This window comes from Acidaminococcus hominis (assembly GCF_022484025.1).
Lineage (GTDB): Bacteria > Bacillota > Negativicutes > Acidaminococcales > Acidaminococcaceae > Acidaminococcus > Acidaminococcus hominis.
In genome coordinates this window covers 2,471,217-2,700,908 of the sequence record NZ_JAKVMG010000001.1, presented here as the reverse complement: position 1 = coordinate 2,700,908, position 229,692 = coordinate 2,471,217, and the positions used below count along the sequence as shown (strand labels likewise).

Genomic DNA, 229,692 nt, shown 5'->3' with positions numbered 1-229,692 from the left:
AAAAGATTTTAGAACATATGATGTTTGCTCAATAATAGAAGTATATGGAATTACGTAAATAATACGCTCTTTTCCATATTTTTTAGCTTGTTCTAAAGCAAATGCAAAACTAGAAATTGTTTTGCCACCCCCAGTGGGGACAGTCAGGGAATACATTCCAGGGGGCTCTTTTCCCATAGCAATACAGCGTTTCAGGATTTCGCAGCGTTTCTCGTTCAATGCGTTCTTGGCAGATAAATACCCTTTCTCTTGAAGTTTGTCAAAAAAAGCAGCGTGTAATTCGGGAATAGAAGCAAATTTCCCTCGTTCTTGTTGATGGGGATTCATATATCTTTCTGTATCCAGGAAATCTGCATCCACCAAACTGGAAAAAAGCATTCTCATCCTCATGGTATTTACAATACTATTCTGGCTGCGCAGAAGTTCCATCGGTATTCCCAATTTTTCAGGTTTTCCCAATTCATTCATATACGCACCATAATCTGGAATACGTTTTTTCATTCTTCCGCAGAAGCTGCTTTCTTCTCCTGTATCAAGCTTACTTCCCATATCTGGCAAACCTGCGTGATGTCCCGCAATACACATTGCCTCATACACACTATTCATTTCTCGATTTCTGAACAAGAGTTGTGCTCCAGCAGAAGAATGGTCTACTCCGCCTTTCATCAAACCTCGAATATATTCCTGAAATTCTTTGGAATATTTACCCACATCATGATATTTTCCGCACTGATAAGCCATTTGCTTCATTTCAGGACCTGTTGCAAATGATTCAGCTAATTCTGCAACGTGGATTAAATGATCTATCAGCTGCTGTGGAGCATCCTGTCCTTCACCATTTAAGTGTGCAATGTACTGAGAATCCTCTAGATTTTCCATAGGCCCTCCTTTATGATTTACTTTTCATAAGGAAAGATTGAGGTAGAAAATACTTATTATATAAATTCTCCATATCCTCTAATTTTCCTTCTTTCTGCCTAGAAATATTTCAGAGATTTCAAAAACACCAAGTCGAATCGTTTACTCACAAAATTCTTTATTAAAAAAATTGTGGTACATTGCGCAGGTTTTATTCAATTCTTGACTTCTCTTTTATTCTATCACAAACCATGTACAAAAATAATCCCACTTGAAATTCTTTTTCTTGAATTTCAAGTAAATGATTAAAAATGAACATTTTAATCATTTTAGGTTTGCTTTTCTTGAGGGAAACAAGCAGCAATAATTCTTATGCAGTTAACTGCTTTCTTTTTCCAGCAACTCTCCCCTACAGAAGACAACGTTTTCCCCTCCCCTTCCCTATTCCTTATTTTCTTCTTCTCCTTCCATCGTTCCTTCTGCAAGGATACGGATGGCTTCTGGGTTTCCCAGCTCTGCGGCTTTGGCATAATATGCCCGGGCTTTTTTCTGGTTTGCGGGGGTAGGTTCCTGGGCGGCGTACAGGTCGCCTAGATAGAGCAGGGCTTCGGTATTGTCCTGCTTGGCGGCTTTTTCGAACCAGGGCAGAGCCTGGTCTTCTGCTTCTAACAGTACCAGCAGGGCGCCCAGTTCCACCATTGCATCTATGCTGCCCAGCTGGGCGGCCTGGTAAAACAGTTCCAAAGCGCTGTCCGCATCGTCTCCGGCGCCAAAGGCGTAGTATTTGCCCAATAGGACCAGGGCGTGGGTACTGCCTGCTGCGATTTGCTGCTCCAGGGTTTCTTGCTGCAAGGGGTTCAGTTTTTTGCCGGCAAGGATTGTTTCTTCAATTTCCATCATATATATCTCCTGTTTTAGGCACGCTGCTGGGTGCCGGGTATTTGGGGTATTCGTTTCCAGTGTAGCGGACTTGGGCTCCGGCGTCAATTGTTTCGTCCCAGAACTTGTTATTTTTCGTGAAATTCCTGCAATTATGGTTATCTTCCCACTCAGGCGGCTTCTTTTTGGGGAAGCCGGGAAAACTCGGAAAAAATGTGAAGGTTCTATGTTCTTTGGGGAAAAATTTGCTATAATATAAGGTATTCTTTACGAAGGAGGCTGCTATGTCCAAGAAACCTTACGTGCCCGCAGAGATGCTGACCAAGCTGTGGCGGGCGATGATTGAATTTGACATGATCCAGGAGGGGGACAAGATTCTCATTGGTCTTTCCGGCGGCAAGGACAGCCAGTTTATGACGGCTGCGCTGGCTGAGGCCCGGAAGCACAGTCCTCGCCATTTCGATTTATACGCCTATACGGTGGACGGAATGTTCGCCCCGGATTTTCCCAAAAAGGAACTGGAGGACTTCTGTGCTAAGTACGGCATCGAACATTATTCCGACCAGGTGAATGTGGAGGAGGTCTGGGGTCACCGGGGCAATACGCCCTGCTTCTCCTGTGCCTATTTCCGCCGGGCGGCTACCAACCGGAAGGCCAAGGAACTGGGCTGCAATAAGGTGGCGCTGGCCCATCACAATGATGATGCGGTGGAAACGCTGCTGCTCAATCTGTTCAATTCCGGGCAGCTGAAGACGTTCATGCCCTCCACCTATCTGACCAAATCGGGGATTACCGTAATCCGTCCGCTGCTGTTCTACCGGGAGTCGGAGATTATTGCCAACGGCAAGGAAATCGGGCTGGTGCCCCTGAAGAATCCCTGTCCCTACGATGGCAAGACCCAGCGCCAGGAGATGAAGGAAATGGTGGTCCGGCTGGAAGAATCGGTGCCCCATCTGTACGATCATCTGGCCGCCGCGCTGCGCCGCAGTGAGCAGGAAGAACTGTGGCCGGAGAAGCTGAGTCAGCAGGCCATGCTGGGGCGCTTCCGGGATTTCTGGAAAAAAGAACAGGGCTGACCTGGCTCTTTTATATATAGATTATTATTCCCATGAGGGGGAAGAAAAGAGGAGCTTTGTATGGAACAATTTCTTGAACGGGTCTTCCATCTCAAGGAAGCCCACACCACCGCCCGGACGGAAATCGTCGCCGGGATTACTACCTTTATGACCATGGCCTACATTCTCATTGTCAACCCGCTGATTCTCAGCAGCACGGGCATGGATAAAGGGGCTCTGCTGACGGTTACGGCCATTGCGTCCGCCGTTGGTACCATTTTCATGGCCATCTTTGCCAACTATCCGTTTGCTCTGGCCCCCGGCATGGGGCTCAACGCCTACTTTGCCTACACGGTGGTGCAGCAGATGGGCTATCCCTGGCAAATGGCTTTGGCCGCGGTTTTCGTGGAAGGTGTCATTTTCATTCTGCTGACCCTGACCAGTGTCCGGGAAGCGATTTTCAACACCATTCCTCTGACCCTGAAGCAGGCCATTTCCGTAGGTATTGGTTTGTTCATCGCCTTCATCGGTCTTTTGAACGCCCGGATCATCGTCGCCAACCCGGCCACGAAGGTTTCTCTGTATTCCTTTACCAAGGCCATGTCCGACGGCACGTTCCACAGTGTGGGGATTACCGTTCTCCTGGCCATGCTGGGCATTATGTTTACTGCTATTTTGATTATTAAAAACGTGAAGGGCAACATCCTGTTTGGGATTCTGGGCACCTGGATTGCCGGCATGCTGTGCGAAGCCGTGGGCCTGTACGTACCGGATCCCAAGCTGGGCACCTTCAGCGTATTCCCCAATTTTTCCGGCGGGCTGTCTTCCTTCCTGCCCATCAGCCCGGCGCCTCTCTTTATGCAGATGGACTTTAGCCGGGTGTTCTCCCTGGACTTCTTTGTGGTTATCTTCGCGTTCCTGTTTGTGGACCTGTTTGATACCCTGGGCACCATCATTGGCGTAGCCACCAAGAGCAATATGCTGGACGAAAACAACAAGCTGCCCCATATCAAGGGGGCTCTGCTGGCTGATGCTGTGGCCACCTGCGTAGGTGCTGTGATGGGTACCAGCACCGTTACCACTTTCGTAGAAAGTGCTGCCGGGGTTTCCGAAGGCGGCCGGACCGGGCTGACGGCGGTTACCGTTGCTGTGCTGTTCCTGCTGTCCCTGTTCCTGTCCCCGTTCTTTATGGCTATTCCTTCCTTTGCCACTGCTCCGGCTCTGGTCATCGTAGGGTTCCTGATGTTCAGCTCCATTATCGGCATCGACTTCAATGATCTCAGTGAAGCCATTCCGGCCTACATTGCCATCATTGCCATGCCCTTCTGCTACAGCATTTCCGAAGGTATCTCCTTTGGTACCATCAGCTATGTAGCCATGAACCTGCTCACCGGCAAGGCTCACAAGGTCAGCCCTCTTATGGGGGTATTGGCAGTGCTGTTTGTGCTGAAGTATTTTATGTTGTAAAAAGTTGCTATAACAAGAAAAGTCAGGCTCTTCTCTGCAATGCAGAGAGGAGCCTGACTTTTTGGTTGTGCGGTTAATGAACATTATAGACGTGGTGCCGGGTATCCACTCTCTATCCGTTTTTAATATCAGTGCGGTCGGCAGGGGCTAGTGCTAGTGCCGGGGTTTGAGAAGCAACTACAGAAAATTTGCCCGTGGGCAAATTTTAGCTGCAGAAAACTCTGTGCTGGATTTTTGGTCGACGCTCTCAACGGGTGCAGTACAGGCCTCCTACTTTTGAACCCCATCCGCCGGCGAGTTCGCCGCCACCTTCCCCTTTACCTGTTCGCATAGCGAACAGGTAAAGGGGAAGGCAGTTGCGGCGCTAGCGCCGCGAAAAAGCGGCTTAAACTTCTATCGGCGTCTACCGACGCCACTTCCTTAGCGGTTCGCCGTACTCCAGTCGTTATCGCCTTATAGGCTCAACTCCTGGACGGCTGTCGCATGGGCCTTATTGACCAAACATCCTTTTGATACCTTTTGGGGATGTTTGGATGCGGCCGCAACGCTTGAAGGAAGCGTTCATAGCAATTACTGGTCAGCTTCTTATCAGCACTATGTTTTAGATTTTACTCGACCAGTGGTGAACTAGAAGCCTACCACAAGCGTGTGGTAGGTGGCAGCCGCTAGGCTGACGGAGGAAGTTTATCCATGCATTTGGGAGTCGTATCCATTTCTCAAGGCCCTGGCCACAGAGAAATGGAATATACGACCCCTGCGACAGCCGTCCAGGAGCCGGACCTGAAAGGTTGCCGGCGACTGGAATACGGCGAACCGCTAGGCCGCAGGCCGCCTGCCTTCTCCGCACAACAGCAGTCCAAGCGGGGAAGGTGACTTCCGCAGGAAGTCGGTTGGGGCAAGCACTACCAGACTTCCAGCACGGGCCTATTGCGAGAAACAGAAATATTGCCAAATCAAGCTGTCTGCCTCATTACTGACCGAATTCAATTAGCAAAAATTGATTTCGGTCATGTGATTGCGCAACAATCACAAATGAGGAAGTAGCCACCGCGCTAAAATCTCTCGCCTGTAGCATTCTGGTAATATGTCAAGCATATTTTTTTTAAGATATTCTATGTATTAATCAAAAAAAGGGCGCACTTCACCTGCACCCGATGTTGCTTCAAAAAAAACGGGTGCTATTTGAAATCGTTATTCTGTTCGGCGTTCAACTTTCCGCCGGCGTACAGTTGGTTTTTGACCAGCAAACCAAAAACGAGTCGTACTAATTTACGAGATGCAAGCGCGAGTACTCTTTTATGCTGATGCTTTGGCACTTCAGCATATTTCTTGGCGTAATACTCTGCGTATTCAGGGATGTATCTTCGGACACTGTTTGCAGCCTCTCCAATATAATTACGGAGATATGTGTTACCCGTTCTGAAAACGGGTGTTTCCTCGGCCACGAAGTCGCCTGAATCGCTCTTGCGCCAAGTAAGTCCAACGTATTTAGCTAGCGAATCAGCTGAGCGAAAAGCGGAAATATCACCAATCTCAGCGAGAATGCCAGCAGCCAAGACTGGTCCAATACCAGGAATGGACCGTAGAATCATGTAGGCGTTAGGATTAACGCCCTTGACCGTCTTTTCTATAGCATGATCAATTGCCTTAATTTCCTTCTTGTAAGACTCAATACAGTTGAACGAACTGGCCAGAGCGATTGTCAGGGGTTCAGCTGCACGCTTATCAAGACGATAGGAATCCTGGGCGGCCTTTTTTAGCAATTTAGAGGTTTCAGCTAAGTTTGTAATGCGATTCCGGCTTTTTTTTGCCAGAAATTGTAGGAGCTCTTCTTCGCTGGCATCCACAATATCCTGTACAGAAAAGAATTCTGTCAAAACGGCAGCTGAAGTGGTCCCAAAAATGTTACTAAAGGGCTGTGATTCCTGATCCAAAATCTCCAGTTCACTAAATTTAAGAAACAGATTGGAAATCATGTAGGTCTTTTCTCTTGTGATGCATTCAGCGAGGTGCAGTCGGTGCCGTGTCAGACGCTTGAGTGCAAGAAACTGACTGCCTCTCCAGGGAGAACTCTTGATTTTGCCAACCCGAGCTAAATCAGAAATGATATATGCGTCCGTTGAATCAGTTTTGGAAAGGCCAATAAAAGTTTTTCGGTAATTCGCTGTGATTTTTGGATTGAGACAATAAACATACGGATGAAAAGGCATGAGAATTTCGCTGGCTGACAGGAAATTGGCAATATGAATACTGTACATGGAGGTGGATTCTAATGCGAAAACGATAGTATTTAGATTTCGATGAGAAAGCATACATTTACAGATAGCATTCGCCAATTTTTCAGCGCCAGGCTGATTATTAGGGAAAGAATCAGAAAGAAGCTTATTCTGTTCAAAGTCCATGGCATAGACAACATTGGATTTTGAACTTACATCAATACCGACGTATAAAGTTGACAAAGTGTTGATCTTAATCATGATATCATCCTCCTTCCCAGATCAGATTTGTGAAGCCTGAGCAAAAGGTTTATCCCAGGCATCATGAAGTAACCGCAACCTCGCGCAATTAGCATTCATCCTGTCAGCCTTTTTGCTGGTGCTAAGGCAGGAGATGCAACTTCTGTGTTAGCGGAGTAATGCTTCATGAGCTGGGCCGCATGCTAAAGGGAGCAGACACAGACGAACTGGCTGCAAGGGGAGATAGCAGTGCCTCCGGACATCAGACTCTACTGATATCGTACCATGGGAAAACCTTTTGTTACAGAGCTTCAGATTGTATAGACGGGGAACTGGAAGAGGAAAATTCTCCGAATGGTTCTTACCGCTATACGCACAAAAAATATGTATGTGAGCTGTTTTTAATAACTCACATACATATCATACGAGGGGAGAGGAAAGCATCACTACCTTTGCGAAAGGTAGTGATGCAGGAGAGTGGATACCCTGAACCAGCACACTTCAGGTTCGCTGACCGCACCAACTGGTGGCTATGTTTTCAAAAATAGTCAGCGCTCCGTCGCTTTTTTGAAAATATACCCCAAAGAGAACGGAAAGGCAAACATTGCGAACAACAACCAAGTAGCCCGAATGGGCCTGCACCCATATTAGTAGCGCACCATTGCGTCCCCCATCCAAGATTAGCGGTTCGCCGTATTCCAGGCAGTTTCGCCCTGTGGGCTTGCTTTCCGGACGGCTATCACAGGGCTAGCGCTTTTATCGGTTGTTGCGGTCCATGGAGTATCGTCTCCAATTTTTTATGGTAGTCTACCCCACTAAGTTGTCTTTTTTGGGGTAAAATTTGCTATAATAGAAGTTATTCTACAAAAGAGCGGGTTAAAACCGTTTCTTTTCTTACAAAAATCATTTCTATAGGGGGAAGAAAGAGGAGCTAATTTTCTATGGAACAATTTCTTGAACGGGTCTTCCGCCTGAAGGAAGCTCACACCACGGTCCGGACGGAAATCATCGCCGGGCTTACCACGTTTATGACCATGGCTTATATTCTGATCGTCAATCCTATGGTGCTCAGTACTACGGGTATGGACCGGGGGGCTTTGTTGACGGTGACTGCGATTGCGTCCATTGTGGGGACGCTGTGCATGGCTGCCTTTGCCAACTATCCCTTCGCCCTGGCCCCGGGTATGGGGCTGAACGCCTACTTTGCCTACACGGTAGTCCAGCAGATGGGCTATTCCTGGCACACGGCTTTGACCGCCGTTTTTGTGGAAGGGATTATCTTCATTCTGCTGACGCTGACCAGCATCCGGGAAGCGATTTTCAACGCCATTCCCCTGACCCTGAAGCAGGCCATTACGGTGGGCATCGGGCTGTTCATTGCGTTTCTGGGGCTTCAGAACTCCCGGATTATCGTCGCTAACCCAGCCACCAAGGTTTCCCTGTACTCCTTTTCCCAGGCCCTGGCTAACGGCACCTTCCACAGTGTGGGGATTACAGTGCTGCTGTCCCTGCTGGGCATCCTGTTCACGTCCATTTTGATCATCAAAAAGGTCAAGGGCAATATCCTGTTTGGGATTCTGGGCACCTGGTTTGTGGGCATGGTCTGCGAAGCCACAGGGCTGTACGTGCCGGACCCCAGCCTGGGTACCTTCAGCGTATTTCCCAATTTTTCCGGGGGTCTGGCGTCCTTCCTGCCCCGGGATCCGTCCCCGTTATTTATGCAGCTGGACTTTAGCCATATTTTCTCCTTGGACTTCTTCGCCGTGATTTTTGCCTTCCTGTTTGTGGATCTGTTTGATACCCTGGGCACCATTATCGGCGTGGCCACCAAGAGCAAAATGCTGGACGAAAACAACAAGCTGCCCAACATCCGGGGAGCACTGCTCGCCGATGCAGTAGCTACCTGCGCCGGGGCGGTACTGGGGACCAGCACCGTAACCACCGTGGTGGAAAGTGCTGCCGGGGTTTCCGAAGGGGGCCGGACCGGTCTCACCGGGGTCATCGTGGCCCTCTTGTTCGCCGTTTCCCTGTTCCTCTCCCCGTTCTTTATGGCCATTCCTTCCTTCGCTACGGCTCCTGCGCTAATTCTGGTGGGCTTTTTGATGTTCAGCTCCATTACGGAAATCAGCTTCCAGGATTTCAGCGAAACCATTCCGGCCTACATTGCCATTATTGCCATGCCCTTCTGCTACAGCATTTCTGAAGGCATTTCCTTTGGCATCATCAGCTACGTGGTTATGAACCTGCTCACTGGAAAGCGGAAGAAACTGAATCCGCTGATGGGCGGTTTGGCGGTAGTGTTTGTGTTGAAGTATTTTATGTTGTAAAAAGTTGCTACAACAAGAAAAGTCAGGCTCTTCTCTGCGATGCAGAGAGGAGCCTGACTTTTTGGTTGTGCAGTTTTTGAATTTCCTCAAGCAACGAAAATTCCGTTCACCAGCAGCCCCGTCACCAGGGCGAATAGCATAACAAATCCGATGTACAGCAAGAAGTGTTTCAGTCCCAGGACGATTTTCAGTGCGCCCAGGTTGGTAATTTTGGTGGCGGGGCCGGTGAGCATAAAGGCGGCGGCGCTGCCCAGGCTCATGCCTTCTGCCAGCCACTGCTGGAGCAGGGGGATGGTGCCTCCGCCGCAGGCATACAGGGGTACGCCAATGGTGGCGGCCATCAGGACGCCCCAGGCTTTGTTGCCGCCAAAGACCTGGGTCATCAGCTGGGCGGGTACGTAGCGCTGGAACAGGGCGGAAAGCAGGATGCCAAACAGGAAATAGGGTCCGGTGGCTCTCAGGTTCCTGCCCACGTTTTTCACATACCGCAGCAGCAGGTTGGGGTCTGTGTCATGGCTCACGGGTTCCTGAAACCGACCAAAGGTGAAGAAGGGTTTGTGCCGGAAGAAGATCCGCACCAAAAGGCCTGCCGCCACCCCGCACAAAAAGCAGGTGACCACCCGAATCAGCAGGGCGGTTTTCCCCAGGGCCATACTGTAGATAATCAGCTGGGGATTTAGCAGCACCGAGGCCATGGCAAAGGCGGCCAGCCAGTCGTCCTTTACGCCGCTTTGGGAAAAGGAGGCGGCCAGGGGAATGGTGCCGTACATACAAAGAGGAGAGGCAATGCCCAGGGCGCTGGCGGCCAAAAGGCCCAATACGCCTGTGTGGACCCTGCCCAGGGTGCGGACAGCGCCGTGGATTTTGTCCTTCAAAAAGACGGAAACGGCGGAGCCCAGCAGCATACCCAGGACCCAGTAGCCAAAAATCTGGTCCAATTGCAGGGTAAAGTAGTACCAGATATACACCATTTCCCGCTGGAGAATTTCCATACTCCCCCTCCTTTCCTAATTTGCTAAAAGCGGCCGGCCCGCTGGGTCAGCCGCCTTTATTTGTTTTTTAGTCCAAATCAATCAGCTGGTAGCTCCGGGAGCCCAGGCCGATTTTTTCGGCGCTTTCCAGGGTGTGGATACCGTGCCGGTCTTCAATCCGGTGCACCAGGGCGTCGCTGCCCTTGGAGGCATACACCAGGTCCACGCAGGCCTGGTCCAGGGCCACCGGGTCCGTGGAGGCCAGGATACCGATGTCGTGGATATCCGGTTCTGCCGGGTTGCCGTTGCAGTCGCAGTCAATGGACAGCCGGTTCATGACATTGATATACACAATCCGGTCCCCATTGCCCAGGGCCGTGGAAACGGCCTTGCCGGCGTCCGCCATGGCTTCCAGGAAGGCGTCCTGTTTACCGCTCCAGGGGTCCGTCATACTGGTGCCGCCGCTGTGGATCCAGGCTTTGCCCTGGCTGGAGCCCAAGCCAATGGAAATATTCTTGATGGCGCCGCCGAACCCGGCCATGGCATGGCCCTTGAAGTGGGACAGCACCAGATAATCGTCGTAGTCCTTAAAGGCTGCGCCTACGTAGTCTTCCTTCAGCCGCTGACCACCGCTGACCGGCAGTGCCAGGGAGCCGTTTTCGTCCAAAATCTGGAAATTGGCTATGTCCGTAAAGCCATGGTCCTTGGCCACCTGGTAGTGCATGGCGGTGGTGGAACGGCTGCCGCCGTAGGCCGTATTGCATTCCACAATGGTGCCGTTCACCTTGTGGACCAGTTCCCCAATGAGTTTGGGGGACAGGTAGTTGCTGGCGGGAGGTTCCCCGGTGGACAGCTTCACAGCTACTTTCCCGGCGGGTTTCCAGCCCAGGGCGTCGTAGGCCTTGATCATAGCTTCCGGGGTAATGTCGGCAATAAAGTATACCTTGGGGGCTTCCTTATTGGTGGTATAGTGTTTCAGTTGGGCCAGGTCAAGGACCGCTCCCCCATTGGTGGTCAGGGTTCCGGCGGCAGAGGCTGCTGCCGTGGTTTTGGCCGTGCTGCCCACCGGCTTGGCCTCATTGGGTCCGGCTGCCCCGGCGCTGCTGCCGCAGGCTGTAAAAGCCAGGGAGCCCAGCAGCAAAAGCCCCGCCAGCAAACCTTTTTTCTTATCCATAATACCGCTCCTTTCTGCGCACTGCTTTGCTTCTCAGGGTCTGGTCAGGGACAGGGTCACCTGGACCTTCCCCGGGCCAAAGGCCTGCAGCAGCTGGTCCTTGGTCACGCCTGGAATCTTGCCCAGCCGGGTAAAGTCCCAGGTATTCTGGTCATAGTAAATGGTAATTTTATCACCCTGGTAGAGGATCACGTCCCCGGGTTCCGTGGTGATTTTCGTATCGTTCCGGGGCAGCTCGGTGCCCAGGGGGCCTACCTTTTCAAAATGGCCATAGTCTTCCAGGCTCAGGGTAATGGTCCCCTTTTCCAGAAGTTTTTTCAGGGCCTGGGCACTGGTGTTGTCGGCAAATACTGCCGGGAACACCTGGCTTCCGGCTTTCACATAAAAGGTATTGCCTTCCTGCACCTGGGTGCTGCTCCCCTTGTCCGGGGCAGCCGCTGCTGTTTGGGCAGGCGGCGGAGCCGTTTTCTCGCTGCTGGTACTGCCGCTGGCAGAGCAGGCGGACAGGCTAAAGAGCAAAGCCCCCAAAAGCAGGAGCGCTCCTAATTTCTTTCTGTTTTCCAATGGTATCCCCCCTATTGCCAAAAACAGTTTCTCTTGGGCCTACGCCGTAAAATAAAATCATACAAAACAGGGTAAGACAAATTCCCAATGATTTCGAGTGTTACGGCACACTCATATTTACCAACAGCTCAATTCTGTTTCTCTTATTGCTAAGTGGCACAACAAAATATAACTGTTGTTGTCTATTTTATAGTTTCCGTTAAGTACAAGGACTGCAATCTCTTGGAAGCAGTTCTTTCTTAACGGAAGTTTTTGTTTATGAGGACTTCTTTTTGCTTATATATTCATCTGCGAAGCCCTGACCTCTACGAGCAATAACATAACTTGCTCCTTGGTGAATAACGAGTTTCTTTTTGTCACAATACTTTTGCTTTGCAATCTTGCTCGTATACGCAGGATTGACTTGAATCAAATTAACATTCCGTTTAAAACAACAATTTTCGAAAGTTTCCTTATACCTCGAATAGTCAAAGGCGTGAATCATTTTATTGTACGCCTTGCCCTGGTCTGACTTTGCTTTGGTGATTTCTGCCTTAGATCCTTTAAAGTCTAAATCCTCAATAACAATGTCTTTCCCAACAGATATTGCGTAGTTTACAATCTTAGAGGTTACCTCTCGAATTTCGGACTTTGCTCTATTTCCCATACCATGATAATGCAAATCATAGTGTTTTAGCCCGACAAGATTTCCCGTTTCATTGGTCTCGGCAAGTTCGATAAAGCCATCATTGTAATCCAAGCCAATCGTTCCATACGTTTTTCGGGTCCTGTAGCTGTCGGTATCTATATCGAACGTTACCATAGCTTGCAGATAACACTTGCTGCCACGGAATACGATACGATAGCTAACGCCATGGCTTTTCTGTACAATGGTTTTTGCTAGCAAGCTGCTCATATACTTAAAAATACAAGCTCCATAAACGTACTCCCGAGCTTTTGTGTTCTTACGCAGCTGAATAACGAAACGATTACCTTTACCCGAGTGTACCATTGGTGTTAGTTGCAGTATCTGATTACAGCGAAATTCATCCTTCGCTCCGATATACAAAGAACGATTATCTCTCTGCTCACGGAAATGTTCCAGCCAGACCTTATGACTTGTCAGATTATTGTTTTCAAGATTATGCTGTGCATAAAACAGCTTCTTTGAGCCAAAGCAGAGATGCAAATCTTTGCTCTGAAGCTCTTTCAGCAGGTTAGCCTGCTTTTGTTTGAGGCGGTTAATCTTTTGACCCGTGTAAAAGATTTTCTCTTTTTGCCTGCGATAATATCTCAAAGCAGAAGGTGACAACTGATTGTTTCGAGCTTTTTCTTTCAAGGCAAATACTTGTTTACAAAGTTTATTCCGTTTACTGTAGAGTTTCGTTATTTTTCCACTCAACTGCTTATACTCATACCATTTCAACTGATATAAGCCTCGATATAAACCCTTGACTTCAGAGATAACAGAATTGGCAAAACGCTTGTTTACTCCAAATTGTATTTGTAAAAGCGTATTGAACTGGCTTTTCTTTACAGAGAACTTGCCGCCATTGTTATAACGATGCCACGCAAAGCGTAACATTCTGCCATAGAGAGCATTATACTCCTTGACGTATTTAATTAGATCAGCATTATCATTTTGATTGAGTCGTGTTTCAAGCGTAAAGGTTTTAGAGACAATCACAGCATCACCTCCATTCTGTAAATTATTAATACTATTATATTACAAAATGCAATTATATTGTTCGAATTTTGTACAAAATAATCATGTTTATATGGTTTTGTATGATTTTTAGAAACTGCTGTTTAACCCTCTTATTCTAAATTATAGGCTTCCCCAAAACCTGCCGCAAATACTTTGTTCCAATAGTACATAATACGGCAAAAGCATGGAAAGACCCCGGGACTGCCCCATACAAACGACAAAAGGGACTGTGAAAAATAAAAGGTTTTCCGAGGTTACCGCTGCCTGGATGAACTTTCTCAGTTAGCCCTGCGGCCGGTATCGGAACCCCATCCCGGCTGCGCATTGTTCTTTTAGGGCGCAGCCTCCCTTCCCCTTTACCAGTGCACGCCAAGCAGTGCACTGGTAAGTGGAAGGCATGCGGCCGGGGGCCGCGAAAAAACTGGTTTGAACCTCATCCGTCGCCTCCGGCGACACCTTCTCAGTGGTTCGCGGCTCGCTGCGCAGCTTCACCCTGCGGGTTCGCTTTGCAGGCCGCTATCACATGGCTCACATTAGCCAAGAGCCTTTAGATAATCGTTCGGCTCTTGGATGTGAGCGCAACGCTTTGCAGAAGGCTTCCAGGCCACCACGGGTCAAGTGAAATCTAAAATATAGTGCTGATAAGAACTTGAATCGTGGTGGTTATGAAAGCTTCCTGAGTGGTTCGCCGTACTCCGTTCTCCTTCACCCTGCGGGTTCGGCTCACGGACGGCTATCACATAGGTCGCATATACCAAATGTCCTCGGAGAACTGTACTGACATTTGGATGCGACCGTAAAGCGTTGCGGCCGCATCCAAACATCCCCAAAAATATCCCAGAGGTATGCCAACCACAGCAATCGCCTAGGCCGTTCCTCCCAACCCACAAAAAATGGCTTGCGAACTCAATCGAGCTCGCAAGCCATTTTTTCACAGCCGCTTTACGCAGCTGCCGCTTATTTCGTTTCTATTTTCTCCGGTTTTTCCACTTCTGTGCCAGGGTGGAAGACCTCCAGCTTCAGTTCGTGGTCGCTTTTCAGCATTTCCTCAGCCAGTTTATCCGGGTACGGGTTGGCGTACACAATCCGGGTAATGCCTGCGTTGATGAGGATTTTGGAGCACACCACGCAGGGCTGGTGGGTGCAGTACAGGGTGGCGCCCTGGGTGGAAACCCCGTTCACCGCCGCCTGGATGACTGCGTTCTGCTCCGCATGAATGCCCCGACAAAGCTCATGGTTCTGGCCGCTGGGCACATGGAGCTTTTCCCGGAGGCAGCCCACTTCTTCACAGTGGGGCAGGCCCTTGGGGGTACCGTTGTAGCCGGTGGCCAGGATCTGCCGATCCCGCACCAGCACGGCGCCCACCTTCCGTCTCAGGCAGGTGGAACGCTTGGACACCACCTGGGCAATCTCCATAAAATAGCTGTCCCAATCCGGTCTTTCCATTTTATTCCACCGTTCCGAACACCCGGTCGCCGGCATCGCCCAGACCAGGCACAATGTAGCCATGTTCGTTCAGATGATCATCCAGGGCTGCGGTGTAGATGGGCACATCGGGATGTACCTTGTTCACCAGTTTCACGCCGTCCGGAGCTGCTACCAGGCACATGAAGCGGAAGTGCTTGTAGCCGTCGGCCTTGAGCATGCTGAGAGCTGCCACGGCGCTGCCGCCGGTAGCCAGCATGGGGTCAATCAGGATGATTTCAGCATCTTTGTCCTTGGGAATCTTGCAGTAATATTTGATGGGTTCTAGGGTTTCTTCGTTCCGGGTAAGGCCGATATGGCCTACGTTGGCTTCCGGAATCAGGTCCATGACGGCGTCCAGGAAACCCAGGCCGGCACGCAGAATGGGCACTACGGTAATGCCGCTGACGTCCAGTTCATACCCGGTAGTTTCTTCCAGGGGGGTGGTAACTTTCTTTTCCCGTACCGGCAGGTCCCGGGTAACATCAAACAGAATCAGCTGGGCAATCTGGTCCAGCAGTTGGCGGAATACCACAGGAGGGGTATTCTTATCACGCAGACGGGTCATTTTTTCTTTGATTAAAGGATGGTTGACAACTTGGATTTGCATGGTTTTGGCGCTCTCCTTTTATGTTTTTGCTTACAAATTAGGATACAGGGGGAACTTCTGGCACAGGGCAGCAACCCGCCGCTTGGCCTGTTCCTGGGCATCTTCCTTACCGGGATTGCTCAGCACCAGGCCGATGATTTTGGCCACTTCCCGGAAGTCTTCTTCCTTAAAGCCCCGGGTGGTGCAGGCTGGGGAACCCAGCCGGATGCCGCTGGTAACAAAGGGGCTGGCCGGGTCAAAGGGAATGGTGTTCTTGTTGCAGGTAATTCCCACTTCGTCCAGCATATGTTCGGCTTCCTTGCCGGTAAGGTTCTTGTTCCGCACATCCACCAGCACCAGATGGTTATCGGTGCCGCCGGAAACCAGGCGCAGGCCTTCCTGGGTCAGCTGGTCTGCCAGGGCAGCAGCGTTTTGCAAAATCTGTTTCTGGTATGCCTTGAACTCCGGCTTCAGGGCTTCGCCAAAGGCTACGGCCTTGCCGGCAATGACGTGCATCAGGGGACCGCCCTGGGTACCGGGGAATACAGCCTTGTCAATGGCTTTGGCGTATTTTTCCGGGCACAGGATCATGCCGCCCCGGGGGCCCCGAAGGGTCTTGTGGGTGGTGGTGGTCACTACGTCCGCATAGGGAATGGGGCTGGGATGAAGCCCTGCCGCAATAAGGCCGGCAATATGGGCCATGTCAATCATCAGCACCGCCCCCACCCCGTGGGCAATGGCGGCCATCCGTTCAAAGTCGATGGTCCGGGCGTAGGCGCTGCCGCCGCCGATAATCATCTTGGGCTGGCATTCCTTGGCGATGGCTTCCATCTTGTCGTAGTCGATGACTTCCGTTTCCGGGTCCACGCCGTAGGCTACAATATGGAAGTAGCTGCCGGAAATGTTCACCGGGCTCCCATGGGACAGATGCCCGCCCTGGGACAGGTTCATACCCATAATGGTATCCCCGGGTTTTACGAAGGCAAAGAAGGCAGCCAGGTTGGCGTTGGCGCCGCAGTGGGGCTGCACGTTGGCATGCTCTGCCCCAAACAGTTCGCAGGCTCTCTGGCGGGCCAGTTCTTCTACCTGGTCCACGTATTCACAGCCGCCGTAGTAGCGGTGGCCGGGATAGCCTTCGGCATATTTATTGGTGAGTACGCTGCCCATGGCGTCCAGGACAGCCGGGGAAACAAAGTTTTCCGAAGCAATCAATTCAATCTTGTTTCTCTGTCTGCCCAGTTCCCGGCCAATGGCGGCGGCTACCTGGGGGTCAGCGGTGGTCAAGTTTTCCAAATTCATGTGCTTCCTCCTTTTTTGTCAGGCCCTGCTTTAACGATAGACGGCCCGTTCCCCGCCAATGAGAGGCGGACGGGTGTAGGCGGCGGTAAGCACCGCGTCGCCCAGTTTCTTTCGGGACAGCCGCACCGGCACTGCCACCCGTTTCAGGTGCATGCCGATCAGGGTCTGCCCAATATCCAGGCCCATATCGGCCTTGATTTCTTCTACTACTGCCGGATGCTCCAGGCTATTGTACATCTGGGTGGCAAAGGCGCCGCCGGCGTGTTCCACTGGCCGTACGGTCACTTCCTGCCAGCCAAATTTTTCCATGGCTTTTTGGTCCACTACCAGAGCCCGGTTCAGATGTTCGCAGCATTGGGCGGCCAGAATCATCTTGTGTTTCCGGCAAACCTTTTGCAGTGCGCCCACCAGGGCTCCAGCCAGTTTCAGGGAACCGCCGGTACCGATTTTGTTGCCCAGCACTTCGCTGGAGGAACAGCCCACCACCAGCACTTTCCCGGCTTTGCCGCCGCCTTTGCTGATCAGTTCTTCCGTAACCTCTTCCAGTTCCTGTACCAATTCATCCGTTTTCATAATGCCACCTTATTTCTCTAATGCCATAATCTTTTCCACTCTCTGGGTATGGTAGCTGCCCAGGAAGGAAGCGCCCAAATAGGCGTCTACAATCTGTTCGGCCAGGCCGCTGCCCAGCACCCGTGCACCCAGGCACAGAACGTTGGCATTGTTGTGTTCTCTGGCTTTTTCTGCACTGTAGCAGTCGGAGCACACCGCAGCCCGGATCCCGTGGATCTTGTTGGCGGCAATGGACATGCCAAGACCGGTGCCGCAGATCAGGATACCCTGTTCTGCCTTGCCGGCAGCCACTGCTTCCCCTACTTTTTTGGCATAATCCGGGTAATCCACCCGATCTGCACTGTAGGAGCCAGCGTCTTCCACTTCGTAGCCTTTGTCTTCCAGATGTTTTTTGATAATTCCTTTCAGTTCAAAACCACCGTGATCACAGCCGATGATAATTTTCATGAGGAATCCTCCCTTCTGTTGGTCCAATCCTTTTTATTCTAACACAAGTGCCTGCAAAAATTCAGGTATTTGCCCGCTTTTTTTGTGGAAAATTCCCTGTTCTGCCCACAAAATATTGTGCCCGGCAGATTTGCGCATCCGGTTCATAATGGCTAGGCCCAGATGGTCGTCGGGAACCCCTTCGCCAATGATGACGTCCACGTTTTCCGCATCGAAGCTGCGCAGCTCCGTATACAGTTTTTCTGCCAGTTCCTGGGCGTCCTTGCCGCCGCTGCGGATGAGGATATCCTGGGTTTTGGGCAGGTGCTGCACGGTCTTTTCCATGGCCAGGACCCCTACCTTGAGGCCCATGGCTTCTGCCATAATGGCCGCCCGGATAACGCCCTGGCTGGCTTCCGGTCCTTCAATCAGGTACATGGGTGCCTTGGGGGCGTAGTGCCGGTACTTCATGCCCGGCGCCTTGGGAGTCTGCCCGGCTTCCACCAGGCCCCGGTCCAGCTCTACCTGGCCCAGCACCTGCTCCAGCATTTCCCGGGTAATGCCCCCGGGCCGGAGGATGGTGGCCACGTCACCGGTGGTATCAATAATGGTTGATTCCACTCCGATGGCGCAGGGGCCGCCGTCCACCACGCCGGCAATGACGCCGTCCATATCCTGGAGCACGTCCGCCGCGTTGGTGGGACTGGGCTTCCCGGACCGGTTGGCCGAGGGGGCCGCAATGGGAGTCCCGGCCAGGGTAATCAGGGCCTGGGCCACCGGGTCGCTGGGAAAGCGCACCGCAACCGTAGTAAGCCCGGCCGTCACCACCTGGGGCACCCGCTCCGAGGCGTTCACCACCAGGGTCATGGGACCCGGCCAAAAGGTTTTGGCCAGTTTTTCCGCCATAGGGGACAGGCCGCTGGTCAGCTGGTTAATCTGCTCCAGTTGGCTGATATGCAGGATCAGGGGATTGTCCGCCGGCCGTCCCTTGGCCGCGAAAATCTTTTTGCAGGCGTCGCCGTTCAGGCCGTCCGCTCCCAGTCCATACACCGTTTCCGTAGGAAAGGCCACCACTTCCCCCTGCTGCAAAAGGGCTGCCGCAGGCTTCAGCTGGTCTTCCAAGGGCCGGTTATTTTCTAGTTTCCATAATTTCGTTTCCATAAGTCGATTCCTTCTTTGCCGCAAAGACCATCCGGTCTATGCCTTGATAGTCCAGGTCCACCTGCACCTGGTCAAAGCCGGCGTCCCGGCACAGCTGGGCCACCGCTTCCCCTTCCCCGATGCCGATTTCAAAGGCCACCAGGCCCTGGGGATCCAGGAACTTCCAAATGTCTTTTAAGATGCGCCGGTAAAAGTCCAGGCCATCTTCGCCTCCGTCCAGGGCGCCCAGGGGCTCCTGCTGGACCTCTGCCTGGAGGCCGGGCAGGTCTTTCTTGGGAATGTAGGGCGGGTTGGAGACGATGATCTGGAACCGCTCGTCCGGGGGAATGTTGGCGTATAGGTCCGAAACCAGTACGGCGCAGCGCTCCTCCACCCCGATGGCCTCAGCATTCTCTAACGTCACCGCCGCGGCTCCCGGGGAAATGTCTACCCCCAGGCCCCGGGCCTCTGGCAGCTGGACCAAGAGCGACACCAAAATGGCGCCGCTGCCGCAGCCAATGTCCAGGATTTCCCGGGGACCCTTGTCCTTGTTCAGGCGCACCAGCTTTTCCACCAGCAGTTCTGTTTCCGGCCGGGGAATCAGGGTATCCCGGGTGACCTTGAACTCATACTGGAGAAAGCCTTTCTTGCCCAGGATGTAGGCCACCGGTTCCCGCTTGGCCCGCCGGGCCACGTAGCCCCGGTATTCCTTCAGCTCCTTTTCTTCCAGGGGCTGGTCAAAATGGGTGTACAGCTGCAGCCGGGTATAATCCAGCACAGCACAAAGCAGCACCTCGGCATCCAGGCGTGGATTCTCCACGCCCTTTTCGCCAAAGTACTGCTTTGTCCAATTTAGAATTTTGATGATTGTCCAAACCGGTTTTTGCTCTGTCATTATTTCACCTGCTGTAACCGTTTGCTTTGCTCGGCCGTCATCAGGGCACTGAGCAGTTCATCCAGATCACCGTTGATGATTTCCGGCAGTTTATGCAGGGTCAGCCCAATCCGGTGGTCCGTCACCCGTCCCTGGGGATAGTTGTAGGTCCGGATCCGTTCGCTGCGGTCCCCGGTGCCTACCTGGCTTCTCCGGTCCGCAGCGGTGGCTGCCCGTTGTTTTTCTTCTTCTGCTTCCAAAATTCTGGCCCGCAGCACCCGCATGCATTTTTCCCGGTTTTTGGCCTGGGATTTTTCGTCCTGGCACTGGGCCACAATGCCGGTGGGAATGTGGGTCATCCGCACGGCCGATTCCGTCTTGTTGACGTACTGGCCGCCGGCGCCCCCTGCCCGGTAGGTATCAATCCGGATATCCGCCGGGTTGATTTCCACGTCCACTTCCTGGGCTTCGGGCATTACCGCCACCGTTACGGTAGAGGTGTGGACCCGGCCCTGGGATTCCGTATCCGGTACCCGCTGGACCCGGTGCACGCCGCTTTCAAACTTCATATGGCTGTACACGTCCTGGCCGGACACCATGAATACCACTTCCTTGAAGCCCCCCAGGCCCGTGGGGCTGGAGTCCATGAGTTCCACCTTCCAGCCTTTGTTTTCGGCGTAGCGGGTGTACATCCGGAACAGGTCCCCGGCAAACAGGGCTGCTTCGTCCCCGCCGGCGCCGGCCCGGATTTCCATGATGATGTTCTTCTCATCGTTGGGGTCCTTGGGCAGCAGCAGGATGGTGAGCTTTTCCTCGTAAGCCTCGATTTCCGGCTTCAGTTCTTTCAGCTCTTCTTCTGCCATGGCAGCCAGCTCCGGGTCTTCCTTGGCCTTGACGATGGCCTCGTCTTCCTGGTAGGTGTCTGCCAGCTTCTTATATTCCCGGTACACGGTGACGATTTCCGTCAGTTTGGCATGGGCCTTGGTGTAGCGCTGCCATTCGGCCTGGTTGCTGATGACGTCAGGGTCACTGATTTTCGCTTCCAGGTCCAGGTACCGGTCTTCCAAATCCTGTAATTTATCCAGATTTTCAAACATAATATTCCCCGTTATTTCTTATTCTTACTGGTGATGCTTGCGGCTGTTTCAGCTGCCGGGCTGCACGAGAGGAGCGGGCTCTTCCAGAATTTCTTCCGGCGGCAGTACCGCCTTCAGCGACGCAATGGCCACTTCCATCTGACTGTCGTCGGGCTCCCGGGTGGTAAGCTTTTGCAGGGCCAGACCCGGCAAAATGGCCGTCCGCACCCAGGCCTTGTCCATATGCTTGCCGGCAAACCGGATGATTTCGTAGCTGATGCCTGCCACCACCGGCATGAGAATAATCCGGCTGGCAATCCGTTCCCACAGGCTGGGCCAACCCAGGAAGGTGAAAATGAAGATGCTGATCAGCATGACGATCATCAGGAAATTGGTGCCGCAGCGGGGGTGCAGCGTAGAAAAGGGCCGCACGTTTTCCACCTTGAGCACCAGTCCGTGTTCATAGGTATAGATGGTCTTGTGTTCTGCCCCATGGTACTGGAACACCCGCTGGATATCCTTCTGCTGGGAAATGGCCCAGATATAGGTCAGGAAAATGGCCAGCCGCAGCAGCCCCTCGCACAGGTTCAGGACCACGGAGCTGGTAATCCAGCTCTGAAACAGCTTCATGGCGCCGGTAGGCACCACCACAAACAGCAGAATGGCCAGGCCCACGGACACTGCAATGGTGCCGGCCATTTCCAGGCTGCTCATTTTTTCGTCTTCCTCCCCGGACATTTGGGCCGAGTAGGATAGTGCTTTCATGCCGTAGAGCAGGGATTCCACCAGGGAAACCATACCCCTGAGAAAGGGCTTTTTCAGCACTGGATACCGATCCCCGATACTGGTGGAGGGTTTCACATCCACCGCAATTTCCCCGTCAGGCTGCCGTACGGCTACGGCAATTTTCCCCGGGCCCCGCATCATGACTCCCTCAATGACGGCTTGGCCGCCTACACTCAGTTTCTTGGACATGATGATTTTTCTCCATATAGCAAACCAGCAGAGCCAAGGCTCTGCTGTTGAAGTGCGCTGTTTTTATTTTGCGTCTTTGTTGCCGTACCGCTTGTTGAATTTTTCAATGCGGCCTCTAGCAGACATATCACGCTGCTTGCCGGTGAAGAAAGGATGGCATTTGGAGCAAACGTCCACGCGCAGTTCCTTTTTCACACTGCCAGTTTTAAATGTATTCCCACAGCCACAAATGACGGTGCATTCACCGTAGTTAGGATGAATTCCTTCTTTCATCTCAAGACACCTCTTTCTTTAATTACATTAATATTACCCGACATTAATGCTTGATGATTATACCACAAACGGCCGTTTCACGCAAGGGTTTCTACCGGCGTTTTGCCTTCTTTTCCAGCCTGTTTGGCGCCCCGGAACTGGGGCATCCCCAGCACCACCTTCATGGCCGGGGTCAGCCATTTGTCCCGGTGGTAAAACAGCTGCCGGGACAGCTGGAGCTGGTAGTCCGACAGGGTAAGGATTTTCAGCTTGCTGCGGAATACACTGTTTTCCACCACATACTGGGGCAAAAAGGACAGGCCCATATTCCGCTGGACCATATCCAGGATAAAGCCCGTATCGCTGACCTCCAAAAAGGGGTTCAGGGCAATGCCCTGGGCCGCCAGGTATTGGTCCAGGCACCGGCGGTAGTTGTCGTCCTTCTCGGTGAGGAAAAACCGCTGGCCCAGCAGCTGGTTCAGGGTGACTTCCTTTTCCAGGGCCAGAGGGGAGCGCCGGGAGCAGACGAACACGATGTTTTCCGGTTCTTCCAGGGCGCGGACCCATTTCACGTCGTACACCGGCTGGTCCAGGATGTAGGCCAGGTCAATTTCGTTGTGGTTCAGCCGCTCCAATAGGTTCTGGGGCGAGTCGATGGTCACCTTCACGTGGATCCGGGGATAGCGCCGGGAAAAGTATTCCATCACCGACGGCATTTTGGCCTCGCACAGGGAAGCAATCATGCCCAGGTGCAGGACTTCTTCCCGGGGCGTATTGCGCATCCGCTCCCCCAGTGCCTCCACTTCCTGGAGCAGGGGCATGGCCTCCTGGGCCAGCTCCTCCCCATGGGAGGTCACCCGTACGCATTTGCCCAGCCGGTCAAAAAGCCGCACCCCCAGCTCCGTTTCCAGCTCACGAATTTGTACGCTCATGGCGGACTGGGAGTAGCCCAATGCCTTAGCCGCCTTGGAAAAACTTTGCAATTCCACCACTTTTAAGAAGCTTCTTAGCTGCCGTAGTTCCATTTTTGCCTGCCACCCTTTTTAAAATTACTTTTTTTCATATGTTGGATTCTATTTATGAATTTGATTTATGTGTCTTCACATAGTACACTAAATAAACAGAAAAGTCAAACCTGGATACAATGTGCACAAAGACAAGTCTGACAAATTTCAAAGGAGGCTTTTTTTATGAAGCTCGGTCTTGTACCCAAAGTTATTATTGCAATCATTCTTGGTATCCTTATCGGGCAGTACCTGCCCACCGATTTCTGCCGCCTGGTCGTGACCCTGTCGGGGATTTTCAGCAACTTCCTGAAGTTCGTCATTCCCCTGATGATCCTGGCCTACGTGACCATGGGCATCGCCGACCTGTCCCAGGGCGCCGGCAAGCTGCTGCTGATTACGGCCATTATCGCCTACTGCTCCACCCTGGTGGGCGGCACCTATTCCTTCTTTGTGGCGGACAATCTGTTCCCGTCCTTCATCAACGCCGGCGTGCTGGAGGAAATCTCCAAAACGGCCGGAACGTCTTTGGAACCTTACTTCACCATTGCCATTCCTCCCATCCTGGATACCATCTCTGCGGTGGTCCTGGCGTTCATTATGGGCCTGTGCCTGTCCAATATGAAGGGCAAGGAAATGGGTACCACCCTGTATAATGGCATGAAGGATTTCTCCACCATCATTGACGCCGTGCTGAAAAACGCCATTGTTCCCTTCCTGCCCCTGTACATCTGCGGCACTTTCGTGGACATGACCAAGTCCGGCAAGACCTTTGTCATCCTGAGCGTACTGTGGAAGGTATTCCTGGTGGTTATCATCATGCACCTGACCCTGCTGTTTGTGCAGTTCCTGTTGTCCGGCACCATTGCCCACAAGAACCCCTTCACCCTGATGAAAAACCAGATTCCTGGCTACACCACGGCGCTGGGTACCCAATCCTCCGCTGCCACCATTCCCGTAAACCTGCAATGTTCTGAAGCGGACGGCGTCTGCGACCAGATTCGTAACTTCGTTATCCCCCTGTGTGCCAACATCCATATGTGCGGCTCCATGATTACCATTACGGCCTGCGCTACGGCGGTATGCCTGATGTACCAGCTGCCCATCAATCTGGGTATCGTGATTCCCTTTATCATGACCCTGGGCGTGTGCATGGTGGCTTCTCCCGGTGCTCCCGGCGGCTCCATTATGACGGCCCTGCCCTTCCTGTGGATGATCTTCGGCAAACAGGCCGGCGACCCCAACGGTCCCATCTGCGCCCTGATGGTGGCCCTGTATATTACCCAGGATTCCTTCGGCACCGCCTGCAACGTATCCGGAGATAATGCCATCGCCGTAGTGGTGGATAAAATTTACAAAACCTGGATTGAGAAATAAGTACAATTCAGCTAGAATAGAGAAATCAAGGAAACCCGCCCCTGATTCGCTGCTGCTCCGGCAGGGCGGTTCGGGGGTTTTCCTTTAGAAATTCCAGGAGGAAACATTATGAATGTATTCGATATTATTGGGCCGGTGATGATTGGGCCCTCCAGCTCCCATACCGCAGGGGCTGTACGGCTGGGGGAAGTGGCCAGCAAGATGCTGAACCAGGACGAGCCCCAGGACGTGCGGGTGGAACTGTCCGGTTCCTTCGCCAAGACCTACAAGGGCCACGGCACGGACAAGGCGTTGCTGGCCGGAATTATGGGCTACAGCAGCGATGCCATTGAAATCCGGGATATTTTTTCCATTGCGGACAAGCGGGGCATCCACTATACGTTCATTCCGGCGGACATCCCCCACGCCCACCCCAACACGGCCCGGATCCACGTGGTGGGCAAAAACGGCACCAAATGCTGCGTCCAGGGGGCCAGCATCGGCGGCGGCAATATCCGGGTGGACTACATTGACGGCATGAAGGTGGACTTTACCGGGGAACGGAACACCATCCTGGTGCCCCACTACGACCGGCCGGGGGTTATTGCAGCCGTGACCAACATCATGTACAGCAAGTACAAGGAAGTGAATATCGGCAACTTCAAATTGTCCCGGCCTGTAAAGGGCGGCATTGCCATGATGACCATCGAAATCGACGGGCTGCCCCCTGCCGGCATGATTGAAGCCATCCGTTCCGTAAAGGATGTTACCAACGTCATCCTGATCCGGGCCATTTAAGGGAAGAAGGAGCATACCATGCTAGAATATAACGCCATTAAAAACCTGGTGGACGCCGCCGAAAAGTCCGGCAAAAAAATCAGTGAGCTGGTGCTGGAGGACCAAGCCCAGGAACTGGAAAAGACGCCCCAGGAAGTCTATGACAAGATGTCCAAGGAATTTGATGTCATGCAGGAAGCCGTAAAATTCGGCGAACAGAAGGACCAGCGCTCCACCTCCGGGCTTACCGGGGGCGAGGGCTACAAGATGAAGGCCTACAACACTGCCAGCAGCGGCGGCCTGTCCGGGTCCCTGCTGGTGCGGGCTATGGGCCGGGCTCTGGCGGTAGCCGGCTGCAACGCTTCCATGGGCCGTATTGTGGCCGCCCCCACGGCGGGCAGCTGCGGCATCCTGCCCGGGTGCCTGATTACCATGCTGGAAGACCGGGGCCTGGACCGGCACGCCGTGGTCATGTCCCTGTTTACCGCCGGGGCCTTTGGCATCACCATTGCCACCAACGCCTCCATTGCAGGGGCCGAGGGGGGCTGCCAGGCGGAATGCGGCAGTGCTGCCGGTATGGCCGCTGCGGCCCTGGTGGAACTGGCCGGGGGCACGCCCCAAATGTGCGCCGACGCCTGCGCCATGGCCATCAACAACCAGCTGGGGCTGGTCTGCGACCCGGTGGCCGGGCTGGTAGAGATTCCCTGCATCAAACGGAACCCCTCCGGCGTGGCCATTGCCTTCTCGGCCGCAGATATGGCCCTGTCCGGCATCCAATCCGCCATTCCCGTGGACGAATGCATTGACGCCATGCGCCGGGTGGGGCACGCCCTGCCGGCCTCCCTTCGGGAAACGGCGGGCGGCGGCCTGGCCACCACCCCTACGGGCCTGAAGCTCAAGGAAAAGGTTTTTGGGCCGGAGAAGTAACCTACCCTTTTTACAATTAAAAAATGGTCCTGCTGCATCCCTTGGGATGAGGCAGGACCATTTTGTTTAAGCGTCTTCTTACAGTTCCTTCACCAGTTCGTCGTTGGAACGGCGTTCGGTGTGCAGGTGGGCCGGATGCACGCCTTCGGCAGCGTAGCCGATGGGCAGCAGCAGCAGGGGCACTTCGTTCAGAGGCAGCTCGAAAGCATCGGCGGTTTTGGACACCGGGAAGAAGTTCACCCAGCAGGAGCCGATGCCCAGTTCCCAAGCTTCTAGCATCATATGGGTTGCCACAATGCTGGCGTCCTGTTCGCCGGCGCGGATGCCGTGTTCAAAGGGGTTCACCCATTCTTCGTCCTTCCGGACGGTAACCATCAGCACCACCGGAGCGTTAAAGGCGCAGCGGGTCAGGCCCCGTACCTTTTCCAGGGCTTCCGGGCTCTTTAATACGTAAACCCGGTAGGGCTGGTTGTTGTGGCCGGTGGGAGCAATGCGCCCGGCTTCCAGAATCAGGTCCAGTTTTTCCTTTTCAATGGGTTTGTCGCTGTACTTGCGCACGGAGTACCGTGCCTTTGCCAATTCCATAAAATTCATCGTTTCCATCTCCTTTGCAGTTTCTCAAGCAGTGTCTGTAATTTTCAGACTTATATATTAGTAGGAAAGAATTTCCGGTTCTCCTTCGGTAATCAGCAGGGTGTGTTCCCACTGGGCAGAAGGCTTGCCATCTACGGTACGCACGGTCCAGCCGTCAAAGTCGTCGATGTACAGGTCCGCCCGGCCCATGTTGACCATGGGTTCAATGGTAATCACCATGCCCGGCACCAGGAGCATGCCCGTATGCCGTTTGCCCACATGGGCCACAAAGGGGTCTTCGTGCATTTCCAGGCCCACGCCATGGCCGCCGAATTCCCGGACTACGGAATAGCCGTGCTTCCGGGCAAAGCTCTGGATGGCCCAGCCAATATCCCCCAGGGTATTTTTCCAGCCCACGGCGTTTTCCATGCCCCGCTTCAGGCATTCTTTGGTGATATTCACCAGGTTTTTCCGGTCATCGGGAACCCGGCCCACCATGAACATCCGGGAAGCGTCACCTACATAGCCCTTGTAGATGGTGGTGGCATCTACGTTGACAATATCCCCGCTTTTCAGCACCTGCTTGGGATCGGGAATCCCGTGGCAGATGACTTCGTTGACGGAAGTGCAAACGGATTTGGGAAACCCTTCGTAGTTCAGGCAGGCAGGAATGGCGTCGTGGGCAATGGTGTAATCGTACACGATGGTGTTGATTTCATCAGTGGTCATACCCACCTTGATGGCGGCTTCCACCGCATCCAGCACGCCGGTGTTCACCTTGCCTGCTTCCCGGATGCCTGCAATCTGTTCCGGGGTTTTAATCATATCCAGACGGGGCACCTCGTACCCCTTGGCTGCATATTCCATGAGTTTCATCTTTAATTCGCCAGTTTCCAAAACTCCAACCTCCTCTATTCTATTTTTCGTAAAAATACGGTATAATTATTATTCGTGCTGGCTTAAAACCCGCCGCACCAATTTTTAATTATAGCACAATTCTTTTCAGAGGATTTTCTCTTTGTTTAATATTTCGTTAGACTTTTCTCCTATACTAAGGGAAACCCAAAGATTTGGCAAGTTTTTCTCACGCGAAAGGATGAGGCGGTATGGAATTTGTACTGAATATGATCCGGGGCTTTTTTATGGCCCTGGCGGACAGCGTGCCCGGGGTATCCGGCGGCACCATTGCCTTTATACTGGGCTTTTATGATGAATTTATTGGTTCCCTGTACGTGATGACCCATGGGGACCTGGCCCTGAAGAAAAAGGGCTTCAAGTTTCTGGCCAACCTGGGGGTGGGCTGGGTTATCGGCATGGGCTCCTCGGTCAATGTGCTGGCCAGCCTGTTTACCACCCAGATTTATCAGCTGACTTCCCTGTTCCTGGGGCTGTCCATTTTCTCCCTGCCGTTGATTATGAAGGAGGAACGGGAAGCTCTCCAAAAGGTCAGCAAAATCCCCTATATGCTCATCGGCATTGTGCTGGTGTACGTCATTGCCCTGGCCAGTCCTTCCGGCGGCCAAGGGATCAACGTCTCCATTGAAAGCTTGTCGCCGCTCTTGGCCGTATACATTTTCGTTTCTGCCATGATTGCCATCTGCGCCATGGTGCTGCCGGGGATTTCCGGGTCCACCATGCTGCTGATTTTTGGCCTGTACGTGCCCATTATTGATGCCATCAAGGAATTTCTCCACATGAACCTGGCCTACTTCCCGGTGCTGTGCATTTTTGGTTTTGGGGTTTTGGCCGGCATCATCGGTATTATCCGGCTGGTGAAAAACGCCCTGGACAACCACCGGTCCGCCATGGTGTACTTCATCGTGGGCCTGATGGTGGGTTCCCTGTATGCCATTGTCCAAGGGCCTACCACCCTGAAGATGCCCCAGCCTGCCCTGTCCTTTGCCACCTTCAGCTGGGTCTGGTTCTTTGCCGGCGGCGTTCTCCTGGCTGGCCTTACTGCCCTGAAGAACTTTACGGAGCATAAACTCCATCCCCAGTTAAACCAAGAAGAAGAACAGGACTAGTTCCTGAAGTCAAGCAGTCTGCCCCCTGGCAGGCTGCTTTTTTGCTGCCATTTTGCGCCGGGCTGGGCTCCTATTTTCTGCCGTTTGACGTTTTAGACATAATTTTGTCAATTTTTATTGACTACAACGTTAGTTAGTGCTAACATATCTGTTACGAGGTTTGTATAGACACTTATCTTTATTTCCAAGAGAAAAGAGGTACTCCCATGCCCTTAAACTTTGCAGAAGCCGGTGTTCCCCTGGTGATTGCCCGGGTGGGCGGCACATCCAAGGTCCGTTCCCATCTGGAAAATCTGGGTATTACCCTGGGTGCTGTGATTTCCATTGTGCAGCATACCAGCAGCGGGCTGATTCTCAACATCCGGGATTCTCGGGTAGCCATCAGCACGGAAATGGCAGGCAAAATTATCGTACAAGAACAAAAGTAGGAGGCTTATGATGCTTACATTGAAAGACGGCAAGACAGGCTGTGATTACGAAGTGGTAAAACTCCATGGTCAAGGCGCCATCAAGCGTCACATTATGGATATGGGGCTGACCAAGGGTACCAAGGTCCACGTCCGCAAAGTGGCTCCTTTGGGAGATCCTGTGGAATTGACAGTCCGGGGTTACGAACTTTCCCTGCGGAAAGCTGACGCGGAAATCGTTGAGGTTACAGAAATTACAGGAGCGTAACTTATTTATCGTATTGTTAGTAAACACTAATTAAATTGTGTATCAGGAAGAAAGAAGGTATTTTTCATGGAGTTTAAGATTGCACTTGCCGGGAACCCCAATACCGGTAAGACTACCCTATTCAACGCCCTCACCGGGTCCAACCAGTTTGTGGGCAACTGGCCCGGCGTTACGGTAGAGAAAAAAGAAGGCAAGCTCAGCGGCCATCCGGACGTGATCATTCAGGATCTGCCCGGTATCTACTCTCTCTCTCCCTACACTTTGGAAGAAGTGGTAGCCCGGAATTACCTGGTGAAGGAGCGGCCCGATGCCATTCTGAACATTGTGGACGGCACCAACCTGGAACGGAACCTGTACCTGAGCACCCAGCTGACGGAACTGGGCATTCCCGTAGTCATGGCGGTGAATATGATCGACATGGTACGGAAAAACAACGACATCGTAAACCTGGACAAGCTGTCCAAGGAAATGGGCTGCCCGGTGGTAGGCATTTCTGCTCGGACCGGGGAAGGCATCAAGGAAGCTGCTGACCTGGCTGCCAAGACGGCCAAGCATCAGGACCACTTCACTGCCCGCCACAGCTTTGACGGCCCGGTGGAACACGCCCTGGCCCATATCGAAGAAGCCACCCAAGGACTGCTGCCCCAGTACCAGGAACGCTGGTATGCCATTAAACTCTTCGAACGGGATGACAAGGTACGGGCGGCTTTGAAACTGCCCCAAAATATCCTCGACCATATCGACAGCGACATTGAGTCCGTGGAAAAGGAAATGGACGACGATGCCGAAAGCATCATCACCAACGAACGCTACAAATACATTTCTTCCATTATTGCCGACTGCAACATCAAAAAGAGCCGCGGCAAGCTCACCACCTCCGACAAGATTGACCGGATTGTCACCAACCGGTTCCTGGCCCTGCCTATTTTTGCTGTCATCATGTTCTTTGTGTACTATCTGTCCGTAACCACCATTGGTACGGAAGCTACGGACTGGGTCAACGATACTTTGTTTGGTGAAATCATCATCCCGGGGGCCCACGACATTTTGGAAGGCATGAACGTGGCTGAATGGATGACCGGGCTGGTGGTAGACGGTATCATCTCCGGGGTTGGCGCCGTACTGGGCTTTGTACCCCAGATGGTGGTTCTGTTCATCTGCCTGGCCTTCCTGGAAGCCTGCGGCTACATGGCCCGTATCGCTTTCATCCTGGACCGTGCTTTCCGGAAATTTGGTCTGTCCGGCAAATCCTTCATCCCCATGCTGATTGGTTCCGGCTGCGGCGTACCCGGCATTATGGCTTCCCGTACCATCGAGAATCCTGCCGACCGGAAAATGACCATTATGACCACTACCTTCATCCCCTGCTCCGCCAAGATGCCCATTATTGCCCTGGTGGCAGGCGCCTACTTTGGCGGTGAATGGTGGGTAGCTCCTTCCGCCTACTTTGTAGGTATTGCTTCCATCATTATTTCGGGTATAATCTTAAAGAAGACCAAGCTGTTTGCCGGTGACCCTGCTCCCTTTGTTATGGAACTGCCGGCCTACCATATGCCCACACTGGGCAATATTGCCCGCAGCGTTTGGGAACGGAGCTCCAGCTTCGTAAAGAAAGCCGGTACCGTTATCCTGCTGTCCACCATCCTGGTTTGGTTCACCTCCAGCTTCGGCTTCGTAGATGGCCACCTGGTTATGGTAGAAGACCTGAACGACGGCATCCTGTCCAGCATCGGCGAAGCCATCGCCTGGATCTTTGCTCCTCTGGGCTGGGGTAACTGGAAAGCCGCTGTGGCCACCTTTACCGGCCTGATTGCCAAGGAAAACCTGGTAGGTACCTTCGGCGTGCTGTACGGCCTGGCCGAAGCGTCCGAGGACGGCCAGGAATTCTGGGGAACCTTTGCCAAGGACTTCTCCATGCTGTCCGCCTACTCCTACCTGATCTTCAACCTGCTGTGCGCTCCCTGCGTGGCTGCCATGGGCGCCATCAAACGGGAAATGAACAACGGCAAATGGACTCTGTTTGCCATTGGTTACCAATGCGGCTTTGCTTACTGCATGGCCTTGATGTTCTATCAATTCGGTTCCTTCATCAGCACGGGTGCCTTCACCCTGGGTACTGCCGCTGCCTGCGTGATTCTGGCTGGTATGCTCTACCTGCTGCTGCGCCCCATGCCGAATTTTGAAGAAACCGTACCTGCCGGTGAAAAAGTCACCGAGTAAGGAGATGGTATTATGGGAACTGCCCTTGTTGGTTTGGTCCTGCTCCTGATTGTAGGCAGCGTCATTCGGAAGATGGTGAACGACCATAAATCCGGAAAAAGCTCCTGCGGCTGCAATTGTGCCGGCTGCAGCGGCTGCTGCTCTTCAAATTCAAAAAAGAAATAGAAGATATGCCCTGGACTCCGGTCCAGGGCATATTTTTTAGCTTTAGAAAAGGGTGAAGATGAATGAGAGACAATAGATGATGGGAACAAGGAAATTGTCTACACTTTTCTGCGAAAAGTGTAGAGGTGTTTTTGGGATTATATGGCCCGCGGGAGCGGGCTGGAACCCCAACCTTGCCCCGCCCTTTGGGGCGGGGCGTTCCTTCCCCTTCTCCTGTTCGCATAGCGCAGGACCTCTCCGGGTCCACGCTTTTTATTTTTTTGCGTAGACCCACCTCCCCTTTGGGGGCGCATATTTTCCTTATGAGGCCCTTCAAGCGTGAAGGGGCTGTCATCCCGCAGGGATGACTGAGAAAGTTTGGATGCGCCTGCCAATGAGGAGGCTTTAAGTGGAAGGCATGCGGCCGGAGGCCGCAAATGCTAGGGTGAACTTCTTCCGTCATCCACGTTGTGGATGACACCTTCTACACGCTGGTATGCTATGAATAAAGTAGACTGGCATATAGTTAAACCTCCTGGATTCGTTGAAAGGAGAGTATGTAAAATGTCTATATCGAAAGTCAGTGCAGAGGATAAATTAAAGGCTGTCAAAGCTGTTCTTGCTCATGAAGAATCACCAATGGTTTCTGCAAAAAGGTTAGGGGTTCACTGGAAAGCAGTACAGTATTGGGTAGATGAATATATAGGAAATGGTCCTGAGGTATTTAACAAAAGACAGGTTAAAAGTTATTCTGCTGATCTTAAGATCCAATGCGTAGAGGAATATCTTAAGGGCGAAACGACTATGTCCCAGCTGGTACAAAAATACGGATTAAAAAGTTCTCGTCAAATCAGAGACTGGTTAAAGAAGTATAATAGTCATGAGGAACTAAAAAGTTCGGGTACTGGAGGTGCCAAGATCATGACTAAAGCTAGACAAACGACCTTTGACGAGCGCGTTGAAATCGTAAAATACTGCATTGAAAACGGGAATGCTTACCATGAAACCGCTGAAAAGTTTAAGGTTTCCTACCAGCAAGTCAGAAATTACGTCTTAAAATATAATAAGTACAATACCGAAGGACTCATAGATGGGCGCGGACACAGGAAGCCAGTAGAAGTCCCTGAAGAAGCCCCTACAGAATATGAGTGTATGAAAGCTGAACTCAAACTGGCTAATGCAAAACTCAAAGCCAAGGATATGGAGATTGATTTCCTAAAAAAACTCGATATTGTGGAAAGGAGGCGGGATTCACACAAATAAGATATGGAGCCATTTATGAAGCCATTAAAGAACTGCACGCTGAAAAGAATTACCCTATTCTTGGCCTGTGCAAATTGGGAAAAGTGTCCCGGGCCGGCTACTACAAATGGCTTCATAGAGAGCCTTCAGCACGCGAAATTGACGACAAGGAAATTGCTAAAAGAATAGAAGAGATATACAAGGCTGACCCAGCTAAAGGGTACAGACGAATAGCTGATGACTTACGAGCCCCAAATAAGAAGATCTATCCTGACACGAAACCAATAGCAATTGGTGACGGTCGCGTTCTTCATCTTTGTCGAGTGATAAATATAAAGTCTACGATTAAATATGCCCCTAAGGGCTGCACCCAGCGTGCAATAGATCCTGCATACATTGCAGAAAATATCTTGAATAGGGAATTTAAAGCCGATGCCCCTAACCAGAAATGGTGTACTGACGTCTCAGAATTTCACTACTATGAGGGGGTAGTTGTGCATAAGGTATATCTGAGCGCGATTATTGACCTGTATGACAGACGAATTGTTTCCTATGTGATAAGCAACCGGAACGATAAAAATTTGGTATTCAATACCTTCAATAAGGCATTGTTGAAAAACCCTGGCGCGCATCCCCTGTTTCACTCTGACCGGGGATTCCAATACACCTGCAGGGATTTCCGCAAGATGATTCTAGATGCTGGTATGACGCAGAGTATGTCACGGATAGGAAAATGCATTGATAATGGCCCGATGGAAGGCTTCTGGGGCATGCTGAAAAGAGAACGGTACTATACTCGTGACTTCGACAGCCGTAAAGCTTTGGTAACGATGATTAATAACTACATGGAGTATTACAACAGTGGCCGTTTGCAGCGGAATTTGGGCCGTTTGACCCCTATGCAAAAACATAATAGCTACCAAATGGCGGCGTAGAGGTTTATATTATTAGGAACTGTCTACTTGACGGGGAGCACACCACAATGGGGAAGGCATTCATAACAATTGCTGGTCATCTTCTTATCTGCACTATACATTAGATTTTACTTGACCAGTAGGGGGCTGCGGACGCTTCCAGCAAAGCGTTGCGATCACGTCCAAATATCTTCACAAGTTACCAAGAAAGGGTACCTGCGGCTCTCGTGCCGCAGGTACCCTTTCTTTTTGCTGCCCTTTCCATCAGTCGTGGATGGTGACCTTCCCAATGTACAGAGCATTCTTGGGATCCATTTCGTCGTAGATGGTGCTCTTGCCGGTATCCAGGGCTTTAATCTGGGCCATGTCTTCATCGCTCAGGGCAAAGTCGAAGACCTGGAGGTTCTCCTGCATCCGTTCCAGATGCACGGATTTGGGAATCACCACAATATCCCGCTGGAGCAGCCAGCGCAGCATGACCTGGCCGGTGGTCTTGCCGTATTTGGCCCCGATGGCTTTCAATACGGGATTGGCAAAGACCTGGTTGTTGCCTTCGGCAAAGGGTGCCCAGGCTTCATGCTGGATGCCATTGGCCGCCATAAAGTCATGCTCGGCCCATTTCTGGTCCCACACGTTGGTTTCAATCTGGTTCACCTGGGGCTTTACGGCATTGCAGTTGAACAGGTCAGCCAGCCGTTCGTTCCAGAAACTGGTCACGCCGATGGCCCGGATGCGGCCTTCCTGGTACAGCCGTTCCATGGCTCTCCAGGCCCCATAGTAGTCCCCATAGGGCTTATGGATCAGGTACAGGTCCAAATAGTCCAGGCCCAGTTTCTTCAGGGAGGTGTCAAAGGCTTTCAGGGTGTTGTCGTACCCATGGTCCTGTACCCACAGTTTGGTGGTGATGAACAGGTCTTCCCGCTTTTTGCCGCTGTGCTTTAAGGCGGCGCCCACCTGCTCCTCGTTGCTATAGGCGGCTGCGGTATCGATCAATTGGTACCCGGCGCCCAGGGCTTCTTCCACAGCCTTTTGGGTAATTTCCGGCGGGGTCTGGTACACGCCATACCCCAGTTTCGGCATTTTGACTCCATTATTTAACGTAACAAATTCCATGTTTCTCGCTCCTTTCAGCGTTCAAACGGCAGGTGCATCTGCGCATATTTTTCTTCCGTGGCATTGTCCGGCTCGTAATAGCTCTTTTTCCCGTTCAGGGCAGCCATAGCTTCCAGTTCCTCCGGGGTCAGGGCAAAATCGAAAAGGGCGAAATTGTCCCGGATGTGGTCGGGATTCTTGGACCCGGGAATGGTGATGAAGCCCTTTTGGACCGCCCAGCGGAGAATGACCTGGGCAGCGCTTTTGTGCACCCGGTCGGCAATGGCCGTGATGACCGGTTCCTGCAAAAGCTCCGGGTCCCCGTGGCCCAGGGGATACCAGCCCATGAGTTTGGTACCCAGGGGCGCCAATACGTCCAGCACGTCCTGGCGGATTCTATAGGGATGGGTCTCTAACTGCACCACCTGGGGCTTCACCGCAGCCGCCTCCAACAGGCGCGTCAGCTTCTCCCCGTGGAAATTGGAAATGCCCAGGCTCCGGGCCTTCCCTTCCTGGTACGCCCGCTCCAGCTGCCGGTAGCCGGCAAGAAAATCCCCGGCGGGCTGATGGATGAACAGCAGGTCCACATAGGTGGTGCCCAGCCGTTTCAGGGTATCCTCTACCGCAGTGGGGCTATTGTACACAGTGGGCCACAATTTGGTGGAAAGAAACACGTCCTCCCGGCGGCAGATACCTTCCGCATAGGCTCTTTGGAGCCCCTCCCCCACTGCTTTTTCGTTCAAATAGGCGTTGGCCGTATCAATCAGCCGGTACCCGTTCTTTAAGGCGGTGTACACGGCCTGGGCGGTAACTTCCGGGGCCACCATAAAGGTCCCCAGGCCCAAAAGGGGCACCTTGACCCCATTGGACAATTCCGTATATTCCATAGCAATTTCTCCTTTCCCGGTTCTTCTGAAAATTCCTCTAAAATCCATCAGAAAAACAAATACATGTTATATTTTAGTAAACAACTGTAACATTCTTCTCACTTTTCTTATTTTAAAAGAAAAACTAAAAAAAATAAAATGTCAAAAAAAGGATTCCACTATATCATCGCTGAATAGTATCACTATCAAGGGGGAAAGGAGGACTATATGCTTGAGAGTTTTCTATTGGAACAATTCCTAGCCTTTGCCGATTGCGGAACCTTATCAGCTGCGGCAGAGAAGCTGCATACGTCCCAGCCGGCACTGTCCCGCTCCATGAAGAAGCTGGAACAGGAACTGGGTGTAGCCTTGTTTATCCGCCGCAAGAACCAGCTGCAGCTTAACGAAACCGGCCAATATGCCTTACTGTACGCCCGTGAGCTTCTTCGTGCCAACGAGGAATTTACCCATCGGGTGCAGCTGTATGACCGAAGCCTGCGGACTATAAATATTGGTTATGGCGCTCCGGTGCCACAAATGGTGCTGACGCCCTTGATCAACAGCCTGTTCGGAGGTATGCGCCTGTCAGCGGATATGAAGGATGACCGGGATTTTCTTAAACGGTTGTCGGACCATACGTACCAATTGGTAGTAACCCACAAGGCTTCGCCGGACAGCGGTGCTTTCCTTGCCAAGAAGTGCGGTCACGAAGATTTGTTCCTGTCGCTTCCGCCGGGGCATCCCCTGGCCTTTTCGCCGGAAATCCATTTGAAGGATCTGGATGGCCTGAACATCCTGCTCCTGTACCAAATTGGTTTCTGGGCTGCCATGACCAAGGATAAGACGCCCCACACCCATTACCTGCTGCAGGTCCAGCGGGAAGCCTTTCAGGAGCTGGCCCGTAATTCCGGCTACCCCAGCTTCAGTTCCAGCTACTATTTGAACCGAGGCGAAAAGCTCCCCGGGCAGATCAATATCCCCATCGCCGATCCAGAGTGCCATGTGGATTATTACCTGGTCTGCCTGAAAAAAGACCAGCACCGTTTTGAGCCACTGTTTGCGGAGGTTAACGAAAAAACCGTGTGGTAGCAGGCTGCTGCAGAGGTTCACTCCATTGTTTCCTGCGTTTTAGGAGTCCCTTGGGGGATACTTTACCAACAGCAAAATTGCCGCCTGATTTGTGGACAATTTTCTGATTATAGCCGTTGACAAATGTATTCAGCAAGTGTACTATTAAAGCGTAGAATAATTATTAATAAGTTTTAATTTTCGATTACTAGGTTGAGTTCATACCAAACCGCAAGGTTGGCAGGGACGGAGGATGTTTCCACTACAGAGGAGGTTACAGAGATGTTATTCACCACAACGAACGACCATGAAGAATTTCGTGCCCAAGTACGTGGTTTTGCTGAGGCAAAGATTAAACCCATTGCCTTCATGCTGGACAAGGAAAACAAATTCCCTGACGAAGAAGTTGCCGAAATGGGCAAACTGGGCTGGCTGGGTATTCCTTATCCGAAAGAATACGGCGGCATGGGCCTGGATTACATTGACTACGCCATTGCTGTTGAAGAATTGGCCAGAGTCGACGGCGGTGCCGGCGTAATCCTGTCCGCTCACGTTTCCCTGGGTTCCTACCCCATCTTCGCCTATGGCACGGAAGAACAAAAGAAAAAATATTTGACCCCGCTGGCATCCGGCAAGAAACTGGCTGCTTTCGGCCTGACCGAACCCAATGCCGGGTCCGATGCTGGTGAAACCGAAACCACTGCCGTATTCGATGGCCAGAACTGGATTTTGAACGGCAACAAGATTTTCATCACCAACGCCGGCAAAGCAGATACCTATGTAGTATTTGCCGTAACGGAACCTGGCAAAGGCACCAAGGGCATCAGCGCCTTCATCGTAGAAAAAGGCATGCCCGGTTTCACCTTCGGCGATCACTATGACAAACTGGGGATTCGTTCCTCCGCTACGGCAGAACTGATCTTCAACAATGTGAAACTGCCGAAAGAAAACCTGCTGGGCCGTCAGGGCAAAGGCTTCAACATTGCCATGGCTACCCTGGACGGCGGCCGTATCGGCATTGCTGCCCAGGCTTTGGGTATTGCCCAGGGCGCTTACGAAGCTGCTTTGAACTACTCCAAAGAAAGAATCCAATTCGGCGCTCCTATTTGCCAACAGGAAGGCGTATCCTTCAAGCTGGCTGACATGGCCACCAAGATCCGGGCTGCCCGTTTCCTGGTTTACAGCGCTGCTGAACTGAAGACCAACCACGAATCCTACGGCATGGAAGCTGCCATGGCCAAGATGTACGCTTCTGATGTGGCTGAACAAGTGACCACGGAAGCCCTGCAAATCTTCGGCGGCACTGGCTACCTGAAGGGCATGGACGTGGAACGCTTCTACAGAGATTCCAAGATTACCCAAATTTACGAAGGCACCAACGAAATTCAAAGAGTGGTTATTGCCTCCTACATTACGGACCGTATGTCCAACACCAAACACGCCGGCACCACCAAGGCCAACAACACCATTACCGGTGCCCGCAAGAAACAAATCTTCAAGGATGGTACTCCTGAAGAACAGGTCAATGCTTTGGTAGAAGCCCTGAAGGGCGACGGCTACGACTTCACCGTGGGCATTCCCATGGACACCCCCATTGTGGATGCAGAACGGGTAGTCAGCGCTGGTAAAGGCATTGGCTCCAAAGAAAACATGAAACTGATTTATGACCTGGCCAAAGCTGCCGGTGCTGCCGTAGGGTCCTCCCGGCCTGTAGCAGAAACCCTGCAATATGTTCCTATTGAACGGTATGTGGGCATGTCCGGCCAGAAGTTCAACGGCAACCTGTACATTGCCTGCGGTATTTCCGGTGCCGTACAGCATCTGAAAGGCATCAAGAATGCCACCACCATCGTAGCCATCAACACCAACGCCGGTGCTCCTATCTTCAAGAACTGCGACTATGGTATTGTAGGCGACGTGAATGTGATCCTGCCGCTGCTGGCCAAGGCTCTGGACAATGGTCAACCCAAGAAACCCGCTCCTCCTATGGTTAAGATGAAGAGACCTCTGATTATCAAAGAAGTTCCGGAAGGGCATTATGTCTGCAACGGCTGCGGCTACGAATATGATCCGGATCTGGGCGATCCTGATGCCGATATCAAACCGGGCACCAAGTTTGCAGATCTGCCGGAAGATTGGGTATGCCCGCTGTGCAACTCCGAAAAAGACAAGTTCGTGCCGGTAAAATAAGGCGTGTCAGCCCTTAACGATCAACTAGACGTGTCTGAGGAGGAGGGGCCTCTCCTCCCCACACCTGTGAAGGAGAATCAATATGGAATGTGTTAGAAAATTAACGAATGACTTATATTGGGTAGGTGCAGATGATCGCCGGCTGGAATTGTTTGAAAACATCCATCCCATTCCCCGGGGCGTCTCCTACAACTCTTATCTGCTGCTGGACGAAAAAACCGTCCTGTTCGATACGGCTGACTGGTCCGTATGCCGTCAGTTCCTGGACAACATTGAAGGCGTGCTAAAGGGCCGTCCTTTGGACTTCATGGTTGTCAACCACGTGGAACCCGACCATGCCGCTTCCCTCCAGGAAGTGCTGCTGCGTCACCCGGAAACCGTAGTCGTCAGCACCGAGCAAGCCTTTACCCTGCTGCACCAATTTGGCTACAAGGTTGAAAAACAAGATATCGTCAAGGAAGGCGATACCCGTACCTTCGGCAAACATACCATTGCCTTCGTAGAAGCTCCTATGGTCCACTGGCCGGAAGTTATGGTATCCTTCGATACCAAAGACGGCGTCCTGTTCTCCGCCGATGCCTTCGGTTCCTTCGGGGCCCTGGGCGGCCGGATTTTCAACGACGAAGTGAACTTCGACCGTGACTGGCTGGACGATGCCCGCCGCTACTACACCAACATTGTTGGCAAGTACGGCCCTCATGTACTGGACCTCTTGGGCAAAGCCAAGGCCCTGAAGCTGGACATCAAGATGATTGCCCCGCTGCATGGTCCGGTGTGGAGAAGCAACCTGGGCTACATCCTGGACAAATACGTACATTGGGCTTCCTATGAACCCGAAGAAAAAGGCGTTCTGCTGGTCTATGCTTCCATGTACGGCAACACTGAAAGCACCGCTTCCATTTTGGCCGCCAAACTGGCTGAAAAGGGCATGACAAACATTGCCATGTACGATGTGTCCAAGACCAATGTTTCCTACCTGATTTCCGACGCCTTCAAATACAGCCACATTGTACTGGCTTCCGTAACCTACAACCTGGGTATTTATCCCAAGATGCTGAACTTCCTGGAAGACATGAAGGCCCTGAACGTACAAAAACGGATCGTGGGCATCATCGAAAACGGTTCCTGGGCTTGTACTGTAGGCGGCTTGATGCAGGACTTCCTGGAAAACCAGATGAAAGCCATGACCGTGCTGCAAGATGGCGTAACCATCAACTCCAGCATGACCGCTGGCCAAAACCGTTCCATGGACGACCTGGTAAGTGCCCTGGTAAACTCCATCAACGGCAAAGAATAAATTCATTCACCCTCCCGTCAGACGGGGCCTCCTCCCCCGCTGACAGCCAAAGGACGCAGGCATTAAGCCTGCGTCCTTATATTTTTAAAGACCGTGTCCCTGCTTTGGCGAGGGCACGGTCTTTTGCGTCTATATTTTGTTTGGCTGTATATCTACAACAAAGGCAGCCGCTCCAGCTTGGGCAGGGCAAGAAGTTTCTCCGCCAACACCTGCGCCTGCGCCCCATACCGGACTGCCAACAGGCCGGAAGCTTTGGCCAGGGCGTCTTCTTGGGAAAGCGGATGCTGGAAGGAGCCTGCCGGGTCCTGGACCAACTGGCGAAAGGTCCTACCAGCTTCCAGGGTTACCTGCACCCAAGCGCTCCAATGGGCAGGATAAGCCGCTGTCAGCTCCGGATCCTCTTTTACCTGGATTTTGGTCATAAGCTGCTGCACCAAAGGCATTCTGATTTCTCTTTGCGTAAACAGGCTTTGGTCCACCCTTCCATACAATAAGGCACAGGCCACCGTATACGGCAGGGAAAACCGGGCTTCCAGCGGAGTTTGCGGCCGAAGGCAGCCCTCGCTGTAAGCGCATTGAGCATACCCGATTTGGTAAATCCCTACTTGCAGATCCCGGAGCTTTTGGCTCAGCACCTTGGGAGACACCGTTTCCGGCAGGTTTAGGGCCTGTAGGATTTCCCGGCGCAGGAGCTTAGCCGCATCAATACTGCTGTGGGCCGACCGGCAGCAGGGATAGGGTTTCATATCCATGTGCAGAATTTCCCAGGTTTCCCCCAGGTTTGCCGCCACCTGTTCCAAGCAACCTCCATCGCTCATGGCCTTGAGCAGCCCTCCATCCTGGGCCTCCAAGATATGGACAGGACCTGTCATCCCAGCCCGGGCAAAAAGGGCGCTGCGCAGGCCAGCTGCGGCCGCCTGTCCCGGGTTCAGCACTTTGGAATTGGTTCCATCACCCAAAAAAGCCCATACTCCGGTAGCCTGGGAACCAGCAAGTCCCAGAGCATTTGCGGTCTGCTCCGGGTTCAACTGAAGCAGGTGGGCACAAGCCGCGGCTGCGCCAAATACCCCGCAGGTCGAAGTGGCGTGCCAGCCCCTTTTCCGGTGTTCCGTGACGCCAAAGGCCCGGCCAATCCGAAAAGCAGTCTCATAACCTGCCACCACCGCAGTCAAAAGCTCCTTTCCCGAGCTTTGCAGCCGTTCGCCCAAGCTCCAGGCAGCCGGAATCAAACAGGCGGAACCATGGCATTTGGACGCCGGGTGTACGTCGTCCAGTTCAAGGGTGTGGGCCAGCATGGCATTCAGCAATGACGCAGACTCTACTGACCAGGTACGTCCTTCCGGTTCACCCCATAGATGCACCCCCTGGGCAGGGGGGCCCCCAGAAAGCATTTCCACAGCCTCTTTCAGGTGTTCCACCAAAGGGTCCCCGCTGGCCCCCACACTGACGCTGACCAGGTCCAAAACCCGGTACACCACGGCCTGCTGCACGTTTTGAGGCAGCTGCTCCCAGGTCAGCGCTGCGGTAAAGGCAGCCAACTGCGCCAGGGGCGCTTGCCTTTTCTCGTTTTCAGTCATCCTCAGACCTCTGCAATGGCTTCCACTTCAATCTGGGCCATATGATGGGTACGCCGCACTTCGTAGATGGCCCGGGCGGGCTTGTGTTCACCAAAAAATTCGGCATAGGCTGCATTGGCTTCGTCCCATTTGCTCATGTCGGTAATGAAAACCCGGCACATGACAATGTGGCTGCGGTCGGCTCCTGCTTCCTGCAAAATATGTTTGATACGCTCCAGGCTCATTTTCATTTCCGGACCCATGCCGCCTTCCGGCACCTGATGGGTAAAGGGGTCCACCGAGCTTTGGCCGGAAACATAGATCATGCCGTTGGAAATGATGGCGGCGGAATAATGGCCGCTGGAAGGATGCGGGGCTTTTACAATTTTCATGATTTCTCCTCCTTGGGATACTGCCCGGAAAAGGCTTAGCCCGTCATTCCGTCAGCTAAGCCTTTTTCAGGGTTGTTGGTTTATTGTTAAGGGTTGTTAGTTAAGCTTCTTCTCTAGCCATTTTGGCTGCCATGGCCTTTTCGTGTCTCTTTTCCACCCGGTCAATAAGTACCGTAGCAGAAACGTCGCCCAGGCAGTTCATGGAGGTGGTTCCCATATCAAAGAACCGGTAGAAACCGCCTACCATGACAACCAGATCCAGGGGCATACCAATGGCCGTGGCTACAATCATCAGGTTCATCAGGCCGCCGCCAGGAACACCGGAACCAGCACTGGTAACCAAAGCGGTCACAAATACCAGGTTCACAATCTGGCTGGTGGACAGGGGAATCCCCATGGCATTGGCACTAAACAGCAGCACTACGCCGCACAGGATACCTACCCCATCCTTGTTCACCGTTGCCCCCAAAGGAATCCCCAGGGAAGCCACCGGCTCTGCTACATTGAAATTCTTTGTGCACACGTCCAGGCTGACGGGAATTACCGCATTGCTGGAGCAGGTGCTGGCAGCGGTAGCAAAGGTAGGAAAGGCTTTGCGCAAAAAAGTAATGGGAGAAATACCCGTAAAGGCAAACAGCAGCAGGCAGTAGATCAAAATCAGATGGATAAAGCAGGCCGCATAGAAGGCTCCCAAAATCTGGGAAATGGTGACCAAAAGACCGGAACCATATTTGCCCAGGGCAGCAGCCATCAGGCAGAACACCCCAATGGGAGCCAGTTTCAAGGCGATGGTAATCAGGGACGTCATCAAATCCGCCATGGAGCAGAACCAGCTGCGGATGGGGTCCCGTTTTTCCGGCGGCAGCAGCACAATGGCCACCCCAATGAAGCAGGAAATAATCAGGACCTGCATCATATCCCCGCTAGTGAAGGACTTGAAAATATTGGTGGAGAACATATCCGTAAAGAATTTGTCCAACCCGGGCAGTTCGTTGATTTTCACCGAAGCAGCCATGGCTTCATAATGAACGCCGTTGCCCAGATTCAGGAATTTGGTTACGCCGATACCAATTACGGAAGCGCAAACCGTTGTAAATAAGTAAAATACCAGAAACCGCAGTCCCAAGCGCCCCAGCATTTCCGGGCTGTCCATGCTGCTGATGCCCTTAACCAGCATACAGACCACAATGGGAACCAGGAACATTTTCATCAGATTTAGCCAAATATCCCCGACAAAACCGATGGCAGCTGCGGGCTTGCCTACAATAATCCCCACAACGGAGCCCAGCAGCATTGCGATGACAATTTTGGTAATGTCATTCATTTTCTTTTTCTTTTCCATGATGCTCTCCTCTACTCTTCCCGAATATAGATATTGCCGTCCATAATCCGGCGGGCTGTGCGAATTACCCCGACCCGCTGGATTGTCTTGCCATCACTTTGGGCGCTGACTTCCATCACCCCAGAAGCGTGACCCAGCCGGATTTTTTCCGGTTTGGGCACGGCTACCAGTTCGCTGGCCAGGGTCCCGGGCAGCATCAGCGCCGTTGCCGTGGCCACTGTGACGGTAATGGGATAGGCCTTATGAATCTTGCCCAGGGAAATGGCCCGCACGCACAGGTCCATCTCGTCTTTGGCCACCGCTTTGCCGTCCAAGGAAATATAAGCCTGCGCCTCGCTTAAAATGCCGATATCCGGTGCCGCCGGGGTTTCCTTACGAGCGTCCTCCCAACGGCTGACCAGACCTAAGCGGACTGCCGCTTCTCCCCGGATGCGCTCCAATTGGTTCATAACGCCTGTATTGCTGTTGAGTTCCTGCTGTTCACTGCCGGTAAGTCCCAAATCCCTGGCCCGAACAAAAACCACCAAAGTGCCGCTATCCACGATGCTGACCGGAACTTGGCCGCAGCCGGGCACTGCAATTACATCTTTGGTCTGACCGGTGGGAAACAGTTTTCCCGTACAGGCCCCTGCTGGGTCCAGGAAAATTTCGTCCACCCGGGAGCCCGTTCCCGGCACGCCCTGAATTTCCGTGTCTCCATACATACAGGCATGGCCATTCTTGACCCGCACCCGTTCTTCCAGATACTTTTGGGTATTGGTATTGTAGATGCGGACGATGGTAATGGGTTCCACGGCAGGCACCAGGCCCTCGTCTACTGCATAGGGCCCCACCGCTGAGCCAATGTTGCCGCAGCTTACATTGTGGGCCACCTTGGGCTGGTCGATATCCACCTGGAAAAAGGTAAAATCCACGTCAGCCGCGGGCCGCTTGGAAGGGCTGATTACGGCAATTTTGGAAGTGGAAGATACCGTACCGCCCATGCCGTCGATCTGTTTCACATCTGGCGTGCCCATAACTTTCAGGAAGATTTCATCCCAGGTGCTTTCGTCCTGGGGCAGGTCCTCCCTGCGGAAAAATACCGCCTTGGACGTGCCACCCCGCATATAAACGCAGGGAATTTTGCGCTGTTCTTGGTTTAACGCTGTCATTTAGGGTCTCCTTGTACGTAAATGAGCTTATTTTCCCGGCCTACCGCCCACAGCTTCCCATGCCGGTAGTACTGCCGGTCAATATGGCGGGAAATGGTGACCCAGACCTTAGGAATATTGAGGTTCCAGTCTTTCATGTGCTGTTCCAGGGTAATTTCTTCTTCTCCCTGCCGGCCCAGGATAACAATTTCGTCCCCCGGTTTGGCCTCAGGAAAGTCTGTCAAATCCAAAATGGTATGTTCCAGGGACAGGCTGCTGGCCACCGGGCATTTTCTCCCATTTAACAGCACATAGCCCTGGGAAAGAGGCGCCTGGAAGCCATCTCCAATGCCCCCTGCCATAATCCCAATGCGCTTGGGAGCTGTCAACTGCACGGCACTGAAATTGGGTCCGAACTTGCCGCCCCACACCTCGTTTACATGAATCAGCCGGCTTTTCCAAGCCTTCAAGGGAGCGGTAAACTCCGGATGTCCCGGCCGTTTTTCCAAAGGCGAATAGCCCCACATGGCCCGCCCAGGACAAACCCCTGTAAACCGCAGTTCTGGCAGGGCAATGCCTGCCGGGGTATTGGCCAGCTGCCGGAAGGGAATGGCCTCAGCAGCCTTACCGATGGCATCCATAGCCTTTTGGAAGCGATCCCGCTGCCACAGGGCATACTGGTTATCTGCGTCAGGCCAGCCTACCTTGGCCATATGACTGTAGACCCCTTCTACGTGCAGCTGGGGCAGCTGCTGGATGCTGCGAAACAGTTCTGGGAATTTTTCCGCATTGACGCCCAGCCGGCCCCGGCCGGTATCCATGCCGATGAAGATATCCTGCTTCTTTTGGCCTGCGGCCTGGGCTACGGCCTTGGCTCCTTCCAAGGACAGTACTGTAGGAATCAGCCGATGCTCCACATATAAAGGGGCGGTTTCCTCCAGCAGGTTGCTGGCGAAAATCAAAATGGGCATTTTCACCCCCTGCTCCCGGAGCAAAATACCTTCTTCCACCGTACCCACGCCCAGATAATCAGCCCCGGCTTCTTCCAGCACCTTGGCACAGGCAATGATGCCGTGCCCATAGGCGTTTACCTTAATGGCCGGCATGATTTTGATATCCGGTCCCACCATGGCCTTATAATTCTTGAAATTTTGTTCCAAAGCATCTAAGTCGATTTCCAGCCAATTAACCCGTCTAGGTTCCCATTCTTCCATATCCGCTGCCTCCTTCAAGCTTTGTTTTCTGTTAATTCAATTTAATATCTTTTTGGTAATATAATCCAATACATATGTAATGCATAACCGATAACATTTATGTTATAATGTACGCAAATCAAGGGTTTTCGCCACTTAGGAGGCAGAAAAAATGTTTCGTCACAAAGATTATGTGGAGTGTATCTACAAAGAACGCAGCTTTGGCAAGGCCGCAGAAAAGCTCCATGTTTCTCAGCCTGCACTCAGTGCCATGATCAAGCGGTTGGAAAAGGAATTGGGGGCGCCCCTTTTTAACCGAAAAACCACACTCCTTACCTTGACTCCGTTTGGAGCAGAATATCTGAAAAGCGCCCGGGTAGTCACGGACCTGGAAAACCGTCTGCGCAATTTGGCCTATGGGCTCAACACCCTCCAGTACGGGGAACTGACCATCTGTGCATTCAGCCTCAGCATCCAGTACCGGGTTTCCCTATTGATAGCGGCGTTTAAGGCAAAATTTCCCCGGATTCAAGTCCGCCTTCTAAACAGCAATACCTTATATGGGAAGCAAATGGTAGATGCCTACGAAAGCGACCTGATGGTTTCCACCAAGCCCATGGATGCCCAAGCTTACGTGGGGGTGCCAGCCTATGAAGAGCACCTGATTCTGGCCGTACCGGCCCAGGACCCCATTAATGCCAAATACCAGGAATACCAGCTGACCCCCGATTCCCTGCGCCAGATTGCTTTACCCGCAGTGAAAGCCCTTTCCCTGGAAAAATTCTCCCAGGTACCGTTTATCCTGGCCAACAAGAACAACTACATCCGCACCTGTGCTAACCAGCTGTTTCAGGAAGTCCGGGTGAACCCAATCATTACCATGGAAACGGAATCCTCCTCCATCTGCCTGAATTTTGCCCAATTGGGGGTGGGAGCAACCATCTGCAGCGACCTGCTGCTGGAGCATCAGAATTTTCAAAAAGAGCTGTGCCTGTACAAATTAAAAAGTACCCTCTCCAGCCGCAAGGGCATGGTCTACTACCGAAGCGGTGCCTACGTAACCCCTGCCATGGAGCAATTCCTGACCCTGGCCCAAGAACAATACCAACGGGATAAAGGCTTGTAAGAACAAAAAGAGGGTGTGAAATAATATCCCCGAAAGGAAAAAATGGCTTGTGAGCTCAAAAAAGTTCGCAAGCCGTTTTTTGTTCTTTATAACTGTATCTAATAAACTTCCTCAGTCAGTCCTACGGACTGACAGCCCCTCCACGCTTGGATGGGCCAGTCTTAGTCCTATACCAGTCATATGCAAAATGGGTTTTGAGATGAAATCATAGTATGCAAATACTATTACTAACTTTCTCTGTCACTTGACAAGTAGCGCCCTAGAATGCTTCCTGAGTGGTTCGCCGTGCTCCGTTCTCCCTCACCCTCCGGGTTCGGCTCACGGACGGCTATCACATAGGTCGCATATTCCAAATGTCCTCGGGAAACTGATTGACATTTGGATGCGACCGTAAAGCGTGTAGGAAGTGGCGCCGCAGGCGACGATAGAAGTTTCATTATTTCACAGCCCCTTTTTTGTTTATAAAGTTTAGCTGTCTATTGCTTGCCCCACACTCAGCATCAGCAAAATTTTCAGGATTTCTTCCTGTGCGCAGCCTTTTCCTTTTGGGCCCACTGCTGCAAAAACAGCTCAGGGGCGTTATGAAAAGCATGGTCTTTGGCAATCAGGGTTACTACCGGACTGTGGGAATAATGGCTGAACAGGGCATCATGTCCTACGCAGAGCCCCACTATGAGATTCAGCTCTGTGCCAACCCCATTCAGGTATTCTGCCTGGGCTATGGGATTGCACATGGGTTTTTCCCGGGTATCTTCCACTCCTATGCACTTTCGGTCATAATGTCCCACCTTGCAGATTACACTTTCTACCGTAAAGCCTTGTTCCCGCAGATACCGGGCCAAAATACCGGCAGTATCTGCCAGCGAAATGCAAAAGGCAATTCCCAGTTTGGTAAAACCGCAATTCCGGGCAAAGCGTACCGTTTGCTGCACCCGGCTCTCCGTATGGTCCATACTGGAAATGGCTGCTGCCTGGGCCAGTTTTAAAGTTTCCGGATCCTTATATTCTTCTAAATACCCTTCCAGCTCCGGCCGCAGGCTGGGGCAGGAAGAAGGATAGTCCCCTTCCTGGCCTAATTTTTTCGCACAATTTCTGACTCCGCAATAGGCACAAAAGAATTCCTCTGCCATATTTTTGTTCATTTTGGCTCCTTAGGATAACTTGGCAATTTCATGCAGTGCCTGGGAAACCCGATCCATCTGCTCCTGGGTATTATAGAAATGCAGTCCCATGCGAATGTAGCCCTGACGTACGGTAGCACGCACTTTATGGTCCAGCAGCACTTGTTCAACGGCCTTAGGATCTGCGCCTTCAGGATACCAGATGAACAGCAGCCCAGACCGATTCTTCTCTGGAATATCCAGAACCTTCAGCGGCAAATCTGCAAGCTTTCCCCGCAGATAATTTTCCATCGCATGAATATGGGCATCTACATTTTCGATTCCCAGCTCATTGATCAGGCTGACCCCATTGGCCAGACTTTCAATAATACCAAAGGAATACATACCGCCTTCCAGCCGGCTGGCATCGGGCTGCCACTGGATTTGGTCATAATGCCGCAGGGGGAACGGACGGCCGCCGTTGGTCAAGCTCTGCAGCGATCCCGTATACGGCTTCAGGATTTGGCTTAATTCCTTGGCGCAGTAGACATAGCCCCCTCCTTTGGTGCCTAAGCAACCTTTATGGGCGCCGCCGGCCACGTAGCTGATATGCCACTGCCGAGGCCGCATGGTAAGCCGGCCCATGGACTGGATCGCGTCTATGGCCAGAATAATTCCCCGCTTGTGGCATTCCTCTCCCAAAGTTTTCAGGTCAATGGCATACCCGCTGCAAAAATAGGTAGAAGCAGTGGAAACAATTTTGGTATGTTCATCCATCATAGCCACAATATTGGCAATGGGAACTACCCCATTTTCACTTTTGGCAAAACGGATTTCTACACCCTTTTGTTCAATACCCAACCAAGGGATAGCATTGGAAGCGTGTTCTTCTTCCGTAATGACCACATTATCTTCTTTGGCAAAGGGGAAGGAATTGGCCAGTTTGGTCATTCCATCGCCGGTCCCATGGGTAAAAGCAATCTCAGAAGGCTCCACCTGCATCAGCTGAGCCATTTCTTTCCGGGCCCGTACCAAAATATCGGGGAAATAGGTCCCTGCATTGGTTCCGTAAGGAATCACGTAGCCTTCAATGAATTTTTTCCAGGCTTCCCGTACCCGCATCGGCGGCATGGACGTCAGGGAAATATCCAAATAGGCTACATCTCCCAAAAAGCCGTATTCTTTAGCAATCAGCGCTTGATTCAGCATGGCAATTCCCTCCTAAGCAAGAATCTTTTTTAAGCCGGCCAGCAAAGCATCAATATCTTCCTTGCTGGTAAAATAATGAACAGAACTTCTCACAACGCCATTAACACCCAAAGGCCGAATGGCCAAAAGCGCTCCCTGTGCGCCGGAGGCTACACACACATTGGCTTCTTTACCCAGCCGGGACGCAATTTCCGAGCAGCTGTGGCCCCGTACATTCCAAGAAATTACCCCTGCCAGCTTTTGGGCATCATGGGTTCCGTACAGCTCCACTTCGGGAATCGCCAACAGCCCATCAATCATGTACTGGGTCAATTCAGCAATGCGTTTTTGGATATTGTCCGTGCCAATTTCTGCAAGGGTATCCACTGCCACGCCCAGGCCAATCATCCCAGCCGTATTCAGTACCCCGGCCTCAAATTTATAGGGAGCTTCATTGAGTACCATGGTCTTTTCATCTACCAAGCGTCCGGCCCGGCTGCCAATATCCAACGGCTTCAGCATAGGGGTCAATTCCTTTTTGATATAAAGAGCTCCGGTGCCCTGCGGCCCCATCATACTCTTTCTGCCGCAGATGGACATGAAATCACAGCCGGATTTCTGTACATCCATGGTCAGCCGGCCGCCAGCCTGGGCTGAATCCACCATGTAAAAAGCGCCCGCTTCCCGAGCAATCGCACCAATTTCTTCTACAGGGGTAATAGTGCCAAAAATATTTGACACATAAGTTACGTTAATCAACTTGGTTTTTGGCGTTACCAGGGCCCGGATGGCGTCTGGCTTTACGAAGCCTTCTTTAGTCGCCTGGGCGAATTTGACTACAACGCCCCGATCCTGAACCAGGCGCAGCCAGGGCATGATGTTGGATTGATGCTCCACTGTAGTCAAGATAATTTCGTCCCCTGCTTCCCAGGGTCCGCCATAGGCTACCATATTGATGGCTTCCGTGGTGTTTTTGGTAAAGCAGATTTCTTCGGGGGCCTTGGCATTAATGAATTTGGCCAATTTGGCTCTGGCTTCGTTCACCTTAGCCGCTGCTTCCACAGAGGCAGGAAATTCTCCAACTCCGTAATTCAAAGGGTATTTTTGCCCATATTCTTCCATTGCCGCCCAAACCCGGGTGGAAGAAGGTACGACAGATGCATTGTCCAAATAATGGACCGTGTCCATAAAAGGAATCAATTTCCTCATTTCCTGTGGTGATAACATAACAAAAGCCTCCCTTAACTAAATCAATTTGTATCATATTCTCTGCTTTCATTATAAGAACGAGGAGCAGTTAATTCCAATATAAATTAAAATATCGATTCCATTGATTAGAATCAATAGTATAATAAAGACAACTGCATAAATGAAATACACAAGGAGGGGCTGCCATGTTTCGCAACGCTAATTATATCTACACCGTCTACCAGGAACGGAATTTCAGCCGGGCTGCAGAAAAGCTTTTTATTTCCCAATCCTCCCTCAGCCTGACCATCAAAAAAGCCGAGGAGAGAATCGGTGCGCCGATTTTTAACCGTTCCGTCTCGCCCATTGGACTCACCGAATTTGGCAAAAAGTATATTGCTGCGGTGGAAGAAATGAGGCGCATCCAAAATCGCCTGGAAAATGATATCTACGAAATCAATCATCTAAAACAGGGACACTTGTCAGTAGGCGCCGGCAATTTTCATTCCACCTACCTGCTGCCCCTGGCCCTTTCGCCCTTCCGGGAAGCGTACCCCAAGGTACTGGTAGATATGCATGAAAGTACCACCCAAGAACTGCTAAAAAAGTTGGACCGGGGAGAGATTGATCTATTGTTTTCCAATAAGCATCTGCCAGAAAAACAATATCGCAAGTTTGTCATCTGTCATGAGTTTACGGTACTGGTCGTGCCTGAAAAATACTGTACCTGTCCGGAAATCCGTCAACAGGCCCGTACCCGGGAAGAACTTTCCCGTTATCCCGTGCAGCAACTGGAAAATCACCTGCTGCCGCCAGTCTTCTTAACTAACTTCCAGCAAACTCCCTTTGTGCTACTGCGGCCCGGCAACAACAGCCGGCAGCGGGCAGATACCCTTTTTCTGGAAGCAGGTTTTCAACCCTCTGTGGTACTGGAACTGGACCAGGCTTCCACTGCCTACCGGCTGGCCGCTTCAGGCCTAGGGGCCGCCATCGTCAGCAATCTGATGGTCCGCACCATGGAGCCGCCCCAGCACTGCTGCTTCTTTCCCCTGGAAGTTCCCCATACTGAGCAATACATCAGTGTCTACTTTCCCAAAGAAGCCATTATGACCAAGGCCATGGAAGAATTTATCAAGATTGCTCGAATCGCCATTCCAGCAGTCCTGTAAAAAAGCTTGCGGGGCTTTCCTTCCTCCGCTATACTGGAAAAAATGATGCAAAAGGAGGGCAAAGCTATGATTCGTAAAGCCCTGGAAAAGGATGTTCCGGCGGCAGCTGCGAACTACCGGGAGCTGCTGACCTATGAAAAAGAAAATGGTACCAATTCCAACTGGGTGCTGGACCTGTACCCCACCCGGGAAACGGCAGAGAAGGCCTGGCAGGCTGGTACGCTGTACGTTCTGGAGGAGGACGGGGAGATCTGCGGCAGCGTGATTCTAAACCAGCTCCAGCCGGCAGAATATGGACCTGCGCCTTGGCATATTCCTGCGGCTCCGGAGGAAGTGCTGGTGATCCACACCCTATGCATTCCGCCCAGCCGGGCAGGGCACGGGTATGGAAAGCAGTTCGTCCAGTTTGCCCTCGCCCTTGCGGCCCAACAGGGCTGCAAGGCGGTCCGTCTGGATACCTGGGCGGGCAACAAGCCGGCGGCTGCCCTGTACACCAAAATGGGCTTTGCCTATGTGGGACGGGCCAACGTCCTGCTTCAAGGGGTCATTCCCGAAGAACAGATTTTCTTTGATCATGCAGTGGAAGCAGAAAGCTAGAGGCTTCTGCAAGCAGGGCTGTGAAAAAATGGCGTGCGAACTTGTTTGGGTTCGCATGCCATTTTTTTGTTCATTATAGCCGCATCCAAACATCCCACAAGTTTTCCCATGAAGGTTTGGTCCATAAGGCCCATACGGCAGCTGCTTGGAATACGGCGAACCGCTCGGGGATACCCCGCACCACTTCACTTCAGGTTTGCAGACCGCACGACCTTTTAAAGGCTCCTACCTTTAGGGGGGAGCTGGCAGACACGTTAGTGGCTGACTGAGCGGGGATTCCCGGCACCACTTCACTTCAGGGCCGCTGACCGCACCCACTTTTTTTCCAAAACCGCTCTTCTGGGAGTTTTTCCCCCCACCCTTCCTGCTATACTGAAAGTAGAAAGGAAGAGAAGTATAGAAGAGAAGGCTAAAGGAGGAAGGACCTATGACCAAGTTATATTGTACCCTGACGGGCTTTAACCACTACTTTGGAAACGAGTTTCTCAAGCGGCACATGAAGGTCCAGCTGATCAAGGAGCCGGACAACAAGTACGACAAAGAAGCCATCCGGTGCGAGCTGGAGCCCCTGGGCAAAATCGGCTATGTGGCCAACAGCGTGGGCACCATTCTGGGAAATTGCTGGAGCGGCGGCCGGCTGTACGACAAGATTGGGGACAAGACGGAAGCCACGGTGGAGCTGATACTAGACCGGGGCGCCGTACTGGCGGTAGAAGCTGCTGAGCCGGAAAAGCCAGCAGCTGAACCGAAGCCGGAAGAAACCACTGCACAAACCGCAGCTGCAGAGGAAACCCTGGAAGAAAAGCAGCTTGGGCAAATGCGCCAGCAGCTGCTGCAGGACCGGGAAAAACTGGAGAAGACCCTGCAAAGAGTGCATGAAGAGCAGGAGGAGCAAGCTTCCCGGGAAGAACGGTTCCACCAGGAACTGCACCGCCGGAACCGCCAAATAGCAGAACTCCGGGAGCAGCTCCAACTGTTGGAACGGAAGAACCAGTTGCTGGAGGAGAAGTGACCGTTTGCAGCTTGGGGCATAAAAAATACTGGATGCTAAAGAACATCCAGTATTTTTTATGCCCCAAAATTCGTACAAGGTACAATGGACCCCCGCATGCCAGCCGCTACAGGAAGGCCAGCACACTTTACCCTAGACAGTTCGCTTGGCCGCCAGATAGCCAGACCGTCAGTCCTTGGCATCCTTTTGGGGAATTTTGGGAACGACTTCTCCCGCCTTGCGAAAACAGTCCTGAAGGAAGTCCCGCTCAAGCGTCAGCTGGTCACTCTTTTGCTTCAGCTCCTTCTTCTTTCTTTGAACGTCCTTACGCCCAGAATCTGCCTCAAAAGCACGATGCGCATTTTGCAGAAAAGCCTGCTTCCATTTCCGAACCAGCTCCGAATCCAGATGATTTTCGGAACAAATAACAGCAAAATCCTTGTCACCCTGAAGGATTGATAAGACGATTTTGGCCTTAAATTCAGCAGAATAGTTATGGCTTTCCATGGCAGCGGCCTCCGTTCTTGTTACCTATACTATAGCATATACATTTAAAATTTTCAGGCCTGGTCCGAATTCCTGGGCCCATTGTAATCCACGCTCCCTTTACGGGGAGCGACCCCTCCTGCTGATTCAAGACTTTGTCTATTACATATTTCAATCCACGCTCCCCTTACGGGGAGCGACTCAGGGTCTGGTCTACTTTTCTGACCACGGGGAGATTTCAATCCACGCTCCCCTTGTGGGGAGCGACCAGCAGGAAGCATGCAGCAGGAAAAGTGCTACAGATTTCAATCCACGCTCCCCTTGCGGGGAGCGACACTACTGGGTGACCCACTATGTCAATGGACTTCCTATTTCAATCCACGCTCCCCTTGCGGGGAGCGACGTCACCGTTCCAGCTGGTGGTGCTGTTGCCGTAGATTTCAATCCACGCTCCCCTTGCGGGGAGCGACACGGGAGCAAATATTTTTATTGCGAATGCAGGACATTTCAATCCACGCTCCCCTTGCGGGGAGTGACATGACGGAAATATTCATGGCGTGGTCCAAGTAGATTTCAATCCACGCTCCCCTTGCGGGGAGCGACTAGGGTCGAAGCCACATCCACGTTCTTCGTTATGATTTCAATCCACGCTCCCCTTGCGGGGAGCGACCTGATCCCAGTCTGAATGTCACGCTTTGTTCGGTGATTTCAATCCACGCTCCCCTTGCGGGGAGCGACTGTTCTGGCCTTCCATGACCTGCGGGCCGTTCCAGATTTCAATCCACGCTCCCCTTGCGGGGAGCGACCATTCTTCACCGCCTCGATCTGGATTGTCGGCGATTTCAATCCACGCTCCCCTTGCGGGGAGCGACCAAAGCGGATTGCTCATTTTGTATCCCGCTTTTTATTTCAATCCACGCTCCCCTTGCGGGGAGCGACGGCGTTTTTAAATCCTTCCAATCTGTCCATGAGATTTCAATCCACGCTCCCCTTGCGGGGAGCGACTTCAAAAACGCCCGCCTACGGCGGACGACAAGCGATTTCAATCCACGCTCCCCTTGCGGGGAGCGACCCCGGCTGGAATTTTCATCATGGCTCCGCTTGAATTTCAATCCACGCTCCCCTTGCGGGGAGCGACCCAGGGTGCTGTTGAGTGCACTCCCGATGCTCCGATTTCAATCCACGCTCCCCTTGCGGGGAGCGACAGAAATAATAAGACAGGAGAGATTATTAATGTGATTTCAATCCACGCTCCCCTTGCGGGGAGCGACTTCCAGCAGGGTTCAGCATCCTACCAAGCCAGTTATTTCAATCCACGCTCCCCTTGCGGGGAGCGACACCGTAAGCTGTACTTCCGGCTCCGCTCCCGTGATTTCAATCCACGCTCCCCTTGCGGGGAGCGACACTGATAATGATGGCGTTTTCCTGCTGACCAAGATTTCAATCCACGCTCCCCTTGCGGGGAGCGACCAGAGCCCTGTATCATATCGCGTTCCCCGCCCTGATTTCAATCCACGCTCCCCTTGCGGGGAGCGACCATATCCTCTATGAGTTCTTTTTCATAGCTCGTAATTTCAATCCACGCTCCCCTTGCGGGGAGCGACGCAAGGTGCCGTCCCTATGTTTCGTTACTTTAATATTTCAATCCACGCTCCCCTTGCGGGGAGCGACGAAGATGATGGAGGACCGCAAGATCCTCATGGACATTTCAATCCACGCTCCCCTTGCGGGGAGCGACCCAGATTTTTACCATTGACATTTACTCCTGATGATTTCAATCCACGCTCCCCTTGCGGGGAGCGACTCGTGGTGGACAACCTCAACGCTGAGGACGGGTATATTTCAATCCACGCTCCCCTTGCGGGGAGCGACTGGGCGAATAAAGACGTTCTTTTCAAGGTGGGGAATTTCAATCCACGCTCCCCTTGCGGGGAGCGACGTGAACCGTTAATTTATTTTTCCGCAATACAAGATTTCAATCCACGCTCCCCTTGCGGGGAGCGACATAAAATCAAAGTGGGAGCCATGACCGCAGGTGGATTTCAATCCACGCTCCCCTTGCGGGGAGCGACAGTATCGAATGTTTTACTGATGGCCAGCTTGTCATTTCAATCCACGCTCCCCTTGCGGGGAGCGACGAATCATCCCATCCTCCGATCCCTTCCGTTCAGCGATTTCAATCCACGCTCCCCTTGCGGGGAGCGACTTGATGACGATCGCATCAGCGGAACTGTCACAGGATTTCAATCCACGCTCCCCTTGCGGGGAGCGACTTCCTGATTCCCGAAATTCTGCTGCCCGTCGTAATTTCAATCCACGCTCCCCTTGCGGGGAGCGACGCTAATTTAGGCTAAAACTGGTTGAAACAAGGCAATTTCAATCCACGCTCCCCTTGCGGGGAGCGACAAGTTTTACTGTATTTCTTTTGGTTACATATGGTATTTCAATCCACGCTCCCCTTGCGGGGAGCGACGTGTCATCCTGGACCTGTGCAAACGGGCCGGGGTATTTCAATCCACGCTCCCCTTGCGGGGAGCGACGTGTCATCCTGGACCTGTGCAAACGGGCCGGGGTATTTCAATCCACGCTCCCCTTGCGGGGAGCGACGTGTCATCCTGGACCTGTGCAAACGGGCCGGGGTATTTCAATCCACGCTCCCCTTGCGGGGAGCGACCAACTGAAATCTTTACGTATGGAGGCTGTAGATATTTCAATCCACGCTCCCCTTGCGGGGAGCGACTAATAACAAACCTGCCTTTACCTCCTCTTTCTTTATTTCAATCCACGCTCCCCTTGCGGGGAGCGACATGAATCTTGACATCTGCCGAGTATTGTAAGTGATTTCAATCCACGCTCCCCTTGCGGGGAGCGACCAGCGCAATCAGCAGAGCAACAGAACTTAATAGAATTTCAATCCACGCTCCCCTTGCGGGGAGCGACGCGCTGCCCGGCACGGCAGCAGGTTCCGCCGTGATTTCAATCCACGCTCCCCTTGCGGGGAGCGACTTGCTGTTCCAGGTTAAATGTTTAATTTCTTGCGATTTCAATCCACGCTCCCCTTGCGGGGAGCGACATCGACCTGGCTATTTTCGCCATCGAGGAAGGGCATTTCAATCCACGCTCCCCTTGCGGGGAGCGACGTAGCAAATGGACAACACACGCACCCAATTCTCCATTTCAATCCACGCTCCCCTTGCGGGGAGCGACTATCATAGCTTCCACCAAAGAGCAATGTATTGGAATTTCAATCCACGCTCCCCTTGCGGGGAGCGACGTTTTCTGCGGGGACACCCATCAATCTTGCTTCATTATTTCAATCCACGCTCCCCTTGCGGGGAGCGACTTATGGTTTCTTTGGCTGACTTACAGCCACCAGATTTCAATCCACGCTCCCCTTGCGGGGAGCGACACAATGTCCGGATTGCCTACTACGACATCTTTGGGATTTCAATCCACGCTCCCCTTGCGGGGAGCGACCATGGGTAATAAGCTCTACAACCTTGTTATTCCGGATTTCAATCCACGCTCCCCTTGCGGGGAGCGACTGCAGTTGTTTCCCGTTGAGGGTAGTCACGGAGATTTCAATCCACGCTCCCCTTGCGGGGAGCGACTATTATAGCCTGCATAAAAATCCCTAACTAAGGATTTCAATCCACGCTCCCCTTGCGGGGAGCGACCGGGAGATTACACCTCTTGGCAAGAGCGTTCCGAATTTCAATCCACGCTCCCCTTGCGGGGAGCGACCTGGAGAGATTGCTATTGTCCTGGTCAACGGTGATATTTCAATCCACGCTCCCCTTGCGGGGAGCGACGCTAGCTGGGACTAACACCACCGTTACCAGAAGGATTTCAATCCACGCTCCCCTTGCGGGGAGCGACCAGATGTCCCGGTTCATCGATGCCATTATTGACATTTCAATCCACGCTCCCCTTGCGGGGAGCGACCACAATAGTTGATATACAGTTTCTTTTCTGTACAAATTTCAATCCACGCTCCCCTTGCGGGGAGCGACGCCAGTCACATACACCTGATACATTGCTGCCTTTGATTTCAATCCACGCTCCCCTTGCGGGGAGCGACCGCCACCATCCACAAACCATCTGCGAACAATCATAATTTCAATCCACGCTCCCCTTGCGGGGAGCGACACCCTTCCAATTCCTTCAATGGTGCTTCGAATATAAATTTCAATCCACGCTCCCCTTGCGGGGAGCGACGCCCTGGGGTTAGAAATTCAAAGGAAACGTTTAATTTCAATCCACGCTCCCCTTGCGGGGAGCGACCACTGACGTTTACCGCCATCAGCCGCCCACCGATATTTCAATCCACGCTCCCCTTGCGGGGAGCGACCCTGGAGCGCACCCGGATTGCTAAATGTGTCGCATTTCAATCCACGCTCCCCTTGCGGGGAGCGACCTGGTATTTTAGGATGTTGGACGAGCTACGTAAATTTCAATCCACGCTCCCCTTGCGGGGAGCGACCCATTGCCCCGTACAACCGGGATTGTGAGCATTTTATTTCAATCCACGCTCCCCTTGCGGGGAGCGACGATAACGCCTAAGAGAGTAACGAAAGTCTTCAAATTTCAATCCACGCTCCCCTTGCGGGGAGCGACGCCGGTAACGACGAAAGGGTTGAAACAGCTGGTTATTTCAATCCACGCTCCCCTTGCGGGGAGCGACGGAACCTGCGGATTTGCTGTCACGGCTTCTCCCGATTTCAATCCACGCTCCCCTTGCGGGGAGCGACCCTGTTCTTTACATTCATCGATGATTGCGTCAATATTTCAATCCACGCTCCCCTTGCGGGGAGCGACTTGATGAATACCGGATATTGCTCACGTCCCAGAATTTCAATCCACGCTCCCCTTGCGGGGAGCGACAAAGGGAGCTAGGATTGCCCAAGGTATCATTGAATTTCAATCCACGCTCCCCTTGCGGGGAGCGACTCTGCACTCAGAGATAATGGGGTCTCCGTAGGATTTCAATCCACGCTCCCCTTGCGGGGAGCGACCGGTGGCATATTGTTGTGGGGTTGGTTGCCACCATTTCAATCCACGCTCCCCTTGCGGGGAGCGACGACTACAAGCGATGCAAGACGTTTGCTGAGCTGATTTCAATCCACGCTCCCCTTGCGGGGAGCGACTAAAGAGGATATAATCGAGAGCAAACCCATCATATTTCAATCCACGCTCCCCTTGCGGGGAGCGACTGCCCGGTTAAGGGAGACGTTGCCGACTACCTGATTTCAATCCACGCTCCCCTTGCGGGGAGCGACTAGGAAATACGCCGTTTTTCGGTGTTTTATATTTTATTTCAATCCACGCTCCCCTTGCGGGGAGCGACGGATATATTTATATATTATGCTACCCCCTCTACATTTCAATCCACGCTCCCCTTGCGGGGAGCGACCTGCAAGGGGCAGAACGCGGAAATTTGTTTTGATATTTCAATCCACGCTCCCCTTGCGGGGAGCGACAACAATCAGTCATGTTTCTGCTAAAAACTGTTCAATTTCAATCCACGCTCCCCTTGCGGGGAGCGACTTCCATTGTTTTATTGGCTGAGACGGACGGCAAATTTCAATCCACGCTCCCCTTGCGGGGAGCGACGTTCAATTCTTCCAAGGCTTCGTTGGTGAGTTGTATTTCAATCCACGCTCCCCTTGCGGGGAGCGACTTGTCTGACTAAAAAACTGCATCATTTGAGACGCAATTTCAATCCACGCTCCCCTTGCGGGGAGCGACGACAGTGCTACAGCGGCGGCGAACTCTGCAAGGATTTCAATCCACGCTCCCCTTGCGGGGAGCGACCGTATTATTGCTCCAACAACATGTCCAAAATAAATTTCAATCCACGCTCCCCTTGCGGGGAGCGACTTGGCAGCCTTATCAGCCGTCTGCTGGATGTCGAATTTCAATCCACGCTCCCCTTGCGGGGAGCGACCACGTCCAATGGCTCTATGAAAATTGCAGCCGATATTTCAATCCACGCTCCCCTTGCGGGGAGCGACAATGTCTCCATTCTGGTTCCGCTGGATATAGACATTTCAATCCACGCTCCCCTTGCGGGGAGCGACTTGAAGTTCTAAGAGCACAGCTGCCCCCCCCACATTTCAATCCACGCTCCCCTTGCGGGGAGCGACTAAAAGTCGGCTATAACCGGGGAGTTTATGGTTGATTTCAATCCACGCTCCCCTTGCGGGGAGCGACCCAGAATCGGGTGGACTTCCAGATCATCCTCGGTTATTTCAATCCACGCTCCCCTTGCGGGGAGCGACCGGCAAAATGGTGGCGATGACCATTATCTTTTCTATTTCAATCCACGCTCCCCTTGCGGGGAGCGACTCTGTTTCCATCACTTTTCTCCCCCCCTCACTTATTTCAATCCACGCTCCCCTTGCGGGGAGCGACCCAATGGGTTAACGATTATAGCCCTGAGCAGGTAATTTCAATCCACGCTCCCCTTGCGGGGAGCGACAGTGCTCTTCCTATTGAGCTACAGGGGCATATAAATTTCAATCCACGCTCCCCTTGCGGGGAGCGACACAATCGGAACGGCTTTGTTGGCTGGCACCATTGATTTCAATCCACGCTCCCCTTGCGGGGAGCGACCCGACATGGAGCATCCATCCTCCTTTCATACAATTTCAATCCACGCTCCCCTTGCGGGGAGCGACTTGTCACCCCCGTTGTGTTCTCTGGATACAATGTATTTCAATCCACGCTCCCCTTGCGGGGAGCGACAAAGATGCCCTCTCACTATAATCAGTAGTAAGAGTATTTCAATCCACGCTCCCCTTGCGGGGAGCGACGTGTTCCGTATATGAGAAAAATTATGGACACATGATTTCAATCCACGCTCCCCTTGCGGGGAGCGACGTGAGGGTCCCGTGATAGCCGGTGGTGGCCTCCGATTTCAATCCACGCTCCCCTTGCGGGGAGCGACCATGGTTCTTCCGGATGATGGACGAAGCACGGAAATTTCAATCCACGCTCCCCTTGCGGGGAGCGACCACCTTCTACCGCAAAATTTAGCAATTTTAAGTTCAATTTCAATCCACGCTCCCCTTGCGGGGAGCGACGCTGATTGGTATTTTAAAATGTTAGATGAATTGCTCAATTTCAATCCACGCTCCCCTTGCGGGGAGCGACCATAAGATGTTCCGGCGAAATCCGGGCCGATTTACGATTTCAATCCACGCTCCCCTTGCGGGGAGCGACCAGCACATGGTCTAAAAAAATCCGTGGGCTGTCTATTTCAATCCACGCTCCCCTTGCGGGGAGCGACCCGTGGACCTATTCGCCGGGAAAATCGAAATCAAATTTCAATCCACGCTCCCCTTGCGGGGAGCGACCTGGAAGCCTTGCGGGACAACATCAACGGCTCCAATTTCAATCCACGCTCCCCTTGCGGGGAGCGACCTTGGTGGATTACCTGGGGACTACCACGTTGCCATTTCAATCCACGCTCCCCTTGCGGGGAGCGACGCCTTGTCAGCCGTGCCTGTAACATCGCCTGTCAATTTCAATCCACGCTCCCCTTGCGGGGAGCGACCAAGCTGGCATACATCAATTTAATCCGAGAGAAATTTCAATCCACGCTCCCCTTGCGGGGAGCGACCCGTGACGGGCCAAACCACCGTCCCCACGGCCAACATTTCAATCCACGCTCCCCTTGCGGGGAGCGACGGGGCGGAACCGGTGCCCTGGGAGACAGCCCAGGATTTCAATCCACGCTCCCCTTGCGGGGAGCGACGACGATTCTTCAAAACGCCCTGAAAATCGCGTCTATTTCAATCCACGCTCCCCTTGCGGGGAGCGACATTACATCCGTTGTTACCAACCTGGGGGATAGCGCATTTCAATCCACGCTCCCCTTGCGGGGAGCGACTGTCAAACAAAAAAACACTGAATCCCTGCGGGATTCAACCTACAATTTTGCGAATCTCATAAAGCAAGTCCTTTGGAGCACGCAAAATCATTATTAAAACTTATGGGAGCTTTTGGTTCGCATAACCGGATTAATTTTCCAACTGGATTATATCCAGCCTTAATTCCAATATGGATAAGTGCCCATTGTCGCCTGCAAAATGCAAAGTGCCGAATTCCTGACAATAAGAGATATCTATTTTTATTATATGCCATTTTATCACGTATGGTGATGTGTCGATTTATGCTTTTACTTTTTCTTGCTCAACCATTTCCGTACAGTGTACCCCTGCCGGCCAAGCTGCGGTATCTACTATTACAGCATAATCTTCAAACGCGCGTGCAACTTTCTGAGCATCCTTCTTTTCTACCTGCACACAGTTAAACAGTTTATAGGCTTGTACATTACCCATCACAGAATCATGCTTGAATACATACAATTTCTGCACAGCCATATTGCCTCTGGCAGCAGAATGGTCATTTTCAAACAAATTGACCAAAGCGTCCCAAAGCAGCTTTAAGTCGGCTTCCGAAAAACCGGTAGATTTTTGTGCCAGGTTGGCAGAAATATAGCCATCTAGCCGATACAAACCCTAAGGATTACATGTAGATTTTCTTTGTTCTTTCCAGTTCTAAGTTTAAATCTATTGTAGCATAGACTATGTAGAAAAATACTCTCTCTTAAATTACATCTGCTTAACATTAAAAGAAAACCAAAATTTTGTCTATTACGTCAGGGTGATCCAAGTTTTGCAATACAAATCAGCTCAGTACTTCTACATTGGTCCTAGCTAGATGCATTTTGTTGGTTTGATGGGGTGTTGTATTCCCCTTATAAAAGCAATCTTTTCTTCACTTTGCAGAATCTAATCCACAGGTGCTTATTTACACTAGCAGCCAAGTGATTTATTAATATTATTATCTTATCATAAAGCATATACTATTTCCCCATCAGTTTTCCTGCATTTTTACTTAATGTTTCAGCTGCTGGGATTTGCTTAGCTTCAAACGGTATAGATTGAAAATGACTCTGCCCCTTTTTTGTCCATTAGCCTCTCAGCACCAGAATCCTAAATCTTTCTGTCTCTATACAGCCGCCAGAAAGGAGTGCTGCAGCAGCCCCACATTTCCTTCTAGCGGCTTCTTTTACCTCCGTTAGTACAAATTACTTAGGGTCCAGCTGCGACCGTTCAAACGCCTTTTAAGGGCACACCAGAACGTCAAAAAGGACATGGAAAATTTCCATGTCCTTAGGATATTTCTTGTAAATTTATTAAATACTTTTTTAGGTAAATAAAAAAGACGATACAGCGTTGCGCGTATATCGTCTTCTTTTGTGGTGGGCGATGACAGGATCGAACTGCCGACATTCTGCTTGTAAGGCAGACGCTCTCCCAGCTGAGCTAATCGCCCGTGATGGTGACCGGAGGGGGAATCGAACCCCCGATACCGCCGTGAAAGGGCGGTGTCTTAACCGCTTGACCATCCGGCCAAAAAAAAGTGGTGATCCGCCAGAGGATCGAACTCTGGACACCCTGATTAAGAGTCAGGTGCTCTACCAGCTGAGCTAGCGGACCACGTCCTGCAACCGGTTGTCTCAACCGATTACTTTGATATCTTACACGATTTCAAAGGATTTTGCAAGTACTTTTTTCAACTTTTTTGGTTTTTTCCCTATTTTTTTTCGTCCAGCCAGTGATGGGCCGCCTGGAGCACCTGCTGCACGGTCAAATCCCGCATACAGCGCATATCGTCGCAGTGGTGTTTCATGCCGTTCCGGCACCCGTCGCAGGGCGGGATGGCCCGGACGATGGTGGCCTTATCCGTATAGGGGCCGTACAGTTCCGGGTGGCTGGGGCCGTACATGGCCACAATGGGCACCTTTTGGCTGATGGCCACGTGCATGGGGCCGCTGTCGTTGGTGATGATCAGGCTGCACCGGCTCATGGCTGCGGCCAGGGCTCCCAGGGAGAATTTCCCCGTCGCCACCATGGGGCGGCTGTGCATAAAGGAAATGGCTTCCTGGACCATGGTTTCGTCCATGGGGCCGCCGAAGAATACCGTCCGGTACCCTTCCTGGGCCAGGGTATCCGCCACCTGGGCAAACCGTTCCGGTGCCCAGCGTTTGGTGACCACGGCGCTGCCGATGTTAAAGCCCACTACCTTTTCTTTCGGCTTCAGGTCCTGCTGGTCCCAAAACTCTGCCGCCCTGGCCTGCTGCTCCGGACCGGGGAAGACTTCCAGGCCGTTATGGACCAGGGGTTTCACCCCCAGCCGGGTCAGCACGTCCAGATACATATCTGCGGCGTGGAGGGTCCGGTTCAGCTTCAGATAGGGGTGAAAGAAGGGCCGGAACAAAAAGTGGGAGGCCCCCACCTTCACCGGCACCGACGCCATGGCATCAATAAAGGAGCACCGCTCGTTGGGGTGCAGGTTGATCAGGATATCGAAGTGGGCGGCCGAGATTTTTCTGCTCATGGCCCACAGGGCGGACAAATGGTCGTCCTTCCCTTTTTTGTCGATGGTCCAGACCTGGTCGATATTGGGGTTATGGTCCACCACTTCCCGCAGCTTCTGGTCCACCAGGTAGGTGATTTCCGCTCCGGGAGCGGCCTGCCGCAGGGCATGGAGGAAGGGCGTGGTCAGCACCAGGTCTCCCAGGTGCATCAGGAAGGTCACGATAATTTTTTTATTGGCGAGTTCCATGGTCTCCTCCCTTCAGCTTGTCTTCAAACAGGGCATACACCTGCTCCGGCGTAACGGCCGCCATGCATTCCCAATGATTGCACTGCTTTTTCAGGCAGCCGGCACAGGAAACCGGGCTGACCAGCACTGTGGCGTCCGGGTCCCCATAGGGGCCCGTCCGGTCCGGCCGGGTAGGTCCGTAGACTGCCACCAGTTTTTTTCCGTAGGCGGCAGCAATGTGCAGAGGCCCCGTATCCCCGCTCATGTAGAACAGGGCGCCCTTGATCAGGGCTCCCAGCTCCCGAAGGCCCGTACTGCCAATCAGATTGATGACCTTGGGGTTATAGCGGGTTTCTTCCTGGATCCGTTCTCCCAGGGCTGCATCTCCCTGGCCGCCGGCCAGCACCACCCAATAGCCGTGGTCCATAAACAGCTGGGCCAGCTTCCCGTAGGATTCCGCCGGCCAGCGTTTGGTGACCCAGCGGGCACCAGGCACCAGCACCACATAGGGCAGCTGGGTTTCCGCCCGGACACCGGCCCGGATCAGCCGGTTCCGCATCAGCAGGCATTCTTCCTTGAGTTCCGGCATGGGATAGCGGACCTGGTCCACCTTGGCTCCCAGGTACCGGGCTACGTCCAGGTACCGCTCAATCACGTGGTCGTGGGCATGGGGCCCGGTAATGGCCCGGGACACCAGGCCGCTGCCTTCGCGCATTTCGCAGTAGCCGATTTTTTCCGGGGCCCCGGTCAGGTATGCCATCACGGCGCTTTTAAACAGGCCCTGAAGGTCAATCACCAGGTCAAAATGCCTGGCCTGGAGCATGGCCCGGGTTTCCTTCAGGCACTGCCATTTGGCGTGCCAGCTCATACGGCCAAAAGCCGCCTTGTCAAAGTAGAGAATCTCGTCAATGACAGGCGGTTCTGGGATAAAGGCTCCGAACTGGGGGTGGACCAGCCAGGTAATCTTGGCCTCGGGGTACGCAGACCGCAGGGCCGCCGCAAAGGGCAGGGCATGGATTACGTCCCCCAGGGAGCTCATTTTGATGATCAAAATATTTTTATAGTCTTTAACAGTCACAGTGCACCTTCTGTCTGCGCAGCACCAGCCGGACAAAGGTCAGCAGATTTTTCCCGGTAAACCGGTAGCCGGGCACTCCCGCCGCCAGGGCCGCTTCCACATCGGAGGCCTTGTCCCCGATCAAAAAGGAGGCGTGCCGGTCAATGGGATGCTCTTCCATGGCCTGGAGCAGCATACCCGGTTCGGGCTTCCTACAGCCGCAGGCCACGGTCAGCTCCGGAATCACCCCTTTGGTGGGATGATGGGGACAGTGGTAGAAGCCGTCGATTTTCCCACCGGCCTTGGCCAGTTCCGCGTTCATATGGGCATGGAACTGGTCCATCTGCTCCTTGGTATAAAAGCCCCGGGCAATGCCGCTTTGGTTGGTCACCACGTAGATGGCGTACCCCAGGCTGCGGAGCAAGGCCACGGCTTCCCGTGCCCCCTCCACCCATTCCAGCTCTTCCGGCCGGTAGATATAGCCCTTGTCCACGTCCAGGACTCCGTCCCGGTCAAAGAACACTGCTTTTTCCAGTTCCGTACTCATGCCTTATAATACCCATCCGATTCTTCCAGCAGCTGGCAGTATTCCTTTACGGCAGTGTTGAAGTCCGTAAAGCCGCCATCGTAGCCGGCCGCCAAAAGGCGGGTGTCGTCGGCCTGGGTGTAGCTCTGGTATTTGCCCTTCAGGCCTTCGGGGAACGGAATGTATTCCAGCTCGCCGCTGCCGAAGAATTCCAGTACGGCATGGGCCATATCGTTAAAGGTATGGGCATGGCCCGTACCCAGGTTGTACACGCCCTTCAGTTCCGGATGCTGCCAGAAATAGAATAGCACCTTCACCACGTCTTTTACGTACACAAAGTCCCGGGTCTGCTCACCGGGGCCGTAGCCGTCGTAGCTGCCAAACAGCTTCACCTTGTGGTCCTGCTTCCATTCCAGGAACATTTGGCGTACCAGGGAAGCCATCTTGCCCTTGTGGTTTTCCTGAGGTCCGTACACGTTGAAATAACGGAAGCCGGCAATCTGGCTGTCCGCCTTGTCAAAGTAGCGACGGGCATAGTTGTCGAAGAACAGCTTGGAGAAGGCATACACGTTCAGGGCTTCTTCGCAGGCCGGTTCCTCCCGGAACCCGTTTTTGCCGCTGCCGTAGGTGGAAGCGGAAGAAGCGTACAGGAACTGGATTTTCCGGTCCAGGGCAAAGTGCATCAGGGTCTTGGTGTACTCAAAGTTGTTTTCCATCATGTATTTGCCGTTATATTCCATGGTATCGGAGCAGGCCCCTTCATGGAAAATCACGTCAATGGGCGTATGGTTGAATTCCCCTGCTTTGATTTTTTGCAGGAAATCGATTTTGTCCAGATAATCCATGACCTTCAGGCCCTGGATGTTCTTGAACTTCACCATGTTGGTCAGGTTGTCCACCACCAAGATGTCGTCCCGGCCCAGGTCGTTCAAGCCTTTTACAATGTTGCTGCCGATAAAGCCGGCACCGCCGGTCACAATAATCATATTTTACCCTCCTTCACCAGGGCGGCAATCTTGGCAATTACCCCCGTGGTGGAATAGCCTTCCTTAAAGGGAAGGATCCGGACCTGGCCGGCGTATTCCCGCCCGGCCACCTGTTCCGGTGTATAGTCGCCGCCTTTGACCAGAATGTCCGGCCGAATCCGGGCAATCAAGTTGGTAGGCGTATCTTCGCTGAAAAATACTACGGCATCCACGCAGGCAAGGGCTGCCAGAAGCCGAGCCCGGTCATTTTCCTTGTTGAGAGGCCGGGTTTCTCCCTTGAGCCGCTTCACCGAGTCGTCGGTGTTCACCCCTACAATCAGGTGACGGCCCAGCTGAGCGGCCTGCTCCAGGTACTGGACATGACCTGCATGGAGGATATCAAAGCACCCGTTGGTAAAGACCACGGTTTCCCCGGCGGTCTTCCAGGTCCGGGCCAGGCTTTCGATTTCGTCCCAGCTTAACGGCCGGTAATCCTGGCCTTCCCGTTCTTCACAGGCAAGGACTTCCTTCAGCAGCTCTTCCCGGTGCACCGGATAGGTGCCCACCTTGGATACCACAATGCCGGCTGCCTTGTTGGACAGGTTCAGGGCTTCTGCCAGAGGCAGCTTACCCGCCGCTGCAGCCAGCAGCACCGCCGCCACCGTATCCCCGGCCCCAGACACATCAAACACGTCCCGGGCCGTAGCGGCTTCGGTAATCACTTCGTTTTTATTGATCAGGGACACGCCCTTTTCCGAGCGGGTCACCACCACATTGCTGATTTGGAACTGGTCCCGGGCCTTGGCGGCCAGCCGGACCAGGGGTTCTGTTTCGTTGGGCACCACTTCCCCGGCAGCTTCGCACATTTCCTTTACGTTGGGGGTAATGAAGTCGCAGCCGGTGTACTTATGCCAGTCGGAGCCTTTGGGGTCCACCAGCACGGGCACCTGGAACACATGGGCCGTATCGATGACCTGGCGGCAGAAATGGTCGGAGCACACGCCCTTGGCGTAGTCGGAGAGAATCACCCCGTTCAGGCCTTCCTGGAGCTTCTGGGTCAGCCATTCCAGCAGCAGCCGCTCCTCTTCCGGCACCAGGTCTCCGGGCTCCTCAAAGTCCAGCCGCAGCATCTGCTGCCGGGCTCCGATGATCCGCAGTTTGGTAATAGTTTTCCGTTCCGGCATGGGCAAAAGCCCGCCGTAGTCGATGCCCGCCTGAGCCAGCTTCTTCTCCAGCTCTTTCCGGTGGCTGTCGGCGCCGGTGACCCCGGCCATATAGACCTGGACCCCCAGGCCCGCCAGGTTGGCGGCCACGTTGCCGGCGCCCCCCAAAACGGCTTCCATTTTCCGCACCCGGTTCACGGGCACGGGCGCTTCCGGGGAAATGCGCTTCACTTCTCCATAAATATATTGGTCCAGCATCACATCGCCCAAAACGGCGATTTTCAGTTTCTGGATATCTTCAGTCAAAAATTGGGTGCTTTGGGTATTACGCATAACTTTCCACCAGCTCACAGAGAATATGGCCCATGATTTCATGGATTTCCTGGCCCCGGGCGGTGTTTTCCGCAGGCACATTCAGGAGCACGTCGCAGAGCTCCGCCATCTTGCCCCCGTCCTTGCAGGTAAAGCCAATGACCTTCATGTGCTTTTCCCGGGCCTTGGCAATGGCCTCCAGCACATTCTTGCTGTTGCCGGAGGTGGAAATTCCCACCAGCACGTCCCCTTCCCGGCCCAGGCCTTCTACCTGCCGGGAAAAAATCTTGTCGTAGCCGTAATCGTTGCCCACCGCCGTCAAAATGGACGTATCCGTAGTGAGCGCCAGGGCGGCCATCCCCGGCCGTTCCTTTTGGAAGCGGCCCACAATTTCCGCAGCCCAATGCTGGGCATCCGCAGCCGAACCGCCGTTGCCGCAGAACATCACTTTGCCGCCGGCAGCCAGGGCCATAGAAACCATCCCGGCTGCGTCTTCCAGGTTCCGGAGCAGGCGCTTGCTGCCCATGACCTTATGGACCAGTTTCTCATGTTCCAGGAAGCGGGCACTGATCAGTTCTTGTGCATTACCAACGGAAGAGGTCATATTTCACACTCCATTCATTGTCATTATTGTATTTCTTATCCCGGTATTCCAGTTCCAGCCGGAAGCAGCAGAAATCGTGGCTCCACCGGTAGATGTATTCGTAAATCTGGCTCTTGCCTTCATCGTAGCGGAGCAGCCAGGTCAGCCGGTCGTTGGGCCCCAACTGCTTGATGATGCCCCACTGGAGTTCCTTGGCCATATCCGGGTCGTTGTAGGCGAAGACGGAGCTGTGTTCCTTCTGATAGTAGTAGCCCAGCCAGGTGTTCCAGCCGCCGCTAAAGCTCTTGCCTAGGGTGGCAGAATACAGCATGGTCTTTTTGGTTTCGTCGTTGATGCTTTCTTTGACCCACTTGTGGCCCATGCCCAGGTTCAGGGACAGGGGATTAGCTTCATGGGTCAGGTAGATGGGATCGTGGGTCAGGAACACCCCGTATTCCGTATGCCAGCTTTCCTTCCAGTTGTCCTTCCACAGGCCATGGCTATAGTAGGCGGAATAGTTCAGCGGCCATTTGTCGTTGAATTTATGGCTCTTGTAGCCAATCAAGACGTCCCGTTTCTTTCGGATCCAGTTGTTGTCCGAGTCTTCCGTATGGCCGTCCTGGATGCGCACGTAGAAGTTCCGTTCGTCCTGAACGTCGTAGTACAGGGGCCGCCAGCCAATCTTGGAGTAGTACTTCAGTTCAGCGGTGGCCACGTTCTTGTCGCTGAGGGGAACGTTGAAATTGTAGCGGATTTCCGTGCCATGGTCCTTGGTGTAGCCGATATGGGGAATCAGGCTCTGGCCCTGGTCATCATCGCCAAAGCGGTTGATCCAGCGGTCCCGGGAATACACATGGACGCCTTTGATATACACCTTTACGTTATAGGCAATAATCTTGTCCTTGGGGTAGATGATGACCTTTTCGGCCTTTACATCTACGCAGGGCGGGTGCTTGACTGCCGGGCAGCGGGTGGTTTCCCCGCCATCGGTAAGTTCCACCCGGTCCGGGTACACTTCCCCGATGTTGGCCCGGTAGATATCCTTGCCGTTGGTGCCGGAAATATCCTTGATGGTACCGGTTTTGTCCAGGAAGTTGTAGTGGCCCCATTTGCCGTTGGTGACGCTGGTGCTGCCCCCGCTGGAGTTCACAATGCGGCCCCCGGTCAAGAGGTACACATCCCCGGTTTTGGAGTTGCCGGTGGCTTCCGTGGTATACAGTTTCTGGTTGCCCTGATACAGGCGCACGTTGCCGGTGGCCTTAAAATCCCCGCTTTCGGAGTTGTAGGTCACCTGATCCCCGTAGATGGTAATGGGCAGGGTGGATTCGCTGGCCACCTTTTCGCCCCGTTCTTCCCGTTCCTTTTGCTCCGTTACGGTTTCCTGGCCTGCCAGGGTTACTTTTTCCGTCTGGGCATCCGGCTGATCCTGCAGGCGGCGGGAACGTTCCTGCACTGCGGCGCTTGCCTGAACGTCATCGATGGTCTGCTGGGGCTGGTAGCCGGGGCCGTCCTTGGAACTGAGCTTGCCCCCGTCGTAGCCATAATCCATAATGGCTGCCGATGCCATACCGGGCAGTGCCAATGCCATTGTAATGCCTAAGGCCAATGCCTTTTTCTTCATAAGTTAGGTACCTCCGCCGGATTGTAGATTTCTGTACTGCTTTATGCCCACTTTTCCCAGTCCTCCCCGGACCGGAAAAAAGTCATATTCCCTTATATTATAACACAAAAAGGTCTTTCTCTTTCCTACTTTATGGAAAGAGAAAGACCTTTACCAAATGCCTTGTACAAAGTGCCTTACAGGGTTGCCGGGGTATAGGCACTGCCGTCGTCCGTGTCAGTGCCGGTTTGGCTGGCAGCTTCCTGCTTCCGGGCAGCAGCCAAAGCGGCTTCCGTTTCAGCGTCGGCCTTGTCGCCGGTGCCGCTGGTATTTACGGAACCGATTTGAACATCTTCCATGGGTTCATCCAGGGAAGCATCCTGGCTAGGAGCCGGAGTTTGAGCCGGAGTCTGGGCTGTTGCCGCAGTAGTGGTGCTGGCAGCCGGGGCCGTAGCAGCAGGCTGGGTTTCAGCAGCGGGTTCTGCAGCCGGTTCTGCGGCTGGTTCAGCGGCTGGTTCAGCAGCCGGTTCCGTTTGGGCTTCTGCCTTAGCAGCCGGCTGGGCAGCCGTACCCGGTTTTACCAGGGTGCTGGTAGCTTCCGGATTTTCCGCAGCGGTGGTCAGCTGCTGGCCACTGGCCGTATTGCCGGCCAAAATCACGCCATTAATGGTGGTGTCCTGTTCTACCTGGACGTAGGTATTGGAACCCGCAGGAATGGTCACGGAGGAACCCTTCACAAAAGCGCCGCCTACAATGCCCACCGGTCCAAAGAGGACCATGCCTCCAATAGAAGCACCGGCTGCACCGGCTGCGGTTTTGGCCTGCTGTTTGGCCAGATCACCGACCGTAACGGGAACGGCTTCCCCGTTAACGGCTACCACATGGGAGAAGTCCAGGTCAATCCGGGCATCCCGGCCAAAAATCCGGGGCTGCACCACTTTTTGGATTTTGCCCACACCTTTGGCGCCTTTGGGCAATACCAGGGCTTCGCCCACGTACACGTTGTCGTCCACCACAAAGTCCACAGCATCGCCGGCCTGGGCCGTTTTGCTGCTGATGTCGCTCATGAATTTCACTTTAATCAGGGAATCCTTGGGCAGTACCACAGGGCTGGAAGTCAGGCTTCCAGAGGGGAAAGCGGCCTTGGTCAGGCGGGCTACCCGGCTAAGCACCGTATCCTGGGGGTACTGGGTGCCAAAAATACTGGTTTCCAGATTGCCAATCCGGTTGATGGCACCTTCCGTGCCCATCCGGTCAGAGAACTGCCATTCAATGACGTTCAGTACGGCGGCCAGGGAAAGCTGCCCATTGTTGGGGTCCCCTTCCACCCGGTTGTACAGCCGGTCCACCCGGCTCATGACGGAACCGCTGGTTTCCTGACCGTACAGTTCCTTTTCCAATTTATCCACACGGGAAACCAAAGAGCCGGTTTGTTCCGCTCCGTCCATAAAGGTTTCCACTTGCTCCAGTTTGCCCGAGACGGTGTTCGCGGTCTCAAGATCTGCGGCCATAGCCGGGGCCAGGCAGGTCAGGCAAAGGAGTGCCGTTACAACAAGACTGATTACTTTTTTCAATCCAGACACCTCCGTGGGGTAATAGTACTTCTGCAATACACTTTATTTTACCATAAATCAGAGCTTTTCGATAGTCTGGGGCGCCAGCCAGGGCTTTAGCTGCTCCGCCATCGTCACTTCCATGGCGTCCAGCATTTCATAACGCCGCCGGTGGTTGGCCCGCTTGGAGGGCTTCAGCTCCGACAGATCCCGGCGCACTTCCTCCAGGGGAATCCGGTAGAACCGGCGATCGCCGCTGGGGCTGCCGCCGCACTCTGCCCAGAAGTCCCCAAAGTTGGTTTTCAGCTTCCGGTCCATGCGCACGTGGTTCATGGCGTAGTAGCCCTGGTTGGTCACGGCGTAGATTTCCTGGCAGTGCCACAGCTTGGCCAGGGTCCGCAGCCCATAGAAAATCAGGTTCTTGGTCCGGTAGCCAAAGTACTTCTTGGTCATGGCCTTGACCGCATCGTTGCCCAGGCTGGTGCCCTGAAGGGCCCCTACAAAGGCGCAGGTTTTGCCCCCAGCCGGGTCCGGTCCCAGCCAGAACATAATCTGGTAGAAATCCACCCCGCCCCAATGGAGCACCAGGGACAGGCAGCCTTCCTTCCGCTGGCCTGGGTGGAACAGCAGGTCCAGGGTCAGGGGTTCCTCCTGGAAGGTATCCTGCCACAGGGTAATTTTCCCGTGGTCGGTGTAGATTTTGGTCAACAGTTCCGGTTTGCCGATTTGCTGGAGGGCCAGGATATGGTGGCGGATGAGCGCCGCCCGTTCCGTAAACGTGGCCCCCTTATAGAAAAAGGCCCGGGTTGCCTGTTCCAGCAGACAGGGCATGCCGGCAAAGACTTTTTCCCGCACCGGGTCACTATGGAAGAAGTGCTGGAGCGCGGTAATTTCTCCGCTGTGCCCCAGGCAGCGTAGCAGGAAAACCCAGTAGCGCTTCCGCTCTTTCAGGTGAACACAGTTGTAGCAGGCATGGCCCACAGTTTTTAGTTCATTCCAATCCATTAAAACACCTTTCTTTCAGTAAAAAAGGGCGGCCATTGCTGACCGCCCCCTTGCTGCGCTTAGTTGTTTTTCAAGGCCTTTTTCAGTTCTCTCCGGCACAGTTTGCCGAATTCCTTGTGAGGCCAATCAGAACGCGGGCTGATGGCGCCGGATTCCATTTCCTGGGTGTAGGACCAATGGTCATCCTTGAACTTGCCTGTCTTGTTGTTCAGGGTAGCAAAACGGCCTTCGAAATCCAGGTCCGTTACCGGTTCCCGGCGGAAGGACTGTTCCGTTACGTCAAATTTGTCCACGGCCATGACGATAACCACATCGGCACCGCTGGCTTCAGCTACGGCCTGAAGGCCGGCTTTGGTGAACAGGTTGTCCTGCTGCTGCAGGGCGACTTTCCGTACCACATCGCTGTCTACCATGTCGTAGGCAGGATACTGGAACAGTTTGGCCAATTCGTTGCTGAATACAATGGGTTTCATGCCCTGGTTGTCTTCTACATCTTCACCGATCATCAAGGGTACCACGGCCAATTTCAGGGATTGAACCTTGGGGGTGGTATCTTCTGCTGCCTGGCCTTTGTCCGCCGTTTGTGCGGTATTTTCCGCAGCGGGTTTAGCCGGAGTAAAGGTAAATGTTGCCGCATCCGCTTTGCCTACCGGTAAGGACAGTACAAAACCGAAGCATACGGCAGCCAAAACTTGCCACAATTTTTTCATGTGATGGAACCTCCTAGTTGTGATTTCTCTTATTTTAGCATAACAAAAGGTGCTTGGCTAGATTTCTTCGCAATAGTCAGAGGCCACCCAGCCGATTTCGCCGTTGTCCCGTCTGACCTTGGTCCAGTTGATGCCGCCGCCTTCCTGGGCATCCAGGATGATGACCACTTCATCCTTTTCGAAATAATCCAGGACGTCCCCGTTTTCACTGGGGTCCCCTCTCATCCGCACTTCTGTGCCGGTAATCCGGCCTTTCCGGTCGGCAGCAAAGGTGGCAGAAGGTACGGTTCCGGTATCCGCAACCCGGCAGTATTCCCCGGCAACCCAGCCGGTAACGCCGTTTTTCCGGGTAACCTGGTACCATTTCCGGCCGCCCCGTACATCACTTTGCAGTACGGTCACCGCTTCGCCGTCTTCAAAATAGCCCAGAATATCCGTGTTGGTACCTGCGCCGCTGCGCATCCGGACTTCCGTGCCAATAATGGTTCCAGGAGCCGCTGCGTCCACCCGTTCCATGGGGAACGTGAGACCCAGGGCACAGCACAGGGCTGCCAAAATTCTTCCAACTTTATTCATGGTGGTCTCGTCACCTCTCTTTGGTTTATGGCTAGACTATATAGTCTGATTGTAACACAGCCAGCCCGCTTTGGCTAGTTTTGTTGACAGTACTGGGCCGCTACCCAGCCAATAGAGCCGTCAGAGCGTTTCACCTTGTACCACTTCATACCGTCTCCGTCGCCCACTTCCATAATGGTGACTTCTTCGCCCTTGGTATAGTAGCCCAAGATGTCTGCAGAAGTGCTGGCGCCGCCCCGGATCCGCACGTCGGTACCGGTAATCACGGCCTTGGTGGAAGCGCTGGAGCTGGCAGCAGAGCCCGTATTTCCGGCAGAAACCTCCGGAATCTGGGCCCCTTCCGCAGGCTGGCAGTATTCAGAAGCAATGTAGCCATTGGTGCCGTCGCCCCGGGCCACCTGGTACCAGGTTAGGCCGCTGCCCTGGGCTTTGCCCTTGATGTACACCACTTCACCCTTGGTGAAGTAGCCCAGTACGTTGGCGTCCAGGCTGGCGCCCTCCCGGAACCGTACATCGGTGCCGGTGACGTAGCCCTGGTTGCCGGTAAGTACCGGTGCCTGGAAAGCAGGTTCAGCCGGAGCCGCAGGAGCCGGTGCCGGAGCAGGAGCTGCGGGCTGAGCTGCGGGCTTAGCCGCAGGCGCCGGGGTCTGGGCAGCCGGAGCTGGTTTCACTTCATCCAGGGCCGGTGCGGCCTTTACTGCCGTTCTGGCTGCACCGGCAGCGGTCTTGGCCGTTTCCTTGGCAGTGGTCTTAGCCGCAGCCACCGTAGTCTTGGCGGCCGCTTTCTTTTCTGCTGCAGCTTTTTCCGCAGCCGTTTTCTTGGCCGCCGCTTCTTTGGCAGCCTTTTCCGCAGCTGCTTTTTCTGCTGCGGCCTTCTTGGCAGCTTCCTTAGCGGCTTTCTCTGCCGCTGCCTTTTCGGCTGCGGCCTTTTCTTCAGCCGCTTTCTTGGTTGCCGCCGTTTCAGCCGCAGCCTGGCTGGCCGTCTTTTCCACGGTCTTTTCCGTGGCGGCAGCTGCGGTAACCGGAGCCGTCACCGACGGAGTGCCCGCAGGATTATCCGGCAGGGCTGCCGACAGGTTCACTTCGATTTCCCCTTCGTTCTTATCCAGCACGGAACCGGCATGGTAGACCCCGATAATGCTCCCATCCTGGTCCACATAGTACGTATCCGGCAGGGTCTTCTGCTTGGCCGGGTCCACGTCGTACAGGTACTGGAGGCTGTTTTCGGAACGGTTGGCCAGCTGCTGCTGGTTGTAGTAATAGCTGAGCTGCCGCTGGGCCCCGGTTTTCCGGTCAAAGGTCATACCCTGGGTTTCTTCCACGCCCATGTTGGGGGTCATGACCACCGTCAGGCTGATCAGATCCGGGTCGGATTTGTGCACATCGTAATGCACCTTGCCCCCGCCCAGGGTAGAGGCCTCGCTGACGTAGGACGCTACCTGGCTGCTCAGGGCGCTGTTGATTTTTTCATCGGCGGCACTGCTGCCCCCGGAAACCTCCGGGCATTCCACCGTTACCTGTTTCTCCGTCCGGGTAATGGTTTTTACCGGCAGGGACGCGGCCCAAATAGGGGTCGTAAAGCCCAGCACGGCACAGCTCAGCAGTACTGCACAGGTTTTCTTGAAACTGATTGGTTTTCCTATTTTTCTCCGTGTCATAATTATCCTTCCATTTCACACTTCTACTCGGCTGGCTTCTGGTCCAGATCCACCGGCTGCTCTGCAAAAAAGCTGCCTGCCTGGGTCAGTTCCACTTCCCGGCTGAGATTTTCCGTCAGCCAGGCTTCGGCTTCCAGTTTTTGGTCTTCCGGCAGGGTCACATGAATGTGCACGCTGCTGTCATATTCCACTTGGCCCACCGCAAACAGGGTCTGCCGGTACAGCTGGTTCAGCACCCGCCCGGCATCTTCCATGGACCAGTCAAACACATAATCTCCCATGGGAATCCTTTGGGCCAGTCCGGCTTCGTCCACCGCCTGGACCACGGCCTTCCCGTAGGTGCGGGTCAGTCCCCCGGCTCCCAGCTTGATGCCCCCGAAATACCGGGTCACCACCGCCGCCACATCGTACAGCTCCCGGCGCCGCAGCACCTCCAGCATGGGCGAACCGGCGGTACCGCTGGGCTCTCCATCATCGCTGGACCGTTCCACCCGGCCGTCCTGGCCTACAATATAGGCAGAACAGTTATGGGAAGCGTCCCAGTATTGCTTTTTCATTTGTTTCACAAAGGCCTGGGCTTCCTCCTCGGTTTCCACCCGCTGCAAATGGCAGAAAAACCGGGATTTTTCCACCACCAGTTCGCTGGTGACCGGCTTTTGAATGATGTATTTCCCCATAAGCTTTCCTTTCAAAAACTTGCAATGTATTCTTATATTATACGATATTCCTGGGTGAAATTTCCAGTGGCGTATTGGTGACATTGTTTTGGACAGGAAAAAAGGGCAGCTCCCCCAGGAACTGCCCTCGTTTTTTCTATTGCTTTTACCGGACGGTAGCCATTTCCGTCATCTGGTTCACCAGCGGATTGCCGCTGCCGCCCAACAGGTCCACCTGGCTGACCACCACCTGCATCACCCGGTTTTTCACCACCCCGCTGGCGGTGGGCTGGCCGTAGGAAGCCAGGGAATGGATCATGTAGGGCGTTCCCTGATAATTCCCCAGCACCAGCATTACGTGGTAGGGGGTAAACAAAATGGAACCCGGCGCTGCGCTGCCGATGACGGCCATTTTCTGGTCGTGGCTCAGCCCCCGGAGATTTCTGCCGCCCAGGGCTCTGGCCTGTTCGTCCCCATTCCGGGGCAGTTCAATGCCCACGGTCCGGTACACGTCCTGGGCCAGGGAGGAGCAGTCCACGCTGTTTTCCATGCCGCCCCAGCCGTAGGGAGCCCCCAGATGTTTAAAGGCCATGGTCACAATATTGTTGGCCGTATAGGGCAGATACCCCTGATGGAGATTGGGGCCGTAGGACGCCTTTACCGGGTCAATCTGGAGATAGCCTTTGGCGTCCCGGGTGGGCAGCAGCAATTTGCCGCCCTGGGTGGGAATCACAGCCCCCATTTGGTACAGCTGGGGCTTGCTCCCCGCCGTCAGGCTCAGCAGCCGTCCCGTTACCACGGCAGGAGCCGCCGGCTGGGCGTAGGTCTGCCAGGTTTTGGCGTCCGTAACTGCCACCTTGTTGGTGGGCACCCAGCCCCGGTAGTGGGGGGTCCGGACAAAAATAAAGTTGCCCTGGGGATTGGTGTGGTAGATGCGCACCGGCGTAGCAGGGTCCACCGCCGTTTCCTGCCAGCTGTCAAAATGCCGGTCGGAAGGGTCGGAAAAAGCCCGACTCAGGGTGGGGAACGTTTTCAGGTCCACCCGGTCCACCAGCACCCCATACCGCACCTTGTTGCTGGGGCGGATATTGGCTTTGGCATCGCTTTTCAGCTTGCTGGCCGCAGCGCTGCCAAGAGGAGCTCCCTGGACGTACAGGTCGTCTTCCATGCCCAGGGCGTTCACGTATTGGGTCAGCTGGCTGCCGGAGATGGTATCCCCCAGGCCGGTAATGGTATCACCAAAAATGGTTTTCTCCATTTGCTGGTTCAGGGCCTTGATCCGGGCCGGGGAAGCTAGCACCGTATTGCCGCTTTGGGTGGTCCAGGCCGCAGGGGTACACAGGGCTGCCGGGGTGCCGGGCATGGAAGCCGCCAGGGCCACCTGGGCAGAAATACAAAGGGCGCCGGTGAAAACAGCCGCCCGGGAAAGCAGTTGGGAAAAATGCATGAATAAAACCTCCTTTTACAATCCTTTTTATTATACCCACTCCCCCGCCCTCCTGGCAAATAAACAGAAAGCAAAGCGGCGCAAAAAATGCGGGGCAGCCTGCGCCGTCCCGCATTCGTTCTGCTCTATTTCCAAAAGCCAGGCTTTCCTTAGAAATCTCCCAGCTCCCGTTTCCGTTCGCTGGCATCTACGCAGCAGGAAACCATAATGTCGCCGGTAATGTTCACCGTAGTCCGGGGCATATCCAGAATCCGGTCGATACCGGCAATCAGGGCCCTGCCTTCCAGGGGCAGCCCAATGGCCGTCAGGATCATGGTCAGCATAATGTAGCCGGCCCCGGGCACCCCTGCCGTCCCAATGGACGCCAAGGTCCCGGTGATGATAATGGTCACGTACTGGGCGGTGGTCAGCTCCACCCCGTAGATCTGGGCCACAAACAGGGCGCAGACCCCCTGGTAGATGGCCGTGCCGTCCATGTTGATGGTAGCCCCCAGCGGCAGTACGAAACTGGAGATTTCCGGATTTACTCCCAGATTCTCGGCGCACTGCATACTGACAGGCAGGGTCCCGTTGGAGGAGCAGCCCGTAAAGGCCACCAGCTGGGCCGGCAGAATGGTTCTAAAGAAGGTACCCAGGGGCAGTTTGGTCAGGAGCTTGATCAGGCCCCCGTACACCACTGCTGCGTGCAGGGCGCAGCCCAGGTACACCGCCACAATCACCTTGGCCAAAGGCAGCAGCACGTCCGGTCCGTTGGCCGCCACCACCGGGCAGATCAGCCCGAAAACACCAATAGGAGCCAGCTGCATGATGTAGTGGACAATCTTGTAGCAGACTTCCGTAATGCCGTCCAGGGTCTTTAAAAGGGTGTCCGCCCGCTCCCCTACGGAAACGATGCCGATGCCGGTAAATACCGACAGGACGATAATTTGCAGCATATTGGCCTTCAGCATGGCATCAATGGGGTTGGTGGGAAAAATATCGATGATGACCTTCATCAGGGGCGGTGCCTGTTTGGCAGCCGCTTTCACCCCTTCTCCCGGCAGGCTGAGCCCGGCCCCAGGCTGGAAAATAATCCCCAGCATAATGCCCAGGCAGATGGCAAAGGCCGTGGTACCCAGGTACATGATCACCGTCTTGGCCCCAATCCGGCCAATTTTCTTGATGTCCCCCAGCCCGGCCACGCCCAGCACCAGAGAGGAGAATACCAGGGGCACAATGATCATCTTGATCATGTTCATAAAGATGGCGCCCAAAGGCGCAATCCAGGTGGTGGCAAAGGGCAGTCCACTCTGCCCCAGTCCCAGGCCAGCCGCCACGCCCAAAATCAGGCCCGCCAAAATCTTTGTTGTAAGTCCCATACAAATCCACCCCTTTCCAACTGAATAATGATTGCTTTACTATATTTCTATTTTAGCAAGTTCTTTTGTAACAAACAAGAAATATGTTACAACCTTTTTAATTGTTGGAAAAACCCAGGAGAAAATATAAAAAACGAGACAATTCCCGAAGAAATTGTCTCGCGTTGCGGCAGGCTGTTCAAGCTGCCTAAAATTAGAAGGTAACCACCATTTGGGACCACAGGGTGCGGGCGTGTTTGCCGTTTTCGTCCCCGCCTTTGCCTTTCAGGTCGTAGTAGTCCACTTCGGCTACAAGGTTCTTGGCCAGGGTCACATTACCGCCCACTTTCCAGCCTTTGAATCCGTAGGTGGGGAAAGCGTCCCAAGCGCCGTCCATGGTATGGGCGATAACCGTAGGAGCTGCCTGGTCGTAGTAGGTTGCCAGCAGGCCCCAGCTGCCCGGGGTATCGCTTTCTGCCCCGCCGTAGGTGATGTGGGCTACAAAGCCGTCATCATCAGCGTTTGCCTTGTCAATATCGTCGTTATTGCCCTTCAGGTACATACCGCCGAAGTTGACCTTGCCAGCGGTGTAATCAGCGCCGACGGTCCAGATTTCGTCGTCGGTGCCGTCCATGCCCATGGAGTGCACGTCCTTGGCTTTCAGATAGCTGCCGACCAGGTGCAGGTTGCCCCAATCGCCACCCAGTTCGCCAAAGGCAAATTTGCCGGCGCCTTCTTCCAGGTTTTCATCTCCGTTCAGCTTGGTCCAGCTATAATCGCTGGCGCTGGCCATTTTGCCGTAAGCGCCGGTTACGTAGGCTTTGCCGAAGTTGTAGGTGGCTCTTACGCCATCCACTTGGGAATCGTAGATATTGCCGTCAGCCAGGAATTCATCGTAGCGGCCGGCTTTTACCTGCAAACCGCCCAAACGGCCTTCCAGGAAAGCTCTTTGGAAATCGGTGTCATCATCCCCGGATTCGTTTTTGCCACCGAAGTATTGATGATTTTCCAACATGGAAACATAATGCCAGTTGTCGTTGACTTCGCCGGTAAGCCAGATACGGGTACGCAGGTCGGATTCGGAGTTACCGCTGTCATCGCCTTTGAAAACAGCGCCGCTGTTGTTGGCATAGCTGATTTGGGCTTCCCCAGTAATCTGAACCATATCAGCATTCTTTTCCAGTTTAGCGACTCTAACTCCCAAATTATCCAGTTCATCAGCAAACTCGCTGACCAGTCTGTCGTCAGCGCCAATAGCGCCTTTGGCCAGAGCCTTGGCCACAATCTGGGCCATTTCATACCGGGTCATGGTGCGGTCGCCCTTGAAGCTGCCGTCGGGATAGCCATCCACAATACCGGCTGCCGCCAGTTTGGCTACAGCTCCGTAAGCCCAATGGCCTGCGGGAAGATCAGAAAAAGGATTGGCGGCAAAAGCCGTTGCGCTGACTCCCAGAGCCATGGCCAGAGCCATTACCAGTTGTTTGTTCATACTTGCTTCCTCCTTAGGACGCAGCAAAAGGTCCTTGGGCAAGAGTTTCCTTGTTTCCTCTGCGGGACTTTTCTGCGCTTTTTTAGATTAGCCTATACTAACTACTTTTGGCAATTCATTAGTATATATGAACTCGTGTGTAATTGCAACCCTTTTATGGCAAACTGGTGAATTTTTTTCATCAGTTACAAAAAAAGCACCCCTGCCCCATCTCGTACAGATGGAGCAGCGGCGCTGCAATACTGCTTGGAAACGCTTATTTGCCTTCTTCCAGGGCATCTTTCAGGGTATGCCAGGCCAGAACAGCGCATTTTACCCTGGCAGGCATATTGGAGATGTTCTTCAAAGAAATGGCATCTTCCAAATCCTCCAGCTTGTCGTCATCGGTTTCTTCCCGCTTGATCATGGCCAGGAACAGGTCAATCAGGCGCAGGGCTTCCTTGACGCTTTTGCCTTTGATCAGGTCGATCATCATGTCGGCAGAAGCCTGGCTGATGGCACAGCCATGGCCCGTGTAGGCGGCGTTCTTCACAATGCCGTTTTCAATGTCGGCCTGGAGGGTAATGTCATCGCCGCAGCTGGGGTTATGCCCATGTTCTTGCAGGGTATGGGGATTCAGTTCATGCTTATTGCTTTGGTTTTGGTTGTGTTCCAAGATAATATCGGAATACAACTGATTCATATCCAATTCGTTATCCATAGTTTCACCTACTCAGTCCTTGAAGCCCATCTGCTTGCGCACCAGCGGCAGTTTGGACAGGAAGTAATCTACTTCTTCAATGGTATTGTAAATGTAGAAGCTGACCCGGTTGGACGCTTCACAGTGCAGATGTGCCCCCAGGGGCTGTGCACAGTGGTGGCCGCTGCGAATGGCAATGCCGTAGCTGTCCAGAATGGTGGCTGCATCGTGGGGATGGACGCCATCGATGGTAAAGGCAATGACCCCTACCTTTTCTTCCGGATTGCTGCTGCCGATCAGATGGATGAAGGGCAGCTTTTTCATGCCTTCCAGGCAGTGCTTGGTCAGTTCGTATTCGTGCTGTTCAATGGCGTCAAAGCCGATGTCTTCCAGGTAGTCAATGGCTGCATGGAGGGCAACAGCCCCTTCCACATTTTCCGTGCCGGCTTCAAATTTGAAGGGCAGTTCGTTGAAGGTGGTGGTCTGTTCCTGCACGTATTCAATCATGTCGCCGCCGCTGAGGAAGGGTTCCATATCGTTCAGCAGCGCTTCTTTCCCGTACAGCACGCCGGTGCCGGCAGAGCCCAGCATCTTGTGGCCGGAGAAGACGTAGAAGTCGCAGTCCCATTTCTGCACGTCGGATTTCATATGGGGTGCAGCCTGGGCACCGTCCAGAACTACCACAGCACCTACGCTGTGGGCCTTTTGAATGACCTTTTCAATGGGGCGCTTCATGCCGAGAACGTTGCTGACGGCGGCAAAGGCCACGATTTTGGTCTTGTCGTCAATCTTGGCCAGATCTTCGTCAGTGAAATGGCCCTCGTCGTCCAGGTACATATATTCCAGCTTGGCGCCGGTTACCCGGCAGACTCTCTGCCAGGGCACCAGGTTGGAATGGTGTTCGGAAATGGGGAGTACAATCTTGTCCCCTGCCTTCAGGTGGGTTTCCCCGTAGCTCCGAGCCACCAGGTTCAGGGCCTCGGTAGAGTTCCGAACGAAGATCACTTCCCGGCTGGATTTGGCATTGATAAAGCGGCGCACCGCTTCCCGGGCGTTATCGTACAGCTCGGAGGCTTCAATGCTCAGCACGTGGGCGCCCCGGTGGGGATTGCCGTTGTGATGCTCCAGCAGGTCCACCATGGCGTGGATCACCTGATAGGGTTTTTGGGTGGTAGCAGCATTGTCCAGATAGACAAGCTGATGGCCATTATGCATTTTAGTCAAGATTGGGAAATCTTTGCGTACATTTATCATTGCAATTTCCTTTCTGGTGGCAGAACTGCATTTTGGTCCGTACAGCCTGGAGCGCCTTGTTTTCCAGATCTTCATCGCCCAGCTGGTCGATAACCGGCCGGATGTTGGATTCTACGATAATCAATTGGGCACCGGCTTCGTTAAAGCCGCGGCTCATGAGATAGAACAGCATGTCCTTATCCAATTGGCCGGAGCTGGAAGCATGGTTGCCAACCACATCGTCTTCCTTGCACAGCAGCAGCGGCACGGAAATGGAGTGCACGCCCTTGTTCAGCAGCAGGCAGACATCGGATTCGTTGCCCACAGCCTTTTTGCCGCCCCGGAGGAAGTCGATGGTTCCCCGGAAGTACTTCTTGGAAGTCCCCATCAGGGCACCGGTGGTCAGAATGTCCGTATTGGTCTTGCAGCCCTTGGTGGGTACCCAGTAGGAGTAGTCAAACAGCTGGTCGTCGCTGCCCAGGTACATGGAAGCACTGGTAAAATCGGCTTCATCATAGTCCAGGTTGCTGCGCACGTAGATCAGGTTCTGCTTGCCGCCCACTTCGGAGCTGACGAATTTCACTTTGGCCTGGGTGCTTTCCTGGCTCAGGCGCTGGTCAATATGCCGCACCCCTTCCCCATGGATCTGCACCTTGCTGATGGTCACCTTGGCATCTTCTTCTGCCTCAATGTATTGCAGCAGGTTCACGTAGCCGCCTTCAGCATCGCCGTCAAACAATTCGAAGACGTGCAGTTCGCTGCCCTTTTGGGCGTCGATTTTCAGCTGGCCTACCAGCCGGGGATTTTCTTCCGTCACTTCATAATGGAGCCAAACGGAAACTTTTTCACCAGCAGGAACGGTAATGGAGCAGTTCACATTGCCCCCTGCCAGTGCTTCAGCCAGGGACTCCTTGCTGGAACCTTGGTAATCTCCCAGGTCCGGCAATTGGTTTCCGGCGTACGCTTTTACTTCTGCCTTACCTTCCTGGCGGGTGGACAGTTCCACCGGCTTTAAGGCTGCAGCCGGTTCAGCGTCCAGTTCCAGGTGGTTCACCTTCATCCAGCGGAATGTGGGACGAGGGAGTTCGTTGAAATATTCTTTTTGCATGGTCTCCCCTCCCTTACATGGAACCCTTGAGTTCCAGATTGATCAAGTTGTTCATTTCCACAGCGTATTCCAGCGGCAGGGCCTTGGATACAGGTTCTACGAAGCCCCGTACCAGCATGGCTCTGGCTTCATCTTCGCTGAGGCCGCGGCTCATCAGGTAGAAGATGGCTTCATCGGAAATACGGCCGATCTTGGCTTCATGGCCCAGATCCACGTTATCGTTTTTGATGACGATGGCCGGAATGGTATCGGATTGGGAAATTTCATCCAACATCAGGGATTCACAGCTGACGTTGGACTTGGAGCCTTCGGCCTTCTCGTTGATGACCACAGAGCCCCGGTAGATACAAACCCCGCCGTCCTTGGAAATGGACTTGGAGTTGATGTTGCTGGTGGTATGGGGTGCATTGTGGACCACCTTGGACCCGGTATCCAGGTACTGCCCCTTGCCGGCAAAGGTTACACCGGTAAATTCGCAGTGGGCCCCTTCCCCGTTGAGGATGCTCATGGGGTACAGGCAGGAGGTATGGGAACCAAAGGAACCGGTGACCCAGTTGATGGTGCCGTTCTTGCCCACGATGCAGCGCTTGGTGTTCATGTTGTACATATTCTTGGACCAGTTCTCAATGGTGGAATAGGTCAGGGTGGCGTCGTCGCCTACGAACAGTTCCACTGCACCGGCGTGGAGGTTGGCCACGTTGTACTTAGGAGCGGAGCAGCCTTCGATGAAGTGCACCTTGGCGCCCTTTTCCACAATAATCATGGTATGTTCGAACTGGCCGGCCCCAGGAGCGTTCAGACGGAAGTAGCTCTGCAGGGGGATGGACACGTCCACCCCGGCCGGTACGTACACAAAGGAACCGCCGGACCAAACAGCCCCGTGCAGAGCTGCAAACTTGTGGTCCGTAGGAGGAATCAGCTTCATGAAATGGGCCCGTACAATATCTTCGTACTGTTTCAGTGCCGTATCAAAGTCGGTGTAGACCACGCCTTGCTTTACCAGTTCATCCTGGATGCTGTGGTACACCACTTCGGAGTCGTACTGGGCGCCAACCCCTGCCAGAGAGGTCTTTTCTGCTTCGGGAATACCCAGCCGGTCAAAGGTATCTTTGATTTCGTCCGGCACATCGTTCCAGCTGGCTTTCATCTGGGTATTGGGCCGTACGTAGGTAATGATGTTGCTCATGTCCAGGCCGCTGATATCCGGTCCCCAGATGGGGTACGGAATCTGGTTGTAGATTTCCAGGGATTTCAGCCGGAAGTCCAGCATCCACTTGGGTTCCTGTTTCTTCTCAGAAATCTCCCGGACGATGTCGGGGGTCAGGCCAGCATCGGTGCGGTAGGAGTAATCAAAATCATTTCTAAAGTTATACATATTGCCCAGGTCGTCCAAGGAGTTGATCACTTTTTCCTGATCCAACTTGGCTTCCTCGGCCTTCTTTTCTTCAGTCATAGTTTTCACCGCCCATTATTTCTTATAAGCGTCATAGCCGTTGGCTTCGATTTCCTGAATCAGGGAAGCGTCACCGGTCTTGACGATGCGGCCGTTGATCAGCACGTGCACCACATCCGGGTGGAGTTTTTGCAGGATTTCGCTATGGTGGGTGATGATCAGCAGGGAGTTGGTTTCATTGTGGTACTGGTTCACTGCCTTGGATACAATCCGGACAGCGTCCACGTCCAGGCCGGAGTCGATTTCGTCCAGCATGGTCAGTTTGGGTTCCAGCATGCACATTTGCAGAATTTCGTTCTTTTTCCGTTCGCCGCCGGAGAAGCCATCGTTCACATAGCGTTCCGCGTAGGAACGGTCCATGGCCAGTTCGTCCATTTCCTTGTGCAGCTTCTTTCTAAAGGGCATGATCCGCTGCTTTTCACCGCTGATGGTGCTTTTGGCATTACGGATAAAGTTTTCTACGGAAATCCCCTGTACGGAGATAGGAGCCTGGAAAGCCATGAAAATGCCAGCCTTGGCTCTTTCGTTTACCGGTTCATGGGTAATTTCCTTGCCTTCAAAATAGATATGACCATCGGTAACCACATATTTGGGGTTGCCCATGACAGTATTGAATAACGTTGATTTGCCGGCGCCGTTGGAGCCCATAATGACATGGGTTTCGCCGGTATTGATGACCAAATCCAGGCCTTTCAGGATTTCTTTTCCTTCAACAGCCACCTTCAATCCTTCCACGCGCAATAGTTCACTCATTTTAATCTCTCCTACCCACAGGCCCTTCAATGCTCTGTGTTTCTGAATTTATACCACTTTCCTATAAAACGTTCTGCCCGCCTAGACGGCCAGCCCCTAACCTTTGGCTGGTACGGAAGGCAAACGAACCAATCGGCTTTGGAGGTGACTTTCTACTGTAACCGAAAAATATTCACCTCATTGCATTTCCTATTATAATCGATTTGTCCTTCACTTACAAGATATCCTACTCCAGTTGGGGGAATTTTTTTTGTAAATTTTATAGCACTTTTGCCTAAGAAAAGAAATCTTCGTTTTTCTCCTGCTTTCCGGCACAAAAAAACAAGGCCGTGAATAGTCACAGCCTTGCCTGAAACGATTTGGGTGCTGCCTCAGCGCATAATCAGGTAAATGATGTATACGTTGATCATGGCAGCAATACCGGTCACCAGGGTGCCCATGGTTTGTGCCCGGTAGCCGTCTTCCACTTCCATGTCGCCAAAGTTGGTAACAACCCAGAAGTAGGAGTCGTTGGCGTGGGATACGGTCATGGCACCAGCGCCGATGGCAATTACCGTAATGGCAGCCAGGGTGGGAGTTGCCAGGCCCAGGGTTCCCATCAGCGGAGCCATAATGCCGGCGGTAGTGGTCAGAGCTACCGTGGAGGAGCCCTGTGCCGTCTTCAGGATGGCGGACAGAATGAAGGGGAAGAAAATGCCCAGGCTGGCCAGGGTGGTGGAATTCTGTTTAATAAAGTTCACCATGTCGGTGGAAGCAATGACCTTACCCAGTACGCCGCCGGCAGCGGTGATGAACAGGATGGGACCAACCACCTGCAAGGTTTCGTTGGTAATGTCATAGAAAGCCTGTTTCTTGTTTTCTACAGTACTTTGGAACAGCAGGATAATGCCCAGGATAACGCCTACGCTGATGGCGATGATGGGCGTACCCAGGAAGGTAACGATAGCAGGTTTGCTGCCTGCCATAGCCATGGCGGAAGAAATACCCATCAGGAGAATGGGCACTACAATGGGGGCGAAGCTCATGAAAGCGCTGGGCAGCTGGCCATAGCTCTTAATCAGTTCTTCGTAGCTTTGTTCCGCATCGGCGCCGCCTTCTTCGGTCATTTCCCGTTCTTCCTTGGTTTTTACCCGCTTGCCAATATAGTTGGAGTAGCAATAGGCAGCAATCATCGGCAGAATGGAAGCGCAGACGCCCATGATGATGATCAGCATCAGGTTGGGTTCCATGTTCATGCCGTCATAAATGGTGTTGGCTGCGGCAATGGGGCCCGGAGTAGGAGGAATGAAGCAGTGGGAAATGTACAGGCCCATGGACATGGCCACGGCGGTACCTACGCCGGAAGCATGGGTACGGCGTACCAGAGCCCGGCGGATGGGGTTCAGGATAACGAACCCGCTGTCGCAGAATACGGGGATGGAAACAATCCAGCCCATAATCAGCACGGCCAGGGAGGTATTGTTCTTACCCACCAGCTTGACCACGCAATCGGCCATCTTCAGGGCTGCGCCGGTCTTTTCCAGCAGGGAACCTACCAATGCACCCATGATGATAACAATACCGATGCTGGTGAACGTACCGGCGAACCCGGCGCTGACCACATCAGCGATACCCAGAACCTTACCTGTCTTTACCAAGGGAATTCCGCCTACCAGGCCGAAGATAACGGAAATGCCCAGGATTGCCAGGAACGGATGGATCTTGAATTTTGCAATGGCTGCGATCATAACGATAATAGCAATAACAAATGCGAAAATAAGAGGTAATCCAGTCACGTAAAACACGCTCCTTTTTTGTACGTTGATGAGAATCGGCCATTCTCATTGCGTGTAATAGTATACAATAATTCGGCAGAAATAGAAACAAAGAAAAATTCACACAATTTTTGCAATGGTCTTTTTCCAGTCCTGACGCCCCGGGCCTGCAATAACCCCCGGAAAACGCAGCAAAGACGCCTTCCCGCCAGGGGAAAGCGCCTTCTATAGGACTATTTCAATTCTCTGATCCAATCCGCATGGAACGGATGCACCGGCTGGGGCTGCTCCTTGGGATAGCCCACGGCCACCATGGCAAAAGGAGCTTCTTCCGGCGGCAGCTGGAGGATTTTAGCCACTGCTGCCATCCGCTCCGGGCGGGGGTACACCCCCAGCCAAACAGCGCCTAGCCCCTGCTGCACCGCGGCCAGCAGCAGATTCTCCACGGCAGCGCTGGTATCAACGGGAGCATACTCCGGCAGCTGGCAATCCTTGCGAAAAGCCGGCACCAGAATAACCGGAGCCTGGGCCGCAAACCCGGCAAAAGGGCTGGCTGCGGCCAAGCGCTCTTTCAGGTCCTGCCTGCGCACCACCGTAAAGCGCCAGGGCTGCTGATTGCAGGCAGACGGCGCGGCCATAGCAGCCCGGAGCAAAGCCGTTACCGCTTCTGCAGAAACAGGTTTAGCACTGTAACTTCTCACACTTCTGCGTTCCATAATCAAATCCATACCATTCCCACTCCTTATAGACGGCAAAAACGGTTTCCCCCGGAGAGAAACCGTTGCAAATTGACTTAATTGCAAATATGGATGGCAAAACCGGCAAAATCTTGTTTCAAATAAACAAAGTTGATTTTCCCGTTCTCATCCCGGCGCATGCCTTCTTCGTAGAATTCAATGCCCTTGGCAGACAAATCCGCCATAGCAGCTTCCACATCATCAGTAGAGAGACCAATATGACCCTTGGTCCCCCATTTGGGATATTTCATCACTTCGAAAGCATTGCCTACAAATACCCGCAGGTCATTATCCGCACCCTTTTCCATATTGAACAGCGCGCACAGCACCTTCACCAACTGATTGGCTTCTTCCGCATTCTCACAGTTGATGCCCACGTGTTTCAGGCGATAGGAAATCGTTTTACTCATAGAAACTCCTCCTCGTATATAAACCGCTTTAGAAAGTATGTTTGTATTATACCCTATGGAGGCCAGGGATACCATAGAATACATCGGAAGCAAAAAATGATTTTCCCAAACAGCCGTCCTGCACAAAAGTTATTCCGTCAAATGGAAAGAAAAACCGCCGATTTCCCCTTCCAGGTACACCACACTGATCTTTCCATCTGCCCGCCGCCGAATGCTGTCCTGGTCAAAGGTCACCCCTTTGTCCGCCAAATCCGCCATAGCAGCCTCCACGTCCTCTGTCTGAAGGGCAATGTGGCCATGAGCGCCCCGTCCCGGCTCCTTGAACACTTCAAAAACGCTGCCCACAAAGATACGGGAAGCATTTTCAGAGCCCTTATGCAGATTGAATAGGCAGCACAAGAGCGGTACCAACTTACGGGCTTCCGCTTCGTTGGCACAGTTAATGCCAATATGCTTCAAACGATAGGTAATGGGTGTAGTCATGGGTCATATCCTCTTTCCTTGCTTGTAAAGCAGGCGATTATACGAATTTACCGGCTTCCGGACCGCAAATGGTAGAAAATCACATACAACAGCCCAAGAAGTAGGAAAGCAGGTGCAGTTCCAAACGGGATGAGGAACCGTACCTGCCTTCCAAGAAGTGGGAGAATCTATAGGTTAACTCCCTAAAAGAGAAAACCATCAGCGTACAAAAGGAACCCTGCTGTCCAGGCAATCCCTGGGCAGCACAGCAAAGATGTGGAGAAAACTAAGAAAAATATACTAACACTATTAGGTTCCCTTGGTGTACTAATCATAGCAAGAAAATAAACGTTTTCCAATTATACGAAAGTATATATTTTTCCCTTCAGGCCGGAAAAAAGGGGAATTTTCAAAAAAAAAAATTGGATTTCTTCCCACTGCTAAGATGAACCAGTAAAGAAAAGGAAGTCGGTTAGAAAAAGTGGGTTTTATGAGTCCGATTCTAAGAAGTTGAAATGCAGTAAAACTTGTGAGATAATAGCCCCATCTGCGCCTTTGGAATCCATATGCTAGGCGCATCTTCCCCGTTTCAGCTGTTCCACAGCTGAAACGGAGAAGACAAGTGGGCGGAGAAGGCAGCGACCGGTGGCCGAAAAAACTGATAGAGTTACAAAACTTCCTCAGCCAGCCTATGGGCTGACAGCCCCTGCACGCTTGCAGGGGCCGGTCTGAGGCCTATACTGGTCATGTGCTAAACGGGGTTCTGAGAAAAGGATAATGGTAGGTCAATAAATTTCCACATCCAACCCCATCTAGAACTTGACCAGCAGCGGCATAGAACGCTTCCTGCAAACGTGTAGGAAGTGGCGCCGCAAGGCGACGATAGAAGTTCATTATTTCACACCCGCAGCATCCCACTGGCCCGCACCTCCAGTTAATCACGGGCAGTACGTTTAACCGCCGCCCCCAGATAATCGACAACCCAGCCCCATCCCCGGGCTCTCCCCGGGAAGGTCTGGGTTATTGTTTTTCACATAAGAAAAGACCCGAGTGAATCATCACTCGGGTCTTGCCTAACCGGCAGCTTCCTATCCTCCCGGACCGTTTCCAGTCGAGTACTTTCGGCGTATGAAGGCTTAACTACTGTGTTCGGCATGGGAACAGGTGGATCCCTTCAGCCATAACCACCGGATTTTCAATTGAAGGCATGAGCCTTCAAAACTTCATGAAGAGACGTTTTTTACTTCTTGGACTTGCGGTTTAAGTCAAGCCCTCGACATATTAGTACAGGTCAGCTGAACACATTGCTGTGCTTACACATCCTGCCTATCAACCTTGTGTTCTTCAAGGTGTCTTACCGGATTACTCCGTGAGAGATCTCATCTTAAGGATGGCTTCACGCTTAGATGCTTTCAGCGTTTATCCGTTCCAGACGTAGCTACCCAACTATACCCTTGGCAGGATAATTGGTACACCAGCGGTCTGTCCACTCCGGTCCTCTCGTACTAGGAGCAGCCCCCTTCAAATCTCTTACGCCCGCGATGGATAGGGACCGAACTGTCTCACGACGTTCTGAACCCAGCTCACGTACCACTTTAATGGGCGAACAGCCCAGCCCTTGGGACCGACTTCAGCCCCAGGATGTGATGAGCCGACATCGAGGTGCCAAACCTCCCCGTCGATATGGACTCTTGGGAGAGATTAGCCTGTTATCCCCAGGGTAGCTTTTATCCGTTGAGCGATGGCCCTTCCACTTGGATGCCACCGGATCACTAAGCCCTACTTTCGTACCTGCTCGCCGTGTTTGGCTCGCAGTCAAGCTCCCTTCTGCCTTTACACTCCGCGCGCGGTTTCCGTCCGCGCTGAGGGAACCTTTGGGCGCCTCCGTTACTCTTTAGGAGGCGACCGCCCCAGTCAAACTGCCCGCCTAACAATGTCCCGGCGATCGTTACTCGCTCGGTTAGAATCCCGATAGTTGAAGGGTGGTATCCCAACGGCGGCTCCGGTAATCCCAAAGGACTACCATCTCTGCCTCCCACCTATCCTGTGCATCAAATATCAGAACCCAATATTAGGTTACAGTAAAGCTCCATGGGGTCTTTCTGTCCAGTCGCGGGTAACCTGCATCTTCACAGGTATTTCAATTTCACCGGGTCCCTCGTTGAGACAGTGCCCAAATCGTTACACCTTTCGTGCGGGTCGGAACTTACCCGACAAGGAATTTCGCTACCTTAGGACCGTTATAGTTACGGCCGCCGTTCACTGGGGCTTCAGTCGAATGCTTTGGGTCGAACCCGGACATCCTTCTTTAACCTTCCAGCACTGGGCAGGTGTCAGCACCTATACATCAGATTTCTCTTTCGCAGGCACCTGTGTTTCTGGTTAACAGTCGCTTGGGCCTCTTCTCTGCGACCATCCTAGGCTCCAGGAGCAAGTCCCTTCACCACGATGGCTACCCTTATCCCGAAGTTACGGGTACATTTTGCCGAGTTCCTTAACGAGGGTTCTCCCGCGCACCTTAGGATTCTCTCCCCGCATACCTGTGTCGGTTTACGGTACGGGCGGCAGCTTTCTCACTAGAAGCTTTTCTCGGCAGCGTAGGCTCAATCCCTTCGGGAACAAGTTCCCTCCGCGTCACACCTCAGCCTCAGTGTACGGATTTGCCTGTACACCAGCCTGCATGCTTGCACACGAACTACCAATCTCGTGCGGACCTGCCTTCCTGCGTCACTCCATTGTTCAAACGATTGCTGCCGGTACTGGAATATCAACCAGTTGTCCATCTCCTACGCTCTTTGCCTCGGATTAGGTCCCGACTTACCCTGAGACGACGATCGTTGCTCAGGAATCCTTATGCTTTCGGTGGAAAGGATTCTCACCTTTCTTTTCGCTACTCATGCCAACATTCTCACTTCCCACCAGTCCACCGTACCTTACAGTACGACTTCAACCCGATGGGAACGCTCCTCTACCACGCAAGCCTAAGCTCGCATCCATAGCTTCGGTTCCATACTTTAGCCCCGGGAATCTTCGGCGCAGGGCCTCTCGACCAGTGAGCTATTACGCACTCTTTAAATGGTGGCTGCTTCTGAGCCAACATCCTGGTTGTTTATGAGACCCCACATCCTTTTCCACTTAGTATGGCATTGGGGACCTTAGCTGATGGTCTGGGCTGTTTCCCTTTTGACAACGGGACTTATCTCTCGTAGTCTGACTCCCAAGCTTTGCAGCATAACCATTCGTAGTTTGACAGGGTTCGGTAACCATTACAGTCCCTATCCCGATCAGTGCTCTACCGCCTATGCTTACTGCTTGAGGCTAGCCCTAAAGCTATTTCGAGGAGAACCAGCTATCTCTGCGTTCGATTGGAATTTCACCGCTACCCACGATTCATCCGAAAGTTTTTCAACACTCACCGGTTCGGTCCTCCACACAATTTTACCTGTGCTTCAACCTGATCATGGGTAGATCACTACAGTTTCGGGTCTGCGAACACTAACTCATCGCCCTTTTCAGACTCGGTTTCCCTACGGCTCCGCATTTCCTGCTTAACCTCGCTAGTGCCCGCAACTCGTTGGCTCATTCTTCAATAGGCACGCCGTCGCTTGCGCTCCGACTGCTTGTAGACATACGGTTTCAGGTTCTCTTTCACTCCGCTCCCGCGGTTCTTTTCACCTTTCCCTCACGGTACTATGCGCTATCGGTCACTAAGTAGTGTTTAGCCTTGGAGGGTGGTCCCCCCGACTTCCCACAAAATTCCTCGTGCTTCGTGGTACTCTGGATACTCACCTTCTCGCTCGTCCTTTAACCTACGCAGCTTTTATGCTCTGTGGCTTACCTTTCCAGGTAATTCGGCTAGGATGAACTTGAATTATGTGAGTCCGTAACCCCGGAAAGCCGAAGCTTCCCGGTTTAGGCTCTGCCCTCTTCGCTCGCCGCTACTGTGGGCATCTCGTTTGATTTCTCTTCCTCCGGCTACTTAGATGTTTCAGTTCACCGGGTTCCCTTCCCTAAGGATACCAGCCCATTACGGCTGGTGGGTTTCCCCATTCGGACATCTACGGATCAAAACCTGCTTGCGGTTCCCCGTAGCTTTTCGCAGCTTACCACGTCCTTCATCGGCTCTTAGTGCCTAGGCATCCGCCGTATGCCCTTAGTAGCTTGACTTATCTCCTAGCAATATTCGGTCATTTCTTTGTCGCTCGTCACAAATTTTCCTCGATATACTAAGTGTATTATCTCCGGAAATTTGCTTCCTCGCTTCGCGAACTGCCTCGAATCTTGCTGGAGCTTTCGTTTCCACTTTTCAGTGAAAACTGCTAGTTCTACTAAGGAACATTTACGTTCCTAGTTTTCTCGTTACTCGTCTTCTAAATTCGCATTTAGATTAGAGGTTTCTACTACATATTCATCACAATACGTAGTAGATTTAATTTTGATTTTCATCAAAACTGTTTTTGTCTCTTCTATGAAGTTTTCAAGGTTCATACGATAGTAAGTAATTGGTGGAGACGAGGAGAATCGAACTCCTGACCCCCTGCTTGCAAGGCAGGTGCTCTCCCAGCTGAGCTACGCCCCCAGCATACATTCCTTTAGGAAAATATGGTGGGCCCAAGTGGACTCGAACCACTGACCTCACGCTTATCAGGCGTGCGCTCTAACCAGCTGAGCTATGGGCCCATTTCCTTACCATCTTGAGGGCAGAACCCTCAAAACAGAATATTGATATTGACAGATGTGCGTCGACGAGAATAGTTGATGTACCGTAGTACCCAACGGTTCTCCATAGAAAGGAGGTGATCCAGCCGCTCGTTCTCGAACGGCTACCTTGTTACGACTTCACCCCAATCATCGGCCCCACCTTAGACAGCTGACTCCTTACGGTTATCTCACCGGCTTCGGGTGTTACCAACTTTCGTGGTGTGACGGGCGGTGTGTACAAGGCCCGGGAACGTATTCACCGCAGTATGCTGACCTGCGATTACTAGCGATTCCAACTTCACGCAGGCGGGTTGCAGCCTGCGATCCGAACTGGGGTCGGGTTTATGGGATTTGCTCTGCCTCGCGGCTTTGCTGCCCTTTGTTGCCGACCATTGTAGTACGTGTGTAGCCCAAGACATAAGGGGCATGATGACTTGACGTCATCCCCGCCTTCCTCCAGGTTATCCCTGGCAGTCTCCTATGAGTCCCCGCCATTACGCGCTGGTAACATAGGATAAGGGTTGCGCTCGTTGCGGGACTTAACCCAACATCTCACGACACGAGCTGACGACAGCCATGCACCACCTGTTTTCGTGTCTCCGAAGAGAGGGACCTATCTCTAGGTCTTTCACTCAATGTCAAGCCTTGGTAAGGTTCTTCGCGTTGCGTCGAATTAAACCACATACTCCACCGCTTGTGCGGGCCCCCGTCAATTCCTTTGAGTTTCAATCTTGCGATCGTAGTCCCCAGGCGGGGTACTTATTGCGTTAACTCCGGCACAGAAGGGGTCGATACCTCCTACACCTAGTACCCATCGTTTACGGCCAGGACTACCGGGGTATCTAATCCCGTTTGCTACCCTGGCTTTCGCATCTCAGCGTCAGACACAGTCCAGAAAGGCGCCTTCGCCACTGGTGTTCCTCCCAATATCTACGCATTTCACCGCTACACTGGGAATTCCCCTTTCCTCTCCTGCACTCAAGACTTCCAGTATCCAACGCCATACGGGGTTAAGCCCCGCATTTTCACGTCGGACTTAAAAGCCCGCCTACATGCTCTTTACGCCCAATAATTCCGGACAACGCTTGCCACCTACGTATTACCGCGGCTGCTGGCACGTAGTTAGCCGTGGCTTCCTCGTCAGGTACCGTCAATACAAATGCTTATTCAACATTCGCACATTCGTCCCTGACAACAGAGTTTTACAATCCGAAGACCTTCATCACTCACGCGGCGTTGCTCCGTCAGACTTTCGTCCATTGCGGAAGATTCCCCACTGCTGCCTCCCGTAGGAGTTTGGGCCGTGTCTCAGTCCCAATGTGGCCGTTCATCCTCTCAGACCGGCTACTGATCATCGCCTTGGTGAGCCGTTACCCCACCAACTAGCTAATCAGACGCAGGCCCATCTTCCAGCGATAGCTTATAAATAGAGGCCATCTTTCATCCCTTCTCCATGCGGAAAAGGGATCACATTCGGTATTAGCATTCCTTTCGGAATGTTGTCCCCAACTGGAGGGCAGGTTGCCTACGCGTTACTCACCCGTTCGCCACTAAGAATTTACCGAAATAAATTCTCCGTTCGACTTGCATGTGTTAAGCACGCCGCCAGCGTTCGTCCTGAGCCAGGATCAAACTCTCCAAAATAGAATTATTTTGAAAAGCCGCTTGGCTCTTGAAAATACTAGCTTTGATTTTTTTACTTCGTTATCTCGAAGTGACTCGATCTCATCACCGTAAAGGTGACTTGACCCGCACATCTGTCAATCAATATTCAGTTTTCAAGGTACTGCGTTGTCAGCATTCTTACTCACCGACGACTTTGTTATAATAGCACTTTTTTCTTATCTCGTCAACTCTTTTTTTCATTTTCTTTTGTTTCGGCTTTCCAGCCGAACGTTCAAGAAAAATCCAACGCCGTTGACGAGATAAGATAATACCAGATTTTCCGGTATTTAGCAAGTGCTTTTTGCAACTTTTTTTATTTTTCTACTTGGTATTTGAAGTTGTCGATATGAGGACGGTGATCTTCCAGCCCTTCCTGAACGTCTTCGGTCAGGAGTGCCTGCAAGATAATGGCCATTTCCAGGCGCTTCTTCTGGATCCGGCAGCCGTATTCATAGGGTTTTTCAATGGTTCCGTTGGCCAGATCCGCATTGGCATGGCAGCCGCCGCTGCAGAAGAACCGGGCCCAGCACTGGGAGCATTCTTCCTTCTTCATGACGTGCATATGACGGAAGTACTGGACCATATCCTTTTTCTGGATACCGGTGTCCAGGGTGCCCATCTTATACTGCTCCCGGCCTACAAACTGGTGGCAGGGATAGATATCCCCTTCCGGGGTAATGGCAAAGTATTCGTGGCCGGCGCCGCAGCCTGCCAGACGTTTGGCTACGCAGGGGCCGTTGTCCAGGGCTACGTTGAAATGGAAGAAGTCAAAAGGTTCACCAGCGCGTTTCTTGGCCAGGTAAGCCCGGGCCAGCTTCTCATATTCCTTATCCAGAATCGGCCAGTCTTCTTCGGTGAGCACATAGGGTTCATCGGTGCCCACTACGGGTTCCATGGAGATTTCAGAGCCCACTTCCAGCATGCTCAGCACGTCTTCGGTGAAATGGGGGTTGAAATGGGTATAGGTGCCCCGCAGGTAGTAGTTCTTGCCCTTCCGGGAATCGATGACCTTCTTGAAGCCCTTGACGGCCATTTCGTAGGAGCCTTTGTGGCCCGGGTACGGCCGCATATAGTCGTGGGTCTTCTGGGTGCCGTCCAGACTCAGCACCAGCATCACATGGTTATCGTTCAGGAACTTCACGTTCTCATCGGTAAGCAGGGTGCCGTTGGTGGTCAGGGTCAATTTGATGTTCTTGCCGGTTTCTTTTTCTCTTTTGCGCACGTATTCCACAATGTGCTGCACCACCGGGTAGTTCATCATCGGTTCCCCGCCAAACAGATCCAGTTCCAGGTTGTGGCGCTGCTTGCTACCTTTGATGGCAAATTCCACGGCCTTGTCAGCCACTTCGTTGCTCATCAGGGCACGGTGACCGCCAAAGTCCCCGGTGTCGGCAAAGCAGTACCGGCAGCGCAGGTTGCAGTCATGGGCCACATGGAGGCACAGGGATTTCAGTACCGGTTCTTCCCGGAAGGTATCCGGTACGGGGAATTCCGGAGAGAACAAAAGGCCAGCGGCCTGGAGTTCCTGTAATTCGTCCAGTGCTTCCGCCACGTCGGCTTCCGGGTATACGCCCTTAAACTGTTCCTTGGTGGCTTCTGCGTTGGTGCCGTCATAAAAGCCCAGCAGGTCGTAGATCATCTTATCAATGATATGCACGGCACCGCTGTTCACGTCCAGCACTACGTAGTTATCGTCTAAATGCATTCTATGAATCAACAAAATAGTTCCGCCCTTCTTATAAGAAAAACAGCTCCCCGCGCAAAGCGAGGAGCTTCCACAATGGCATTACCGCTTAGGCTTTTTCGCAGACCTGATTGCCTACCGTGCAGGAAGTCTTGCAGGCAGATTGGCAGGAAGCAGGGCATTCACCGCAACCGCCAGTTCTCAGAGTCTTTTTCAGCATCTCTTTATTGACAGTCTTAATTCTTTTCAACATAGTTTCATCCCCTATTCTAAGATTTTCTATTTATTTTATATTGTTTTGGCCAAGAACGCAAGACCTAGCCGCGAATCCGGTGGTACCAAGCAAGGAGCCAGCCAGGATCGATGCCCGTTTGGGCAATGTAGCTGATGAGCTGGGCCTTATGGAGTTCGTAGATAAAGCAGTCGATATCCTCCGGCTTGTTTTGGAATACGTTTACCCGGCGCAGCTGCATCAGGGGCACCTTATTGGTATTGACGCCCACCGTCCCAGCCACCCCGGCAATGTAGCCGGCCTTTTCCACCTGGGCAGCAATCCGGTCGTTGCAGGCGCCGTTGGGATAGGAGAAGGCAATGCCGATGGCAGGATTATAGATGCCCCGGACGTATTTCATGGAACGTTCCAGTTCGTAGTCCACTTCTTCCGGAGACATTTTGGTCAGGGGTTCATGATCAAAGGTATGGGAGCCTTCAGCCCAGCCATAGCGCAGCAGGTCGTGCTGGGTATGCCAGTCCAGGTAGCCCGGCCAGCCTTCAAACTTGACTGCCATGAACATATTGCCCACGAAGCCGTACTTCTGCATAATGGGGGCTGCATAGGTCAGGTTGTCCAGATAGCCATCATCAAAAATCACCACGCAGGTCTTGTGGAACACTTTCCCTTCCCGGCGGCCCTGCACGTAGTCTTCCAATTTGATGGTCTGGTAGCCCTGCTCCTTCAAATACTGCATCTGCTGGTCGAATTGCTCTGGAGGCATAGTGTACACGTCATCCTTATATTCCACCCGATGATAGGCGAAAATAGGCACGGTCTCGTCACAGAAACGGGCGTAGTCCGCCTCAAAGAATTTCATGCCTCCCAAAATCAACAGGGCCAGTACGATTAAGAATATGATTACCTTTTTCAGCATTTCCCTTCCCTCAGTTCTTCCGCTATTTTTTCGATTTTCTTAAAACGATGGTTTAATCCGGATTTTCCGATATTTTCTTCGGTAAGTGCTGCCAGCTCCCCTACGGACAGGTCTTGATGTTCCAGCCGCAGCCGGGCCGCTTCCTGCAGCAAATCAGGCAGGGCGGACAGACCGATGGTCTCATCAATGGTGTGAATGGCCGTAATCTGGCGCACGGAGGCTTTTACCACCTTGTTCAGGTTGGCGGTCTCACAATTGACCACCCGGTTGACCTTGTTGCGCATATCCTTCAGGACCCGCACATTTTCAAATTCCAGGTAGGCGTTGTGGGCCCCGATCAGGGACAGGAAATTGGCAATGGAATTTCCTTCCTTCAGGTACACAATGTAGCTGTTTTTCCGGTCCACCACCTTGGCGGGAAGACCGAAACCTTTCATGATTTTCTGGATGAACTGGCACAGGTCCAAATTGTCGCTGAGCAGCTCCAGATGGTAGTCGGCAATGGGTTTGTTCACCGAACCGCCGGCCAGGAAGACTCCCCGGAGGAAAGCTTTCTTGCAGTCCTCCTTTTTCAGCAGGACTTTTTCCGCCTCTTCCGGCGGGGAGAGCAGCCGCAGGTGGCTGAGGGCCGCCCGGGCTTCGTCCGAGGGAAGCACGTGAATCTGGTACCGGTTGTTCTTTTTCAGGCGCCGGGACCGGGTTACGATGACTTCCGTCTGGACGGAAAAGTTGTTTTTCAGCAGCCGCAGGGTCCGGCGGGCCAGGGCGGCATTTTCCGTGGTGAAATGGATGCCCACCTTACGGCCGCTCAGGGAAATGGAACCGCTGATCCGCAACAGGCCAAACAGTTCAGCCTGCTCACAGCTTTTTTCTTCCCCTTCCAGCCGGGCTACTTCGTTTTTCACATCAGTGGAAAAGGACATGACTAAGACTCCTTTTTGGCGTGTTTCCGCAGTTCCTGCATGGTCTGCCGGGCAAAGAAGTAATCAAAGAAACGAATGCCCCGGCCAAACAGCTGCAGCCGGTAGATCAGGCCGATGATAGTCTTGGCCAGTTTCTGGGGGTTATGCCGCACCAGGTCGCTGTCGTTTAGCAGCTTGGCCGGCACGCAGTCGATGCCCAGCTTTTCGATTTTCTCCACATCCGGGGTCACCGGCTCGGAGCCTTCCTTCCCGTACTTGGCAATCTGGTCCGGGGAGGCTTTCTGCTCGTTGACCACCACGTAATCCAGGCACTGGGTACCCATGTGGCGAATCAGGGCCTGGACGTGCTCGTAGGCGCCGTAGCCATCGGTTTCCCCGGGCTGGGTCATGACGTTGCACACGTAAATCTTCACTGCCTTGGAGTGGATCACGGCTTCCTTGATGCCGGGAACAATCAGGCTGGCCAGCACACTGGTGTACAGGCTGCCCGGTCCCAGGATAATGGCGTCGGCGTGCATAATGGCGTCCACCGCCCGCTGGGAGGCCTTGGGGTTTTCCGGCTCGGTCATCAGCTTCACAATCTTATGGGGAGAGGCGGTAATGGCCGATTCCCCAATGACCGTGCTGCCGTCGTCCATCTGGGCTTTCAGCTGGATGTTCTCGGCGGTACTGGGCCAGACGTGGCCCCGCACCTTGAGGATTTCGCAGGTGGCAGCCAGCCCCTCTTCCATATTGCCCCCTTCCACGTCGCTCATGGCGGCAATGAACAGGTTCCCCAGGTTGTGCCCGCTCAGGGAAGAACTGTCGTGGAAGCGGTACTGCATGACTTTCTCCATCAAGGGTTCCGTATCGGCCAGGGCCACCAGGCAGTTGCGCATATCCCCGGGAGGGATAATGCCCATTTCCTTGCGCAGCCGGCCGGACGAACCGCCGTCATCGGCCGTGGTTACCACCGCCGTACAGTTGTTGGTAATCAGCTTGATGCCCCGGAGCAGCACGGAAAGTCCGGTGCCGCCGCCAATCACTACCACGGAAGGCCCTTTATGAAGTTTCTGCTGGGTAAAAATCAGTTCCCGGAGGGATTCCTTCTCCCCGGGCATAACGGCATTGATTACGGTCTTGATGACCCGGGCCGCTCCGTAGAACATCAGGAGGATCCCGGCGGCCACGTTGAAGGCGCCGATTGCCGTCATGGTGGACTGGTAGTATTCCCCGCCCACATAATTGATGAAGTTGAAAACCAGAGCCTCAATAAGTCCCACAAATTGGTAATTGAAGATTAAAGTGACTCCTACACAGGCCATGATAACGCCCAGAGCAAAAACAAACAGCCAGCGTTTCAGGTTGAGGCCCGGGTATAACCACTTTATCCATTTCATAGGCATCTCTCCTATTTCTTGATCAGGTCCCGATGCATCACCTGGGCACCATACCCGCACTGTTCAATGAACTGGCACAGCCGGTTGGCCACAAAGACGGACCGGTGCCGGCCCCCGGTGCAGCCAACGCCGATCATCAGCTGGCTTTTGCCCTCCTGGGTATACTGGGGCAGCAGGAATTTCACCAGGTCAAACAGCTTGGTCAAAAATTCCTGGGTCACCGGTTTGTCATTGATATAGTCCACCACAGGCTGGTCGTTGCCGCACAACTCCTTCAGTTCCGGCAGGTAGAAGGGGTTGGGCAGGAAGCGCACGTCAAAGACCATGTCGCAGTCCAGGGGCAGGCCGTACTTGAAGCCAAAGGACTGGACCACAATGTTCATGGGCGGCAGTTCGCCTTCCGTGCCAAACTTTTGGATAATCTCCTGGCGGAGCTGTTTGGTGGTGGTTTTGGTGGTGTCGATAATGGTGGTTGCCCTCTGCCGTACCTGGCTGAGGATTTCCCGCTCTTTTTGGATATCCGCGCTGAGACCCTTGCGGCCGGCCAGCGGGTGGCGGCGCCGGGTTTCCTTGTAGCGGCGGATCAGGGTGCTGTCCTCAGCGTCCAGAAACACCAGTTCATAGGAGACCCCTTTCTGGGTCAGCTGGTCCAGCACCTCATGAAAGGCATTGAAGAATTTGCCGCCCCGGATGTCCACCACCAAAGCCAGTTTGGTATTGTCGTCCTTCTTGCGGCAAAGCTCAATGAATTTCGGAATAAACGTGGGGGGAAGATTATCTACGCAAAAATAGCCCAGATCCTCCAGCGTACGCATGACCTGCGTCTTCCCCGCGCCGGACATTCCGGTAATCAGCAGCGTTCTCGCCATCTTCCATCTACCCCCTTGCAGCATTGCAAATCGTGTTTTTAATTATACTATGTACTATCCGTTCCTGCAAAAAAATTTACGCAAAAGCAAATCTCCTATGCCTGGAAGGCATGAAGTTTTCTTTATTCTTCCGGTACGTCCAGCTGTTTGGTCATTACGGCCCGGATAATCCAGCTGACTCCCTGCCGGGTATTGGGCCCGGTGATGACGGTGGCCGCTTCCCGCACGGCGTCAGAGGCATTGCCCATGGCGCAGCCGATTCCGCAGTGCTTGATCATTTCCAGGTCGTTGTCAGAATCCCCGATGCAGAGGATTTCCTGGTCCTTGATGCCTTCCTTCTGGGCCAGGGTCCGCAGGGCATTCCATTTGTTGGTAGCCGGGGCGGTAATTTCCAAAAAGCCCTTGGAGGAGCTGACAATCTTGATTTTACCGGCGTACTTTTCCGTCAGTTCCTGCCGCAAAAGGTCCGTCTGGCCGGGCTCCCGGGCTACAATCAGCAGCTTGTGGGGATCCTCCGGCAAATGGTGGATTTCCTCCCCTTTCACTTCATAGGGCACCCGGGCAAATTTGGAATAGTACTGGACTTCCTCGCAGTCCGCCTTGGTCCACAGGGTATCGTTGACGTAGGCCTGGATGTAGATGCCCCGGCTGAGGCAGTCGTCGATGACCGGCTGGGCAATTTCCCGGGGCAGGGGCCAGGCTCCCAGGTCCTTATGGCTCAGGGGGTCCCGGAGCAGGGCACCGTTATACACCACCAAGGGGTTGATGATGCCCAGTTCGTTGGCGTAGGGCAGGGCGGAACGGTACATCCGGCCGGTGGCCAGGGTGACATAGTACCCGGCAGCAATGGCGTTCCGGACCGCTTGGGCGTCGGACGGGGCAATATTCTTCTCTGGATTTAACAGGGTATCGTCTAAATCCAGGGCAATCATTTTCAGTTTCATACACTTTCCTCCTTGGCAGACACAAAAAAAGAGTCCTGCCGCCGGGCAGGACTGTTCATTTCTCTTATTCTTCGGCGAATTGATCCTTGCCTACACCGCAGATGGGGCAAACCCAATCATCCGGCAGGTCTTCGAATTTGGTGCCCGGAGCGATATCGTGTTCAGGATCACCAGCAGCTTCGTCGTATACATAACCGCAAACGCCACAAACGTATTTTTTCATTCTATATTCCCCCTAGTCTGTAATTACTTTCTTGATTTACTGTGATTATACCAAAGTACCGGAGGAGTTACAATAGGTTTCGACAAATTTTAATAAAAATTATCGATAAATAATATATGCTTATATGTACTACTTTATGTATTACTGCACCAGGTCCTGCTTCTCCGACAGGGTTCCCTGCAAGAAGGCGTACACCTTCTCCGCAGCGCTTTTGTTCATGCCCTCCACCGCAGCAAGATCCTCCAGGGAAGCCTGCTTCATGGCGTCCAGGGTGCCGAACCGTTTCCACAGGGCCTCCCGGCGTTTGGGGCCGATGCCTTCCAGGTGGTCTAGCACGGAAACCAGGTTCCGTTTCCCCAGGCGCTTCCGGTGGTAGGTAATGGCAAACCGGTGGGCCTCATCCCGGATGTGCTGGATCAGGTGCAGGGACGGGGACATCTTGTCCAAGAGGATGCTGGTATGCTCCCCTTCCTTAAAGATCTCTTCTTCCCGCTTGGCCAGGCCAATGACGGGCACGTCCGAAATCCCCAGGCCCCGGATTACTTCCAGGGCGGAGCTCAGCTGGCCCTTGCCCCCATCGATGATGATCAGGCTAGGTAGATCTTCCAGGTCCTTGTAGCGGCGGTACACCACTTCCTGCATGGATTTGAAGTCGTCGGGCTTGCCTTCTGTGGACCGGAGTTTGTACCGGCGGTAGTCCTTTTTGCTGGGGCTGCCATTGCGAAACACCACCATGGAGGCCACGGTTTCCCGGCCCTGGTTGTGGGAAATATCGAAGCAGTCCATGCGCTCCAGGGGCTGGGACAGGCCCAGGGCCTTTTGCAGTTCTTCGGCGGCATCCAGGTCTGTCTTTAAGGACGCGTGGCCCCGGCGCAGCCGTTCTTCCAGGTTCTTTTTGGCGTTGTTTACGGCCATGAGCACCAGATCGTGCTTTAAGCCCCGCTGGGGCACCAACAGGTTCACGGTCTTTTCCGCCAGGGTGCTGAGATACTGGCCTAGCAGCACCCGGTCGCTGTCCGTCAGCTCCTGGCTCACCAGGACTTCCTTAGGCGGCTGGTGCTGCTTGGTGTAGTACTGCTTCATAAAGTCCGACAGAATATCCCCTCCGGGCTCCCCCACTTCCTGGTCCAGGAAAAAGCTGTCCCGGCCCAAAATCTTGCCGCCCCGGACAAAGAACACCTGAACGCAGACCCCGGTTTCGTCGGAAGCCAGGCCAATCACGTCCCGGTCCCCGCCTTCGGTGGTGGCCTTCTGCTTTTCTTCCAGCCGTTCCAGGCTCTGGAGGGAATCCCGGTAGTGGGCGGCCTTTTCGTACTCCATAGCCTCGGAAGCCTGGAGCATTTTTTCCGTCAGGTCCTTTTTCAGTTCCCCCACCTTCCCGTCCATCAGCAGCAGTACCTGGTCCACCAGTTTCCGGTACTCCGTAAGGGGCACCTTGCCGGTACAGGGCGCCAGGCAGCGATGGAGATGGTATTGGAGGCAGGGCCGCTTCACATTCATGTTCCGGCAATGGCGCAGGGGGAACATGGTGCGAATCAGCTTCATGGTGTCCCGCAGGGCGCCGGCGTCCGCAAAAGGCCCGTAGTACTTGGCCCCGTCCTGGAGCACCCGCCGGGTCAGCACCATCCGGGGGTACGCTTCCTCCACGGTAATTTTCAGGTAGGGATACGTCTTGTCGTCCTTCAGGTCAATATTGTACCGGGGCCGGTATTTCTTGATCAGGTTGCATTCCAGAATCAGGGCTTCCATTTCGCTGGCCGTAACAATGGTTTCAATAGAAGCCACGTGGGCATTGATGGCCCGGACCTTGGGAGAGCTCTGGGTGGACTTCCGGAAATAGCTGCGCACCCGGTTTTTCAGGATAACGGCCTTTCCTACGTAAATCACCTTGCCGGTACTGTCGTGCATAATGTAGACCCCTGGGGCCTCCGGCAAGACGGCCAGGGTATCGGCGATGGCCTGATTCATACTAAAACCTTCTTTACATACTGTCCGGTATAGGATTCCGGAATCTGGGCCAGTTCTTCAGGCGTGCCGGTGGCCACTACGGTGCCGCCCCGGTCGCCCCCTTCGGGACCCAGGTCGATGAGATAGTCCGCGGACTTGATCACGTCCAGGTTGTGCTCGATGACCACCACGGTACTGCCCGCATCTACCAGGCGCTGGAGCACTTCCAGCAGCTTGTGCACGTCGGCCATGTGCAGGCCGGTGGTGGGTTCGTCCAAAATGTACAGGGTCTTGCCGGTGTTCACCTTGGCCAGTTCCGTGGCCAGTTTCACCCGCTGGGCTTCGCCCCCAGACAGGGTGGTAGCCGCCTGCCCCAGCCGGATGTAGCCCAGGCCCACGTCTTCCAGGACCTGGAGCTTGCGCAGGATCCGCTGCTGGTTGCTGAAGTACTGGCATGCCTCGGTAACGGTCATGTTCAGCACGTCGGCGATGTTCTTTCCTTTATAGTGGACTTCCAGGGTTTCCCGGTTGTAGCGGGTGCCGTGGCAGACCTCGCAGGGCACGTACACGTCCGGCAGGAAGTTCATTTCGATTTTCAGCAACCCGTCCCCGTGGCAGGCCTCGCAACGGCCGCCCTTGACGTTGAAGCTGAAGCGGCCGGGTTTGTAGCCCCGGAGCTTGGCATCGTTGGTGGTGCTGAACAGGGTCCGAATCAGGTCAAAGGTCCCGGTATAGGTAGCCGGATTGGACCGGGGCGTCCGGCCAATGGGGCTCTGGTCGATGTTGATGACCTTGTCGATGTTCTTGAGCCCCAGAATCTTGTCGTGGGCCAGGGGACGCTCCCGGGCGCCCATGAGCTCCTTGGCCAGGGCCTTGTAGAGAATGTCGTTTACCAGGGTGGACTTGCCGCTGCCGCTGACCCCGGTGACCACCGTCAGGGTGCCCAGGGGAATGGACACGTCGATGTTCTTCAAGTTGTTGGCCCGGGCCCCCTTGATGGTAATCTTTTTTCCCGTTCCTTTGCGGCGCACTTTGGGCACTTCAATCTTCTTCCGGCCGCTGAGGTACTGGCCGGTAACGGAATCGGGCACCTGGCAGATTTCTTCCGCCGTGCCCTGGGCCACGACGTAGCCCCCGTTTTCCCCGGCGCCGGGCCCGATGTCGATAATCTGGTCGGCGGCGTACATGGTATCCTCATCGTGTTCCACCACAATCAGGGTATTGCCCATATCCCGCAGGTTCTTCAGGGTTGCCAGGAGCTTGTCGTTGTCCCGTTGGTGCAGGCCGATGCTGGGCTCGTCCAAAATGTACAGCACTCCCACCAGTCCCGAGCCAATCTGGGTGGCCAAACGGATGCGCTGGGCTTCGCCGCCGGACAGGGTGGCCGCAGCCCGGGACAGGGTCAGGTAGTCCAGGCCCACATTGTTCAGGAAGGACAGCCGGGCCCGGATTTCTTTGAGAATCTGGGCGGCAATAAAAGCGTCCCGGTCGGACAGCTTCAGGGTATTGAAAAACTCCAGGCTTTCCCGGACGGGCATCTCGCACACCTGCTGGATGTTCTTATCCCCTACGGTAATGCCCAGGACTTCCGGCCGCAGCCGGGCCCCGTGACAGGTGGAGCATTCAATGGCGGTCATAAAGGACTCGTAGTCCAGCCGCTGGCTTTCGCTCATGGCTTCTTTCAGCCGGCGCTTCAAAAGGGGAATAATCCCTTCAAAGGGCGTATTGTGCTCGTGGGTTTCGCCCATGAGGTTTTCATATTCAAAAGTAAAGGTTTCGTCAGGAATCCCTTCCAAAAGCTCCTTTTGGAACCCTTTAGGCAGGTCCTTCCAACAATTGGCCAGGGAATAGCCCCGGCTTTTCAGCACGGAAGCCAGCTGGCACAGGAAATAGGATTTGACGTTGGAGCTGACAGCAGCAATGGCCCCCTGGTCAAAGGGTTTGGTCTTGTCCGGAATCACCAGGTCCAGGTCAAATTCCATATGCTGGCCCAGGCCCATGCAGTCCGGGCAGGCCCCGTAGGGGGCGTTGAAGGAAAACAACCGGGGCTCGATTTCCGGCAGGCTGATGCCGCAGTCGGCACAGGCAAACTTTTCGCTGTACACCTGGCTGGTACCGTCCATCAGGTCAATGGCCACGGTGCCCTCCCCCAGTTTCAGAGCCGTTTCCAGGGAGTCGGTAAGCCGGCTGCCCAGTCCCGGACGGGCCACCAGCCGGTCCACCACCACGGAGATATAATGTTTCTTTTTCTTGTCCAGGACAATGTCTTCGTCCAGGGTCCGGATTTCCCCGTCCACCTTGACCCGGACATAGCCCGCCCGGCGGACGGATTCCAGGACGTTTTTGTGCTCGCCCTTACGGCCCCAGATGACCGGAGCCATAATCATGAACTTGGTGCCTTCCGGCAGTTCCAGTACCTTGTCCGCAATCTGCTGGGGGGATTGGCGCTCAATGACCTTACCGCAGTTGGGGCAATGGGGAATCCCAATCCGGGCAAACAGCAGCCGCAGGTAGTCGTAGATTTCCGTCACCGTACCCACCGTGGACCGGGGATTCCGGCTGGTGGTCTTCTGGTCAATGGAAATGGCGGGACTCAGGCCGCCAATATAGTCCACATCGGGTTTGTCCATCTGGCCCAGGAACTGCCGGGCATAGGCGGACAAGGACTCCACGTAGCGGCGCTGGCCTTCGGCATAAATGGTATCAAAGGCCAGGGAGGACTTGCCGCTGCCGGACAGGCCGGTGATGACCACCAGCTTGTTTCGGGGAATTTTTAAGGAAATGTTTTTCAGGTTGTGCTGCCGGGCACCCTGGATCACAATATAATCATCGTTCATGACGCTTGGAAATTTCTCCTTTCAGCAAAATCAGCTGATCCCGCAGTTCGGCTGCCAGCTCGAAGTCCAGCTGCTTGGCCGCTGCTTTCATCTTCTTTTCTAGGTCTTTCGCCTGTTTCTCCAGGGCTTTGGTGCTGGCCTTGCTCAGGCCGCCCTTCCCATAGTTTTCGGCGCTGGTGTCGTCTTCGGCAATCTTGGTGAGCTTGATCAGGTCCACCACTTTTTTCTGAATGGTCTTGGGCACAATGCCGTGGGCCTCATTGTACGCTTCCTGCTTGGCCTGCCGGCGGTTGGTTTCCTCAATGGCTCGCTCCATGGAGCCGGTTATATTGTCGGCGTACATAATAACCCGGCCGTGTGCATTTCTGGCCGCCCGGCCAATGGTCTGGATCATGGCCGTATCGCTGCGCAGGAAGCCTTCCTTGTCGGCGTCCAAAATGGCCACCAGGGATACTTCCGGCATATCCAGCCCTTCCCGGAGCAGGTTGATGCCCACCAGGACGTCAAACTTCCCGGCCCGCAGGTCGTGGATGATTTCCGCCCGTTCGATGGTCACAATATCCGAATGGAGGTAACGGACCCGGACCCCGGAAGAAGCCAGGTATTCCGTCAGGTCTTCCGCCATCTTTTTGGTCAGGGTGGTGACCAGCACCCGTTCTCCCTGGGCCGAAACCTTATGGATTTCGCTGAGCAGGTCGTCAATCTGGCCGGCAATGGGGCGTACCTCAATTTTCGGGTCCAAAAGGCCCGTAGGCCGGATAATCTGTTCCACCACCTTGTCGGTGGTTTCCATTTCGTAGGCTGCCGGGGTAGCGGATACGTAGATAATCTGTCCCCTCTGGGCCTGGAACTCGTCAAAGGTCAGGGGCCGGTTGTCCAGGGCGGAGGGCAGCCGGAAGCCGTACTTCACCAGCTGCTCCTTCCGGGCCCGGTCCCCGGCGTACATGGCCCGGAGCTGGGGCAGGGTCACGTGGCTTTCGTCCACCACCGTGAGAAAGTCCTCCGGGAAATAGTTCACCAGGGTAAAGGGCGGTTCCCCGGGAGCCCGGCCCGTCAGATGCCGGGAATAGTTTTCGATGCCGCTGCAATAGCCCAGTTCTTCCATCATTTCCAGGTCGTAGTTGGTGCGCTGCTCCAGGCGTTCTGCCTCCAGGAGCTTTCCCTGGTCCTTGAGCACGGCCAGGCGGTCGTTCAATTCCTTGCGGATATCCTTCCTGGCCCGTTCCATATTTTCGTCGCTGGTCACATAGTGGCTGGCCGGGAAAATGGCCACGTGGGACCGCTTGTCCAGCACGGCGCCGGTGAGCACATCGATTTCCATAATGCTGTCCACTTCGTCCCCAAACAGCTCAATGCGGATACCTTTTTCCCCGTAGCTGGAGGGGATTACTTCAATCACGTCCCCCCGGACCCGGAAGTTGCCCCGCTCCAGCACCAGGTCGTTGCGGGTATAGCGGATTTTCACCAGCTTTTCCAGGATGGCGTCCCGGTCCACGGTCTGCCCTACCCTGAGGGACAGTACGCTGTCGTAGTAGTCCTTGGGCGCGCCCAAGCCGTAGATGCAGGAGACGGAGGCCACCACAATCACGTCCCGGCGTTCAAACAGGGCGGAGGTAGCCGAGTGGCGCAGCTTATCGATTTCATCATTAATGGAAGAATCCTTTTCAATATACGTGTCCGTGGCCGGCAGGTAAGCTTCCGGCTGGTAAAAATCGTAATAGGATACGAAGTATTCCACGGCGTTATTGGGAAAGAATTCCTTGAACTCGCTGCACAGCTGGGCTGCCAGCGTTTTGTTGTGGGCGATGACCAGGGTGGGTTTCTGGACCTTCTGGATCACCTGGGCAATGGTGTAGGTTTTGCCCGTACCCGTAGCTCCCAGGAGGACCTGGGTATGCAGACCTTCCTTGACCCCTTCGGCCAGTTCTTCGATGGCTTCCGGCTGGTCGCCTGCCGGAGCGAAGGGTGCCTTTATCTGAAATTCCATAATGATTCTCCTTATATATTGCAATACTTTATTTTATCATAACAAAAAGGCCAGCACCAATAGTTTATATAAACATCGGTGCAAGCCCGTTTCCTTCAATATTTTACGGTCAGCATTTTAAATAAAACCAATACTTCCGTTTTATTTTTCTGCCGTTTTTCTGCCGCCCATGCTTTCCAGCTTCTCGATTATGAGAGCCGCCGCCCATTCGGGTGGCTTGCGTATCCCCATTTCCCACTTCTCAATGGTGCTTTTTGGGATTTTCAGTAAATCAGACATTTTTTGCTGAGATAGCCCGGCGGCTTGCCGGGCCTCTTTGATGGTAGTCATATCAGTGCGCCTCCTCGACGTGGCGGAAGACCTCCTTACCGTCCTCCAGGATGATAAGAGCCACTGTATGTTTAGCGCCAAATTTCTTGTTCAGCTCATCCTTGGTAGGCTCGGCCGCTTTTACTTGTGCGGCCATCCACGGGTCTGGGTCCAGGATGGCTGTAGGCGGGACTGGGACGGTTTTAAAGGCGTCCTCCTCACCATTATCCGCATTTATAAAGCTGACAACGCACTTTAGGATTTTGGCCTCTTGGGCTAGCGCCCAATCTCCGTGCATGCTGGCAGCGTGTGCGTCCAGGTGGTCGATCCACCACCGGGCTGACGTCTCTTTTTTGAGCTCCGCCAGCCATCTAGCGGTGTCAGGCCAGTCCGGGTGCGTCTCGATGAAGCGAGTGGCCTCCGCTAAGATCCGGTTGCGGATGCCGTTTGCCCAGGCGATCTGCTTGGGGCTCCCAGTCAAATCCGGCAGGCCTGCCTCTTTAGCCTGGGCGGCTTGGGCGGCATCCCAGCAGGCCCGGCAGTCGATGCTTTCCAGGTATGCGATCTTGCGCTCTCTATCAGAGTGCTTACCAAAAAGGTTGACCTCCTCGGTGTGGCCGCAAGCGTGGGTGATCGTGTACTTTGCCATGGCATTGCGCTCCTTTCAAGTGGTGGCGGGGCCGAATGCCCCGCCCAGATCATTAAAACCAGGTGTCTGCGATAGCATTGAGGCTATCTGCAATCCAGTCTTGATAGGTCGAGTAAGTGATCGGGTCAACGCTCTCGTAAGGGGGCAGGTCTACGCCGTTGAGCGGGCTCAGCATCCAGTTGCTCCAGCTGGGGTCGTCCACTTTGTCTACCAGCTCAGGAGCTGCATCCTTGAGGTAGCTGACTACGTCGTTCCTGGTGTAGGTGATGGCCAGGACCATTACCTTCCCTCTGAGGTCATAGGTGGTTGCTGCCAGGCTCACGTTTTTGTCGTGGTCTACGACGATGTACTGGGGTTCTCCGATATTCAGGATGCTGGCTTCGATGGCCTTATCCAGGACGTTGTCAAGATTCTGTTCGCCAAACAGGGCTTTTGCTTTTTCGTTCAGGCTTTCGTTGATTTTCATATCGATCTCTCCTTTTCTGTAGGTGGGGCTTTCTTTTTTATCCCCTCTCCTCTCTTCTTGGCTATATTATACCTCCCAATGGGATACATTGCAAGCGATGAATAGAAAAATATTGAAAATATTTTGCTCCCGAAATCAGCTTCGGGCACAAATCACCATTCCGCCAGGGTGTATGTCAGCGAAGCGGCTTCCACCTTTCTCCCGGATCTGGTATATACCATCCCTTCCCACTTCCCTGCCTGGAACCCCACACCGCCATACACCTTTCCGTCAGCAGTCAGAACCCCGGCCTTGATTTTATGCTCTTTCCGAAGATTGATTTTATAAACGTCCACCTTCTGCTTTTCGGTGTTCGCAGTGACCACGGTCCTGTCGGTTTTCCCGGTCGCTTCTTCCGGCAGGGCAGGGGAACCCTTTTTGATTTCCTGGGCTACCTTTTCCGCTCCCGTCTGTACGTCCGGAGCCTGCACATAGTAGGTAACAGTCGGAGGCGTATCAGAGGACTGTACATGGTAAACTTCTCTGGTGACTTCCCTGGCCGTCTGATCAGATACGCCCAGTTCCTTTTTTACAGCTCCCGGGTCTGTGGTCTGGCGGTACTCCATCACTTTTGGCTGTTCTTTTTGCTCCTGTCTACAGCCGTAAATCGCACAGCACATGGTCACCAGGGCAAAAGCTCCAACTCCTGCCGCAATGGCTTTCCATTTTTGTTGCTCGTCCATATTTCACCTCGCATATTCGCTTTTAAACGGTTTTTTCAAACTTCGCATATAAGTAATAGCATATGCAGAAAAAGCGGCGTACAAGGCCACTGTGGACCTTATACGCCGTATCTTCAGCCTTTAATCCCAAACAGGGCCTTGTCATACATATTATCGCCATCAATTCCGTATCCGTTGTAGTTGTCCGTGTACTGCCACACATAACCGGAAATATCATCCCCTGGCCCCCACTCAGCGTTCCAGATGGGGCACCCCAGGGACTGCCAGTCAATGACTGTGGTCAGCCAGTCGTAAGATGCATACACACCCCAGTTCAGGCCGATGTTCTTGCCGAAAGCCTTACACATAGCAGTGACCAACGCCGGGTCTTTTTCGAAGCCGTTGTCTTTCTTCCAATGGTCAGCATCTTCCATGTCATAAAAAACGGGCAGTTCCAGCAGGACACCAGATTCTTCAATCGCCGCCCGGCAATTCTTGGCGTTTTCCACGGCATCATCCACGGTTAAGCTGTAGTCGTAGTGATACGCTCCAACGAGCATCCCATGGGCATGAGCCTGGGCCACGTTTTCCCGGAACTTCTCGTCCCGGCCATGCTTCCCGTATGAGCTGCGCACGTAGCAGAAACGAACGCCCTGGGCTTGCAGATCATCCCACGGGATATTCTCGTTATTCTCAGATACGTCGATTCCTTTAATCATTTTCCATTCACCTCTTTTTGAAAGTCTTTCTTCGGCTCCTCTTGCCAGGGATCCGGAATCCCATCCCCATCATCATCTACAAGGGATTTTCCAATAAATCCGATGGCCGCTATGAAGGATACCCCCGTTAGCGTCTGTATCAGCTGGTTTAAGGCTGGCAGGTCTACTCTGCCCTGGAAAGCCCATAGCCATACCCAGCCGGACAGATACAAGATGATACTGCCGATGATCAACAGCATCAGTATGATCACCAGGGCACGGGGCAGGCCCCGGACCTTCATGCGGCCAACCGAGCCCAGAAGATTCAGCAGTACACCTTGCAGCTTCTTCACTTTCGAACTTCTTCCGGCATCTTCAGCACCTCTTCATGCTTCGCATTCATGATGCCGTTGTCCGCCAGCCGTTCGTAAACCTCGTACATCTCTTCGAAAACCTGCTTTTCGTCAACTGTCGGCGGCGTCCGTTGGAACCGCACATACATATCGTTGAGGGAAGTCCGCAGAATCAGCTGCATTCCCTTTCTGACAGCTCTCAGCCCGGTAACATAGGCAACTACATACCCCACCAGCCCGCCTACGGCCAGGCTTACGGCAGTGCTCAGCCCTTCGATGACAATATCATTCACTTTTTGGTATCCTCCTTATAGTAACTTGAAAGGTGTGATTTTATGAAACTCCCGAACGGCTTCGGCACCTGCTATAAGCTCAACGGTAATCGCCGCCGCCCCTGGGTCGTTAAAAAGACCATCAACGGCCATCAAAAAACGCTAGGGTACTTTTCTACCTATGTGGAAGGTCTGAGCCATCTCTTTGCCGTCAATAAAACCGACACCATGCAAGCGGAAATCCCTTTTTCTTCCATCTACGAAAGATGGAAGAAAGAACATTTTCCGGGCCTGTCCGTGTCCTCGCAGAAAGCCTATGAGATTTGTTTTCGCCATCTCTCTACCCTCCATTCTCGGCCTTTCTCCTCTCTCCGGTACAGAGATTTGCAAGCGGCCATTGATGATGTGAAAAAGATTGCTGGTTATGCCACACAAAAGAAAGTCAAAGGGCTGTTGGAACAGCTCTATGACTATGCCATCAGATACGACATAGTAACCACGGACTATGCCAGCCGTCTTTCCATCGACCCGCACATCCCGGTGCACAAGAAAAAGCCCTTCACCGTCCGGGAACGGAATCGGCTATGGGCTAATCTCGAAACGCCATTTGCAGTTGATGTACTGATTCTGATTTATACCGGACTCCGATGCGGTGAATATCTCAGCATCAAGGCATCCGATGTAAAAATCCGCCAGCGATGCCTTGTCATTCGAAAAAGCAAAACCAGGGCGGGCATCCGGCAGGTCCCGGTCAGTAAAAAGATATGGCCGTTTGTCCTGGCCAGAATCCAGGCATCGCCCTGGCTCTGTTCCTGCCGTTCTTACGACTCTTTCCGCCGTCAGTGGGACAAAGCCATGAAAGCATTATCCATGCACCACACGCCCCATGAAGCACGGCATACAGCCGCATCAATGCTCGATTCGGCAGGTATCAACGACACCGCTGTCAAAATGATTCTCGGCCACGCTAGAAAAGGGGTGACGAAAGCCGTCTACACGCACAAAACCTTGTCCGAACTTCGAAAAGCAGTGGATATTTTGTGAGTAACCAGGGCTTTTTTGTTTTGTAGCTATCCCATGTATAGCGGCATCATAAGCCGCTGTGGAAGGTGTTTTACTTGTGCTTAACGTGGGCACTTTGCGGTTTGTCTATGCCCGTAAATTGCCATAGATTTGCCATTGTTTTTCCCTGATAGGTATCCACCGATGAGTTGCCACCCCATGCTCATGAAAGCCCTGACAACGCGGCAGGCTATTTCACTGGATGGGGGAAGAAAAGTGGTGATGGATGGGTTACTCAATCTGCACAAAGGACAGACGGAGATAATTGGCTCACGAAAAGCACTGGTGGAGGTCAAGCTCACAACACCCTGCCCCCATCCATCGCCTGTTATGGCTGGCACAGGACCGCTTAGGCCGTGCGTTTCCAGCAGTATGCCGCTGTAGATGGCTGGAGGTTGTTATGGGCCGCATTGCCGCCCGTCCCGTCAGTAGTACCGGCAGGGTCTCCCTTCCCGTTTTGAGGAGATGTAGCAAGGGTTCCTGCATCCTCATGCCATTCCCCGCTCACCTTGAAAGCTCCTTGCGTATAGGCCTCCCATTTTCCATTCCTGTACACCTTCGGGGTGCCGCTTTGTACGGTGTTCCACGTTCTTACAAGGTGCCCATGTGATGCCATTTCATCGGTGGTGAGCTGGTGCTTCCGTTCGCCGTATTTTTGACCTGCTGTATAGGTGTAGCTGCCGAAATCATCGCTCCCAGACCCCTGAGCAATCAGTGTGTAACCAGGGGGAAGGGCTTCCCAAGTCCCACCAAAAAGCGTTGCCGGGCTGGTGCTGTCGTTGCTCCAGTAGTAGGACCCAACGGGGTGGGCGTCCAGTTTGGCTTGTTTGTAGATTTCATCTTTCGCAGTCTTTATGGCATCAGCAACAATCGCCTGTACCCATGCCGTAGACGGAACGTGACTGTCATTTGCCCCTGCATCTGGGCTGGCCACATACATGGCCCCCCACTTCTTGTCCGTAGTCCCGATGGAACCTTCCCCGTCCACGTTGGGGACATAAGCCCGTGTGGTCATTCAGCCACCCCCTTTCCATTGCTCTCGTTGGTGTCAGCTTCCGTAGTGTTCTCCGCTTCTTTAGGCAGCACGTAGGCAATGCAATCCTGGTTCACGCATTTCCCTTCTGCGTCCAGCTTCCGGGCACAGTACGGGCATCTTTTCGGGAGTTTGAATCTCATTTCAACGCCTCCATTTCTGCTTTATAGGCTTCTTGCAAGTCAACGAAATCCTGTTTGATGCTTTCCTGGGCTTCCGTATCGCCCCTCAGAGTAGCGATGTTGTACGCATTGGATAATTCCTCCACCCCACTGTTATAGTCGGCTGTGAGGGCCGTTTTCTTCTCTTCCACGGTCGGCTCGGCAGGGGGAGCGTATTCCCTTTTGGCTTTTGCATCCAGGTAGTCCTGTAGCTTTGCAATATACCCTTCGTAGGTGTCGTTGGGGTAGTTGTAAAAAAGACTATCCACAACACAGCATTTTTGGCTTTCGTCATACAAGACCATGCCGGGAAGATTATCCACCCCGGAGTCGGTCTTGAAATTATCCAGGGAATCGATATAGACCTTTGAACCCTGGATGATTGTCACTTGTTCGTTCAAGATTTGAAAGACTTTCATTTTTCCTCCTTCTTCACTGTTGATGAAATGCCTAGCCACAGACACAGCTTTGCCTTTGGCACAACCAATCTTTCTTTCAGCTTTTCTATTCGTTCCCAATCGAAAGATGCCGCCAACGTGCTTGCTGGAACTAATACCACCGTCACCAGAAGGGAACATAACAGCGGAAACGCCGTAGAGCTGTCTTCTGCCGGTTCATGGTATCGTGATGAATTGTCTTTTAGCAAAAACATCACGCCCAGCGCAACTCTTGGTAGCACCGGTGGGAACGGCCTGCATGAGAACCGTCAGCCCTACACGGTGGTCAACTTCTGGCGTAGAACCGCATAATCAAGCCGTGCGCCGCCAAAAATTCACGACGGTATAAGGCTGTCTGTTTTCGTGGCTCCCATTCCCGCCAGTTGAAGAGATTGTGATTGTATGAGAGTGACTGCCCGCATAGCTTGTTGTCCCCGTTGAAGCATGACCGGAATTCGCACCTTTCTTCCCGTTGTCCGGGCTTCCGTCAGCAGCAAGGTAGAATGTGTGATTATGATTTCCATCCGTTGAGCAGGATGCGGAGTGACTGTGACTGGGCATTTCATCAACAGAGAGTTGGTGCTTGACCTCGCCGCCGGTATCTCCTAAGGCGTAGGTGTATTTCGTCCCGTTCTCCCAGTAGTCACCAGCCCCTACTGCGACCTGGCCTTTTTGCGTCATAATCCAGGTAGTGCCAGGGAACACGGTGTTCGGGTCAGTGCTGTTTTCGAATTCGACGACGATGCCGACAGGGTAAATCAGGTCGTACAGCTCCAACGGGCTGTGCCCAGCCCTCTCCCATCCTCCGGTAGCGGAAAGAAACTTTTTCCCGTCCCCGGCTTTGGGGGCAGGTACAAACCCCCGCACCCCGGAAGAAGCATCAGAGCAGCCTTTGAAATCGCTGTGGGCTTCTGGGTCGGTGAGATGATATTCGAAATCTTCTTCTCGAGCGTATACGTCGCTCGTGATTTCCACCCCAACAGACGACGCATTGCCTACGGACGTATAAATGGCAAACTCCTGCACATCCATTTTGTACGTCTTATCTGGAATCCATTCGCCATGAATGGCGTCAATCGCATAAGCGTACCCATAAAAGGTTACTTCTCCTTTATAGTCTCCCCAGCCGGTATCAGTGTAAGATTCGCTAGAGACCTTTGCGTACACACCAATTTCCGTAGCAGAAAACCCACCGCCCTCTGCGATTCCGCTATTGGAGTATGCAAAATAAAGCACTGTACGCGCTTCGGACGCATCCGCATTAACCACCTCAGCTGTTTTCGTAATTGACGCGTCCAGCTTCTTACTGATCAAATCGGTTCTTGTGGAACCATCGCTGATTCCATCCCCGATTTCAATTTTCGTAAACACCAGAGGCTTCCCCATGGTTGCAGAAAGCTCAATCAGGTGCATCCCTGCTTCCCCGACGTTAACATTACTAAATTCGCTCATTGATTCACCTCATTCCTTTTGTCGGATATTCCCGTCAGAATCGATATAAAACAGGTCGTCCGAATCCCCGATTTGAGAAGTTGGGGACGGGCTGACTTCCTGCTCGTTGCGGGCCATCACCGCTGACGGCTTCAACCCATTCAAAGTTATTTCAATGTTTCCGCTGGAGTCTACTTCATGAATTCCCCGGGCCACATTGAAACTAATTGATTTTCTGTTGATCTTGTCTCCAGCTAGTCTGCCCACTTCTGTGCTGCAGTGTTTTCTCACGATTGATCCGGCATACATAGGATTCGCAATAGGTACAATTCTAGCTGCCTGGATAATCATATTTGCAGGAATAATCAGCCTTGCATATCTTCGTACTTCATTGATTCTTTCAGACATATCAGTGTCAAGATTAAGGATAACCGTGTAACTGTTTGGATCCACGCTTAGGGTTACAGCACCTTGGTGATACATTCCAGCAATCAATTTCTCGAAAGATTTTTCGGTATATGGCCTTGTTCCATTGACGGTTAAAAAGATAGCTGCTTGCCGATCAAAAATAGTCGCATTTTGGGGCGGATAAATTCCGAGCATGCTTTCCCACCTTTCTACGCCGGCAATGTCGGTGTTAAAGATGAAAGTATTCGCGAACCATCTCCAAAGCTGATCATACAAAGTTTGAAATTCGACATTTTCAGCTTGGCATATGGCTTTCATTTCTTTAGCATTCTGAAGCACCCAGGGCAGGTATTTTTCCAGCGTTACCTTACGAGTAATTTTTTTCATTAGGCTCCCCCACTGATATCAGTCACCGTCCCAAGAGTAGCCAGGGCATTATCTGCCAGTTCCGCGTTCTCCTCAGTCCCGTTCAGAGTGGTGTGACTAATATCGGCCACATACGGACGGGCCAGAAAACGGCTTTCCAGCTGACTGATACGGATAACAATGCCCCGATTTTCGTACCGGCTTGTAGTCACCACTTCGGTGTCCTGCCACCCCTTGTTCAGCTCGTCAAAATATGCCTGGATGGTTGCTGTAATATCTGCAAGGCAGGTGGAAAAGGTATCTGTGCCCAGAAATTTAATGTTTAGCCCGATGTTGACTGCACTCTGGGCGGCGGCTTCCACAGTTACACGATGCCCGATGGGGGCAATACCCACACCCTGCTGGTGATACGGGACCGGGTCCAGGGCTTCCTGTACCTCGCTTACGAATTCTGGCTCCGGAGGTTTGTGTTCGCTGGTCATGAACACAACTTTCACCGTTCCTCCGCCGTCCCACACCGGGTAGACCTTAACTCCACCCACCCCTTTGATGGCGTTCACCTTTTCTTGGTAGTCAGCGATGTTCCCACCGTATGCTTGGGTTTGGAAGCTTTCCAGATACCTTTTTCGAAAGGCTTCTGTCTCTTCTTCATCTTCACCAGGCACGATAACATTCACGATTTTTGCGGATTCCAATCCAGCCACATAGTCAATTGGGATTGCCCTGCCGCTGACCTTGTTCCCTGCAGTACCGGATTTTTCACATTGGGCCATATACTGATTGCCCCCGGCAGTCAGCCTTTTGGTGACGACATAATTCAGCTCGTCAACGGAATAGCGGCTCCCAATGGGGAGTACAGCCGTGGCCGGGGTGGCCTCAATAGTCACATAGGCATAAGTCGCTTCGTAAGGTTCCAGGCCCCGCTCTTTGGCTCTCTCAATCAGATGTTCACGGTCGGCAGTATCCCCGAACGTATTGGTCATGAAGTAATCCAGGGCCGCATACATCAGCATAAATTCAATAGCTGCCGGTTTAGTGGCATCAAAGGCGATGGAACCTTCTCGTTTATCAATCTCTTTAGACATAACCGAAAGCATTCGCTTTTCAATCACGTCCTCGGTTTGTCCCTCATACATTGGCGATTCTCACCTCTTTCTGGGCTTGCAGATTTCCGTAGATGGTAATCACGGTGAACTTTGCCAGGACGCTTCCGCCCTTGTCGTAGCTAAGATCAAAGTTAGTCACGTCGGTGATTCGGTCGTCCTGGGTCAGTGCTTCCTTAATCCTTCTAGGGATTTCTGGCAGTACAAAAGGGATGGGCTTGCCGAAAAGCTCGGCCAGCTCCACCCCATAATTCCAACTGTAAATGATGTACTGATACCGCTCAGTGTTCAGGATCTTGTACACAGCCTGTTCAATCGCTTCCAGGTTCTCTGTGACTGTTCCGCTGATGCGATCATCATCAATCATCATCCGATACGTTTTGTTCGGATATACCTCAGTCGTCTTAATAGCCACAGCCCCAACAGGCCGGGCCGGGTCCACAGGTAAAAGGCTCATTTACTCACCCCCATTGACCGCTGATATTGGCGTGCATCCCATACCGAGATACCACCAGATATTGTTGCGCACCTGCTTGCCGGAGCAAGATCACGACTTCCCCCACGCTCAGCCCGTTTTGTACGGTGATTGTTTTCCTGCCCACATAGGCATGGTTATGGGATTCGTACTTGGCTTCCCCGCTACCCCCTGCCGCATTTTCCGTCTTGTGGTTGACAGAGATATCCACTTGATAATCCCGGACCATATCAGTGAGAATAAGGAAGTCAGAAGATATCACATCTTTACTGCTGATTCTCACAGATAACGGGGAAACACTTTCAACGGTCCCCAGGATATAGTCACAGGGCTTCATGTCTCCCACGTTCTGGGCGATCATCTCCTGCATAACTTGATAAAGTTTAGCGTTCATCGAATCACCTCTTAAAAATGGGACGTCTTAATAATTTTGGTTGGTTGCATCCCATCCATTTCCCAGTAATTACTCCCGTTCACCACCATGTCACGGCTGGAAGAATTGCCAACGTAACCGCCATTGCCATCGTAGATAACCACATGATCATCATCGTCATAGACAATTACGTCTCCTTCTTCGAGCTGGCTGGCGTTAAACGGTATCACGTTGTTCCCGGCATCACTTACCATCGTCGGGACTCTGGCCACACCATCCCTGCATTCCTGCGCCAGGAAGGGGCTGTAATAGCTTCCAACCTTCCCGACAGCTTCGGCACACCCTTCGGTGCCGTTCTCCATCGTTGCGCCCACCCAAGCGTCAGCCCCCTGGGTGAGTCCTTCATGAATCTGGTTCGTCTGACTGGAACCGGAAGAATACCCAGTTCCGAAGTCGCTACCGGAACCGAAAGCAGAACCAGAACCAGAGCCGGAAGAAGCAGTACCTGGATTGGCCCCGGAAGCATTTCCGGAAGAAGAATCAGATTTCCCATTAAGGAAGCTCCCGATTAGATCCAGATCCATCAAGTGGCAGTTGTTCGTGAATTTGTGCGTCACACTGTCCACGATCACTTGATATGCCTGCCCTTCCTTCTTCTCCTCCATATCGTCCTCGCCGATGTTCACATTCAGCCAGGCCATGGAGCCGCCCCGGATGCTCAAGTCACCAGCCTGGTCTTTCAACTTGAAAGTGCGCCGCACGTGGTTCTTCATTTCCAGCAGCTTGTTGGCCAGGGCCTGGGGCGCAATGGTCATACCGGACGGATTCAGGCTTTCGTAATACTGCAATACCCCCCACTGTTTCCGGGTGGGGGATTTTTGATAGTCGGCGTTATTGGCAGGGGCATATATGACCTGGTGGCCATTCTGACCACTGTCCAGATCCAGCTTGATCAAATTGGCAGTATCTTTGTCGATGGTCCCGGTATAGTCATAGCCCCCGGCAGTTTCGCCGTCAAAATAGAGATCTGTCTTGAGTTTGGAGATCTCTTTTAAAGTCAGCTTCCCGCAGTCGTCATAGATTACGTACATTTTGCCGGTCTGCATCAACGTGATATCCAGGGCTGTCTGGCACATATCCATGATTGTTTCGTCCGGATCTCTGTGCTTCGGAATTACATAGCCGGTATCGTCCAGATCACCGACTTTTAACTCAAAGTCTTCCGCCAGTTCTCGGATTACTTGGGTAGCCGTCCTGGCCACGTATTGAAACGTGTCTTTGTTCAGCAGATAGCGCATCTGATCATAGGCGGTGACGTTCCACAGATCATTCTTTGTTTTCTTCTTTTCGAAGATGAACCCATGGAAAAACTGCTTTCCTTTCCAGGTTACATCGATGGTGTCACCGTACCCCATTTTCAAGACTTCATCCCGGACGACCTTGAAAGTCATTTTCCCAGGGGCACCCTTTCGATGCAGTTCCAGCCGCAGATCATCTAGGACAGCAGGGACGAAGTATTCATCCGTCTTTTTAACGTGAACAACCATAGTCAGCCCCTCGGTGTTCCCACCGGAGTAGTTGACCACACTGTTCGTGTTGGGCTGTTGAGCTGATTCTGTCATAATTTCAGCACCTTCCCCGCCATGGATTGGAGCGGATTGGTAACCAGGTTACTCGTCAGCACAGACCGCCAGTTGACTTTCCCACCGGTCAGCATCTTTACGGCTTCATAGCAGGTCACGTTCTTGGTGACCTTGGCCAGGGACGGGATAGTCTTTCCGACTGTAGGCCGATTGTCCTGTACAACCAGCTTTTCATCTCCGTCCTTGTCCTTCTCTATCTTGGCTATCTTGGTCCCGAAATAGCGGTACTCTTTCAGCTTTAAAGGCACCACAACGTCCGTTCCTTCACTGTCAGCATCTTCCACGATACTGTAATCTTCCAGGGTAACTGTCATGTTGGTTGAAAACAAAACGTTGAATCCCACCATTCGACAGACGATGAACTGAAAAGGCTCCTTGGACGTTTTCAGCGTTTCGAACTGATTGAGAAAATACTCAGCTTTCTTATAGCCGAAAAAGTTATCGATTCCGGTCGCTCCAGCGATCAAAGAGTTAGCGAGCCCGCCCAAAAGGCTTGTATCATAGTCAGCCCACGGGTAACGGTTGTTGGGAAGCCTGGCATCGAACTCAACCTCAGACAGGCCAGGGGCTTTTATCAGGTTCGCCTCGCCCTCGTTGATCAGATTGATCACCCGGTTTTTCCCTTTGATTTTCAGTTCCATCCTGGCCGGTGGCACAGGTAATTGCACCATGCCCAGGTAAAAGTAGTAACTCATGCGTGCACCTTCCTTGCCCCTGCGGCCATGCTCTGAAGCAGTCCCTGGCTCAGTACATCAACTACCCCGTCAATGTCCATTTCATTGCTGATATTGTTGGTCATGCCGCCCATCTCGATAGTCACAGAGGCCGTTGTGTACTTGTTGATTGCTTCTCGTTCGGCAATCTCTCGCAGATACCGCAGATCTTCCTGGGCACTATCCAGGGCATCAGCAGTACGTTTTGCCGCATCGGCTCCTTTCCCGGTGTTCCCCGCAATGTTACCGGCCTGGTTTTCCAGTTTGCTCGGGTCGAAAGCAGGGGTGCCAACTTGCGGAACGGAGATCTGACCGATGCTTGCACCTTGTTCATATCCCCATTGGGCCGCACTGGTCAGATCGCTATACTCAACCGGGTTGGCAATCCTCCCGGCAATCTGCCTTGTTTGTACCGTCCAGTCAACATGACCAAAGCCCCCAGACTTCACCTTGTCTATGCCGGGGATTTTATTGATCATGTCGATGATGTTGTTGATGGCGGCGGCAACCAGCCCAACGATGCCGTTCCAGATATCCGCAAACAGGTTGTAAATAGCATCCAGGGGATTGTTCCACACGCTGGCGAAAAAGTTCGCAACGGATATGGCCATGTTGATGAAAAACACCAGGATATTACGGATGATTGCGAACGCCCAGGAAAACGCCCCCACAACAATCCCAGTCGCAGAAATAGACGTACCTGCGAAGTGGTTAAAGGCCGCTACGCCCAGATACAAAGCCCCGACGATCAGCACAATCACAGCCGGGATGATGAACAGGGGGCTGGCGAACATCGTAGCATTGAGCCCCATGAAAGCGGCTGTCAGTCCCTCGGTGGCCGCTGTCATGATGAAGATGGCCACGGTATCAGCCACGCTTGCGGCGGCGTGCATCCCTGTGGCAACAGCAGCCGCAATGGAACCGGAAGCCGCCCACAGTGCCTGGGCCGCAAAAATCCCCATGGCCGTAGCCGCCAGGATCAGCACAGCTCGTACAGCAAAAGAATGTTGTTGGATGAATCTGGAAGCCGCAGAAAAGGCACCTACGGCCATATTAATGCCCCTATTGATCAAATCGACAACGTAATAGACTACAGGGGCCACGCTCGTAATGGCCTGCTTGATACCACCCACGGCTGTCTTAATTGCAGGGCTGTTAGCAATTCTGGACAAATAAGAAATCACAGGACCGAACGCCCTCATAGCCGTGTTTTTGATTTCGGTCATGTGGTCAGCCCAGGTTTTGGGCATCCTTCCGAACCTTTCTTCGATTTCATCGGCATTGTCCAGGACAGCTTTCTTGATGATGTCAGCCGTGATTGCACCCTGGGTGGAAAGCTCTTTCAGTTCACCCCGGGTGATGCCCATGGTCTTGGCGATCATATCTTGCAGGATAGGGGCGTTTTCGGTTATAGATCTGAATTCGTCACCTTGGAGTCGCCCAGATGACAGGGCCTGTTGTAACTGTAGCAGGGCGAACTTCTGGTTTTCGGCAGATGCCCCGCCGATTACGAACAGCTTTTGCAGACCTTCCACGAATCCTATGGTTTCACGGGGATCCGGGAAGGCATCCCTGGCATTGACAGACAGACTGGCAACGGTGTCGGCCATAGTCATATATTCCCCACGGGCTTTCTGTGCGGATTCGAAAATCATGTTGTTCAGTGCAACCACGTTTTCCTGGCTCCCGGAGATCATCTGCAACCTGGCATTCGTCCCGGCTACATGGTCTGCCAGTTCCACAACTCCCATGATTTGGTTCTTGACCATATCCAGGGCACCCGTGGCCATGTTGGCCAGGAAACTTCCGGCGAAAACGTTCTTCAAAGCGGAAAACCTCCCCACCGCATAGTCAGCGGAATCAGATGCAGATTGGGTTGCTTTCCCAACGCTCTGCATCCTGTTGGCATAGTTTTCTGCCGCACTTGCAATTTTTGCGAACGTAGGGGAAACCCCGTCAATAAGTTCGATGGTGTCTGTTATTTTGGCCATTTTGTCCATCCTTTCTCCCTACTTGCTTTTCAGCTTTTGCATTTCAGCTTTCTTATTTTGCAGATACACGTCAACGAACGCATAGATCACTGCCTGTTCCCACTCGGGCAATTCGTAAAAGACATGGGGCAGAATGTGCAATTTGATAAACATCAAATAAAGCACATTAGCGTCCACGTCATTGCCCTTTAAGAGTTTTTTACCGCAGAAATCTTATCATCCATTTCCGTGCTGTAACCAGCCGCAGACTGGACAGCGTTTTCCAGGTCAACGATTTCGCCAGGGGTGAGCATAGCTTTCAGCAGGGCTTCGGAGCCAACCACGCCCCAGGAATCTTGCAGATCAGCATCATTCAGATCCGGGAACACAACAGATGCCAGCGTCATTTCCATTGCGGCTTCTTCCGCATTGGTTCTCTTTTCGGCGGCCCCGGTTACCTTGTTGGGGACGTTCTTGGTGTTTCGTTTGGTGATTGCCTTGATTTCATCATAACCCAGGACACGCAGTTCCCACATAACGGGATTGCCTTCTTCATCCTTGATTCGCTTGGAAGCAGGGAAAAACACAGATTTATTTTCTTCAACGGCGTCCCGATAGAACGCACGCATATTTTTTTCGTTAGCCATTTTTTATTCCTCCTTGGGAAAATCTATAAAGGAAAGGGCAGGGTTTCCCCTGCCCTTCAATCAAGCGTTCATGCCGTCCAGTTCGTTGAACTTCTGGGCAATCCGGAAGCCCTCGAACGTGAACTTGATAGAATCGGACAGCCAATCGCCGTCTACATCAAAGTTTGCAATCGTACCAGAGTCGATATTGCAGTTCTGCAAGATGATACTTCTTCTCCCAGCATCGGAAGTCGGGTCCTCATTGACTACCTGCATATCGAAGTAGGTATCGACGCCATTATCCACGAAGTTCTGGATCATCTCATCGAACAGGTTGGTGTTCTTATAGATTTCCAGCGTTCCGGAGCCTTTCGCAGAATAAGCCTTGTTACCTTTCTGTACCCGGCCCAGAATGGACACTTCTTTCTTTTCCTTTTCGATAGTCGCTTCCAGCTTCTTTGCCTGGAAAAGCAGGTATCTTTTTCCATTCACGGTGATATAAGCCGTGGCCAACTTGGCGTTGATTACGTCCTTGGCCAGCATAGTTTTAATCGCATCCGGCATCTATTTCACCCCCTTATGCCACTACCACGGTGGCGTACAGTTTCTTCATGCTGACCACCGGCTGTTCCTGGAACGTCCAAACTACGGAAGATTTGTCGTCCCCCTGCACGGGTTTCGCCAGGTCGCTTTCCACAAACCCGGTAATTGCCCCGACTTTCTGGTACTGTTCGAGGATATAACACCCATCGGCCCACAGGGCGTCCCGGCCATCGTCATTGTTCTGGGCTTTCCCCAGATACACCTTGTTGAACGCATGAGCCAGGTCGATTGCCGTGTTGTCCAGTACCCGGATGACCTGGTTCAGCGCAAAGTCACTGTTCTTCGTCTTGGTGAACTCGGAGAAAGAGTTGATGTCTTCCAGCACCCGTACGTCCCCAGTAACATCCCCATCAACAGGATCAGTCACAACGTGGAAGGTCAGCAGACCATCGTTGATGGCCTGTTTCAGTTCGTACTGCTTCAGTTGGGTTTTGACGGTAAACTCGCCATTGTAGATGGTGTTGGTCAGATCAGCATTGATGGCGCAGGACGCTTCCGCACCAGTCACCCAGTATGCCAGGGAACCCTTTTCCTTCCCGGAGTCGGTCACCTCGTTGGCCTTGTTGATGTTGATCACACCTTCGTAGTTCGGTTTGTCAGCACCGAACAGCACAACCTGGAACTTGCTACCTTCATCATCCCGGAGCCGCTTCACGAACGCCAGCAGAAGGGACTGCACCTCGGTGTCACTCCCGACATATCCCATTACGTTGAAGTAGTACGGTTCGATTAAATCAAGGTACTTTTGATAGTCTGCCGTGGTCACGGTTTCACCGTTAGTTCCCCCGGCCATCTTCATAGCTGCCGCCACTGCCAGTTCACCGGTTTTTTCGAAAACTACGTAGTCATTGTCCACCAGTTCAGCGGAAGTTTTTACGCTCTGCTTGTCCACGGTTTTCAGCACCCCGTCTGTGGTCAGATAGGTATAAACAACCTTGTTCCCGTCCGTATCGGGATCATCCTGCACCCCGATGGAAATGTCGTTTCCCCGGGTCCCGGCATATTTAGCAGTACCCAGAGTGCAGGTCGCTTTTGCGCCGCCCCCATTCAGCCGGTAGAAATAACCAGTTTTTAGGTTCAGAAACAGATCCCTCAACCCGGCCAACTTGTCGCTGCCATAATCATAGCCAAAAATCTTCTGGCATTCCGTCTGGAATTCGTCAGCTTCCACTCTGAAGATCTGGTCACTAGGGCCCCAGTCAAGTTCGAGTGCCATGGTCCCATAGCCCCGGTCGGCAATCTCAGCTTCGGCCCGAACTTTAGATACAAAATTAATGTACGTGCCCGGCAGCACTTTATTCTGAAACAGCCACGTACCTCCACCTAAAGCCATTGTTCATTCCTCCTTTATTCGTTAATGTCTTTGGTCACCACATGGGCCTGGGCTTCCTGGATCATCTGATCCACCTGGCTTTCGGTGTACATCACGCCGTCATCCAGGATTGCCCACAGCAGATTCACGTGCGGTGCATATTTCTTGGATGCCAGGATGGTCTGGGCATCCATTTTCTTTTCGTCAGTCACAGCCGCAGCCGTTCCCGTCTTTTCTTCGTCCATTTCCTTCATCCTTTCGCCTTGCCGGATACATCAAGATGTTCCATGACATCGCCAGCCGGTTTAATTCTCCGGGTGAACGTGGCATAGGTCACGAACACGTGCAACACCCCATCAGTGATGCGATAGTGCAGGTCGCTTCCTCGTACCTTTGTTCCATCTTCCAGGCTTATCAATTCCAGTTCGTACATAAGGGATTCGGCCAGGGCAATGACCTGTCCCCGAATATCATCGATTTCCCCTCTCTCGTTGAGGATCATCCACACATCGAAGGTGGCTTCCTGCTGATAGCGGTCACCGACGACCAACTTCACGCTGGCATCGTCCAACAGCTTGATGCGCCAGCACGGAAACTGTACCTTGTTCTTGATTTCGTCCACATAAACTGGATAAGCCCGGATGCTGTGCAGCTTCCGGGCCAGTTCATTGATTAATTCAGTTGTCACGATCATTTAAACAGCCCCTTTTCTACGGCACGCAGATTGCGCTTAATGACCTTCGGAGAAGCCTCCCGGACAGATTTCTGGGCTTTCTCTGTGATGTTCAGTCCATCCACCCAGGATGCAACCAGGCTTTTCCCCAGCAGAGGAACATACCGCCCCGGTCTCTGCCTATGCCCGTCATTCACGTAGGACGCATAAGAGGCGGAGTTGAAAACCTGCTGGCTGTACCCCAGGGCTTTCTTTTCTACCTCTCCCACATCCCACGACCTGCGCATATGCTCAGATTTTGAACGGTAAACCTTTCCTGTTTTCGGGTCCTTACGCACAATCTTCTTGCCCACCGGAGTGTTCTTCTTTGCCGTTCTCAGATACACCCCGGCAAGGGTGGCCACAGATTTTTCCATAGCCTGTTGTACTTCTCCATCCCCCAGTTTGAGGGCGTTCTCGTAGATTTTTTGGCAACCTTTTAGCGAAACTCTCACTTTGGCCATTAGTACACCTCTCGAACGGTTAGGATCACCTCCTGGTGGCTCCCATACGAGGCAGGTACAGAAGCCGCCTTATACCGCAGTGTCTTGCCCAGATGATTGACATCAATGTCAGCCCCCGGTGTCACTGCCACATCGGGAGATAAAAAGAGTTTCGTCGTTTGTTCCATCTTGGGAACACCATCATTTTCCGTTGCTGGGAAGCTGGAATAAGAAAGCCGACAGGGAACGGGATCTGTCTTGACCTCTTTTGTGGTCACGATTCCCGTATCCTTATCGGCTTCTGTTTCTTGCGTGATGATCACAGCGGTATCCTGGTAGAGATCTTCCAGGGCAGTTCTCACCACCGAAGGCGTCTGAAACATGTAAGATCACGCTCCTCGGTCCATACAGCGATAAGGGAATCCAGCCGTTCCTCCGGGGTGTTTCCGCCCAGTTGAACCTCGGTATCCCCCTCTTTGATAGACGTTGCCACAGATACCGATGCATCCCCCAATACAGCCGCTTTCCTGACTTGCAGGAATTTCCCGGCCACAACCTTGTCCACCTCTTCCGCCAGCTCCTGGGGCATCTCGTTTAAGTTGCAGAAATTCAGCACGTGCCGGACCTCAGCCTTGTAGAGGATATCCACCAGGGCGGCATCATCATCGGTGACTGTATAGCCTGTGGCCAAACTGATCAAAGACTTAATGTCATCGGTCATGGCCTAACCTCCTATTCCTTCTTGGCAGCGGTTTTCTTCGGTGCAGGGGCTTTCTCTGCGGCTTCTTCCTGGCCATAACCGGTAACTCGCTCGTATCCCTGCATTTCCAGCATTGCCGCCTGTTCCTCGCTTTCGACAAGCCGGAACACGTTCAGATTGCGCAGTGCGATCATACCCTCGCCCCCTTATGCGCCGATGTTCACGAAGCCAGAACCCAGCTGATTGTACGGAATCCACAGGTCATGGAATTTCCGGTAATCCAGCTTCCAGGCATCTGCGCCCTGGTTCACGTTAGGTTCGAAAATACGGATTTTGTCAGTCTTGGAAATTGCGATAGGAACGCTGGTCGGGATGATGATCCAGTTAATCAGCTTTGCAGTTTCAGCAGGGGCAAAACCGCCAGCTTCCTGGCCACTGGTAGTACCGTCTTTAATAACGTATTCCGTCTTCATTCTGGCACTGGGCACGGGCAGGATGGGCAATTCGTTGTAGATCTTCACCCGGGTTTCAATCTTCCCCACAGTGAAATTACCCACATCGATGTGCTTTTCAATGCCGTCTGCATTATCCAGGATAGTGCGGATTTTCGGGGACATGATAATAACCAGGCCCTGGTTTTCACCGATAATATCTTCGACTTCATCAATTTCTGCATCCAGCTCAGCCAGGATGGTGGCAGCAGTCGGGGTGAAAGCATCCTTCACCTGCCCGGCACCTTTCAGCAGTGCGGCGATCTTGGAGTAACGATAAGCGTCTACTTCGGGGATAACGCTGTCACGCTGGAATTTCCCCATCACGTTGCCAGCAGATGCGATGAAGTTAGATTCGTTCACGTCCATAGCATCCAGATGGAAAGTACGGCCCCGGTCCTGGGTCATCTTGTAATCTCTGTATTTCAGAGTCACAGCACCCTGCACGAAGCCTTTGTCACGGTCGTAATTGGCCAGGCCGCTGGTGCTGATTTCAGGCATCTTGACGGTATCGCCACCGTTGTAGACAACCTTCCCGGCATTGGCTTCCATCCAGCCGGAGGTGGCCCCTACCTGCATTTGTTCGTCCAGTTTCGTCTGGAAGATTTTCGTCATTTCAAGCGTGTTAATAGGCATTTAATACTCCTTTCTTACAGGCCGAGGGCGGCACCAAACTCTTTGGCAATACTTGCTTCGTCCCCGGTTCCAGCATCGTCTTTCCCACCAGGGTTTCCAGGTTCAATGCCCCCGGCTTTGACGGTGCCATCTTCGAACATATAAGCATCAGATTCTTTCAGTGCCTTGATCTGTTCATCCAGGCCACTGACGGTCCCGTCCTCGTTGATTTTCAGCTTTCCACCATCAAGCAAGGCACGGGCTGCTTTCGGGTTACGGGCTTTTGCAGTAGTCAGCGCCATTTCGATGGCGGAATCCAGCTTGAACTGGTTCATGCTGTCCTGGTACTGCTTTTCCCGCTCTTTTGCGGCTTTCTTCATCTCGTCGATTTGAGCGGCCAGGGCTTCGTTGTCCTTGTTGGATTTTCTCAGCCCATCCACTTCCTTGACCATGGCTTCCTTTTCGGCCTTTGCCGCTTTCAGTTCTTCCAGCTTCGTGTTGAACTGGGCTTTGCTGACATAATTCTTGCCATAGTCCTCGACAATCCGGTCGGCCACATCATCCGGAATCCCCAATGCTTTCAGTTCTTCTTTGGTCATTTTCGTTGTCCTTTCTTCTCGCTTCGCTTGATTTTCGCCAGCCACACCTGGCATTTGCAGTCCCGTTCTTTTTCGCCTGCGGTACTGGAAAGGCATGAAAAAAGCAGGTTCCAAGAACCTGCTCTACAAACCTGCATTCATTTTTCAGTCGCTCTTTGTTGGTTTTACGTACTTTTCTACCCACTTTTGATAGGTCAGATTTCCAGGAACAAATACCGTCTTGCCGGTTCCATTTTTCCTTGCCGCTCTGGTTCCCTTTTCTTCCTCATCTGTCACCCCATCGATGTATGGAACCGTGGTAGACCTGCAATAGCAATGGAACGGGGGCATGGTCACACCAGGCTTTGCCCCCTTCTTGTCAAAAACCTTTCCGTCCATGTGGCGGCAGATTTCAGTCGTACGGTTGTCCAGGGTTGCCACGATTTCGTATTTATCAACCCCCAGTCGGTCATAGGTATCCAGCATAGCCGATTCCTGTACATAGGCCGTTTCTGTTTCCACCAGGCGTTCCGCATTGTGGTACGACACGTTGAACTGCTTGGAAATCCTTTCAGCCATTGGCCCTGTGCCTTCTTTCAGTAGCAACGACCTCGAAATTTCGTTTCTGAGCGTGTTTACCAGCTTGTCCTTATTCTCCCATATCCTGGAAGAAAAATCCTTTCCATCAGCCGCCCAGCGTGTATTGATGGCCTTTTCAATCTGGGTTTCCGGAACCGCTGAGAAGGTTTCGAATTTCCCCCTCATCCGCTGAATCTCATACGCAGCACGGTAGTTGGAATCTTCGTACACATCCATCAAAGTATCACTGATGTTAAATTCCTGTGCCTTCGCTACCCTCTCGCAGTACATCTGCGTTTTAATCAGCAGTTCCTGGGCCTTTGTCAGCCTGGCCCGGATGGACGCCTGGTCCAACATCTTTTGAACCTCTTTTGAAAGCCCCTCCTGTTTGGCCAGCTTCCGATATTCACGGAGATCCATCTTAAAGGCTTTCAGCTCCCTTGCGTTGAGAATCTTCTGGGCATCAGCATAACTGATGCCGTTCTCGTCCGCATATCTCTGATACCACGATTCAACCTCTTTCAAGCACTTCTGCAAGGCTTCCTCATAGACCTTTTTCAAATCTGCCTTGCAAACATCGGCCTTTTGCATCTCAAGGGCTTTCATTCGCTCGAAACGTTTCTCCCAGTAACTCATGATCATTCACCCTGGGGCGGTTTATCCTGGCCAGGTGGTGCGGCATAGTCACCGCCCATCAAGTCGTCCATAGCTTCTTGTTTTTCCTTCTTCAACCGTTCCAGCTCCTGCTGGGTATCCTCTGTCCACGGGTGGTTGGCTACAATGGTTTCGTTGCTGATAATACCCACGGAGTTACGGCAGTTGTTAATCGTTTCGCTCTCGTTGGTCAGCATATCCCGATTGAAGACGAAGGTGACATCGGAAGTAGGGGCCACACCTTTGATAGTCTGCAGGTAGGTGTTTACGAACCACATCAGCCTCCGCAAAGAAGCCTTGAACTGGACCTCCATCTGGTTGGCATCCAGATCAATATCACTGTAGGCCGCCTGGATATTCATCTTGTTTGCATCCCCAGAGGTGAATCTTTCGTCCTTTGCATCAAACCCTCGGCCATTTTCGATAATTGCCCTTTTGAGTAGTTTCTGAATCAGTTCGAAATTCTGGGGATTCACCTCGATGTGCAGGGCTTCTACGCCACCGTTTTGGCCATCATCCCTCCGAATCTTGATAGCACCATAGGCCATCAGATTTCGCCGGAAGTCGCTCAGCTTCTCGCCGTCGTAATTGTACAGCACCAGGATGGTACTGCGAATATCCTCGCTGGTTGTATCAGCGAACCAGCTCGTCAGCTGATTTAACGCATCCTGCAAGCATTTCACCTTACAGATCAGCGGCTGTTCGTGCCGGTCCCGTTTGAATGCTATCAAGGGCACCCTTGACCAGTTCATAGGCTGGCCCTCGACGGTCATATATGCCGCATCGGTTTTGTCATTATCCGGAAGTAACTTGTCGTTGTCGAATACGAAATACCGCACCCCGTTAGTCGTGTAGTATTCGCACTTAATTACTGTATCCGGGGTCCTCCCCCGGTAAACGGTCACAGGATATACGTAAAGGGCGGCATCGAGTTGTTTATGCTCATCGTCTCTCCAAAAGGCCAGAACCCGGTCACCACGTAGCATCCGAACTCTCAACTGCCCTTCCGTATCAATGTAAACGAACTGCCAGGAAATCCCGCAGTTCAAAGCATTTTCGCCGGTGGCCTGGAGTGTTTCGGCGTATTCATCGTCGAAAATCTTATCCAGCTCGGCGGTGTATCGGTCATCCTGTCCTTCGGTTTTTAATTCGACAGGTTTCCCCAGCAGATAGTTACATTTCTGGTCCACCAGGATGCCGTACTGGTTGTCCATGATCTTGAAATTCGGCAGATTGTGGACAGGCACCCTGCCCCCATCCGGCCCGATCATCATTCGCTCTTTCCTCTCGATATCCTGCCGGTCACCGTAGTAGGCCATGCCCGTGAGCATATCAGCCCGTTTCTTGCTGGTCAGCCATCGGCGCAGCTCCTCTTCGAGAAATTCCACTTCGTTCATGCCGCTCTGGGATCCCTGCTTGATAAGCCCGTCCCAGAAAGCATTGATTGTCCCCATTAAAAACACTCTATCACCTCAATCGAAAGAAAAACCATCGTCCCGGACAGCATCCATGATTGCATATCTCATGGCATCCATCAGATGGTTATTGTAGTCAACCGGCTTGTTGATGAGCTGGTCTGTCTGCTTGTCACGGTCCCAACAGTAGGTGGAAATCTCCATCAAGAAATTCACACACCGGGGATGGACGATAATATGATAATCCTGTATCCTCTGGATACCGTTGTTAATGCTGTCCTTGCCCTTCCGGCTCGGGTGAATCCTGTACAGCCCTGCTTCCAGCAGTTCGGCAATGCTCTTTGGCTCGGCAGAATCTGCGATAATCCTTTCCTTGGCGTACCCCATGCCCATGATTTTCTCGGCAATTCTGGCGTTGGTCAGCCCTCGTTCGTACATCTCATCGAACACATAGATACAGCGGCTTCCCTTGTCTACCAGCCCGCAGAACAAGGCTGTAGGGTCGTTTGTATAGCCGAAGTCCAGTCCAAATGCGGATTTAACGCCAGGACGTTTCCGAACCTCATCGATATTGAAAACCTGTTCCTCGTAACTGTCATACACCAGCCCATCAACCACGCCCCAGTCACCCAGGCCAGCCACACGGTAACGCCGTGGATTCTTCTTCATCTGCTCGAACAACGCATGGTCGGACTCGGACAGGAACTCGTTCATCATGTAGTTGGTCGTGATTGCCAGGACGTTCGGGTCCTTCACATCGAAAAACCGTTTCTTGATCCAGCACTTGTCAGACCACGGGTTGAACGTCAACGTCAGCTGGGTAAAAAGCCCCGGGGGAAGCTGACCACGGATTGATTCATCCAGCCTGTCGAACGCTTCCTCGCTGGTCACCTCGTAGGCTTCTTCTAGCCACAGCCAACACAACACGCCTTTGGGAACACTGATTGACGTAATCTTCAACGGGTCGTCCAGACCCACGAAAAGGATCCTCTGCCCTGTTGGAATGTAAACCAGCTCCAAGGGGCTTTTGGTAACCTTCCAGTATTTTTCGACTCTCAGCCGTCTAATGGCCCAGCACAGATCTGAAAAGCAACTGTTTTGAAGAGTCCTGTATACCTTCCGTACCACCAGCAGATTGGCGTCTGGATACTTCATCAGATTGTAAATGTACCATATAGCCGCAGTCTTGCTTTTCTTACTGGCCCGGCTGCCTTTCACGATCCTGTACCTTCCACAGAACCGCCAGAACTCCCCGTAATGGCCTCCCACTACTTCGGGAAGGCGAACTATCGTATTCATGGCTGTATTTCATCCTCCCCCGTAATAATCACTGGGCCATCACTGGAGCTTTCCACCTTGTTCGGATCATCGCTCTGCCCCAGGTAGTTCTTGCCCAGGAAAATGGCCATAGCGGCAGACCTCTGGGACAGTTGCCATTGAGTTCGGCGCAGAGAAATTTTCCCGATTCCCCTTTTTATCTTGAAAACTTCGGAAAATTTCAATCCATACGTTTTCTGGCACCATTTCGCCAGCGTTTTATCCGTTACATCAAAAAAGCCGCAGATTTCTTCTTCTGTGGCTTGCATTCCGCACAACTTCTCAAATGTTTTTTTGTCTATTGGTTTTTCCGGCCTCCCTGCTGGCATGGCTTCACCCCCCTTTTCCGTCTTATTTTTTCCACTTCTCGTTTAGTATCTTCGGCACGCAGTTTTCCCACCTAACCTGGTGATGAATTCTTGCATGAGTCGAATTCAGCCCGGCAATCTTGACACATGACGGGGACATCATAACGCTGTAAAAGCTCTTTACATACGTTCCTGCATCCAGGTACTGTTCAGTCATGCCGCCCTTGTTCTTCTGCGTCGTCTTTTGAGTGATTGAAAAGTTTCGAAAGCTGAATAACAGCTTCCCCCTTTGCCCCAATACCGTGTAAGTGTTTACGTCCTCGTTCACCCGTCCCAGAAAATCAAACCGCCTTGTCACATCACAGAAAAAGGTGTTCATAGCTTTCCGCATGATCGGCTTCTTCCAGTTCCCGCTTTTCAACCCGCCGATGAAGTCCCCACCCTGGGCCATGGCTACAGTCAAGATCCGGCTGTCAGAATCGAGCATCTGCAAAAAGGAACAACTTCCTCGATTTTCTTTTCTATAATCTTGTCAGCTATGTTTTTCATTTCGCACCCCTTTTTCAGACACGAAAAAAGGCACTTTCACAGACCTAGAAAGTGCCTTTTCCCTATGAAGTTGTACGTTAGGAGTGATGAACATGGAACAGATTGTCCCTGCCTTCACGATTACTAGTATAGCACCGAAACTGCGGCTATAGTGGGTGTAATTCGGTCATTTTACAGTAAAAAGACGGTAATAAAACAGAAATTCAGTTTTATTTTAAGTTATCCACATTTCCGCATAGTTATCCACATTCACAAAATTGGGGCTGTCAGCTAACCGGCAACCCAGTTGGGAAGAATTTCAAATTGGTTTGAGATGGTCCGGCTTCCGCATAGACCATCCTCGACATCTTACTGATTGCTCTGTGTGCCTTATCCCTGCATGTTTTCTCGTTGCACCCGGCTCCAATGGCAACAGCTTCCCATTTCTTTCCGTAGATGAATCTGTCCTTTACGATTTGAGCTTCCGTCCCTGTCAGTGCTTCCAGGCAGTTATCCAGGATCCTGAGCTGGCTTTCGAGCTGCTTTACTTGCATCAGCTTTACTTCGTAGCGATGCTCTCTTTCATCTTTCCGAAAAACGTACATTTCTTCTTGGCTGGGCTTGTCCCATCCTCCTCCACCGGCATCATATCCGAACTTGGTCGTTTTTGGAACGGGCTCCAATGAGATTTCCATTCTCATATTGTTCAAGACCTCTTTCTGGTTTTCGATGAACACCTTCCATTCGACATAGTGCTGAAGCTGGTGCTTCAGATCCAGTTCGTATGAATTGTAATAGATTCCCATTGGATCCCCTCCGTTTTTTAATCTTTCTTGCCGTACATGTACTCTTTTAACAGCCTCGTGTACTCCATGGCCTTGTTCAGATCTTCTTCTTTGTTCTTTTCCAGGTACCGATACAGATACTTGAAAATGTTTCCCTCGTAGTAGGATTTCGGGTCAGCAACGAATTTCTCGATGAAGTCCTTGCACTCCATCCCCCGGAAATTGTAATGACCAGGGTGGTGAATCATATCTTGTTGAACCGCTTCATGCTGTTGTTTTTCTTCCGTCTCAATTGCCTTATTAAGTTTGTATTCTAATTCTTCAAGGTTCCAATAGGGGACCGGCGTCTTCCCTAACTTTTCCATGATGCATATAGCGCCATTGTTAAATTCACATTCCGTACAAGGGTCGAATTTTTCGCAATGCTTCTTGATCGCTCTAAGCCCATCCATGATTTTCAACGCTTCGTTTTTATCCATTTTCCCTTGCTCTCCTTTCAGCTTCCCTTTCAGCACGATTAAGCTCTTTCGCCTTTTCGGTAGCGAACATTCTCATACCGAACCTTGCCGGATACGTCTGTGTTTTTCCCGTGGCGTATACATATCGTTGTAGCACCCATACAACGTCCCGCTTCACGACTTTCCAGACTGAATGTGCTTTCATGGCTCTACTCCTTCATTCGTTACTTTCCCTGTCCCACCGGGCATCTCCAAAAAGGATTTTCCCGGAATCCACGGCACGTTTTTCGCAATCAATTTCCATGCTTTCTGCATCATCCTTTTTCTGGTATTTCTGTTCCTGTATTCCCGACAATACCCTTTGAATGGGCGAAATTTTGAATACAGTTTTTTGTGCTTTTTTACAAGCTGACGTATCGCTTTTACATCGCTCTTGGCTCTCAGACTCCACTCAGCGTTCCATTTTTTCCATGCTCTCATTGTTCCTCCTCGGCGTTCCTTTCAGCCGCTTCTGCTTGTGCATCAAATTCATTGTCGTAACAAACTGAGATTTCCGGGAAACCATCCTCGCACTGTCTCAGCACGAGGAAAACACCATCCTCGTCTAAAACCTCGCTCACATCCACAGCAATCCACGGCCATTTCTTTTTACTCATGATGTTTTCTCCTTTCTCAGCCTAATGCCATGCTCTTCACACGCAGCCTTTAACGTCCTCATTCTCCCAGATACATTGCCATACATAGTAAAAACCCACGCCCGTTTCTTCATGACCATCCTGTATTCCTTCCAGAATCTAGTTAATCCCCGGGGACGTGCGGCGGACAGTGCTCTTTTGTGCGCCTTGAAACCCTGGCGTATTTCTCGCAAGTCCTTTAAGCTGTTTTCAGCCGGTGGCCGTTTAAATCGGAAGCGGCCCCACTTCTTCCATGCTTTCATTTTCCCAGGCTCCTCCTCTTTGCCCTTCTCCGCAGGGTTTGCAGTTCATCATAATCAATCCATCCTGCATGGCCCCACTTCAAACTCTTGGCCACCCACTGCAACTCGATGGTGGGATATTTCCACTGAAACAGCTTTCGTTTCAGCTGGGCATCCTCCATGGCCCAGCCTTTTACGTCCACTGCAACCCTTTTCCCGTCCCGGATGTAGTCGAAATCCAGGATGTAGTTGATTGCCCTCTGACGTTTCCCCTGCATCGTCGTGATTGCCGGGATTAACTCATATCGGGGGTGGCATCTCAAATCAGAGATGACCCCTGTCTTTTCTTGGTAGCGAAGAAATATGTAATAGTCCGCTTCAGTCTTGGAATCAAAAAGGATTCCGCCGACAGTTACTTTCTTTGCCTGCATCTCAATCCCCCATCTTTTGAAAGGCCCTCAAACAATGCCACGAGCAGAAGTCCGCACTTCCTTTCTTCTGCTTGTTGTAAGTTTTGTACGTCCACGTATCCATGGCGTGTACGTAAAATGTTTTGCCACAGACCGGACAGGTTCTCGATTTAAGGAAGCCTTCAATTTCAACGTTATATTTTGAACTCATGAATTCACACCCTCCTGTTCCAGCTTTTCGTTACCCTTCTCAGTGTTCACCGTCTCCGCCTCGGTTGATCAGGATACACGCCAGGATCATGACTGAAATAACACCTCCGACCACAGCGGAAATGATAAAATCTCTCATAATATCGCCCCTCAGAACGGAATTTCTTCATCGAACTGGCTCGTCACATCCTGCCCCATGCTTTCAAAGCCGCCCCCTGCCACAGAATTTGGCGTATGAGCGTCTTTTTCTTTCCGCTCAATAAATTCCACTCTGTCGGCTACAACTTCGCTCACAGTCCGATTTTGGCCTTGCTTGTCCTGGTATTTGCGAATCTGTAACCGGCCTTCGACCAGAAGCCTTTGCCCCTTGCTGACGTTGTTCCCGACCACCTCCGCGGTTTTGTTCCACGTCTGAATGTTGATGAAGTCGGCTTCCCGCTTTCCGTCCTTCCCGGCAAACGGTCTGTCAACCGCCAGGGTAAACGTGCATACCGTTTTCCCGCTGGTGGTGACTTTCACATCCGGATCCTTCACTAAACGTCCCATTAAGATGATTCTATTCATTCTTCATTCTCCTTCCCACAGCGGGAGCTATTTCCAAAATGGATACAGCTCCCGAACTTGTTACATCCTATCTTTGGCTTTCCTCTGGTCCTCATCTTTCCGGGCCATTGCTTCCTTGTACGGGTCCGGCCATTCCCGGCCATCGTTCAGACGCCAGAGATGGAGACAGTTCTTTGCGAGGTTCACGTATTCTGACTTCTTCGGATGGAACTCGATTGCTTCTTCCTCCGGCAGGAAAAACATATCCTTGATTTCGCACATCTCGTCCCAGGTGGCAATCTTGTTCGGTTTGTCAAGAGGGGTCACGGAAACATGATCCCAGCCGCCACCGTCCGTAGCGATCACTTGAAACCGCCGTCCGCTCTTGAAAGTCCGTACCAGGAACACTCCGTTTCCCTTTGGATCACAGCCGAAAAATGAGATGCTGATTAGAACCGCGTTCGGCAGCCGGTATTTATCTAGCTCATGCAGGTCTCTCATTGTCTTTGTCCCCTTCTTTTATCTCATTCTGTTTATCAGTCTCCGGATAGTTCATGACTTCCTCAATGGCAGCCTGTACAAATTTACAAGCTGGTTCATCAAGATGATGGTCTCCGGACCAATGGTGCCAGTCTTTCAGGCTCCTGCCGACGCCTTCATTGATGAGCCATTCAAGGGTTTCAAAGTCTTTGAAATCGTCCAGGTTAAACTCGCCTTGATCCCATATTTGGTCCCTGATGTACTCATTGATAAGGTCCTCTGCATCAACCTTGAAGTTCTCTTCCCGGATTAAATTGATGTATGCCAGCTTGTCTTGATAGCGGTAGTCCTCACGGGTTCCGTAGGTATAGTCCCGGAATGAGTCACGGATCTGTTGCCGAAATTCATCGCTCACTACAGACTTAGGCGTAATCATTACTTTCACGTCCCTAGGGAAATACAAAACCTTGCTTTTCATGTTTCTGCCTCCTTCATTCGTTCTCGATGGTAACAAGCATCACCGCTTCTTCTTCCTTATTGGTACATGCAACAATTTCAAGAATTTCTCGGTTCTTGATTTCTTCGATGGAATCCCACGTCATAGCCGCCGGATCACCATTGAGCATGGTTTCTCCATCCCGCGTCTGAACTTCAATGTTCGTATCCACAATCAGTGGAAACAGCTTCTTGAACTTCATTTTTCCCTCTTTCTCTTTTCATCACGGTTCAGAGTCATGGCATGTTCTTCCGCAAGCACCCTGTTGGGAAACGCTCCAGAATCATATTCATCAACGAGCATGATGAACTTGTGGGGCCTGATCACTCTGTAATCTCCATCGCCAACTTTTTTCACCTTCCACGACAAGATTTTGTGTTCGATTTCCTGTTCCATCATTTCACATCCATCCTTTCGATTTTTCGAAATCTGCAATGTCGCAGAAATTTTGGATACACTCCATCAAATTTTTTCGATTGACACCCAGATGATTTTGTCGTACCTAGGCTTCGGACCAACTCTTGACCTTACCCTTCCTGTCGCACTTGAAAGCCATACACTCGGTGATTCCATGTTTATAGGGAGCGATTGTAAGGCTAGTCATATCGAAAAGGTAATGTTTCCCATCCAGCACCAGGATTGCCCTGGCGTAAGGGGATTCATCACGAACTCCAATCTGAAAATCAAGAATCACGGCTCTCCGCATTGCAATCACCCTCCTTGATCCTGTTCGCCCATCGAATCCACTTCGGGCTGATCGTAGCGTTTTCAACGCATTGATACAGATCATCCGCCCCGTTCTCGGTTAAAACTTCCAGGCACATCAACACGTCGCAGAACTCTTCGTTCAAATCCGAAAGAGCTTGTTCGTAGTCTACGGGGGTTGGATTCCCATTCCACCCTGCCGCACGGATTAACTTTAGTGCGGCCTGGCTCATTTCGTTCAATTCTTCACTGAGCTGTTCCAGCCCCGTGCGGGGATCTATATGCCCCATTACATAGGCTTTTCTTTGAGCGATCTTCGCTATTCTTTCCTTGTCCATCTTCAACCTCTTTCTTGATCTTCATTGCCCGGTCAAGCACCCTTTCCAGCCGGGTCTTTCCGAATCCAAACTCCCTGTGCAATGCTTCCAGGATCAGCGCCTTTTCCGCCACCGCTCCCTGGTATTGAATTTCGTCGCTGTAGTTGATAAGCCATTCCCGGAATAGCGGAACGGGAAGTTCTTTGATTTTCTTCAGGTCTTGCCTGCTGACTCCGGGGATCCATTTCCCGTTCATTTCCGTTTCTCCAGTTCCTTGATTACTTCCCTCTGATTAATCAGCAGGGCATCCTGCTCGTTGACTCTCGTACATAAATCCTCGATTACATCCCGTGAGCTGTCTAACGCTTCCCGCAGGTGATGATTTTCCTCGTCCAGGATGTTTGACGTCTGCTGGTATTTCGTGGCCATCTTTTCCAGATCTCGATTCTGTCTTTCCAACCGTTCGTTCTTATCCTCCAACCGGCTGATATCTCTCATAAGCTCACGATTTTCATGTATCACATCTTCCAACGTCCTCATATCTCATTCTCCTATCTTCCGCCCACCAACAACGCATATATGGCCATGATATCCATCAGCAGGATCCCGCTTAAAAACACAACGACAATCGCAATCATCAGCAGTTCCCATACCCATTTCCGCATCATTACTCCATCCTCCAGTCTCGTCCCCGCAGGGGAATGCTCACAGTCATGGCCATGATCCTAGACGCAATCCGCTCGCCAGTTACTCTGTCACCGTTCCCAGCGATATGATCGGCCAATTCATCCAGGCTGTAATTGCTGGTGAATATGGTCTGCTTGCAATTCGTATATCGGTAGTTGACCAGCCCCATGAGCTGTTCTGCTACCCACGCTGTAGCCCGTTCTGCACCGATATCATCCAGGATTAGTAAATCCGCATCCTTGGCAATCTTTGCCGGGTCCTCTTGGCTCTCATCCCGGATTGCGTCCCGGAATTTGGCCAGCAGATCTGGGACGAACACGAACATGGTCGGGATCCCGTCCTGCAATCTCTCCCTGGCTATCAAAGAGGCCAGCATGGTTTTTCCCGTACCCTTTGGGCCAGTGATATAAAGACCACGATCAGTGCTTCCACTCGCCACAGCCTTTCCGGCATCCCGTGCGGCTTTTTCATCCATGGAATCTGCATGAAAGTCTTCCCATGTTTTTCCAGCCAGGTACAGCGGCAGACAGCTGTTCTTCATCAGCCGGTCGATTTTCTCCTGTTTCCGTCTGGCTTCTTCCACCCGGCACATCCGCATAACCCTGTGGGGCTTCCCGTTGGATTGTACGATGAGCGGATAAAAGCCTCTGGTGGGCTGCCCGCAGTGTACCCCATCGCATTCCCGGCAGGGTGCCTGTTCATCCTTCACCTGTTCCTCGACCGTCTTGGATGCCCAGTTCTTCGAAGACACGTTGGCGTTTGCGTTCTGCAGCTTCGTCATAACCCCCGGGCAGTGGACTTTGAGGAAGTCCAGCGTTTCGTTGCTGATTTCCATTCCCATTCCGTACACCTCTCTTTTTATTTGCCAGGATACTGGCCACGTATTGAATTGATGTTCCACGATAACCGGAAGCCTTTTGAATCGCTTCCATAACATCCATGGTTCCGTAGGTTTCGATGAGATCGAGAAGATTTTCCCGTTCGGTTAGATTGGGTATTGGGTGAATCTTGCATTCGAATTCGTGGATAACATCTTTGGTCTGATCGCCTATATATATACTCTTACTCTTATAATCTTTACTCTTACTCTTATGTATGCGGAAAGTAGAAGGTACATTTTTTTCCTTTCTTTCCCCGCTTTCAGCAAAAGAACGGAAAGCAGAAGATACATTTTTTTCCTTTCTCATTTCCGTATTTGGATTAGAACGGAAAGTAGAAGGTACATTTTTTTCCTTTCTTTCCGATAAGAGATGAAGAGTATAGACAGCAGACCGAAGCCCTTTCCGTGTCTGGAAAGAAATCAATCCTTCGTTTTTCAGTCTTTCCCTGGCGTTGCGAATCGTCCGCTCATCCATCTGCCCGCACTTGATGCTGAGCAAGCTCAAAGAAGCATTGAACTCTGTTCTCCTGCCCAGTGAGTTGCTGATACGCATCAAGGCGAACCATAGGGCGATTGAAGAAGGTGGCAGTTCGTGATACGTCAGCCACGCATCAAAAGCGTTCAATTCGCTTATGTAACTGAATGTTTCCATCTGCCACCGCCTTGTTTATCCAATCAACTTCATGTTTTCAATAGCCTTTTGACTTCCTGCTTCATCATCGAAAAGCACTTCCTGGGCACGCTTACCGGTAACGTACAGTTCGGCTTCTTTCAGCACCTTCCGCAATTTCCGCTCCGTAGAGTCAGAAAGATATGCCCCCAGGGGCGCATCTTTTGGCCGGGTCCCGACGTTTGGCGTGCTGATAGAAACATCAGCATCGAGCCACGGAACGTAGATCGTGCCCTTGATTACAGCGTTGAAATTTCCGTCCTCTGTGTGCTTAAATGAACAGCCCAGGATGTTGGTTCTTTCGTCTGCCTTGTCTCCATCACTGATGGAAATTCCAATGATCCCCATCAGATCTGGGGCCAGGGAACACATTGCCTGGATGAATTCGGGGCGTGGTGCCTCGTTTGAGGACACCACGTATTCGGTCACTTTTCCGTCATTTGCTTCGATGTAGGACACCTTTACATCGGTGTTCCCTTTCATCTTCACATCTTTAATCTCGATCATGCTTGAGCCTCCACTTCTTCCAGCTTATGTTTGAGTGTGTTGTACGTACGCCAATATGTTGTCATATCCATTTCTGCGACTGATTTTATTTTGTAATGGGTCAGCATATCCTGGATCTTTTTCCCGTTCTTCTCGCAGAGGATTTCCAAATCGTTTGCCATCTTTTGGTTGGGATGTTGAGGCGGCTGTGGCTTTTCTGGCTTGTAATCAAACTCGTTCTCGCTTGCATAGCTTTCCGACTGCCGCTCATATTTTGTTCTGTAGGTTCCCCGGTATACGGAAGCTGCAACCCCTATCATCTTGGCGGCGGTCCCCAGAGCATCGGTGGTAGCCATCTTGTATGCCTCATCGTTCCCGTGAATACCGTTCTTGTCCTTGACAATAAGGAAGTCGCCTCCACTTCCAGGGATGGGGGCCGACCATCCGTCCGGCCCCTTGATATACAGATTTAAGAAAACGAAAATCATCAGTTCCCCGGTGGCAGGTACAGGAACCTGGATGGTGTTGGTGATCTCGAATTTCCAGCCCTCACCGCAAAGGCCGAAGACTTCGGTCATTGCCTCATAGCGCCATTGTGGGTTAATGTCGCTTTTTCCTTTCAGCTTTCCGGCTTGAATTTTCTTCGTCGCATCCGTTGGAACTTCTGAAAGGCTCATATATCGTTGATCCATTTGTACGCCTCCTTAACGAATGGACAGGTTGTTACGTTCAACCAACTTGGCTCCGGGAACTTCTTCTCCGGCTTTCAACGCCATCTTGATTCCGGCCTTATCGACTTTCGGATCCTGTACAATCAGATAGGATGCAGGAATCTTTCCGGCATCCATGATTTCAACAGCCTGGGATTTCCGATAGGATGCCTTGAAGTCTGCACATTCGAATTTATTGCCGGCCAGGACCATGTTCATATAGTCAGTGAGCTGTTCGGCCTTGTTCTCCTTGGCCTTCCGTCTTTCAGCCAGGGAAATTTCCCGTTCCCGGATGGCCTTTGCATCAGCTTTCAAGTCAAGAATCCATTTGCCGATGTTAGTCAGTTTTTCATCACGATCCATTTGCAGGGCATCCAGGGCCGCCGCATCAATGACTTCCCCGGTTTCGGTGTCCACTACCATGTCCCCGTCCTTCACGCAACGGAGAATCTGTTCGTTGATTTCGTACAAAGTGCTCATTGTTCATCCTCCTCAGAACCATGCAGTTCCTTGTAGTTGGCGGCGAAAATCACGCTGTCCATATCCACCTTTTTCCGTCTGAACCCGTCCATCACAGCGGAAATCGTGTTGGCTTCTCCCATGTTTGAAACCATATCCTGGATAAGTGCGGAAAGACAGGCGAGAATATCCGACGGGAACCCCATCATCTGGCATCCCACATGCTCATCGTCAGCAAAAGCAGAGAAACCAGAAATTTTATTTTTCTCCATAACAAGGGAGATGTCTTTCAGAAGCTCGCTTACTGTTTTCATTTTTCGTCCTCCTTTTCCATCATCTTGAAAGCCTTCACCAGTCTGGCGGCCCCTTTCAGTTGTTCTGTCAGCGCCACAATCCGCTTATCACGGTCACTGATTTCCTTTTGCAGGTTTTCCACCTGCTTCCGAAGGTCATAGCACTCGTTGGAGTAGTGTCGATTGGTTGCCCTATCGTCAACCAGGAAACGGTATTCGTTCAGCGTGATAGTTACGAGCAGTTCGCCATCGGCTTTGAAATCCCTCAGCATACTGCTGTAGTCGTCCATTTTCTTTTCCAGGATCTGATTCCGAACCTGTTCAGTGTTTTCCATTTTCATCCCTCCGTGCTATAATGGAGGTGGAGTCACTTATTGAAAAATCTCCACCCAATCCCCACACTGCGATGTGGGGATTATTTTTTTACCCGAATCATCAGCACCTTACCGGGCTGTAGTGCGCCCGGGTCGGTCACGTCGTTATCCGTCCTCGCCCTGTCAATCACCTCCCTGATATCTTCGCTTGTTTCCAGTTTTGAGCATATATCCCATAGGGATTGCCCAGGAAGCACCACACGGGAATAGCAAGTGTACTGTTTCGGACGCTGAATCTCGTTGACAGCAGACACAGCATGACCGGCCAGGGTGATTGCTGACAGGGCAATCACAAGTGCGGCCGCTTTAGATCTCCAGTTCATTGTTTTCACCCCCTTTCAAGATTTCGGCCATAGCCTGGGAACCCAGCTGACCAACTTTGAACATCAACGCCATAAGGCGTTCGTTCTTTTCCTTTTCCAGTTTCAATTCCCTTTTCAGCCTGGCCACCTCATGCGGAAGAAGGGAATCGCCAGGCATCTTCGCCAGTTCTACGACTTCCCTTTTTGAAAATCGAACCCCAGGGAGATTGACCAGCTGATGGAGTTTCCCGGAATCTCTCATGTCATAGACAGCCTGGGGAGTACATCCGTAGTAGTCGGCTACGTTCCTGGTTGTCCATATCTCCCGGTCGAATTCCTCTTGCTTCATCCCTTCACCCCCTTCAGTATTCCTTTTCCGGTTTGACTATGCCCATGCTCCTGGCGTATCTATCCAGGAATTTCTGGGCATCCGCTCTTTTTACTTCCCACCGGGATCCTGCAATCGGGTGCCAGGCAAATTTGTGTCGCTCCTGGTAGCAGGCTCGGTATTTTTTGATCCCATTCACCCATCTGTATCTAACTTCAAGATAGTAATCACAGATGGTTTGTAAAAGATATCTTCTCATCTTCTGCACCTTTACAAATTAAAGCTACTTTTCAATGATTTCCGCCGGGGATACGTCCAGGGCGGCGGCTAGTTTCTTGACTGTTAACATGCTAGCGTTTCGGCGTTTTGCTTTCAGCGAATAAATAGTTGCTTCTGTTAAATGGGCTTTTCTCCCCAACTCTGAATTAGTCCAGAACTTTTTTAGCCGTAGTTCGTCAACTTTTTCCATGTTCACACTAAAAGTATTTCCCATGATTCACACCCTCCTACAAATTAAATTGGTATTTATGGCTGAAAAAAAAGTTCATCAACCTTCATACCGGAATCCTTGGAAATTTTCCGCATGTTCTTGGCGGACGGAGTAATATCACCCCGTTCCCACGCAGACCAGGTTTGCTGGCCTACTCCGTATCTTTCGCCCATCTCCTGTTGGGTATGGTCCCCACGGAATTTAATTAGATTTTCTCGCATAGTTTCACCACCTTTACCAATTTAACTTGTATTTATTATATACCATTTTAAATGGTAAATCAACACAAAAACCGATTAAATTATAATTTATTTTTACCATTATTTTTAGTACAATAAGGCCAGAGCTACCATTATAAATGGTGAAAAAAAGGGGGGTGCAGAGAATGGGAATTGGTCAGATAATCAAAGAGAAAAGAACAGCACTGAAAATGACCCAGAACGAACTGGCAGAAAGGCTCGGAGTTAGTCAACAGTCCGTGACCGGATGGGAAAATAACGCCGCTGTACCCCGTGAATCGGCAGTTCGTGGCATGATGGAGATTTTCGGATTATCCAGAAATGAACTGTTTGGGGAACCAGAAGCTCCTGCCCCTTCTGCCTCTAATATCCCCGTCCTTGGAAGTGTCATAGCCGGCCAGCCTGCTTATGCCGCCGAAAACATTATCGGCTGGGAAGAAGTCACCGCAAAAATGGCCAAACAGGGAAAACTTTTCGCCCTTAAAGTCAGAGGTGACAGCATGATCCCGGAGTTCAAGGAAGGGGACATTGTAATCGTAAAAGAACAGCCGGACGTGGAATCCGGGGAAATAGCCGTTGTCCTAGTCAATGGGGACGAAGCCACACTGAAGAAAGTCAAGAAAGACCAGAATGGAATTTTCCTATATGCATTCAACCCGGACGTATACGAGCCACACTTTTACAGCAATCATGACATTGAAACCCTTCCGGTTAGGATAGTCGGGAAAGTCATTGAAAATCGCAGGGAATGGTAAAGGGGGGCCTGAAAAATGAACATCACTGGTGTAATCGCAGTTGTCGTATTCTTTTGGTTCGTACTGTCACTGATCAAACCGCATAAATTTGCCCCGTTCTTTAAATCCGGGGCCAGAAAAAAGGCTTTCCTGCTCTTCCTGGCGGTGAGCGTAGTCTGCGGCCTTCTGGGCGGAAAACCAGCAGGGCAGAATCCCCAGGGCGGAACCGGAACAAAACAAGAAAAAGTGTACAAAATTGGGGATACATTGAAGGACAAAAATTTTGAAATCACGGTCCTGGATAAACAGACAGCCAAAGACGTATACGACGACAGCGGATACTTAAAGACAACGGCCAACGGAAAATATATCGTTCTCCACGTGAAATTTAAAAACATCGCAAAAGAAGCCAAAAGACTGAACAACGGGGCTTTCAAAATTAAGCAGGGCGATACCACCTATTCGCCGGTAACCCTAGCGGTGCGAACCGACAAAAACATTTTCCTTACGGCCTTGAACCCGGGCGTGGAAAAAGTCGGGGAACTCTACTTTGATGTTCCAGATTCAGTAGCAGGTTCTAATGACCTGGTACTGACGATGAGCGGATTTTCCTTCGGATCAGACAACGGGGACGGAAAGATACTTTTGAATAAGTGAAATGAAAATAAAAAGCCCTCCCGTTTGGGAGGGCACTTTTAGAAAGAGGGTAACATGGAATATACGTTTTCAACCAGGATGAAAAATGGGTCGGTGTGTCTGATCCTGGCATATAAGATTGGAAAAAAATGGAAGCAGAAAACGAAGCAGGGGTTCCGCACCCAACGGGAAGCCAGGGCATACCAGACGGAGCTGCTTAGCCAGGCGGAGAAGGAAGCTGGTCTGACCTTTGACCCGACACTGAAAGATATATCCCTACGGCAGTTTTGGCCTATCTTTAAACGGGACCGGGAGAAAGAACTGTCATATACATCCATCCAGAGTTACCGGGCCTGCCTTAAACGGCTGGATCCTATCCTGGATACGCCTATCAAAGATCTGGCCATGCCCATGATACTGAACCAGCTTAACTCCCTGCCGGTCGCAGTCGCAACCAGGAATTTGACTCTCCGGGCTTTGAAGATCATACTGCAACACGCCGTACTGTATAAGATCATCCCGGAAAACCCGGCCAGGATCATAAAACAGATTTCCAACCGGGAGAAGCCGCCATTGAACGCCTTTACGGTCAAAGAAGTATCGGACATTCTTGCCCACTTCCAGGGCCGGAAGAACCGGACACACTACCTGGTGTTGTTCATAGCCGCCAGAACAGGACTTCGGATTGGTGAAATTCTCGGCCTGACCTGGGATGCAATAGACTTCCGCCGGAACCAGCTCCGGGTAACTCAGCAGTGGGGACAAATAGGTCGTGGGAAGTACGGGTTGAAGCCCTGTAAGACAGCCAACAGCGTCCGGGCGGTTCCTGCTCCGGAAGAGGTCATGGAAGAACTGCGGAAATATAAGCAGGGAACCCCATTACAGCTGAATGGCCTTGTCTTCCCTCCAAAAGGTATGCACGCTCTGACAGTGAATCTTAATCTGTGGCTTCGGAAACATTATGGGCGCTCCATCCACTCGTTCCGGCACACCTTCGCCACACTCCTGTTGTCCAAGACAGGCGATATTAATTTAGTCGCCTCGGTCCTTGGTGATACCGTTGCAATCGTATCCAAAACTTATGTAAATTATACACAAGATATTCGGGATAAAGCCGCCGAAAGTATCGCAGATTTATACTCTTTTGCCTAAGTTTCTGCCGTTTGTCTGCCGTTAAAAGAAAAAAGCTAGGTAGAATCAATATCTACCTGGCTTTTTTAGTGTATACTTTATTATATCACAAACCTCCAAAGTCTTTATTTCCTGGTTCAGGATAGTGTATAATAACTGGTATGCAAAAAAGGAGGACTCCATGAAACGTTTTTTCCAAATTCTCTTGGGAAGCGGACTCCTGGCCCTGACCCTGCTTCACCGTCAGGCAGCAGCCTCTCCCAAAATCTTGTATATTCCCCTGGACAACCGTCCGGTGTGTTTGGAATATACCGTTGACACGGCCAAAGCGGCCGGTTATCCTGTAACGACTCCTCCTGTAAAATACCTGTCCGATCAGTCCAGTCAAGGGGACAACGAAAAACTTTGGACCTGGCTAGAACAAGAAGCACCCCATGCAGAAGCCGCGGTCATTGCCACGGACAGCCTGAACTACGGCGGTCTGGTGGCATCCCGCACCCATGACCATCTGGAGAAGTACCTGAAGAACAAGGTAACCCGGCTGGAACGGCTGAAAAAGGACAACCCTGGGCTGAAGATTTATGCCTTCAGCACCATTATGCGCACGCCCCAGCAGAGCATCGGCAAGGTGGAGCCGGATTACTACCAGCATTTTGGGCCCACCATTTTCCGACTGTCCCAGCTCCAGGACAAGGCCGACCTGGAAGGCCTGTCCGGCAAGGAAATCGCCGAACAGCAGACCCTTTTGGCCCAGATTCCCAACAGCATCTGGCAGGACTGGAATACCCGCCGGCTGATGAACTTCCAGACCAACAAGCGGTTAATCCGCCTGGACCAGAACGGCGTCTTCCACTACTTTGCCCTGGGCAAGGACGATGACTCCCCCCTGTCGGCAACCCATATGGAAGCCCGGCACCTGGCCTACGTGGGCAGCGGCATGAGCGACAAACAGTTCCAGATTCTTCCCGGGGTGGACCAATTGGGACTGCTCCTGGTCACCCGAGCCATCAATGAAGCCCGGGGGGACAAGCCCTGGGTCTACCCGGTCTTTGCCCCCGGAGTGGGCGGCGCCACCGTGCCCCAATACTCCGACGAAAGCGCAGCCCAGTCCGTCCACAACCAGATTATTGCTGCCGGCGGCCGGGAAACGGTCCACGAGAAAAAGGCCGACCTAGTGCTGGCAGTAAACACCCCCGACGACGGCGTCTGCCGGGATTCCACCAGCGATGACAACGCCCCCTACAGCAACCAGGCCAACAAGACCTTTGCCAAGGAAATTGCCCAGCTGGAAAAGCGCAAACCCGTTTCCGTAGCAGACATTTCCTACAGCAACGGCGCAGACAACGGCTTTATGCTGGCCCTCACCAACCAGAAGGCGCTGCTGGACCTGACCGCCTACAACGGCTGGAACACGGCGGACAACGCCGTAGGCTACGCCATCAGCCAGGGCATGCTGGGCAGCCTGATGAAGCCGGAACAGCGGCTGCGGCTGCTGAAGACCCGGCTGCTGGACGACTGGATCTACCAGGCCAACATCCGCTACCGGATTTCCCTGGGCATTGACCAGCACGATTTCAAGCTCAAGTACGACTTGGGCAAGTATTACAACCGGATTCTTTCCGACACCAACCGCCTGTTCCTGCAATACGTGGACGATGAACCCACTCTGCGGGGCACCCGCTACACCGTTGAATTTCCCTGGAACCGTATGTTTGAAGTGGATATCCGGGTCAAGTAAAAAGGAGGACCATCTCATGGCCAAAAACAGCTCTTTCGACATTGTTTCCCAACTGGATATGCAGGAATTGGACAATGCCCTGAACCAAACCCGCAAGGAAATCTCCCAGCGCTACGACTTTCGGGGTTCCGAAGCCAGCATTGAACTCTCTGACGGCGACCTGAAACTGGCTGCCGAAGACGAGTACAAGCTGGGCGCCATTCTGGACATTCTGCGCCAGCGTATGGCCAAACGGGACCTGTCCCTGCGTGCCCTGGAGCCGGGCAAAATTGAACCCGCCGCCAAAGGCACCGTGCGCCAAACCATCAAACTGAAGCAAGGCATCGACAAGGAAACGGCCAAGAAAATCATCGCGGCCATCAAAGCTTCCAAGATTAAAGTCACCACCCAGCAGCAGGACGAACAGGTCCGGGTTTCCGGTCCCAAAAAGGACGACCTGCAAGCCGTCATCCAATTGGTCAAGAGCCAGGATTTCGGCATCGACGTACAGTTCATCAATATGCGCTGACAAACAGAAGAAAACAGCCCCTGCCCCAGAAAACTCTGGGACAGAGGCTGTTTTTTATTTACCTTATAAAAAGAGGTGTGAAATAATGAAACTTCCCTACCGAATCCGTTTCCGCCGCTCAATGGGGTGCATCAGCTGCCATTTGTAGTTCATGGCCAACAGCCGGAGCAGGATAATGCTCACCGCATCTACCCAGGGGGCCAGCTCGGTATAGCCCAAGTGCCACACCAGGCACTGGAGCAGGCTGCCGGCAATGGAGGCCGTGGCGTACACATCTGCCACCAGCACCACCGGCACCCGCTGGGCCATCAGGTCCCGGAGCACCCCACCCCCTACGGCGGTAACCAGCCCCAAAAGCACTGGATACACATAGGAATGGGGTTCCCCCTGGGCCAGACCCATCATGGTTCCCGTTACCGTAAAGGAAGCCAAGCCCACGGTATCCGCCAGGGCGTAAAAGAAATTCAGTACCCGTTTCCGCCGGCCCCGGATCCGGAACCAAGAGAAATAGTAGGAAGCCGCCAGGGCAATGGCAATGGACAGAAACAGATTGGCCGGGCTGATCAGGGTCAGCGGCGGGGTCTGCCCTGCCAGTACATCCCGGATCATACCGCCGCCCACTGCGGTCAGTACCGCCAGCACCACAATGCCAAATACATCCATATCCTTAACCAGGCCCACAATGGCGCCGGATAGGGCAAAAGATATGGTTCCTGCCAGTTCAAAGGCATTCCAGATGAGTCCCATAACCGTCCTCCTTCAGCGGACATTTTTGTCTTCTCTACTATACCATAAAAATCCCGCTGCGTCAGAAAGTTCCTGCAAAAAAGCTCCCGTCCCGTTGTGGGACTTATTTCGTCCCTGCGGGCTGTTGAAAATTTTATGTACCGTGCTATAATATTCTTTAGAAATCCTTTTACACCTGCAGCACTTCCTCACTTGGGTTGTTCTGCCGGTTTTCTTTTACAAACCCCCAGAAGCCCAAATTCTAACTCTAAAATTTCCCATACTGCATCTTGTTCGTGCTCCGGAATGCTGCCCATTTCTCTTGAGGAATGGGCTTTTTGCTTTGCGGAATCTGCTGGCTGGAAGTGGCCTGCCGGACGCAAAAGGACTTCAAATCTATAGAAATGAAGGCGATTGCTGTGAACATGCATTTGATGGATGATTTTATGGCCTATTATCTCCAGCGCTTTGACAAATACTGTTTCGAGCTGGACCTGAAGGGCAAGACCTACACCATCGGCACCGGCAAGCCCCTGTTCCGGATCATCATCCACAAAGATGTACCAAAAAAGGAACTAGTGACTTCCACCACCATGGCCCTGGGCGAAGCCTATATGCGGGGGGATATTGAAGTGGACGGGGATCTGTTCACCGTGCTGAAATGCCTCCTGGAGCAGATGGACCGGTTCTCCCTGGACCGGAAAGCAGTGAACCACCTGCTCTACCCTTCCGAAGACAAATCCACCCAGCGGGAAGAAGTCTGCTCCCATTATGACCTGGGCAATGAGTTCTACGAACAGTGGCTGGATCCTACCCTGAGCTATTCCTGTGCCTATTTCAAGAACCCGGACGACACCCTGGAACAGGCCCAGAAAAACAAGGTCCACTACATCCTGGAAAAACTGCATCTGGAAAAGGGCATGAGCCTACTGGATATTGGCTGCGGCTGGGGCTATCTGCTTTTGGAAGCAGCCAAGCTCTACGGGGTCAGAGGCTATGGCTGCACCCTGAGCAAGGAACAGTGGGCCATGGGGCAAAAACGGATCAAGGAATTGGGCCTGGAAGGCCAGGTACGCATTGAGCTCCTGGATTACCGGGACCTGCCCAAAAAGGGCCTTACCTTCGACCGGGTGGTCAGCGTAGGCATGCTGGAACACGTAGGCCGCTCCCACTACGAACAGTACATGACCGTGGTGGACCAGGTGCTGAAGGAAGGCGGCCTGTTCCTGCTGCACTTTATCAACGGCCGGGACCAGATCAACAGCAACCCCTGGATGCGAAAATACATTTTCCCGGGGGGCACCCTGCCCACCATCTACGAAATCATCGAACTGGGGGACAAAGGCCCCTTCCAGCTGCTGGACGCCGAAAGCCTGCGGCGGCACTACGCCAAGACCCTGCAATGCTGGAATGCCAACTTCCAGAAGGTAAAGGCAAAGATTGCTGCCCACCGGGGCGAAGACTTCGTCCGGATGTGGGAACTGTATCTGTGCGGCTGCGCCGCAGCCTTCTACATTGGCTACATCGACGTACATCAGCTGCTGTTCACCAAGGGCACCAACAACGACCTGCCCATGACCCGGTGGTATTAAAAACGATTTTGCGCACTGCAAAACGAACAATAAAAATGGCTTGCGAACTCAACCTAGTTCGCAAGCCATTTTTTGTTCGTTATAGACATATCCTAATGTATCCTAATAAACTTCCTCAGTCAGTCCTGCGGACTGACGGCCCCTTAGTGGTTCGCAGCACTCCAATCAGCCGCGCCCCGCGGGCTTGCTTCTTGGGCTGCTATCACATGGCTCACATTAGCCAAGAGCATTTTGATAAACTGACATGCTCTTGGATGTGGCGCAACGCTTTGCCGGGCTAGTCTTAGACCCATACTGGTCGTGTGCTAAACAAGTTTTGAGAAGAAATCACAGTATGTAAATACTAGACACTACCCTTCGCTGTCACTTGACCAGTAGAGGTCTGGAACGCTTCCTGCAAGCATTGCGGCCGCATCCAAACAGCCCAACAAATTCTGTAAGAGGCTGTTTGGTTAATAAGGCCCATGCGATAGCCGTCCAGGAAGTGAGCCCTGTGGGCGAAACTGACTGGAGTACGGCGAACCGCTCGGGAAGTGTCGCCGCAGGCGACGATGGAAGTTTTATTATTTCCCAACCCCTTTTTATTTTCTCCTATTCCTTACCACAAATGCATCATATGCTGCAGCAAGAGGCTGACCACGGTAATGCCGATCCAGCAGCAGCCCCCCAGCAAGATGGGCTTGCCCCCGGTTTTCACCAGCTTGACGATGTTACTGTTTAGCCCAATGGCGGCCATGGCCATGACAATCATGAATTTGCTCAGTGTCTTTAACGGCCCAAAGACCTCGTGGCCCACCCCCATATGCAGGGCAATGGTGGTCACAATGGAAGCCAGCACAAAGTAGATGATAAACTTGGGAACCAGGGAGGAAATGCTCAGTTTCTTCTTCCCTTCCTTGGCTTCCAGGTCTTCTTCCTTTTTGGCATAATACAGGGACAGGGCCACCGTAATGGGAATAATGGCCAGGGTCCGGGTAAGCTTTACCGTCACAGCCTTATCCAGGGTGGCGTTCCCCAGGTTCCACATGCTGTCCCAGGTAGCAGCGGCAGCGGTTACCGAGGAGGTATCGTTGACAGCGGTGCCGGCAAAGATCCCGAACCCTTCCCCGCTGACCGTACTAAAGCCCAATGCAGCCCCCAGCATGGGGAACAGAATGGCGGCCAGTACATTAAAGAAGAAAATAACAGAAATCGCCTGGGCCACTTCTTCATCGTCCGCATGGACCACCGGCGCCGTAGCAGCAATGGCGGAACCCCCGCAGATGGAAGACCCCACCCCAATCAGGGTAGAAATCTTGGTAGGAATGTTCATGGCCTTGTGCAGCAGGTAGGACAAAATCAGCGAAGTGGAAATGGTGCAGACGATAATGGGCAGGGACTGCTTGCCGGTGGCAGCCACCACGTTCAGGTCCATGCCAAAGCCCAGCAGCACTACGGCCGCCTGCAAAATGATTTTGGACGTCCATTTGATGCCCGGTTCCGCATTGCCCTTGTCCGTCCAGAGCATGGTAATCACCATACCCAGCAAGATGGCAATGACAGCACCCCCGATTACCGGAAACAGCTTCCCGCAGATCCAGGCTGGAATGGCAATGGCCAGGCAGACCAGGATTCCTTTTGTTTTTGTTTGACCCATGTTTCTCCCCCGTTCCAGGCCCCGGCTTCCCGGCGCCCCAAGTAGTTTTTTGAAAGTTCGCTCATTATTATAGCAGAGGTCTTCCGAAATAAAAAATTATGTTTTATAATGAGCCTATAAATTATTGTTATGGAGGCGCTTATGGAACCACGGTTAGAAACGTTTTTATGTGTTTGCCAGACCATGAATTTTACCCGGGCCGCCGAGCAGCTGAACCTGACCCAGCCCGCTGTATCCCAGCATATCCGGTTTTTGGAAAAACAGTACGGAATGCCCCTGTTTATCCACGACGGCCGCCGGCTGCGCCTGACCCCGGCCGGAAAGGTCCTGCGGTCGGCAGTTTCCGTCATGCGCAACGATGAGGCCGAGGTGCGCCGCCGGATGCAGACAGCGGAGGCCCCCTCCCAGCAGCTGTTTTTCGGGGTCACCATGACCATTGGAGAATACGCCGTGACCCAGCCCCTGGCCGCCTACTGCAAGCGCCACCCGGAAAAAAATATCAAAGTGGTTTTTGGCAACACCAAGGAACTGCTGGAGCTGCTGGAACAGGGCCAGCTGGACTTTGCCCTGGTGGAGGGATACTATCCCGCCAACCAATTTGACCATATGCCCTACAGTACGGAAGCCTTTGTGCCAGTGTGCGCCGCCTCCCACCAGTTTGCCCGGGAACCCCGGCGGCTGCGGGATCTGCTCTGCGAACGGCTGATTGTCCGGGAGCCCGGCTCCGGTACCCGGAACATCCTGGAGCGGAACCTGGCCCTGCAAGACCTGACCATCAGCGATTTCGCCCACTATATCCAGGTGGGCAATATGCATACCATTATTGGGCTGATGTGCCAGGACTGCGGCATCACCTTCCTGTACCGGATTGCCGTAGAAAAGGAGCTGGCCCAGGGCAGCTGCCACCAGCTCCATTTGCAGGATTTTTCCATGGAACACGATTTTGACTTTATCTGGGTGCGCAACAGCATTTTTTCTGCGGAGCACCGGGCCATCTGTTCCGAGCTAAAGGCCCTGGCCAGCAGCTAAGCCCGGCCGGGGTCCCAGCACCCGGAGCAGCTCCTCCGGGGAGGTAATCCCCTGGAGCACCTTCTGCCGGCCATCTTCCCACAGGGTGGTCATACCGGCGGCGCAGGCCGCCTGTTCCAGCTGCTGTTCTCCGGCCCCCTGAAGGATTTGCCGGCGCAGACCTTCATCCAGCAGCAGGACTTCCTGGAGAGCCAGCCGCCCCTGGTAGCCCGTATGCCGGCAATGGGGACAGCCCACCGCCGTATAGAGAGGCACCTGCTCCGAGACCCCCAGATAGCTGCGCTCCCAGCCAGCTGCCTGGGGCAGTTGTTTTTTGCAATGGGGACAGAGCACCCGCACCAACTGCTGGGCAGCAGCTGCCTGCAAAGCAGCCGCCAACAGATAGGGCTCCACCCCCATATCCAGCAGCCGGGTCACCGCTCCTGCTGCCGTATTGGTGTGCAGAGTGCTGAACACCAAATGTCCGGTCAGGGCCGCTTGGATGCTCATGGCGGCCGTTTCCCGGTCCCGGATTTCCCCCAACATGATAATGTCCGGATCCTGGCGCAAAATGGTGCGCAAAGAGCGGGCAAAATCCAAGCCCACCTTCCGGTTCACCGCCACCTGGCTGATGCCGTCCAGCTGGTACTCCACCGGGTCTTCCACGGTAATGATATTTTTCCCCTGGCGGTCCAGGGTGCTGAGGAGAGCGTACAGCGTAGTGGATTTGCCGCTGCCCGTAGGCCCGGTAACCAGAATCAGCCCATGGGGCTGCAGTACGGCCTGGCGCAACTGGGCCAGATTGTGCTGGGGAAAGCCCAGGGCGCCCAATTCCAGCCGCACCCGCTGCCGGTCCAGCAGCCGGAGTACCAGGGTCTCCCCGTAGAGCGTAGGCAGGGAGGAAACCCGGATATCCACCAGGCGGCCTTCCCATTCTCCCTGGAGCCTGCCATCCTGGGGCAGACGTTTTTCCCCAATATCCAGCCCCGCCATAATCTTAAACCGGGACAACAGCGGTTCCTGGAGATGTTTGGGCACCAGGGTGAGAAATTGGAGCACCCCGTCAATCCGGCAGCGGACCTGAAGTCCGTCCTTGCCCGGTTCCAAATGGATATCGCTAGCCCCCAGGCCCAGGCCCTGATTCAGCAGGGTTTCTGCCAGGGCAATGGCCGGAGAAGCTGCCCCGCCTGTTTCTTCCGGCAGCACGTGCGTAGACAATAGAATAAAGTGGCTTTGTGAAGTGGAAATTGATGGTCCCATTGCGTCCTCCTAAAGCTTGATTTCCCTTTTATTATGCCAAATAACCCGTTCGTTTCAAAGTTATTGAAATAAACGGGTTTTCTTTTATAATAATCGGGAGAAGGCCACATTTTTTCCAAGGAGGACCGCTTATGCTCACCGCTTTTCTTTCCACCTATTCCCTGCCCCAAATCCGTCCCGTCCACCTGGTATTTCCCCTGCTGCTGGGCTGCACGGCACTTTCCCTGTACCTATACAGCCGTCCCCTGCCCTATCCGGACGTGCCCCCGGTACCCAAAGTGAAAACCCAGCAGACAAAGCCCCAACTCCCAGCCTCCACCTTACAAGTACAAAAGAACCGGGTGTCCCCCCAGCGGGACCCGTTCCGGCCCTTAAACCATCCAGTAACCGTTTCTCCGACGGTGCCCAAAACCGCTGCCCCCAAAACAGGTGCAATTTCAATTCCCAGCAGCGGCACTGCGGCCGCGCCCCAGCCAGCAGCCGTCCGGCCCCGGCTTTTGGGGCTCCTGTCCTGCCAAGGCAAGCGCCAGGCCCTGTGGTCCACGGCCCAGGGGGTACTCCGCACCCAGGAAGGGGATACCCTTCCCAATGGCAGCAGGATTACCGCCATCGGCTCCCGCTCCCTAACCACCACCCAGGGGGAAGTGGCCCTTGGGGAGGTGCTGCCATGAAGGCCCTGTTTTTAGCACTTTGCTTCCTGCTGCTCCCACGCCTGGTGCTGGCCGCTCCGCCCATTTCCCTGTCCGTGGACCGGGCACCGGTGCGGGACGTGCTCCAAACCCTGGCCTCCCTGTCCGGGGAAAGCATCATCACAGACCCGGAGCTGCGGCAGACGATTTCCCTGGAGCTCCACGAGCTGCCCTTTGAGGAAGCTTTGGACCTGATTACCCAAAGCAGCGGCCTTAGCTGCCGCCGGGAGGGAAAGGTCTATCTAGTGTCCACTCCGGAGCGGTTCAAGCAGCGCTTTGGCAGCCTGTCCCTGCACCCTTTGGAATACATTCCAGCCAAGGAAACGGCGGAAACCCTAAGGCCCCTGTTTACTGGCCCCCTATCCTACGACAGCATCACCAACACCCTGCTATTTGGCGGCGACCCGGCCCAGGACCGGCAACTGGCCAAGGCTTTGGAAACCCTGGACCGCCCCACCCGGCAGATTACCCTGGAAGCCCGGATTCTCTCCCTGGACGAAGACGCTTCCCGGGAGCTGGGGCTGCAATGGAACTGGGGTCCCCTGCCCACGAAAAGTACCGACCAAACGGAGGACAGCGGCAGCCAGGAAACCTACGCCGGGCGCATCCATCTGGGCCACGGCTATTCCACCCAGTTCCAGGCTGTGCTGTCCGCCCTGTGCCAGGAGGGGAAGGCCAAAATTCTGGCTACGCCCCGAATTATTACCCTGCCGGGCAAGGAAGCCAGCATCTTTATCGGCGACCATATTCCCGTCGTCACGGAAAAGGTTACCAATTCCACCACCAGCACCACCACGGAATACGTGGACGCCGGCATCCGGCTGTCCTACACTCCCATTCTCAGCCAGGACGGGCTGATTACCGCCCAGGTCCATACGGAAGTCAGCACCCCCACCCTGATTGCCGAGCTGAAGAACTACCGGATTACCAGCCGCACCGCAGACACCCACGTGCGTATGCGGGAAAAGGAAACCCTGGTGATTGGCGGCCTCATCAGCGAGCAGGAGCAGCGGCGGCTGGAAAGCGTGCCCCTGTTGTCCAAGCTGCCGCTTTTAGGCGAATTCTTCAAGTTCCGCTCCCGGAGCAAAAGCAAGACAGAAGTCTGTATGCTGCTGACGCCCTACATCACAGAGTCCGGCCATTCCCCCAGCATTTATGGGCCAGCCGAACAGGAAGCCCGGGCAGGACACCAGCCAGCCTCCTCTGCCCCCGCAGCTTTGCCCCAGGGGGAGGACCCGGCAGCCCAGCCCTAATAGACAACAACAGCCGTCCTCCACTCTCCTGTGAGTGGGGAACGGCTGTTTGCCTGTGTTTCCTATTTATCGTCCGGCCGGTGGTCCCAGATATCTTCCTTGCAGGGGATATGGGGATCGGGGGATACGTGAACCATGCAGTGCTTGACTTCCGGGAAGTTTTGCTCGATGGTATCGTGGACCTCGTCGGCGATATGGTGGGCCTTGAACAGGCTCAGGTTCCCGTCGGCGGTAATATCAATGTCCACGTAGAATTTGGCGCCGAAAAGGCGGGTTCTGATGGAGTCAATGCCCCGGACTCCGGGCTGGTCCATGACATGGTTGCGCATATCCTGAATGGTTTCTTCGTTGCAGGCGTGGTCCACCAGCTTGTCGGAGGCATCGTGGAATATGCCCACAGACGCGTAGATAATCATCAGGCAAATGACAATGGAGGCCAGGGGATCCATAATGGGATACCCCATCCGGGCCCCAAAGATACCGATAAAGGAACCAATGGAGGACAGGGCGTCGCTGCGGTGGTGCCAGGCATCGGCCATCAGGGCACCGGAGTGGATTTCGTCTGCGGCGTGCTTGGTGTACCAGAACATGGCTTCCTTGGTGACAATGGAAATCACGGCAGCGGCCAGGGCAATAAAGGCCGGGGCTTCCCGGTTCACATAGGTTTTATGGATAATGGTGGTCACGCCTTCGTAGCCAATGCCCAGGCCGGTGAACAGCAGGATAAAGGCCAGGAACAGGGTGGCAATGTACTCCTGCTTTTCGTGGCCGTACTGGTGGTCCTCATCGGAGGCCCGGCTGGACAGCACCACCCCGAAAATCACGATGATGGTACTGAACACATCGGAAGCGGAGTGGATGGCATCGGAAATCATGGCGGCGGAATGGCCAAAAATCCCGGCCAGGAATTTAAAGGTGCTGAGCATCAGGTTGATGACAATGCTCACATAGGAAACGTGCATGGCAACATCGCTGCTGCTTTGGGTAGGATTACTCATAATAACCACCTGGAATCTAAATTTCAGTAAAAAAAGAACACCTGAGGAACGGCTGGCCCCACAAGTGCTGGCGATATTCTTCTACTTAGTTACTAGTCTAAGGCCAGCCCGGGCCATTGTCAAGAAAGTTGGGAAGGGGTAAGCGTAGCGGCTGTAAGTTAGAAAATCATAACCATAAAGGAAGCTGCCCAGGGGGATATTGCCGCCAGCCGTGAAATATTGTACACTAGAAAGAAGTGCTTCCTGCCTTTGGGCGGGACAAAATAGCAAGGCATAACAGCGGGGATTTCCCCGGGAGGATACATCACTATGACAAACGAAACAACGGGGCGGCAGCAGCTGGCAGCCCTTTGGACGGACCAGGGCCTGAAAGCAGACCGGACCCTGAAGATTTGGGAATCCGCCGTGCTTCTTCCCCTGCGCTGGGGGCAGGAGGGCTGGGAGATTCTTTTTGAGGTGCGGGCTTCCACCATGACCTGGCAGCCCGGGGATATCTGCTTTCCTGGCGGCCACCGGGAGGACAGCGACCCCACCCTGCTCTATACGGCGCTCCGGGAAACGGAAGAAGAACTGGGGATTCCCCGTTCCTCCGTCCAGGTGCTGGGCCCCCTGCCCTATTTCTACGGCCCCATGGGTCCCCTGATTTTCCCCTTTGCAGGGATTCTCCAGGAAGGCCAGGAGCTGACCGTGGACCCTGAGGAGGTGGGCGAGGTATTTGCCGTTCCCCTGAAGGACCTGCTGGCCATGACCCCGGAAACGGGCACCATCCAGATTGGTACCCACCGGGAAGACGATTTCCCAGAGGGCCTGGTGGCACCGGTCAAGCCGGGCTGGAAGCCCCAGTTTGACTACACAGTGTACTTCTATCCCTGGAAGGACAAGATGATCTGGGGCATTACCGCCAGAGTCCTGCACAACTTTTTGCAGCTGGTCAGGGAAAAAGGCTTGGCCTGAGCTTGATAAAAAAAAGATGTTTTTCTGCGGGTGCAGAGAAACATCTTTTTTTGCGTTCAGATAAAGCGTCCCGTTACGCTGTCCAGGCAGCTGCGGATTTCCTGGGGCGTGCCCTGGGCCACAATCCGGCCGCCAGCCTTGCCGCCGCCGGGCCCCATATCCACCAGGTAGTCTGCGGCACGAATCACGTCCAGGTCGTGCTCGATGACCAGCACCGTGGCTCCCAGGTCAAGGAGCTGATGGAATACCCCCAGCAGGGTTTCCACGTCCTTGGGGTGGAGGCCTATGGTGGGCTCGTCAAACACAAAGACCGTATCCCCCTGGCCCCTGCCCATTTCGCTGGCCAGTTTCAGCCGCTGGGCTTCGCCTCCGGAAAGACCGGGAGTTTCTTCGCCCAGGGTCAAATACCCCAGGCCCAGGTCGTGGAGCACCTGAAGCCGGCGCTGGAGCAGGCTGAGTCCCTTGCAGGCAAGGAGGGCCTGGTCCACGCTCATATTCATCAGCTCCGGCAAACTGTAGCTATGCCCGTCCTTGGCCTTCCGATGGATGGCGTGGGCCTCCTTGCTGTAGCGGGAGCCCCGGCAGTCCGGACAGGGAATGTCCACGTCCGGCAGAAACTGCACGTCCAGGGAGATTTGCCCGGTGCCGTCGCAGGTAGGGCAGCGGAGTTTGCCGGTATTATAGGAAAAGTCCCCGGCCTTGTACCCCAGGGCTTTGGCGTCCTCGGTGCGGGCGTACACCTTCCGCAGCTCGTCGTGAATCCCGGCGTAGGTGGCCACGGTGGAGCGGACGTTGATGCCGATGGGGGTGGCATCGATGAGCTTCACCTGGGAGATGCCCGGGGCTTCCACGCTTTTCACGTGGGCCGGAAGGGGCGTGCCTTCTATCGCAGCCTTCAGGGCAGGAATCAGGCTCTCCAGTACCAGGGTGGTCTTCCCGGAGCCGGAAACCCCGGTGACCACCGTGAGGCGCCCTAGCGGCAGCTTGACGTCCAGGGGCTGCACCGTGTGAAGCTGGTCCGTTGCCAGGTGCAGGGTTCCCTTGGCAAACAGTTCTTTTTGGGGCAGTCCCGGGGGCAGCAGGTGGGGCTTTTCCTCCTTTTGCAGGTAGGGGCCAATCAGGGACTGGGGATTCTGCTCCAGCTCCGCCACTGTGCCCTGGGCTACCAGCTTTCCGCCGTCAGCCCCGGACCCCGGTCCCATTTCCAGCAGATACTGGCTGTGGCAAAGAACCTGGGTATCGTGGTCCACAAGTACCACCGAGTTGCCGTCCGCCACCAGGTCGTCCAGCACCGCCGTGAGCCCCTGGAGGTTATAGGGATGGAGCCCAATGGAGGGCTCGTCCAGCACGTACAGTACCCCGGTGGTCCGGTTCCGCACGGCCCGGGCCAATTGGACCCGCTGCCGCTCCCCGGTGGACAGTGTGCCGGAAGCCCGGTCCAGGGACAGGTACCCCAGCCCCAGGTCCCTCAGCCGTTTGGCCGTGTCCAAAAAGGCTTCGCAGATGCTTTGGGCCATGGGGCGCATTTCTTCCGGCAGGGAAGCGGGCACTCCCCGGACCCAGACCACCAGGTCGTCCAGGGTCATTTGGGAAGCCTGGTCCAGGCCAATCCCCCGGAGCCGGGGCGCCCGGGTAGCTTCCGACATCCGGGAGCCGTGGCAGTCCGGGCAGACCCCTTCCTTCAGGAACCGCTCCAGCCGCTTCATGCCCTTTTCATCCTTGACCTTGGCCAGGGCATTTTCCACGGTATAGTTGGCGTTGTAATAGGTAAAATCCAGCTCGGTGCTCTGCTGAGTTTTGGGGTTGATGTAGAGAATGTGCTTTTTCTCCGCCGGGCCGTGGTAAACGACCCATTTTTCTTTTGGCGTCAGGTCCTTAAAGGGCACGTCCGTACGCACCCCCATTTCCCGGCACACCTCCTTCATCAGGGACCACATCAGGGTCCCCCACACCACCACGGCCCCCTGGTCGATGGTCAGGTTCTCGTCGGGCACCAGGGAGGCCTGGTTCACCGTCCGCACGATGCCCGTACCGCCGCAGGTGGGACAGGCGCCCCGGCTGTTAAAGGCCAGATCTTCGGCCCCTGGCCCGTAGAATTTGGCGCCGCACTCCGGGCAGGTAATTTCCTGCATGGCGGCTACCGCCAGGGAGGGCGGCACATAATGGCCGTTGGGGCAGCGGTGGCTGGCCAGCCGGGAGAATATCAGCCGCAGGCTGTTGGACAGCTCACTGAGGGTGCCAAAGGTACTGCGGATACCCGGCACCCCAGGCCGCTGGTGGAGGGCCAGGGCGGCCGGCACGTAGCGCACCTCGTCCACATCTGCCCGCTGGGCCTGGGTCATTCGCCGCCGGGTATAGGTGGACAGGGACTCCAGGTACCGTCGAGAGCCTTCGGCATAGAGGATGCCCAGTGCCAGGGAGGATTTCCCCGAACCGGACACCCCGGCAATACCCACAATTTTGTGTAAAGGAATATCCACATTGATATTTTTCAGATTATGGACCCGGGCGCCCCGGACCTGAATCATTTTAGGAGAGGAAGACAAGAAAATCACCTCGCAGAGAATAGCTGGGCCGCACCAGGTTTATTGCGTTTAGGGGTGCTGACCCCGGGCCGTCTGCTGGACGGTCACTGCTTTTATTATAGCGGCAAAGGCCAGCCAGGACAAATGACGGCGGAAAGCCTGCCGCTGCCTGGGATCTGGCATAACAAAAAACGCATGGTTTTTAGCCAATTGGAATTCATAATTTCACTTTCTTCCAGCTCTTGACATTCAACTGGACTTTAGTGTTAAGGTATAATCAGCAAGCAATTGCAGGTTTGCAAGGAAAGGAGCTATGCTTTTATGACTATCCCTTTTGTAACGCTAAATAATGGTGTAAAAATGCCCCAGGAAGGCTTTGGGGTGTTCCAGGTCACGGACCTGGAACAGTGCAAGCAGGCGGTGAAGGACGCCCTAAACTTGGGCTACCGGCTGCTGGACACAGCCAGCAGCTACCAGAATGAGGAAGCGGTGGGCGCCGCCATCAAGGAAAGCGGCGTTCCCAGGCAGGAACTTTTCCTGACCACCAAGGCCTATATGCAGGAAATGGGCTACGAAAAGACCAAGGAAGCCTTTGACCGGTCCTGTAAGAAACTGGGGACGGATTACCTGGACCTGTACCTGATCCATATGCCCCTGGCGGATTACTACGGGTCCTGGCGGGCCATGACGGAGCTCTATCAGGCCGGACGAATCCGGGCCATCGGCGTCTGCAACTTCCTGCCCGACCGGCTGGTGGACCTGTGCTTCAATACAGATATTGTGCCGGCGGTGAACCAGCTGGAACTGCATCCCTTCTACCAGCGGGCTGACGAACTGGCCCTGCTCAAGGAATACGGCGTGCAGCCGGAGGCCTGGGCGCCCTTTGCCGAAGGCATGAACGGTATGTTCACCAACCCGGTGCTCTCCGCCATTGCCGAGGCCCACGGCAAAACTACTGCCCAGGTCATCCTGCGCTGGAACGTACAGCGGGGCGTGGTGATTATCCCCAAATCCGTCCATAAGGAACGGATGGAGCAGAACCTGGCCATCTGGGACTTTGCCCTGACGGACGCAGAAATGCAGCAGATTGCCAGCCTGGACCTGGGCCGGCCCCAAATGCTAGACACCCGGAACGTCAAGGAAGTACGGCGGGTGTACGATTATCTGAACAACCCGGTAGTAACCAGCTTATAAACTGGAGAGAAGCTGTCCTCCAAACTAAAGAATCCCCCGCTGCGATGCGCACCGGGGGATTTGTTGCTATAAGCTTTTCTGTTAGGCTTTGCCGTTCAATTCTTTTTGCTTTTCCGCTTCCAGCCGCACTTTCAAAGCTTGGATTTTCTTTATTAGGCGTTCCAGGGTCTGGCGATAGGCTTCCTCTCCTTTGCCGGTGGGGTCTTCCAAACCCCAATCTTCACGCCAGCGGGCCGGCAGGGCTGGGCACTGGACGCCGCAGCCCATGGTCACCACCCCATCCAGGGGCGGCAGCTGGTCCAAGGTTTTGCAATACTGGCCTTGGGCCTTCATATCAATCTGGTACAGCTTGGCCAAAAGGTGGCAGGCTTCCGGATCGATTTCTTTGGCGGGCTGGGTTCCTGCCGAGCAGCTGGTCCATACGTCCCCCGCCAGTTTCCTTGCCAGGGCTTCCGCCAACTGGCTGCGGCAGGCATTATGGACACATACAAAGGCAATCACTGGCTTAGTCATGGGAGAACCACCCTTTCGTAGCATTGGCAAAACGCACCAAAAGCAGCATGACAGGCACTTCTGTCAGTACACCCACGGTAGTAGCCAAAGCAGCCGGACTGGTGGTGCCAAAGAGAGCCACCGCCACTGCCACTGCCAGTTCAAAAAAGTTGGAGGCTCCAATCATACCGGCGGGAGCAGCAATAGCAAAAGGAAGCCGCAAAAACCAACAGAGGGCATAGGCCAGCCCGAAGATAAACAGGGTCTGCACCACCAAAGGAACTGCTAGAAGTACAATATGGACGGGGTTTGCCAAAATCACCCCAGCCTGGGAGCTGAAAATCAGCACCAGCGTCAGCAAAAGGCCCAGGGTGGTAATGCCGTCAAATTTGGGCAGAAACGTTTCTTCCAGATACTGCTGCCCGTAACGGCGGGTAACATAGGCCCGGGTGGCCACGCCAAAAACCAGGGGAATCACCACAAAAAGGAAGATGCTCACAAACAGGGTACTGTACGGCACAAATACCTGGGAAACGCCCAACAGAAAGGAAACAATAGGCACAAAGGCCACCAGGATAATCAGGTCATTGGTGGCAACCTGCACCACGGTGTAGGCCGGATTTCCGTGGGTCAGGGTGCTCCAGACAAAGACCATGGCCGTACAGGGAGCGGCTCCCAGAAGCACCATTCCCGCTAAATATTGGGTAGCCAGATCCGGGGCAATCCAGATGCGAAACAGCCCATAAAGGAACAGGCAGCTAAAGCCGTACATGGTAAAGGGTTTAATCAGCCAGTTCACCACCCAGGTCACAAAAAGACCTCTGGGATTCTCGCCGATAGCCCGGATGCTGTTAAAATCCACTTTTATCATCATGGGATAAATCATGACCCAAATCAGCACTGCAATGGGCAGGGAAATGCCCGCCAGCTGAAGCTTGCCCAAAGCCTCCGGCAGCGCCGGGACCGCGGTGCCTAGGACTACGCCAATCACCATACAGCCCAGCACCCACCAGCTGAGATGACTTTGGAAAGAAGAAATACCGGGTTTTGCCTGGGTCATGGCTGCACCTCCTGACAGGGTTCCGCCCTGCGATAACAGGCCTCCCCACATTGGAGAGAGTCAATAAAACTGCGAAAGGCCAGCAGGGTATCGCAGTTCAGGGAATAATAGGTGTTCTTCCACTCTTTCCGGCTTTGGACCAAGGCACATTCCGTCAGCACCTTCATATGGTGGGACAAGGTGGGCTGGGCAATCTGAAAATGTTCCAACAAATTGCAGGCGCACAATTCCCCCTGAGTCAAAAGCTGGACAATCTGCATCCGATGACTGTCACCCAAGGCTTTGCACACCAGCGCTGCATCTATTGCATTCATCGTAATACCTCTTTTCCCAATGGGCTGCGGCAGCGTCCCATCGATTATTATCAATATGATAAATACATTGTAGGTATCAAATCGATATTTGTCAATATGATTATTTTGCAATAGTGCAGATTGCAGGAAACCACCCGCTGTGGTATTCCGTCCATCAATTATATCTTATATCTATACATGATTTTATCAAAAATACCGGACTCTCCCCACAGGAAGCGTCCGGTTATTTTTTATGGCTATTGGGCCAGGTTTTTCTCGGCCTGTTGTTTCAGGTATTGAACCACGTCCTTGAACAGGAAAATCTTTTCGAAGTCCTTGTTCCACATGGCGTACACGTCCACGGTGAATTCGTCTTCCATAGGGATACCCACTACCCCGCCGCCCTGGGTAAAGGAGTCTTCCATCATAAAGCCGCAGCCCATGCCTTTTTGGATCAGCTGCTGCATGACCTGAATCTGGTTGCAGCGGTGGACAATCTTCAGCTCTCCGCCAGCCCTCTGGAGTTTTTCCGGCAGGCCCTGGCGCATCAGGAATTGGTCCCCAAAGTAGGAAATCAGCGGTTCATGGCAAATGTCCCGAAAGCCCACGGTTTTCCGCTGGGCCAGGGGATGGTTTTCCGGCACCACAAACAGGAAGCGCCGGCGGCACCAGAGAAAGTACGGGAAGTGGTTATTCTCCGGGGTATAGGGCACCAGCAGCAGGTTGATTTGCCGGTCTTCCAGCTTTTGCAGCAGGCTGGGCACCAGTTCGGAGGTGACTTCCACGTCGATTTCCGGAAAGCGGGCGTGGAGGCTTTGGTAAAAATCAGGAAAGCAGGAAGCGTTGGTCATAAAGGTGGTTCCCAGCCGCAGCACCTGCTGGCTGGAGCCATAGCTTTCCATGACCCGCTGGATATGGTCCACGTCCTGGAGCACCGGTTTGGCCATGCGCAGGAGATCCTGCCCCGGCGGGGTGGGCATGACGCCCCCTTTGCCCCGGTACAGCAGGGATACCTGAAATTCCTTTTCCAGTTCCTTGATGGCTTTGGTCAGGGTGGGCTGGGTGACGTGAATATTGACAGCTGCCCGGGTGAAGTTTCCTTCCCGGCAGACTTCCACAAAGTATTGGAGTTGGAGCAAGTTCATGGCAGTTCCCCCTTCGGCAGATTCAAACAGACTCCCCTATTCTTTCCCATTCTACAGCCTGAAAAGGGAAATGTAAACCAACGGTATACCAGAAGCCTTTCCTGGAGCTGTTTTCCGGCTTGCTCCCGCTCCCTGCCTGGAGTACAATAAAATTAATTTGACCCTAAGCCTGTCAAGAAACGAGGAGATAATATGGAAAACCAAAAACTGTATTTTGCCAGCGATTACCAGGAAGGGGCCCATCCGGCCATCCTGCAGCGGCTGCTGGATACCAATCTGCTGAAAACCCCGGGCTACGGCACGGACGCAATCTGTGAGTCTGCCCGGGAGCGAATCCGGAAGGCCTGCGGCACCCCTAGCGCAGCCATCCATTTTGTCAGCGGCGGCACCCAGGCCAATGCAGCCGTAATTGGTGCTGTACTCCGGCCCTACCAGGGCGTCATTTCTGCTGACAGCGGCCACGTCAGCGTACACGAAGCCGGTGCCATTGAGGCAGGCGGCCACAAAGTCCTGGCCATTCCCTCTGAAGAAGGGAAAATTTCCGCCGCCGGAGTTGCCCTGTGCCTGGCGGACTACGAGCAGGACGGCAACCGGGACCATATGGTGATGCCGGGGATGGTCTACCTGTCCCACCCCAACGAATTTGGCGTGCTGTACTCCCTGGAAGAATTAGAGGCCATCAGCCAGGTATGCCGGGAACACCACATTCCCCTGTTTGTGGACGGAGCCCGTCTGGCCTACGCCTTGGCCTGCCCGGAAAATGACGTGACCCTGGCAGACCTGGGCCGACTGTGCGACGTATTCTACATTGGCGGCACCAAATGCGGCGCCCTGCTGGGCGAAGCCATTGTCCTCCCCAATCCGGACCTGATTCCCCATTTCTTCACCATCATCAAGCAGGACGGTGCACTCCTGGCCAAGGGCCGGGTACTGGGCATCCAATTTGACGAGCTGCTGAAGGACGACCTGTACCTGCATATTGGGGAAAGCGCCATCACCTATGCCCGGCAAATCAAGAAAGCTCTGGTGGACGCTGGGTATGAACTAGTCTTTGATTCCCCCACCAACCAGATTTTCTTCATCATTGACAATGGGAAAATGGAAAAACTGGGCCAATACGCCGTGTACAACTTCGGCGAAAAATATGATGGGTCCCACTCCATCATCCGCTTCTGCACCAGCTGGGCCACCACCCAGGAAGACACGGACAAACTGTGCCAGGTAATTAAGGACAGGGTAACACAAAGCCGCCAGCAAAATCGCTGACGGCTTTTGTATTGTAGGGAAAAGCAAATTACCAGCATGTTAGATTATCCAGCTTTCATGCGGCTTCTCCAGACTTACTGATTCTGTTCCAACGCAAAAAGCATGTTACCAGCATGTTAGATTTTCCAGCTTTCATGCGGCTTCTCCCGACTTACCGGCTCTTTTCCAATGCAAAAAGCATGTTACCAGCATGTTAAATTTCTTGGTCCTGCCTCTCACACAAAAAAGACGAAGAACCGGTTTCCTCCTTTTCAGAAGGATTCCCGTTCTTCGTCTTTTGTTTCAGCTTAGCAGCTGAGAAGTGCTGCTTAGAAGGTTACTACCATTTGAGACCACAGGGTGCGGGCGTGTTGTCCGTCATAGGTGCCGCCTTTGCTCTTCAGATCATAGTATTCCACTTGGGCTACCATGTTCTTGGCCAGGGTCAGGTTGCCGCCTACTTGATAGCCTTTGAAGCCGTTGGCATCGAAGACATCGTAAGCGCCATCCATGGTGTGGGCAATGTAGGTTGCGCCGCCTTGGTCGTAGTATTTGGCAAACAGGCCCCAGGTGCCGGGTTTGGCAGCTTCTGCGCCTTTGTAGTTCAGGCTGATGACGTAGCCGTCATCATCGCCGTTGGCCTTATCCACGGAGTCATTGTCGCCCTTCAGGTACATAGCACCCAGGCTGGCATCCCCAAAGTTATAGTTGGCTGCAGCCGTCCAGATCTTGTCATCACCGGTCATCCAGGTGGTGTTGATGTCGTCGGCTTTCAGGTAGGCAGCTTCCAGGTTCAATTTGCCGATGTCCCCGCCCAGAGTAGCTTGGACGAATTTGTCGCCTACGCCCTGTCTGGTGCCGTCAGTGGACCAGGAATAGGTGGAAGCGTTGCCCATTTTGCCGTAGGTAGCAGCCAGGTAGGTTTGGCCAAATTTCACTTTGGCGTTTACTGCATCTACCCGGTCATCGTACACGTTGCCGTCGCTGTAGTAGGTGTCGTAACGGCCGGCAGTTACGTTGACTACACCGATGTTGCCGGTGAGATAAGCCCGTTGGAAATCGGTGTCATCATTGCCGGATTCGTTTTGACCATCAAATACTTGGTTGTTTTCAATCATAGCAACGTAGTTCCAGTTGTCATTTACATCGCCGGTGAAGAACAGACGGGTACGCAGTTTGGTGGCATCGGATTTACCGTAATCACCAGTGGTATGAACGTTGCTCAGACGAACGTTACCGGTAATCTTCACATTGTCCGCATTGCGTTCCAGTTTGGCTACGCGCACGCCCAGATTGTCCAGTTCGTCAGCGAATTCGCTGACCAGTCTGTCATCAGCGCCGATAGCGCCTTTGGCCAGGGCCTTGGCCACGATTTGGGCCATTTCATAACGGGTCATGGTGCGTTCACCTTTGAAGGTGCCATCAGGGTAGCCGTCAACAATACCAGCAGCTGCCAGTTTGGCTACAGCGCCGTAGGCCCAGGAGCCTGCGGGCACATCGGAGAAGGGGTTGGCCGCAAAGGCAGTGGCGCTTACGCCCAGAGCCATGGCCATGGCAAATACCAGGGATTTTTTCATGGGAATTCCTCCTTGAATGGTTTGGCCTGCATTGCCCTTCCTCCCGCGAGTCGCCTTGTTTCCTCTGTTCGGTCCGGCAGCTGCAAAGCCAAAGTTTGACAGAAATTTGTCTTTTTCAATTCTATCACAGAAAGAAATTTCCGGACAATTTTTTAGCTATTTTTTTGATTTTGCGGTACTTTTAGGCGAAGTAACCTCTAAAAATTGTATAAAAAGCTACAGTTCATCCACTTTATGCTTTTTATTAATTGTTTTTGTTTTTTAAATTACTTTTCTGCATAACAAAAAGGAGCTATTCCGAACGATAGCTCCTTTTACCTATTTAGAAAGTGACCACCATTTGCGACCACAGGGTCCGGGCATGCTGGCCTTCCTGGCCGTTGCCCTTCCCTTGGAGATCATAATATTCCACCTGGGCCACCATATTCTTGGCCAGGGTCAAATTGCCGCCCACCATATAGCCGGTAAAGCCCTGGGGCTCAAAGGCGCTGTAGGCTCCATTCAGGGTACGGGAAAGATAGGCAGTGCCGCCCTGGTCGTAGTAATTGCCAAAAAGGCCCCAACTGCCGGTTTTGGCCGCCTCTGCGCCTTTGTAGCGCAGGTTGATGACGTAGCCCTCGTCACTAGCGCCAGGTTCAGCTGCGGAATCGCTGCCGCCTTTCAGATACATTCCGCCCACGCTCACAGGCCCAAAGTGATAGGCGGCGCCTGCTGTCCAAAGGGTATCTTCTTCTGGAACCCAGGGGGCAGTCTGGGGCGAAGCTTTCAGGTACTGGGCCTCCAGGCTCAGGCTGCCAAGGGTGCCGCCCAAGGCAGCGCCGGTGAAGCCGTCCTCTGTGGCTGTTTTGCCTTCTGTTTGGGCGGTCCAGCCAGAGACCGGCTGCCCCGCCCTGCTGCCGAAGGCCGCCAGGTAGGTTTGACCAAACTGCACTTTGGCGTTCTCTGTCCCTAAAAACCAGGGCCGGAGCTGCGGGGCCGTTTCCCCGTCCAATTTGCCCTGCTCCACGTTGGGGCGCAAAGCACCTTCCCTGAGGCTGCTGGTAGTTTTGCCGCTTCCAGCAGGCCGTTCCGGCAGGGGCATCCGGGCGCCCAGCAGGTCCAGTTCCTGGGCAAATTCCCGGACCAGCCTGTTATCTGCACCGATGGTTCCTTGGGCCAATGCTTTTGCCACGATTTGGGCCATTTCGTAACGGGTCTCAGGATACTTTCCCGGGAAGGTGCCAGTCGATTCTCTGCTCTCCAGGCCAGCCGCCAATTTTGCTACAGCGCCATAGGCCCAGGAACCTTTAGGCACATCGGAAAATGGGTTCACTGCATAGGCATTGGAACTGATGCCCAATGCCAAAACCATAGTAAGAACGCTTTGCTTCTTCATGACCCATTCCCCCTTCAAGTTTCCTGATACGCACTCCTGGCAGCAGAAGCTGTTCTATAAATGTGACAAAATCATGTCCTAACTGTATTGTAGCATATTATGACAATAATTTTCACATTAAATTTATTTCTGCATAATTTCTATAATTTTGTACATGAATAGCGCACATAGGTATGTTTTACTAACACCTATGTGCGTTTTAAAGCGACTTATGCAAGATATGAATCTTTTTATTGCAGGAGTTTTACGTTTTACTGCCTTTTATTCAGCCGTCTCTGCCATATAGGCCAAAACCCTCTCCAGCAGCTGGGGCAGGGTAACAGAAACGCTTTCCACATTCACCCGCTCGGTGCGCTGGTGGAGATCCACACCCCAGGGCCCCAGCAGCAAAAAGGGAATCTGCAGCTGGGCAATGGCCGGAAAATCAAAGGAATAGGCCTTCCCCCACAGGGGCATATTCTTTGCCAGGACCTTCCCGTCCAGTGTAGGATCTACGCAGCAGTAGCTGCAATCGGACACCCCATTAAAGTAAGGGTCAAAGCGCAGGGGCGTCAGCTGGGTGAGGGTTTTACAAAGTCCGGCAAAGTCCTCCTTGGCCACGGTCTTGCTGTTGGCCGCCGGGTAATAGGGAGGAGCAAAACTGAGCAGCACCAGGGGCTGGGTAAAGCCCGTAAAGTCCAAAACGGCTTCCAAAACAGCAATGGTTTCCTGGGCATAGCTGGACTTTCCCTGCTGCAGCTTGGCAAAACTGTCCGCCAGCAGCTTTTCGTAAAAGGCAGAAAAGCCCGGCAAGTTTTGGGCCCGTTCCAGCAGCTGGGCACTGGTGAGCACTTCCATGGAAAGGCCGTTGTTCACCTGGGCCAGGGCTTCCTGGGCAGCCTGCTGTGCAGTTTCCGTTAAAAGGGCCAGCAGGTCTTCCGGAGTCTTGGTATACGTCAGGAAATTGGCACAGGCCATCACCCTTTGGGGCGTGGACACGTCGTACACTTCCTTCCGGTCTCTCAGGTACACCCAGGCAGGGGGCGGCGTGCTTTCCCCTTCCCAGGTATCGGCCAGGGCCGGGTTTCCTTCGGTAGCGGCAATGATCCGGGCCATCACCCCCAAGGGGTTCACCCCCTGGCGGTAGGAGCCCACATGAACGGACTTGCCCTGGACCAGCACTACCGGCAGCAGCTTGCCCACGGACCCGGTAAAAGCCACCAGTTTACCAGCTTCCTTTTCATCGGGTTCGCAGTTGATGGCCGCCCGGTATTTCAGGCCAAATTGCTGCTGAAGCTGCCGGAGAGCCGGCAGTGCCGCACGCATCCCTGCGGAATAGGCTTCCTCATCGGGGAGGGACACAAAGAGAAGGCCAACGTCTCCCCCGCCCTGCTTGGCATAGGCTTCCAGCACAGCCAGCTGGGCCGCTGCCCCGCCCTTCATATCGGCGGAGCCCCGGCCGGGCAGCCATTCCCCACTTTGGAGGTCCGCCAGGACGGCAGGATCCGTTTCCGTTGCCAAAAGGCCCTGGAGCAGCTGATCCGGCGTACAGGCCAAAGGCCGCAGTGCGCCATAGATTTCCGTACTGACCACATCGTGGTGGTTCAGAAAAATTACCGTATCCGGCTTTTTCCCTGGCAGCAGGCCGCAGATTACCGCCCGGCCCTGGGCATCCTCCGGTACCGGAAAGGTATGGAGCTGGACGCCATGCCCCATTTTGCCAATTACCTCAGTCAGATATTGTTCTGCCGCGGCTTCTTTTGCCGTTCCCGTTTCACTTTCTATGGCCATCAGCTCCCGGAGGAGGGTAAGCACCCGTTCTTTCTCTACCATTGCACATTCCCCTTTCGGACAAATTGAGTTAGGAAAATAACTGTCTTCCAGTATACACAGCCTGGGCAGTATTGTACAGGTTTTTCATGCATTTTCTTGTATATTTATCCGCACTGTAGCAGTTGGTACAAAGCAAGGCTTTACAGGCACTGGCTTCTAAAAGTATTCGTTTGAGATTAAACAAGATAAAAAAAGAAGACGATTTCCGAGGAAATCGTCTTCTTAACAGTTCTAAAGGAATTAGAACGTAACAACCATTTGAGACCACAGGGTACGAGCGTGTTTGTCGCTGTCGCCTTTGCTCTTCAGGTCATACCATTCAACAGTAGCTACCATGTTCTTAGCCAGGGTCAGGTTGCCGCCGACCATATAGCCTTTGAAACCGTTAGCATCAAACTTATCGTATGCACCGTTCATGGTATGAGCGATGTAGGTAGCAACGCCTTGGTCATAGTACTTGCCGTACAGGCCCCAAGAACCAGCTTTAGCAGCGGAAGCACCTTTGTAGCCCAGGGTTACAACGTAGCCGTCGTCATCGCCATCTTTATCGTCAACGTAGTCGTTGTCGCCTTTCAGGTACATAGCGCCCAGTTTGAAGTCGCCGGTGTTGTAGGTAGCAGCAGCGGTCCAAATGGTGTCATCGCCAGTCATCCAAGCGGTGTTAACATCGTTGGCTTTCAGGTATTGGGCTTCCAGATTCAGTTTGCCGATATCGCCGCCCAAGGTAGCTTGTACAAAGGTGTCAGCAACGCCTTCATGAGTAGCATCTACCCAGTTACGTTTGTTCGGATCAGGCAGTTTGGACCAAGAATAGGTGGAAGAATTAGCCATTTTACCATAGGTAGCGCCCAGGTAAGCTTTGCCCATCTTTACGTTAGCGTTAACAGCATCTTGCCGAGTATCGTAGATGTTGCCATCGCCGTAGTAGCCTTGGAAACGGCCGCCGGTCAGGTTTACAACGCCGATGTTACCGGTCAGGTAAGCACGTTGGAAATCGGTGTCATCATCACCGGATTCGTTTTCGCCATTGAATACTTGGTTGTTTTCCAACATAGCAACGTAATGCCAGTTGTCGTTTACTTCGCCGGTGAAGAACAGACGGGTACGCAGTTTAGAAGTATCGGATTTACCGTAATCGCCAGTGGTACGAGCATCGCTCAGACGAACGTTACCGGTAATCTTTACCATGTCAGCGTTCTTTTCCAGTTTGGCTACGCGAACGCCCAGGTTGTCCAGTTCGTCAGCGAATTCGCTAACCAGTCTGTCATCAGCGCCGATAGCGCCTTTAGCCAGAGCTTTGGCAACGATTTGAGCCATTTCATAACGGGTCATGGTGCGTTCACCTTTGAAGGTGCCATCAGGATAGCCGTCAACAATACCAGCAGCAGCCAGTTTGGCTACAGCGCCGTAGGCCCAAGAGCCAGCGGGTACATCGGAGAAGGGGTTAGCAGCAAAAGCGGTAGCGCTTACGCCCAGAGCCATTGCCATTGCAAAAACCAGAGACTTTTTCATGTGAATTCCTCCTTAGGAAATCAGAGAGGATTCCGTCCTGGAAGCTTTCCACCGATCTGTACCGCGAGTATCCTTGTTTCCTCTGGTCTATCCATGGTCCGCTGCCACTAGGAATCGTATTTGGTTTTGTGACAACCTTTTGTCACGTGCCTATTTTAACACAACTATTTTGCACCATGCAACCACTAATATGAGTAATCGCAAATGTGAGAAAAATTAGCTGTGATGTTAAATAAATTGCAAACCCGCATTCTGCCTAGGCAAAAGGCACAAAAAAAGGCGATTCCCCAAAGGGAATCGTCTTTGAAAACTTTTTGTAAACTTGCTTAGAACGTTACAACCATTTGAGACCACAGAGTCCGTACATGCTTGCCTTCGTCGGTGCCGCCTTTGCCCTTCAGGTCGTAGAATTCAACGGTGGTCACCATGTTCTTGGCCAGAGCCAGGTTGCCGCCCACCATGTAGCCTTTAAAGCCGGAAGCACCAAATTCACCGTATTCACCACTCATGGTGTGCTGGATATAGGTGGCTGCGCCTTGGTCATAGTACTTGCCGTACAGGCCCCAAGAACCAGGTTTGGAAGCTTTAGCACCTTTGAAGCCCAGGGTGATTACGTAGCCGTCATCATCGCCGTCCGCTTTGTCAACAGGAATCGTTGTCACCTTTCAGGTACATACCACCCAGCTGGAAGTCGCCAGTATTGTAGGTAGCAGCAGCGGTCCAGATGGTGTCATCACCGGTCATCCAGTCCAGGTTCAGGTCATTGGCTTTCAGGTATTGGGCTTCCAGGTTCAGTTTGCCAATATTGCCGCCCAAGGTAGCTTGTACGAATTTATCGCCAACGCCCTTGTGAGTACCATCCACAAAACCAGAATCAGCAGCAGGTTTGGCAGTCCAGGAATAGGTGGAAGCATTGGCCATTTTACCGTAGGTAGCACCCAGGTAAGCCTGACCCATCTTTACGTTGGCATTTACCGCATCCACACGGGTATCATAGATGTTGCCATCACCATAGTAACCGCTGTAACGGCCAGCGGTGATGTTTACCACACCCAGGTTACCGGTCAGGTAAGCACGCTGGAAGTCTGCGTCATCGTTGCCGGATTCGTTCCCGCCATCGAAGTATTGGTTGTTTTCAATCATGGACACATAGTGCCATTTGTCGTTCACTTCGCCAGTGAAGAACAGACGGGTACGCAGCCGAGAATTGTCATATTTGCCCAGGTCACCGGTGGTGTGTTCGTTGCTGATACGGACTTGACCGGTAATTTTTACCATGTCAGCGTTCTTTTCCAGTTTGGCAACGCGAACGCCCAGGTTGTCCAGCTCGTCAGCGAATTCGCTGACCAGTCTGTCATCAGCGCCGATAGCGCCTTTAGCCAGAGCTTTGGCAACGATTTGTGCCATTTCATAACGGGTCATGGTGCGATCACCTTTGAAGGTGCCGTCAGGATAGCCGTCAACAATGCCAGCAGCAGCCAGTTTGGCTACAGCGCCGTAGGCCCAAGAGCCAGCCGGAACATCAGAGAAGGGGTTAGCAGCAAAAGCAGTAGCGCTTACGCCCAGAGCCATTGCCATAGCAAAAACCAAAGACTTTTTCATGTGTACTCCTCCTTAGGAATTCATGGAAATTCCCCGTTAAAAGCTTTCTCTGGAGGTGTGCCGCGAGTCACCTTGTTTCCTCTGGTCCATCCAGGGTCCGCCCTTATAAGGGAATCGGTTGGTTTTATGACAACTCTATGTCATGACACTATATTACCATATTATTTTTCATTTTTTCAATACTTGTATGTAATTATTTCATAATTGAGTATTTTTTAATGAACATTGTATTCTAAGCACTCCAATCCAATAGCTATAACAAAAAAAGACGACTCCCACAAGGGGAATCGTCTTGAAGTGTTTGTGAAATTAGAAGGTTACAACCATCTGAGACCACAGGGTACGTGCGTGTTGTCCGTCGGTGTCGCCGCCTTTGCCTTTCAGATCATAGTACTGCACTTCAGCAACCATGTTCTTGGCCAGGGTTACGTTGCCGCCAACCTGATAACCTTTGAAGCCGTCAGCGCTGAACTTGTTGTATACGCCGTTCATGGTGTGGTTGATGTAGGTTGCGCCGCCCTGATCGTAGTATTTAGCGAACAGGCCCCAAGAACCAGGTTTGCTGGCTTGTGCACCCTTGTAGCCCAGGGTTGCTACCCAGCCATCATCGTCGCCGTTTTTATCATCAACGTAGTCGTTGTCGCCTTTCAGGTACATAGCGCCCAGTTTGAAGTCGCCGGTGTTGTAGGTAGCAGCAGCGGTCCAAATGGTGTCATCGCCAGTCATCCAAGCGGTGTTAACATCGTTGGCTTTCAGGTATTGGGCTTCCAGATTCAGTTTGCCGATATCGCCGCCCAAGGTAGCTTGTACAAAGGTGTCAGCAACTGCTTCATCCTTGTCGTCATCAGCAGTCCAGCTGTAGTCGGAGGGGTTAGCCATCTTACCATAGGTAGCGCCCAAGTAAGCTTGGCCCATCTTTACGTTGGCGTTTACACCATCGATACGGCTATCGTAGATGTTGCCATCGCCATAGTAGCCTTGGAAACGACCGCCAGTCAGGTTGACCACACCGATGTTGCCGGTCAGGTAAGCGCGCTGGAAGTCCGTGTCGTCATCCCCGGATTCATGGTCGCCAGCAAAATGTTGGTTGTTTTCCAGCATGGATACGTAATGCCAGTTGTCGTTGACTTCACCAGTCAGGAACAGACGGGTACGCAGCCGAGCATCGTCAGCAGCTTTGCTGCCTACGGCACCGCTGTTGTCAGCGTAGCTCAGACGAACGTTGCCGGTAATCTTTACGTTGTCAGCGTTCTTTTCCAGTTTGGCAACCCGAACACCCAGGTTGTCCAGTTCGTCAGCGAATTCGCTGACCAGTCTGTCATCAGCGCCGATAGCGCCTTTGGCCAGAGCCTTGGCTACGATTTGAGCCATTTCATAACGGGTCATCAGATGATCGCCTTTGAAGGTGCCATCAGGATAGCCGTCAACAATACCAGCAGCAGCCAGTTTGGCAACTGCGCCGTAAGCCCAGTGGCCTGCGGGAACATCGGAGAACGGGTTGGCTGCGAAAGCAGTAGCGCTTACGCCTAGAGCCATAGCCATTGCAAAAACTAACGTTTTTTTCATGATTAAAATCTCCCTTTGTGTCAATGTATCCACCCCAAAGGTTAGGCTTCCGGTTTCTCCGCAATCCCTACGTGGCGAGTATCCTTGTTTCCTCTACGTGTACATTGCAAAGCATCCAGCCGCTGCTCCCCAGGAGGACCAATGGTGAATTTCTTCACGCTTTTAGTGTAGCACGCAGAAGAAAATAAGTCAAAAGAATAGGTGTTTTTCCACAAAAAAGTCACAGTATGTCTAGCTTTATGTCATGACTAATGAGTCAATTTGTGACCATTTGGTTAAATTTTCATGAACTTGACATACTTTTGCCACAAAGATACCGTTTTACCAATACCGCCGCTGCCAGTCCATCTATTGCGGACGGTGTACTTCTAAGTGCCCGGGGCACCAGCCGTCCCAGCCCCTTGGCTGGGTGCAGCTCTTTGTACAGCTCCTTGGCCTCTTGGGTTGAATTATATTCATCAATCACCACCAGGGGCAGCTGGGGAAAATGGGTCTTTACCTGCTGGCGCATGGTCTCCGAGGTGGTGCCGTCGCCCATGATGCAGGCGGCGGGCTGGGTCCCTGCCAGAAAGCCCTCCAAAGCGTCAAAAAAGCCCTGGGTGGGCAGGATTGCCTGCCGCACCAGGGTGCCGTCATCTAAAACCAGGGCGGCCCCGGTCTTATCCCGACCGGGGTCAATGCCTAAATATGCTTTTTTTCCACTCATTATTGGTCTGCTCCTATACTTTTTACATCCAGATCCAAGAGAACCGGACCTGCCACCGTAATGTCCTGGCGGGCTTTGGCCGTAATGGAAACCCGGCCGCCCAGCCGGGAAATCTTCTCGCTGGCTTCCGACAGCTCCGTGCTGGTAATGGCGCCTACGTCCCCGGTAATGGGGTTGGGAATCACGCCGTCGGCCTGGGCCGTGCGGTTCACATCCTTCAGGAAGGCCATCAGAGCCAGGTCTGCTTCACTGCTGTAGGGCTTTACGGTAATGGCCTGGGTAAGAATCAGGGTCCCTTCCGGATACACCACTTTGTCCCCTACCATTTCCAGCCGGCTGACCACCATTTCGCCGGAAAGAATATTGCCGGCAGCACAAAGGCGCACATACATATTCCCCTTATGCTGGGAAAGAGTACTGGCGGCACTGTCCACGGCCTCCCGGCTGAGCCAAATAACCTGGGTTTCTGGCTGGACTCCAATACGGCCTGCCACTTGGGTATTGGCCTCCCCTAAAAACTTCTCTAAAGCCAATTTTGTAGCTTCTGGGCCATCTCCGCCCTTGAGGACCCCGGAGTACAGGATTTCCCCGGACCGGAAGGCTACGTTGCCTTCCCGGATGGCTACCAGACCCTGCCGCAGCCGTTTGGTGGCGTCTTCCAGGTCCTTCACATCCTGCTGGAGCTGATCCCGGGCTGCTTCTGCCTGGGCCACCTGCTGTTCTGCGGTTTTCAACCGCTCACTGGCCTCATTGTACTGCTCCTGCATCTGGCTCAGGTCCTGCTGGGCCTGGGCCATTTGGGCCTCTGCCTGGGCCTTTTGCCGGCGGGCCTCGTCCGCTGCAGCAGTGGCTTCGGCAATTTTCGTATCCAGTTCCTTAATCTGGGCGCTTTGGGCCGACAGTTCGGCGTTGGCCTTATCCCGGCTGGCGGTCAGGCTGGCCAGTTCCGCCCGGATTTGTTTCATGCCAAAGAGGGCCGTGCGCACCTCCTTGGAACTGATGGTCAGTACCGTCATGGTCAGGGCGGCAACCAAAATACCGCTGGCAATGGTCATGACCACCGAGGTATCGTGAGGGCGCAGACCGAATAACCGCAGTCTTTTTTTGCCGATTTTACTCCCCAGTTTATCTCCCAAATAGGCAATGAGTCCGCCCATCAGGGCAAGCACCAGGATCAACGTGATGCCCAGCATACTGCTCCCTCCCCTTTCTGTTTTTATGCATTCGATAATTATTATATCATAAACCGTCCCCAGGAACACGTAGTTGAACTTCAATGGGATTGTGCGATCAAGGGACCTGAAGTGATGTGATGCCGGGTATCCCCTCTCAGTGGTTCGTTTTTAATATCAGTGCGGTCGGCAGGGGCTAGTACTGATGCCGGGTTTTGAGAAGCAACCACGGAAAATTTGCCCGTGGGCAAATTTTTGCTGCAGAAAACTCGTATTAGTTGGTGCGGTCTGCGGAGTGTAGAGGATAAATGTGAAAAATGCCAAATACCTTGCGAACTGCTTTCCGTTCGCAAGGTATTTGGCATCACGTCACAGGTTTTGTTTCTAAAGTTATAAATTGTCTTTCTTCCAGATCATCCAGCACCCGCAGACCCCGCAGAGCAGGTTGGGCACGATGGCCGCCAGGAGTGGCGGAATCACGCCGCCCTGACCCAGGCCGGTCATAAAGGTCATGATGGAATAATAGACGAAAATAATCACTACGGAGAAGCCCAGGCCCATGGAAGCGCCGGTACGCTGGGACTGCATGCCCAGGGGCACCCCAATCAGGGCAAAGAAGAAGCTGGCCAGGGGCACGGTAAACCGGCTGTACATTTCCATGACGTACTTGCTGGTGGGCATGTACTGGCGCTGGAGAATGCCAATGTACATCTTCAGTTCCCCAATGGTCATTTCATCCGGGTCTTTCTGGTCCAAAGTGATGGTCTTGGGCGTTTCGGTAATGGGCAGCACCTGCTTGTCAAAATTCATGGTGCGGGTGACGCCGTCTTTGCCGGTCAGGTCGGTAATCGTGCCGTTTTCCATAATCCAGGCACCGTCAATCCATTTGGCTGCCGGGGTCTTTTGGATCCGGACCACGTTGCCCTTATCCCAATCCTCAATGGTGATGTCCTTCATCATGCCGGCCTTTTCGTCAAAGGTCCGAGCATAGGTCAGGCGCACCAGCTGACCCTTGGACACCTGCTTGATCAGCACATGGTCCTGGGTCCGGGGCTTGGTGTCCCGCTTGATTTCCTGGTTGACAATCCGCTCGTATTCCGTCTTGGAAGGCGGAACCACCTTTTCGGCCCACACCACGGAAAACAGGCTGACAATGAAACCGGCTGCCAGAATGGGGGCGGCAATCCGGCGGAAACTGAGGCCGCCGCTGCGCATGGCCGTAATTTCACTGTTGCCGGACAGCTGGCCCATGGTCAGCAGGGAAGCCAGCAGCATGGACATGGGGAAGGTGTAGTTGATGACTTCCGGCATCAGGCACAAAAACAGCCGGAACAAGGAGCCGTAGGAGGCTCCGTACTGGGTAATATACTGGGTTACCCGAAACAGGAAGGAACTGGCCACGAAAATGGTGGAAAAAGCAGCAACCCCGAAGAAAAAGGGCTGCAGCATCTGTTTTAAAATGTACTTGTCTAATATCCGCATAGGCCTTGCCTCACATCCTGAAATTCTCGCCCAGGTAATGTTCCCGGGCAATGGGGTTTTCTGCTACCTCTTGGCTGGTGCCGGAAACCAGAATCTGGCCTTCGCTTAAAATGTACGCCTTGTTGACGATGCTCAGGGTTTCCCGCACGTTATGGTCGGTAATCAGTACGCCAATGCCCCGCTGGGCCAAATGGGCCACCATCACCTGGATGTCCGCCACGGCCAGGGGGTCGATGCCGGCAAAGGGTTCGTCCAGCAAAATAAAAGCCGGATCCGTGGCCAGGGCCCGGGCAATTTCCACCCGCCGCCGCTCGCCGCCGGACAGGGCACTGCCCAGGCTTTTCCGGATATGGCCAATGCGGAATTCCTCAATCAGGGCTTCCATTTTGGCCTGGCGTTTTTCCTTGGAGGGCTCTACCTGCTCCAAAATGGCCAGCAGGTTCTGCTCCACAGTGAGCTTCCGGAAAATAGAAGCTTCCTGGGGCAGATAGCCGATACCTTCCAAGGCCCGTTTGTACATGGGCAGGTGGGTCACGTCCTGGTCGTCCAGGTACACATGGCCGGTGTCAGGATGCTCCAGGCCCACAATCATATAGAAGGTGGTGGTTTTCCCGGCACCATTGGGGCCCAACAGGCCCACAATGCTCCCCTGCTCCACTTCCAGGCTGACATCGTTGACAACCCGGCGGCCGCCGTATTCTTTTACCAAATTTGCTGCGCGTATCTTCACTCTTTACTCCCTTTATGCCAAATCAGTGTCCATACTCCCTACTTCCATAGGGGAGCCGGGCCAATTGAAGTATTTATAGATTTTCTGGGGTTCCGGGGTATCTCCGGCAATGGAGAACAACGGTTCCGGAGCCGGAGCAGCCGGCTGGCTGTTTTGGGGCATAACCACCATCTTCACGTTGCCTTCGCCCATGGCAATCTTGCCGCCGGCGCCTTTGATGGTCAGGGTATCCCCGCTGACCGTATCATCCTTTTGGGTAGCCGTAGCATGGCCGAACAATTGGATGGTGCCGTCATCTGCCTTGGTGTTGTACACGGCACGGTCCGCCCGGGCAGTCAGTTCCCGGGGAGGACTGATCAGCCGCACATTGCCTTCTGCGTTGGCAATGCCGGTCTGCATATTGTAGCGCATAGTAGACGAATCCAGGCTGGACCCGTCATCCAGGGTCAGCTGGGCCCAGGGTCCCACGGTTTCCGCAAATTGGGCATCGGAATCGTAGTTCACCTGGTTGGCCCGCAGGGTCTTGTCTTCTTTTTTCAGTACGGCGTTGCCAATGGCGGACAGGTAATGGCCCTGGCGCTCAATGATCAGCGTGGAGCTGGTCAGATGAGCATCCTTCTGGTCGGCAACCACCGAACCCGTCAGTTTGCCTTCGCCGGTTTTCGTATTGTAGTCTGCTTCCTGGGCGGTAGCGGTGCCGTCGTCATTGCGCAGCTTCACATTGCCGCTGGCTATGGCCTGGCCGGTACGGAAATCGTACTGGACCTGGTCGCCGGCTACGGACGAAGCGGCAAAACAGGCGGTGCTTACGGACAGAAGGCCTGCCAGTACGCCCAAAAGAGCCGTTTTCTTTATTTTCAGCATCAGAATTCCCCCTTCTGTACGTTGGCATTCTTTTCCAGGGTGGCATGGTTCATGGGCACATCGAAGGTGGCCTTTTCCCCGGTGGCAACGGTATCACCCTTGGTCAAACGGGCGTTTCCTTCGGCCACCACGGTCTGGTCCTGGTTCACCCAGGTAATCTTGTCTGCGGTTACAGTGCCGCCGTCGGAGGTGGACCCTTTGGGGTTCTTGGTCAGGACAACGTTTTTCGTATCCAGCCGGACTTCCCCTTCGTCAGCGGTGACGGTCATGGTCTTGCCGTCCTTATCGTAGAACGTGCCTTTGATGCCCTTCATGCTGTCCACCTGGGTGGTCTTGTTGTAGCTCATGGATTCCACCGTCAGCTCCCAGACCTTCTTGCCATCCTTGTTTTCGGTAATGGTGGAGCCGTTGACCTCCTGGAGGGTTTCCGGCGGAGCCGCTTGCTGTTTGCCGGTGGTGGGCTTGCTGCTCAGCAGCCAGGCAATAACGCCGCCCATAAGCAGTACTGCTCCTAGGATGATGAGTATGGTACGTTTGTGTTCGCGCATGGCGGCTTCCTTTCCTAACCCTGCCAGGGAGTATTCCAGCGGTGCTGGAACCAGATCCAGTTGTCCGGATACTGCCGGATGATTTTTTCTACTTCCTGGGTCATCTGTAAGGTAATCCGGTAATCATCCTTTTCCCGATTGCCGGTGTCTTCGTAATAAATGGGGTCTTTCACAATTACCTGGTGGCCATAGCCGCTGGGTTTGCGCACGATGAAAATCGGCACCACCGGAGCCTTGAACTTCCGGGCAAAATATGCCGGGCCTTCCGGAGTAGAGGCCATCTTCCCAAAGAAGGGAACGAAAATCCCGTTGTAGCCCCCGTCCTGGTCGGCAATGAGCCCCAGCATCCGGCCCTTTTTCATAGCCCGGGCACAGCCCAGAATCTCGTTGGTTCCCCGGGCAAAAATCTCCTGGCCCACGCCCCGGCGCAGTTCATTCATAAAATCGCTGTACACCGGATTGGGCTGGGGTTTTTCCACGGCGCTTAAAGGAAAGCCGTTCAGGGCCAGGGCAGCGCCCAACCATTCCCAATTGTCCATATGGCAGGCCAGCATCACCACCCCGTGCTTTTTGGCCAGGGCTTCCCACAGAACTCCGGGCCGGTCAAAGGAGACCAGGCCCCGGATATTTTCCTTGTTCAGGGCCGGCATGTAGAGAATCTCCATGGCGGTCATGCCCAGGTTCAAAAACAGGCGGTGGATAATAGCATGGGCGTCCCGGGACGAAACTCCCATCCGTTCCTGAATGGTGGCTTCCGCCCTGAGGCGCTGTTTTTTGGCGATATACCAATATAGTTTACCACAATTCCTTCCCAGCCGCACTACGAATTTGTAGGGCAGAACGGAAAGGAACTGACTCATTCCTTTTAATACAGCATAAAGCATTACTGTTTATCTCCCTGTCCTTTGACTTCATAGCTGTCTACAATCTGCTTCCACAGGCCCTTGGCCTTGAGGATCCGTTCAATCACTTCCCGGACGGCTCCGTGGCCCCCGGGCTGGGTGGTTACGTACTTGGCCCGCTCCCGGACTTCCAGGGCGGCATTTGCAGGGGCAAAAGTAACGGCGGCCCGGCTAAAGGCCGGAAGGTCGTTCAGATCATCCCCCATAAAGGCGGTTTCCTCCATATTCACGTTCAGTTCCCGGGCGGCCTGTTCCAGCACCTGCCCTTTGTAAACCACGTTTTCATAGACGGAACCGATGCCCAGTTCCATGGCCCGGTGCAGGACAATTTCGCTGTGACGGCCGGTAATCAGCGCTACGTAAATGCCGTGGCGCAGGGCCAGGCTGATGCCCAGTCCGTCCCGGGCGTCAAAGTGCTTGCTCAGTTCCCCCTTCTGGCCAATGATAATGCTGCCATCGGTGAGAACCCCGTCCACATCCAGGGCCAAAAGACGAATCTTGGCCAATTCCTCTTCTGTAATCATTTATACCACTCCTTGATGTACCAAGTCGGTAATATGCACCAGACCTACTACCCGGTGCTCCTCATCCACCACCGGCAGCACCGTAATGGGCCGGGGTTTGTTGGCTTCCATAATGTGCAGGGCTTCTGCCGCCAGCTTGTTGGGGGCAATGGTGGTGGGATGGGCGGTCATCATCTCGGCTACGGGCCGGTTCAGGAAATCCAGACTCCGGGCCAGACCCCGGCGGATATCTCCATCGGTCACAAGGCCCAGCAGGTGATGCTGGTCGTCCACTACGGAAACGGCGCCTACGCCCTTGTCGGTAATCACAAACAGGGCATCTTTGACGCTCATGTCCGCAGGCACCATGGGATTTTCCTGTTCCTTATGCATAATGTCGGCCACCGTCAGCAGCAGCTTCCGGCCCAGACTGCCACCGGGATGGAAGATGGCAAACTGGTTGGGGGTAAAATGCCGGGCGCTCAAAAGTTCCATGGCCAGGGCATCCCCAAAAGCCAGGGCTGCCGTGGTGCTGCTGGTGGGAGCCAGACCCAGGGGGCAGGCTTCCTTCTGCACGCCTACATTCAGCACAATATCGGAGTTCTTGGCCAGGGTGGAATCAGGATTGCCCACCATGGAGATGATGTGCGCCCCAATCCGCCGCAGGGACGGAAGGATATTCAGCACTTCCCCGGTTTCCCCGCTGTTGGACAGGGCCAGGATCACATCGTTTTGGGTGACCATGCCCAGGTCCCCGTGGATGCCTTCCGCCGGGTGCAGATAGAAGGCGGGGGTGCCGGTGCTAGCCAGGGTGGCCGCAATCTTGCGGCCGATAATGCCGGATTTGCCCATGCCGGTCACAATAATCCGGCCCTTGCAGTGAAGAATCATTTCCAGGGCAGCCTGAAAATGTTCATCCACCCGGGGCAGCAGCTCCAGAATGGAAGCGGCTTCGATTTTCAACGTTTCTTTGGCTTTCTCCAGCATTTTGCTCACTCCCTGCGTCCAATCTGGTCAATGGTTTTGGCGTCCTGAAGGACCTGTTCCAGGTCATCCAGGGCAATCATGTTGGGTCCGTCGGACAGAGCTTCTGCCGGGTTGTCGTGGACTTCCAGGAACAGGCCGTCCACGCCGACGGCAGCCGCTGCCCGGGCCATATGGGGAGCAAACTTGCTCTGGCCGCCGGAAGAAGTGCCCTTGCCGCCAGGAATCTGCACGCTGTGGGTCACGTCCATAATTACCGGAAAGCCCATTTCCCGCATGATGGGCAGGGACCGCATATCCGTTACTAGGGTGTTGTAGCCGAAGCTGACGCCCCGTTCCGTAAGCATTAACTGCTTGCAGCCGCTGCCCGTAATCTTATTGACCACGTTCTGCATATCCCAGGGAGCCAGGAACTGGCCCTTTTTCACGTTGACTACCCGGCCGCTGTGAGCGGCTTCTACCAAAAGGTCCGTCTGCCGGCACAGGAAGGCCGGAATCTGAATGATGTCCAGCACTTCGGCGGCTTTTTCCACCTGCCAGGTTTCGTGGACGTCACTGATGACCGGTACGTTCAGGTCTTTCTTGATTTGGGCCAGGATTTTCAGGCCCTCCTCAAGGCCGGGTCCCCGGAAGGAATTCAGGCTGGACCGGTTGGCTTTATCGTAGGAAGCCTTGAATACATAGGGCAGGCCCAGTTTTTCGCAAATGGCCTTGGCCCGTTTGCCGATGGCCAGGCTCCGTTCGTAGCCTTCCAGCACGCAGGGGCCGGCCATAATCAGCAGGGGCTGACCCTGGCCCACTTTATAGGATCCAATCGTTACGCTTTCCATGGATGGGTTACTCCTTTCCTTCTTCCGCCTTGGCGGCTTCTTCCGCAGCCTTGGCCTTTTCGGCTTCCAGCTGGGTGAAAATTTCGTTGGCCTTGTGCAGGTCTTCCGGCGTATCAATGCCCACCCCTTGGAAATCAGAGGTCAGCACCTTAATCTTTACGTCATTTTCCAGGGCCCGCAGCTGTTCCAGTCCTTCCACCCGTTCCAGGGGGGTGGGCAAAAGAGCAGCAAATTTCAGCAGGAAATCCCGGCGGTAGGCGTAAATGCCTACGTGCTTGTACACCTTGACTTCCGGCAGGTCATGCCGGGGATAAGGAATCAGGCTCCGGGAGAAATACAGGGCATAGCCGTTCTCGTCGGTAACGACTTTGACGGCGTTGGGGTTCTGGAAATCCTCGGGCTGCATTTCTGTCTTGATGGTAGCCATTTCCAGGCCGTCGTTGTCGGCAAAAGCCTGGGCCAGATCATCGATGACCTGGGGCGGAATCATGGGTTCGTCCCCCTGGACATTGACAATCACGTCCACGTCTTCGTAGCTCAGGGCTACTTCGGCCAGCCGGTCAGTACCGCTGGGATGGTCCTGGGAGGTCATAACGGCCGTGCCGCCAAATTGTTCTACTGCATCAGCAATGCGCTGGTCGTCGGTAGCTACCACCACCTGATCCGGAATCCGGGCCAGGGCAGCCTGCTCATACACTCTTTGAATCACGGTCTTGCCAGCCATCATAGCCAGAGGCTTGCCGGGAAGACGGGTGGAACCGAAACGAGCTGGGATTACACATAAAACTTTCATTTTACTTGTTTCTCCTTTTTGATGGCGGCTTTGATGGTATCTACAAAAGCTTCCTCACCGCTGGTAATTTGAATTTCCATATCCAAGATGTACAGAGGTACATCCCGATGGAGGTAGATAAACTCCGTAGGAATTTTAACGGCATCTTTGCCGGTGGTAATGAGTGCCTTGACGCCCCGGCTGATGGCCTTGTCCATGATGTACTGCATTTCCACCATGCCGTAGTCGTGATGGTCGGGGTAACGGATGGCTTCTACAATGTTCAGGCCTTCGCCGGTCATGGTCTGCTCAAAGGAGGACGGGTTGCCGATGGCGGAAAACACCATTACGTGCTGTCCCCGGAGGGCTTCGAGAGGCAGGGCCTTACTCATGTCGTTTTTGTACCAATCTGCGATTTCAATATAGCCGCAGGGTTTGTGAATGCTTTCCACAATGGGCGCCTTGGGGGCGTATTTGTGCAGGGTATCGCACAGGGTTGCCCGGGAAATAGGGGAACTCTGGTCGCATTTGGTGAGCAGGAACAGGCCGGCCCGGCTGAGATTGGCCAGGGGTTCCCGCAGGGTTCCCCTAGGCAGGATGCTGCCGTTGCCAAACATATTCAGGGTATCCACCAGCACCACGTCCAGATCCCGGTACAGCTGCCAATGCTGGTAGCCGTCATCCAAGATGATGACCTCGGCCCGGAACTTCTCCACGGCAAACTGGCCGGTAATGGAACGTTCCTTGCCGATGACCACGGGAATGCCGGGCAGCTGCTTGGCCATCAGGAAGGCTTCGTCGCCGGCTTCGTAGGCGGTCATGTAAATCTTCTTGCCGTCCGAAACCACGCCAATCTTTTCTTCCCAATGGGAACGGTAGCCCCGGTTCAAAATCACCACCCGGTAGCCCATCTGCTGAATCATCAGGGCCACTTTCTGGGCGGTAGGGGTCTTGCCGGTGCCGCCTACGGTAATGTTGCCGATGGAAATCACGCAGCAGTCCAAATGGGTCTTGGGCAGGGCACCCAGGCTATAGAGCCCCAGCTTCAGCCGTACCCCGGCTTCGTATAGAACGGACAGGACCCGGAGGAAGGCCAGCACGCACCAGTCCAGGATACCGCTGTCCTCGCCATGGGACAGCTGGATCAGGTACTGGGTTACGGCGTCGCCGGGACGCATCCGGGGACTGATTTCATCGTTGATGTTGCGGGTATTGATTTTATAATGGTTGTTCACCATGCTCTCGGTAGCAGTCAGGCTCAGCAGCTCCTTCAGGTAGCCAATGGTACGCACGGCAGCGCCGCGGTTTTCCCGGATAACCTGGAGGGAGGCCTCCCCCATCTTCTTGCGCAGGGCATCGTCCTTAAAGATTTTCAGGAACATTTGGGTCATTTCTTCCCCGTTGTTAATCTGGACGCAGGCTCCTACCTTGCTGAGCAGGGCAAAGGAATCCTTGAAGTTGGACATGCTGGGCCCTACAATGATGGGTTTGGCATGGGCTGCCGGTTCCAAAACGTTGTGGCCCCCATGCTGGATCAGGCTGCCGCCTACAAATACGGCATCTCCTACGGCGTAGATCCGGCCCAGTTCCCCAATGGTGTCAATGAGCACCACATCGTAGGCCGGGCGGCTGCCGGCCGGCAATTCCTTCAGTTTGGAACGGAGCCCCAGCTTCAAGCCGTACTTTTGGGCCAGCTGGGCAATCTCATGGATACGGCCGGGTTTCCGGGGCGCCACAATCAGCCGGGCGTGGGGGAATTCCTTTTGGATATCCTGAAAACTCTTAAAGAGGGTTTCTTCTTCGGTCGGATGGGTGCTGCCGGCTACAATCACAGGGTAATCGCTGCCCAGTCCCAGTTCTTCCTTATACTGGGCCAGATCCTCAGGAGTCACCTCCGCATAGGTCTGGTCGAACTTGGTGTTGCCGGTGACAAAAATCCGGCGTTTTTCAGCCCCCAGGTGCTCGATGTACTCGGCATCAATGGAAGACTGCATACAGAAACGGGTAACGCTGCCCATCATGTCGGCCAAAATGCCAAACAGGTACCGGTAGCTTTTGACGGACTTGTCGGAAATCCGGCCGTTGACCATCATCACAGGAATCCGGCGGAGCTTCACGGCCCGCAGGAAGTTGGGCCACAGTTCCGTTTCCACCGGCATGAAAATCCGGGGCATAATGCGTTTTACAAAGGATTCGGACACAAAGGGCAGATCCAGGGGGAAGTAGATGATGGCATCGGCTTCCGGAATAATCTGGTGGGCCATGTTGTAGCCCCCGGTGGTCACGGCGGACACCAGGATTTTGGCGTCGGGCATGGCCTTGCGAATTTCTTTCACCAGCGGGCTGGTAGCTACGATTTCGCCCACGGAAGCCCCGTGGATCCAGATACAGTTTTTATGGGCTACGGCGGCAATCTCGTCATCCCGAATCAGGCCGATGCTTTGCCGGAAGCGGCGGGGAAAGCCTTTTTCCCGGAAATACCGCCAGGTAAAGTACGGCAGGATTACGATGATAAATAATACTGTCGCCAAGAAATTATACAAATAATACATCCTCTGACCTCGTTTTCGTTAGTCTTCCGCGTCCTCGTCCGTTTCATGGGATTGCTGGGCTGCGCCTTTTTTCACTACCTTTTTTTCTTTGAATTGAATATCGTGGAGGTGGGCATACAGGCCATGGAGAGCCATCAGCTGGCTGTGGGTGCCTTCTTCCACAATGACGCCCTTATCCAGTACCAGAATCTTGCTGGCGTTTTGGATGGTGGACAGCCGGTGGGCAATGACGAAGGAAGTTCTGCCTACCATCAGCCGGTCCAGGGCCTCCTGTACCACCCGTTCGCTTTCCGTATCCAGGGCGGAGGTGGCTTCGTCCAAAATCAAAATCCGGGGGTTCTTCAAGATGGCCCGGGCGATGGAAATGCGCTGGCGCTGACCGCCGGAAATGTTCACGCCCCGGTCGCCCAGATGGGTTTCGTAACCCTGAGGCAGCTGGACGATGAATTCATCTGCATTGGCTGCCTTGGCAGCGGCAATGACTTCTTCCCGGGTGGCATCCAGCCGTCCGTAGAGGATGTTGTTGTAGACGGTGTCATTGAACAGGTTGGTTTCCTGGGGCACAATACCTACCTGCTCCCGGAGGGAAGCAACGGTAACGTCCCGGATATCGTGGCCGTCAATGCTGATGCTGCCGCCGGTCACATCGTAGAACCGGGGCACCAGGTTGGCGATGGTGGATTTGCCGGCACCGGAGGGGCCTACCAGGGCCACTGCCTGACCGGGTTCCACATTAAAGTTCAAATGTTTCAGGATGGGTTCGCCGGGATTGTATTCAAAGGATACATCCTTAAATTCCACATAGCCCTTTACCGGAGGCAGGGCAATGGCATCGGGTTTTTCCGGAATTTTTTCTTCCAGGTCCAAGACGCCGAAAACCCGTTCCGCAGCAGCCAGGGCCCGCTGGATATTGCCCAGTACCCGGGCAATCCGCTTGATGGGGTTGGAAATGTTGATGGCGTACACCAGGAAGGCAATCAGGGAACCAGCGGAAATCTCGTCGTTGATTACGCTGCGCCCGCCAAACCAGATGATGGCCGTTACGCCCAGGGCGGCAATGAATTCGATGACAGGGGACAGGGTACCCATGAGCTTGGCGCTTTTCATGTTGGCGTAGAAGTTTACCCGGTTCTGCCGGTCAAACCGCTCAATTTCGTAGGGCTCCCGGACGAAGGATTTGACCACCCGGGTTGAGGACAGGGTTTCCTGGAGCACGCTGGTGATATCCGCCGTGGCCTGCTGAATCCGGCGGCCGGACTGACGGATTTTCTTGCCGAAGAAGTCCATAAAGAACAGTACCACCGGGAAGGTGCAGAAGGTAAAGACCGTCAGCTTCCAGTCCAGGTATACCATGGCACAGATGGAGCCGATGAGCACGCTGGTTTCGGTGATGATTTCGATGCTGTTGTCCACCATGGCTGCCTGAAGGGCCTGCACGTCGTTGGTGACGTAGCTCATGATGGTGCCCAGTTTGTTCCGGTCATAGAAGCGGGTATCCAGTTCCATGAGCTTGCGGAACACCTTGCTGCGCACGTCGATGACGATGCTTTCGCCTACGTAGTTCATCAGGTAGCTCTGGCCGTAATAGAATATCCCTCTGGCAAAGAAAATGACGATGATGCCCACGGCAATCAGGTTCAATAGGCCGCTGTTCTTGTCAGAGAAGACCTTATCGATAACGTCCCGGACAATCCAGGGCACGTACAGGTTGGCCGCTGCCGTCATAATGGTACAGAAGCCCGCGGCAATCAGCCGGGGAATATAGGGTCTGATAAATTGGATAATACGAAAGTACAGGTTCATGAGTTCTCCTTAGCTGTCTGTAATATCAAGGCGGCGGTGCGCGCTACGGCACCTGGCCGGCCCAGCTTGGAAACGGCTTGGGCCAGCTCCCCGCGTACGGTCTTTCCTTCCACTGGGTCAAGAAACGCCAGTACGGAGGAAGCCATGTTTTCCGGTGTCAGTTTTTCTTGGATCAGTTCCGGCAGGATTTCCTTGCCTGCCAGGATGTTGGGCAGGCCGATGTATTTCACATAAACCAGGTGCCGGGCAATGGCTATGCTCAGGGCACTGGCCCGGTAGCAGATGACGCTGGGCAGGCCGCACAGGGCACATTCCAGGGTCACGGTACCGCTGGTGGCAAGAGCGGCGTCCGAGGCTTTCATCACGTCGTAGCCATCTCCCTCCACCAGCCGGACAGGCACGGGGGAAGTCCTGAGGATGCTCTCCAGCAGCTCCGTATCAATAGAAGGGGCTTTCTGGAGGATGAAGTCCACCTCCGGCCTGGCCTTTTGGATCAGTGACAGCGCCTTCAGCATCACTGGAAGCACCCCGGTAATTTCCTTTACCCGGGAGCCCGGCAGCAGCAGCACCACCGGGTGCCCTTCCCGCTTGCCGATTTTCCGGTTCCGTTCTTCCGGGGTCAGCACCGGCTTTACAATATCCACCAGGGGATTTCCTACGAACTCCACCGGGGCTCCGGCTGCCTTATACACGTCATAGGCAAAAGGATAGATGCAGGCCACCCGGGTGGCTAGCCCAGCCACCATTTTGGCCCGGCTGCGGCGCCAGGCCCAGGCCGACGGGGGGATGTAGGAAAATACGGGAATGCCCAGGCTTTTGGCCACCTTGGCCACCCGCATATTGAAGTCCGGGTAATCCACCGTTACAAACACGTCCGGCTTCCGTTCTTCCATGGCTTTTTTGAAGGCATTTTTCAGTGCAAAAAGCCGGGGCAGCTGCTTCACTACTTCTACAAACCCCATCACACTGTAATCCTTATAGTCAAACAGCACTTCGCCGCCGGCTTCCCGCAGCGCAGCCCCGCCCATGCCAAATACCTGGGCCGTGGGGTCCTGGGCCAGGATGGCCCGGGTCAGTGCCGCCGCGTGAAGATCTCCGGAGGCTTCTCCGGCTGATATGAAGATTCGCGTCACCCTGTTTTCTCCTCTCTCGTTTCGAACATAAGTGTACATTATATTTTAGCACATCCGGGCGACCCATTCCAAATATTTCCATAAAATATCAAAATTGGGCCAAATGGTCGGATTTCCTGCGTTTTTTTCATAGGTACAACAAGGGCGCCTGGGGAGTTCGTGCCCTTGGGAGCAAAATCCATTGCCAGGGTAACCGTCCCCTTCTTTTCCGACAGCCGAAAAATTTTCGCTGCGTTAATTCTGAAGAATTTTTCCCCTCCCAGAATAATTGTTTTCTTTCCCCAAATCGTCTTAAGGCACGTTTGCTGTCAAGACATCATCACTTTTAATAATGCTGAATCCCGCTTATTTCGGGAAAAATCGGGATATATTCATCACTATTGTACTTTAGCTTATATATAGTTTTTTTATCTTCACATAATTCTTCATTTCTCGCACATTTTATCCTTCGTAAAGTCAATTTTTTCTGTGAACAAATCAATAGTTATTATTGTTTTTACAACTTTCCAGGTGTAAGATGATGTTATCAATACAATATCATTATGGGAGGTCGATGCACATGATTACCAAGGCATACGAACGGGAAATGGAAACTTTAGGCGCTTTTGAAGTCAGCAGCAAAATGCTGAAATTGGCACAGGGCAACGAAAAGCATAAGACGTTTTTGAACGCAGGCCGGGGCAACCCCAACTGGATCAATGCCTTGGGACGCCTCGCCTTTGGCAAATGGGTGGAATTTGGCGTAGTGGAATCGGAACGGACCATCCACAACGGGAATCTGGCCGGCTATATTGAAGGGGACGGCATTATCACCCGGTTCCAGGAATTTTTCCGGGAAGACGATGACGTCAACAACTTCATCAAGGCTTCCGTGGATTATATGGCGGATACCCTGAAACTGGACCGGCAGGAAGTAATCCTGGAATTTGCCAACGGGGCTGTGGGCAACAACTACCCGGTGCCCAGCCGCTGCCTGGTAAATACGGAAAAGGTACTGAACGCCTATTTGGAAAAAGCCCTGTACCCGGGCACGGGCCTTGCCCAGCACACCAAGGTATTCCCGGTGGAAGGCGGCACGGCAGCCATTGTCTATATCTTCGATTCCTTAAAGCATAACGGACTCTTAAAGGAAGGGGACAAGATTGCCATCAACATGCCCATCTTCACCCCCTATATCCAGATTCCCCGGCTGACCAATTTTGAGCTGGCGGAAATCAATGTGACCTCCACGGAAGACAATCTGTGGGAAATCCCCGATGAGGAAATGAACAAGCTGCTGGATCCGTCCATCAAGGCCTTCTTCCTGGTGAACCCTTCCAACCCGGGCTCCCACGCCTTGGGCAAGGAATCCCTGGAACGGTTCAAGACCATTACGGACCAGCGGAAGGATTTGATTGTCATCACCGACGACGTGTACGGCACCTTCGTCAAGGACTTTACCTCCGTCTACGGGGTGGCTCCCTACAATACCCTCCTGGTATACTCCTTCTCCAAACTGTTTGGCTGCACCGGCTGGCGGCTGGGGCTCATTGCTGCCCATGACGTAAACGTGTACGATGACCTGTTGGCCAAACTGCCGGAGGACACCAAGAAAACCCTGGATTCCGACTACTCCATTGTCACCCTGGAGCCCCGGAAAATGGCCATGCTGGACCGGATCAACGCAGACAGCCGTTCCATCGGCCTGTACCACACCAGCGGGCTCAGCACGCCCCAGCAGATCCAAATGGGGCTGTTCGCCCTGACCCACCTGCTGGCCAAGGACCCGGACCCGTACTTTACGGAAGCGGACAAGCTGGTGGCAAACCGCTACCATACCCTGTACAAGACCCTGGGCGTGCCGGAAGATGACACTCCCACCAACGCCAAGTACTACACCATTTTGGATATTTACCGGATTGCCGAACTGAAATACGACAAGCCCTTCCGGGAATATCTGGAAAAGAACTACGAACAGATCGACTTCCTGATGCGGCTGTCCGAAGAAGAAGGGGTAGTCCTCATGGAAGGCTTGGGCTTTGATGCGCCCTCCGGCACCCTGCGGGTATCCCAGGCCAACCTGCCTGATGAAGCCTACGCCAAGATTGGCCGCCGGATTCTGGACCTGCTGGAGGAATACCACAAGGAATATCTCAAGCAGAAATAAGTTCTGCCTGGAAAGGAAGCGGTTACTATGACATTGACTTTCTGGTCCCAGGAGGCCCTGGAGTTTACCCGGCACGCAGCTGCGGTACTCCCGGGAGATGTGGGACATTACCTGCTAGGCAACGCCGCCATTGTGATTTTCCTCTGCCTGGCCATCGGCTATTGGGTGGGGAAAATCAAAATCGGCTCCTTTAACGTGGGCGCCACGGTAGGCACCCTGCTGGCCGGCCTGTTAATCAGCCTGGCCCTGGCCTCCTACGGCCGGTTTGAGATTTCCGGCCTGGTGAAGACCATCTTCTTCAGCCTGTTCATTTTCTCCATCGGCTACGAGGTGGGGCCTTCCTTCTTCAACAGCCTGAAAAGTTCCGGGGTGAAGATTATCATCTTCTCCGTATTCTTTGCGGTGGTGGCCTTTGCCACAGCCTATATTGTCTGCTCTATGCTGCACATTGAGGCTGGGGAAGCTGCCGGCATCATCGCCGGAGCCCTGACCCAGTCGGCGGTCCTGGGCACTGCGGATTCTTCCCTGAAGGAAGTGCTGTCCGGCACCCAGCTGGCCCAGGCCCAAAGCAACATGGCCGTGGCCTACGCCCTGACCTACGTGTTTGGCACCGCCGGAGTCATCATCTTCATCCGGAATATTGTGCCGGCCCTGTGCGGGGTCAACCTGAAAGAAGCCACCAAACAGAAAATTGAAGCCATCCATTATAAGGAAGCCAGCGCCGGCGACCAGACCGTCAGCCTGATCAAGGCCCGGGCTTTTGTGGTGGACGACAAGACCAACTTTGTGGGCAAGACCGTGGCAGACCTGGAAGCCCATCATAACAACACCCTGACCGTGGAAAAGCTCATCCGCGGCGGCCAGGAAGTTCCCCCCAAAGGGGACACGGTGCTGCAAAGCGGCGACCGGGTGACCTTTATGGGTTCCCTGGCCTCCATGGTGGACGTGGAGAAATCCGGGGCCCAGGAAATCCTGGACGCCCAAAGCCTGTCCCTGCCCCTGGTTAAAAAGACCATTTTCCTTACCCAGGGCTTCTCCCAGGAGGTACTGAAGAACCTGACGGTACTGGGCATCTACACCGTTTCCGCCACCCGGAACGGTTCTCCCCTGCCGGAGGGCACTCCCTTTGCGGTAGGCGACCAGCTGGTGCTGGCGGGCCCGCCCAAGATGGTGGCCCAGGTCCAGAAGCAGCTGGGCTACGCCAAGGATACCGGGGACGATACAGATGTCAGCTTCCTGTCCCTGGGTATTGTGGTGGGGCTTTTGATTGGGGCCATTTCCATTAATATTGCCAGGGTTCCCATTACCCTGGGTTCCGGCGGCGGTGCCCTGTTTGCCGGCCTGTTCTTTGGCTGGTACCAGAGCAAGCACCAGAATAAGGGGCTGCTGCCGGCAGCTACCCGGTGGTTCCTGAAGAGCGTGGGCCTGAACCTTTTCATCGCCATTGTGGGCCTGTCCGCCGGGGCGGACTTCCTGTCAGCCCTGAAATCCATGGGCGTGTCCGTGCTGCTTGTAGGCGCGGTAATTTCCCTTGTGCCCCATTTTATCAGCGTGTTCTTCGGCAAATACGTGCTTCATATGGACCCCGTAGATATCTGCGGCTCCTTAACCGGGGCTGGTACCATTACGGCCGGCTTAAACGGCCTGGTGGAAGAAACCAACTCCAGTGTCTTTGCGTTAAGCTACACACCGGCCTATGCCGCTGGGAACATTCTCCTGACGGTGATGGGACCCCTGATTGTGGCTCTTCTGAAATAAGCCTTAGGCGAACTCCCTAAAAAGGACGCCTGCCCTCCTGCCCCAGCCAGCTTTGGCCAAGGTAAGAGGACGGGCGTCCTTTTGTTTCTGCGATTTATCCTTTTTTCACGGTCAATTGGAGCAGATCCGGCCGGGAATAGTGACCGCAGGGGTCAAATTCCATCCGGCTGGCAGGTACCTGCTGCATATCCAAATCGGCGTACAAAATGCCTTCCTTGTCCCACAGGACTTCCGTTACCGGGTGGCCGTAGGGGTCAATGATGCAGCTGCCGCCCCGGCACACCAGGTCCGGCAGAGCCGCAATTTCCGCTTCCCCGCTGACCGTTTGGGGGTAATCCTTCCGGCCAAAGACCATGTCCGCATTGATAAAGTAGCAACGGCCTTCAAGGGCAATGTGCCGGATGGTATCCTGCCATTCCGGGTTGTCGTTGGTATTGGGGGAAATGTACAGGCTGATGCCCTGCTGGTACAGGGCCACCCGGGCCAAGGGCATGTAGCTTTCCCAGCAGATCAAATTCCCCATGGGGCCCCAGGGAGTTTCCATAACGGGGAAGTAATCCTGGTTTCCGTCCCCCCACACCACCCGCTCGCTGCCGGTGGGTTTGATTTTCCGGTGGTTCAGGGCCTGGCCATCCGGAGCAATCATCAAATTGGAATTGTACAGGGTACCGGTTACGGCGTCCTTTTCCGAATAGCCTAGGCTCAGGTACACCCCATATTTTTTCGCCCGGTCGATAATTTCCTGCATTTCCGGTCCGTCAGACAGCAGGGAATTGTCGTAGTAGGTTTTCCAGTCTTCCCGGCCCTTTTCGCTGCGGCTGCCTACCCGGAAGCCAAAGGTCAGCCCAAAGGGATAGCCCGGGATAAAAAGTTCCGGAAAGACAATGAGCTTGGCCCCCTTGGCGGCACAGGTATCAATGAGCTGAAGGGCCTTTTTGAGGCCTGCGGTTTTGTCAAACATCACCGGGGTGGCCTGAATCAAAGCAATTTTACAGATGGTTTCAAGTTCCTTCACAGCATACCCTCCCATGGTATATTAGATTAGGGCTATTGTACCACAGAATATCCTAGAAAGACAGTCGAATTTCTGTTCCAAATTAAGCAAAAAAGAGCCATGGCCGCAGCCATGACCCTTCTGTTTTATGCAATGCTTTATTTGGCTACCACGGTAATGTTGTGGTCGTCTGCCAGTTTCAGGGCTTTTTCCCGTTCTACCAAAAGGGTCCGGCCTGCTTCCATGACAATCCCGGCACAGCCGGATTCAATCATGGATTCAATGGTCCGCACGCCCACCCCCGGCATATCGAACCGGTTATCCTGGGCCGGCTTGGCGGTTTTGGCCACAATGGCCTTTTTGCCCAGCTTGCCGCCCCGGAGGATGCAGGCATCGGTGCCTTCAATGGCTTCCACGGCCAAAATGGCTTTGTTCTTTACCACTACGGTTTGGCCAATGTCCAGGCCGCCGATTTTCTTAGCCATGTCAAAGCCGTATTCCATGTCCGCCCATTCTTCCTGGGTGGGTTTGCGTTTACTGAGCACACCGGCCTTGGGCATCAGGTCCTGGAGAAACAGGGTCTGGTCCATAACGTGGATGTTCAGGTCTTCCAGCTTCTTTACCAGGGCATTCATGATGGTATCGTCGTGGCGGTCCGGCAGGGACATCAGCAGTTTCACCGCCTGCCAGTCGGGCACCAGGACGCCCCCGGAGTAGAGGATTTCCTTGGTGACCTTGCCGATCATGGTGACCTGGGCCACCTTTTCCTGCTGGAGGGTCTTAAAGATTTTCCCTACCTTGCCGATGTTGATGGCGTAGAACGCATCTGCTTCTTTGGGCAGGTCTTCATGGGTGCCGGGCACCAGGGCAATCACCACGGTCCGGTACCCTTCCTTTTTGGCGCCCCGGACCACATCCACCGGCAGGTGGCCTACACCGGCCAGTACGCCTAAGATTTTATCCATGCCTTTTTACTCCCGCAGACCCCGGGAAGAAGAACGGCAAATGCCTCTTTCTACCGTGCGCAGGAAGCGCATGAAATGTTCCACTTCTTCGTAGCTGTTCAGTTCCTGTTCCATGGTTTCAATGGCTTCCGGCAGGGACAGGCCTCTCTTGTAGAGAATCTTATAGGCTTTTTTCAGTTCTTTCCGGACTTCCAGGGAAATCCCAGCCCGGGAAATACCTACGCTGTTGAGCCCTGCTACGTAAGCGGGGTTGCCGGCTACAATCACAAAGGGAGGCACGTCCTGGGAAATCCGGCTCATACCGCCGCACATGGCGTTGCGGCCGATTTTGGTGAACTGGTGCACGGCAGTGAGCCCGCCGATAACTGCCCGGTCTTCCACGATTACGTGGCCGGCCAGAGTTGCTACGTTGCTCATGATCACGTTGTTGCCCACAATGCAGTTATGGGCCACATGGGTATAGGCCATCATCAGTACGTTGTTGCCGATGCGGGTTTCGTTGCCTTCGCCTACAGCCCGATGGACGGTGGCGCATTCGCGGATGGTTACATGGTCACCAATGATGGTGGTGGTGTCTTCACCCTTGTACTTCAGGTCCTGGGGCACTTCACCGACACTAGCGCCCTGGAAGAATTCGCAATTCTTGCCAACGATCGTCCGTCCGGTAACAACCACATGGGGATGAATCACCGTACCTTCGCCAATCTTGACATGTTCCCCAATTACAGAGTACGGGCCGATTTTGACATTGGGGCCAATCTCAGCACCCGGTGCAATGATGGCGGTCTCATGTATCATTGTAGAATCTGCTGTCATTTTTTCACTCCACCTTTATTGTTTATTCTCGGCCAGGGCAAAGAAGAAGTCCCCTTCGCACGCCGGCTCGCCGTCCACCGTTCCTTCGCAGTGGGCGATACCCATATTTCCTTTGATTTTCGTAATGATGGCCGTGGTTACCAGCTGGTCCCCGGGTTTAATGGGACGGCGGAAACGCACTTTATCAATTTTGCCAAAGACGGCAATCTTGCCCCGGTTTTCTTCAGGATACAGCAGGGTTACGCCGCCTACCTGGGCCATGGCTTCGATGAGCAGCACCCCGGGCATAATGGGTTTGCCAGGGAAGTGCCCGATAAATTGGGGTTCATTCATGGTGATGTTTTTGATGCCAACGGCTCTCTTCATGGGTTCCAGCTCAATGATCCGGTCGACCAGCAGCATGGGATACCGATGAGGCAGAATTTTTTGGATTTCCTGAATATCTAATGTAATCATGTCCTTGCTCCTTACCGCGTTCTCGCTTGTATTCATACCGGAAGCCTCGGGGGCTTCGTGGTGGTATTCATGGTGATGCTCATGGACGCGTCTGTATTCATCAATCTGCCGGGAAATATGGTCATTCAAGGCATGACCGGATTTCATGCAGATGATATGGGCATGAATGGGGCCCAGCAAATACAGGTCACCGATGACATCCAGAATCTTGTGGCGGATCAGTTCATCCGGAAAACGGGGTACGGACAGGATCTTGTCCTTGCCGAATACCACCACGTTGTCCAGGTTGCCGCCCAGGCCCAGGCCCATTTTTTGCAGCTGGGCAATTTCGTCCTCAAAAGCCACTGTACGGGCTGAGGCAATTTCTTTAAGCAGGTTGTCCCCTTTGTCTTCCACGTCAAACACCTGGGTCCCCAGCAGGGGATGGGGATTGATGGAAGTAAAGGTAACCCGGTAACCTTCGTAGGGCAGGATCACAATGGAACGGTCCCCATCGTAGTAGGAAAAGGACCGGTTCACATGGTACACCTGACGTTCTGCAGCCTGCTCCGCCAGGCCCACGGACTGAATCTGATCGATAAAGGACTGGGCAGAGCCGTCGCCTACAGGGGGCTCGGCAGAAGACATTTCCACGTAGCAGTTGTCCACCTTCAAAATGGCAAAAGCAGCCATCACGTGTTCAATGGTGGTTACGCTGGCGCCATTCTCACTGAGGGTAGTGGCCCGGGTGGTTGCCGTAATATTAGAAGCCACAGCATGGACTTGGGGCCGTCCTTCCATATCCGTCCGAATAAAGACAATGCCCGTATCCGCCGGTGCCGGCAAGAGGGTCATCACCACCATTTTTCCAGAGTGGAGCCCAATGCCGTCGCAGGATACCGCCTGCTTCAGGGTATGTTGTTTTTCCACGGTCATCCATCACACGCCTTTCATATATTTTTCGTACCGCTTCCGGCCATCCTTCCAGCGGTCATGAACCCAGAACCACATGGCTGGGTCCAGTTTGATTTCCCGCTCGGCGATGACCATCAATTCTTTCATTATACCACTAACATCTGCATCCCGGTCAGCGGTCTTGGGAGTATGCAGCGCCGGATATATCCGCGCTGTCAGCGTCCCGTCCGGGTTGTTATGCATAAACAGGGGCACAATGGGCGCCCCAAAGATTCGGGACAGGTGGGCAGCGCCGTCGGGAACCCGGGAAGGTTTCCCAAAAAACAGCAGATGCTCCCCGGTGTGGGCCGAATCCTGGTCGTACAAAATACCCACCAGGTGTTTCTCCTTCAGGTAGCGGCCAATGGCCAGCATACTGTTGCCCCCATGGTTATAGGTCACGTGCTGTCCCACCATGCGCCGGTAGTCGTTGATGAACCGGTCCATGGCCCCGTTGTTCTGCTTGCGGGTAATGGACAGGATGGGATAACCCAAAAGGGCCATGGAAGCCCCCAGCATTTCCCAGTTTCCATAGTGGGCCGTAGCCATGCAGATGCCCTTGTTTTCCGCATAGGCCTTTTCCAGATTTTCCAGGCCTTCAAAATGGACAATATTCCGGAAGTTGTCCTTGGTCAGCAGCGGGTACCGCAGCACCTCAATCAGCATCCGGCCAAAGCGGGTAACGCTTTCCTTGGCGATGGCTTCCGCCTCTGCGTCCCCCACCCCCAGGCAGTCCTTGATATTTTCCTTTGCCATATAGCGGCGCCATTTGGGCACCACATACCAGCCCAGGTGCCCCAAAAGCCAGGCCAGCGCCCGGTTCAGGCAGTGGGGCTGGTGACAGACCAGCCAGCTGATAAACTGCATGAGTTTATAGGCAGCCATCCAGGTCCCTCCTCATTCAAACGATAATTAGAACGTCAGGTTGACGCCCCCGTACAGGTGATGGGTGCGCACGCCCACTTCCGCCTGCAAGAACCGGGTTACGGGCACGGCGGCACCGTAGTTGAAGTGGCTGCCGTCGTATTCTCCCATCAGGGTCACGTTGTAGCCCAAAAGGTGCACGTCTTTTTCCAGGGCTGCGAAACCATGTTTATACTGGTCCGTGCCGATGCCGGCGTGAATCTTAAAGTCCGCAGGCAGGGCCTTGCTGGCAGCAATATAGCCCCGGCGGTCCTTCTGGTCGCTGATATCCTGGACGCCAATGGCGATAGCGGGGGTTACCGGAGTTTCCCGGAGAACCTGCCACTTGGCGCTGACGGTGTTGTATGTATCCCCGTGCTTGGGGTTTACGTGGCTGCCAGCCACTTCCAAGCCTAAAGGCAGGGCTACGTTGCCCCGGACGGTCTTGGCATCCTTGGTCCAATCCAAACCGGCGGATACATGGCCGGGCAGCCGAACATACCCGCTGGGGGCGTTGATGATCCCGGAAGTACCATCCGTCAGGGTTTTGGCCTGGGCACTAGCGGGCAAAAGCGCCAGCCCCAGACAAAGGGTCAGCCAAAATTGTTTTTTCATGATGCTTGCCTCCTATCACAGTTTCCGTTATTTCTTTTCCAGTTCCTTCACGGTCTTTTCCAGCCGGCGGACCTTTTTCATCAGGTCGCCCAGCTTCCGGACCTGGGCCTGTTCCCGCAGCCATTCCACGTGGGGCTGGGCCGGGAAGCCTGCCCAAATCACGTTGTCAGGCACATCGGAAATAATCCCGGTGCGGCCGGCAAAGGTGCAGTTGCTGCCAATCTTCAAATGGCCGGCGGTAGCGGCCTGCCCCCCGAAGGTGGTGTTGTTGCCTACGGTGACGCTGCCGGAAATCCCCACATGGGCTACCAGGATACAGTTTTCACCGATAATATCGTTGTGGCCCACATGGACCAGGTTGTCGATTTTGGTTCCCTTGCCAATGACCGTGCTGTCCACGGTAGCCCGGTCAATACAGGTGTTGCAGCCGATTTCCACGTCGTCTCCTACCACTACGTTGCCGGTTTGGAGGACCTTGGTGTGCTTGCCGTCAGCGGTAATGTAGCCGAAGCCGTCCCCGCCGATAACAGCACCTGCCTGAAGGATTACCCGATTCCCCAGCACGCAGTTTTCCCGGACGGTAACGTTGGAATACAGGGTGCAGTCACTGCCGATTTTCACGTGCCGCCCTACGTATACATGGGGGTAGATGACCGTGTTGTCGCCGATTTCCGCATCCTCAGCCACGTAGGCAAAGGGCAGTACGGCCACATTCTTGCCCACCCGGGCAGAAGGATGGATGAAGGCGTATTGGCTGATGCCGCCCTTCACTTCTTCAGGGGGCCGGAACAGGGCCAGCAGCCGGGCAAAGCAGGCCCGGGGATTCTCCACGGCGATAATGGCCTGAGAACCTTCAAATTGGGCTCCTGCGGGGATCATAATGGCCCCTGCATGGGATTTGCCTGCTACTTCCAAATACGGCGGAACAGCGAAAGAAATCTGGTTGGCCTGGGCTTCTTCCAGCCCATTGACTCCCTGAATCACCAGCTGCGGGTCTCCCTGCAGAATTTTCCCCTCCAGTGCGTCAGCCAATTCCTGTAAAGTTTTTTCCATATCAATTTCCTTTCGTTTTGTGATGGTACGGGAAAAAGGGCGAACCCAGGTCCGCCCTTACAAAAGCATTATTTCATGGCTTTGATGATGTCGTCGGTAACGTCCACCCCGCCCTGAGGCACGGCTTCCTTAACCAGAATGGCGCTCAGGTTCTTTTCTTTGGCAACCGTTGCAGCAGCGGCGTCAAAGCTGCTCTTAACCTTGTTCTGGGCATCTGCCTGAAGAGCCTGCATCTTGGCGCTCTTGTCTTGAACAATCTTCTGGACTTCTTCCTGGCTCTTGCCGGCGGTTTCCTGGTTCAGCTCATCTTCCATGGCTTTGCCTTTGGACTGGAGATCAGCCGTTGCATCCTTGAATACCTGGCTTTCCTGCTGGACCTTGTTCATATCCACCACGCCAAATTGGGCGTTCCGGCCGCAGCCGAAAGAAAAGAGTGCCATAACGAGCATACACAGAACAAAGATTTTTTTCATATTTTTCCATCCCTCTTACTGAACTATTTTTTGTACTTCACTGCTGACCTGGTCGGTAATATCATCGGCGCTGATATTGGCCCGAGGGTTCCGGAAAATCAGCGTGTATTTCCGGGTCAGGTTGATTTTCTTGATGGCGCTGAGGATGTCGCTGTCGATATCGTCCTTGAGTGCCTGTTCATCGCTTTTCTGCTTTTGGATCTGTTTGTCCATGGAGGCCAGCAGCTTGTCCAGCTGCTCTTTCCCAGGAGAGGCCGCAAGGCCCTTGGGTCCCAGTTTGAAACCGGTTTGTTCCTGGATTACCTGGTCCGCCAGCTCTTTGGCGTAAGCCTGAAGCCGGGCCTGGGAAGCGGCAATGTCCGCCCCCAGCTTCTGCTGCAGCCAGGCTTCCTTCTTGGCATTCACTTCGTCCAGATCCTTCTGGCGTTTGGCCAGCAGTTCATCCTGTTCCTGGAGGACCGCCTTCTGGGCTTCCTCGGTCATCTTGATGCTGCCCAGCTTCAGTCGCAGGTTGAACAGGGGAATGCGGTATTTTTCTTCCACAGCCTCCCGGTCCTGCTTTACCTGGGCTTCTGCCTCCGTCTCCAGGGCTTCCCGCTTTTTTCGGAGCAGGTCGTTTTCCTGGGACTGCTTTTCCGCCATTTTGGCAGAAATCTGGGCCCGCTTGAACTGGTCGGCTCCCAGATTCTTGATGTTCTTCATTTTCCCCAGGAGTTCCAGCTGCTGGCGGCCATTTTCCATCTGCCGCTGCCGCAGCCATTTGGCTGTCTCCAGCGTTTCCTGCTGATGCTTCCATTCTTTGTACTTGGGATGCTGCTGGACCAGTTTATCCCAGTCCACCACCGCAAAGCGGGGTTTTTCCTGCTCCCAGGGCAGTTTTGCCTGGGAAAAGCCACAGCCGCCCAAAAGCAGAAGCCCTGTCAGCAATAGACCGATCAGCCGGCGCATGAGACATTCCTCCTATCTTCGGGGTGGGATTATTTACCCTTTTTCAGCTCAGCCTGTACATCGGCGGTAACATCTACGCCGCCGTACACCACTGCGCCTTCGTTGACGATGACGGTCAGGCCTTTGGTCTTGCCTACAGCCAGGATGGCATCATTCGCTTTCTTTTTCAGAGGTTCTACCAGTTCCTTCTCCTTGGCTTGGAGCTTTTCCTGGGTTTCCTGCTGGAGTTTCTGCTTGTCGGCATCACTCATATCCTTACTCTTTTCCTGAAACTCCTTTTGGCTGTCCTGCATTGCCTGCTGCATCTGCCGCTGGGCATCATCAATGCCGGGTACGGCGGACATCACCTGGTTGTAGTTGATCTTGCCAATGGCGGAGTTCAAGGTGCCCGTGTCCCCGCCCAGGTGACCCTGTACGGCCAGGACAAATACACCGACAACCATAATGGCTGCAATTACCAGTGAAATCAATTTCACGGTTTTCTTATTGGCCAATTCCATCATTTTCCTATCCCTGCTTCCTTATTGCTGCAAATTTGTTAGAACGTACCGCCAAAGCTGAAGTGGAAGCGGCCGCCTCTATTATCTCCATCCAAACGATAGCCGTAGTCCAGTTTGATGGGTCCTAACGGGGAGTTGATCCGCAGGCCCAAACCAATGGAGTGCTTCATATCGCTCAGGTCGAAATCAGTTTCATCGTAATCCTTGCTCCAGGCATACGCCGTATCCGTGAAGAACACGCCCTGTACCTTCTTGATGATGGGATACCGGAATTCCAGGGAGCCCTTCAGCATGCTGTTGCCCTTGAACTGGTCATCCTTGTAGCCGCGCAGGATATCGCTGCCGCCCACCGCAAAGCGCTGGGACAGGGGCATATCCCCGTTGGCGTAGCCGGCGCCCAGGTTCAGGGCCCAGACGTAATCCTTGCCCATCCGGTAGTAGTAGCGGTAGTCGGCCTGGTACTTCTCAAAGTTGAAGTCTCCGCCGAAGTTGGCCACTTCCACAGAGTAGGACGTACGCTTGCCTTCTCTGGGATCGTAGATGTTGTCACGGGTATCCAGAATCCGGGACAGGGTAATGCTCCGGGTGCTGCCGAAGTTCCGTTTTCTTCTGGCTTCAGCTACGGATTCGCCCTGGCTTACGCCATCATCGATGCCTTCGAAGTACTGGTGGTTGTCATACCCATCCACCGGGCCCTTGTACTTGTCGTCCCGGTTTTTCAGGGTGATCATGTTGGTGATGAATTCGTTATCGGTTACCCGGCTGAAGAACAATTCTTCGCCAATGCGTTTCTTGTAGTAACGGGCGATTTCGTTGCCGTCCCGGTTGTAATCGATGTATTCGTTGGTCATGTTGTAGAACGTCAGGCCAGCGGTGGTTTCCTTGTCGTCGATCCAGGGTTTCACGTAGGAAACTTCGAAGTTGGACTTGGTTTCGGAGTCGCCGCCGAATTCCCAACGGGCGTTGACGCTGTCGCCGATGCCCAGGAAGTTCTTGTCGCCGATGCTGACCATGCCCAGGAAGCCGTCGGCATCACTGTAGCCGGCGCCGATGCCGAAGGTACCGGTGCTGGTCTCCACCACAGAGATTTCCACGGATACGGTGTTGGGCATCTGGCCCGGGTTCAGGCGGATGTTCACGTCTTCAAAGTAGCCCAGGTTGTAGATCTTCTGCATGCTCCGGCGCGCCAGTTTGGCATTGAAGGGTTCACCCTTCTTCATGCGCATTTCCCGGATGATGACGTAATCCTTGGTCTTGGTGTTGCCCTTCACCCGGTAGTCTTCAATAACGCCTTCGCTGACCTGCACAATCAGAGTGCCGTTATCCAGCATCCGCACATCGCTGACCTTGGCCAGAATGTAGCCCTGTTCGCTGTAGAGGCTTTCCACCTTCCGGGCGCCAATACTTACGTCCCGGGAGTTTAATACCTGGCCGATGGGCAGGTTCAGAGCCTTTTTGATATCTCCCGTGGAGATTTTTGTATTGCCTTCAATTTCCAGGTCCTGAAGCACAGGATTTTCCTGGACCTGGTACGCAATCTGTACCCCTTCCGGCACTTTGGTGAACACCGGCTTCACATCATAGAACCAGCCGGTTTCGTAAATGGCCCGGACATCGTCCTGGAGGGCTTCCTTGGTAAACTTGGTGCCGGCGGGCATTTTCAGCACATCGGTGAGCTTGGAAGCGTCCTCGTGGGTGTTGCCAGTAAAGGTTACCTTGGTCACCGTTTGGCCCACGTACGGGTCGGAGGCTTTGGCCAGGGCATCATAGCGGCTTTCCTGGCTGTTGATGTCGTAGTCGGACAATACGGACTGCTGCAGGATGCTGCGGCCGGGAAGCTGCTTGTTCTGGGCTTCCTCAATTTCCTTTTGCTGGGTGGCCCGGGCCTGTTCCTGCTCCTGGTCCGCTTCCTGCTGCTGCCGTTCCTTTTCCAGTTTTTCCTTGCCTACTTTTTCAATGTAGGTTACGCCATTGCGGCGTACTTCCCGGTAACGGGGTGCATCTTCGTCCGCAGCCTTTTGGGTATCGGTTGTGCCCGTTTGGGATTGCGAATTCTGTGCCTGCTGCCCAGCGTCCGGCTGTTGGGACTGAGTTTCCTCGGCCGTGCCGATTTCAATTTTTCCCACTTCCTGGTCAGTTTTGGTTACGGTCTTATGGCCGGTCAGATCGATGACGGAGCCATGGGACTCCTGTGCAGCATATGCTGGTGTGGTCAGTGCCAGTGAAGCCAGAACTGCAATGGACAACTGCCGCCAGTTAACATGATTCTTCATAACTTACCCCCTAAATAGGTGCTTGGCAATCTATAGCTACCATACGCCCAGGTTACATATCCAGTTAATTATACATTTTATCGGTAGATATTTCCAGTCCCGGAGAACAGAACTCGCTGTTTTCTCCGGGACTATTTTGTAAATTTTTCTTTTTTTGAGTGTGACACCGGGCTTTAGAACCGGGTATGGTACTGTACGCCATACCAATGTTCCTGATCCTGGTTCACCGAGAAGCTCAGGTTTACCTTCTTGGCAATGTAGTATTCCGCAAAGGTATTGTATTCTTCCCCGTCAAACCGGGTGGTGTAGCCCACCTTCAGTTTGTTACCGAAGTACTTGCTTACCAGCACGTTGTACTCCCGGCGGTCCTGGAGGTTGGTTTCATTGGCCCGCTGGGCATCCAGGCTGAAGCCGATGCCGGTCTGAAGGTTGCCGCTGTAAATCCGCAGTTCATCCAGGCCCAAAGCGTCCTTAATGGCGTCTTCCACGTCGGCCAGATAGGTGAGCTGCAAGCCCGCATCTACCAGGCTCTGGACATCTGCGTTGGTCAGGTCCGCGTTATCCGTCTTCAGGGTCAGGAAACGCTTCAGGGTATCCTCGTTCTGGGGCGGGTCACTGGACAGATGAATTTGCAGGTCATCCAGGCTCAGGGGGCCGCTGGCCTTGGCCAAGATGTTGTACTGGCCAAGCCGGGTAAAGGCAGTGAGATCCAATACCGGGATAAAGGTGCCGGGCATGGGCCAGGTCAACTGCCCAAAGCCGATTCTAAAGGGCGTTCCCAGGTATTTCAGGGTGCTGCCCTTGTTCACCGTGATGCTGCTGCCATTCATATAGGGATTTTCCGTGGTGCCGGTGGCGTGGATCTTGCCTCTGGCATGGATATCAAAGAAGGAAGCGTTGTACAGGTGCAGGTCGTCCCCCAGATCCACGGTCACATCCAGGCCCAGGTTGGAGCCGCCGCCGGACAGGTCCGGAATGGAGCTGATGCCCAGGTAGATTTCCTCCAGCTTGAAGTCCGCGGTCACAAAGGGCATGGCGTTCTTTTGCTCCACGGTCAGGTTCCCGTTGATTTTCCCCCGAATCAGGGAGGAGTCGGGCTCTACGTCCTTGACCACAGCCGTCAGCTGATAGGGCTTGCCGGAGGTATCGTGGAGCTGGTAGGAGCCGGACGCGGTAATGCTGCCGTTCTTGCCCACGGTGGTAGAAAATTCCTTCAGGGTAATGGTGTTGCCGGCAAACTGGGCATGGAATTTCATATTGTCCAGGGTGCTGTTGATGCGTTTCAGCTTCACCGTGCCATTATCCATATCGATGGAGCCATTTACCGCATAGTTTTCCAAGGTGCCGGTAATGGCCACGTTGCCGCTGGTAGGGCCTTCCGCCCAATCCACGTATTTGGTCAGGGTGGGCAGGATGGCCAGGTTGCCGTTATCCAAATGGACATCCAGATTCATCTGGGCATGGGGGTTCTTCCGGTCCTTCGGGGCCCGCAAAAGGTCCATGGGGAAGGTACCGTAGGCACTGACCTTGTACACATCCCGCTGAATCAGGAACTGTTCCAGGCTGAACATCTGGTCCCGGAGGGTAACCATGCCGTACAGGCTGTCAAAGGCCACGCCGTTGACGCTGCCTCCGTCCAGTTCCAGGGAGAAGTTGCCCTTGGGGTTATCCAGCGGGCCCTTTACCTGGGCGGCGATGTTCATTTTGCCGGTAACGTCCGGGGGATTATTGGCAAAGGCCACCGTTAACAATTTGGCGCTGGCGGCGTTGGTGGCCAGTTCCAGGTCAACGGTCTTCTTGCGCAGGTCCACATTGCCCTGGGCCGCCAGAATGCCGCCCTGGGCTTCTGTGGCCTGAAGCTTGCGAATCTGCCAGTTGCCGTGGAGGGTGTAGATATCAAAGTCCGCAGCGCTAAAGGGTACGCCCCGGACCTTGCCGTCTTCCACCTTGCCCTTGATGGTCATGCCGGTACCCCGGCCTTTGGGATTCAGTTCAATCCGGCCGGACAGGTAGCCGTCAATGTCCAGATTCAGGCCGCCCATTTGCAGCAGGCTCCGCACATTGCCCCGCTCCACATCTGCCGTCCACTGGATCAGCCGCTGGTCAAAATCGAAATAGGCCTTCAGGGAATAGTCCCCGCCGGTCTTTTGCTGGAAGGTACCTTGCAGGGAATTCACATGGCCGCCCTGGCTTTGGAAGGACAGGGCAAGGCCGGTAAATTCCACGTTATTGATGAAAACCGAGTTAGAGGTGAGAACCCCCTGGAACTGGGGATTGGTGTAGCGGCCGGTAATGCTGCCGCTGAAGTTCACCAGGCCTGACAGGCTCACCTCGTCCTTAAACCAGGGCAGCCGCAGGAGATTGAGGTTCCGGGCATCCAGGCCCAGATTCAGCACCCCGTCCCGAGTCACGGTCCCTGCAAAGGCAGCAGTACAGGACAGCGCCTGGAGCTTAAAGTTCTGCAAGTTCAGGACCACGCCGTCGTAGGTATAGTCCCCGTCCACTTCATCCACCAGGAACTTGTTCACAGACCCGTCGTAGGCATGGACATGGCCGTGGAATTTGGGGTTGGACAAGGGTCCCTGGACGGTAATGGTATTGGTCAGGTTGCCGGTAATGGCAATGGGCGCTTTGGCCAGGGCCGCCAGGGGTTCCAGCCGAATGCCGGTGGTAGTCAAGGTGGCATCCACTACCGGATCTTCCGGTTTCAGGTCCAGGGAACCGTCCAGCACATGGGTACCCTGGTCCATGAGAGCTTCCACCTTATGGAAGGACAATTTCTGGTCCGCCCAGTTCAGGGCCCCATGGACTTCCTGGATTTTCAGGCCCATAAGTTCTGCGTCCTTCAAAGAGAAGGCGCCAAATACCGAGGGGTTGGCCGCAGTGCCGGAAGCCGTCAGGTGGGTGGACAGCTTGCCGCTGCCTTCCTGGCCCGCCAGCCGCAGCAGCGGGGTAATAGGAATATCCGTAAGGTACAAATCCGCTTTCAGAGCCTCGCCTATATAGGAACCGGTACCTGCCAGGGCGCCCCCTTCAGCCGTATAGCCGGACAGCCGGGTTACCGCAACATCGCTGCCGGTAATCAGGGCATCCACCGCCAGCTGGTTCAGGGAAAGCTCGTTCCACTGGAGGGCCAGGTCACTGCTTACGGTCTCCAGCTTCAGGGTGCCGTCGTTGTAGCTGCCCTGGGCGTACAGGGTACCGTTCAGGCCCAGGCTTCCAGCCCGGGGCACAAAACTGCTGAGGTCAATCTGCTGGGCTTCAAAGGAACCAATGCCGCTCTGCTCCTTCCAGTCGTAGGACGCATGAATCACCGCCCTGCCGCCGCCCACTTCTGCGGACGCACCGTTTACTTCTATTCTCTGGCCCTGAATGGACAGGGGCAACCGGAGCTGGGTCAGGGTATAGCCCTGTACGGTCAGGGCGTCACTGGTAAGCACCCCGTCTCCCAGCAGGTTATCCTTGTCCCCGTTCAGGGTAATCTCCGCATTTACAAGGCCCTGGGCCGGCACTTCCACCGGCAGGGCGGACAGATCCAATTGCCTTACCTGCACGGTCAGGCGCTGGGCCTTGGGATTATCCATATCCGACAGGTCCACAGAACCCTGGAGATGGGCTTTCTGGCCGTTTACCGTGGCATCCAGGTCGGAGGCTGTCAGCTTCAGGTCTTCAAAAGCTACATCGCCGCTGGCCGTCAGGTCCAGGGGGATATCGTTATAGGTATAGGTAGCCTGCACCTGTCCCAGGGTACTCTTCCCGGACAAATGATTGCCGTCCTCAGTGCCCGTCCAGGTAATGGACGTATCCGTTACCTGGCCTTTCAGCCCGGTAAGGGGCAGCAGGTGAGCCGCCAGGCTGCGGAAATCATCCAGCCGCAGCAGACCTGTTTCCATGGTAATCTGGCCGTGCCGGTCCGTATCGATGGTGCCGGTGACCTGGATGGTCTGGTCCTCCTTGGTAAGGGCCATCTGAATACCAAACACCGGATTCCGGGCCGGGTCCACTTCGCCCTCCACGCCCATGGTCCACTGTCCATAGGGCATCTGCACGGAAAGTTCCCCATCCCGGATGGCTACCTTGCCCTTAAAGTCCGTACTGGAAGACTGGCTGGGCTTTAATAAGCCTGCCACGTTCCATTCTTCCTGGTCGTTTTGGACCAGGAGCAGCCGGGGCCGTTCCAGGGTAATATGGGTAATGGTTCCCACGGCCCCGCTGCCTCCCAGCAGCTTAAAGGGATTCAGCTCCAGCTTCAGAGCCGGAATCTGGGCCACCAGGTCCCCCTGGGTGGTACGCAGTTCCACATCTTTAACGGTAAAGGCCAGGTCCGGACTGACTTCCACCGTGCTCATTTGCAATTGTCCGTTGATATATTCGGCAGCAGTCTGCTCCACAAACGGGATTGCCCGGTTCAGTCCTGCGGGAAGGATCAGTTTCCACAGAAACAGATATACGCCAAGCAGGATCACAGCACAGACGAGCAGCCATTTTGTTTTCTTGGCCCGCATCTGCATCCTCCTGAAAAATCAGACATTGTTTACCCTATAAGTATAACAGACTCCGCCAGAAAATAAAAACACCACCTGCAAAAGTCCACAAATTTGTGGCTCATGCAGGTGGTATATTATTCCGTTAGTCAGGCTGAAACCACTGCGGCAGCACTGGGACCGCAGGGTCCAGAGCGCAGAAGTGATTATTGGTTTTCGACAGGAACACCCATGGACTGCTCCAGGAGAGCCGTATTGGTGTTGTAGTCATACAAAGCCTGGATATAGTTGTTTTTGGCGGTGGTCAGGGAAACGGAAGCATCCATTACGTCCGTGTTGGTCCCCACACCGGCCTGGTACCGCAGCTGGGCAATACGGTAATCTTCTTCTGCCTGGGCAACGGCCACTTCCGTGGTCTTGATCCGTTTTTCGGCTTCCCGCATGCTCAGGTAGCTGGTCCGTACGGCCAGGCGCACATTATCGGTAATCTGCCGGTAGCTTTCCTGGGCCTTGATGATGTTGGCCTTGGCTTCCCGTACCTTGGCGGCGGTTACGCCGTAGTCCCAGATGTTCATGCTCACCGTAGCGCCTACGGCCCAGTTGTTCTTGTGGCTGCCGGGGAAATTATCATCGCTCCATTCGTTGGAAGCCCCCAGGGTCAGTTTCGGCAGGTTGCCAGCGTTGGCAATCTTTTCGGCAGCTTCTGCCATTTTCACGGAAGCTTCTGCCTGGTGGATTTCCGGACGGTTGGCCATGGCGTAGGTTACGCAGTTGTCCAGGTTATAGTCATTGGGTTTGTATTCCAGGCCCTGGCTCAGGTTCAGCCGGGTAGCTGTGGGCAGGCCAATTTCGTTGTTCAAGGTGGAAACCGCCACTTCATAGCTGTTCTGGGATTGGGTCAGGGTCTGCTGGGCGTCCACCAGTTCCACCTGGGAACGGAGTACGTCAGCCTTGGCCACCACGCCTACAGCGTATTGGGCCTGGGTGTTCTTCAAATGCTCGCTGAGCCGGTCCACGGTTTCCTTGTCCAGGGTTACCGTATTGGCGGCCTGGAGTACATCGTAGTAGTCCTTCGATGCGTTGTAGCGGGTGGTCTGGTAGGAACTGTCCATGCCGTATTGGTAGTATTTCAGGTTTTCCTTGGACTGGTCAATGGCGCCTTCCAGGGAACCACCGGAATAAATAGGCACGGAAATGCTCACTTCGTTGGTATGGGAATTGGCGAAATGAGGCCGCCCGGTAGTGGTCTGGTATTGACCGCCCCGGCCGCTGTAATGGTTAAAGGAAACAGTGCCCCAGCGAGCCCCTTCTGCCTGGTCCTTCTGGGCCTTGGCCGCATCCAGTTCGGCAGCGGAAATCTTCACATCGGAATTGTTTTCCAGTGCCATGCGCACGGTTTTGCCCAGATCCAGATTGACGGTCTCCGGAGCCGCTGCGCCCGCAGTATGTAGAGTAAGCGCGCTCATAATAGCCACACTCAGTAATAATTTCTTTGTATGCAAGTGCTTCACGTTTATGCCCTCCTGTTTTTCCTGACTACTTAGTCAGCCTTATTTATTATAAACAGTAAGATTTTTAAAGTCAATTGAGAATCTGCTTAGAAATGTGCCCGAAGGCCCACATAAGCGGTCTCAGAACCGTTGTCCAGCACATCCAGACTCTCGCCCAAGAGGGATAAATTGGGGCTGAAGGCCCATTCTGCGCCGACTTTCAGTTTGGCATCGTCAAAATCGTAAAAATCTGTGAACAATTTAAATTTGGGGCTCAGGTTCCAATCCATGCCCACACCAAAGTCCCCTTCTATAACTCCGGCCCGGCCCAGCATAAATTTGTTCAGCCGTTTATTGTAATGGAAATCCAAGCGGTCCCGGTCCCCGATATCGGAAACTCCCAGGTAGACAAAGTCATCCTTGTTGAGGGGCAGTTTGGCGCCCATATCCGTGCGCCATTTACCTTTTTTGTCCCCGTACAGGACATCGGCCTGGAGCTGGGCATCGGAAACCATGCCCAGAATCTTATCCGCCTTTTCCGAGGTGGCCTTGGCGTGATGGACCGTTTCCTGGAGCTCTTTCTTCATCTCCGGGTCGGAAACCACACTGTTCAAGGATTCTGCCGTCTGTTTGATTTTCCGGCTGGCATCGGCCATATTGGCGGCCATAACGGCCACGTTTTGGCCGGTGGCCCCATTGGCATCCGCCTGGGTCATAATGCTGTTCATATGCACGGACATATCCCGCATCTGGGTAACCATGGTGTGGATATCTCCCTGGTTCTGCTGGGACATTTCAGCCAGGGAACGGGTGAAGTCGTTCAGGTTCTTGGCCACTTCCCCGGTCTGGACAAAGCCCTGGCGCATGGATTTCTGCACGTCCTTGTCCCCAAACACGTTGCTGAAGGCATCCACCACCACTTCCAGCTTATCCAGCACCTTGCCGGAGGTATCCATCATCTTGCTGATACCGCTGGACTGCTGGCCGGTAATGGTTTCGCCCGCCTTAAAGCTCAGCCCGGTAGCGATTTGCGGGGGTGCAATGGTTACAAATTTGGTGCCCATAACCCCGTCCATGCCGATGCTGAACTGGGAATTGCGGGGGATTTTCTGCTTCTCGTCCAGCTTCATGACCACCTTGACCTTGGAGCCGTCCACCACAATGTCTTCCACCTTGCCCACGGGCACCCCGGCGAACCGGACTTCGTTGCCTGCCTTCAGGCCATTCACATCGTCAAAAATTACATTCAGTTTATACGTTTTGCCGGCAAAGCTGAATACTCCCAAAAAGGTCAGCATCAGCGCCAGGATCACCAGGCCGCCCAGGGTGACGGCTCCGACTTTTACCTCATCTGTTTTCATCATTTGCTCCCTTCACCGGTATCTTCATAAATATCGCTGCGGATAAATGCCCGCACTAGCGGCTGCTGGGTCCGCTTGGCCTCGGACACCGTACCGGAAAATACAATGTGGCCTTCGCTGAGCATCAGCACCCGGTCCGCACACAAGAAGGCGGAAGCCATGTCGTGGGTAACCAAAAGGGAGGTAATCCCCAGCCGCTTTTTGGCTTCCAAAATCAACTGGCTGATGTTGGTGGCCATAATGGGGTCCAGTCCCGCTGTTGGCTCATCATAGAGAATGATATCCGGCTGCAGGGCCAGCGCCCTGGCCAGCCCCACCCGCTTCTGCATCCCCCCGGACAGGGCTGCCGGGTACACATGTTCGTTGCCGCTAAGACCCACTGCGGCCAAAAGGGCACTGACCCGCTGCTGAATGGCGTCTTCCTTCAGCTTGGTGTGCTGCCGCAGGCCAAAGGCTACGTTTTCGCTGACGTCCAAAAAGTCGAACAGGGCCGAATACTGGAAGACCATGCCCATATGCTGGCGCAGGGCATTCCACTGCTTCTCGTCGTAGTTTTCCACGTTCTTGCCCTGGATTACCACGTGCCCCCCCTGGGGTTTCAAAAGGCCAATCAGCAGCTTCAGCACCGTACTTTTGCCGGTGCCGCTGGGGCCGATCACCGCCAGGGTTTCGCCCTTTTTCACGGAAAAGCTGACTTTGTCCAGCACCACCTTAGGCCCAAAGGCCATATCCACTTGTTGAAATTCTATGATGGGTTGTTCCATGTCAGCCTCCGTTTACGTACAAAATCACGGACAGGAAATAATTGCAGATAAAAATCAGGATAATGGACAGCACCACGGAAGCCGTGGTAGCAAGCCCTACGCCTTCGGCGCCCTGCTTGGCCGTCAGGCCCTTGTGGCAGCCGATGATGGCAATGATGGCACCAAAAAAGGTGCTCTTGATCAGCCCGCCGATAATATCCCAGGGCTCAATGAAGCCCTGGATGGAATCCAGGAACATCTGGGTGCTGATGTCCGCATAATTTTCTGCCACAAACCAGCCCCCGAAATCCCCTACCAGGTTGGAATAGACCACCAGGATGGGCATCATCAGGATAATGGCAATAAAACGGGGGGCCACCAGATACTGGACCGGACTTACGGCCATCACCCGCAGGGCATCAATCTGCTCGGTCACCTTCATGGTGCCGATTTCAGCGGCAATGGCAGCGCCGATCCGGCCAGCCACTACCACCCCGGTCAGGATGGGGGCCAGTTCCCGGCCCATGGCAATGGCCACAATGCCGCCTACGGAGTCAGCCGCCCCAAAGCGGACAAATTCCTTGGCTGTCTGAACCGACATGACCATGCCCGTACACAAAATGGTCATCCCCACAATGGGCAGGGAGTCCGCCCCCAGTTTGCCCATTTGGCGCACCACTTCCTTGGGGTCCGCCTGGCGCACCAGGGCGCAGGTCTCCAGAAACAAATTCACTACGCGGCCGGTGCGGGCACACAGATCCAGCATTTTCCGGCCCACCCAGCGGCAAAGTTGTTGTATCCCCATAAAATTCTCCTTAACACTGTTACAGCTTGTCAATTGATATACAGAATATTATAACCCATTCAGGGCAAAAAAGGAAAACAGAAACAAGTTTTTTTCTGTACGGCTTCTCAGCCGCACCACAGCAGGGATTTTCCCCCTTCAAGAGCTGACTGTACAGTCAGTTCTTGGCCAAAAACAGGGCGGATTCTCCCATCCAGGGACAGGAAATATCCGCCGCTGCGGTTTTGTTATTTGCCCTTTACCCGGGCCGTAATAGTGGCTTCCCCACTGATGATAAAGTCCATGGGGAATTTCTGCTTGTACTTGCTGCCCCGCAGAATGCCGCTGAGGGAGGAACTGGTCAGCCCCATTTCCTGCTGCTGGTTCTTCCGGCTGGAAGGGCCATAGCTGGGCATCAGGTCCACAATTACTTCGTTGTTGGCATCCATGGTATTGAATTCATCAATAAAGTCCTTCAGTTTCCGCTGAGGCTGCTGGGTCATGGGATTATCCTCGGTCACCAGCTGATCTCCGTCATTGTTATTTTTCTTCTGCTGGCTGGAAATGGCCCGGGTCACCCAGCTGGTGGCATTGCCGCTGCGGACAATCAGGGTCATGGGCCCGCTGGGCTGCTTATCCGGCACCTTGAAGTTGATGGTCCGAGTAATTTCTTCTGCCCGGTAGGGTTTAAAGGTTACGGAAATAGGCAGTACGTCTCCGGGAGCCACTGGCTTCATAGGGATGGAAGCGCCTACCAGCTCTGCCACTTCGCAGCTGGCCGTGGTTTCCACATCCACGTTGACATCTTGGATGGTCACCTTGTTGAACCGGTTGTTCATCAGCATATCGGTGGCGATGTTCAGCTCGGAATCCGTCAGCTTGCCAATATCGGAAGCACTGTAGAACATATTTTCCCGGCGCAGCTGGATGGGATTGTCCTGGTCGTCCTGGGCCGTAATGGTAAAGCGGATTCGGGAGGTGCCGCCGCCCTTTCTGTCCTTGGCCAGGCTCACCGTATTGTAGGTAACCCCGTCCACCAGGGAGGGCACCAGATCCTCATCGGTTACCAGCTGGACATTGGTGCTTTTGTGCACGCCCCGGTCCTTGTCGGTTACGGAAACATACATGGGAATGATGTTGGCGTTCTGCCCCTCTAGGCCCGCTACACCCACCAACCGGTCCTGGCTGATCCGGCCCAGGGTCTTGCCCAGGGTGCCCACCTTAAAGGCACTCTGGATATTGGGCACGGAAGCAAAAATCCAGGCATTGGTCATAAAATAGTCGGAAGCCCCATGCTGCAGGAAGGGGTGCCCAAAGGCCAGTACCCGGCCCTCATCGTCGGTCCAGGTTACCGTGCCGATGGCGCCGATCACCATATCCCCCCGTACCAGGGAGACCCCCACGGAACTGCCCGGCTCCAGTTTTACCTGGTCCAGGTCCGCATTTCCCGCAGGCACGGCGTAGGAAGTCAGCCCAAAAGGCTTCAGCCGTTCGTTCAGGTAGCTGACCCCGTCCGTGGTAAAGCCGCTGACCATAAGCGGCGTGCCCTTGGCCAGGCTGGGCTGGCCGGACTGGAACACAGAAGGCCGGGGGTCCGGCTGGGCAAACAGCTGGAGCATTTCGTCAATGGGGGTAAGAAAACAATAATTGGGGTCGGAAAAGGCCTGGCCGTAGGCCACAGCGCCCGCCAGCCGTCCGTTGATGTACACCGGACTGCCGCTCATGCCCTGGGCAATGCCGCCGCTTTTTTGCAGCAGGGGCCCGGAGGCCTTGATCAGGATATTATAGCCGCCGGTTTCCGTACCGGTGACCCCCAGCACCTCCACATCGAAGGTTTCGATTTTGGCACCTTCAATGACGGTTTTGCCGTAGCCCGTCATGCCGGGTTTCAATTCTTCCACCGCAATGGTAGGAATGGCAGCCCACACCAGGGACGCCAAAGCAAAAACCCCTGTCAGGGTCAGAATCAAGATGCGCTTCCAGTTCAAAACGTGCATATGCCCTCCATACAGGTAAAGACCGGCGCCGAAGCGTCGGTCTTTTTCGCTAAGTCTTACGGTTCGATTTCAGCAACCACTTGGTCCGCCGAAACTTGTCCGCCGGGGGCTACACTTACCGAAACAACCTTTCCGCTGCAATTGGCTCTGGCGGCGGGTGCCGTCCCTGCCAAAGTCTTTACGGTAACCAGTACCGCCCCTTCCGTTACCTGGGCGCCTACGTTCACCGTACTCACCACCTGACCGGACAGGCTGCTTTTCTGGGGCCGTCCGCCGGCGGCCTGGGCAATGCCAAAGGCCAGGAGGGCGATCATCAAGGCTGCCGCCCATATCTTCTTGCTTTTCATGAATTTATTCAACATGATCAGCACCTCGTTTCTCTATAGTGTACCAGTATTATATACCGAATGGCCATTCTTATGCAAGAAGTGTCACTTCCGGAAGAAGCCCAACGCCACCCGAACCGGCCGTTCTTCCCCATCGGAAGGATCATTCATCACCTTGCCATTGACCACCATTTCACTGGAGCCGCCGCCGTCAAAATTCATGGCCCGGTCGGCCCCCAGGCTCACAAAATAGCGGGCAAATTCCGTCAGGCTCATGCCGGCGCTGACGTCGGAACGGCCGTCCGCCACCACTACCAGCACCGTGCCGTCCTTTTTGATGCCCACGCCCGTCCGGGGCGCCCGTCCTTGGGCAATATCGGGGGCAATCTCCTCCTGGGCAGCGGTTACTTCCACCAGCCCGTCCCACACCAAAAGCGGCCCTGCAGAGCCCACCGAAGGGGCTTCATCTGCCCGGGCGTTCCCCAGGCTTTGGGTTACGGTAAGCTGCTCCCCTCGGCGCAGACCGTTAAGGAACCGGGCCCCCTGGCCGTTTCCGGACAGGACGCTGTAGCCGGCAGTAAGCGGCATATCCCCCCGGGAGCTGATGGCCGTTACCCGGCTGTTGCCGTTGAGCTGCACCTCGGTACCGTAGGAATTGGTATCCGTGGCCGTATCGTAGCCATCGTTAAACAAAATCAGTTCATTGGACAGCCGCATCCGGTTCACCGCACTGATGGGCATACTGTTCCCTTCCTGGTCCTTCACCACACCCTGGTAGGCCAGTCCCGTTTCAATGGAAGGCTGTCCCTTGGCGTCAATCACCAGACCCGTTCTAGGCGTAGTTTCCGAAGCCAACCATTTGTTCTGGATTTTCAGGTTTCCCACCACCCAGATATCACTGTCAAAATAGGAGGCGTTCACCAGGCTTACTGCCCCGGAACGGCGGGCAATCATGGACAGGGTACCCTTTTGGATGGTTTTTCCGTAGCCCGGAATAAAGTCCAGCTTAAATTCGCTGTTAGGCGTCATGGTCAGTACATAGGTACGCACATTCCCCGCTCCCAGATTTACGGTGCTCTGCTTGTAGGTCAGGCCCTTGCCCAGCCACTGGGAAGAGCTGGACCAGTTGGCCGCAGCAGGGTTCTCGTCCCCGGGAGCCCGGGGAAAATCAATCACCAGTCGTTTGGGCCGTCCTAAAGCAAAAATCTTATACTCCGGTACCGGCTGCCGGAACTCAATGACCAGCTGGCTATCCTTTCCCTTGGGGGAAAGCGTGGCCCGTTTCACCCGGGGATCCCGGAGCCGTACCATCTGGGTCCGCTCTGTATCCCCCTTGAAATCTATAATCAGCTGCCGGCCCGAGGTGCGGGCCGTGTATTTTACCGTTTTGTCCAGGCTCAGCACGATTCGGGCCCGCTTGGGGGTAACCCCGCCCCGCATGGCCTCAATATCCGCTGCCTGGGCGCCCAAGGGCGCACCCAGCAGAAGGCCGGCCAAAAGCAGCCGCCCCATCCATTTGGTGTACCGTTTCTTCACTTGTATGCCTCCTAAGACAAAAGGTGCTGCCGCAGCAGCACCCCAAAATTGTTTTCATTATTCCTGAAAGGTAAGTCCTTCGTCCAAAGCCCGGCCTGTTCCAATGGCCACACAGTCCTCCGGCCGTTCTGTCACCCGGACGGGCATCCGCAGCTGCTCGCCCAGCACCTGTGCCAGGCCGTCCAGCTGGGCGCCTCCGCCGGTAAGGACCATACCCTGGGCCAGAACATCCGCCGCCAGTTCTGGCGGGATTTTTTCCAGCGCCCGATGGATACAGGACAGCACCATTTCCAGGGCTTCCTGCATGCCCCGGGCCGTATCCCGGGAGTCCAGCCGCAGGCTGGTGGGAAGGCCGGTAATCATGTCCCGGCCTTTGACAATGAGATTGCCCCGGGCCGCAGCCGGATTCACCGTGCCAATTTCCAATTTGATTTCTTCCGTCAAAGCATCCTCCACCTGGATATTCAGGTGGTTTTTCATATATCGGGACAGGCTTTGGTTAAAGGCCTGCCCTCCCAGCCGCAGGGAAGCGGAGCTGACCAGCTGCCCCATACTGAGCACCGCAGCTTCCGTGGTTTCCGCCCCAAGGGTCACCACCAGGCAGCCCAGGGGTTTCTGTACCGCAAGGCCCGCCCCCAGAGCCGCCGCTAACGGCTCCTCCAGCAGATAGGCCTTGGACGCACCGGCCTGCATGGCAGCCTCCGTGACCGCCCGGCGTTCCACGCCGGTGGCGTCCGTAGGCACGCACAGCATTACCCGGGGCTTGAAGAACAAATTCCGTCCCACCACCCGGGTCAGGGCCGCCTCCAAAAGAGCCTGGGCCCCGTCAAACTCGGCAATGACCCCGTTTACCAAGGGCCGGATTACCCGGATATGGGGAGAGTCCTTGTCAGCCATAGCGGCTGCCTTGGCCCCAATGGCCACGGCTTTTCCCTGCCTGTCATCAAAGGCAACCACGGAGGGTTCCCTTAGGACAATGCCCCGGTTTTTCATGTATACCCGGATATGGTAGGTCCCCAGATCAATCCCCACGTCTGTCTGATGCAAAAGACGGGAAAAGAAACTTCTCTCCATCCGTTTTCTCATACTTCCACCTTACTTTGTCCGCTTGATATCGGCTCCCAGCTTGGTCAGCTTTTCTACCAGGTTTTCGTAGCCCCGGTCAATGTGATGGATATCCGTCACTTCGGTGACTCCATCGGCCACCAGTCCGGCCAGCACCATGGCAGCCCCGGCCCGCAGGTCGGTAGCCCGCACCTGGCAGCCATACAGCTTGGGAACGCCTTCTACCAGGGCAGCCCGGCCGCCGCTGGTTTTGATATTGGCACCCATGCGCAGCAGTTCATCTACGTGCATGAAGCGATTTTCAAATACTGTTTCCAGAACGGAGCTCTGGCCCTTGGCAATGCACATCATGGCCATTACCTGAGCCTGCATATCCGTAGGAAAGCCCGGATAGGGCAGGGTTTTGATGGTGATGGGCTGCAATTCCTTAGGGCCCACCACATGGACATCGTTGATGCCTTCTTCTACAATGGCTCCTGCTTCCCGGAGTTTGGCAATCAGGGGCTTCAGATGTTCACACAGAACATTTTCTACCTTGATATCCCCTTGGGTCATGGCGCCGGCCACCATAAAGGTACCTGCTTCAATCCGGTCGGGAATTACCGTGTGTTCCCCGCCCTTCATGCTTTCCACCCCGTCAATGCGGATGGCAGTGGTACCGGCTCCCCGGACCTTGCCCCCCATCACATTGATGTAGTTGGCCAGGTCCACGATTTCCGGTTCCTGGGCAGCGTTTTCAATGATGGTGGTGCCTTTGGCCATGGAAGCCGCCATCATCAGGTTTTCCGTAGCGCCTACGCTGGGAAAATCCAGATAAATGGTGGTGCCCACCAGACCGTTGGGCGCCGTAGCTTCAATATAGCCATGGCCCTGCTCAATTTTTGCACCTAGGGCTTCAAAGCCCTTCAGATGGATGTCAATGGGACGGGTGCCAATGGCACAGCCCCCGGGCTGGGAAATCTTTGCCCGGCCTACCCGGGCCAGCAGGGAACCCATCACCAGGAAGGAGGCCCGCATGGTGCTTACCAGTTCATAGGGAGCTTCCCAGCTGGTAATCGTCCGGCTGTCAATCTTTAGTGCATGAGGCTGGGGATGGGTAACCTTCATACCCAGACATTCCAATACTTTACAAATGGTGGCTACGTCTTCCAGTTCCGGCACTTCCAAAATGGTACTTCCTTCCGTACCCAAAACTGATGCCGCAATAATCGGCAGCACGGCATTTTTTGCCCCGCTGACCCGCACCGTTCCCTCTAAACGATGCCCACCTCTTACAACCAATTTCTCCACGCCTTGTTCCACACCTTTCTTACATCTCTTACTTGAAATCACTTGCTATTGAGGCCCATCTGTTTGGCATGCCGCGCTTGCTGCGTGCTCAATTGTTCATCCAGGCGTAATCGCATTTCATGCTGTTCTTTATAAGTCTCCGCCTTCCGCTGGGCTTCCAGTTCAGGATGCGCTTCCAGCTGCTGACGGTGTCTTTCCTTCCACAAAGCCCGGGCCTGGTCCGCCCGCTGCTTTCTCTGCCGGGACCGTTCCCGGGCCGCAGCTTCCCGCTGCTGCCGCTTGGACAGGGCCTGATGATGCTTCACCTGTGCCCGGCGGATCAAATACACCAAAAATACCAACGGCGCCATTAAAAAGGTGCCGATAATCCAAAAGTTCCGGTGCTTCATGGGCAGTCTGTGGCTATCCACATAAACAAACCACGTGAGCAGGACAGTAATCAATAAAATGATAAAATTGTGCAATCCGTACGGCACCTCCCACCTCGAATGTCTACGGTACTGCTGGCCACTTTTCGCTCGCTAATTTTGTAACTAAAATATTATACCATACCTGTACCTGTTTGCGGAAACAAATGGCAGGAACACCCTAAAAAAACAAGAGCCGTGGACAAAAGGAAAAGCCTTTTGTTCCACAGCTCCCGTTTTAAAAACGTGATGTATGCATCCGCAGGCGGTCAGCCAAAATATTGTAATACACTTCTTTTTCCTGAATGGTCTTGCGTAGTTTCTTTTTCTGCTCGTCCGTACTGGCTGCAGCCAATCTTTCATTGAGTTCAACCAATTCCAACCGCAGCTGCCCCATTTTACTGGCAGCCATTTTACTGATGAAGTCCATGGCGGCTCCCCCTCTCCTGCCTGCCGCATCCGTCTGCAAATGAGCTTACATCTGTGTTACTCGCTAATGGGATAGGGCTTCACTTTGCCAATGAGAGAAGCCGTCTTCAGCCGGGCCTCAGCCCGCCGCAAGATTTTTTCCGTCTGTTCAATATCGGTCAGGGCATCCGGGTGGTCCAAACGGGCCTGGGCTTCTGCCTGGACCGCCTGATAATGGGCCACATCGATGTTTTCCGCATACTGGGCCCGAGGCGTCAGGATGGTAACCACGTTATCCTTGACCTCGGCGAAACCACCTTCCACGTACACCAGGATCACCTGGCTGTGGGCGTCCTGGAGTTTCAGCGTCCCCTCTCCCAAAACGGCAATCAGCGGACCATGGTTGGCCAAAACGCCGATGCCGCCGTTGACTGTATTCAACAACACATAGGAAATATCCTCTCTACGGACCAATAATTTATCCGGAGTCAGGACTTCCAATTTCATTAACTTGGCCATATCATTCGCCCTTCATTTTCTTGCCCTTGGCCACAGCCTCGTCAATGCTGCCTACCATGTAGAAAGCGCTTTCCGGCAGGTCGTCATGCTTGCCTTCCAGGATTTCCTTAAAACCTTTGATGGTATCCTGTAAGGAAACGTACTTGCCGGGCTGGCCGGTAAACTGTTCTGCCACGAAGAAGGGCTGGCTCAGGAACCGCTGGACCTTTCTGGCCCGGGACACGGTGAGCTTATCAGCCTCGTTCAGTTCTTCCATACCCAGAATGGCGATGATATCCTGGAGCTCCTTGTAGCGCTGGAGGATTTTCTGCACGCCCCGGGCTACCTGGTAGTGCTCCTGGCCAATCACCAGGGGGTCCAAAATCCGGCTGGTGGAAGCCAAAGGATCCACGGCCGGGTAAATGCCCAATTCCACGATTTCACGGGACAGTACCGTAGTTGCATCCAAGTGGGCAAAGGTTGCTGCCGGCGCCGGGTCCGTCAGGTCATCGGCAGGTACGTAAACGGCCTGCACGGAGGTAATGGAACCGGTGCGGGTGGAGGTAATCCGCTCTTCCAGGCCGCCGATTTCGTTGGCCAGGGTGGGCTGATAGCCTACAGCAGAAGGCATACGTCCCAGCAGGGCGGATACTTCAGAACCGGCCTGGATAAACCGGAAAATATTGTCGATGAACAGCAGCACATCCTGGCCGCCTACATCCCGGAAATATTCGGCCATGGTCAGTCCCGTCAGCCCTACTCTCATACGGGCTCCCGGGGGTTCGTTCATCTGGCCGTACACCAGGGCCGTCTTGTCGATAACCCCGGATTCCTTCATTTCGCCCCACAGGTCGTTGCCTTCCCGGGTACGTTCCCCTACGCCGGAGAACACGGAAAAACCCCCGTGGTTAGTGGCGATGTTATGGATCAGTTCCATAATCAGCACGGTCTTGCCTACGCCGGCGCCGCCGAACAGACCAATCTTGCCGCCCAGGGAATAGGGGGCAATCAGGTCCACGACCTTGATGCCGGTTTCCATGATTTTCGTTTCTGTAGCCTGGTCAGCCAGACTGGGAGCCGGCCGGTGAATGGGCCAGTAGTCGGCAGCGTCCACCGGGGTGGGATCGTCGTCCACGGTTTCCCCCAGCACGTTGAAAACCCGGCCCAGGCAGCCCTTGCCTACAGGAACGGTAATGGGCTTGCCGGTATCCAGGGCATCCATGTTCCGGGTCAGGCCGTCGGTAGAGCTCATGGCTACGGCACGGACCACATCGTTGCCAATATGCTGCACCACTTCTGCGGTGAGCTTGACATGGACGTCTTTAGACGCCTGGGCATCAATGGTGATGGCATTATAGATGGCAGGCAGTTCCTTGTCCGGGAAACGGATATCCACTACAGGACCCATGACCTGGACCACTTTCCCCACATGACCTCTGGTCTTGGCGGAAAGTTTGGCCACTGCCGCGTCAATTGCATTCTTATTTTTTTCAGACACGATGGTGCCTCCCTTATTTCAAAGCTTCTGCACCACCGACAATTTCGTTGATTTCGGTGGTAATGCTGGCCTGTCTGACCTTCTGGTAGTAGACCTGCAGCTTGCCCAACAGGGTTTCTGCGTTGTCCGTTGCGGTGGTCATGGCCGTCATCCGGGCGGCCAGCTCACAGGCGGAGCTTTGGATCAGTGCCGTAAAGATCTGGCTGCGCATATAGTAATGGGCCAGGTAGGACAGCATTTGTGCCGGTTCCGGCTCAAAGAGCAGGGTGGTAAAATCGCTCTGGTCCTGGGTATCCCATACTTTTACGGCATCCTCTTCTGCCTTGTCCCCAGCCTTGGGCTGCAGGGGCAGGAGAGGAATGGTCCGGGGCAGCTGCACCATGGCGGATTTGAAGTAGGTGTAGATGATGTTCACCTCATCCACTTCCCCATGGGTAAACATGGCCTCCGCGTAGTCGGCGATTTCTTCCGCCGCCTCAAAGGTGGGCTTTTCGGAGAAACCGTTCCAGCTTTTGGCGATGCTGTAGCCCCAATGGTTCAGGCCAATCTGCATCTGCTTGCCCACGGTAAGCAGGGGGGAATCTTCCTTGCCCCGGAGCTCTACGCCGGTAAACTTGACGATGTTGTTGTTAAATGGACCGGCCAGGCCCTTGTCGGACCCCATAATGATGTAGGCCGTTTTGTACACCGGACGTTTTTCCAAAAGCGGGTTCTGGGAATAGTCCAGGTGCGCCATCACGGACGGGTCACTAAGGGCCAGCTGCAGCAGGCCGCGCAGCTTATCTGCGTACGGCAGGCTGGCATTGGCCCGCTGCTGGGCCTGGTGCATCCGGGCCGACGCCACCATCTGCATGGCGCCGGTAATCTTGCTGATACTGCCCACGGTTTTCATATGGGCTCTAATGCCGCTGGTGTTTGCCACTGGGCTCACCCTCTTTCAGGGGCAGCAGCGCTGGGTACAGCGTCCGGATTGGAAGGTGCAAACAGCTTGCCGAATTCGTCCAGGGCTTCTTCCAGCTGCTGCTTCAGGTCATCGGCCATTTTCTGTTCCTTGGTCAGCCGGGTCAGGATAATGGCGCAATGGCTTTCCATATAGGTCAGCATTTCATGTTCATACCGGGTCACATCTTCCAGAGGCACTTCGTCCAGGAAGCCGTTGTTTACGGCATACAGGGAAATAACCTGCTGGGCCATGCTCATGGGATGGTACTGGCCCTGCTTGAGCATTTCCGTTACCCGGGCGCCTCTGTCCAACTGGGCCTTGGTGGCTTTGTCCAAATCGGAACCGAACTGGGCAAAAGCGGCCAGTTCCCGATACTGGGCCAGAGCCAGCCGCAGGGTACCGGCCACGGATTTCATGGCTTTGGTCTGGGCTGCGCCGCCTACCCGGGATACGGACAGGCCGGCGTTGATAGCCGGACGGACACCGGAGTTGAACAGGTCGGTTTCCAGATAAATCTGGCCGTCGGTAATGGAAATTACGTTGGTGGGAATATATCCGCTGACGTCCCCGGCCTGGGTCTCAATAATGGGCAGAGCCGTCATGGAGCCGCCGCCGTGGCGGGCATTTCTCCGGCAGGCCCGTTCCAAAAGCCGGGAGTGCAGGTAGAATACATCGCCAGGGTAGGCTTCACGTCCGGGGGGACGGCGCAGCAGCAGACTCATGGCACGGTAGGCCACTGCGTGCTTGCTCAGGTCATCATAGACAATCAGCACATCCTTGCCCTGGTCCATGAAATATTCCCCTACTGCGGCACCGGCATAGGGTGCCAGATACTGCATAGGTGCCGTATCAGCAGCGGTAGCCGCCACAATCAGGGTGTAGCCGGCAGCCCCGTACTTTTCAAAGGTATGGGCCAGCCGGGCCACAGAAGATGCTTTCTGGCCAATGGCCACATAAATGCAGATAACGTTCTGATCCTTCTGGTTCAGGATGGTATCGATGGCGATGGCCGTCTTGCCGGTACCTCTGTCCCCGATAATCAGTTCTCTCTGCCCCCGGCCAATAGGTACCAGGGCATCCACGGCCTTGAGGCCGGTCTGCAGCGGTACGTCTACAGGCTGCCGGGCGGCAATGCCCGGAGCGGGAGATTCAATGGCATGGAACGCGGTGGTTTTGATGGCACCCTTGCCGTCCAGGGGCTGGCCCAGCGGGTCAATGATCCGGCCCAGCATTTCGGAACCCACAGGGATTTCCATAACTTCGCCGGTCCGGCGCACAATGTCGCCTTCTTTAATCTTATCGGCGCCGCCCAAAAGCACGATACCTACTTCTTTTTCCCGCAGGTTCTGGACCATGCCGTAAACGCCGTCCCGGAGGGCTACCAATTCGCCGCTCATGGCGCCGCCCAGGCCGCTGGCGGTACAAATACCGTCGCCCACCTTTTCGACCACGCCAATTTCTTCCAGGTCAACCTTATCTTGATACTCTTGGACCCCTTTGGCCAGGGAATCCGTTATGCTTTGGGACGCATCCAAATCCTGGTTGCTCAGGTGGATGGCCTTCATGATGTTGTCCATCTTTTCCAGCTGCCGCTTCATGCTGGCGTCAAAAATATGGTCGCCATACTGCACCAGCACACCACCTACCAGCTTGGGATCCACCTTTTGGCTGTCCAAAATCACCGGCTTGCCAAACTTCTCGGCCAGCAGGCTTTGGAGCAGCTTCACTTCCTCAGCCGACAAAGGCTGTGCCGTACTGACTGTGAGCGGCAGGATGGATTGCCTCTCAAACAGAGCCTTGTCATCGTCAGTGAGGGTCACGCGATCCAGGATCTGTTTCCACAGAGCTGCCTTATTTTCACTGTTCATAGGTTTTACTGCCTCCACAGTTCCTTTTTACAGGGACTTTTGTTATTTCTTTTGCTCTGCCATTGTCTCATCGGTTACTTTGGCGATGAGAGCC

Annotated in this window: 220 protein-coding genes, 5 tRNA genes, 3 rRNA genes, 2 pseudogenes and 1 CRISPR repeat array (2 of these 231 running past the window's edge); of the genes and pseudogenes, 36 read left to right on the top strand and 194 right to left on the bottom strand. The window is 53.5% G+C overall.

Annotated elements, in window-relative coordinates; translation table 11 throughout:
* Positions 1–879: the 5' portion of a CRISPR-associated helicase Cas3' gene (gene cas3, locus LKE88_RS12330; RefSeq protein ID WP_118287109.1), read on the bottom strand. Its footprint begins 1,299 nt before the window's first position; 879 of the gene's 2,178 nt are visible here — the first part of the coding sequence; the start codon lies at positions 877–879; its stop codon lies off the left edge, out of view.
* A 420-nt stretch (positions 880–1,299) separates the two neighbouring features.
* Entirely contained in the window at positions 1,300–1,755 is a 456-nt protein-coding gene (locus LKE88_RS12325; protein WP_276803757.1) for a tetratricopeptide repeat protein, read from the bottom strand.
* Positions 1,756–2,021: 266 nt separating this feature from the next.
* On the opposite strand from LKE88_RS12325, the gene LKE88_RS12320 reads away from it, so the two are divergent.
* Together LKE88_RS12320 and LKE88_RS12315 are read left to right on the top strand one after the other, a co-directional pair.
* On the top strand, positions 2,022–2,813 hold the full coding sequence (locus LKE88_RS12320) for a tRNA lysidine(34) synthetase (protein ID WP_105325959.1): 792 nt from the start codon (positions 2,022–2,024) through the stop codon (positions 2,811–2,813).
* Between the two features lie 60 nt (positions 2,814–2,873).
* On the top strand, positions 2,874–4,259 hold the full coding sequence (locus LKE88_RS12315; RefSeq protein WP_105325960.1) for an NCS2 family permease: 1,386 nt from the start codon (positions 2,874–2,876) through the stop codon (positions 4,257–4,259).
* A gap of 1,178 nt (positions 4,260–5,437) precedes the next feature.
* Here the strand turns inward: LKE88_RS12315 and LKE88_RS12310 are convergent.
* A complete protein-coding gene (locus LKE88_RS12310) occupies positions 5,438–6,736 on the bottom strand; it encodes an IS110 family RNA-guided transposase (protein ID WP_276803755.1) in 1,299 nt (432 codons plus the stop codon).
* A gap of 920 nt (positions 6,737–7,656) precedes the next feature.
* On the opposite strand from LKE88_RS12310, the gene LKE88_RS12305 reads away from it, so the two are divergent.
* A complete protein-coding gene (locus LKE88_RS12305; RefSeq protein ID WP_105327083.1) occupies positions 7,657–9,042 on the top strand; it encodes an NCS2 family permease in 1,386 nt (461 codons plus the stop codon).
* Positions 9,043–9,128: 86 nt separating this feature from the next.
* Here the strand turns inward: LKE88_RS12305 and LKE88_RS12300 are convergent, their stop codons facing one another.
* The 15 genes from LKE88_RS12300 to LKE88_RS12230 all read right to left on the bottom strand — a co-directional run bounded on the left by LKE88_RS12300 (position 9,129) and on the right by LKE88_RS12230 (position 23,131).
* A complete protein-coding gene (locus tag LKE88_RS12300) occupies positions 9,129–10,034 on the bottom strand; it encodes a permease (RefSeq protein WP_105327082.1) in 906 nt (301 codons plus the stop codon).
* 67 nt (positions 10,035–10,101) lie between these two features.
* Positions 10,102–11,187, bottom strand: coding sequence for a DUF362 domain-containing protein (locus tag LKE88_RS12295; RefSeq protein WP_105327081.1), 1,086 nt, complete (start codon positions 11,185–11,187; stop codon positions 10,102–10,104).
* 33 nt (positions 11,188–11,220) lie between these two features.
* Positions 11,221–11,751, bottom strand: a complete 531-nt coding sequence (locus tag LKE88_RS12290) for a cyclophilin-like fold protein (protein ID WP_105327080.1) — start codon at positions 11,749–11,751, stop codon at positions 11,221–11,223.
* Positions 11,752–12,007: 256 nt separating this feature from the next.
* Complete coding sequence (locus LKE88_RS12285; RefSeq protein WP_276803753.1) at positions 12,008–13,417, bottom strand: IS200/IS605 family accessory protein TnpB-related protein; 1,410 nt, start codon at positions 13,415–13,417, stop codon at positions 12,008–12,010.
* A 978-nt stretch (positions 13,418–14,395) separates the two neighbouring features.
* Positions 14,396–14,884, bottom strand: coding sequence for a deoxycytidylate deaminase (locus LKE88_RS12280; RefSeq protein ID WP_105327078.1), 489 nt, complete (start codon positions 14,882–14,884; stop codon positions 14,396–14,398).
* A gap of 1 nt (position 14,885) precedes the next feature.
* On the bottom strand, positions 14,886–15,512 hold the full coding sequence (gene upp, locus LKE88_RS12275; RefSeq protein WP_105327077.1) for a uracil phosphoribosyltransferase: 627 nt from the start codon (positions 15,510–15,512) through the stop codon (positions 14,886–14,888).
* Between the two features lie 30 nt (positions 15,513–15,542).
* Positions 15,543–16,784: a serine hydroxymethyltransferase gene (glyA, locus tag LKE88_RS12270; RefSeq protein WP_146109069.1), complete on the bottom strand. Its 1,242-nt coding sequence runs from the start codon at positions 16,782–16,784 to the stop codon at positions 15,543–15,545.
* A 36-nt stretch (positions 16,785–16,820) separates the two neighbouring features.
* Entirely contained in the window at positions 16,821–17,363 is a 543-nt protein-coding gene (locus tag LKE88_RS12265; protein ID WP_105327075.1) for a TIGR01440 family protein, read from the bottom strand.
* A 9-nt stretch (positions 17,364–17,372) separates the two neighbouring features.
* Positions 17,373–17,810 (bottom strand): ribose 5-phosphate isomerase B, encoded by a 438-nt coding sequence (rpiB, locus tag LKE88_RS12260; protein WP_105327074.1) that lies wholly within the window; start codon positions 17,808–17,810, stop codon positions 17,373–17,375.
* 33 nt (positions 17,811–17,843) lie between these two features.
* On the bottom strand, positions 17,844–18,950 hold the full coding sequence (locus LKE88_RS12255; protein ID WP_105327073.1) for an L-threonylcarbamoyladenylate synthase: 1,107 nt from the start codon (positions 18,948–18,950) through the stop codon (positions 17,844–17,846).
* The gene (gene prmC / locus LKE88_RS12250) at positions 18,919–19,824 is read right to left on the bottom strand and encodes a peptide chain release factor N(5)-glutamine methyltransferase (protein ID WP_105327072.1); all 906 of its coding nucleotides are present in this window, start codon (positions 19,822–19,824) and stop codon (positions 18,919–18,921) included. The genes LKE88_RS12255 and prmC overlap by 32 nt, the downstream gene beginning before the upstream one ends.
* Entirely contained in the window at positions 19,824–20,900 is a 1,077-nt protein-coding gene (gene prfA / locus LKE88_RS12245) for a peptide chain release factor 1 (protein ID WP_105327071.1), read from the bottom strand. Before prfA ends, prmC begins: the two co-directional genes overlap by 1 nt.
* Positions 20,901–20,948: 48 nt before the next feature.
* Complete coding sequence (locus tag LKE88_RS12240) at positions 20,949–21,854, bottom strand: DUF1385 domain-containing protein (RefSeq protein WP_105327070.1); 906 nt, start codon at positions 21,852–21,854, stop codon at positions 20,949–20,951.
* 63 nt (positions 21,855–21,917) lie between these two features.
* The gene (gene rpmE, locus LKE88_RS12235) at positions 21,918–22,127 is read right to left on the bottom strand and encodes a 50S ribosomal protein L31 (RefSeq protein ID WP_105327069.1); all 210 of its coding nucleotides are present in this window, start codon (positions 22,125–22,127) and stop codon (positions 21,918–21,920) included.
* A 77-nt stretch (positions 22,128–22,204) separates the two neighbouring features.
* A complete protein-coding gene (locus LKE88_RS12230) occupies positions 22,205–23,131 on the bottom strand; it encodes a LysR family transcriptional regulator (protein ID WP_105327068.1) in 927 nt (308 codons plus the stop codon).
* A gap of 165 nt (positions 23,132–23,296) precedes the next feature.
* Between LKE88_RS12230 and LKE88_RS12225 the strand changes: the two genes are divergently transcribed.
* The 3 genes from LKE88_RS12225 (at position 23,297) to sdaAA (ending at position 26,170) form a co-directional block, all read left to right on the top strand.
* Complete coding sequence (locus tag LKE88_RS12225; protein ID WP_105327067.1) at positions 23,297–24,487, top strand: dicarboxylate/amino acid:cation symporter; 1,191 nt, start codon at positions 23,297–23,299, stop codon at positions 24,485–24,487.
* Between the two features lie 108 nt (positions 24,488–24,595).
* Entirely contained in the window at positions 24,596–25,264 is a 669-nt protein-coding gene (gene sdaAB, locus LKE88_RS12220; RefSeq protein ID WP_105327066.1) for an L-serine ammonia-lyase, iron-sulfur-dependent subunit beta, read from the top strand.
* Between the two features lie 18 nt (positions 25,265–25,282).
* Positions 25,283–26,170: an L-serine ammonia-lyase, iron-sulfur-dependent, subunit alpha gene (gene sdaAA, locus LKE88_RS12215; RefSeq protein ID WP_118287235.1), complete on the top strand. Its 888-nt coding sequence runs from the start codon at positions 25,283–25,285 to the stop codon at positions 26,168–26,170.
* A 78-nt stretch (positions 26,171–26,248) separates the two neighbouring features.
* On the opposite strand, the gene LKE88_RS12210 is transcribed toward sdaAA, so the two are convergent.
* Together LKE88_RS12210 and map are read right to left on the bottom strand one after the other, a co-directional pair.
* Positions 26,249–26,764: a nitroreductase family protein gene (locus LKE88_RS12210; RefSeq protein WP_105327064.1), complete on the bottom strand. Its 516-nt coding sequence runs from the start codon at positions 26,762–26,764 to the stop codon at positions 26,249–26,251.
* 57 nt (positions 26,765–26,821) lie between these two features.
* Complete coding sequence (map, locus tag LKE88_RS12205; protein ID WP_353937256.1) at positions 26,822–27,619, bottom strand: type I methionyl aminopeptidase; 798 nt, start codon at positions 27,617–27,619, stop codon at positions 26,822–26,824.
* A 230-nt stretch (positions 27,620–27,849) separates the two neighbouring features.
* On the opposite strand from map, the gene LKE88_RS12200 reads away from it, so the two are divergent.
* From LKE88_RS12200 to LKE88_RS12170, 7 genes are all read left to right on the top strand, one after another.
* Positions 27,850–28,767 carry a DUF368 domain-containing protein gene (locus LKE88_RS12200; RefSeq protein ID WP_105327062.1) on the top strand — a complete coding sequence of 306 codons (918 nt, stop codon included), beginning with the start codon at positions 27,850–27,852 and terminating at the stop codon, positions 28,765–28,767.
* A 206-nt stretch (positions 28,768–28,973) separates the two neighbouring features.
* Positions 28,974–29,195 carry a FeoA family protein gene (locus LKE88_RS12195; RefSeq protein ID WP_105327061.1) on the top strand — a complete coding sequence of 74 codons (222 nt, stop codon included), beginning with the start codon at positions 28,974–28,976 and terminating at the stop codon, positions 29,193–29,195.
* Between the two features lie 10 nt (positions 29,196–29,205).
* A complete protein-coding gene (locus tag LKE88_RS12190; RefSeq protein WP_105327060.1) occupies positions 29,206–29,442 on the top strand; it encodes a FeoA family protein in 237 nt (78 codons plus the stop codon).
* A gap of 66 nt (positions 29,443–29,508) precedes the next feature.
* A complete protein-coding gene (feoB, locus tag LKE88_RS12185; protein ID WP_105327059.1) occupies positions 29,509–31,662 on the top strand; it encodes a ferrous iron transport protein B in 2,154 nt (717 codons plus the stop codon).
* 12 nt (positions 31,663–31,674) lie between these two features.
* Positions 31,675–31,827 (top strand): FeoB-associated Cys-rich membrane protein, encoded by a 153-nt coding sequence (locus LKE88_RS12180; protein WP_105327058.1) that lies wholly within the window; start codon positions 31,675–31,677, stop codon positions 31,825–31,827.
* 480 nt (positions 31,828–32,307) lie between these two features.
* Positions 32,308–33,069 carry a helix-turn-helix domain-containing protein gene (locus LKE88_RS12175; RefSeq protein WP_105325742.1) on the top strand — a complete coding sequence of 254 codons (762 nt, stop codon included), beginning with the start codon at positions 32,308–32,310 and terminating at the stop codon, positions 33,067–33,069.
* Positions 33,066–33,983, top strand: a complete 918-nt coding sequence (locus LKE88_RS12170) for an IS3 family transposase (protein ID WP_105325363.1) — start codon at positions 33,066–33,068, stop codon at positions 33,981–33,983. The genes LKE88_RS12175 and LKE88_RS12170 overlap by 4 nt, the downstream gene beginning before the upstream one ends.
* A gap of 243 nt (positions 33,984–34,226) precedes the next feature.
* On the opposite strand, the gene LKE88_RS12165 is transcribed toward LKE88_RS12170, so the two are convergent.
* Positions 34,227–35,075, bottom strand: a complete 849-nt coding sequence (locus LKE88_RS12165) for an aldo/keto reductase (RefSeq protein WP_105327056.1) — start codon at positions 35,073–35,075, stop codon at positions 34,227–34,229.
* 14 nt (positions 35,076–35,089) lie between these two features.
* Entirely contained in the window at positions 35,090–35,941 is an 852-nt protein-coding gene (locus LKE88_RS12160) for an aldo/keto reductase (protein WP_105327055.1), read from the bottom strand.
* Between the two features lie 207 nt (positions 35,942–36,148).
* On the opposite strand from LKE88_RS12160, the gene LKE88_RS12155 reads away from it, so the two are divergent.
* The 3 genes from LKE88_RS12155 to LKE88_RS12140 all read left to right on the top strand — a co-directional run bounded on the left by LKE88_RS12155 (position 36,149) and on the right by LKE88_RS12140 (position 40,475).
* On the top strand, positions 36,149–37,009 hold the full coding sequence (locus tag LKE88_RS12155; protein WP_105327054.1) for a LysR family transcriptional regulator: 861 nt from the start codon (positions 36,149–36,151) through the stop codon (positions 37,007–37,009).
* Between the two features lie 261 nt (positions 37,010–37,270).
* The gene (locus tag LKE88_RS12150) at positions 37,271–39,178 is read left to right on the top strand and encodes an acyl-CoA dehydrogenase family protein (RefSeq protein WP_105327053.1); all 1,908 of its coding nucleotides are present in this window, start codon (positions 37,271–37,273) and stop codon (positions 39,176–39,178) included.
* 82 nt (positions 39,179–39,260) lie between these two features.
* Positions 39,261–40,475 (top strand): FprA family A-type flavoprotein, encoded by a 1,215-nt coding sequence (locus LKE88_RS12140; protein WP_105327052.1) that lies wholly within the window; start codon positions 39,261–39,263, stop codon positions 40,473–40,475.
* A gap of 152 nt (positions 40,476–40,627) precedes the next feature.
* Here LKE88_RS12140 and LKE88_RS12135 read toward each other — a convergent pair whose 3' ends face one another.
* The 5 genes from LKE88_RS12135 to alr form a co-directional block, all read right to left on the bottom strand.
* Entirely contained in the window at positions 40,628–42,052 is a 1,425-nt protein-coding gene (locus LKE88_RS12135; protein WP_105327051.1) for an MmgE/PrpD family protein, read from the bottom strand.
* A 2-nt stretch (positions 42,053–42,054) separates the two neighbouring features.
* Complete coding sequence (locus tag LKE88_RS12130) at positions 42,055–42,423, bottom strand: RidA family protein (RefSeq protein WP_276803745.1); 369 nt, start codon at positions 42,421–42,423, stop codon at positions 42,055–42,057.
* A 100-nt stretch (positions 42,424–42,523) separates the two neighbouring features.
* Positions 42,524–43,765, bottom strand: a complete 1,242-nt coding sequence (locus LKE88_RS12125; RefSeq protein WP_118287027.1) for a dicarboxylate/amino acid:cation symporter — start codon at positions 43,763–43,765, stop codon at positions 42,524–42,526.
* An 11-nt stretch (positions 43,766–43,776) separates the two neighbouring features.
* Positions 43,777–44,916 (bottom strand): 2-methylaconitate cis-trans isomerase PrpF family protein, encoded by a 1,140-nt coding sequence (locus LKE88_RS12120; protein ID WP_105327048.1) that lies wholly within the window; start codon positions 44,914–44,916, stop codon positions 43,777–43,779.
* Complete coding sequence (alr, locus tag LKE88_RS12115) at positions 44,913–46,109, bottom strand: alanine racemase (RefSeq protein ID WP_105327047.1); 1,197 nt, start codon at positions 46,107–46,109, stop codon at positions 44,913–44,915. The genes LKE88_RS12120 and alr overlap by 4 nt, the downstream gene beginning before the upstream one ends.
* 151 nt (positions 46,110–46,260) lie before the next feature.
* On the opposite strand from alr, the gene LKE88_RS12110 reads away from it, so the two are divergent.
* Positions 46,261–47,214, top strand: coding sequence for a LysR family transcriptional regulator (locus LKE88_RS12110; RefSeq protein WP_105327046.1), 954 nt, complete (start codon positions 46,261–46,263; stop codon positions 47,212–47,214).
* Positions 47,215–47,726: 512 nt separating this feature from the next.
* Here the strand turns inward: LKE88_RS12110 and LKE88_RS12105 are convergent.
* Genes LKE88_RS12105 through LKE88_RS12095 form a run of 3 tightly spaced genes read right to left on the bottom strand, consistent with a single transcriptional unit; the run spans position 47,727 to position 50,729 of the window.
* Positions 47,727–48,356: a DUF1847 domain-containing protein gene (locus LKE88_RS12105; RefSeq protein ID WP_105327045.1), complete on the bottom strand. Its 630-nt coding sequence runs from the start codon at positions 48,354–48,356 to the stop codon at positions 47,727–47,729.
* Positions 48,357–48,365: 9 nt separating this feature from the next.
* Entirely contained in the window at positions 48,366–49,523 is a 1,158-nt protein-coding gene (locus LKE88_RS12100) for an aminotransferase class V-fold PLP-dependent enzyme (protein ID WP_105327044.1), read from the bottom strand.
* A gap of 12 nt (positions 49,524–49,535) precedes the next feature.
* Positions 49,536–50,729, bottom strand: a complete 1,194-nt coding sequence (locus tag LKE88_RS12095; protein ID WP_105327043.1) for an aminotransferase class V-fold PLP-dependent enzyme — start codon at positions 50,727–50,729, stop codon at positions 49,536–49,538.
* A 167-nt stretch (positions 50,730–50,896) separates the two neighbouring features.
* On the opposite strand from LKE88_RS12095, the gene LKE88_RS12090 reads away from it, so the two are divergent.
* From LKE88_RS12090 to LKE88_RS12080, 3 genes are all read left to right on the top strand, one after another.
* Positions 50,897–51,859: a LysR family transcriptional regulator gene (locus tag LKE88_RS12090; protein ID WP_105327042.1), complete on the top strand. Its 963-nt coding sequence runs from the start codon at positions 50,897–50,899 to the stop codon at positions 51,857–51,859.
* A gap of 66 nt (positions 51,860–51,925) precedes the next feature.
* Positions 51,926–52,456, top strand: coding sequence for a GNAT family N-acetyltransferase (locus tag LKE88_RS12085; RefSeq protein WP_105327041.1), 531 nt, complete (start codon positions 51,926–51,928; stop codon positions 52,454–52,456).
* 427 nt (positions 52,457–52,883) lie between these two features.
* Positions 52,884–53,468, top strand: coding sequence for an HIRAN domain-containing protein (locus LKE88_RS12080; protein WP_118287029.1), 585 nt, complete (start codon positions 52,884–52,886; stop codon positions 53,466–53,468).
* Positions 53,469–53,636: 168 nt separating this feature from the next.
* Here LKE88_RS12080 and LKE88_RS12075 read toward each other — a convergent pair whose 3' ends face one another.
* From LKE88_RS12075 to LKE88_RS11810, 55 genes and pseudogenes are all read right to left on the bottom strand, one after another.
* Complete coding sequence (locus LKE88_RS12075) at positions 53,637–53,954, bottom strand: transposase (protein WP_105327040.1); 318 nt, start codon at positions 53,952–53,954, stop codon at positions 53,637–53,639.
* Positions 53,955–54,034: 80 nt separating this feature from the next.
* Positions 54,035–61,827: direct repeats of the CRISPR family, unit length 33 nt; unit sequence ATTTCAATCCACGCTCCCCTTGCGGGGAGCGAC.
* 167 nt (positions 61,828–61,994) lie between these two features.
* Positions 61,995–62,081 (bottom strand): annotated as a pseudogene (locus tag LKE88_RS13220) (CRISPR-associated protein Cas4); the annotation flags it as partial.
* A gap of 26 nt (positions 62,082–62,107) precedes the next feature.
* The gene (locus LKE88_RS12070; protein ID WP_105327039.1) at positions 62,108–62,455 is read right to left on the bottom strand and encodes a type I CRISPR-associated protein Cas7; all 348 of its coding nucleotides are present in this window, start codon (positions 62,453–62,455) and stop codon (positions 62,108–62,110) included.
* Between the two features lie 747 nt (positions 62,456–63,202).
* Positions 63,203–63,278 (bottom strand) — tRNA-Val (locus tag LKE88_RS12065).
* A 4-nt stretch (positions 63,279–63,282) separates the two neighbouring features.
* Positions 63,283–63,357: transfer RNA gene (locus LKE88_RS12060), tRNA-Glu, on the bottom strand.
* 9 nt (positions 63,358–63,366) lie between these two features.
* A tRNA-Lys gene (locus LKE88_RS12055) sits at positions 63,367–63,442 on the bottom strand.
* 97 nt (positions 63,443–63,539) lie between these two features.
* Positions 63,540–64,571, bottom strand: a complete 1,032-nt coding sequence (locus LKE88_RS12050; RefSeq protein ID WP_105327038.1) for a glycosyltransferase family 9 protein — start codon at positions 64,569–64,571, stop codon at positions 63,540–63,542.
* Complete coding sequence (gene waaF / locus LKE88_RS12045) at positions 64,555–65,628, bottom strand: lipopolysaccharide heptosyltransferase II (protein WP_231086394.1); 1,074 nt, start codon at positions 65,626–65,628, stop codon at positions 64,555–64,557. The genes LKE88_RS12050 and waaF overlap by 17 nt, the downstream gene beginning before the upstream one ends.
* A complete protein-coding gene (locus LKE88_RS12040) occupies positions 65,618–66,154 on the bottom strand; it encodes a D-glycero-alpha-D-manno-heptose-1,7-bisphosphate 7-phosphatase (RefSeq protein WP_105327037.1) in 537 nt (178 codons plus the stop codon). The genes waaF and LKE88_RS12040 overlap by 11 nt, the downstream gene beginning before the upstream one ends.
* A complete protein-coding gene (gene rfaD, locus LKE88_RS12035; RefSeq protein WP_105327036.1) occupies positions 66,151–67,119 on the bottom strand; it encodes an ADP-glyceromanno-heptose 6-epimerase in 969 nt (322 codons plus the stop codon). Before rfaD ends, LKE88_RS12040 begins: the two co-directional genes overlap by 4 nt.
* Positions 67,116–68,594, bottom strand: a complete 1,479-nt coding sequence (gene rfaE1, locus LKE88_RS12030) for a D-glycero-beta-D-manno-heptose-7-phosphate kinase (RefSeq protein WP_105327035.1) — start codon at positions 68,592–68,594, stop codon at positions 67,116–67,118. Before rfaE1 ends, rfaD begins: the two co-directional genes overlap by 4 nt.
* Positions 68,587–69,177 carry a D-sedoheptulose 7-phosphate isomerase gene (gmhA, locus tag LKE88_RS12025; RefSeq protein WP_105327034.1) on the bottom strand — a complete coding sequence of 197 codons (591 nt, stop codon included), beginning with the start codon at positions 69,175–69,177 and terminating at the stop codon, positions 68,587–68,589. The genes rfaE1 and gmhA overlap by 8 nt, the downstream gene beginning before the upstream one ends.
* The gene (locus LKE88_RS12020) at positions 69,158–70,777 is read right to left on the bottom strand and encodes an LPS-assembly protein LptD (protein WP_105327033.1); all 1,620 of its coding nucleotides are present in this window, start codon (positions 70,775–70,777) and stop codon (positions 69,158–69,160) included. Before LKE88_RS12020 ends, gmhA begins: the two co-directional genes overlap by 20 nt.
* Positions 70,778–70,953: 176 nt before the next feature.
* Positions 70,954–72,339, bottom strand: a complete 1,386-nt coding sequence (locus LKE88_RS12015) for a hypothetical protein (RefSeq protein ID WP_231086396.1) — start codon at positions 72,337–72,339, stop codon at positions 70,954–70,956.
* 48 nt (positions 72,340–72,387) lie between these two features.
* Positions 72,388–73,314: a VirK/YbjX family protein gene (locus LKE88_RS12010; RefSeq protein ID WP_105327031.1), complete on the bottom strand. Its 927-nt coding sequence runs from the start codon at positions 73,312–73,314 to the stop codon at positions 72,388–72,390.
* A gap of 59 nt (positions 73,315–73,373) precedes the next feature.
* Positions 73,374–74,024 carry a hypothetical protein gene (locus LKE88_RS12005; RefSeq protein ID WP_105327030.1) on the bottom strand — a complete coding sequence of 217 codons (651 nt, stop codon included), beginning with the start codon at positions 74,022–74,024 and terminating at the stop codon, positions 73,374–73,376.
* 57 nt (positions 74,025–74,081) lie between these two features.
* The gene (locus tag LKE88_RS12000) at positions 74,082–74,600 is read right to left on the bottom strand and encodes an SH3 domain-containing protein (protein ID WP_105327029.1); all 519 of its coding nucleotides are present in this window, start codon (positions 74,598–74,600) and stop codon (positions 74,082–74,084) included.
* A 74-nt stretch (positions 74,601–74,674) separates the two neighbouring features.
* Entirely contained in the window at positions 74,675–76,258 is a 1,584-nt protein-coding gene (locus LKE88_RS11995; protein ID WP_105327028.1) for an SH3 domain-containing protein, read from the bottom strand.
* 23 nt (positions 76,259–76,281) lie between these two features.
* On the bottom strand, positions 76,282–76,935 hold the full coding sequence (locus LKE88_RS11990) for a YigZ family protein (protein ID WP_105327027.1): 654 nt from the start codon (positions 76,933–76,935) through the stop codon (positions 76,282–76,284).
* A 145-nt stretch (positions 76,936–77,080) separates the two neighbouring features.
* Positions 77,081–78,361 carry a C40 family peptidase gene (locus tag LKE88_RS11985; RefSeq protein ID WP_118287030.1) on the bottom strand — a complete coding sequence of 427 codons (1,281 nt, stop codon included), beginning with the start codon at positions 78,359–78,361 and terminating at the stop codon, positions 77,081–77,083.
* Positions 78,362–78,510: 149 nt separating this feature from the next.
* Positions 78,511–79,719 (bottom strand): dicarboxylate/amino acid:cation symporter, encoded by a 1,209-nt coding sequence (locus LKE88_RS11980; RefSeq protein WP_276803738.1) that lies wholly within the window; start codon positions 79,717–79,719, stop codon positions 78,511–78,513.
* A 193-nt stretch (positions 79,720–79,912) separates the two neighbouring features.
* The gene (locus LKE88_RS11975; RefSeq protein ID WP_105327024.1) at positions 79,913–81,187 is read right to left on the bottom strand and encodes an S-layer homology domain-containing protein; all 1,275 of its coding nucleotides are present in this window, start codon (positions 81,185–81,187) and stop codon (positions 79,913–79,915) included.
* Positions 81,188–81,443: 256 nt separating this feature from the next.
* Complete coding sequence (sufU, locus tag LKE88_RS11970; protein ID WP_105327023.1) at positions 81,444–81,887, bottom strand: Fe-S cluster assembly sulfur transfer protein SufU; 444 nt, start codon at positions 81,885–81,887, stop codon at positions 81,444–81,446.
* Between the two features lie 12 nt (positions 81,888–81,899).
* Positions 81,900–83,120 carry an aminotransferase class V-fold PLP-dependent enzyme gene (locus tag LKE88_RS11965; protein ID WP_105327022.1) on the bottom strand — a complete coding sequence of 407 codons (1,221 nt, stop codon included), beginning with the start codon at positions 83,118–83,120 and terminating at the stop codon, positions 81,900–81,902.
* Positions 83,083–84,207: a SufB/SufD family protein gene (locus LKE88_RS11960; protein ID WP_276803736.1), complete on the bottom strand. Its 1,125-nt coding sequence runs from the start codon at positions 84,205–84,207 to the stop codon at positions 83,083–83,085. Before LKE88_RS11960 ends, LKE88_RS11965 begins: the two co-directional genes overlap by 38 nt.
* Before the next feature lie 13 nt (positions 84,208–84,220).
* Positions 84,221–85,660 carry a Fe-S cluster assembly protein SufB gene (gene sufB / locus LKE88_RS11955; RefSeq protein ID WP_105327020.1) on the bottom strand — a complete coding sequence of 480 codons (1,440 nt, stop codon included), beginning with the start codon at positions 85,658–85,660 and terminating at the stop codon, positions 84,221–84,223.
* Between the two features lie 15 nt (positions 85,661–85,675).
* Complete coding sequence (gene sufC / locus LKE88_RS11950; protein ID WP_105327019.1) at positions 85,676–86,413, bottom strand: Fe-S cluster assembly ATPase SufC; 738 nt, start codon at positions 86,411–86,413, stop codon at positions 85,676–85,678.
* A 371-nt stretch (positions 86,414–86,784) separates the two neighbouring features.
* A complete protein-coding gene (locus tag LKE88_RS11945) occupies positions 86,785–88,188 on the bottom strand; it encodes a GntP family permease (RefSeq protein WP_199614677.1) in 1,404 nt (467 codons plus the stop codon).
* A gap of 212 nt (positions 88,189–88,400) precedes the next feature.
* Entirely contained in the window at positions 88,401–88,895 is a 495-nt protein-coding gene (locus tag LKE88_RS11940) for a nitroreductase family protein (protein ID WP_105327018.1), read from the bottom strand.
* Between the two features lie 65 nt (positions 88,896–88,960).
* Positions 88,961–89,314, bottom strand: coding sequence for a VOC family protein (locus LKE88_RS11935; RefSeq protein WP_105327017.1), 354 nt, complete (start codon positions 89,312–89,314; stop codon positions 88,961–88,963).
* 129 nt (positions 89,315–89,443) lie between these two features.
* Positions 89,444–89,797, bottom strand: a complete 354-nt coding sequence (locus LKE88_RS11930) for a VOC family protein (protein WP_105327016.1) — start codon at positions 89,795–89,797, stop codon at positions 89,444–89,446.
* Between the two features lie 1,054 nt (positions 89,798–90,851).
* A 5S ribosomal RNA gene (gene rrf / locus LKE88_RS11925) occupies positions 90,852–90,968 on the bottom strand.
* A gap of 69 nt (positions 90,969–91,037) precedes the next feature.
* Positions 91,038–93,943, bottom strand: a 23S ribosomal RNA gene (locus LKE88_RS11920).
* A 336-nt stretch (positions 93,944–94,279) separates the two neighbouring features.
* Positions 94,280–94,355 (bottom strand) — tRNA-Ala (locus LKE88_RS11915).
* Positions 94,356–94,379: 24 nt separating this feature from the next.
* Positions 94,380–94,456: transfer RNA gene (locus tag LKE88_RS11910), tRNA-Ile, on the bottom strand.
* 109 nt (positions 94,457–94,565) lie between these two features.
* Positions 94,566–96,121, bottom strand: a 16S ribosomal RNA gene (locus LKE88_RS11905).
* The 16S, 23S and 5S rRNA genes sit together here with 2 tRNA genes alongside, the layout of an rRNA operon.
* 334 nt (positions 96,122–96,455) lie before the next feature.
* Positions 96,456–97,847 (bottom strand): thioether cross-link-forming SCIFF peptide maturase, encoded by a 1,392-nt coding sequence (gene scfB, locus LKE88_RS11900; RefSeq protein WP_199614601.1) that lies wholly within the window; start codon positions 97,845–97,847, stop codon positions 96,456–96,458.
* Positions 97,848–97,935: 88 nt separating this feature from the next.
* Positions 97,936–98,079 carry a six-cysteine ranthipeptide SCIFF gene (gene scfA / locus LKE88_RS11895; RefSeq protein WP_199614592.1) on the bottom strand — a complete coding sequence of 48 codons (144 nt, stop codon included), beginning with the start codon at positions 98,077–98,079 and terminating at the stop codon, positions 97,936–97,938.
* A gap of 64 nt (positions 98,080–98,143) precedes the next feature.
* Positions 98,144–98,974, bottom strand: coding sequence for a polysaccharide deacetylase family protein (locus LKE88_RS11890; protein ID WP_276803731.1), 831 nt, complete (start codon positions 98,972–98,974; stop codon positions 98,144–98,146).
* Positions 98,968–99,897, bottom strand: a complete 930-nt coding sequence (gene whiA, locus LKE88_RS11885) for a DNA-binding protein WhiA (protein ID WP_105327013.1) — start codon at positions 99,895–99,897, stop codon at positions 98,968–98,970. Before whiA ends, LKE88_RS11890 begins: the two co-directional genes overlap by 7 nt.
* Before the next feature lie 2 nt (positions 99,898–99,899).
* On the bottom strand, positions 99,900–101,276 hold the full coding sequence (locus tag LKE88_RS11880; RefSeq protein WP_105327012.1) for a gluconeogenesis factor YvcK family protein: 1,377 nt from the start codon (positions 101,274–101,276) through the stop codon (positions 99,900–99,902).
* Between the two features lie 11 nt (positions 101,277–101,287).
* Complete coding sequence (gene rapZ / locus LKE88_RS11875) at positions 101,288–102,145, bottom strand: RNase adapter RapZ (RefSeq protein WP_105327011.1); 858 nt, start codon at positions 102,143–102,145, stop codon at positions 101,288–101,290.
* 122 nt (positions 102,146–102,267) lie between these two features.
* Positions 102,268–103,089: a Cof-type HAD-IIB family hydrolase gene (locus tag LKE88_RS11870; RefSeq protein ID WP_105327010.1), complete on the bottom strand. Its 822-nt coding sequence runs from the start codon at positions 103,087–103,089 to the stop codon at positions 102,268–102,270.
* A 64-nt stretch (positions 103,090–103,153) separates the two neighbouring features.
* Positions 103,154–103,312, bottom strand: a complete 159-nt coding sequence (gene rd / locus LKE88_RS11865; RefSeq protein ID WP_105327009.1) for a rubredoxin — start codon at positions 103,310–103,312, stop codon at positions 103,154–103,156.
* 141 nt (positions 103,313–103,453) lie between these two features.
* Entirely contained in the window at positions 103,454–105,280 is a 1,827-nt protein-coding gene (gene uvrC / locus LKE88_RS11860) for an excinuclease ABC subunit UvrC (RefSeq protein WP_105327008.1), read from the bottom strand.
* Positions 105,277–108,096 carry an excinuclease ABC subunit UvrA gene (gene uvrA, locus LKE88_RS11855; protein ID WP_105327007.1) on the bottom strand — a complete coding sequence of 940 codons (2,820 nt, stop codon included), beginning with the start codon at positions 108,094–108,096 and terminating at the stop codon, positions 105,277–105,279. Before uvrA ends, uvrC begins: the two co-directional genes overlap by 4 nt.
* Positions 108,086–110,083, bottom strand: coding sequence for an excinuclease ABC subunit UvrB (uvrB, locus tag LKE88_RS11850; RefSeq protein ID WP_276803727.1), 1,998 nt, complete (start codon positions 110,081–110,083; stop codon positions 108,086–108,088). Before uvrB ends, uvrA begins: the two co-directional genes overlap by 11 nt.
* A gap of 141 nt (positions 110,084–110,224) precedes the next feature.
* Entirely contained in the window at positions 110,225–110,413 is a 189-nt protein-coding gene (locus LKE88_RS11845) for a helix-turn-helix domain-containing protein (RefSeq protein ID WP_276803725.1), read from the bottom strand.
* Position 110,414: 1 nt separating this feature from the next.
* Positions 110,415–111,041, bottom strand: coding sequence for a hypothetical protein (locus LKE88_RS11840; protein WP_276803723.1), 627 nt, complete (start codon positions 111,039–111,041; stop codon positions 110,415–110,417).
* 52 nt (positions 111,042–111,093) lie between these two features.
* Positions 111,094–111,507: a hypothetical protein gene (locus LKE88_RS11835; protein ID WP_276803109.1), complete on the bottom strand. Its 414-nt coding sequence runs from the start codon at positions 111,505–111,507 to the stop codon at positions 111,094–111,096.
* Positions 111,504–111,656 (bottom strand): hypothetical protein, encoded by a 153-nt coding sequence (locus LKE88_RS11830; protein ID WP_276803721.1) that lies wholly within the window; start codon positions 111,654–111,656, stop codon positions 111,504–111,506. Before LKE88_RS11830 ends, LKE88_RS11835 begins: the two co-directional genes overlap by 4 nt.
* A 3-nt stretch (positions 111,657–111,659) precedes the next feature.
* Positions 111,660–112,229: a hypothetical protein gene (locus LKE88_RS11825; protein ID WP_276803720.1), complete on the bottom strand. Its 570-nt coding sequence runs from the start codon at positions 112,227–112,229 to the stop codon at positions 111,660–111,662.
* Positions 112,230–112,342: 113 nt separating this feature from the next.
* Positions 112,343–112,927, bottom strand: coding sequence for a glycoside hydrolase family 25 protein (locus LKE88_RS11820; protein WP_276803719.1), 585 nt, complete (start codon positions 112,925–112,927; stop codon positions 112,343–112,345).
* Positions 112,924–113,259, bottom strand: a complete 336-nt coding sequence (locus tag LKE88_RS11815; protein ID WP_276803717.1) for a hypothetical protein — start codon at positions 113,257–113,259, stop codon at positions 112,924–112,926. Before LKE88_RS11815 ends, LKE88_RS11820 begins: the two co-directional genes overlap by 4 nt.
* Complete coding sequence (locus LKE88_RS11810) at positions 113,256–113,552, bottom strand: hypothetical protein (RefSeq protein WP_276803716.1); 297 nt, start codon at positions 113,550–113,552, stop codon at positions 113,256–113,258. The genes LKE88_RS11815 and LKE88_RS11810 overlap by 4 nt, the downstream gene beginning before the upstream one ends.
* A 42-nt stretch (positions 113,553–113,594) precedes the next feature.
* Between LKE88_RS11810 and LKE88_RS11805 the strand changes: the two genes are divergently transcribed.
* Entirely contained in the window at positions 113,595–114,575 is a 981-nt protein-coding gene (locus LKE88_RS11805) for a tyrosine-type recombinase/integrase (protein WP_276803714.1), read from the top strand.
* A gap of 367 nt (positions 114,576–114,942) precedes the next feature.
* On the opposite strand, the gene LKE88_RS11800 is transcribed toward LKE88_RS11805, so the two are convergent.
* The 3 genes from LKE88_RS11800 to LKE88_RS11790 are packed head-to-tail and all read right to left on the bottom strand — an operon-like array spanning position 114,943 to position 116,188.
* A complete protein-coding gene (locus LKE88_RS11800) occupies positions 114,943–115,608 on the bottom strand; it encodes a phage baseplate protein (protein WP_276803712.1) in 666 nt (221 codons plus the stop codon).
* The gene (locus tag LKE88_RS11795) at positions 115,605–115,769 is read right to left on the bottom strand and encodes a hypothetical protein (protein WP_276803710.1); all 165 of its coding nucleotides are present in this window, start codon (positions 115,767–115,769) and stop codon (positions 115,605–115,607) included. The genes LKE88_RS11800 and LKE88_RS11795 overlap by 4 nt, the downstream gene beginning before the upstream one ends.
* Positions 115,766–116,188 (bottom strand): hypothetical protein, encoded by a 423-nt coding sequence (locus tag LKE88_RS11790; RefSeq protein ID WP_276803709.1) that lies wholly within the window; start codon positions 116,186–116,188, stop codon positions 115,766–115,768. Before LKE88_RS11790 ends, LKE88_RS11795 begins: the two co-directional genes overlap by 4 nt.
* On the opposite strand from LKE88_RS11790, the gene LKE88_RS11785 reads away from it, so the two are divergent.
* Positions 116,177–116,536, top strand: coding sequence for a hypothetical protein (locus tag LKE88_RS11785; protein ID WP_276803707.1), 360 nt, complete (start codon positions 116,177–116,179; stop codon positions 116,534–116,536). The genes LKE88_RS11790 and LKE88_RS11785 overlap by 12 nt on opposite strands.
* Here the strand turns inward: LKE88_RS11785 and LKE88_RS11780 are convergent, their stop codons facing one another.
* The 49 genes from LKE88_RS11780 to LKE88_RS13215 all read right to left on the bottom strand — a co-directional run bounded on the left by LKE88_RS11780 (position 116,537) and on the right by LKE88_RS13215 (position 146,807).
* A complete protein-coding gene (locus LKE88_RS11780) occupies positions 116,537–117,676 on the bottom strand; it encodes a phage tail protein (protein WP_276803705.1) in 1,140 nt (379 codons plus the stop codon).
* Between the two features lie 9 nt (positions 117,677–117,685).
* Positions 117,686–118,450 (bottom strand): putative phage tail protein, encoded by a 765-nt coding sequence (locus tag LKE88_RS11775; RefSeq protein ID WP_276803704.1) that lies wholly within the window; start codon positions 118,448–118,450, stop codon positions 117,686–117,688.
* Positions 118,450–119,514, bottom strand: coding sequence for a baseplate J/gp47 family protein (locus LKE88_RS11770; protein WP_276803702.1), 1,065 nt, complete (start codon positions 119,512–119,514; stop codon positions 118,450–118,452). Before LKE88_RS11770 ends, LKE88_RS11775 begins: the two co-directional genes overlap by 1 nt.
* Before the next feature lie 43 nt (positions 119,515–119,557).
* Entirely contained in the window at positions 119,558–119,989 is a 432-nt protein-coding gene (locus tag LKE88_RS11765) for a DUF2634 domain-containing protein (protein WP_276803701.1), read from the bottom strand.
* A gap of 4 nt (positions 119,990–119,993) precedes the next feature.
* Positions 119,994–120,401 (bottom strand): DUF2577 domain-containing protein, encoded by a 408-nt coding sequence (locus LKE88_RS11760; protein ID WP_276803699.1) that lies wholly within the window; start codon positions 120,399–120,401, stop codon positions 119,994–119,996.
* An 11-nt stretch (positions 120,402–120,412) separates the two neighbouring features.
* Positions 120,413–122,002 (bottom strand): XkdQ/YqbQ family protein, encoded by a 1,590-nt coding sequence (locus LKE88_RS11755; RefSeq protein WP_276803697.1) that lies wholly within the window; start codon positions 122,000–122,002, stop codon positions 120,413–120,415.
* Positions 121,999–122,718: a hypothetical protein gene (locus LKE88_RS11750; protein ID WP_276803695.1), complete on the bottom strand. Its 720-nt coding sequence runs from the start codon at positions 122,716–122,718 to the stop codon at positions 121,999–122,001. The genes LKE88_RS11755 and LKE88_RS11750 overlap by 4 nt, the downstream gene beginning before the upstream one ends.
* Positions 122,715–124,727, bottom strand: a complete 2,013-nt coding sequence (locus LKE88_RS11745) for a tape measure protein (protein WP_276803693.1) — start codon at positions 124,725–124,727, stop codon at positions 122,715–122,717. Before LKE88_RS11745 ends, LKE88_RS11750 begins: the two co-directional genes overlap by 4 nt.
* Positions 124,728–124,745: 18 nt before the next feature.
* Complete coding sequence (locus tag LKE88_RS11740) at positions 124,746–124,880, bottom strand: hypothetical protein (protein WP_276803691.1); 135 nt, start codon at positions 124,878–124,880, stop codon at positions 124,746–124,748.
* Positions 124,881–124,915: 35 nt separating this feature from the next.
* Positions 124,916–125,353: a phage tail assembly chaperone gene (locus LKE88_RS11735; protein WP_022227403.1), complete on the bottom strand. Its 438-nt coding sequence runs from the start codon at positions 125,351–125,353 to the stop codon at positions 124,916–124,918.
* Between the two features lie 60 nt (positions 125,354–125,413).
* A complete protein-coding gene (locus LKE88_RS11730; RefSeq protein WP_276803688.1) occupies positions 125,414–125,896 on the bottom strand; it encodes a phage tail tube protein in 483 nt (160 codons plus the stop codon).
* Between the two features lie 13 nt (positions 125,897–125,909).
* Positions 125,910–127,268: a phage tail sheath family protein gene (locus LKE88_RS11725; protein ID WP_276803687.1), complete on the bottom strand. Its 1,359-nt coding sequence runs from the start codon at positions 127,266–127,268 to the stop codon at positions 125,910–125,912.
* A gap of 14 nt (positions 127,269–127,282) precedes the next feature.
* Positions 127,283–127,492 carry a hypothetical protein gene (locus tag LKE88_RS11720; RefSeq protein WP_276803685.1) on the bottom strand — a complete coding sequence of 70 codons (210 nt, stop codon included), beginning with the start codon at positions 127,490–127,492 and terminating at the stop codon, positions 127,283–127,285.
* Between the two features lie 5 nt (positions 127,493–127,497).
* Complete coding sequence (locus LKE88_RS11715) at positions 127,498–127,935, bottom strand: phage tail terminator family protein (RefSeq protein WP_276803684.1); 438 nt, start codon at positions 127,933–127,935, stop codon at positions 127,498–127,500.
* A gap of 2 nt (positions 127,936–127,937) precedes the next feature.
* Positions 127,938–128,423 (bottom strand): HK97 gp10 family phage protein, encoded by a 486-nt coding sequence (locus tag LKE88_RS11710; RefSeq protein ID WP_276803682.1) that lies wholly within the window; start codon positions 128,421–128,423, stop codon positions 127,938–127,940.
* Positions 128,423–128,785: a hypothetical protein gene (locus LKE88_RS11705; RefSeq protein WP_276803681.1), complete on the bottom strand. Its 363-nt coding sequence runs from the start codon at positions 128,783–128,785 to the stop codon at positions 128,423–128,425. The genes LKE88_RS11710 and LKE88_RS11705 overlap by 1 nt, the downstream gene beginning before the upstream one ends.
* The gene (locus LKE88_RS11700; RefSeq protein WP_276803680.1) at positions 128,761–129,123 is read right to left on the bottom strand and encodes a hypothetical protein; all 363 of its coding nucleotides are present in this window, start codon (positions 129,121–129,123) and stop codon (positions 128,761–128,763) included. Before LKE88_RS11700 ends, LKE88_RS11705 begins: the two co-directional genes overlap by 25 nt.
* Positions 129,124–129,134: 11 nt before the next feature.
* Complete coding sequence (locus LKE88_RS11695) at positions 129,135–129,296, bottom strand: hypothetical protein (protein WP_276803679.1); 162 nt, start codon at positions 129,294–129,296, stop codon at positions 129,135–129,137.
* Positions 129,297–129,308: 12 nt separating this feature from the next.
* A complete protein-coding gene (locus LKE88_RS11690) occupies positions 129,309–130,229 on the bottom strand; it encodes a hypothetical protein (RefSeq protein WP_276803677.1) in 921 nt (306 codons plus the stop codon).
* A gap of 14 nt (positions 130,230–130,243) precedes the next feature.
* Positions 130,244–130,807: a phage scaffolding protein gene (locus LKE88_RS11685; RefSeq protein WP_276803675.1), complete on the bottom strand. Its 564-nt coding sequence runs from the start codon at positions 130,805–130,807 to the stop codon at positions 130,244–130,246.
* A gap of 144 nt (positions 130,808–130,951) precedes the next feature.
* The gene (locus tag LKE88_RS11680; RefSeq protein WP_276803673.1) at positions 130,952–132,007 is read right to left on the bottom strand and encodes a minor capsid protein; all 1,056 of its coding nucleotides are present in this window, start codon (positions 132,005–132,007) and stop codon (positions 130,952–130,954) included.
* Positions 132,004–133,473 (bottom strand): phage portal protein, encoded by a 1,470-nt coding sequence (locus LKE88_RS11675; protein ID WP_276803672.1) that lies wholly within the window; start codon positions 133,471–133,473, stop codon positions 132,004–132,006. Before LKE88_RS11675 ends, LKE88_RS11680 begins: the two co-directional genes overlap by 4 nt.
* Positions 133,474–133,491: 18 nt before the next feature.
* The gene (locus tag LKE88_RS11670; RefSeq protein ID WP_276803671.1) at positions 133,492–134,733 is read right to left on the bottom strand and encodes a PBSX family phage terminase large subunit; all 1,242 of its coding nucleotides are present in this window, start codon (positions 134,731–134,733) and stop codon (positions 133,492–133,494) included.
* The gene (locus LKE88_RS11665) at positions 134,730–135,080 is read right to left on the bottom strand and encodes a hypothetical protein (protein ID WP_276803669.1); all 351 of its coding nucleotides are present in this window, start codon (positions 135,078–135,080) and stop codon (positions 134,730–134,732) included. Before LKE88_RS11665 ends, LKE88_RS11670 begins: the two co-directional genes overlap by 4 nt.
* 22 nt (positions 135,081–135,102) lie before the next feature.
* Entirely contained in the window at positions 135,103–135,546 is a 444-nt protein-coding gene (locus LKE88_RS11660; protein WP_338076940.1) for a GREB1-related protein, read from the bottom strand.
* A 328-nt stretch (positions 135,547–135,874) separates the two neighbouring features.
* Entirely contained in the window at positions 135,875–136,393 is a 519-nt protein-coding gene (locus tag LKE88_RS11655; RefSeq protein WP_276803665.1) for a sigma-70 RNA polymerase sigma factor region 4 domain-containing protein, read from the bottom strand.
* Between the two features lie 17 nt (positions 136,394–136,410).
* Positions 136,411–136,851 (bottom strand): DUF3310 domain-containing protein, encoded by a 441-nt coding sequence (locus LKE88_RS11650; protein ID WP_276803664.1) that lies wholly within the window; start codon positions 136,849–136,851, stop codon positions 136,411–136,413.
* Between the two features lie 180 nt (positions 136,852–137,031).
* A complete protein-coding gene (locus tag LKE88_RS11645) occupies positions 137,032–137,310 on the bottom strand; it encodes a hypothetical protein (protein ID WP_276803663.1) in 279 nt (92 codons plus the stop codon).
* Complete coding sequence (locus LKE88_RS11640; RefSeq protein ID WP_276803661.1) at positions 137,307–137,486, bottom strand: hypothetical protein; 180 nt, start codon at positions 137,484–137,486, stop codon at positions 137,307–137,309. The genes LKE88_RS11645 and LKE88_RS11640 overlap by 4 nt, the downstream gene beginning before the upstream one ends.
* Before the next feature lie 277 nt (positions 137,487–137,763).
* The gene (locus LKE88_RS11635; protein ID WP_276803660.1) at positions 137,764–138,177 is read right to left on the bottom strand and encodes a DUF1064 domain-containing protein; all 414 of its coding nucleotides are present in this window, start codon (positions 138,175–138,177) and stop codon (positions 137,764–137,766) included.
* A gap of 339 nt (positions 138,178–138,516) precedes the next feature.
* The gene (locus LKE88_RS11630) at positions 138,517–138,930 is read right to left on the bottom strand and encodes a single-stranded DNA-binding protein (RefSeq protein WP_276803659.1); all 414 of its coding nucleotides are present in this window, start codon (positions 138,928–138,930) and stop codon (positions 138,517–138,519) included.
* A gap of 60 nt (positions 138,931–138,990) precedes the next feature.
* Positions 138,991–139,275 (bottom strand): DUF7694 domain-containing protein, encoded by a 285-nt coding sequence (locus LKE88_RS11625; RefSeq protein ID WP_276803658.1) that lies wholly within the window; start codon positions 139,273–139,275, stop codon positions 138,991–138,993.
* Between the two features lie 118 nt (positions 139,276–139,393).
* Complete coding sequence (locus LKE88_RS11620; RefSeq protein ID WP_276803655.1) at positions 139,394–139,867, bottom strand: hypothetical protein; 474 nt, start codon at positions 139,865–139,867, stop codon at positions 139,394–139,396.
* Positions 139,868–139,880: 13 nt separating this feature from the next.
* Complete coding sequence (locus tag LKE88_RS11615) at positions 139,881–140,087, bottom strand: hypothetical protein (RefSeq protein ID WP_276803654.1); 207 nt, start codon at positions 140,085–140,087, stop codon at positions 139,881–139,883.
* Positions 140,084–140,284 (bottom strand): hypothetical protein, encoded by a 201-nt coding sequence (locus tag LKE88_RS11610; RefSeq protein WP_276803653.1) that lies wholly within the window; start codon positions 140,282–140,284, stop codon positions 140,084–140,086. Before LKE88_RS11610 ends, LKE88_RS11615 begins: the two co-directional genes overlap by 4 nt.
* A gap of 284 nt (positions 140,285–140,568) precedes the next feature.
* The gene (locus tag LKE88_RS11605) at positions 140,569–140,928 is read right to left on the bottom strand and encodes a hypothetical protein (protein ID WP_276803651.1); all 360 of its coding nucleotides are present in this window, start codon (positions 140,926–140,928) and stop codon (positions 140,569–140,571) included.
* Positions 140,837–141,163: a hypothetical protein gene (locus LKE88_RS11600; protein WP_276803650.1), complete on the bottom strand. Its 327-nt coding sequence runs from the start codon at positions 141,161–141,163 to the stop codon at positions 140,837–140,839. The genes LKE88_RS11605 and LKE88_RS11600 overlap by 92 nt, the downstream gene beginning before the upstream one ends.
* Complete coding sequence (locus LKE88_RS11595) at positions 141,160–141,447, bottom strand: hypothetical protein (protein WP_276803648.1); 288 nt, start codon at positions 141,445–141,447, stop codon at positions 141,160–141,162. The genes LKE88_RS11600 and LKE88_RS11595 overlap by 4 nt, the downstream gene beginning before the upstream one ends.
* A gap of 127 nt (positions 141,448–141,574) precedes the next feature.
* A complete protein-coding gene (locus tag LKE88_RS11590) occupies positions 141,575–142,303 on the bottom strand; it encodes an ATP-binding protein (RefSeq protein WP_276803647.1) in 729 nt (242 codons plus the stop codon).
* A complete protein-coding gene (locus LKE88_RS11585; protein ID WP_276803645.1) occupies positions 142,293–143,126 on the bottom strand; it encodes a hypothetical protein in 834 nt (277 codons plus the stop codon). Before LKE88_RS11585 ends, LKE88_RS11590 begins: the two co-directional genes overlap by 11 nt.
* Before the next feature lie 15 nt (positions 143,127–143,141).
* Positions 143,142–143,651 carry a hypothetical protein gene (locus LKE88_RS11580; protein ID WP_276803644.1) on the bottom strand — a complete coding sequence of 170 codons (510 nt, stop codon included), beginning with the start codon at positions 143,649–143,651 and terminating at the stop codon, positions 143,142–143,144.
* Positions 143,648–144,322, bottom strand: coding sequence for a hypothetical protein (locus LKE88_RS11575; RefSeq protein WP_276803643.1), 675 nt, complete (start codon positions 144,320–144,322; stop codon positions 143,648–143,650). Before LKE88_RS11575 ends, LKE88_RS11580 begins: the two co-directional genes overlap by 4 nt.
* A 12-nt stretch (positions 144,323–144,334) precedes the next feature.
* Positions 144,335–144,820: a siphovirus Gp157 family protein gene (locus tag LKE88_RS11570; protein WP_276803641.1), complete on the bottom strand. Its 486-nt coding sequence runs from the start codon at positions 144,818–144,820 to the stop codon at positions 144,335–144,337.
* Positions 144,817–145,113: a hypothetical protein gene (locus tag LKE88_RS11565; RefSeq protein WP_276803639.1), complete on the bottom strand. Its 297-nt coding sequence runs from the start codon at positions 145,111–145,113 to the stop codon at positions 144,817–144,819. Before LKE88_RS11565 ends, LKE88_RS11570 begins: the two co-directional genes overlap by 4 nt.
* Positions 145,110–145,427 carry a hypothetical protein gene (locus LKE88_RS11560; protein WP_276803637.1) on the bottom strand — a complete coding sequence of 106 codons (318 nt, stop codon included), beginning with the start codon at positions 145,425–145,427 and terminating at the stop codon, positions 145,110–145,112. Before LKE88_RS11560 ends, LKE88_RS11565 begins: the two co-directional genes overlap by 4 nt.
* A gap of 80 nt (positions 145,428–145,507) precedes the next feature.
* Positions 145,508–145,789 (bottom strand): LysM domain-containing protein, encoded by a 282-nt coding sequence (locus LKE88_RS11555; RefSeq protein WP_276803634.1) that lies wholly within the window; start codon positions 145,787–145,789, stop codon positions 145,508–145,510.
* Complete coding sequence (locus LKE88_RS11550) at positions 145,773–146,117, bottom strand: helix-turn-helix domain-containing protein (RefSeq protein WP_276803632.1); 345 nt, start codon at positions 146,115–146,117, stop codon at positions 145,773–145,775. Before LKE88_RS11550 ends, LKE88_RS11555 begins: the two co-directional genes overlap by 17 nt.
* Positions 146,118–146,379: 262 nt before the next feature.
* Positions 146,380–146,589, bottom strand: coding sequence for a helix-turn-helix transcriptional regulator (locus LKE88_RS11545; protein WP_276803630.1), 210 nt, complete (start codon positions 146,587–146,589; stop codon positions 146,380–146,382).
* 32 nt (positions 146,590–146,621) lie between these two features.
* Positions 146,622–146,807, bottom strand: coding sequence for a helix-turn-helix transcriptional regulator (locus LKE88_RS13215; protein WP_423767613.1), 186 nt, complete (start codon positions 146,805–146,807; stop codon positions 146,622–146,624).
* A 164-nt stretch (positions 146,808–146,971) separates the two neighbouring features.
* On the opposite strand from LKE88_RS13215, the gene LKE88_RS11540 reads away from it, so the two are divergent.
* The 5 genes from LKE88_RS11540 (at position 146,972) to LKE88_RS11520 (ending at position 151,572) form a co-directional block, all read left to right on the top strand.
* Positions 146,972–147,580: a LexA family protein gene (locus LKE88_RS11540; protein WP_276803628.1), complete on the top strand. Its 609-nt coding sequence runs from the start codon at positions 146,972–146,974 to the stop codon at positions 147,578–147,580.
* A 15-nt stretch (positions 147,581–147,595) separates the two neighbouring features.
* Positions 147,596–148,216 (top strand): DUF4352 domain-containing protein, encoded by a 621-nt coding sequence (locus tag LKE88_RS11535; protein WP_276803626.1) that lies wholly within the window; start codon positions 147,596–147,598, stop codon positions 148,214–148,216.
* Between the two features lie 54 nt (positions 148,217–148,270).
* Positions 148,271–149,347 (top strand): site-specific integrase, encoded by a 1,077-nt coding sequence (locus LKE88_RS11530; protein ID WP_276803625.1) that lies wholly within the window; start codon positions 148,271–148,273, stop codon positions 149,345–149,347.
* Positions 149,348–149,507: 160 nt separating this feature from the next.
* Positions 149,508–151,064 (top strand): DUF4127 family protein, encoded by a 1,557-nt coding sequence (locus tag LKE88_RS11525; protein WP_105327005.1) that lies wholly within the window; start codon positions 149,508–149,510, stop codon positions 151,062–151,064.
* Positions 151,065–151,080: 16 nt separating this feature from the next.
* A complete protein-coding gene (locus tag LKE88_RS11520; RefSeq protein WP_105327004.1) occupies positions 151,081–151,572 on the top strand; it encodes a YajQ family cyclic di-GMP-binding protein in 492 nt (163 codons plus the stop codon).
* Positions 151,573–151,668: 96 nt separating this feature from the next.
* Here LKE88_RS11520 and LKE88_RS11515 read toward each other — a convergent pair whose 3' ends face one another.
* Positions 151,669–152,319: a trimeric intracellular cation channel family protein gene (locus LKE88_RS11515; protein WP_105327003.1), complete on the bottom strand. Its 651-nt coding sequence runs from the start codon at positions 152,317–152,319 to the stop codon at positions 151,669–151,671.
* A 404-nt stretch (positions 152,320–152,723) separates the two neighbouring features.
* On the opposite strand from LKE88_RS11515, the gene LKE88_RS11510 reads away from it, so the two are divergent.
* Positions 152,724–153,890 (top strand): SAM-dependent methyltransferase, encoded by a 1,167-nt coding sequence (locus LKE88_RS11510; protein WP_105327441.1) that lies wholly within the window; start codon positions 152,724–152,726, stop codon positions 153,888–153,890.
* A gap of 598 nt (positions 153,891–154,488) precedes the next feature.
* Here LKE88_RS11510 and LKE88_RS11505 read toward each other — a convergent pair.
* Positions 154,489–155,526: a YeiH family protein gene (locus tag LKE88_RS11505; protein ID WP_105327002.1), complete on the bottom strand. Its 1,038-nt coding sequence runs from the start codon at positions 155,524–155,526 to the stop codon at positions 154,489–154,491.
* A 141-nt stretch (positions 155,527–155,667) separates the two neighbouring features.
* On the opposite strand from LKE88_RS11505, the gene LKE88_RS11500 reads away from it, so the two are divergent.
* Positions 155,668–156,555 carry a LysR family transcriptional regulator gene (locus LKE88_RS11500; RefSeq protein WP_118286907.1) on the top strand — a complete coding sequence of 296 codons (888 nt, stop codon included), beginning with the start codon at positions 155,668–155,670 and terminating at the stop codon, positions 156,553–156,555.
* Here LKE88_RS11500 and LKE88_RS11495 read toward each other — a convergent pair.
* Positions 156,532–157,794, bottom strand: a complete 1,263-nt coding sequence (locus LKE88_RS11495; protein WP_118286906.1) for a GspE/PulE family protein — start codon at positions 157,792–157,794, stop codon at positions 156,532–156,534. The genes LKE88_RS11500 and LKE88_RS11495 overlap by 24 nt on opposite strands.
* 131 nt (positions 157,795–157,925) lie before the next feature.
* Here LKE88_RS11495 and LKE88_RS11490 point away from each other — a divergent pair, with 131 nt between their 5' ends.
* On the top strand, positions 157,926–158,465 hold the full coding sequence (locus LKE88_RS11490) for a hypothetical protein (protein WP_118286905.1): 540 nt from the start codon (positions 157,926–157,928) through the stop codon (positions 158,463–158,465).
* The gene (locus tag LKE88_RS11485) at positions 158,462–159,736 is read left to right on the top strand and encodes a secretin GspD/PilQ domain-containing protein (RefSeq protein WP_118286904.1); all 1,275 of its coding nucleotides are present in this window, start codon (positions 158,462–158,464) and stop codon (positions 159,734–159,736) included. Before LKE88_RS11490 ends, LKE88_RS11485 begins: the two co-directional genes overlap by 4 nt.
* Positions 159,737–159,798: 62 nt before the next feature.
* Here the strand turns inward: LKE88_RS11485 and LKE88_RS11480 are convergent, their stop codons facing one another.
* Entirely contained in the window at positions 159,799–160,734 is a 936-nt protein-coding gene (locus LKE88_RS11480; RefSeq protein WP_105326998.1) for a cation diffusion facilitator family transporter, read from the bottom strand.
* A gap of 309 nt (positions 160,735–161,043) precedes the next feature.
* Between LKE88_RS11480 and LKE88_RS11475 the strand changes: the two genes are divergently transcribed.
* Positions 161,044–161,688, top strand: coding sequence for an NUDIX hydrolase (locus tag LKE88_RS11475; RefSeq protein WP_105326997.1), 645 nt, complete (start codon positions 161,044–161,046; stop codon positions 161,686–161,688).
* Positions 161,689–161,744: 56 nt separating this feature from the next.
* Here LKE88_RS11475 and LKE88_RS11470 read toward each other — a convergent pair whose 3' ends face one another.
* A complete protein-coding gene (locus tag LKE88_RS11470; protein WP_118286903.1) occupies positions 161,745–164,216 on the bottom strand; it encodes an excinuclease ABC subunit UvrA in 2,472 nt (823 codons plus the stop codon).
* A gap of 324 nt (positions 164,217–164,540) precedes the next feature.
* Here LKE88_RS11470 and LKE88_RS11465 point away from each other — a divergent pair, with 324 nt between their 5' ends.
* Positions 164,541–165,407 (top strand): aldo/keto reductase, encoded by an 867-nt coding sequence (locus tag LKE88_RS11465; RefSeq protein ID WP_105327440.1) that lies wholly within the window; start codon positions 164,541–164,543, stop codon positions 165,405–165,407.
* 81 nt (positions 165,408–165,488) lie between these two features.
* Here the strand turns inward: LKE88_RS11465 and LKE88_RS11460 are convergent, their stop codons facing one another.
* The 4 genes from LKE88_RS11460 to LKE88_RS11445 all read right to left on the bottom strand — a co-directional run bounded on the left by LKE88_RS11460 (position 165,489) and on the right by LKE88_RS11445 (position 168,397).
* Positions 165,489–165,920 carry an arsenate reductase/protein-tyrosine-phosphatase family protein gene (locus LKE88_RS11460; protein ID WP_118286902.1) on the bottom strand — a complete coding sequence of 144 codons (432 nt, stop codon included), beginning with the start codon at positions 165,918–165,920 and terminating at the stop codon, positions 165,489–165,491.
* Positions 165,913–166,959 (bottom strand): ACR3 family arsenite efflux transporter, encoded by a 1,047-nt coding sequence (gene arsB / locus LKE88_RS11455; RefSeq protein ID WP_105326994.1) that lies wholly within the window; start codon positions 166,957–166,959, stop codon positions 165,913–165,915. Before arsB ends, LKE88_RS11460 begins: the two co-directional genes overlap by 8 nt.
* On the bottom strand, positions 166,956–167,273 hold the full coding sequence (locus tag LKE88_RS11450; RefSeq protein WP_105326993.1) for an ArsR/SmtB family transcription factor: 318 nt from the start codon (positions 167,271–167,273) through the stop codon (positions 166,956–166,958). Before LKE88_RS11450 ends, arsB begins: the two co-directional genes overlap by 4 nt.
* Positions 167,274–167,509: 236 nt before the next feature.
* Positions 167,510–168,397 (bottom strand): LysR family transcriptional regulator, encoded by an 888-nt coding sequence (locus LKE88_RS11445; protein WP_105326992.1) that lies wholly within the window; start codon positions 168,395–168,397, stop codon positions 167,510–167,512.
* 192 nt (positions 168,398–168,589) lie between these two features.
* Here LKE88_RS11445 and LKE88_RS11440 point away from each other — a divergent pair, with 192 nt between their 5' ends.
* Positions 168,590–169,663 carry a threonine aldolase family protein gene (locus LKE88_RS11440; RefSeq protein ID WP_118286900.1) on the top strand — a complete coding sequence of 358 codons (1,074 nt, stop codon included), beginning with the start codon at positions 168,590–168,592 and terminating at the stop codon, positions 169,661–169,663.
* A 308-nt stretch (positions 169,664–169,971) separates the two neighbouring features.
* Here the strand turns inward: LKE88_RS11440 and LKE88_RS11435 are convergent, their stop codons facing one another.
* The 20 genes and pseudogenes from LKE88_RS11435 to lpxB all read right to left on the bottom strand — a co-directional run bounded on the left by LKE88_RS11435 (position 169,972) and on the right by lpxB (position 194,067).
* Positions 169,972–171,219 carry an S-layer homology domain-containing protein gene (locus tag LKE88_RS11435; protein ID WP_105326990.1) on the bottom strand — a complete coding sequence of 416 codons (1,248 nt, stop codon included), beginning with the start codon at positions 171,217–171,219 and terminating at the stop codon, positions 169,972–169,974.
* A 322-nt stretch (positions 171,220–171,541) separates the two neighbouring features.
* Positions 171,542–172,594 (bottom strand): porin family protein, encoded by a 1,053-nt coding sequence (locus LKE88_RS11430; RefSeq protein WP_118286899.1) that lies wholly within the window; start codon positions 172,592–172,594, stop codon positions 171,542–171,544.
* Positions 172,595–172,855: 261 nt separating this feature from the next.
* A complete protein-coding gene (locus LKE88_RS11425) occupies positions 172,856–174,406 on the bottom strand; it encodes a M20/M25/M40 family metallo-hydrolase (protein WP_276803615.1) in 1,551 nt (516 codons plus the stop codon).
* A gap of 240 nt (positions 174,407–174,646) precedes the next feature.
* Positions 174,647–175,918: an S-layer homology domain-containing protein gene (locus LKE88_RS11420; RefSeq protein WP_118286897.1), complete on the bottom strand. Its 1,272-nt coding sequence runs from the start codon at positions 175,916–175,918 to the stop codon at positions 174,647–174,649.
* Between the two features lie 326 nt (positions 175,919–176,244).
* Positions 176,245–177,520, bottom strand: a pseudogene (locus LKE88_RS11415) (S-layer homology domain-containing protein).
* 309 nt (positions 177,521–177,829) lie between these two features.
* Positions 177,830–179,086 carry an S-layer homology domain-containing protein gene (locus tag LKE88_RS11410; RefSeq protein WP_118286896.1) on the bottom strand — a complete coding sequence of 419 codons (1,257 nt, stop codon included), beginning with the start codon at positions 179,084–179,086 and terminating at the stop codon, positions 177,830–177,832.
* Between the two features lie 283 nt (positions 179,087–179,369).
* The gene (locus LKE88_RS11405) at positions 179,370–179,792 is read right to left on the bottom strand and encodes a RuvC family protein (protein ID WP_118286895.1); all 423 of its coding nucleotides are present in this window, start codon (positions 179,790–179,792) and stop codon (positions 179,370–179,372) included.
* Positions 179,792–180,985 (bottom strand): DUF3084 domain-containing protein, encoded by a 1,194-nt coding sequence (locus tag LKE88_RS11400; protein ID WP_118286894.1) that lies wholly within the window; start codon positions 180,983–180,985, stop codon positions 179,792–179,794. Before LKE88_RS11400 ends, LKE88_RS11405 begins: the two co-directional genes overlap by 1 nt.
* A 369-nt stretch (positions 180,986–181,354) precedes the next feature.
* Positions 181,355–182,446, bottom strand: coding sequence for an LptF/LptG family permease (locus tag LKE88_RS11395; RefSeq protein WP_118286893.1), 1,092 nt, complete (start codon positions 182,444–182,446; stop codon positions 181,355–181,357).
* Between the two features lie 10 nt (positions 182,447–182,456).
* A complete protein-coding gene (lptB, locus tag LKE88_RS11390) occupies positions 182,457–183,176 on the bottom strand; it encodes an LPS export ABC transporter ATP-binding protein (protein ID WP_231086062.1) in 720 nt (239 codons plus the stop codon).
* A 12-nt stretch (positions 183,177–183,188) separates the two neighbouring features.
* Entirely contained in the window at positions 183,189–184,040 is an 852-nt protein-coding gene (locus LKE88_RS11385) for an LptA/OstA family protein (protein ID WP_231086064.1), read from the bottom strand.
* Entirely contained in the window at positions 184,040–184,588 is a 549-nt protein-coding gene (lptC, locus tag LKE88_RS11380; protein ID WP_105326981.1) for an LPS export ABC transporter periplasmic protein LptC, read from the bottom strand. The genes LKE88_RS11385 and lptC overlap by 1 nt, the downstream gene beginning before the upstream one ends.
* A 14-nt stretch (positions 184,589–184,602) precedes the next feature.
* The gene (locus LKE88_RS11375; protein ID WP_118286892.1) at positions 184,603–185,472 is read right to left on the bottom strand and encodes a lysophospholipid acyltransferase family protein; all 870 of its coding nucleotides are present in this window, start codon (positions 185,470–185,472) and stop codon (positions 184,603–184,605) included.
* Positions 185,472–186,014 (bottom strand): KdsC family phosphatase, encoded by a 543-nt coding sequence (locus LKE88_RS11370; RefSeq protein WP_118286891.1) that lies wholly within the window; start codon positions 186,012–186,014, stop codon positions 185,472–185,474. Before LKE88_RS11370 ends, LKE88_RS11375 begins: the two co-directional genes overlap by 1 nt.
* The gene (locus LKE88_RS11365; RefSeq protein WP_105326978.1) at positions 186,015–186,980 is read right to left on the bottom strand and encodes a KpsF/GutQ family sugar-phosphate isomerase; all 966 of its coding nucleotides are present in this window, start codon (positions 186,978–186,980) and stop codon (positions 186,015–186,017) included.
* Positions 186,981–186,985: 5 nt separating this feature from the next.
* Positions 186,986–187,807, bottom strand: a complete 822-nt coding sequence (kdsA, locus tag LKE88_RS11360; protein WP_118286890.1) for a 3-deoxy-8-phosphooctulonate synthase — start codon at positions 187,805–187,807, stop codon at positions 186,986–186,988.
* Positions 187,808–187,814: 7 nt separating this feature from the next.
* Positions 187,815–188,600 carry a 3-deoxy-manno-octulosonate cytidylyltransferase gene (gene kdsB, locus LKE88_RS11355; RefSeq protein ID WP_118286889.1) on the bottom strand — a complete coding sequence of 262 codons (786 nt, stop codon included), beginning with the start codon at positions 188,598–188,600 and terminating at the stop codon, positions 187,815–187,817.
* Positions 188,597–191,131 carry a tetraacyldisaccharide 4'-kinase gene (gene lpxK, locus LKE88_RS11350; RefSeq protein WP_423767612.1) on the bottom strand — a complete coding sequence of 845 codons (2,535 nt, stop codon included), beginning with the start codon at positions 191,129–191,131 and terminating at the stop codon, positions 188,597–188,599. Before lpxK ends, kdsB begins: the two co-directional genes overlap by 4 nt.
* A gap of 18 nt (positions 191,132–191,149) precedes the next feature.
* Positions 191,150–192,934 (bottom strand): ABC transporter ATP-binding protein, encoded by a 1,785-nt coding sequence (locus LKE88_RS11345; protein WP_105326974.1) that lies wholly within the window; start codon positions 192,932–192,934, stop codon positions 191,150–191,152.
* Entirely contained in the window at positions 192,931–194,067 is a 1,137-nt protein-coding gene (lpxB, locus tag LKE88_RS11340; RefSeq protein WP_231086067.1) for a lipid-A-disaccharide synthase, read from the bottom strand. The genes LKE88_RS11345 and lpxB overlap by 4 nt, the downstream gene beginning before the upstream one ends.
* Positions 194,068–194,626: 559 nt before the next feature.
* On the opposite strand from lpxB, the gene LKE88_RS11335 reads away from it, so the two are divergent.
* On the top strand, positions 194,627–196,213 hold the full coding sequence (locus tag LKE88_RS11335; RefSeq protein WP_118286886.1) for a bifunctional aspartate transaminase/aspartate 4-decarboxylase: 1,587 nt from the start codon (positions 194,627–194,629) through the stop codon (positions 196,211–196,213).
* Between the two features lie 27 nt (positions 196,214–196,240).
* A complete protein-coding gene (gene aspT / locus LKE88_RS11330; RefSeq protein WP_105326971.1) occupies positions 196,241–197,971 on the top strand; it encodes an aspartate-alanine antiporter in 1,731 nt (576 codons plus the stop codon).
* Between the two features lie 94 nt (positions 197,972–198,065).
* Here the strand turns inward: aspT and LKE88_RS11325 are convergent, their stop codons facing one another.
* From LKE88_RS11325 to atpF, 28 genes are all read right to left on the bottom strand, one after another.
* A complete protein-coding gene (locus tag LKE88_RS11325) occupies positions 198,066–198,986 on the bottom strand; it encodes a carbon-nitrogen hydrolase family protein (protein WP_105326970.1) in 921 nt (306 codons plus the stop codon).
* Between the two features lie 137 nt (positions 198,987–199,123).
* Positions 199,124–199,930 carry an LpxI family protein gene (locus LKE88_RS11320; RefSeq protein WP_105326969.1) on the bottom strand — a complete coding sequence of 269 codons (807 nt, stop codon included), beginning with the start codon at positions 199,928–199,930 and terminating at the stop codon, positions 199,124–199,126.
* Positions 199,931–199,936: 6 nt separating this feature from the next.
* Complete coding sequence (lpxA, locus tag LKE88_RS11315; RefSeq protein WP_105326968.1) at positions 199,937–200,746, bottom strand: acyl-ACP--UDP-N-acetylglucosamine O-acyltransferase; 810 nt, start codon at positions 200,744–200,746, stop codon at positions 199,937–199,939.
* 15 nt (positions 200,747–200,761) lie between these two features.
* On the bottom strand, positions 200,762–202,117 hold the full coding sequence (gene lpxC, locus LKE88_RS11310) for a UDP-3-O-acyl-N-acetylglucosamine deacetylase (RefSeq protein WP_158572326.1): 1,356 nt from the start codon (positions 202,115–202,117) through the stop codon (positions 200,762–200,764).
* A 3-nt stretch (positions 202,118–202,120) separates the two neighbouring features.
* Positions 202,121–203,020, bottom strand: coding sequence for a lysophospholipid acyltransferase family protein (locus tag LKE88_RS11305; RefSeq protein ID WP_118286884.1), 900 nt, complete (start codon positions 203,018–203,020; stop codon positions 202,121–202,123).
* Positions 203,021–203,047: 27 nt separating this feature from the next.
* A complete protein-coding gene (locus tag LKE88_RS11300) occupies positions 203,048–203,653 on the bottom strand; it encodes a YjbH domain-containing protein (RefSeq protein ID WP_105326966.1) in 606 nt (201 codons plus the stop codon).
* Between the two features lie 27 nt (positions 203,654–203,680).
* Entirely contained in the window at positions 203,681–204,706 is a 1,026-nt protein-coding gene (gene lpxD / locus LKE88_RS11295) for a UDP-3-O-(3-hydroxymyristoyl)glucosamine N-acyltransferase (protein WP_105326965.1), read from the bottom strand.
* A 68-nt stretch (positions 204,707–204,774) separates the two neighbouring features.
* Positions 204,775–205,179, bottom strand: coding sequence for an OmpH/Skp family outer membrane protein (locus LKE88_RS11290; protein WP_105326964.1), 405 nt, complete (start codon positions 205,177–205,179; stop codon positions 204,775–204,777).
* Between the two features lie 15 nt (positions 205,180–205,194).
* A complete protein-coding gene (locus tag LKE88_RS11285; RefSeq protein WP_118286883.1) occupies positions 205,195–206,127 on the bottom strand; it encodes an outer membrane chaperone Skp in 933 nt (310 codons plus the stop codon).
* Positions 206,128–206,156: 29 nt separating this feature from the next.
* On the bottom strand, positions 206,157–206,630 hold the full coding sequence (locus LKE88_RS11280; RefSeq protein WP_276803603.1) for an OmpH/Skp family outer membrane protein: 474 nt from the start codon (positions 206,628–206,630) through the stop codon (positions 206,157–206,159).
* 35 nt (positions 206,631–206,665) lie between these two features.
* The gene (locus tag LKE88_RS11275) at positions 206,666–208,900 is read right to left on the bottom strand and encodes a BamA/OMP85 family outer membrane protein (protein ID WP_105326961.1); all 2,235 of its coding nucleotides are present in this window, start codon (positions 208,898–208,900) and stop codon (positions 206,666–206,668) included.
* Positions 208,901–209,073: 173 nt separating this feature from the next.
* The gene (locus LKE88_RS11270) at positions 209,074–213,405 is read right to left on the bottom strand and encodes a translocation/assembly module TamB domain-containing protein (protein ID WP_105326960.1); all 4,332 of its coding nucleotides are present in this window, start codon (positions 213,403–213,405) and stop codon (positions 209,074–209,076) included.
* A gap of 185 nt (positions 213,406–213,590) precedes the next feature.
* Positions 213,591–214,895: a TolC family protein gene (locus LKE88_RS11265; protein ID WP_231086073.1), complete on the bottom strand. Its 1,305-nt coding sequence runs from the start codon at positions 214,893–214,895 to the stop codon at positions 213,591–213,593.
* An 86-nt stretch (positions 214,896–214,981) separates the two neighbouring features.
* Entirely contained in the window at positions 214,982–216,238 is a 1,257-nt protein-coding gene (locus LKE88_RS11260) for an MlaD family protein (protein ID WP_231086074.1), read from the bottom strand.
* Positions 216,235–216,999, bottom strand: a complete 765-nt coding sequence (locus tag LKE88_RS11255) for an ABC transporter ATP-binding protein (RefSeq protein ID WP_105326958.1) — start codon at positions 216,997–216,999, stop codon at positions 216,235–216,237. The genes LKE88_RS11260 and LKE88_RS11255 overlap by 4 nt, the downstream gene beginning before the upstream one ends.
* A gap of 1 nt (position 217,000) precedes the next feature.
* On the bottom strand, positions 217,001–217,783 hold the full coding sequence (locus tag LKE88_RS11250; protein ID WP_105326957.1) for an MlaE family ABC transporter permease: 783 nt from the start codon (positions 217,781–217,783) through the stop codon (positions 217,001–217,003).
* A 227-nt stretch (positions 217,784–218,010) separates the two neighbouring features.
* A complete protein-coding gene (locus LKE88_RS11245) occupies positions 218,011–219,759 on the bottom strand; it encodes a SpoIVB peptidase S55 domain-containing protein (RefSeq protein ID WP_118286882.1) in 1,749 nt (582 codons plus the stop codon).
* A 56-nt stretch (positions 219,760–219,815) separates the two neighbouring features.
* A complete protein-coding gene (locus LKE88_RS11240) occupies positions 219,816–220,121 on the bottom strand; it encodes a hypothetical protein (RefSeq protein ID WP_105326955.1) in 306 nt (101 codons plus the stop codon).
* Between the two features lie 69 nt (positions 220,122–220,190).
* Positions 220,191–221,621 (bottom strand): phosphodiester glycosidase family protein, encoded by a 1,431-nt coding sequence (locus LKE88_RS11235; protein WP_231086079.1) that lies wholly within the window; start codon positions 221,619–221,621, stop codon positions 220,191–220,193.
* Positions 221,622–221,678: 57 nt separating this feature from the next.
* Entirely contained in the window at positions 221,679–222,668 is a 990-nt protein-coding gene (locus tag LKE88_RS11230) for a rod shape-determining protein (protein ID WP_233547557.1), read from the bottom strand.
* Between the two features lie 48 nt (positions 222,669–222,716).
* A complete protein-coding gene (gene murA, locus LKE88_RS11225) occupies positions 222,717–223,976 on the bottom strand; it encodes a UDP-N-acetylglucosamine 1-carboxyvinyltransferase (protein ID WP_105327436.1) in 1,260 nt (419 codons plus the stop codon).
* Positions 223,977–224,014: 38 nt separating this feature from the next.
* Positions 224,015–224,386, bottom strand: coding sequence for a hypothetical protein (locus tag LKE88_RS11220; protein ID WP_146109058.1), 372 nt, complete (start codon positions 224,384–224,386; stop codon positions 224,015–224,017).
* 235 nt (positions 224,387–224,621) lie between these two features.
* Positions 224,622–224,813 (bottom strand): hypothetical protein, encoded by a 192-nt coding sequence (locus tag LKE88_RS11215; RefSeq protein WP_105326952.1) that lies wholly within the window; start codon positions 224,811–224,813, stop codon positions 224,622–224,624.
* A 56-nt stretch (positions 224,814–224,869) separates the two neighbouring features.
* A complete protein-coding gene (atpC, locus tag LKE88_RS11210) occupies positions 224,870–225,310 on the bottom strand; it encodes an ATP synthase F1 subunit epsilon (protein WP_105326951.1) in 441 nt (146 codons plus the stop codon).
* A 1-nt stretch (position 225,311) separates the two neighbouring features.
* The gene (gene atpD / locus LKE88_RS11205; RefSeq protein ID WP_255419938.1) at positions 225,312–226,751 is read right to left on the bottom strand and encodes a F0F1 ATP synthase subunit beta; all 1,440 of its coding nucleotides are present in this window, start codon (positions 226,749–226,751) and stop codon (positions 225,312–225,314) included.
* A 49-nt stretch (positions 226,752–226,800) separates the two neighbouring features.
* The gene (gene atpG / locus LKE88_RS11200) at positions 226,801–227,718 is read right to left on the bottom strand and encodes an ATP synthase F1 subunit gamma (RefSeq protein WP_276803597.1); all 918 of its coding nucleotides are present in this window, start codon (positions 227,716–227,718) and stop codon (positions 226,801–226,803) included.
* Positions 227,715–229,598: a F0F1 ATP synthase subunit alpha gene (gene atpA / locus LKE88_RS11195; RefSeq protein ID WP_105326948.1), complete on the bottom strand. Its 1,884-nt coding sequence runs from the start codon at positions 229,596–229,598 to the stop codon at positions 227,715–227,717. Before atpA ends, atpG begins: the two co-directional genes overlap by 4 nt.
* 42 nt (positions 229,599–229,640) lie before the next feature.
* Positions 229,641–229,692, bottom strand: the 3' end of a protein-coding gene (atpF, locus tag LKE88_RS11190) for a F0F1 ATP synthase subunit B (protein WP_105326947.1). The gene runs 440 nt beyond the window's last position; only the last 52 of its 492 coding nucleotides appear in the window; its start codon lies off the right edge, out of view; its stop codon occupies positions 229,641–229,643.

What these genes read in the sequence shown, in the direction of transcription:
- LKE88_RS11290 (WP_105326964.1), bottom strand. Translation starts at nt 205,179, where the DNA reads ATGAAAAAAATCTTTGTTCTGTGTATGCTCGTTATGGCACTCTTTTCT.
- LKE88_RS12125 (WP_118287027.1), bottom strand. Translation starts at nt 43,765, where the DNA reads ATGGAAAAGAAAAAGAAAATGAATGACATTACCAAAATTGTCATCGCA.
- LKE88_RS11710 (WP_276803682.1), bottom strand. Translation starts at nt 128,423, where the DNA reads ATGGCCAAAGTGAGAGTTTCGCTAAAAGGTTGCCAAAAAATCTACGAG.
- whiA (WP_105327013.1), bottom strand. Translation starts at nt 99,897, where the DNA reads ATGTCCTTTTCCACTGATGTGAAAAACGAAGTAGCCCGGCTGGAAGGG.
- LKE88_RS13215 (WP_423767613.1), bottom strand. Translation starts at nt 146,807, where the DNA reads ATGCGAGAAAATCTAATTAAATTCCGTGGGGACCATACCCAACAGGAG.
- LKE88_RS11960 (WP_276803736.1), bottom strand. Translation starts at nt 84,207, where the DNA reads ATGCAAAAAGAATATTTCAACGAACTCCCTCGTCCCACATTCCGCTGG.
- LKE88_RS11300 (WP_105326966.1), bottom strand. Translation starts at nt 203,653, where the DNA reads ATGAAAAAACAATTTTGGCTGACCCTTTGTCTGGGGCTGGCGCTTTTG.
- lpxK (WP_423767612.1), bottom strand. Translation starts at nt 191,131, where the DNA reads ATGTATTATTTGTATAATTTCTTGGCGACAGTATTATTTATCATCGTA.
- LKE88_RS11565 (WP_276803639.1), bottom strand. Translation starts at nt 145,113, where the DNA reads ATGAAAACAGTAAGCGAGCTTCTGAAAGACATCTCCCTTGTTATGGAG.
- LKE88_RS12110 (WP_105327046.1), top strand. Translation starts at nt 46,261, where the DNA reads ATGTTTCGTCACAAAGATTATGTGGAGTGTATCTACAAAGAACGCAGC.
- LKE88_RS11320 (WP_105326969.1), bottom strand. Translation starts at nt 199,930, where the DNA reads ATGGATAAAATCTTAGGCGTACTGGCCGGTGTAGGCCACCTGCCGGTG.
- LKE88_RS11640 (WP_276803661.1), bottom strand. Translation starts at nt 137,486, where the DNA reads ATGAGTAAAAAGAAATGGCCGTGGATTGCTGTGGATGTGAGCGAGGTT.
- uvrC (WP_105327008.1), bottom strand. Translation starts at nt 105,280, where the DNA reads ATGAATCAGGCCATCGCCGATACCCTGGCCGTCTTGCCGGAGGCCCCA.
- LKE88_RS11870 (WP_105327010.1), bottom strand. Translation starts at nt 103,089, where the DNA reads ATGAAACTGAAAATGATTGCCCTGGATTTAGACGATACCCTGTTAAAT.
- LKE88_RS11650 (WP_276803664.1), bottom strand. Translation starts at nt 136,851, where the DNA reads ATGGATAAAAACGAAGCGTTGAAAATCATGGATGGGCTTAGAGCGATC.
- LKE88_RS11580 (WP_276803644.1), bottom strand. Translation starts at nt 143,651, where the DNA reads ATGATCGAGATTAAAGATGTGAAGATGAAAGGGAACACCGATGTAAAG.
- LKE88_RS12165 (WP_105327056.1), bottom strand. Translation starts at nt 35,075, where the DNA reads ATGGAATTTGTTACGTTAAATAATGGAGTCAAAATGCCGAAACTGGGG.
- map (WP_353937256.1), bottom strand. Translation starts at nt 27,619, where the DNA reads ATGAAACTCATGGAATATGCAGCCAAGGGGTACGAGGTGCCCCGTCTG.
- rapZ (WP_105327011.1), bottom strand. Translation starts at nt 102,145, where the DNA reads ATGGCGAGAACGCTGCTGATTACCGGAATGTCCGGCGCGGGGAAGACG.
- LKE88_RS12155 (WP_105327054.1), top strand. Translation starts at nt 36,149, where the DNA reads ATGCTTGAGAGTTTTCTATTGGAACAATTCCTAGCCTTTGCCGATTGC.
- LKE88_RS12175 (WP_105325742.1), top strand. Translation starts at nt 32,308, where the DNA reads ATGAATAAAGTAGACTGGCATATAGTTAAACCTCCTGGATTCGTTGAA.
- LKE88_RS11500 (WP_118286907.1), top strand. Translation starts at nt 155,668, where the DNA reads ATGGAACCACGGTTAGAAACGTTTTTATGTGTTTGCCAGACCATGAAT.
- LKE88_RS11610 (WP_276803653.1), bottom strand. Translation starts at nt 140,284, where the DNA reads ATGATGGAACAGGAAATCGAACACAAAATCTTGTCGTGGAAGGTGAAA.
- LKE88_RS11255 (WP_105326958.1), bottom strand. Translation starts at nt 216,999, where the DNA reads ATGGAACAACCCATCATAGAATTTCAACAAGTGGATATGGCCTTTGGG.
- uvrB (WP_276803727.1), bottom strand. Translation starts at nt 110,083, where the DNA reads ATGGAATTTCAGATAAAGGCACCCTTCGCTCCGGCAGGCGACCAGCCG.
- LKE88_RS11775 (WP_276803704.1), bottom strand. Translation starts at nt 118,450, where the DNA reads ATGAAAAAAATTACTCGTAAGGTAACGCTGGAAAAATACCTGCCCTGG.
- LKE88_RS11245 (WP_118286882.1), bottom strand. Translation starts at nt 219,759, where the DNA reads ATGCACGTTTTGAACTGGAAGCGCATCTTGATTCTGACCCTGACAGGG.
- LKE88_RS11670 (WP_276803671.1), bottom strand. Translation starts at nt 134,733, where the DNA reads ATGAATACGATAGTTCGCCTTCCCGAAGTAGTGGGAGGCCATTACGGG.
- rd (WP_105327009.1), bottom strand. Translation starts at nt 103,312, where the DNA reads ATGAAAAAATACGTTTGTGGCGTTTGCGGTTATGTATACGACGAAGCT.
- LKE88_RS11700 (WP_276803680.1), bottom strand. Translation starts at nt 129,123, where the DNA reads ATGACCGATGACATTAAGTCTTTGATCAGTTTGGCCACAGGCTATACA.
- atpA (WP_105326948.1), bottom strand. Translation starts at nt 229,598, where the DNA reads ATGAACAGTGAAAATAAGGCAGCTCTGTGGAAACAGATCCTGGATCGC.
- LKE88_RS12000 (WP_105327029.1), bottom strand. Translation starts at nt 74,600, where the DNA reads ATGAATAAAGTTGGAAGAATTTTGGCAGCCCTGTGCTGTGCCCTGGGT.
- LKE88_RS11835 (WP_276803109.1), bottom strand. Translation starts at nt 111,507, where the DNA reads ATGAAAATCAACGAAAGCCTGAACGAAAAAGCAAAAGCCCTGTTTGGC.
- LKE88_RS11595 (WP_276803648.1), bottom strand. Translation starts at nt 141,447, where the DNA reads ATGAGGACGTTGGAAGATGTGATACATGAAAATCGTGAGCTTATGAGA.
- LKE88_RS11980 (WP_276803738.1), bottom strand. Translation starts at nt 79,719, where the DNA reads ATGGGACTTACAACAAAGATTTTGGCGGGCCTGATTTTGGGCGTGGCG.
- LKE88_RS11430 (WP_118286899.1), bottom strand. Translation starts at nt 172,594, where the DNA reads ATGAAGAAGCAAAGCGTTCTTACTATGGTTTTGGCATTGGGCATCAGT.
- LKE88_RS12150 (WP_105327053.1), top strand. Translation starts at nt 37,271, where the DNA reads ATGTTATTCACCACAACGAACGACCATGAAGAATTTCGTGCCCAAGTA.
- LKE88_RS11275 (WP_105326961.1), bottom strand. Translation starts at nt 208,900, where the DNA reads ATGAAGAATCATGTTAACTGGCGGCAGTTGTCCATTGCAGTTCTGGCT.
- LKE88_RS11250 (WP_105326957.1), bottom strand. Translation starts at nt 217,783, where the DNA reads ATGGGGATACAACAACTTTGCCGCTGGGTGGGCCGGAAAATGCTGGAT.
- LKE88_RS12080 (WP_118287029.1), top strand. Translation starts at nt 52,884, where the DNA reads ATGACCAAGTTATATTGTACCCTGACGGGCTTTAACCACTACTTTGGA.
- LKE88_RS11965 (WP_105327022.1), bottom strand. Translation starts at nt 83,120, where the DNA reads ATGATAAATGTACGCAAAGATTTCCCAATCTTGACTAAAATGCATAAT.
- LKE88_RS11975 (WP_105327024.1), bottom strand. Translation starts at nt 81,187, where the DNA reads ATGAACAAACAACTGGTAATGGCTCTGGCCATGGCTCTGGGAGTCAGC.
- LKE88_RS12300 (WP_105327082.1), bottom strand. Translation starts at nt 10,034, where the DNA reads ATGGAAATTCTCCAGCGGGAAATGGTGTATATCTGGTACTACTTTACC.
- LKE88_RS11635 (WP_276803660.1), bottom strand. Translation starts at nt 138,177, where the DNA reads ATGCAGGCAAAGAAAGTAACTGTCGGCGGAATCCTTTTTGATTCCAAG.
- scfB (WP_199614601.1), bottom strand. Translation starts at nt 97,847, where the DNA reads ATGCATTTAGACGATAACTACGTAGTGCTGGACGTGAACAGCGGTGCC.
- LKE88_RS11535 (WP_276803626.1), top strand. Translation starts at nt 147,596, where the DNA reads ATGAACATCACTGGTGTAATCGCAGTTGTCGTATTCTTTTGGTTCGTA.
- LKE88_RS11940 (WP_105327018.1), bottom strand. Translation starts at nt 88,895, where the DNA reads ATGGATTTGATTATGGAACGCAGAAGTGTGAGAAGTTACAGTGCTAAA.
- LKE88_RS12085 (WP_105327041.1), top strand. Translation starts at nt 51,926, where the DNA reads ATGATTCGTAAAGCCCTGGAAAAGGATGTTCCGGCGGCAGCTGCGAAC.
- LKE88_RS12325 (WP_276803757.1), bottom strand. Translation starts at nt 1,755, where the DNA reads ATGGAAATTGAAGAAACAATCCTTGCCGGCAAAAAACTGAACCCCTTG.
- arsB (WP_105326994.1), bottom strand. Translation starts at nt 166,959, where the DNA reads ATGACCCAGGCAAAACCCGGTATTTCTTCTTTCCAAAGTCATCTCAGC.
- LKE88_RS11800 (WP_276803712.1), bottom strand. Translation starts at nt 115,608, where the DNA reads ATGACCACACGGGCTTATGTCCCCAACGTGGACGGGGAAGGTTCCATC.
- LKE88_RS12095 (WP_105327043.1), bottom strand. Translation starts at nt 50,729, where the DNA reads ATGTTATCACCACAGGAAATGAGGAAATTGATTCCTTTTATGGACACG.
- LKE88_RS11765 (WP_276803701.1), bottom strand. Translation starts at nt 119,989, where the DNA reads ATGAGCCTTTTACCTGTGGACCCGGCCCGGCCTGTTGGGGCTGTGGCT.
- LKE88_RS11385 (WP_231086064.1), bottom strand. Translation starts at nt 184,040, where the DNA reads ATGCTGAAAATAAAGAAAACGGCTCTTTTGGGCGTACTGGCAGGCCTT.
- lptC (WP_105326981.1), bottom strand. Translation starts at nt 184,588, where the DNA reads ATGCGCGAACACAAACGTACCATACTCATCATCCTAGGAGCAGTACTG.
- LKE88_RS11575 (WP_276803643.1), bottom strand. Translation starts at nt 144,322, where the DNA reads ATGGATCAACGATATATGAGCCTTTCAGAAGTTCCAACGGATGCGACG.
- LKE88_RS11695 (WP_276803679.1), bottom strand. Translation starts at nt 129,296, where the DNA reads ATGATCGCACTGCGCAATCTGAACGTGTTCCGGCTTGTCGAAAGCGAG.
- LKE88_RS12265 (WP_105327075.1), bottom strand. Translation starts at nt 17,363, where the DNA reads ATGAAAACGGATGAATTGGTACAGGAACTGGAAGAGGTTACGGAAGAA.
- LKE88_RS12295 (WP_105327081.1), bottom strand. Translation starts at nt 11,187, where the DNA reads ATGGATAAGAAAAAAGGTTTGCTGGCGGGGCTTTTGCTGCTGGGCTCC.
- LKE88_RS11530 (WP_276803625.1), top strand. Translation starts at nt 148,271, where the DNA reads ATGGAATATACGTTTTCAACCAGGATGAAAAATGGGTCGGTGTGTCTG.
- LKE88_RS11560 (WP_276803637.1), bottom strand. Translation starts at nt 145,427, where the DNA reads ATGGAAAACACTGAACAGGTTCGGAATCAGATCCTGGAAAAGAAAATG.
- LKE88_RS11660 (WP_338076940.1), bottom strand. Translation starts at nt 135,546, where the DNA reads ATGCTCGATTCTGACAGCCGGATCTTGACTGTAGCCATGGCCCAGGGT.
- LKE88_RS11345 (WP_105326974.1), bottom strand. Translation starts at nt 192,934, where the DNA reads ATGAACCTGTACTTTCGTATTATCCAATTTATCAGACCCTATATTCCC.
- lpxD (WP_105326965.1), bottom strand. Translation starts at nt 204,706, where the DNA reads ATGGAAAAAACTTTACAGGAATTGGCTGACGCACTGGAGGGGAAAATT.
- atpC (WP_105326951.1), bottom strand. Translation starts at nt 225,310, where the DNA reads ATGGCCAAGTTAATGAAATTGGAAGTCCTGACTCCGGATAAATTATTG.
- LKE88_RS11740 (WP_276803691.1), bottom strand. Translation starts at nt 124,880, where the DNA reads ATGTTTATCAAATTGCACATTCTGCCCCATGTCTTTTACGAATTGCCC.
- LKE88_RS11615 (WP_276803654.1), bottom strand. Translation starts at nt 140,087, where the DNA reads ATGAAGTTCAAGAAGCTGTTTCCACTGATTGTGGATACGAACATTGAA.
- lpxC (WP_158572326.1), bottom strand. Translation starts at nt 202,117, where the DNA reads ATGACCGTGGAAAAACAACATACCCTGAAGCAGGCGGTATCCTGCGAC.
- LKE88_RS11305 (WP_118286884.1), bottom strand. Translation starts at nt 203,020, where the DNA reads ATGGCTGCCTATAAACTCATGCAGTTTATCAGCTGGCTGGTCTGTCAC.
- lpxA (WP_105326968.1), bottom strand. Translation starts at nt 200,746, where the DNA reads ATGACAGCAGATTCTACAATGATACATGAGACCGCCATCATTGCACCG.
- alr (WP_105327047.1), bottom strand. Translation starts at nt 46,109, where the DNA reads ATGGAAGAATGGGAACCTAGACGGGTTAATTGGCTGGAAATCGACTTA.
- LKE88_RS11605 (WP_276803651.1), bottom strand. Translation starts at nt 140,928, where the DNA reads ATGGACAAGGAAAGAATAGCGAAGATCGCTCAAAGAAAAGCCTATGTA.
- LKE88_RS11405 (WP_118286895.1), bottom strand. Translation starts at nt 179,792, where the DNA reads ATGAGTGGAAAAAAAGCATATTTAGGCATTGACCCCGGTCGGGATAAG.
- LKE88_RS11370 (WP_118286891.1), bottom strand. Translation starts at nt 186,014, where the DNA reads ATGATTACAGAAGAGGAATTGGCCAAGATTCGTCTTTTGGCCCTGGAT.
- aspT (WP_105326971.1), top strand. Translation starts at nt 196,241, where the DNA reads ATGACATTGACTTTCTGGTCCCAGGAGGCCCTGGAGTTTACCCGGCAC.
- LKE88_RS11365 (WP_105326978.1), bottom strand. Translation starts at nt 186,980, where the DNA reads ATGCTGGAGAAAGCCAAAGAAACGTTGAAAATCGAAGCCGCTTCCATT.
- LKE88_RS12100 (WP_105327044.1), bottom strand. Translation starts at nt 49,523, where the DNA reads ATGCTGAATCAAGCGCTGATTGCTAAAGAATACGGCTTTTTGGGAGAT.
- LKE88_RS11515 (WP_105327003.1), bottom strand. Translation starts at nt 152,319, where the DNA reads ATGGGACTCATCTGGAATGCCTTTGAACTGGCAGGAACCATATCTTTT.
- LKE88_RS11805 (WP_276803714.1), top strand. Translation starts at nt 113,595, where the DNA reads ATGAAACTCCCGAACGGCTTCGGCACCTGCTATAAGCTCAACGGTAAT.
- LKE88_RS11555 (WP_276803634.1), bottom strand. Translation starts at nt 145,789, where the DNA reads ATGAACTGGAGATCTAAAGCGGCCGCACTTGTGATTGCCCTGTCAGCA.
- LKE88_RS11690 (WP_276803677.1), bottom strand. Translation starts at nt 130,229, where the DNA reads ATGCCTATTAACACGCTTGAAATGACGAAAATCTTCCAGACGAAACTG.
- LKE88_RS12050 (WP_105327038.1), bottom strand. Translation starts at nt 64,571, where the DNA reads ATGGAACTCGCCAATAAAAAAATTATCGTGACCTTCCTGATGCACCTG.
- LKE88_RS11525 (WP_105327005.1), top strand. Translation starts at nt 149,508, where the DNA reads ATGAAACGTTTTTTCCAAATTCTCTTGGGAAGCGGACTCCTGGCCCTG.
- LKE88_RS11420 (WP_118286897.1), bottom strand. Translation starts at nt 175,918, where the DNA reads ATGAAAAAGTCTCTGGTTTTTGCAATGGCAATGGCTCTGGGCGTAAGC.
- upp (WP_105327077.1), bottom strand. Translation starts at nt 15,512, where the DNA reads ATGCAAATCCAAGTTGTCAACCATCCTTTAATCAAAGAAAAAATGACC.
- LKE88_RS11450 (WP_105326993.1), bottom strand. Translation starts at nt 167,273, where the DNA reads ATGAATGCAATAGATGCAGCGCTGGTGTGCAAAGCCTTGGGTGACAGT.
- LKE88_RS11935 (WP_105327017.1), bottom strand. Translation starts at nt 89,314, where the DNA reads ATGAGTAAAACGATTTCCTATCGCCTGAAACACGTGGGCATCAACTGT.
- LKE88_RS12120 (WP_105327048.1), bottom strand. Translation starts at nt 44,916, where the DNA reads ATGACAGCGTTAAACCAAGAACAGCGCAAAATTCCCTGCGTTTATATG.
- LKE88_RS12320 (WP_105325959.1), top strand. Translation starts at nt 2,022, where the DNA reads ATGTCCAAGAAACCTTACGTGCCCGCAGAGATGCTGACCAAGCTGTGG.
- LKE88_RS11270 (WP_105326960.1), bottom strand. Translation starts at nt 213,405, where the DNA reads ATGCGGGCCAAGAAAACAAAATGGCTGCTCGTCTGTGCTGTGATCCTG.
- LKE88_RS11440 (WP_118286900.1), top strand. Translation starts at nt 168,590, where the DNA reads ATGGAAAACCAAAAACTGTATTTTGCCAGCGATTACCAGGAAGGGGCC.
- LKE88_RS12075 (WP_105327040.1), bottom strand. Translation starts at nt 53,954, where the DNA reads ATGGAAAGCCATAACTATTCTGCTGAATTTAAGGCCAAAATCGTCTTA.
- LKE88_RS11735 (WP_022227403.1), bottom strand. Translation starts at nt 125,353, where the DNA reads ATGGCTAACGAAAAAAATATGCGTGCGTTCTATCGGGACGCCGTTGAA.
- LKE88_RS11375 (WP_118286892.1), bottom strand. Translation starts at nt 185,472, where the DNA reads ATGCTTTATGCTGTATTAAAAGGAATGAGTCAGTTCCTTTCCGTTCTG.
- LKE88_RS12225 (WP_105327067.1), top strand. Translation starts at nt 23,297, where the DNA reads ATGAAGCTCGGTCTTGTACCCAAAGTTATTATTGCAATCATTCTTGGT.
- scfA (WP_199614592.1), bottom strand. Translation starts at nt 98,079, where the DNA reads ATGTTGAAAAGAATTAAGACTGTCAATAAAGAGATGCTGAAAAAGACT.
- LKE88_RS12010 (WP_105327031.1), bottom strand. Translation starts at nt 73,314, where the DNA reads ATGGATTGGAATGAACTAAAAACTGTGGGCCATGCCTGCTACAACTGT.
- LKE88_RS11215 (WP_105326952.1), bottom strand. Translation starts at nt 224,813, where the DNA reads ATGGACTTCATCAGTAAAATGGCTGCCAGTAAAATGGGGCAGCTGCGG.
- LKE88_RS11890 (WP_276803731.1), bottom strand. Translation starts at nt 98,974, where the DNA reads ATGCTGAAAAAGGTAATCATATTCTTAATCGTACTGGCCCTGTTGATT.
- LKE88_RS12190 (WP_105327060.1), top strand. Translation starts at nt 29,206, where the DNA reads ATGCTTACATTGAAAGACGGCAAGACAGGCTGTGATTACGAAGTGGTA.
- LKE88_RS11845 (WP_276803725.1), bottom strand. Translation starts at nt 110,413, where the DNA reads ATGACTACCATCAAAGAGGCCCGGCAAGCCGCCGGGCTATCTCAGCAA.
- LKE88_RS11545 (WP_276803630.1), bottom strand. Translation starts at nt 146,589, where the DNA reads ATGGGAAATACTTTTAGTGTGAACATGGAAAAAGTTGACGAACTACGG.
- LKE88_RS11990 (WP_105327027.1), bottom strand. Translation starts at nt 76,935, where the DNA reads ATGGGGAAATACATCATTCAAAAGCCGGTCACCAGCGAACTGGTGGTG.
- LKE88_RS11630 (WP_276803659.1), bottom strand. Translation starts at nt 138,930, where the DNA reads ATGAATAGAATCATCTTAATGGGACGTTTAGTGAAGGATCCGGATGTG.
- LKE88_RS12195 (WP_105327061.1), top strand. Translation starts at nt 28,974, where the DNA reads ATGCCCTTAAACTTTGCAGAAGCCGGTGTTCCCCTGGTGATTGCCCGG.
- LKE88_RS12020 (WP_105327033.1), bottom strand. Translation starts at nt 70,777, where the DNA reads ATGAAGAAAAAGGCATTGGCCTTAGGCATTACAATGGCATTGGCACTG.
- LKE88_RS11985 (WP_118287030.1), bottom strand. Translation starts at nt 78,361, where the DNA reads ATGCATTTTTCCCAACTGCTTTCCCGGGCGGCTGTTTTCACCGGCGCC.
- LKE88_RS11475 (WP_105326997.1), top strand. Translation starts at nt 161,044, where the DNA reads ATGACAAACGAAACAACGGGGCGGCAGCAGCTGGCAGCCCTTTGGACG.
- LKE88_RS11820 (WP_276803719.1), bottom strand. Translation starts at nt 112,927, where the DNA reads ATGATTAAAGGAATCGACGTATCTGAGAATAACGAGAATATCCCGTGG.
- LKE88_RS11585 (WP_276803645.1), bottom strand. Translation starts at nt 143,126, where the DNA reads ATGGAAACATTCAGTTACATAAGCGAATTGAACGCTTTTGATGCGTGG.
- LKE88_RS11725 (WP_276803687.1), bottom strand. Translation starts at nt 127,268, where the DNA reads ATGGCTTTAGGTGGAGGTACGTGGCTGTTTCAGAATAAAGTGCTGCCG.
- LKE88_RS12310 (WP_276803755.1), bottom strand. Translation starts at nt 6,736, where the DNA reads ATGATTAAGATCAACACTTTGTCAACTTTATACGTCGGTATTGATGTA.
- LKE88_RS12005 (WP_105327030.1), bottom strand. Translation starts at nt 74,024, where the DNA reads ATGAAAAAATTGTGGCAAGTTTTGGCTGCCGTATGCTTCGGTTTTGTA.
- LKE88_RS11880 (WP_105327012.1), bottom strand. Translation starts at nt 101,276, where the DNA reads ATGAAATGGATAAAGTGGTTATACCCGGGCCTCAACCTGAAACGCTGG.
- LKE88_RS11795 (WP_276803710.1), bottom strand. Translation starts at nt 115,769, where the DNA reads ATGAGATTCAAACTCCCGAAAAGATGCCCGTACTGTGCCCGGAAGCTG.
- sdaAA (WP_118287235.1), top strand. Translation starts at nt 25,283, where the DNA reads ATGCTAGAATATAACGCCATTAAAAACCTGGTGGACGCCGCCGAAAAG.
- LKE88_RS12305 (WP_105327083.1), top strand. Translation starts at nt 7,657, where the DNA reads ATGGAACAATTTCTTGAACGGGTCTTCCGCCTGAAGGAAGCTCACACC.
- LKE88_RS12135 (WP_105327051.1), bottom strand. Translation starts at nt 42,052, where the DNA reads ATGACTGAAAACGAGAAAAGGCAAGCGCCCCTGGCGCAGTTGGCTGCC.
- LKE88_RS11425 (WP_276803615.1), bottom strand. Translation starts at nt 174,406, where the DNA reads ATGGTAGAGAAAGAACGGGTGCTTACCCTCCTCCGGGAGCTGATGGCC.
- LKE88_RS11480 (WP_105326998.1), bottom strand. Translation starts at nt 160,734, where the DNA reads ATGAGTAATCCTACCCAAAGCAGCAGCGATGTTGCCATGCACGTTTCC.
- LKE88_RS12090 (WP_105327042.1), top strand. Translation starts at nt 50,897, where the DNA reads ATGTTTCGCAACGCTAATTATATCTACACCGTCTACCAGGAACGGAAT.
- LKE88_RS11680 (WP_276803673.1), bottom strand. Translation starts at nt 132,007, where the DNA reads ATGATCATGAGTTACTGGGAGAAACGTTTCGAGCGAATGAAAGCCCTT.
- LKE88_RS11445 (WP_105326992.1), bottom strand. Translation starts at nt 168,397, where the DNA reads ATGAACTTGCTCCAACTCCAATACTTTGTGGAAGTCTGCCGGGAAGGA.
- LKE88_RS11995 (WP_105327028.1), bottom strand. Translation starts at nt 76,258, where the DNA reads ATGACACGGAGAAAAATAGGAAAACCAATCAGTTTCAAGAAAACCTGT.
- LKE88_RS11685 (WP_276803675.1), bottom strand. Translation starts at nt 130,807, where the DNA reads ATGACCAAAGAAGAACTGAAAGCATTGGGGATTCCGGATGATGTGGCC.
- prfA (WP_105327071.1), bottom strand. Translation starts at nt 20,900, where the DNA reads ATGTTTGAAAATCTGGATAAATTACAGGATTTGGAAGACCGGTACCTG.
- LKE88_RS11335 (WP_118286886.1), top strand. Translation starts at nt 194,627, where the DNA reads ATGATTACCAAGGCATACGAACGGGAAATGGAAACTTTAGGCGCTTTT.
- LKE88_RS12230 (WP_105327068.1), bottom strand. Translation starts at nt 23,131, where the DNA reads ATGGAACTACGGCAGCTAAGAAGCTTCTTAAAAGTGGTGGAATTGCAA.
- gmhA (WP_105327034.1), bottom strand. Translation starts at nt 69,177, where the DNA reads ATGACCTCTTCCGTTGGTAATGCACAAGAACTGATCAGTGCCCGCTTC.
- sufU (WP_105327023.1), bottom strand. Translation starts at nt 81,887, where the DNA reads ATGGATAACGAATTGGATATGAATCAGTTGTATTCCGATATTATCTTG.
- LKE88_RS11675 (WP_276803672.1), bottom strand. Translation starts at nt 133,473, where the DNA reads ATGGGGACAATCAATGCTTTCTGGGACGGGCTTATCAAGCAGGGATCC.
- prmC (WP_105327072.1), bottom strand. Translation starts at nt 19,824, where the DNA reads ATGACAGAGCAAAAACCGGTTTGGACAATCATCAAAATTCTAAATTGG.
- kdsB (WP_118286889.1), bottom strand. Translation starts at nt 188,600, where the DNA reads ATGAAAGTTTTATGTGTAATCCCAGCTCGTTTCGGTTCCACCCGTCTT.
- LKE88_RS11840 (WP_276803723.1), bottom strand. Translation starts at nt 111,041, where the DNA reads ATGGCAAAGTACACGATCACCCACGCTTGCGGCCACACCGAGGAGGTC.
- LKE88_RS11760 (WP_276803699.1), bottom strand. Translation starts at nt 120,401, where the DNA reads ATGAACGCTAAACTTTATCAAGTTATGCAGGAGATGATCGCCCAGAAC.
- LKE88_RS11930 (WP_105327016.1), bottom strand. Translation starts at nt 89,797, where the DNA reads ATGACTACACCCATTACCTATCGTTTGAAGCATATTGGCATTAACTGT.
- LKE88_RS12255 (WP_105327073.1), bottom strand. Translation starts at nt 18,950, where the DNA reads ATGGAAACGAAATTATGGAAACTAGAAAATAACCGGCCCTTGGAAGAC.
- rfaE1 (WP_105327035.1), bottom strand. Translation starts at nt 68,594, where the DNA reads ATGCGTAATACCCAAAGCACCCAATTTTTGACTGAAGATATCCAGAAA.
- LKE88_RS11240 (WP_105326955.1), bottom strand. Translation starts at nt 220,121, where the DNA reads ATGTTGAATAAATTCATGAAAAGCAAGAAGATATGGGCGGCAGCCTTG.
- LKE88_RS11655 (WP_276803665.1), bottom strand. Translation starts at nt 136,393, where the DNA reads ATGGGAATCTATTACAATTCATACGAACTGGATCTGAAGCACCAGCTT.
- LKE88_RS12315 (WP_105325960.1), top strand. Translation starts at nt 2,874, where the DNA reads ATGGAACAATTTCTTGAACGGGTCTTCCATCTCAAGGAAGCCCACACC.
- LKE88_RS11550 (WP_276803632.1), bottom strand. Translation starts at nt 146,117, where the DNA reads ATGAAGCAAGAGGAATTCGACCGGGAGATATGGACAACCAGGAACGTA.
- LKE88_RS11540 (WP_276803628.1), top strand. Translation starts at nt 146,972, where the DNA reads ATGGGAATTGGTCAGATAATCAAAGAGAAAAGAACAGCACTGAAAATG.
- LKE88_RS11280 (WP_276803603.1), bottom strand. Translation starts at nt 206,630, where the DNA reads ATGATGGAATTGGCCAATAAGAAAACCGTGAAATTGATTTCACTGGTA.
- sufC (WP_105327019.1), bottom strand. Translation starts at nt 86,413, where the DNA reads ATGAGTGAACTATTGCGCGTGGAAGGATTGAAGGTGGCTGTTGAAGGA.
- LKE88_RS11600 (WP_276803650.1), bottom strand. Translation starts at nt 141,163, where the DNA reads ATGAACGGGAAATGGATCCCCGGAGTCAGCAGGCAAGACCTGAAGAAA.
- LKE88_RS11495 (WP_118286906.1), bottom strand. Translation starts at nt 157,794, where the DNA reads ATGGGACCATCAATTTCCACTTCACAAAGCCACTTTATTCTATTGTCT.
- LKE88_RS12160 (WP_105327055.1), bottom strand. Translation starts at nt 35,941, where the DNA reads ATGGAATATACGGAATTGTCCAATGGGGTCAAGGTGCCCCTTTTGGGC.
- LKE88_RS11410 (WP_118286896.1), bottom strand. Translation starts at nt 179,086, where the DNA reads ATGAAAAAAACGTTAGTTTTTGCAATGGCTATGGCTCTAGGCGTAAGC.
- LKE88_RS12200 (WP_105327062.1), top strand. Translation starts at nt 27,850, where the DNA reads ATGGAATTTGTACTGAATATGATCCGGGGCTTTTTTATGGCCCTGGCG.
- LKE88_RS12040 (WP_105327037.1), bottom strand. Translation starts at nt 66,154, where the DNA reads ATGAGTACGGAACTGGAAAAAGCAGTGTTCTTTGACCGGGACGGAGTC.
- LKE88_RS11285 (WP_118286883.1), bottom strand. Translation starts at nt 206,127, where the DNA reads ATGCGCCGGCTGATCGGTCTATTGCTGACAGGGCTTCTGCTTTTGGGC.
- LKE88_RS12210 (WP_105327064.1), bottom strand. Translation starts at nt 26,764, where the DNA reads ATGAATTTTATGGAATTGGCAAAGGCACGGTACTCCGTGCGCAAGTAC.
- LKE88_RS11400 (WP_118286894.1), bottom strand. Translation starts at nt 180,985, where the DNA reads ATGCTGGGCATCACGTTGATCCTGGTGCTTGCCCTGATGGGCGGACTC.
- LKE88_RS11505 (WP_105327002.1), bottom strand. Translation starts at nt 155,526, where the DNA reads ATGGGTCAAACAAAAACAAAAGGAATCCTGGTCTGCCTGGCCATTGCC.
- uvrA (WP_105327007.1), bottom strand. Translation starts at nt 108,096, where the DNA reads ATGAACGATGATTATATTGTGATCCAGGGTGCCCGGCAGCACAACCTG.
- rpiB (WP_105327074.1), bottom strand. Translation starts at nt 17,810, where the DNA reads ATGAAAATTATCATCGGCTGTGATCACGGTGGTTTTGAACTGAAAGGA.
- LKE88_RS11705 (WP_276803681.1), bottom strand. Translation starts at nt 128,785, where the DNA reads ATGTTTCAGACGCCTTCGGTGGTGAGAACTGCCCTGGAAGATCTCTAC.
- LKE88_RS11770 (WP_276803702.1), bottom strand. Translation starts at nt 119,514, where the DNA reads ATGTCTAAAGAGATTGATAAACGAGAAGGTTCCATCGCCTTTGATGCC.
- LKE88_RS11825 (WP_276803720.1), bottom strand. Translation starts at nt 112,229, where the DNA reads ATGGACGAGCAACAAAAATGGAAAGCCATTGCGGCAGGAGTTGGAGCT.
- LKE88_RS12105 (WP_105327045.1), bottom strand. Translation starts at nt 48,356, where the DNA reads ATGAACAAAAATATGGCAGAGGAATTCTTTTGTGCCTATTGCGGAGTC.
- LKE88_RS11260 (WP_231086074.1), bottom strand. Translation starts at nt 216,238, where the DNA reads ATGATGAAAACAGATGAGGTAAAAGTCGGAGCCGTCACCCTGGGCGGC.
- rfaD (WP_105327036.1), bottom strand. Translation starts at nt 67,119, where the DNA reads ATGATTATTGTGACCGGCGGTGCCGGCTTTATCGGCAGCAACATTGTA.
- LKE88_RS11395 (WP_118286893.1), bottom strand. Translation starts at nt 182,446, where the DNA reads ATGCGGATATTAGACAAGTACATTTTAAAACAGATGCTGCAGCCCTTT.
- kdsA (WP_118286890.1), bottom strand. Translation starts at nt 187,807, where the DNA reads ATGGAAAGCGTAACGATTGGATCCTATAAAGTGGGCCAGGGTCAGCCC.
- LKE88_RS12140 (WP_105327052.1), top strand. Translation starts at nt 39,261, where the DNA reads ATGGAATGTGTTAGAAAATTAACGAATGACTTATATTGGGTAGGTGCA.
- LKE88_RS11645 (WP_276803663.1), bottom strand. Translation starts at nt 137,310, where the DNA reads ATGAGAGCATGGAAAAAATGGAACGCTGAGTGGAGTCTGAGAGCCAAG.
- LKE88_RS11745 (WP_276803693.1), bottom strand. Translation starts at nt 124,727, where the DNA reads ATGGCCAAAATAACAGACACCATCGAACTTATTGACGGGGTTTCCCCT.
- LKE88_RS11730 (WP_276803688.1), bottom strand. Translation starts at nt 125,896, where the DNA reads ATGCCGGATGCGATTAAAACTATGCTGGCCAAGGACGTAATCAACGCC.
- LKE88_RS11520 (WP_105327004.1), top strand. Translation starts at nt 151,081, where the DNA reads ATGGCCAAAAACAGCTCTTTCGACATTGTTTCCCAACTGGATATGCAG.
- LKE88_RS11470 (WP_118286903.1), bottom strand. Translation starts at nt 164,216, where the DNA reads ATGATTCAGGTCCGGGGCGCCCGGGTCCATAATCTGAAAAATATCAAT.
- LKE88_RS11460 (WP_118286902.1), bottom strand. Translation starts at nt 165,920, where the DNA reads ATGACTAAGCCAGTGATTGCCTTTGTATGTGTCCATAATGCCTGCCGC.
- sdaAB (WP_105327066.1), top strand. Translation starts at nt 24,596, where the DNA reads ATGAATGTATTCGATATTATTGGGCCGGTGATGATTGGGCCCTCCAGC.
- LKE88_RS11720 (WP_276803685.1), bottom strand. Translation starts at nt 127,492, where the DNA reads ATGGACGAAGAAAAGACGGGAACGGCTGCGGCTGTGACTGACGAAAAG.
- LKE88_RS11510 (WP_105327441.1), top strand. Translation starts at nt 152,724, where the DNA reads ATGCATTTGATGGATGATTTTATGGCCTATTATCTCCAGCGCTTTGAC.
- sufB (WP_105327020.1), bottom strand. Translation starts at nt 85,660, where the DNA reads ATGACTGAAGAAAAGAAGGCCGAGGAAGCCAAGTTGGATCAGGAAAAA.
- rpmE (WP_105327069.1), bottom strand. Translation starts at nt 22,127, where the DNA reads ATGAAAGAAGGAATTCATCCTAACTACGGTGAATGCACCGTCATTTGT.
- feoB (WP_105327059.1), top strand. Translation starts at nt 29,509, where the DNA reads ATGGAGTTTAAGATTGCACTTGCCGGGAACCCCAATACCGGTAAGACT.
- LKE88_RS12240 (WP_105327070.1), bottom strand. Translation starts at nt 21,854, where the DNA reads ATGTCCAAGAAACTGAGTGTAGGCGGCCAAGCCGTCATTGAGGGAGTC.
- LKE88_RS11750 (WP_276803695.1), bottom strand. Translation starts at nt 122,718, where the DNA reads ATGAGTTACTACTTTTACCTGGGCATGGTGCAATTACCTGTGCCACCG.
- LKE88_RS12280 (WP_105327078.1), bottom strand. Translation starts at nt 14,884, where the DNA reads ATGGAAAGACCGGATTGGGACAGCTATTTTATGGAGATTGCCCAGGTG.
- LKE88_RS11570 (WP_276803641.1), bottom strand. Translation starts at nt 144,820, where the DNA reads ATGAGCACTTTGTACGAAATCAACGAACAGATTCTCCGTTGCGTGAAG.
- LKE88_RS11485 (WP_118286904.1), top strand. Translation starts at nt 158,462, where the DNA reads ATGAAGGCCCTGTTTTTAGCACTTTGCTTCCTGCTGCTCCCACGCCTG.
- LKE88_RS12180 (WP_105327058.1), top strand. Translation starts at nt 31,675, where the DNA reads ATGGGAACTGCCCTTGTTGGTTTGGTCCTGCTCCTGATTGTAGGCAGC.
- LKE88_RS11780 (WP_276803705.1), bottom strand. Translation starts at nt 117,676, where the DNA reads ATGAGCGAATTTAGTAATGTTAACGTCGGGGAAGCAGGGATGCACCTG.
- LKE88_RS11755 (WP_276803697.1), bottom strand. Translation starts at nt 122,002, where the DNA reads ATGACAGAATCAGCTCAACAGCCCAACACGAACAGTGTGGTCAACTAC.
- LKE88_RS11435 (WP_105326990.1), bottom strand. Translation starts at nt 171,219, where the DNA reads ATGAAAAAATCCCTGGTATTTGCCATGGCCATGGCTCTGGGCGTAAGC.
- LKE88_RS11490 (WP_118286905.1), top strand. Translation starts at nt 157,926, where the DNA reads ATGCTCACCGCTTTTCTTTCCACCTATTCCCTGCCCCAAATCCGTCCC.
- LKE88_RS12130 (WP_276803745.1), bottom strand. Translation starts at nt 42,423, where the DNA reads ATGAAAATTGTAAAAGCCCCGCATCCTTCCAGCGGCCATTATTCCGCC.
- LKE88_RS11665 (WP_276803669.1), bottom strand. Translation starts at nt 135,080, where the DNA reads ATGCCAGCAGGGAGGCCGGAAAAACCAATAGACAAAAAAACATTTGAG.
- LKE88_RS11620 (WP_276803655.1), bottom strand. Translation starts at nt 139,867, where the DNA reads ATGAAAAGCAAGGTTTTGTATTTCCCTAGGGACGTGAAAGTAATGATT.